This window comes from Thermoleptolyngbya sichuanensis A183 (assembly GCF_013177315.1).
GTDB lineage: Bacteria > Cyanobacteriota > Cyanobacteriia > Elainellales > Elainellaceae > Thermoleptolyngbya > Thermoleptolyngbya sichuanensis.
In genome coordinates this window covers 1,321,078-1,551,763 of the sequence record NZ_CP053661.1, presented here as the reverse complement: position 1 = coordinate 1,551,763, position 230,686 = coordinate 1,321,078, and the positions used below count along the sequence as shown (strand labels likewise).

Sequence of the window (230,686 nt, the reverse complement as noted above, 5' to 3'; positions counted from 1 at the left end):
TCTCGTAGATCTGTAAAACTTCAGCGGGTCGTGACTGTCAAATCGCCAAGCAGTTACCTTAGACAGTGACCGTCAGATCCGGCCCGGACGCGAAATTGACGTTTACGCACGCCAAACAGGCCCCGCTCTGTGACGACCGCAACTCCCAAGAGAGTCCGTGCCCTCCCACAAAACGACGCTAAGCGTGACTTCCTATACAAGTACCTGAGGGCGATCGCCCCTTGCAAAGGAAATCTAGTAAGTTTTACGGAGCCTTTAAGTTAAGAGAATCTACGTAAGGCTTGAAAAAACTTTTCTCAGGATTTTTCCGGATACTTCAAAGAATCGAAAGGAAGAAAGCTGAGTGATTTACAGAATCAAAGCACTTTTAGTTGCCGAAACCTGTCAAATGCGCTTCTGGAGAAACTTTGGGCCCTTGTCAACGGGTTCGCCTCATACCAAGGCAGCAGAGGACTTGCGAAGATATACGCAGGTCAACCCGACAGTAAATGCCGCACAGCGCTGAGTCAACAGTCAGCACAGCACGTCGATATCTGGTATAAAAAAGAACCCCCTGCTGTGCGTTCTCTGCAAGCACGTCCCGACAGTGTTCTGGCAGTGTTCCAGCTTTGCTCCAGCGTTGGTTCCAGCGCTAGTTCAACGGGTCGCGCCAGAAGACAATGTTTTCGTTGAGCGTGACCAATTGAGCGCCGGGGTAGTAGAAACTGAGGATGCGGGCGGCCGACCAGCCCAGTCGTCCCAATCGATAGGACCCCGTTTGGCTCATGCCGACGGCGTGGCCCAGGCCCCCGCCGACAAAGGTGTAGCCCTTGAGTACCGTCATCGTCGGCACGCGGTTCTGCGCTTCTAGCGAATTGCCTGTCGCTTCCTCGGCGGGCTTTGCAGCTTTGATAGGCGCTGTCTCGGCGGCATCGGGTTCGGTAGCAACAGGGGATGGCTTGGACACCGAAGGAGAAAGGTTGGCTTCAACCCCTGTTTCTCCGTCCTCTGGTGCGGATGAGCTAGGCGCGTTTTGGGGAATGGGCACCTGGGCGTAGACGGGTTCCAGGTAGAACAGGGTACTAGTGGGGGCATAGAGTGCCCGGAGAATCTCGTCTTTTTCTAGGGTGATTGGGCCGCGATCGCTCTGGATGAGCAGCTTTTGCACCCGACCGGCGGGCGATCGCTCCACCACCTGCACCGACTCCACCCGCGTCAGGTTGGCAAACGGATGGCGCTGGCTTTGCAAATAGCGGCGTAGCCCTTCGGCAATGTTTTCCAGAGTGCTTTCCTTGCGCCAGCGGAAGCTGTCCCAGCCTACTTCATTAAAGCCCTGCCGCAGGTTTAGAAAAGCTCGCAGATTCAATTCGTCCGACAGGGGGCGATTGGCCAAATCCCACACGCCTTCTACGGAGTCCACCACGGCCCGCAGGTAGGGACGGTTCTGCCCGTTCCACACGTCAGCAAAAGGAGCCGTGATGCCGCCCGTGGTGGAGGAATAGAGCGCGTCGATTAGCTCGTTGCGATAGGTCAGCACTTGACCCCGTGTGGCGGCGATCGCCCGATCCGCCGATTCCACCGCGCCCGTCAGCCCTTTGTAAACCTGGCACTGAGTATCAGCACAGAGTTCGTAGCCGTCGATGGCAAATCGCCGCAGGTTTCGCAGGGCATAGGTGCGTGCCAAAATTGCCTGAGCTTGGACTGCGGTGGGCGGCGCAGACGGCCCAATTTCGTGGGGCACGACACCGCGCAGGTAGGTTTCCGTGGGGACGTAGTTGACGAGGGTATAGTTGCCGTAGGCGTTGGGCTGGAGGCGCAGACTGCCACCGTAGAGCCGACGGTTTGGCACATTGGCATTGCGAGCCGCGTTGGGAGGCAGTTCGCCTTCGGTGACGAACACGCGGCTGTAGGAAGAGAGAATTTCCACCTCATCGCGCATCAGGCGGTTGCCCTCCACCTCCAGCACAGCGCGGGGCACCTGCCGCTGCACCTGGCGATCGATAAAGGCGGTGCGTGCGCCCTGAGCTTGCAAATTCTTCAGCAGCAGCCGACGTACCAGCGGCGTTTCGTAGGTGTCTCGCTTGGCCCATACCTGCCACTGGCGCGGCTGGGCCAGTTCTACCTCGATGCCGCGCGATCGCCACTGGTTGGCCTGGTCTTCTGCGCTCTCAAAGCTGCGGTGGTTGCCCAACACCACTTTTTCCACCACCTTTGGCTCTGGCAGCGGCTCCATCACCACACCCACCCTCACCGGGGCGGCAGTGGTCACGGTCTGGTCTTGCCCGTCGTCGGTTTTGAAGCGGAGCGAGAGGCGATCGCCCTCGGCAGGTTGCAGCGTCAGCACGTCCTGCGGTTCGTCGCCAAAGCGCTGCACGATGCCGATTTTCAGCACGGGGTTTGGCGGGGCCGCAGTCTGAGCCAAAGCGCGATCGCCCATGCCCAGCCAACAGACCGCCGCAATTGCCGCGCCCGTCAGACCCGACAGCACAAAGGCAGGGCGCTGAGTGGATACATCCGGGCTTGCGGGGGCTTTATCCCGGTTCACAAAGCTGCTAAGTCCCATCGTTCCAAGTGATATAAGGGGGCTGCCCATGCTTGCTCTTGATTTGCTCTGCGTTTGACCGACTGACCTGTTTTCTCAGTTTGTTTTCTCAGTTTGTTTTCTCAGCTTGCTTTATCAGGTTGCTTTATCAGGTTGCTTTATCAGGTTGCTTTATCTTCGCCAGCTTGCTTTATCAAAGAACACATCGACCGCGCTAACCGTTCAAGACGGGAGAAATATGGAATCTTGAACCGCACCCAGTACAAATTATGAAGTGCGATATGCCGATCGGCAACGGTTGTGGCTAGCCAGGATATGCCAGGTCAATGTGCCAGGTTCGCTATGACCCTGCGCTATCCTAACGTGAAACTCAAAGTCCGTCCCTCTCAAGAGAGAGTAAGCTGCGACAAATCTTTCAAAACGCCCGTCTCTTCAGAAGAACGCCGATCTAGACTAGAAGAGCGATCGCCCATAAACCGTGGTTCCAATTACGCAATTACACACTAAAATTTGGGCACGCTCTACAGTGCTGGATGTGCCTCACCCCAGGAGCCTTGCATTCAAGTCTTACACTCAAGCCCTGAAATTCAAGTCTTGAGCGAGTGTTCAACCCAAAATGTAGCTCCAAAACGTTGATTTTTCTTGCAGCATGGGAAGAATAGCGGCGTTTTTGGGGAATCCTATAGCGATATAAGCGAGCGATATAGATGTACTTGAGTAGGCGTACTTAAATCATCGATGGACTTGGGGGACTGGGGATACATGGACTTGGCGTATGCATAGCGACTACTTACGTAAGCCAATTACGTAAGCCAACCGCAAGCCAACCGCCATCGGCGAGTCGTTACGTGGGCGAACCGCTAAGCTACCCCTAAGTCAGTCCAGAAGGGTCAATCCAGAAGGTCAATCCGAAGGTCAATCCAGTCCACGACGGCAAGCGTAAGCGTAATAGCTAAGCCCAGTTCAGGCAAATCCACTCGCAAATCCACTCTAGGTAAACCCAGTCCAGGTAAACCTAGTCCAGGCAAACCTTTAACCCATCGACCTGCCAGCTTCGGCAACTCCAGGCCGCTTCCTTCGTTCCCCTCAAGACAACCGTGACGTATCAACCGGCGCAACTTCAGGACTTAATTCGGGCGATCGACGAGGTGCTGGGCAAATCCAGCCCCCGGCTGCCTTGGGTAATGAGCGGCGAGGCAGACCAACAGCGCCGTGTCCTGGAGGAAACCCGACGCTATCTGGCCCAAATGCAGCAGCAGGGAACCCCAGCAGCGGGGAGCGCCCTCGCCCACGACCCCATGAATCAGGGCTATGCGGTGCCCCTGTCGCCGACCTCGCCTGCGGAATCGGCCCAGCAGGTGCTGCAAGCCATGCTGCAAGAGATGACCTACTTGCGGACGACGGTGATGCAGCCGCTGCGAAATGACCTGGAAGTGCTGTATCGCCAGCGCGATCGCCTCCTGCAAGAAATTCACGAGCTAGAATCTCAGCGCCAACAGGCCGTGCTGACGGATGCCACACCGCCGCCTGCGGCCACGCTGCCCGCCGCTGACCAGCAGCGCCTCATCTCCGAGTTTTTGCAAACGCTGATGAGCCGGTTGCAGGCAGATCTATCGGGGCAGGTGGCCCAAATGCTGACGGAGATCGAGGCTCAGGCTGCGGGTGCTGGTGCCAGCGTTGCAGAGCCACATCGCCCCTCTGCCGCATCAGAAGCATCTGACTCGGCTGTGTCCCCATCTGCAACTGAGGTGCCCGCCCTTACGCCCGCCGAGCGCCTCCAGCAAATTCAGCGCATCCAGGCTCAGTCTGACCAACTGCTGCTGAAGCTAGACAACAGCCTACGAGTCATCTTCGAGTCGCTCCAGAGCAACATCGAAACCTATCAGGAATCGCTCAGCCTGGGGCTGGACAAGATGAATACCCTGGGGCAGCAGGGCGAGTCCATCTTTGCGGCAATGGTGAACCGCCTAGCCGAACAGCTTAGCCGAGAAGCCTCCCACTACCTCCAGGCCTCGATTCAAGATGCCGAATGGCAGCCCGCTACTAGCCTGCCCCAGTCGTCGGCCCGCCCGCCTGCCGAGCCGCCTGCCCCACAGCCGACGACAGAGCCAGCCACGGAACAGTGGCCACCTGCCTCGCTGGAAACTGCTGCTTCGTCTGCCCGTCCGCAGTCCGACAGCCTCGACCCAATCGACCAACTCCTCAGCGAACTGGAAGACGAACTGACGGTATTTCAGGTGCCGGAACCTGTTTCGGATGAAGACTTGACCGTGTTCCAAGTGCCAGAACTCGATTTGGATGAGGAACTGACGGTATTCCAGGTGCCGGAACCCAGCCCGGACTCTGGTGCGGCTGACCGTGTGGCCTCCGAAAGCGAGTCAGACCCAATGCCTGCCGATACCCGCCCCATGGGTTCCACTGCCTATCCGGGGCTGCTGGACGAAATTGACGACCTAGAAGCATTGGAACTGCTGACTCAGGAGCTAGAGCGGCTGGAACTGGCATCGGTGCCGGAACTGCCAGAACTGGAGGACGACGCGGAGTTTGCATCGCTAGACGATGGCGACGAAGACCTGACGATGTTTCAGATTGACGAGTCGGCGATGACGGATTTCCGGCCGGATGAGCCACTGGGCGATCCTCGCACGGTCTTGCAGGTCGATGCTGAGGAGGCTGAAGAGACAGAAGAGGCTAAGGAGACAGAAGAGACAGAAGAGACAGAAGAAGCCTCCGTCAGTCCAGGCTTGTCAATTGAAGATTTGGACTCGGCGCTAGATCTACTGGGGCAAATTAGTACCCAACTGGATGCCGAGCTAGAGCAGGCAGGCTCCACCGACGGGCCCGATAGCGCCGACCTGACGACGGGATTTGGACTGGATGCCGACTCTGTTAGCGGTACAGACTCCTATGACGAACTGGATGCGTTTTACGAGAGCCTGTTTGGCATAGACGCGGCTGGGGCCACCGGAGAGACGGCAGAGACGGCAGATGAAGAGCCAGTCGATCAACACCTGTCGGATGCGGAACAGCGATCGCGCGTTCAGCTTGTCCCCGATATGACGGACGTAGCAGAACCCAGTTCGGTGAGTGAAGGTGAATCCGATCTGCCTGATCTGTCTGGTTCGACTGATCTGACTGATCTAACAGATCTGAGCGATACGCCCCCCATTGATGCCGAGTTGGGTAGCCTGGACAGCCTGGATCAGGCTTTGTTTGGCGGACAGGCAGACCCAGCCAGCGATGCAACCGATGCGACCGATGCGGCGATCGCCAGCCCCAGCGTTGATGAACTGGTGGATTTGTTGAGCGAGTTCATGAATGTCCCTGCTGCGGCCGCTGCTGGGGAAGCCCGTGCTGGAGAAATAGCAGATCCAGCCGAGCCGACGGCGCAAACCGAGTCCTCCGCCTTGCAGCCGCCTCATTCCACAGAGCGATCGCCCGAAGCAGTCGAGCATCTGCTGTTTGGGGAATCTCCAGAGCCGCCCCCCGCCGAGGAGCCGGACGGTGGCCTGTCTTCGCCCCAGCCCAACAAGCCGGAGGTGATCCGCTCCCTCAACGACCTGCTGCAACTGATGGCGGCAGAATCCGCAGAAGAGTCGGCGGTGGGGCTGCCAGCGAGTGGACTGGCGACCGATGCCGAAGATCGCTACGAGCCTGCAAATCCGGGCGAAGACCTGTTGGGTGGCGACGATGTGCTGTCCAGTCCCCGTCCCGATGTACAGGTGACCCAGACCACGCTGGAGCAGCTTGTGGCTGATTTATCAGATCTGGAAGGGCTAGCGGCGGATGCCTTTAGCACCGACTTGGCTGCCCTCAGTTCGTCCGCAGCAGCGCCCGCCACAGACGTATCTGAAACGGACTCTGAAACGAGCAGTAGCTTTACAGATTCGCTGGCAGACTGGGGGCAATTCCCGCAGGAATCGCTGCGCGAGTCGCCCGATCCGTTCCCCGCTGCGGGTTCGGTTGCCGACCCGACTGACGAAGGTCAATCCTACTGGCAGGGCAGTTCTTTCGCTCAAAATGCCCCGACGGAAGAGGATCTGTTTATCTCCAGCCTGTTTCCTGTCGAAGATGGGTCGGACGACGAGATGACGCTGCTGCTGGACGGGCCGCCGCCGGGACTCTCCACCCCCCTGCCCGAAAAAGCGATCGCTCCTCTGACCACACCAGAATCGCTGGCGGATTGGGTCAACGCGCTGGATGAAACCGAACTGCCGCCCGACCGAGAAGACCTGAGCCTGAGCGACTTTCAGGCGGTGATGCAAACGGAGCCTGCACCATTTGCCCCATTGGACGGAATGGGGGCGATCGCCGATGTGCAAACACCCCTCCATCCAGCGGATTACTCGCCCTTAGTGGAGGAATCATTAGAGGACTCGTTCGCTGACGATTTTTCGGATGACTCCTCTGGTGATTTTTCTAGTGATTTTTCCGGCGATCTGCTTGCTGAGGATCTATTCTCTGGACTAGAAGGTTCTAGCGCAGATAGTGCTGCCGTATCTCCCGCAGAAGTGCCCTCAGCCGCGCCCCCAGCCACGCCTGCCGAGAACGTCGGGTTAGAGTCTGCCAGTCTTGAAGATTTTTCGGCGGATTTTGCCGTGCCTGCCTCGCCTGCGCCGTCCCAGGGCGTTCCTGCGAACTCCCCCGACCTCGCTCCCCCTCCGGCAATTCCCAACAGCCTCGAAGACCTGTTTGCAGAACTGCCGCCTGCCCCGCAGCCCAGTCCGCGCCAACCCAGCGTCCCCCCACCCAGCGACTCCCTCCCGGATAGCATCCTAGAAAATCTATCGCTATCGGTGCCTGCGCCGCCGCCGGGTGAGGCAGCATTGACGCTGAGCGGCTTGGAGAGCCTGTTTGAAGATTTGCCGTCGGTCGGCGAGGTGACTCCTGTGCCGCCGCCAGGGTCGCCCAGCACCAGCCTAACCGCAGCCGATTTGACCAGTTTGTTGGATGACGCAGAACCCGCTCCTGCGGCCGACTTGGGGAATCCAGTGAATCCGGTGGATGAGGCGCAGCCTGCGGATTCGCCTGATTCCTCCAGCGAGGCAAAAAAAAAATCCTCTAATCCGCCCAACCCCCGCGAACCCAGAGGCTTCGGGCGGCTCCAGCCCAACACCCGCCGTCCCCAATAGTGCTGAGCCGGATTGGGAACTGCTGTCCGCTGCCGGAGGCAATTCGGGCCCAAACCCAGATTTTGCCGCTGCTCCTGCTGCCGAGTTGCCGCTGTCTGCAACTGACCCATTGCAACCCTGGCTCGAAAGCTTTGATCCAGAAGACTATGAGCCAGATCTAGAGCTACAGGATTTGATGCAAACTCTGGGGATTGCTCCGGAGGCGCTGTCGCGGCTGCTGTCTGCCCTGTCGGGTGTGTCTGGATCTGGTTCGCCCCAGGCAGGCAAACCCGCTGAAGCATCGGCAAAGCAGGCTGAGAATGTCCAGTGGTATCTGGGGTTGGACATTGGAACAACGGGCATTTCGGCAGTGCTGCTGCGATATCCAGCGGGAGCGCTGTACCCGGTTTACTGGCTGGAATTGCCGCCTGCGTCGGAGCGCAATCGCCTGCCTGCCCGCAAGACGTTTCGGCTGCCCGTGCAGGTGCAACTCAGCGCGGTAGATGAGAAGGATCAAAATACGGCTCCCATTGCGATCGCCCCCCTCTCTGCCAGCCTCGGCCATCCGCGCACCCAACAGCCCCACCGGCTCACTCTCAGCCACCTCAAGCCCTACCTGCAAGTCGGCGTGCCCTACTATTCTACCGAGACGCTGCAATGGGAACCCGTCGCCCGCTGGAGTGATGCCCAGGCCCTGCCGCTGAGCCTGTTTCAGCAAGCGCTACGGACGCTGTTGGTGAGCCTTACCCTCTCAACGGGCGGCTATGCCTCCGAAGATGTTGCCACGACAATCCCATTGCTCACCTGCGGCGCAGTGGATCTGGAAGAAGCCCAGTTTCAGCTTGCGCTGCGGCAGTTGACGGGCGTGATTGTCAGCTATCCCGCCAACTGGTCAGATACCTATAGCTTCAACCTGCGGGAGGCGATTTTGTCGGCTCGTTTGGTTCGCCGGCCTGAGCAGATTTTTCTGCTGGAAGAGGCGATCGCCACGCTGCTGTCTGGCTTGCCCAGCCCCGATGCGCGTCCGCTCCGGCTCTCGCCTGCCCCGGCCCAGCCCGCCGACCTCTACAGCGGCAACTGGCAGGGCGGAACCCTGGTGCTGAGCGCAGGCGCAACGCTGACAGAGTTAGCACTGGTGAACTTACCCAGCCAGTTGCAGCACCTCAGCCCCTGCGACTTCGTAACTCGCACGCTGCCCTACGCGGGCACAGCCCTCGACCAAGACATTCTGACTCAACTGGTGTATCCTGCCTGGGTACGCCAAACCCACGGCCCGCAGCGCCCTATTGTCGAAACTCCCAAGGTCGAAACTCCCAAGGTCGAAATTTCCAAGAATGAGGGCGATCGCCCAACATCGTCCAACGTCTTGTCCCACAAACCGGGCGGAGCAGACTGGCACGAACCGCCTGTTTCTCCCGAAGCGGCAGCCGACCCCTGGCTCGCCGTAGGATGGGACGACTTGACCCTGCCCGCCGTGGGCGATCCCGACCCGGCCCACCGCCACCGAATGCTGCAACGCCTGCGGAGTTCCGATTTGGGACTCTGGCTGTTGCATGTCGCCGAGCGGGTCAAGATTGCGCTCCAGCAGCAGGAACAAGTGGCGCTCACTCTGGGCAACCAGACCCTCAGCCTGACGCGCCACGACCTCAGCAGTCGGGTGTTGCTGCCCTACGTGGAGCGGCTCAATCGGGAGCTAAACACACTGCTGCGGCAAACCGGCCTGTCGCGGCTGGAAATTCGCCAGGTGGTCTGCTCTGGGGGCAGTGCCTCGCTGGTGGCGATCGCCCGCTGGCTGCACCAAAAGCTGCCCAACGCCACCATTCTTCAAGACACCTACCTGTCGGCAAGCCACGCCTCTACTGCCTGTAGCCGCGTCGCCTACGGTCTGGCTGTGTTGCCGCTGCATCCGCAGGTGCTCAATCGGCCGCGCCACCAAACCAGCGACTATTACCTGCTGATGGAACTGCTGCGAACCTTTCCCCAATACCCCGTCACCCTCGACAGCGTGCTGCACACGCTAGAACGGCGCGGCATCGACACCACGGCCTGTCGTCAGCACATTCTCGCGCTGCTGGAGGGGCATCTGCCACCCGGACTGGTGCCGATGCTGGACACAGGGCTGCTCATCCCCACTGCCGCCAGCCAGTCAACCGCAGCTCATCTGCTGGAAGCACCCCTGTTTTTCAAGCAAGACAACCAGACCTATCGCCCCAACCTCCAGCAGTGGCATCGCCTCCGCGCCCACCTCGACATGCTGCTGGCCACCACCTACCAGAAGCTGACCGAGCCGCTGCGAGGGGCGCTGGTTGAACCCAGAAAGCAGAGCAGCAGGGATCAGAGATCAGGGCTAGACTTCAGTCGCTAGCCCCAAGACTCAGCCCCAAGACTCTATTTCTTGACTCTATTTCTTAGGGCGATCGCCTCCCCGCGACAGATTTCGCGCCGGAGCTTCGGGACGGAGCTGGCCCCGGCCATTGCGAACAACACGCAGCATATCGGAAAACTGCTGCTCTAGATCTTGCAAAATGCGATCGGCGTAGTCATCTGCACCGGCCTGGATTTCCTCACATTCGGCGATCGCCCGCCGCCGCATGTCTTCAATCTCCTGCTGAGTCTGCCGCCGCATCCGCTCGATTTCTACCATCGCCTGCTCATGGGCCACTTCACATTCCTGCTGCACACGCTGGCGAATCTGCTTCATCTCAAGCTCTGCCTGCCGCACTAGCCCCATCTCGTCGAGAATTTGCGCGGCCCGCCGCTCTGCCGTTTCGATGATTTCCTGGGCGTATTGCTCCGCCTCCAGCAAAATCTCTTCCTTGTGCTGGAGCAGTTTCTTCGCCTCTTCAAAAGCCGGATGTAGGTTCATCTGCACCAGCTCTAGCTGATCCAGCACCTGATCCTCGTTGATCAGCGTCCGATTGATAATCGGCAGCCGCGATCCTTCCAGGATCATCTCTTCCAGCTTAGCCAGTTCGCGCTGGATATCTACTCCACCGACTCGGCTCGCCTCTCCATTGAGGCTGGCGTTGGCGCTGGTTCCGTTGCGGTCTGGGGCAATGCGGTTGGGGGAGTCTTGGCGTAGCATTGGCAGATATCTAACGCGACGGCGGAAGGGACGAGATGATCAACAGGGCCGCCAAATTTGGCGATTTCTTTAACTAGGCTGCTACTCAGAAAACTATACTCGCTCGAAGTCGCTAAGAAGAAAGTTTCGATATCCTCAGCTAGGGTCTTATTGGTGTGGGCCATCTGCAACTCCTTCTCAAAATCAGAGAGGACACGCAGCCCCCGCAGCAAGACCTTTGCTCCCTGCATTCTGGCATAGGTCACGGTCAATCCATCAAATGTGTCAACTTCGACATTCGGCAAGTGCTGAGTCGCCTGCTGAATCTGTGCTACCCGCTGATCAACCGGAAACAGCGGCGTTTTGCTGGGATTCCGCATGACAACGACAATCAGCCGACCAAATAGCCGACTGCCACGCTCGATGATATCGAGATGCCCCAGGGTAATAGGATCAAAGCTACCAGGATAAACCGCTATCACAGGATTGTGTAGTCAGATTTTAAGGATTGATGGCAACGGTGACGACGCAGGCAGGACGCAAATCTGATCAAATCAGCGAAACAATCAAGTCAGCACAACAAGGATCGAATGTAACCGAGCAGCTTATTAAGACGAGTTCAGTCGGGTTAGTGTCAGTCGGGTTACTTAGTGGGATGCACTCAGGAATGCACTTAGAGGGTGTTTGAAAAGGTATCGCCTGTAATGTTAAGCACTCAGAGATCCCCCCTAGCCCCCCTTAAAAAGGGGGGAAACCGCCTTAAAGTCCCCCTTTTTAAGGGGGATTTAGGGGAATCTTGCACGCTTTGCTACAAACAGTAGGACTTTTCAAACATCCTCTTAGAACAATTCGGCTAAAAATTCGGTTCATGCAAATGTTCAGTTCATGCAAATGATAGATGCCCAGACATTATACGGCGAAGCTTTCTAGAAGCTAACCGGAAAGTTTTATCTAAAGTTTTGCAAGGGTTTTGCCGAGGTTTTGTTAGAAATCGTCAGAAATCATGCGTCAACCTGGCAAATCTGGCGATTCCGAACGCAGCATCAGCCGCAGCACCGACAAACCCAAAATAATCAGAAACAACACCAGCCCTATCGTACAAGCGTAGCTCAATTCCAAATCCTGAAACGCCCGCTCGTACACGTAGTAAACCATTGTTTTGGAACTGTTGCGCGGGCCGCCCTGCGTCATCACAAACACTTCCTCAAACACCTTCGTTGCCGAAATGGCAGAAATCACCGCCACCAGCAGCAGATAGGGCTGCATCAGCGGCACTGTAATGTCCCAATGTTTTTTCCAGCCCGTGGAGCCATCGATCGCCCCCGCTTCGTATAAATCTGCTGGGATTGCCTGTAGCCCTGCCAGGTAAATCACCATGTAATAGCCCAGCCCTTTCCAAATCGTCACCGCCATGACGCTAAACAGGGCAAGTTGTGGGCTGGTCAGCCAGGGCACACCCGCCTCCGATAGCCCCAGCCAGCGCAGCAGTTGGTTCAGCAGCCCCGTTTCGGCATAGAGCCAGCGCCAGGCGATCCCCGCTACCACCATCGAAATCACCACAGGCGTATAAAACGCTGCCCGAAACCCGCCAATTCCCGGTAATGCCCGATTTACCAAGATGGCCAGGCCCAGCGGCAGCGTCACCAAGATAGGAACAACGCAAATCAAGTAAAGCAGCGTGTTTCGCAACGTTTGCCAGAAGATGGGGTCGCGGACGAGGCGCTGGAAATTTGCAGTGCCGACCCAGGCGGGGGGCTGGGTGATGTCAAATTCAAACTGGGTGAAGCTGAGGTAGAAGGCGTTGAGCGCGGGGTAAAAAATCGTCAGCCCCAAGACCAGCAGTGCCGGAGCCAGAAACAGGTAGGGTGCGAGCCGTGAAAGCCATACCCTGGTGCGGACTGAGCGGGCAGCCGAAGCGTGTTCGGGAGACAAGGGAGAGGCCATGGGTTTGAGGATCGGGGGACGGCCCAGCAAGTGCGTGATACAGAAGGAATCATAACGTTGCTGCGTCGCTGGGCGCACGAGATAGGCGAGATGGCGTGGGAAAAAGCGGCGGAAATCGTTCAGAGAATGGGAATACGAGCCAGACACTGACCTCCAGAAAAAGCGCACAAAAGCCAGGGCGTTAGATCATTTACGTTTTAAGTACAATTGTACTAAACTAAAGGAACGCAGTTTTTTTGGGGGCGAGGTTGCTCCGCAACGCTAGTGCGATCGCCACTTTCGCTTATCCCACTGCTGATTGCCCACTGCTGATTGCCCACCGTTTACTGCCCACCCCTTATTGCATTGCACGATCTTGCACTGCCTGTTTTTAACTGCACTGCTTTAAACCCGCTGTAAACCTGCTTCGTTCCAAGCCCGACCTGAAGTTGGTGTTCTGAATTCCCGAATCGCCTGCGACTCTTCTAATTGCTAATTGTCGGATAAACCGGGCTTCGGGCTTCCCAAGCTTTCCCTTGCGCTAACGTGCCCCATGCAAATCCGTCCTATGCAAATTCAGCTTGCCCCCGCTCCGCCCGAAGCAAACGGTTCATCCCCAGCGGCTTCCCCAGCTACTCCGCGTTCTTCAGCGTCGGCTGACCCGGCTCTTTCTAAAGGGCGATCTGTCAGACGGACTAGACGGAATCGCCCCCAATCGTCGGCTGGCTATCCAGCTTGGGGGCGAAGGCTGGCGAAATGGCTGCAACCGCCGAGCGAGCCGCTGTCGTTCTGTGCCGAAGCGGGGGGTTGGCTGGCGGGTGGTGTGCTGTTTCGGGTGGCGACGCACCAAATTCTACTGGCGCTGCCGCAGCTTTGGGTTCCTGTGGCGATCGCCCTGCTCACCCCTGCAATCGTGGCAACGGCCCTGTCGTTCCGAGTTCCTCGTCTGTCGCTGCTATTGGGCTATCGCCTCTGTCTGATTGCTGCTGGACTCTTCCTGACCGGACTCTGGCTCTAAGTTAACCCCCTACCCCCCTTAATTCCTATGAGTGTACTTCTTGGAGCGGCCTGGCTATTAATTGTGCTGTCTTGCTTCGTGCTAGTTGGCGAAGGAGGAAATGATGAAGCGCCGTAAACCCGAACGCAAAAATCCCGCGTCCTATTTGGTCATGGGTGGGTCGCTGCTGATGCTGGCGATGCTGATGACGGATTTGGGCGATCGCCGTCCCAAGCCTGTTAGCAACAAGTGTTTGGAGGTGGTGCAGTCGCAGTCGGTGCTGCACCGCGACAAGCTTTCACAACTGCTCAGCATTCCTGAGCGCAGCAGCCGGGAGCAGGTGAAAGCAGTGATCAGCGAACCCTACTGTCGGCTGCCGCAGGTCGAGATTCGCGCCGGAGTGCCCGCCGACCGGGAAGCCTACCCCCTGGCGTTTGACCCGCAGACCTGGTTTGTGGTGCTGTACGAGGGCAATGAGTATGCGGGCTATGACTTTGTATTTAAGAAGTAAGCGCCCATTAGGCGCGTATCGGAATCGGCGGCCCATGTGGGGGGCGATTTCCGTAGGGAAAGTGTGCTACACCGCTTGCGCGAACGCTTTGCGAATCGCCCTGCTGATTCCCCTGACAGCTTGCGGCATAGCCCAGGAACCGCCAACCGCTCGCAGTGTGCCCATCCATCAGACCTGGCAAATTCAACCGGGAAGTGCGATCGCGGGTCATCGCGTGTTGGCGGGGCTGGGCGATATTTCCATTGACTTGGCAGGTCAGCGGGTCTATGCCCCATTTGACGGACAGATGCAGCCAACCGCTGGGAATTGCGTTGTGTTTTCCAGTCCTGAAGTGCCTGCCTATCTGCTGCGGCTGTGTGGGCTGCGGCGGCCTAGTCTGGGCAGCGTGCAAGAAGGGCAAGCGCTGGGGCGTGGCGAGGTGCTGCATTTCGCCACGCTGCGAAAACAGACTGATGGCCGCTGGGCCCTGGTGGAACCGTCGTCCGCACTGCTGACCCGATTGCTGCGATCGCCCTGACTCCCCGCTCCTCCCCTATACTCTTCCCCGACAGACCAACCCCCAACATGGCAGAACTGGCAATCCTGGGCTATATCGTCGGCGGCTATCCGCTGGAGGGGGCTGACCACTCGCCCGCCCCATCGCTGACGCTGGTTCTAAAGTCGTCGGCTTCCCGGTGGAGTGGGTTCAGGGGTCTGCTGGCGGGGTCGATGGCGCTAGTGCTGGCGGGGTCAGTTGTAAACCAGACGGCGATCGCCCTTTCTCCCGATCGGGTGTCGCTGGAGTTTCCTGCTGCTGCTAATTTGCCCGCCACCAGTCCGCTGGCCACTGGCTCACAAGACGCTACGACTGTAGCGTTGGCTTCAGCCTTGCAAAGCGACATCGCCCCCTCTAATGAGGAACACCCCGTTGCCGACCCGCCGCCAATCGCGCCGCTGCCTGTGCCTCCTCAGGCCACCGAGCCGCCATTGGGAAAGGGGCGAACTGCGGCTCAGCTAAAATTGCCGCCCCCACCGCCCAGCCCGGCCCAGCCCAATCAAGGAAATGTACAAGTTCAGACACAATCTGCGCCACCCTCTGTGGTGTCATCGTTAGGCCAGGCTCCCCCGTCCCAAGACTCGCCCCCTGGTTCCCACTCTGAAGCCCCTGCTTCTATAGCGCTGGCGGGGTCGCCCTCCGCTGCCAAAGACCCGGCGCTGAGTTTTGATCTAGAGTTGGTTCCGGCGGCGATCGCTCCTGTTGTAGCGTCGGTCTCCTCAGAAAGTCCAGTTCTCGCAGCGCTGCCCGCCATGCTTCAGGCGGCGTTTGCAGGCGGGGTAGACTCGCTGGTGGCGATCGCCGTAGGCAGCGCCGAGGGCACGCGCACCCCACGCGGCGACTACACAGCCGCCTACCAGGGGCATACCGATCCGGGCAATGGCGTATGGAACCTGGGCACATTCTCCTATCAGCACGGCGCAGCCTCGCCCGCCGAAGCCGACCGCAAGCAAATCCAGCGGCTCCAGCGGCAAGCGCAGCAGCTCCAGCAAACCGCCGCCAACCTAGGACTAGAGCTAAGTCTGGCAGAACAGCTAAACGGCATTGATCTGGCGAATCAATCGCCCCGTGCGGCGTTGAGTCGGGGCGGCTATCTCGATCGCCTGCTGGAAGCCCGCCAGCAGGGAATCACGGGCGAAGAGGCGATTCTGTGGGCCCGCACCCGCGCCTTTCTCGACCCCGACACGCAGCGCTGGAATGCACCAGGGCTGGGCAACACGACCGAAAGTATCACCCGCGACCAGGCCCGCCGAATGGTGGCCGTGCAGCGGGCGATTGCTCTCAATCCTCCGAAAGTCGCATTAACCAGCCCAGCGACCAACTCTGCTGCTGCTCTAAACGCAGCACAATCCTCGTCTTCACCATCCGAAATTTCGCCCAATCGACCTGTAGCTAAAAACACCGATGAGTCGGTCAGTCGCTTGTTGTCGTTCGACCCGCCGTAATCTTACGTAATCCAATTGGAAGAGGGTTAGGACTTACGCAGTTGGACGATTTCTCGCGGGCTGCGCCCTCGAGAAATCGTCCAAAACCCAGAAAACTTAATCGCAAGTGCGTAAGTTCTGAGGGTAATTTCAGGTGATCTAGCTTCGGCAGCAGGACACTGGAGGATTTGACCTCAGAAAGTCAGGCTCAATTCTGTGGGGCTGCCCGTCGGGAACTTCCTGGGTGAATCCTAAGTCGTGCCCGACTGTAAGTGACACCATGAAGATTTAGCCTATCCTCATTGGAGGCATACGGAATTTTACGGAGTTGATGCGCGAAGATCCGCAAGCAGATCAGTTAAAGTGATGATTGTTACATAAATCGGTTGATCTTCTGCGGACTATACGGTATGTTTGTGTATACGTTGTGCGACACACTCAGTTGAAATACGGAAAACGCAAAAGTCTGCGAAAAGTTTTTATCAAGAAATAGCTTTTCTTGCCAGACTCTTCCGGTTTCTAAAAGCGACTGGGATGTTGTGTCCGTATAGCGGCTTTTGAAAGTGCAATCCCTGCACTGCCCGGAGCGTCCGTTGGAGCGTCCGTTTACACCTTATCTGTTTGCATATGACTGCAATATGGCTGCATAGGACTTATGGCTAAGGAGCAAGATGGGCCGCCGCCCGAACGTGTTCCCCGCTGCCTTTTTCTCAGTTGGGTTTCCCCTATGATGGGGCGGCTTTAGGGCATGACGACTTGGGCGATCGCCCTCCGGATTGCAGGTTCAGGATCACGCTTGTTTTGTGTCTTCTCGATCTCGTGTCTTCCCCGTTTGTTGATGTCTTGGCTTTGATAAACCCTAAGGTGACATCCTTCAAGATGAGCTTACGGCAATTTCTTTCAGAGCCAGAAGAGAACCAGAGTAGCGACAGCTCTGGCGCTCTGTCAGTTTTTTCTCCCGTTCTGCCGCTCTTCCGACGCATTCCGCCAGAGCGGGTTGGGTTATGCGGCGAATTTGACTACGACGGCCTTTCAAAGCGGGTCGAACACTGTTTTCGTCAGCACTGCCGCGAGACTGATCTGCTGGGGCTGCGCGTCAGCCAGCGGGGGGCGATCGTCTTGCTGACAGGTCGCTTTTCCAGCCCCCGAGTCAAGCACGAACTGGTCGCCTTGGCGCTGGGCGTAGATGGAGCCGTCGGCGTAGAAGTAAATGGAGAGACGATCTTCCCACCGCTGCGAACCTGTCACCTGAGCGTGCCCGCGTCGCTGCACCGAGCTGGCTAAAGGAAGCCCGGATGGGTGGATGGGCTTTGGGGTTTGGCTCAGCACTGGACGAGCCGATGCTCCAGCGACTCAATCCATCAGCGCTCGAAGGACACTCGCAATTGGCGATCGCCTTGCGCTCGACCACTGGCAGATTCAGCCAGCAGCAGGCTAACGAGGAGCCAGTTCCAACCTGCCTGCAAGCAACCTGTTTGCGACAACCCAGCAGCCTGGTTATAACAACAACGACGCGAAAAAGGCCTAGTTAGATCCCAACGGCATCTAACGCAGGCCAGACTAAGAACGAGCAGGCTCAAGAAACCTGTCTGGATGTTTCATCTAAGTGGGCACTCAGTGCAAAGCAGCCCTGAGCGCCCTCCAGCGAACCCTTCTAGGCCTCGGCATCGGCCTCAGTTTCTTCTAGCGCTCCGTCACGGCGCTTCTTGATTGCCGCAATGCCCATACCAATAATGCCAGGCAGCAGCGCTGGCGTGGGCACAACTCGGTAAGCTACGTTGTCGATATTAATCCAGCCGTTAGTTCGAGTAAAGGTGACAGATTCGATGGTGGGGTCACCGACACCAGCCACAAAGCTGAAGTAGTTACCAGGATCCGATAGGCCAAGCAAATAGGAAAGGGTAGTGGAAAAGGTGCCACCGCCGACCAGATTAAAAACGATGTTCATGTCTGCACTAGGACCGCTCCTACCTCTAAATAAAAACCCGAAAGAGTCCCAGGTTTTGTAGTCGCTGGTGAACGTGACGTTGCTGCCGCTTAAATTTCTCAGACGCAGGTAGTTATCGACCGCAGAGCTTGCAGGCAGAATCCGCAGCCTATTACCTGTGGCAATGATATCGCCATAGTCTTCGTTAAACGTATTGTAGAAGCCAGGAGCAGGTGTCTCGAAGTCAATCACGCCCGTTGGGGGTAGACCCTGGCTGAACTTGGGACCAGTGTCCCGGAACATGCTTAGCGCTTCGGCGGGCAGAGCAGACAGGACGGAAACCGCAGCGGCGATCGCCGTTAGAGCAAACGTTGAGGCTAGTTTCATAAGTTGAATGAATGATCTATCTAAGTGGTTTTGTCGGAACAGACTTGGCAGAGCACCACTCGGTAGATCGAGGCAGACGGGCTTTCACGAGAAACGCTTCTGAGGAGAACCCTGTCTAGGTACTGAGCGCCTTTAGCCTCAGTGCTTGTAACACTCGATGTAGCAACCTACACTAGATTTTGCCTTCGATAGCAAGAGATGACAACGCTACAGCCTGAAATTCACGGAGAACTTACAGTTCTTTCACGAAAGAAAATGCGAGATGCGTGTTTCACTCAATCAAATTGCGACGGAACCCAAATTGCGACGGAACCAGATTTTGACGGGTAGATCGCAAAGTTCAGGGCTTTACGAAACGCCGAATCGTTCAACAGATTCACACTGAACAGGTTTATTGAGACAGCCATGCTCAACTCTACGGATACGATTGGCAAGTTGGAGCTTGAAACTTCAACTTGCTCGCTCACTTTATCAAGGCTGTATCAAGCATATCCGGATCTCTGTGCTGAAAATAACTAGATGACCTGGCACAGATTGCCCGAAATGGCGGTGGTTTCTAGGAAAATACCGGGGCGATCGCCCTAGAGTTCGGATCTTACGGAACAATGCCCGTGTGTTTTTTTTGAGGGCGATCGCCACCAAAATCGCCGCACAAATACGCAGGTCATAAATCCCAGCTTTTTGGTAAGAGTTCCCAGGGTCAAGAGGCGATTGCCTCGTCTACCGCCTCGTCTACGATCGGTCGGCTGTGGCGCTGGGCGGCGCTGAGGAATGCGTCTACGTCTGCTTCGGCCGTGTTAAACGCTGTTACTAGGCGCACCATCGAGCGACCGTCCGACTCCCAGGCATAGAACTGAAAGCCGTCTGCCTGGAGTCCTTTCAGGATGGGGTCGGGAAAGCGGACAAATAGCTCGTTGGCTTCGACGGGATAGGCGAGGGTCACGCCGGGAATTTTCCGCAGTCCAGCGGCGAGGCGCTGGGCCAGGCAGTTGGCGTGGGCGGCGTTTCGCAGCCAGAGGTCGTCTGTCAGGTAGGCTTCCAGTTGGGCGGAGAGAAAGCGCATCTTGGAAAACAGGTGGCCGCCCCGCTTGCGGCGATATTCAAATCCGGCTGCTTGCTCCGGATTAAAAAAGAGGACGGCCTCGGCGGCGATCGCCCCATTTTTTGTTGCCCCAAAGGAGAGCATGTCTACGCCTGCTTGCCAGGTCATCTCGGCAGGCGTGCAGCCCAGGCTAACTAGGGCATTGGCAAACCGCGCCCCATCCAGGTGCAGCGGCAGATGGTATTGGTGCGCGACCTGGGCGATCGCCCGAATTTCTTCCAGCGTATACACTGTGCCCGCTTCGGTTGCCTGGGTAATGCTGACGGCGGCAGGCTGGACATGATGCACAAACCCAATTCCGGCATGGGCCAGCGCGTGGGCCAGCGCCTCCGCCGTGATTTTGCCGTTTTCCCCTGGAAGCGTCACCAGCTTTGCACCGCCAGTAAACAACTCCGGTGCGCCGCATTCGTCCACGTTGATGTGGGCTTCGGCGTGGCAGTAGATCGCGCCGTAGGGCGGCGCAACGACCGACAGAGCCAGCGCGTTTGCCGCAGACCCCGTGGCAACTGGGAACATCGACAGGTTGGTTTCAAACAGGTCACAAAACCGCTGCTGGAGCCGCTGCGTAATGTCGTCAGCGCCATAGGGCATCGCGGCTCCGCCATTGGCAGCAATCAGCGCAGACAGAATTTCGGGCGACGCTCCGGTCACGTTATCGCTGCAAAAGTTCATGGGTGGCTGAGGGGGTGCTGGTTGCAGGTTTAAGGTTGGATGTGTCAAATTACGAACCGTTTAAGGATTGCCCGTGACGCGGGATGGCGAAGAAGGGCTGCTCTCGGCCGCAGGACTGCCTGCCGGGAGAGCCGTTGGGCTGGGCAGGGGCGTTGTGCCTGTGGGTGCGTCCGATGGAGACGATTCCAAGGGCGATGCAGCGGTTTGCCCCTGTCCGCCGCTGGCTAGCTGATTGATCTGATCTTTATATTGGGCTGGAGCTAGGGCAGCGGCGCTGTCGAATAGCGGCTTGGATTCTTCGGTGCGTCCGGCGGCTTGCAGAACGAGCGCCTTGCCCAGCACTGGGCGAAAATCGAGGGCGTTTTGCTCGATGGACTGGTCATAGAGGGCGATCGCCTCTTGCGTCCTGCCCTGCTGCGCGTAGACCCGTCCCAGCAGCAGTTGCACCGAAACCACATCGACACTGCCCGGAGCCACTCGATTTCGCTCATCGGCGGTGCGGAGCGTGTCTTGCAGCAGGCTGACGGCCGCTTCGGGGCGCTGCTGCTCTAGCATCAGGTCCACAAACCCTTGCAGCGCGTTGATATTCCCCGGCTGGGTTTCCAAAATGCTGCGGTAGGCCTGGGCGGCTCCTTCGCGATCGCCCACGCGCTGTTTTGCCTGGGCCAGCAGCACAGTGTAGTCGCTCTGGTCGGGGTTGAGCTTGGCCAGCTTTTCCAATGGCTCGATTGCGCCCTGCACGTCGCCCTGGCGAATGCGGGTTTCCAGCAGCCCCCGCAGCGCGGTTTGATTGTCGGGTTCTCGTTGCAGCACCAGCTCATAGCCCCGCGCCTGATCTGCCAGTTCCGCCTGTTGCGACGCAGGAGACGCGCCGGGTGTTGCGCTGGGCGACGCACCCGAACTGGCCACTCCTGACCGCAGCGCCGTCATAAACGGCAGAAACAGCAGGGCCAAGAAAGCGAAGGCGGCGATCGCCATCACCCCGTTAACAATCCAACGATTGCGCTTGTCAAACACGGCCAAACCCCAAACTCAAATAGAAATTCGTCATTTGTCAAATGCCATTCCATTATGATCCAACATCGAAAACATCAGCCGAAATCCCTGACGCGGGGCGATCGCCTCTGTATAAATCAGCAGGGAATAATTATGCCCCGCGCTTTGTCAGGGGCAGACCCTGCTCTATCTGGGTTTACGCCTTGCCTGTCTGTCGGGACGCACCCTACTCACCCTTGGTCGCTTGGCCCAGAAACCGCTCGATCGATAAAATGCCTTAATCAAGACTGGCAGCCAGCATCAACCTGGATGTTAACCTAGTGTTTATTTCCAAGTGGTTCGCTTGTTGTTTCACTGGCATTTACCTGTCAGCGTTTGCGGGTGGATGGGTTCCCGCAATAAGGAGGTTGCATGAGTTCGTCTCGCGCTCAGTCGTCCAAGTCTTCTGGGTCATCGTCGTCCCCCAATGAACCGTCTCAGGCATCATCTGCACCTGAGCTATCCTCACCAGTACCGACCGATATGGATCAGATTTCCGCCCCCGCTTTGTCCAGCGATGCCCCGACCGTGCCATCCGATTTGCCCACGCCCAACGGTGCTGACGCTCATGCCCACCAGCCGTATGCCTCAGAAAGTCTATCGGAGGATGACAAGACGGCTACTGTGAAGCCGCTGACACCGCCCAAGCCGCCCAAGCCGCCTGTTCGCCCGGCCGCCGCCAAGCCCGAAGAAGACCCCAAGCCTCAGAGCATCAAGCCTTCGGTCGCAGAACCCACAGCAACGCCAGACAAACTAGACAGCACAGTAGCTGAGTCCCCAGCGACGACTGAACCCGTGGCGGAGGTGGGAACTCAAGGGAACGCTGAGGCAGCCTCTGGAACTATTGACGCAGGCGTAGCTGAAAAGAACACCCCGCGAAATCACCCCATTCCGCCCGCCAGCGAACCCATGCAGTATCGCGCAATTGGGCTGGTGCGCGGCGTTTATGCCCCCTCTGAGGAGCAGTTTACCCGTGGCACGCTGACCACAGAAGACGGCACCGTGATCGATGCAGTGCTGCTGGGTCGAGTCATGAGCTTGGTGAAAAAGCATCTTGACCTGACCCAGGCTCACCTGTGGGTGGTGTATCCCCGCACCCGCGAAAAGGTGGCCGATCTGCACGCCCAGATTGTGGGAGTCTGGGAACCTGAAAGTTTAACCAAACCCAAAGAGGCAGATGAGCCAAAAACGGGTGAAGCTTCATCTGAATCTGAAACAGTGCCAGAGTCCGCAATGCCTGATGGACTCACCGACGGCTACTTCTCGGTGCGCGGTGAGGTGCTGTCGGCTTCTCCCGAAGAGAATCGCGTTGTCGTGCGCGTGCAGCAGGCTCCCAAAAAAACCGACAAACCTGGTGAAGACAAGGAGCGGATGTTCAAAATCATCCTGCATGGAACCCTGGAAGGTAAAACCGTAGGCTATTTCTGGGATTTGCATGTACAGCGCAAGGGAAACGACCTGATGTTGCAGGGCGGAACGTTGATTGGTCTGGTGCCACCCAAGAAGCGCAAGTCTAAGGGTGGCGGCCCACGCAGCAACTTCGCTCGCAAGAAGCGCTTCCCTGATCGGGGCGGTGCGCCGTCTCGTCCCGTTCGCGCTGGCGAGGGCGGATCGACTCCGGCTCCTGTGCGACGCGAGGGCATATCTAAGCCCGTGAAGCGCCAGAAAGATTCTTAGTGCAGGTTTGGTTCCTGGGGCGATCACTACTCCAGGCTGATTTGCGACCCCAGTCGATCTTGTGCCAGAAATGTGCGATCGCCCGGAATCGGGGCTATAGGTTCCGTCAGGGTAAACTCGCCCGCCTCGATCCACTGCTTCAATTCCTGAGCTATCTGCCGTGCCAGAAAAATGCTGGACAGCGGCGCAGATCGGACACTGCGGCCGTCGATGGTAATGCGGCCTGATTTTAGCTGGGCATAGCTGACCAGCCCGAAGGTGGGGCGCACCCGCCGGGGAATCGAAAAATCTACCACTGGAGCCACCAGATCTGCATCCTGGACGGCGCAGCGTTCTACCACTGCCTCGTTGAGGACGGGCAGCGGCACGCCAATGCCAATCATCAGCGACGGGCCGTAGCCCCTGAAATAGCAGCCCTTGACCCAGCGATCGCTCATTTGCTTGGCATCGCCAATCAGTGCCAGCGTCGCCGCCGGGCCGATGGGTGTATGGTTGGGCAGCCGCTTTTGCAGCGGAAAATGCTGCGTTCCCTCCCAGGCTACATAGCCCACGCCGCCGCCCAGAAAAATCCGCGTGCCAATGCCCACCAGGTTCAAATCTGGGTCATTCAGCAGGGGCGACAGCGCTCCCGGATTGGCATAGACCGCATTGCCTAGGCGTGGCTGGAGCGGGCCTAGGTAGGTATAGAGCGGGCGATCGCCCCCGTTCACGCCCACGATGAAGTTCTGGTATAAATTACGCGGGTTAAACAAGTAGAACTGGTTAATCGTGTCGCGGGTAATCGTTGTCTCCACCGACGCACGGGGGTAGCAGTCCGTCACTTGGCCAATCGCCCGCAGCTTTACAGGCTTTCCGGCGATCAGGTCGGCGATGACGTGGCCACCGCCCCGCTCTCGCGGTACATTGCGCCCTTTGCCCTCGCGCAGTTCCTCCGGATCAGGTGTATCCCACGCGCCGCCCATCTCCGCCATCTGACTCGCGCCTAGATACAAGTCCACCGCCCCAAAGCCCGAATAGGCCATCACGCCATCCAGCCAGCACTGGCGAATTTTAATCGGCGGATCAGTATGCCCCAGGTTCAGCACCGCCCCCGACGATTCCGCAGGCTCAAACGTGCCCGTCGTCACCACGTCCACCGTCTTTGCCACTTGGGCTACACCCAACTCCGCCACCTGCGCCTTTAGCTCCTCCACCGTCCACACTACGGCTGTTTGCTGCTGAATCTTGTCATTGATTTCGGCGATGGTTTTCATAAAGGGTCGGGTTGCAGGAGTCGGGTTGCGGGGGCAGGAGTTAGGCTTCGGGATTAGGGTCTGGACAGTCCCCCTTGATAAGGGGGATTTAGGGGGATCGTTACGCCAAGGGACGGAAGAGTTGGATGGATTTCGAGTCCCTCCTGGATAGGCTAGATAGGAAAAATGTAGGGGAATCTGCATCCTTGGCAACACCTAGCATCTTTCAGCAAAACGCCTGATGATAAGGTTAGGGCAAATTATTCATTCGCATCTCGGTTAATCCCTTTCTACAGTCAATCTTCAGTCAATCTTCAATTTCTAACTCCTTCTCCTACCACTCTGAACCTCTGGCCATGCTGACACTCGAAACGTCTTCCCAACGCGACTGGACCCCGATTTTGCAAGAATTTGACGCGATTTTGGGCGAGTCCGGCGTGATTCGGCGCAAGGAAGAGCTGCTGGTCTACGAGTGCGACGGGCTGACCAGCTACAAGCAGCGGCCGGCGGTGGTGGTGCTGCCGCGCACCACAGAGCAAGTGGCGCAGGTGATTCGAGTGTGCGATCGCCACCAGGTTCCCTTTGTCGCCAGGGGAGCAGGTACAGGACTCTCTGGCGGGGCGCTGCCCGTCGAAGACTGTGTGCTGATCGTCACCGCCCGCATGAACCAGATCTTGGACATTGATCTGGAAAATCAGCGCGTTGTCGTGCAGCCCGGTGTGATCAACAACTGGGTGACGCAAGCCGTCAGCGGCGCAGGTTTTTACTATGCACCCGATCCCTCCAGCCAGATCATCTGCTCCATCGGCGGCAACGTTGCGGAAAACTCTGGCGGGGTTCACTGCCTGAAGTACGGCGTAACGGTGAACCACGTCCTGGGGCTGAAGGTGGTAACGGCGACGGGCGAGATCGTCGATTTGGGCAGTAAGATTCCCGAAATGCCCGGATACGACCTGACTGGAATCTTTGTCGGCTCCGAAGGGACGCTGGGCATCGCCACAGAAATTACGCTGCGGATTCTAAAAGCGCCGGAAACTATCCGCGTGCTGCTGGCGGACTTTTCCAGCGTGGAAGCAGCGGGACAAACTGTGTCAGACATTATCAGCGCGGGCATTATCCCCGGCGGCATGGAAATGATGGACAACTTCAGCATCAACGCGGTGGAAGATGTCGTCGGCACGAACTGCTACCCCCGCGATGCTGAGGCGATTTTGCTGATTGAGCTAGACGGCTCCGAAGTAGAAGTGGACACCAACACGCAGCGCGTCGAAGCCCTCTGTCGCCAAAACGGGGCGCGGAACATCACTGCCGCCAGCGATCCGCAGGAGCGACTGACGCTGTGGAAGGGACGCAAGGCCGCCTTTGCTGCAATGGGCCGGATTAGCCCCGATTACTACGTGCAAGATGGCGTGATTCCCCGGACGAAGTTGCAATACGTGCTGCAAGAAATTGAGGCCCTGAGCCAGAAGCACGGCTATCGCGTGGCGAACGTGTTTCATGCGGGTGACGGCAACCTGCACCCACTGATTCTCTATAACAACGCGATTCCGGGAGAACTGGAGAAAGTTGAAGATCTGGGCGGCGACATCTTGAAGCTCTGCGTGAAAGTAGGCGGGAGCATTTCGGGAGAACACGGGATTGGCGCAGACAAGCGCTGCTACATGCCCGAAATGTTCTCCGCTGCGGATCTGGAGACGATGCAATATGTCCGCCAGGTATTTAACCCCAAAGGGCTGGCGAATCCGGGCAAGATCTTTCCTACGCCCAAGACCTGTGGAGAAGCCGCAAGGGCGATCGCCCCTAGCGCATTTCCCACCCTAGAACGGTTCTAGAGGATAAGATAAGCCTCATGGCTCAACCCACGGTCTGACTTGCGCCCAAGCATCTTCGCCCAGCAAAACCATCACGATCGATACCCACGATGTGCTGATCACAAAAGCAAGCACAGATCCGAATAACAAACGGACTGACAACGAGACTAAGCAGCAGGTAAGTTTGCATGGTTTAACTACACCTGTTAGCATCTTGTGTTCGCATGAAGTCCAAAGCGGGGCTTTGATTGGATTCAAAGCATTGTTTGTCTAAAAAATTTGTCTAGAAAAGGATGAAATGCGCCCTTCAAACTTCACATCTATTCTTCAGATCTAGGACTTACGCAGTTGGACGATTTCTCGCGGGCTGCGCCCACGAGAAATCGTCCAAAACCCAGAAGACTTATCGCAAGTGCGTAAGTCCTGAAATCTTCAAACAAGTAGTTCAGGATTCCGTAGTGTTGATAAAAATCGGATACATCTAAATCGAAAAACCTCAGTAAATTCAAAGGGTCAATTTGAGATTGACGCTTGAAAAACTCGTAGATTATCCCTCTTTCCTTCTTGTAGCACAGGCGACTTGACCTCAGGAATGCTCTCTACTAACCTACGGTCATCAAGTTTTTTAAAGATTTGCTGACTCTGTTCAAGAGTAGAAATAATTGCTGAGGTGTCATTGTTAAGTTGCGTGGAGTAGTGCAGGAGTAGCGCGATCGATAGAGCATTCATTTTCTAATGTTTTATTGCTCCCACTTCTGGGGATTTTGCTTCTAGGATTCTCACTGTTTGAAGGTTTTGGTCTGCTTTGTAGCGCTTGTTCAACTCTAGTTGTAATGCAATACCCTTAACTTCTTTGGGATTTCTTAATAGAGCGAGTCTACGTTCTGTGATTAGATTCTGCTGAGTCAGCTTTATCGAATTCAAAGGGATTTTGTAGTTTTATGACTTCATTTTTCAATCGGGTTCTTGTTGGATTCCTCGCGGGAGTTTTGTTACTGCTGTCTGCTGTAGCTGGCGATGGGGCGATCGCTGCTCCGATGGGCTTCACAACTCCAGTGCTAGCCAAGGTGGCCGAGCCAACGCTGTCCTCCCAGATCAAGAGCTTCCTCGAAACCCTGTCCAGTACCCAGGAAGTTATTGATGACTACGCTTCGGATGTCAGCAAACTCGTGCCGAAGAGTCTCAAAGAAGCTCAGAAGCTGGCAGATGACCTGAAGCTAACTCTGGACAAGTTGGCGACTGCGCCTGCGGGTTCTGCTGAGCAAGCCAAACTCTCCAAGAGTTTTGTTAAAGCTAGCGCCAAGCTGAATGAGTCGGTCGCTGCGCTGGATGCCCTAAAGGTCGAATCTGACACCGTGGCTGATGCGTCTAAGGCTGCTGCAAGCAAGCTCCAGGCTGACCTGAAGGCGTTTGCTGACGATGCTGGAAACGCTCTGAAGGAGCAGATTGAAACTAAGGTCTTCGGTTCCAAGGATCTGGTTTCTCAGGCGGCTCAGGCTATCAAACAGCTTGCAGACGATGCCAGCAGCATCAGCACGGGTTCTGTCGATGTCAAGTCGATTTCTGAGCATCTGGCTGGTTTGAGCAAGGTCGTCGAGTTGGCTTCTTCGCTGACTAGCAAATAGCAGGGTGGTTTATCGGGTCACACTGCTTTTGCAGTTGTGGTGACGGTTGTGATTGCAGTTGTGATTGCAGTTGTGACCTGATAGCCTGTCCTTAGAGCTAATTTGTAAAGGAGCCTGAAAGCCTTGTTAATCAAGGATTTCCGAGAAACCGCTTTTCCTGGGCAAACATGACCTCAAAGCCACACATGCCAAGAGTTTCAGGCTTCTTAAGATTTGCTTCATAAATTAGCTCTTAATCAAGCCTGGGTGCATCTGCTTTACGACAAATGTTGGCTTGAGTTGTTGAATTAGATTGCTTGCTTGACGAACTCGATTTAACGATTTTGTTTGATGACTTGTCCTTATCTAACGCTTGGTTTTCTGATTGGCTGGTCGATTTTGGAGAAGTATCTTATCCGTCCAATTCGTCCGCTTTGTCCAAATTTTGTCTAAATATTGATTCCCGTTTAGCTTTTTGCCCCTCTTTATCTAAATAGGATGGTTTGAACATGAAGAACTTAACGTCTTTAGCAATTCGTTCGGCTGGCGTGGCTGTGCTGCTGACAGGTGCAACGCTGGCGGCTCCTGCTTTTGCTCAAGATCCGGCAGTGGTGCAGACGGCTACCGATTCCTGCATTAGAAATGCTCAGCAAAATGGCTTTGCCCTGAAGGAAGTGGTGGAAGCGGGTGCTTCTGACCGTCCTGGTAAGGATGCGAAGGTGGTGCTGATGGTGACCAAGGACGGCGCAGATGCTCGCCAGACCTGCTACTACAGCGTGGCTGATGGCGGCGTGACGTTCGATGATGCTGTGGGCGCTGCTCGGAACTTCCCTTGGTGGTGGCTGCTGCTGCCGATCGTGGGCTTCCCCCTCTTGCTGGCAGCATTCCGCGGCCGGGATACCGTGACCCGCACGGTCGCCGAAGACCCCCGCTATGTGGGCGCTCGTGAAGTTCGCCCAGAAGGGATTGTCCGCGCTGCAAACCAGTCGGTCAACGTTCACTCTGGCCCAGACGGAAGCTACCGCGTTACCAGCACGCTCTACGACGGGCAGCGTGTTGCGCTGACAGGTCGCCGCGAAAACAACTGGGTGGAACTGGCCGAGGGCGGCTGGGTGCAGTCTCAGTACATCGACGCAGCCTTCACAGGTTATGCCAACCGCTAGGGGCTGTCTCTGGGATTGACTAACTGCGTTTGGACGACTGATTCGATTTCGTTTTCAAGACTGCTGTGCGGCGATGCTGCACAGCAGTTTTTGTTGCGTTTCCGGGAACCCGTCATACGAACAGCCAGACCAGCCAGTTCACCAAGCTAAGAATAATCATCAGCGTATGCCATAGCTGCTTGAGGGCTTTGCTGGCAGGCGCGTTGGAGGTTGGCAATTTTCCACAGTAGCCACGCCAGCAAAATGGCTAGCGCGATTGGAATCAGCAGATTTTTGACCACAAGGGGAAGCTGGAGCGTGCTGGCCCGGGGGATGTAGACTGCGTCGATAAGATAGGCGATCGCCCCCGATTTCGTCAATTTCTTATTTTTCTGCAAAGTTTGCGTAAAACTATCCTGCCTTGAGCGCCGATTTTGGGAATTCTGGACTGTGAATGGGAATGTCCCTTCAGGGATCGCGAGGCATCCGGTGACGCTGGATTCGGATCGATTGTTAGGTTACGGTCACGAGACGCACGCTCCAAAACGCACGGAATTTCCAGGAAGTTTTATGAAAACGCAAATCGGTTCGGCAACAGGTCGGTGGAGGAGGTTGTGCTGGAGACAGGTTTCGGCAATGCTGCCAGTGGCGATCGCCCTCTTGCTCACGGGTTGCCCCACCGCAACAACCCCAGACTCATTATCCGAGAATGGTAAAGCCTTTAGCAATTCAGCATCTCCGCAATCGGTAACAAATTTAACGAGTGCCGAGAAACCCTCAGTGCCAACAGGGGGCAATGGGCGAACCCTTGCGTCGTCAGCAGCAGCCACCAAAAGCAGCACTTGCCAGCTCAAGAGGAAATCTGGAACGATCTCGACTTGCGTCGTCAGCAGCAGCCACCAAAAGCAGCACTGAGGAGAATTGGGCCGTTCAGCAGGCAGTACTCAATGATCTATTGCTCAATACAGTTCTCCATCAAGAATTCGAGCGAGTGCCAGGGCGCGACCCGGCAGATGTAATTCCTTTGCAGGTGGGGGCGATCGCAGTTGTCGAAAACTACGCCCTAGCAGAAGTTTTTGGAGGAGTCGGCGACCTCCCAGTCATTGATGGCTACCACCTGCTCATTAGGCAAAATGGTCAGTGGATTGTGGTGGAAAGTCTTGGGGTTGGCCCAGAGATTTGGGTTGCCCGCCTCACCAGAATGGGGGTGTCCAACGAGACGTTCTCTCGGTTGCTCGACGGGCTGCGGGCAGTTGGCGCAGATTATACGATTTTCGACGTGCCCATTGGAGCGTCAAATATGCCCTGTGTGACCCGACTTGACGACCCCAATCCTCCCACTAATGTGCGGATAACACCAACCACTGCGGGCAATGTTATCGGACAGATTCCTAACGGGACAGCGCTCACAGTCATGCAGCCACTCAACGGCTGGCTCAAAATTCGACAGCCGCTGGTGGGCTGGGTGTCCATGAATCTGACGCGGGTGTCCTGTGGGAATTCCCTGGACGAAGTGCAGCGAAACCTCGATGAATTGCAGTTGAAGGAAGAAGAACTAGCCATAGAAGCCGCCGATACGCTAGTTCGCTATCTCTATCGTGGAGCAGAGGGAACCTCGGCGGAAGCGGCGATCGCCCATTTCAATGAGTTCGCCATCAACGATTTCTACGCCCTGGAAATAGCCCTCAACCAACACACCGAAGAGGTTCGCCGCCAGGTGTTTCAGCGGGTCATCGCTCCAGGAATGCATCCCCAAGCCGTGGCCAACTTTAACGAGGCATTGCTCAACAGATCAGATTCGTCGCCAACCCTCAGAACTTGGGAAGCGCTGAAGCCTTGAGACTCGCTAGATTGAAATCAATTGAAATTGACCCGACGGAACCGCAGAGGACATTTCTAGGAACTTGTATAAAAGTTATGAAAACATGGACTCGCTCAGTTTCAAGGCAGCGATTAAGCAGACCTGCCAGACTATTGCCAATGGTGCTGCCGGGGGCGATCGCCCTGTTGCTCACGGGCTGCCCCCCAAGCACAACCTCTGCTTCGGTAGAGAGAAACGGATTAGATGATTCACCCAGGAATGCCTCCGCTCAGCCAACGGACAGCACTGCCGAAACGTCACTGCCTAAAACCGATCCCTCACAGATGTCTGGAACCCCCAATGCTGCCAAAAGCACCACCAGTGAGCAAGACGCAGTGCGACAAGCGGTGATCAGTGATCCGGCAATTGTTGAGTTTCTCCAGCGTCGGGCAGCGCGATTATCCAGTGATACAGATCCCCTCTCTCTGATTGAAGTTGGCACAATTGCCATTGCTGACAACTACGCGATCGCAAGATACAGCACGAGGGAGGGCGATCTACTGGACTACTACAATGTGCTGCTGGTCAAGCAAAACGGCTTTTGGGTCGTAGCGGATTTCCTCGGCATGAGTACAGAAATCACCAAAGCCCGTCTTGTCTATTGGGGAGTGCCAGAGGGCATCATCACCCAACTGGTAGACATGCTCCGCGCTCAAGATCCTGAAATTTATCTGAATGATGCCTATGATCATGGCGATGCCCCGATGCCCTGCACAACGCAGATAGAAGACTCCAACCCGCCGACCAACGTGCGTCAGTTAGCACCTGCCTCAGGCGTGCTGGGGCGAGTCATTGGTCAATTGCCCAATGGCACCCCGGTGCGCGTGGCCCAGTCTTACAACGGTTGGCTCAAAATTCGGCAGCCGCTAGTGGGCTGGGTGTCGATGGATCTGACGCGGGTGTCTTGTGGCGATTCGCTGGCAGAGGTGCAGCAGAACCTGAATGCATTGCAGGCAAAGGAGGAGCAGTTATACGCAGAAGCCGCCGATACGCTGGTGCGCTATCTCTATCGCGGGGCGGAAGGAGCGTTTGCTGAAGCGGCGATCGCCAGATTCAATGAGTTTGCGATGTATCACTTCTATGCCCTGGAAGCAGCCTTCGACCCCCACAATGAAGAGGTGCGCCGCCAGATATTGCAGCGAGTGATTGCTGCCGGAATGCATCCCGAAGCGCGAGAAAGCTTTGAGCGGGCATGGCGAAACCGTGATCCAGATGCAGCGCCATCACCAACTCTGCAAACTTGGCGATCGCTCAACTAGTATCAGTCTTTCGCTACCGAAAAGGGCTGCATTTCTGAGCTGGTTCCTGTACAGCGTAACGCCTTGAAACCTGCTTGTCACTAATGTGTTGATCCTTGTTAGTTGTTGTTTCCATCGTCTTTGTTCGTCAGCTTCTTCACCCTGATTAACCTAATTTTACCCCAACCCAAATATGGAAAAAGCACCTAAAACTGTTGTCAAACCTTGCGCTAAGGCGATCGCCGTCCCCGCAATGCTGGGCTGCTCAACGCTAGGTCTTCTGTTGCTGTCTGCCTGTAGTTTGCCGATTCGCTTGAGTATGGCATCACCGATTGAATCGGTTGCTGAACGGCAACCGGGAGCAACAACCTTATCAAGCTCCACTGCCGATGTGTCTAGCCCGCAAAGATTGCACGAAGGGGCGATCGCCCAAGCAGACGGGATCATCTTGTCGTTTGAGCAAGCCACCATTGGCGGGATTGCCCTATCGATGAATGAAGCCGCAGTCCGCCAGCGCCTTGGAGAACCCATGAGAGTTTTAAAGGATGAAACAGAGTGCTGCGGCACACTGACAGTTCTGGACTATCCCACCCTCTCCCTGGGGCTGACCGAAGATGGAGTGTTTTCCTACGAAATAACCAGCTCAGAGATGGCAACGGCTGATGGCGTGCGTGTTGGCGACACTCGTCAAAAGCTGGTTGCAACCTATGGTCAGACGGGAACTCCAACCGCAGAGTGGATGTGCTACGTCGTCGAGTTTGAAGGATCAACCCTTTGCTTTAGGCTGGAGGGCGATCGCATTCAGATGATTACCTACGACGCTCTGCTGAACTAAGTCTGACGGTTCTGAGGACGTACACCCCCTGCACACTGAACGCGACTCCCGAAAGAACACCCCAAAGACGACCTTTCCTGCACACTTCTATGAAAACCTGGACTCCTCTAGATTCAAGCAAATTGGTTAGGAAACCACCGCTTTGTCTAAGTCAAATATTATCAATGGCAGCGACATGGGCGATTCGCAAAGCGATCCCTGCGGGAATCGCCCTCTTGCTCGCAGGTTGCCCAACATCTACAACATCTGCTTCTTTGTCGGAAGATGGGGCTAGCAGTGCACCCAGCGCCCCTGCTCAGCAGACAGCCAGTGCATCAGCAGCGTCTACCGAACCATCGCCTGAAGGATCAGCAGCGAAGGCCGACCGCTCGCAGACTCCGGCAGCGCCAGCAGCAACAGCTACAAGAGCAGCTAAAAGTAGCACTAGCGAGCAAGAAGCAGTGCGACAGGCGTTGCTCAATGACCCATCGCTCAGGGAACAGCTTCAGCAAGCTCTAGCAAACTACAATACACCGGGTCGAACGTTGGTGCCGCTATCGGTGGGGGCGATCGCCATTGTCGAAAACTACGCCCTGGCGAAAGCTGAGGGAGACTATGAAGACCTGCCCATTATCGATGAGTATTACCTGCTCAAGCAGCAAAATGGTCAGTGGGTGGTCGTGGATAGCGTTGGTCGCGGGCCCAGAATTGAGGCAGGTCAATTGACGCTCCTAGGCTTGTCGAACGGGGTCATTTCTAGCCTGCTTGATGCGCTGCAAACGGCTGAGGCAGATTTGATTGTCTCTGACACGCCAGTGATTTCGCGAGAGATGGTCGTGTTGGGCGGCATTTCCCTCGACATGACTGTTGCTGAGGTGAAGCAGCGGTTGGGTCAGCCGCTCTCTGAAAGGGTTGAGGAAACGGAATGTTGCGGCAGCTTGGTTTACCTGGAATATCCCAATTTTTCGCTGGGGCTATCCCAGGATGGCGGCGTTTTCCAAATGAATACTACCCATCGGGACGTGGCGACGGGGGCAGGGGTGCGGGTAGGAGATACGCACGAGGCAGTGACCAATGCCTATGGCTCGCCTTCTCTGTCAGATGGCGAAACACTGCTCTACTACATCAGCGGATCGGATCAATCCGAGTCGTTTTCCTTTTCGCTGGAAAACGGTCGCGTCGTGGGAATCAGCTACTCTGCCTTGCTGAATTAGCGCAGTTATGTGTAAGGGAGGGGCGATTGCGCTTTTTTACACACACTTACCAGCTATACCTCCCGTTCCACCACCAGCGCCTCGCCCGGCCGCAATGCCCTGACCTGCTCGGTCAAATCCTGCCAAGGCTGGAGCTGCCCCGCCTGAAACGTGCGGCTCATGACGACGTAGATCGAGGTCTGGTCGCCGCCGATGCCTGCCTTCACCACGGTCTGCCAGTCGTCGGCGCGGAGTTCGTCGGTGATGTGCCAATGCCCCGTGTTGCCATCGCCTACCCAGCGCAGCCGCCGCGAAAAGCGGAACGGCGCGGGCTTTTTGCCGACGATCAGCATTTTTTGCAATAGCTTGCGGATCAGATTTGGGAAAAAGCGTCCCACCGTCAGCATGACCAAGCGCAAAATCATGAGGTTTAGCGGGGTCATCTGCTTTTGCTTGGCCCAGCCGAGGTTGCCTTGAATTGTGAGGTCGTCGGGTTCCAGGTGAATATCATAGCTGCCGACGAGGTGACCTACGGCGTTTTTCAGCTTGCGGCCCTGTTGTACTTGCAGAGAGAACTGTGTGTCGGAGAGCAAGAGGCGATCGCCCCGAAACAGCTTAAACACGCCGCCCTTGTTCAGCCCCAGGTACAGCTCCGTGTCGCCCCGGCGATCGACCAGAATCTTCGCCTCCGGCAGCCACAGGCTTTCCTTGGGGCGATAGTCCACCGTCGGGCGCTGCGGCACAAAGTCTTGCCACGCCAGCAGATAGTTCCAGGTGTGGTGGCCGATGATGTGGTCGTCGGCATAGCAGGGCGCTTTGCCGTTCGCCAGCCCGCGCAAGAAGCGATCGTTAATGCTGAGCGCCTCCGGCATCCACTGCCCCACCAGCTCAAAGCCGTAGGGGAAAAAGTTGTAGGTGTTGCGGCTGGTATATTCGCCGCCAAAGGAGCCGTCGGGATGGATAAAATGCGCTGCCAGCCCCACGGCTTTTTCCAGCGACTTCTTCAGGCGAATATCGGGAATCAGCCGATATAGCCACGCCAGACAGGAAATCGTCAGCGTGTGATAGCCCGGATCGCAGCCTTCATATTCCTGAAACCATCCCTCCGCGCTCTGCCAGGACAACACCTGTTCTAGCCGCTGCGCCTTGGCCGCCTCCCAGTGCGATGTATTCAGCATCCGCGACAATAGCTCCAGACCCAGCACGATCAGCGCCTGGTGATTCGTCAGCCGCCCGCTTTCTTGATGATGGGCCAGCCAGTCGGCCCGCCGCACCAGGAACCGAATGATTTCGTCATTTTGCAGCCCTAGCCGCCGATAGCTCTCGACAAACGCCAGCAGCGAAAATGCCGCCGCCCCGCCCGCCCGCTCAAACGGGAAATAGTCGTCGCACGACCCATCTTTGTGGGCGCTTTTCGCCGCGTAGAGGATGCCCGCCTCCACCCAGTCACGAATTGCCGCCTGTCGGTAATAAGGATTCTCTGGCGCGTCCGTCTCATAGGCCAACGCCAGCGGCAGCACAAATTCCTGCGCCATGCCGCTGGGAAAGTCGATGATTTTGTAATGCCAGAAGTTGCGATCGAAGCAGCCGTAGGTAGGGCTGTGGGGATTGCGATCGCCCAGCGTCAGGATCTTGGGAATTTGGGCCAGCGCTTCGCGGGCAAAGAGGTCACGCATTGCTTCAGGAAAGGTTTGGGGAAATATTTGGAGGGAAAGGTTTGGGGAAATATTGGGGGGAAGTATTTGGAGAAATATTGGGGAACGGTTTGGAGCGACCGAGCATCCGGCAATTTAATCATCCCATTCCATCATTTCTATCCATTCATTCCAGTCCATCATTCATTCCAGCGCCCTTTCCCCTTTCTGTCTCTCCCGCTCCAACTCGATGCGCCGTAGCCGCAGGCGATTTTCCTCCAGCAGTTGCCGATTTGCCGCCATCAAGTCTGCTACTAGTCCAAACATCCAAAGCTGGAAGCCGATCAGCACCAGCACCGCCGCCAAGATTAGGCTCGGCGCACGGGCGCGGGTGGGGTCATCGAACCAGTACAGCAGCAGCCAGCGCAGGCCCAGCAGTGCGCCCAGCCCCATTGGCAGCGTGCCCGCCATCAGGAAAAAGCGCAGCGGCCGATAGAGCATGAAGATTCGCAGAATCGTGGTGGCCGATCGCCACACGTAGGACGGAATACTGCGAACCAGGCGCGACTTGCGGGTTTGCGGATTGGTGCGAATCGGCACGGAGGCGATCGCCATCCCCTTTTGCCCCGCCTGGATAATGGTTTCCAGCGTGTAGGTGTAGTTGTTGAACACGTTAAGCTGCATGGCGGCCTCGCGGCTAAAGGCGCGGAACCCGCTGGGCGCATCGGGCACGTCGGTATTGCTAGCTAGCCGCACGATGGAGCTACCCAGGTTTTGTAGCACCTTTTTGGTGGTGGAAAAGTGTTTTGTCTCCCAGATCGGGCGTTCGCCAACGACGATTTCCGCCTGCTTGTGCAAAATTGGCTGGATCAGCCGGGGAATGTCTTCGGCGCAATATTGATTGTCTGCGTCGGTGTTGACGATAATATCGGCCCCAGCCCTGAGGCAAGCCTCTAAGCCTGCCATGAAACCTTTGGCTAAGCCCTGATTGGTCGAAAAGTTGACGATGTGATCGACCCCGTAGGCTTTGGCCACGTCCACCGTGCGATCGCGGCTGCCGTCGTTAATAATCAGCCATTCCACCACGTCTACTCCCGGAACTTGGCGCGGCAGTTCCGACAGCGTGAGCCCCAGCGTCTTTTCTTCATTGTAGCAGGGAATTTGAATAATCAGCTTGGTCATAGGTTCAGCCCATCGCCCTCACACCCCGATTGCCCCACATCCCGATTGCCCCACGTCTCGATTGCCCCACTTCTTGATTGCTATAGAGGGCGATCGCAGGCGCAAAACAGTTCCCACAGTTGATCCAAATTCCGTTGATCCAGCGTCCAGACCGTTCGCAAAAACGGTTGTAGAAGGATTAAACACCCAATCATAAATGCCAGTAAAACACGAATAGGCAACCGCCGATTTACCTGGGCAGATTCGCTTGGGCAGATCAGTCTGGGCAGATTCGCCTATCGATCGGTCAGGGGCCCTTGCAGTTCCTCCCGGCTCCCTTTGCTAGACTAGGCTAGGTTTAGCCAGGTCAGCTTGCAGTTCAGAATTATCGGAATTATTCGGAATTCAACGACTGCTCAAGCATTCCAGGATTTTGCAACCCTAACCCCCCACCCTTTCCGCCATGTCGCTCTATTGCAGCCAAGGCCACGCCAACACCCCCGGCAGCCGCTTTTGCAACCGGTGTGGAGAGGCACTGTCGGCTGCGGCGGGCGGGCAGGAATTATTGGGCGATCGCTACAAGATTGTGCGCGAGCTGGGGCACGGTGGCTTTGGGCGGACGTACCTGGCAGAAGACCAGAACCGCTTTCGGGAATCCTGCGTGCTGAAGGAGTTTGCGCCCCAGGTGCAGAGCAGCTACGCCCTGCAAAAGGCAGAGGAACTGTTTCAGCGAGAAGCGGGCGTGCTGTATCAGCTTCAGCACCCCCAGATTCCCCGCTTTCGGGAACTCTGCCGCACCCAGTTCAACGGCAAGCCCAGTCTGTTTTTGGTGCAGGACTATGTGGACGGGCCGACCTATCGCCAACTGCTAGATCAGCGCCGCCTCCAGGGAAAAACCTTTTCGGAAGCGGAAGTGACGCAACTGATGCGCGATCTGCTGCCCGTGCTGCACTATATCCACAGCCTGGGCGTGGTGCATCGCGACATTGCGCCGGATAACCTGATTTTGCGAACCGCCGATCAACTGCCCGTGCTGATCGACTTTGGCGGCGTAAAGCAGGTCGCCGCGTCCGTCGCCTCGCAGTATACGCCCAGCGCCCCCACGCCGACCCGCGTCGGCAAGGTCGGCTATGCGCCAGACGAGCAGATGGATCACGGCCAGGTCTATGCCCACAGCGATTTGTATGCGCTGGCGGTGACGGTGCTGGTGCTGCTGACGGGCAAGGAACCGGGGGAGTTGGGCGATTTGTCGGCGGGTACGTGGCGGCAGGGGATCAAGCTGAGTCCAACGCTCAGCCGCACGCTGATGAAAATGCTGGCCGACTCGCCGCGCGATCGCTTCCAGACCGCCGCTGAGGTGCTGCAAGCCCTGCAACCCCTGCCGGGAGCGAATCCCAGCCTGCTGCCCCCACCAGGAACCTTGCCACCCGCCGCCTACGCGCCGCCCTCGACTCAGCCAACCTACGCCGTTTCGCCCCAGCCGCCCGTTTCGCCGCCGCCGAACCCAGCGCCTACGGCGGCGGTTCCTGTGCCTGCGCCTGCGCCCCGCTTGCCTGCAACAAAGGCTCCCCTGGGTGGCATTGGGCTGGGGCCGATTTTGGCAACGGTGGCGATCGCCGCAGGGGTGTCTGCGGCCGTGTGGGGGACGCGCGACGTGTGGCTATCGCTGCTGCCGGGGGGCGAGTCGCCGCCGGACGTGGTGGAAACCGTCAGCCCGTCGCCAGAGCCAGAATTTTCGGCAGAGGAGCGCCAGCGCAAAGCAGCTCTCACCCAACGACGGCAGGATTTGGGCGTAGACTCTGGCTTTCTGGTGCAAATTACCGATAGCACCTTTCACCAGCGCTATCCCGAACTGGGTGGCCGCAGCCTGGGTAAAGGCGAGGCAGATGCAGAATGGCGAGAACGCTGGGATGCGATCGCCACTGAGTGGCTGGATATCTTTGAGCAGGAACTCAGCAGCACGGCTCGGCGCAAACTGGGGAAATATTCGACGAGCGATCGCACGGCCTGGCGAGATGCCGTGAACAAACTCTACGTCAGCAGCCGCGCCCTCAATGACCTGACCGATGCACAGTTTTTCAACCGCTTCCCCGACCTGCGTGGGCAGGATTTTATCAACGCCCCCATCGGCCAAGTCTGGCAGGGCATGGCGGCGGATCAGGTGGCGGCGATGCAGTCGGGTAAAACCCTCAGCCGCATTGAGTTTTCACCCGGATCGCTAGGCGAATCAGTAAGCGGCAACCTCAAACCTGGGGAGGGCAGGGTCTATATTGCCAACCTGCAAGCCGAGCAGCCCGCCCGGTTTGACCTGGAAACCAATTCTGGCGCGGCGCTGTTTTCCATCTACCCACCGACCCCCAGCGCCCAGGTGCCGCCGATCCTGGAAGACTCTGAAACAACCCGCTGGGCAGGAACCCTTCCCCAGAGCGGCTATTACGAATTTGTCGTGGTGTCTAGAGGCCGCGAGGGGCTGCGCTATCGGCTCAACTTGGCAGTCGATCGCGTGATCACAACCCCCGCCAGCCCCGACGATCGCCCCACGCCGCGCCAGTCTGACGAGCCAGTGCGGCCGGGAAACTAAGGAATTAGCAGTTATCCGCTCTGCACTACACCTAAACCGCTTCTACAGGATTTTTGGAAAAGTCAGAAAGCTAAAGCTCTCACCTCGCAAAGGGCGGTAAACACCGGATGCAGCGTGTTATTGAGCGCAAAGCAAAACAAGAACTCATACATTAGGCATTTTCAAATCACATTATGCATTTTCAAATAAAGATTTGCCGAAGTGTTCAGTGATAACTTCTTCTAAAGATCACGTAGTACGAGAAGCGCTTTGTGAAAACCTCAAACCTGCAATGCCATATTAGATTAGTCAGGGTAATTACAGAAGTTCTCCAAAATGCGACTGTTTTCCCTGAGCATCCTATCGCGTAAACTCCTCAGCAACCAATAATCAGCAACCAATAAATTTATGGAAGACGTAGTAGATCTCGAAAATGGCAACAGAGATGACAACAAAGGCAACCCCCCGGTCTTCCCGGTTGACCCTCCTGTTGTAGATCCTGATAGTCCTGGTTCCAGCAATCCTGATGTGGGTTCTGGTGGTGGTCCGGTGTCTGGGCCTGGTGATTCTGGCAGTGGATCGGGCGGTGGTGCTGGCGGTGGTGCTGGCGGCGGCGGTGGTGCTGGCGGCGGCGGTGGTGCTGGCGGCGGCGGTGGTGCTGGCGGCGGCGGTGGTGGCGGCGGCGGTGGTGGCGGTGGCGGTGGTCGCGGCGGTGGCGGCGGTGGCGGCGACGGTGATCTTAACAATTCCAGATGATGGTTTCGTTCGTATCCCCGTGACTGACTGCATCTGCTGTGGCTGCTACACCACAGACACCAGCGTTGGTATTGATGATTTGGTTTCTGGCGATGCCGCAAACAACGTGATCATTGGCACGGAGAGGAATAATACTCTTCAAGGTTTAGATGGCGACGACCGGCTAGAAGGGCTATTTGGCAATGACCGACTGAAAGGCGGCAACGGCAATGATACTTTGATTGGCGGCGAGGGCAATGATCTGCTCTGCGGCGACAATGGCAACGATGTTTTAGTTGGCGGGACGGGTAATGATACGCTGGTCGGCGGTCTAGGCAAAGATACCCTTGAAGGTGGTGAAGGGGCAGATATCTATCGATTTGCAGGCTGCTCGCTCCCAGAAGCGTTAAAGAACTCGACGCTGCGGCAAATGGATACGATTGTGGGTGCTAATTTTCGAGAGGGCGATCGCCTAGAAATTGCGGTTTCCGGCTTCCCTGCCCGTCCCCGCAGGTTGTTCAACGCAGGGCGCATCCAGGCGAAAAACCTGCAAGCCGCGATTCGCCAGGCCTATGCTGATGTTAGCCCGCGCAAACGAGGCAGCCAGCCGCTCGGTACCCAACAGGCCGTGTTCTTTCAATTTGGACAGAGATCCTATCTGGCAGTCAATGATACAGCTCGCGGGTTTAATGCCAAAAACGATATGGTCGTGGCATTTCAGGGCAACTTGAGAACCGTTCTGGGTAGCGACGCTAGCGCAAATGTGCTGCAAGTGCCGTCCTATTTTGCATAGCGGAATTTGCACCATAGATCTGCATCGCTGGAATTAAGTTGTAGGAATTTTTACTGACTGCTGTTTAGTTGAAAAGAAGATTTGGGTAAGCTCTGCGTAGTTTTTCCAGTATGGCGGCTACTCTTTCAGTCGCCATACTGGACACTTTGTAGTAGTTCATACCGCTGATCTCGAGTACGTCGGAAACTAGGGGAAATAAGAAAGTTCTATGGCAAATCTTGCGCCCGTGCTGGACACCTCAGGAGCCATCACTCTGGGGGCGATCGCCGCTGATATTTCCCCAGCCGCCAACCTCGGCATCAGCCTGTCGGAACTCGTCGGCAGCGGGATCACCGATGCCAACGGAGACCCCACGGGCATCGCCATCACAGGCGCAGACAATACCAACGGCACCTGGCAATATTCTCTCAACGGCGGCACTACCTGGATTGATTTCGGCTCCGTTTCCGAGAGTTCTTCCCTCATCCTGGGAGCCTAAACCCTTTACAGCGGACTATTGGGCACCAAACCTACCGACCAGCCCTGGCTAGCCTTTGGCAATTTGGGAGACATGACCGAATCACTGATCGCTGGAGGCGTGAATCTCAATACGCTGGGGAACTCTGCTTTTCCTGGAGGCATCCGAAACTTGACCTATGCTGGATACGGCAACAAAAACACCAGCGGTAATCTGGTCAACTCCCGTTTTCCAGAACTGGATGCAGACCAGGGATTTACAGTTGCCTTCAGCATTAACTTAGTTTCAGAGGCTCGCAGCAACGAAAACCGGGCCGGCTTCAGCATCCTCGTGACAACCCAGACCAACACCAAGGCGATTGAACTGGGCTTTCAGCAGATTAATAGCTCAACGGGCAAGATCTTTGCCCAGGGCGATGGCATCACGCCCAATCCTGGCGGGGAGCCGAACAACCTGTTTGTGGCGGCAGAGTCCGTCAGTTTTAACACCAATCAGGTTGCCGACTACCGACTGACGATTCTGGGCAATCGCTACACGCTGTTTGCCGACGGCAATCAAATTCTGTCTGGACCGCTGCGAAACTACACAGCCTTTGAAGGAGTTACACCACCGGGCGGCACGGAACCAATCGATCCCTACGAAGAACCCAATGTCATCTTTTTGGGCGACAACACGACATCGGCGCGGGCATCGGTGAATTTCTATCAACTGGTGCTGCAAACCCAGACGCGGGTGCGGTTTCAGCCAAATGCTGGATTTAATGGCACGTCGAATTTCACCTTTCGAGGGTGGGATACGACGGATGGTAAATCGAATGGCGATCGCACTAATACCAGCACAAACGGCGGCTCTACTCCCTTCAGCGCAGCCTTTGCAGCCGCGACTATCACAATTCAAGCGGGTGGCACAGGCGGCGGCACAGGTGGTGGAACGGGCGGCGGCACGGGTGGCGGCACAGGTGGTGGAACGGACGGCGGCACGGGTGGCGGCACAGGCGGCGGTACGGGTGGCGGCACAGGCGGCGGCACAGGCGGCGGCACACCCCTGCAAATCGAATTTATCGGCACTGAAAATGACGACACCCTGACAGGCAACGCCGCGAATAACCGAATTTGGGGATTGGCAGGCAACGACCTGCTGGTTGGCGGCGACGGCGACGATACGCTGGTCGGCGGGCTGGGGCAAGACACCTACGACGGCGGGCTGGGGGCAGATGTGCATGTGTTCGCAGGCGCAACGCTCAGAGCAGCCCTGCAAACCTCTCCAGTTCGCAGACCCGATCGCATTTTGAACTTTGGGCCGGCCGATGTCATTCAGTTTGATTTTGACGATAATCTTGCCACTCCTGATCTGCCCAGGAAGCTCTTCAACGCAGGCAGGATTCGCGCCAAAACGCTGCTGGATGCCACCCGGCTCGCCTTTGCCGACAAAAACCAGAAGCAGCGAGGCAAACAAGCGCTGAGGGCGCTGGAGGCGACGTTCTTTACCTATCGAGGCACCCGCTATCTGACTTTTAATGACCCAAAGGCAGGCTTCAGTCCCCGCAATGATTTTCTAGTGGCGATGCCGGGAATGCAGTTTGACGCGAGCGATGCCAACCGGGGTGCGCTGCGGGTCAGCAATTATTTTGTGTAACCATGTTTTGTGTGTAACTGTGTTTTGTTTCGCAGTTTTGTTTCGCAGCAAGACCTATATCGCTAATCTGTATTGCTAAAAATTCAGTGTCGCTACACAAAATCGCTACAGAACACGCTACAAAAGTCGCTACACAAAGTCGCTACAAAACAAGAATGGGGCGCTTGATTAAGCGCCCCACTCAACTATGGCTATCCAAAATAATTAAACCTCTCAACTCGACAATGGCGACGGCCGGCTAAACTCGCCCAAGAGCAGGCACCAGACGGCGCAGACGATGCATTTTCACCCTGGGTTGCTCAGGCTGAGCAGTTTGGGGGTCAGGATTGAGCGCTTTGTGGAGCGCCGTCCAGGTTCGGGGACAGACAGTGCCGCTGGGGGTGAGGCTGTTTTGGGCTTGAAAGGCGATCGCCGCCTCAGCCGTTTTTTCGCCAAACACGCCATCCACGGTCAAAGCATTGCCCAATCGATTCAGCACTTTCTGCAATACGTAGACATCGGCTCCAGAATGGCCAGGGCGCAGAGTGCGACAGCCGGGCTGGAGGGTGGCCTTGAGGGTGGCGAGGGTTGTTGGATCAACGATCCCGTCTACCCGCAGATTTTGCCGGCGCTGGAAGGCGCGAACTGCTTCTTCCGTCAGCCAGCCAAAATCCCCATCCACCTTAACCCGATAGCCATGAGCGCAGAGGAGTTCCTGCACTTCGGCAACGGCGTGTCCCGTATCCCAGGGGTACAAACAGGTTGGGTTGGCAGAAACGATTGCTGTTGCAAGTGGCTTGCTGGCGATCGCCCGCGATTGATCTAGGGTCATTTCGAGTCTCCTTCCCCTGGCGTGGGACTTGATTGTGTGCGTGTCGCCGCGTGGTTTGGTTTTGGGACAAGATGCCCCGCTCCGCACACGGCTTTTGTTTCATGGTTGGGTTGTGAGGATTACCTCGTGAAAGTAGCCTTAGAATGCTTTTCTGACGTGCTGATCTCAGCAGTTGGACACCTTCGAGCCGCGCTAGAACCTGTGCGCCTTGCGTTGCAACACGCGCAGGACTCCCAGCGTTGATCTATGGGCATCCGTCTACTCAGATTGCGTCTTCGATGCTTTCTAAAGTAGAGGACTTGTGAGTTGAAAACTTCACCGGGCAAGGTCAATAAAACTTCACCCATATCGGCGATTATACTGTGAAACTACAATCGCCGTGGGTTCTCGTCCGGGTAGCTTCTTCAAAGCTTTAAGGATACCACGCGGTGGCCAGCGTTATCCTACAAGTCCAGATCCAGGTCGTCCAGATCCAGGTCGCTCAGGTTTAAGTTGCTGAGCGGGTCAGGTTCCGCCGCAAGCACCTGTTCCGCTGTGACCACGTCCGACGCTGGGGGAACTCGGACAGGTTCAGACTGGGCTAGCTTGATCCAGCGGCGATCGCGCGTCACGTAACCCAGTTCCACCAGATAATCTCGATGGGGCTGCGGAATCGGGATGTGGCAATCGGGTACGGCCTCGTTGCACTGGAACTGGCGCACAGGGCGCAGAACACCCCCCGCTTCGCGCTCGGTCACGTCGTAGAGATGCAGCGCCATCACCTCGCCACCGTTTTGCCGCGCCGCTGCTTTCTGCTGTTCCGAGACTTCCCAATACACGTAGGCATCGGTCTCATCGCGGGGCACCAGAATAATGCGGCTGGGGGCGATCGCCCCAATCGGCGGCGCAGTCGGGGCTGGCACGCCGACCGGAGGCACTGCACCCGTCGCAATGCCCGACTCAGTACCCGACCCAGTGCCAGACTCTGCCCAACCGCCCTCGGTTTCACCCGGAACGCAGGCAGGTACATGCACCGCCGCCGAGCGTGCCAACGGCAGCCACTCTCGCTCATTCGACAGGTAGCCGACTTCAGCCACGTAGTCTCCGGCTTCTTCGGCAACCGGGATGTGGAAATCTTGCGTATTTTCGTCGCAGTCAAACTGCTGCATATTGCGCTCGTCGGCGCGGCTCGCGTCTTTTCCCGTCACGTCATACAGCCGCAACTGGAGATTGCGCCCGCCTTGTTCTGCTAGCAATGCGCGATCCGCCTCCGACAATTCCCAATAGGCATAGACATCGCGGCAGGAGCGGGGTGTTAGCACTAGCCGACTCGTACCTGGCAAATCGAGCAGGGCTTCGTCTTCGGGCTTGCGGAATAGCCACCACAGCAGCCCGCCCAGCACCGGCACAGCCAGCAGCAGGAACCAGGGGAAACTGCCGCCTTCCGCAGGCTCATCGGCAGTCTCCGCCGGAGATTCTGGCGCAGGAGAAACCGTTCCCGCAGGCGTTTCCCCAGGCACAGGCTCACCCGGCGCGGGCGTTGCGGCAGGCTCCGCAGGCGAGGCATCGGGCACTGGGGAGGCATCGGGCGCGACGGGCGAGGCATCGGGCGCGGCGGGTGAGGCCGGCGCAACGGCGACCGGGGGCGGGGCAACAGGTGCGCCACTTGCACCGGGGCTGACCGCAGCCTGCACATTGGCATCGGTCGCAAAGCCCAGAAACGCCTGGGCCGCCTCATTGGGCTGGGGCCCTTTGTAGACATAAAACACGGGCAGCGAGAAGGGATAGCGGGGGTCAGACGGCAACACGTCGTCCATCGGCACAGCGCGAACGTCCGAGCGACCCAGCACCTCATCGGCGATCGCATAGCCAATGCCGTCGTTGCCCAACTGCCGCACTAGCTCATCGGTGGTGTCTGGATTCAGCCGCACCACGCTGCCGCCACTGCCAAAGGGACGACTTCGATATTTGTCATAGCTGGCGATCGCCCGCCGCAGGTCACTGCCTTCGGGTCGGTCGATGGGGCGAATCGCTCCTGGCGCACCGCCAAAAGCAGACCAATCCGTTACATCGCCCCAGTAAATTTGGGACACGGCTTCATCGCTGAGGCTGCCATTAAACGGATTGTTGCTGCCGACGATAAAGGCAATTTTGCGCCGTCCCGCAGGCACCGCCACCAGCCCTCGCGCTTTTTCGGCATCCGTCAGCGGACGGGCGATCGCCGCTAGATCTACCCGGCCCGCATCCACCGCCTGCAACGCATCCTCGGCCCCGTCGGCAGAAAGGTTGACCTGAGTACCTGGATAACGGGATTCAAACTGCTGTTTGAACGCCTGGTTAATTGCGCTGAGGCTGGGGGAGCCGTTGATATTGATACGAGTGCCGCTGGGAACGCTGGCAGGCAGCGCAAATCCGGTTGTGCCGCTTTGAGCCAGGGCCGGCGCTAGTCCCATTGTCTTCCAGGCAGCAGTCCCCGCGATGGACGGTGCGATCGCGGCCGATAGCAAAAACACCAGCGTCGCGGCGGAGGTTCCCCGATGTTTAATCCTACTCATAGCGCAACTCTCAGATGAAACGGTCTTGTTTAGCGTTTTGATAAACCAAGCGGACGCTCTATACGAGTTTGTCTATCGCCTGCTCTCTATGCGCTTACATCCTATGTCACTTGCGCCAAAAATGAACCAGATTACGCAAGATTCTTGGTGCTTGTCAGCCGACAGCGCTTCAGGAAATGCCCAATCAGATACAGCGATCCACACAACACGACCAAGGGTGCGCCATCGCCCGATTGTGTAGCACCAGGGGCAGACTCTTCAGAGACACTGAAGGCCGCCTCCAGTGCTGGCCATACGTCCGAATGCTGTTGCGATCGCGCCAGTTGCGGCTGTGCCTCGGTGGCCAGCGCGGCCAGCTTTTCCAGGTCAACGGGAGAATGCTCTGGAACAGGGACAAGATGGAGGCGATCGCCCGGCCGCAGCAGCGCCCGAAATACGTCCGCGTGATCCTTCGTGCCGATCATACCGATGACCCAAGTGATAGGGGACGAGCGGCGGTTGCGCCAGCGTTGCGGAGCAATATCGCCCTGCTCGATTTGCTGATCGACATACTGCCGGAGGGCGATCGCCCCAGCCGGATTGTGCGCCCCGTCGATCAGCAGCCGATGCCCTTGCCAGTCCATCCACTGCATCCGGCCGCGCCACTGCGTCCTGGCCATGCCTGCCACGATGTCTGCATCCGAAATGGCCCACCCCCGCAGCCGCAGCAGCTGCAAGGCAGCTAGGGCAACGGCGGAGTTGGTGAGCTGGTGTGCGCCGGGGAGGGGTAGCGGGTAGGAGATGGTGGCTTTGGGGCGTGGGGCGTTATCTATCTCGTTGCCTATCTCGCTACCTAACCCGCCATCCCACTGCCACTCGGCCCAGCCGTTGCCCAGATCGACCGCAGGCTGCACCCAGATCGCAGGACACTGGAGCGCGTGCAGACGGGCTTGCAGCACGGCGGCGGCTTCTGGTGGCTGGGGGGCGATCGCCGCTGGACAGCGAGCTTTCAGGATTCCGGCTTTTTCGCCGGTGATGTCGGCCAGGGTGGGGCCGAGGCGCTGCCAGTGTTCGCGGCTGAGGGAGGTGATGAGGCTGACGAGGGGGCGATCGCACACATTGGTGGCATCCAGCCGCCCGCCCAGCCCCACTTCCATCACCGCTACATCGACCTGCTGTCGCGCAAAGTATAGCCATGCCGCAGCAGTGACCACTTCAAACTGGGTGGGCGACGGGTAGTTGGGATCAATCGCGGCCACGACTTCTTCCAAAAGCGAGTGCAGCGCGTTCACCGAGATATCCTCGCCGTTGAGCCAGATCCGTTCGCACCAGTGTTCCAAATGGGGGGATGTATAGCGTCCCACTCGATAGCCCGCCTGCATCAGCACGGCAGACAAATAGGCACATACAGATCCTTTGCCATTACTGCCTGCGATGTGCAGCACGGGCACTTGTCGCTGGGGATTTCCCAGCGCCGCCAGCAGCCGCGAAATCCGCTCTAGCCCCAGTTCCACGCCAAAATGGGTAAAGCGACTCAGCAGCGCATCCACCGGATCGAGGACGGGTGAGTCGCCAGGGAGCGTAAGGTTAGGGTCGAGAACCATTCATCGAAGCATTGATACAGATCGAAGATATAGATCGAAGCGAATTGAATCGAATTGATCGGGAAATCAGGCGAAAACGTAATCATCGGGCTGATATTCAGCCGTGGGCGTGAGCCGCCAAGTGGTGTCGCCTGTGAGTTCCAGCACGTAGTCGTGATATTTCAGCAGGCTGGGGCGATGGCCAACGCTGATGTAGGTGGTGTCTTTTTGGCGGAGTTGGTCGTAGAGGCGGCGCTCGTTTGCCAAATCCAGAGCGCTGGTGGCCTCGTCTAGAATGGCGTAGCGCGGCCGGGTCAGCAGCAGGCGGGCAAAGGCGAGGCGCTGCTGTTCGCCCAAAGACAGCACGTTGGCCCAGTCTAGCTCCACGTCAAAGCCGCCGACCCGCTCCGGCAAATCCGACAGATTCACCTGTTCTAGGGCGTAGCGCAACTGCCCCTCGTCAATGAGTGCGTCGGGATGGGGATAGAGCAACTGGTCGCGCAGCGTGCCCAGCACCATGTAGGGCCGCTGGGGCAAAAACAGCATTTCGTCTAGGTCGGGGCGGACAATGCGACCGGTGCCCTGGTTCCACAATCCGGCGATCGCCCGCAAAATGGAACTCTTGCCCGCGCCGCTGTGGCCCACGATCACCAGTCCCTGACCTGGCTCCAGCTTGACGGACAAATCGCGGACTAGGAGGCGCTGATTTTTGGGGGTCACCAGCGTCACATGCTCCAGCGAGATTTGAGAATCTTCCACAGTATCAATGGCAGTTTCGCCTGCTTCCAGGGGCTTGTCTACCTTGTCTTGGAGGGACTCGGTAAAGGTTTCTAAACGGTTTACGCCAGCCGCAAATTCGCTGAGCTGGTTGATTTGCAAAACGACTAGGGCAAAGGCTTCAAAGATTTGGGAAAAGGCGAAGTTGGCCTGGCTGATGTCGCCAAATCGAATCTGGTCTTGAAACAGCATCGGAGCCAGAATCGCAGACGGCAGAATGAAGGTGAGATATCGGTAGGGCGTGCGAAAAAAGCCCATCGTTCGCTGCCAGCCAATCAGGAAATGGTAGTTCCGCAGCACCTCTACAAACCGTCGCTGGAGTTGCCCTGCCTCCTGCGCTTCGCCCTGGTAGAAGGCAATCGATTCGGCATTGTCGCGCACATGCACCAGCCCGTAGCGAAAATCGGCTTCCTTTTTGAGCTGGTTGAAATTGAGCGAAATCAGCCGTCGCCCCAGCAGCGCCACAACGACCGTTCCCACTAGGGCGTAAAAAATCAGAAATACGGTCAGACCGACAGACTTGGACAGCAAGATGCCCGTGAAGGAAATCACGTCGATGATTGACCCCAGAAAGATCAGCAGGAAGTTGAGGCTGTAGCTTGTGAAGGAGTTGATGTCTTGGGAGATGCGCTGGTCGGGATTGTCGATCAGGTCGTCTGAGTTGAGGTTGTAATAGGCGCGATTGCTGAAGTATTGTCCCAAAAAGCTATTGGTCATCCACTCGCGCCAGCGCAGCCCCAGCAGGTCTTGCACATAGCGGTAGAACACCACAAAGGGAGTGGCGATCGCAAACACGCCCGCATACACGATGAAAAATCGCCAGAACGTCGGCGCATCTTTTTCCGCCAGCGCCGTGGTGAAGAAATTGCCCACAAAGCTGATCACTACGTTCATGCCGCTGACACACAGCAGTAGCAGCAGCAGCGCCGCCAAAAACGTCCACTGCTGCCAGCGCGGTAGCACCTTGTCTCGCGCAAAAAAGAACGCAATCCAGGGCACAATCAGCCCCGCCGTCAGCACAAACACCATCGGCGGGCTGAACAGCGTATTTGCCAAAGACACCATGCCGCCTGCGGTTTCTGCCATGAATTCGGGAAAGCCTCGTTCGATCGCAAGCGTGAGCAGGCCCACCACCGTGGCCAATAGCGCAAACAGAAACACAATCAATAGCCCCAGCAGCACAAAAAACTGCCAGCCGCCGCGCCCGGTGGGAAACCAGTAGGGCTGGGCGATCGCCACGAAGCGATTCCACAGCCGCCAGTCAAAACGATTGAGACGATTCAGGGAGGAATTCGGGGTGTCAGCGGTCATGGGTTGTGTTGCGAGTTAAATCAGAGGGCGTTTACAGGCTGCATCGCACTGCGTTTCAGCAGGCTGCATCTCATTGTAGTGTGAGAGACGCTGGCAGGAAGAATTGCCGCCGATTTCAGGAAAACAAGGGCAGGAGCCAGGGCTTTGGCGCGGGTTTAGTCTAGGCTGCCGACTTCTCTCCCTTGCTTATTGCTCCGATTAGCATCCATAAACACTAAGACGGGCCGTGCTGTTCGATAATAAAGATTGCTTGCTAAGACGCACCGACTTTGCCCGTTCTCTGTAGATTGATTCAGAGATTAGATTTAGTCAGAGAGAGTAAGTTGGTCAAAGCAAGCGCCTTTTAACCCCCTCTTCCCGTATTTTCATCGCCCAAGGCATCTCGCCATGAAAGAATTAATTAAGGGTCTGCGTGAGTTCAAAAAGAGCTTCTATTGCACTCATATCGACCTCTACGAAGAATTGGCACAAGGGCAGCATCCGATGGCGCTGATTGTCTGCTGTGCCGATTCGCGGGTTGGACCGGAACTGTTGACCAACGCTGAACCGGGCGAGATTTTTGTAATCCGCAACGCAGGCAATATCATTCCGCCCTATGGCGCAACCAACGGCGGCGAGGGCGCGTCGATCGAGTATGCGGTAGAAGCGCTGGGCATTCGCGATATCGTGATTTGTGGCCACTCTCACTGCGGCGCGATGAAAGGGCTGCTCAAGCTGAACACGCTAGAGGAAAAGATGCCCTTGGTCTACAACTGGCTAAAGCACGCCGAGGCTACTCGTCTGCTGATCAAGGAAAACTACACCCACCTAGAGGGCGAGGAACTGCTAAACGCCACGATTGCAGAAAACGTCCTGACGCAGATCGAAAACCTAAAAACCTATCCGTCGATTCACTCCAAGCTATACGACGGCACGCTCAAGATTTACGCCTGGATCTACGACATGGATCGCGGCGAGGTGTGGGCCTACGATGCCGAAAAGCACGCCTACATTCCACCCCATGCCCAGCTTCCGGAAGACGAGCTAGATCCCGATTTGCTGACGGATGCGCCGATCACCTGTGAGATTCCGGCAGGTTCGGCGGCTAGCGCTGCCAGCAGCAAAAGCAGCAGTACCAACACCAGCAATACCTGGTATGTCAACAGCGCTAGCAGCAGTTCGGGCAACAGCGACGGTAGTAGTGCTGGCGCGTTGAACGGCAATGGCGCATCGAACGGCACTGGCGCGGGTAATGGCGCATCTAAGGGCGTAACGTCTGCCCCACCTGCTGCGTCAGAAACTTCTAGCTCAGGCGCGTCTCGCGGGGCGCACTGGTTTCCTCGCACGCGCCTGTCGCCAGAACAGCAGGATCGCATTTATCGAGGCTCTGGCTCACGCTAGCAGGGTGATGATTGGGAGTAATGATTGGGAGAGAGGGAGGGCGATCGCCCTCCCTCTCTCCTTCCTTTAAGGGATAACGGATAAGCGATGACGGATGACGGATTTCCCAAGCTACGACGTGGCAAAGATCGCTGCATCGTCTGCAAACGCCTTGAACTCTAGCGCATTGCTGCTGGGGTCGAGGAAAAACATCGTTGCCTGTTCGCCCACTTCGCCTTTGAAGCGAGTATACGGCTCAATGATGAACGCCACGCCGTGCGATCGCAGCCTTTCTGCCAGCGCCTCCCACTCATCCATCTCCAAAATCACGCCCCAGTGCTGGGTGGGCACTGCTTTGCTACCGACTAGATTGGTGGCATTGGTGCCCATTACCCCTGGGGCATCGTCCACTAAATGCGCCGTCACCTGATGCCCAAACAGGTTGAAGTCAATCCATCGCGAATCGGTTCTGCCTACCGCACAACCCAAAACAGCCTCATAAAAGACACGGGTTGCAGATAGATCTTGGACAGGAAACGCAACGTGAAACGGACGAGGCATGGTGGGATTTTGGATTTTGGATTTTGGCGAGGATACAGGCTTGGAAATTGGGGCGTTTGGCTTTGGCAGCGGGATTGGGCTGATTCCACAATCCAACATCCACAATCCAAAATCCCCAATCTAAAATCCAAAACCCTGCTCCCTAATTCCTATTGGCAGGTCGCTCGTCCCCATTGACCGTCGTAGCTGACCGACACCTGATCGCCGCGCTTGGCAGGAAAGGGCGACAGGTGAACCAGCGTAGTGTCTGCCATCTGGGCCACATTGCCTTTCCAGATGGTTTCTCCGGCGGCGTTTTTGCCGACGTAGGACAGGCTGGAGGTGAGGACGTTGGTGGACGTGCGGGGGCGAAACTCGACGCGGCTAAACCCGGCTTCACGAGTGTAGAAGGCGGTGAAATCAACGCGATCTTGCACCGTGCCGTTGCAGGTCATGGATAGGTTGTCCTGGTTGGGTTCCTCCGGAGCTACGGTGACGGGCGGCGCGGGAGTTGGCGCGGGGGGCGGCGGGGCGGGCGTGAACTCGGCAATTCTGCCGGACTCTTCGACGAGGAGTTGCCCCGAACTGGTCAGGGATTGCACAAAGCAGGTGCCATCGGGAAAGACGCGGGCGTAGAAAATGGCTTCACCTTTATATCCATAGGTAGTGCTGCCGTCGGGATTGCTGGTGACTGTTACGCCCGGTGCGCGGCTGAGGTTGTTTAGATTAGGCTTTTGCAAAAACGACATCAAGGGCTGGTTGTTTTCCCACAGCACTTCGGCAAAGTAGTTGGTCGTGTTGCAGGTAACGGGCTGCCTGGATATGGGGACATCAGGTGAGGCGGGCGCAACAGGCGTGGCGGGAGGGGGCGTTCCGTCGCTGGTTCGGGGATCTCGGCAAGATGCCAGGGCGATCGCCCCCAGGATCGTCCCCAAAACCGTCAACCTTGCCCAGCCCATCCGTCTATGACTCATCGCTCCTGATTCCCTCATCACAAACTCTTTTGGTAAATGCGATAGGTCTTGTAAATCTTCGCGCCCGTCGCTTCGATAATCTTACGTGATGGCATGTTGTCTTCATATACCCAGGAGAGTTCTGCTTCGCGGTAAGGTTTGCGCTTGGTCACACCGCCCTCTCGCCCCAGATAAATCAATGCCATTGGCACCAGTTTGCGGATATATTCCGGCAGGGAGCAGATCGCCACGACGCGCCCCGTATCGATGCTGCGGCGATACCAGAGAAATTTCAGAATGCCCAGCCAGTCTAGCTTGCCATTCACCTTTTGCAGCACGGGGCTGTAGTTGGGCAGTGCCATAAAGAAGCCCACCATTTCGCCCTCGTATTCTGCAATGATGAACACGTCAGGGTCAGCAATATCCTGAAGCGATTTGGCCTCTTCCAGAAATTCCTCTAGCGTGCGCGGTGTAGAACTCCAGTTGTCGGCAAAAGCTTTGTTGAACAGGTGATAAATTGCGGTGCAGTCTTCGATAAATTCATCGCCCTTGAGTCGCAGGTTGCGGAAGGTGATGCCTGATTTTGAGGCAATGCGGTGTGCCCGCTCAAACTCTGGGGGCAGGGGCTTTGTGAGATCCAGTAGATAGGCGTAGGCATCTTTGGCTTTTTGCCAGCCGTGTTGCTCAAACAGGCGGGGATAGTGGCGCGGGTTGTAGGGCATCATCATATAGGGCATGGAGTCGAACCCGTCTACCAAAAATAGGCAGTTGTTGTGGGTTGATAGGTCGATGGGGCCTCGCGCCTGGCTCATGCCCTGCTGCCGCAGCCAGTCGCAGGCCGAGTCGAGCAGGGCCTTGCCGACTTCGGCTTCGTCGATGCATTCAAAAAAGCCCACCAATCCAATATTTTCGCCCTCTCGCGCAATCAGGCGATCGTTCACCGCAGCCACCACACGCCCCACGGGCTGCGTGCCGTTTGGCCCAAAGCGCGTGGCGATGAACTGCTGCAAGCGCCCGTATTCAAAAAAGGTATTCTCAGGTTTGAAATACTTGGCGATGCTGCTGCGGAGGGGCGGAACCCAGTGGCGATCGCCCGCATATACCACCGACGGCACATCCAGGAATAGCTCCTGGTCGCCCGGCGATAGCACTGGGCGCACCTGCACCTCGCCAACCTGCTTGACGGTCTGAGTCATCGCATTGCAGCCAAAACGTTATTTAGAGAATTTAGACCGTTGGTTGAACTGTGTCTAGGGGGATGAGGGTGATGGGTTGGATTATTTCAAAACGCGGTCACTTTGTCACTTTCAGGACTTACGCACTTGCGATAAGCTCTTTGGGTTTTGGACGATTTCTCGCGGGCTGCGCCCGCGAGAAATCGTCCAACTGCGTTTCTGGCACTTCAATACTCCAACCCTCTGCCACTCGTCTTACCCCTGTACCAAAATCGTCTCACCCTCTACCTTGACAGGATAGGTCGCCAGCGCCCGGTTTGCAGGGCCCTGCACGACTCCGCCCGTCGGCGAAAAGAGGGAATTGTGGCAGGGGCAGGCAAAGAGGACGGTTTGCTCTCGCCATTCGACGGTGCATCCCGCATGGGGACAGATCCGGCTGACGGCCATGAGGTCGCCGCTGTCGGGATTTTTGAGCAGGGTGATGGGGGCAGTGCCCACTTGGGTATTGAGGCGATCGCCACTCTGGGCAAGCTGGCTCAGGGTTCCCACCTGTTGAAAAGTGCCTCCTGCCGCAGGCGGGCCGGGCGGCTCGGCAGATCGACAAGCAGGCAGGGCAGCGCTGGCAGCACTGGCGGCAGTCAGTCCGAGAAAGGTGCGACGTTCCATAGACTATTTCGGGATATTTCGGGAGAGGGTTTCCGGGGAATCAGGATTGGTCTGCTCTAGCTAAGCTCATTCTTGCCCACTAGAATGTTAGGCACAGATTGACCCATACTGCATGGCGGCGCTGTACGTAATACCTCCGACACTTATGCCTCCGACTCGCAAATTGGCAAAAGGTTTCCCTAGGCGATTTACCAAAGGGCTGAAAATTTTGGTGCTGCTGAGCCTGCTGGCGCTGGTGTATGTAGGGCTTCAGGGGTGCGACGGCGTGACGGGGTGACAGCAGAAAAAATGAAGAAGGAAAAACGAAAAAGGAAAAAGCTTCGTTCTTCATTTTTCTTCCCTCTTCGTTCTTCTTTCTTCTTTCCTCTTCCCTCACGCCCTGCCCAAATACCCCCACCGCCCGCCTTGCTTGACCGCAGCGCGATCGCCATGAAAGGAGCCAGCGTCGGCAAACTGCGGCTCAACCACGAAGGTTCCCTGGAGATCGATAAAGCCCCAGAGTCCGCCCAGCTTCACGGCGGCCAGACCTTCAGAAAAGGGAAAGGCATCTTCAAACTTCAGCGGAATGACGACTTTGCCCTCTGGAGCAATATAGCCATAGCGGTCTTCGTGGCGCACGAGGGCGAGTCCATCGGTGAAGCTAAAGGTGTCGTCGAACTGGGCGGGGATGACGAGTTCGCCTGCGGGGTTGATGTAGCCGTAGCGCCCGTCGATGCGGACTCGCGCCAGCCCATTTTGAAACGTGTGGGCCACGTCAAACTCGGCAGGAATCACCAGTGCGCCCGTTTTGTCGATAAAGCCGTATTTGCCCTGGAGCGTGACGCGGGCCAGCCCTTCGGAGAACTCGTCGGCGCTGTCGAACTGGGGCGGGATGATGACTTTTCCGGCGGGGCTGATATAGCCGTAGCGATGGTCGATTTCCACCCCCGCCAATCCTTCGCGGAAGGCGGGCGCGGCACTCTCAAACTGCGGCTTGATCAGCCATTGCCCCCGCGTGTCGATGTAGCCGTAGCGGTGGTTTTGCTCGACCCGCGCCAGCCCGTTGACGAAGTTTTCAGCGCTGTCGAACTGGGGGGCGATCGCCAGTTTTCCCAGATCATTGATGTAGCCCCAGCGCTGCCCAACGGAGATTCGCGCTAGCCCCTCAGAGAACTCGTAGGCCCCTTCGCGGTAGATGCCGATGGGATCGACTTCGATTTTGAGCGGGATGGCAATTTCGCCAGACGTGCTGATGTAGCCGAGGCGATTCTTTAGCACGACGGCCGCCAGCCCCTCAGAAAAGTTTCGTGCTAGGTCAAACTGGGGGGCGATCGCCAGTTCATAGCGCGGCGGTTCTGGCTCGCCCAAAAAGCTAGCGAGTTCTTCTGGGGAGAGGGTTTTTGCAGTCGGCAGTGCAGGCAGCGCCGCCAGCACCTCGGCCACGGACTGGAAGCGCTGCTCGACGGATTGACGCACCATGCCATCCAGCGCATCGGCAAGCTGAGCGCTGACCCGCGCCTCGTCCCGCCATGCGATTTCGCCTGTCGCCGGATCGCGGGGAAGCTGTTTGGGAGAATAGCCCGTGAGCGCCTGAATTGCCAGCATTCCCAGCGCATAAAGGTCGCTGGCAGGAATGGGCTGTCCGGCAGACTGTTCGGGCGGCACGTAGCCCGCCGTACCAACGGTCTGCGTAAAGTAGGGCTTGCCCTCGGCATTCACCATCAAATGGCGGATCACCTTGACATTGCCAAAGTCGATCAGCACTAGCTTTTTGTCGCTCCAGCGGCGCAGCAGGTTTTGTGGCTTCAGGTCTTGATGCACGACGTTCTGGGCATGGGCCACTGCGAGGATCTCTAGCACCTCATGCAAAAAGCCCAGCACTTCTTTCTCATCGCGGCGATCGCCCAAAAAGAGCGACTGCCGCAAATCGTGCCCGTCGATCAGCTCTTGCACCAGATAAAACTCGCCACCCTGCTCCAAATGGTCGTAAAGTTTGGGAATCTGGTCGTGCTTGCCGATCAGATACAGCTTCTCGACCTCGGCTTCAAAGAGCGATCGCGCTGGAGCCAACACCGACGGCAGCTTCGACTGGGGCTGAATCTTTTTGACCACGCACTTGGGGCTATTGCGACGGTAAGTGTCTTCGGCCAGATACGTCTTGCCAAAGCCCCCGCGCCCTAATTCTCGAATCGTTTCATACCGCCCGCCGATTAACATTGCTTTGCCCTACCGCGCACCCCGGCGCTCGCTACTGTACTAGCCGTATTCATTAGCCGTATTCATTAGCCGTATCCAATGGCAAATCCCGAAACCATCGATGCCTGTTTCAGACAGCCCTGTTTCAGACAGCCCTGTTTCAGAATGCCCATTTCTCAGGGGCAATTTCTCAAGCGTGAACCCGTCAAACCGCCTTTGTCTGCCCGTTTCCCATTGTTTTAAGAAAAATTAATGGAAACCGTATTGCGCGGGGTGGGAAGCCCGATCCTGGCGATCGCCCCTCCCTCCGTAGAATGAGTTTATATACCGGGTTGGCCAGACTGTAAGCCGGACTGTAAGCCGGACTGTAAGCCGGACGATTAGCCAGACTGTATGATCCCACGCTTCAGGGATTCCGGTAGCGGATTTTGGATTTTCGATTTTCGGTTTCGGCTCAAACCCGATGGCTCCTAAACGTCCAAAATCCCAAAATCCAAAATCCCAAAATCTAAAATTCTTACCCCTAACCCCCAACTTCTAACGACGCTATGCAACCGACTAGTCCTGACAAATTCACCGAAAAAGCCTGGGAAGCCATTGTCAACACCCAGGAAATTGCCCGCCAGTCCAAACAGCAGCAGATTGAAACCGAACACCTGATGAAGGCGTTGCTAGAGCAAGACGGGCTGGCCGTCAGCATTTTCAACCGGGCGGGCGTAAATGTGCAGCGGGTGCGCGAGTTTACCGATAGCTACATTGCGCGGCAGCCGAAGGTATCCGGCGGCGGTTCGTCGGTGTATCTGGGGCGATCGCTCGACACGCTGCTAGATCGCGCCGAAGCCGCCCGCAAGGAGCTAGGTGACGACTTTATTTCCGTCGAACACCTGCTGCTGGCCTATCCCAAGGATGACCGATTTGGGCGATCGCTGTTCCAGGATATCCGGCTCGACGAAGCCAAGCTCAAGCAAACCGTAGAACAAGTGCGAGGCAGCCAAAAAGTGACCGACCAAAACCCCGAAGGCAAATACGAGGCGCTGGAAAAATACGGACGCGACCTGACCGAATCGGCCAAGCAGGGCAAGCTTGACCCAGTGATCGGGCGGGACGACGAAATTCGCCGCACGATCCAAATCCTGTCGCGCCGCACAAAGAATAACCCCGTGCTGATTGGCGAACCGGGCGTGGGCAAAACGGCGATCGCCGAAGGGCTGGCCCAGCGCATCGTCAAGGGCGACGTACCCGAATCGCTGAAAGACCGCAAGCTGATTGCCCTGGACATGGGCGCACTGATTGCGGGCGCGAAATATCGCGGCGAGTTTGAAGAACGCCTGAAGGCGGTGCTGAAGGAAGTCACCGACTCCAACGGGCAAATTATTCTGTTTATCGACGAGATCCACACCGTCGTCGGCGCGGGCGCAACCCAGGGCGCGATGGATGCGGGCAACCTGCTGAAGCCCATGCTGGCGCGGGGCGAACTGCGCTGCATTGGCGCGACCACGCTGGACGAATACCGCAAGTACATCGAAAAAGATGCAGCCTTGGAGCGCCGATTCCAGCAGGTGTATGTGGATCAGCCGTCGGTGGAAGATACCGTCTCGATCCTGCGGGGTCTGCGCGAACGCTACGAAAACCACCACGGCGTGAAGATCTCCGACAGTGCGCTGGTGGCGGCTGCCATGCTGTCGAACCGCTACATTTCAGACCGCTTCTTGCCCGATAAAGCGATCGACTTGGTGGACGAAGCCGCCGCCAAGCTGAAGATGGAAATTACCTCCAAGCCAGAGGAACTGGACGAGGTAGACCGCAAGATCTTGCAGCTTGAGATGGAAAAGCTGTCGCTGCAAAAGGAAACGGACACCGCCTCGCGCGATCGCCTAGAGCGGCTCGAAAAAGAACTGGCTGACCTCAAGGAAACCCAAACTGCGCTAAATGCTCAGTGGGATGCGGAGAAAGGCATCATTCAGGATATCCAGCGCATTAAGCAAGAGATCGAAAAGGTCAACATCGAAATTCAGCAAGCTGAGCGCGACTATGACCTCAACCGCGCTGCGGAGTTGAAGTATGGCAAGCTGGCTAGTTTACAAAAAGAACTGGCTGATGCTGAAACGCGCCTGACGCAGACCCAAACCAGCGGCAAATCTCTGCTGCGGGAAGAAGTCACCGAGTCCGATATTGCAGAAATTATCTCCAAGTGGACGGGCATTCCCGTCAGCAAGCTGGTGGAGTCGGAAATGCAGAAGCTGCTGCACCTAGAAGACGAACTGCACCGCCGCGTGATTGGGCAGGACGAAGCCGTGACCGCTGTGGCGGACGCGATCCAGCGATCGCGCGCCGGACTCTCCGACCCCAACCGCCCGATCGCCAGCTTCATCTTCCTGGGGCCGACGGGCGTGGGCAAGACGGAACTCGCTAAAGCCCTGGCCAGCTACCTGTTCGACAGCGAAGAAGCAATGGTGCGGATCGACATGTCGGAATATATGGAGAAACACGCCGTTTCCAGGCTCATCGGTGCGCCTCCGGGCTATGTCGGCTACGACGAAGGCGGACAACTCACCGAAGCAATTCGTCGCCGCCCCTATGCCGTGGTGCTGTTCGACGAAATCGAAAAAGCCCATCCCGACGTGTTCAACGTCATGCTGCAAATCCTCGATGATGGGCGCGTTACCGATTCTCAGGGACGCACGGTGGATTTCAAAAACACCATCATCATCATGACCAGCAACATCGGCTCGCAATACATCCTCGACGTGGCCGGCGACAACAGCCGCTACGACGAAATGCGGGGTCGAGTGATCGAGGCGATGCGATCGCACTTCCGTCCCGAATTCCTCAACCGCGTGGATGAATTCATCATCTTCCACAGCCTGCAAAAGTCGGAACTGCGGAACATCGTGCGCCTGCAAGTGGCCCGGCTGGAACAACGTCTGGAAGTCCGCAAGATGGTGCTGCGCCTCTCCGACGCAGCCCTCGACTTCCTTGCCGATGTGGGCTACGACCCGGTCTACGGCGCTCGTCCGCTAAAGCGAGCCATCCAGCGCGAACTGGAAACGGCGATCGCCAAAGCCATCCTGCGCGGCGAATTCACCGACGGCAACACGATCTACGTCGATGTGGAGCACGAGCGGCTGGCCTTCAAGCGGCTGCCCGCCGAGCTAACCACCGTCTAGTGGCGCGATAAGGCAACTCTTGCATCCCCCCTCGGCCTTTTTAGGCTGAAGGGGGGATCGGAATTGCCCACTTCAGGCCCAGTCCTAAATACATCGGGTTTGCACCCAAAACCTCTATAACTGGAAATAGTAAATTCCTGACACCGCCAATGCTCATCTCTGCCGATACTCGTGTTCCGTTTCCCCGCCCGCTGGTCTACTCCACCTACCGCGACAAGCTCATGGAGTTAGTGCCCTATATGCCCAATATCCGAGGCGTGCAGGTGCGATCGCGCGAGGGAAATGGCGACTGGATAAAATTCGTCAACGAGTGGCAGGGAGGCGGCGATATCCCAACCGCAGCCCGCGCCTTTTTGAACGAGTCGATGCTGTCCTGGACAGAACACGCCGTCTGGCATGGCGATCGCTTCACCACTGAATGGCAAATCGAAACCCACGCCTTTACCGAAGCAGTACGCTGCTTGGGCACGAATCACTTTTTTGAAAACGAGGGGATGACCGTCATCGAAAGCCGGGGAGAACTCATCATTGATCCCCGCAAGCTCAAGGACGTTCCGCCGTTCCTGGCAGGCATGGTCAGCGGCATCGTGGAGGACTTTTTGGGCAAAAAGATCGGCCCCAACCTAGTGCAAATGGGCAGCGGCGTGACGACCTATTTAGAACGCCAAGCCGTTCGCCCGTAGAGCGTTCAGAATCCGTCACTCATCTTTCAAGCTGCCTGTCTGCTTCAGGACAGCTTGGAAGATCAGCAATTTCTTTGAAAGACCACCTATCAGGCTAGCGACGTTTTGCGGCGGGTGGTTCGTGCTTTTTTAGTCGTCTTTGCAGCAGTCGTCGGAGTAGCTTTAGCAGGCTGCTCTGTCGCGGGACGGATCGGCCCATCAAAGGAAATCAGAAACGAAGTTTGGGGCAAAACGCGACTCACCAGCTTCAGATAAGATTCCGCATCGTTGCGATAGCGAAACCGCGCTACGGGAGCATTCTGCATAGTGGGCAGCAGCTTGTAGACAACCCAAGGGCTAAGCTGATCTTGATAGGTCATAAGAATGGCTCCTTGCTGAGATTTAGTTGAAATTTAAGCAATGGTATGGTTGCCGCCGGACTTGAAAAGCAGCTTGTTGAGCAAAACCCTGGAGCATATTCCAGGTAGCGCACCCCAGGTAGCGCACTCCAGACAAAGCGCTCTCTAAAGCAGCGTCTAGTTCTGAAAGATTTGCCAGAAAGAACTGCCTGAAAGACCTGGTTGAATCTGCTTCAATGAAGCCGAATCTACCTCAGCGCCCACGCAGGCACGCGACACCCTGATCTTCGACCTGCGGCATGAAACAAGCCGACAAAAAGCAGATCTTCAATGCTAGAAACATTGAAGAATCAGCAGTTCAAACAACTTATGTCAAACAACCTCTAGCAGCGCTTGAACCGCTGCCCACAGTCTTGAAACCTGAGTGGTAACCGAAACCCGTAGCGTAAACTCAGATCAAATCCAAATCAAATCCAAATCAAACCCGGAACATCAAAGCCAGATCGACTTCAGTCGAAATTGCGTCCGATCGAAATCATCTCCACAGCTTCACCAGCATAACCGACTGTTGGCGTTCTAACTTCTTTTTCAACAATCTAGACGCGCTCCCAGAGCAGATTTTCGAGTCATTACACAGTCTTTACAGACAAAAGGACAGCACAATGCAGAAACTCAGCCTAGGAAACAACACCCAAATTCGCTGATCAGAAGTATGCAAAACACGCCTCAAGACGCTACTGCTGACCAAAGCTATTCCCGTAACTACTATATATAGTTGTCTGATCGAAAAAATTCAACTGTATATGGGGTCTATCGGGAAAACTAAATATTTTTTTACACTTTACGCTTTTGGGTCGGCAATCGGAATAAGCGCCATTCTTGCAATCTTGGTCGAGTCAAGGCTCAGGCAGAAGCCGGAGTTTCAACCACAGTTTTAATTGCAGCCTCAGCCACGGCTTTGCCAGCGACTACTTGAGAAGTGTGTGTCCGCAGTTGCTCCACAATATCCTGCACGCCGTCTTGATTGAGCCGATAGCTGAGCGGATGGGCAATCAGTCGGGCCGTACTTTCAAACAGGCGATCGATTTCAATCAGGTTGTTTTCCTGGAGGGTGCGCCCGGTAGCCACCAAGTCCACGATCGCCTCTGACATCCCTGTGATTGGCCCCAGCTCTACAGACCCATAGAGCGGCACGATGTCTACGGGTAAGTCTAGGCTCTGAAAATAGTCGTGGGCGCAGCGCACAAACTTGGACGCAACTCGGCAGTGGGGCGGCAGATCGAGTGCTGAGCGATAGGGGCTGGTCGCTTTGACCGCGACCGACATGCGGCATTGCCCAAATCCCAAGTCCACCAGATGGGCAACCTTGGGCTGTTTTTCACGCAACACGTCGTAACCAATCACGCCTAGGTGTGCTTGTCCATATTCCACATAAACGGGCACGTCGTAATTACGAACTAGCAGCCCGTGCGCCCGCCCACTGCTATCAAGGATTTCAAGCTGGCGATTGGCTGGGTTGAGAAACTCGCTGAAATCAAGCCCGATGGCTTGAAAAAGCTGAATACTGTCTTTTAGCAGCCCGCCTTTGGGCAGCGCAACGGTCAGCATAGAGGATGAAGTCGATAGCTTTACTAATATAAATTTTAGTTGATTTCTATACCCGTTTAGCCGCAGCTAGCGTTAATCAAACTCAGAAATGATGCGTCTGGATGAGGCAGGCGGGTGAGGCGATCGCCCCTTCCTCAAAGTATTCTCTAAGTATGTCTCTTGATGGGAGAGAATTGAGTTACGACTCTTACTCCCGGAGTTTGGCATTTGATTTCTAGAGGGAAGATTCCAGAAGTGTTGAACGCAATGTTAGCAGGGCAAGTTCATAGCTGAATCCAGTACAAAAGATCTATAATTCTGCCTGTAATGACCTACTTATTGCTTCCATTCTCAATAATCCGCCTCTTGAGAGTGCTTTTTGTAAAGTTTTACCATCAAGATTCAACACTTCTGGGAAGATTCAAGTCCGATCTTGCGTTTCAGAATCCAATCCTGAAGCAAGCTGACACAAATAAACGGAAATGACTTTTTGCAAGTCTATTTGCGTAGCCTCGACACTTCAACTGCAAAACTCTAACTGCAAAAGTTTAATAATCTTTGCAGACGCTTAGCTATTTTTGGGGTTGATCTTATGTACAGTTATCCTACAATGCCACTTCCTCAGATGATGCTCGGAGCATCCTTGCAAAGGCAGTGGCGATTCCCTCAGGCGATGCTTGGAGCCTCCTTGCAAAGGCAGGGTCGATCCAGGCTGTATCTCAATCTAATTTTATCTAGCGTAAATAGAATCAACCTATGGTTGCCCAGTTTATTTTCGCTGATTTGGTGCAGCAATCAGTCGGGGCAAACTAACTCTTCAGATAGCCGACCAGAGGATTTGGGTACGGATAATGCAGTCTCTGAACCACTAGCTTATACAACAGAAGACACTCAACTGGACGTTCCGGCAGTCGAGTTGAGTGGCTTTTGGATACAAGAACAATTGACAGAGAATGCGGATATAACCTCAGCCAGCGCTTACGCTTTTGATGTGACTGAATCTCGCTGTTTGAGACACTGTTGGACATCCAATCGAAACGCAGAGCATCGATGTCTTGTAGGATGTTGGCAGGAATGTGAGCCGGGTGGGTGTTCCAATTTGGACTCTGAGCATGGGGGCGATCTCTGATTCGGCTGACCTGATTGTGAGTTTGTCGGTGGTGGGCGATCGCCCTACTGGATTAGCCACCTATGCGCTCAATGTTGCACCCCATCTGGCAGTTCAAAACACTCTGCTTTTAGCCTCCCTAGAAGCACAGCATCAAATTTCTAAAACCCAGACGCGAGACATTTCCTACTACGAAATTCCGTCCGGAATGAGCGCAGAACATGGCAAGGCAGGGCACTTTAGGCGACTGCGCTGGACGCAAACCCAACTCCCCAAAATTTATCAAGTCCTAAAGGCAAATCTCGTGTTTTCTCCGCTTCCCGAAGCCCCAATTTGGAACCCGTGTCGCTCGGTGGTGATGGTGCATGACTTGATTCCGCTGCGGTTTCCAAACTGGCGATCGCCCCTCACAATTTATGCCAAATACTATGTGCCGCTGGTGCTAAATCAGGCGCTACATATTGTCTGCAACTCGCAGGCGACAGCGGACGATATTGTTGCTTTTTACCACATTTCAGCAGATAAGATTACGCCTATTCCGCTGGCCTACAATGCCGATCATTTTCGCTTGCTCGATTTACCCACCAGCAATTATTTTGTCTATCTGGGGCGGCAAGATCCCTACAAAAATCTGCACCGCGTTTTAGATGCGTTTGCAGCGCTGCCCCGCTGTCAGGACTATGAACTGTGGCTGGTGGGTTCGACCGACCCCCGCTTTGCGCCCGACCTGTCCACCCACGCCGAAGCGCTGGGCATTGCGGATCAGGTGAAATTTTTGGACTACGTGCCCTACACCGACCTGCCCGAGGTGCTAAATCGGGCGATCGCGCTTCTGTTTCCCAGCCTGTGGGAAGGGTTTGGCTTTCCGGTGCTGGAGGCGATGGCCTGCGGTACGCCCGTCATCACGTCGAATCGCTCGTCGATGCCAGAGGTGGCGGGGGATGCGGCGCTGCTGGTGAACCCGGAAGATACCGGGGCGATCGCCCATGCTATGCAGCGCTTGGTGACAGAACCCGACGTGCGATCGCACCTCCGCACCGCTGGACTGGCCCGCGCCCGCCAGTTCAGCTGGGAAAAAACCGGAGCCACGACTCGCGCACTACTGAGTCAATTTTTGTAGCCAATTTCTGTAGGCAGTTTTGTAGCCAATTTTTATATCAAGCTCTTGAGCAAGTTCTAAGTAGCTAGACAGGAAAAGTTATAAGATAGGTCAGTTGATTTTGAGTGCATCTATGCCTGCGGTTCATCACAGTAGACCTCCTGCATGAATGGGAGGGAATGTGCCAGTTAGGGATAAAAGCTTGCAAAGATGGGTAGGCGCATGGCAGAACTAAATCCAAGGAGGAAATGCCATGCCTTATCAAGCCTTGCAAAGTCTGTCTGCTGGAGAGTTTAAGCGATTCTGCGGTGTCAACCGCATCATCAGGAAAGTGGAAGACATCTTGATCAAGTGCGGCAAGTTTCGCTTGCCCAGCCAACGGCAGTGGTACCAGCCTGGATGGGAATGGAAAGTGTTTATCGTAGACGCAGGTGAAGTTGAAATTGAACGTCAAAAAAAACAGAAACGTGACTACAGTGGCAAGCAGAAGAGCCATACCCTGAAGGCGCAACTGTTGGTGGATTTTGAGAACGGGCAGGTGATTGCGACTGCAATCGACAAAGGCAAGACGCATGACTTCAAGCTGCTCAAACGAAGTCGCCTGCCCTGGGTATCGTCGCAGTTATGTTTAGCTGACCGCGGGTATCAAGGGTTTGCCAAGCGTCATGCTGGAGCTTGTACGCCCACCCAAAAGCCGCGCAACCAACCGTTAGCCGAGGACGAGAAGCAACACAATCGGGCATTAGCGAGACTGCGGGTGAAAGTAGAGCATGTGATTCGTCGCTTCAAGATCTTTCGCATCTTCTCAGGGCGCTATCGCAGCCGGAGACGACGCTTTGGCTTGCGCTTGAACTTGATTGCAGGGTTGCTCAACTACGAACTGGCACACGCTTCCTGATTCATGCAGGAGGTCTAATGCCTCAAGCACTGCATCCCCCCAACCTTCCAGATATGACCCAAACGCCCTCCGCCAGCCCCGACCCCACTCTTGCCGCGTTGCAGCGACTGATCGACGTGGTGGCAGCGCTGCGATCGCCCGATGGCGGCTGTCCGTGGGATCTGGCCCAAACGCCGGAGACGCTGATTCCCTATGTGATCGAGGAAGCCTATGAAGTGGTAGATGCCATTCGCCAGGGAAAACCGGAGGCGATCGCCGATGAACTGGGCGATTTGCTGCTGCAAGTGGTGCTGCAAGCACAGATCGCGTCGGAGGCGCAGCAATTTTCGCTCAAGGACGTGGCAGAGGGGATCACCCAAAAGCTGATTCGCCGCCATCCCCATGTGTTTGGCGAGGTGACGGTGGCAGACGCGGGCGAGGTCGTGCAGAACTGGGAGCAAATCAAAGCCCAGGAAGAAAAGGCATCGGGGATTGAACGGCTGACCCCCCGGCTAGAACGCTACGGGCGATCGCTCCCGCCCCTCACCGCAGCCCTTAAGATTTCCCAAAAAGCGGCCAAAGCTGGGTTCGAGTGGGACAGCATCGACGGCGTGTGGGACAAGTTTCACGAGGAGCTAGAAGAATTTCGGCAGGCGATCGCCCAGGAACCCAAAGCCAACCAGCAAGCCGAATTGGGCGACCTGTTCTTTACGCTGGTCAACCTCGCCCGCTGGCACGACCTCGACCCCGCCGAAGCCCTCCACAGCACTAACCAGCGGTTTATCCAGCGCTTTGCCTTAGTAGAAGAGGCGATTTTGCAAGAGAGCGATCGCCCTTTGGCCGACTATTCCCTAGAAGAACTCGAAGCCCTCTGGCAAACAGCCAAAGCTCGCCTGAAGCAGGGTTAAACTGACGCAAACGAAACAGTCGGGCGATCGCCCCGCCGCTATGCTGACGGTCAACTGTTTCGCTCAAAACCTCTGATGGTCACTTCTGTTCTCTCCCCCATCCACACGATTCCAGTGATTGACATCGGCGGGCTGCGATCGCCCGATTGGGCAGAACGCAAAGCCGTCGCTGCCCACCTCCGCAAAGCCAGTCACGAAGTCGGCTTTTTCTACATTGCCAACCACGGCATCGATGCTGCGCTAGTTGACCAGATCTTTGCCGAATCTCATCGCTTCTTTGCGCTGCCCGATGCAGACAAGCTAGAGATTTCGATCCAGCACTCTCCCATCTCTCGCGGCTACGAGCCTTTGAAGCACCAGACGCTCGATCTCAACGCCGCGCCGGATCTCAAGGAGAGCATTTATATCGGGCTGCATCGCGGCCCCGACGACCCGTTGGTGCAGGCAAACACGCCCAACCACGGCCCCAACCTGTATTCCCGCAACCTCCCCGGCTGGCGCGAGGTCGTAGAGCAATATTTCGCTGCCATGCTGAATTTGTCTTATCAACTGATGCGAGGGCTGGCGCTCTCGCTCGACCTGGAGGAGCATCACTTTGATCCCCTGGCCGACGACCCCATGCCCATTTTGCGACTGCTGCACTACCCGCCCCATCCCGTACAGGCAGACGATCGCACTTGGGGCTGCGGCGCTCATACCGACTGGGGCTGCCTCACAATCCTGCTGCAAGACGCGGCGGGCAGGCTAGAGGTGAAAACCGCCAGCGGCGACTGGATTGCTGCCGAGCCGATTCCCGATACCTTTGTAATCAACATCGGCGACATGATGGCCCGCTGGACCAACGACTACTATCAGTCCACGCCCCATCGCGTGGTGAACCGTTCAGGGGGCGATCGCTACTCCGTTCCCTTCTTTTTCGACATCAACTACCATGCGCTGGTCGAATGCCTGCCCACCTGCCAGAGCGAAACGAACCCGCCGAAATATCCGCCCATCACCGCAGGGGATCACATTGTTGAAATGTATCAAAAGACCTACCAGCGAGTGATGGGGGCGTGATGAGGAATAGCGCCCTCTAGTCCCTGGGTCTGCGGCGCACCTCCAGCACCGACTTCACCGGCCGCTGAATCGGGCTGCCCTGGGCATCGACGCGACCCAAGACGGTGTTCCCGCTGACGTACAGCGAAGCGGAACTGCCGCCATCCAGGTTCATTGCGTCTACCACACCGAGCGATCGCAGAAAGTTCGACAACTCCGCCAGCGACAGCCCAGAACTGGTCGGCGCGTCGGGGCGCTGAGCGGCCATCGCTAGCACAATGTCTCCATTGGGCAAAATCCCGACGGCAGAGCGGGCATTGGGCTGGGTGCTGCCAATGGCATCGCGGCCCGTGGCGGGGTCGGCAAAGCCCTCGGCTTCGAGCGTCAGGTCTGGCAGCAGGCGCGGGCCGCCGCCGATCGCGTCTTGCAGCGTACAGCCGAGCGGGACGGCTTCGGCATGAAGGGCGATCGCATAGTGGTCGCGTTCCTGCCCCGGTTGCCCACAGCGATAGCGGCGAAACTCCGAGCGGTTGAGGATTTTGGGCAGGTAGGGCGCGAGGTTGGGGTTTTGCATGAGGCGATCGTTTTGGTGCGGGTCGGCGACGAGTTGCCCGTTTTGCACTACATAGGAAGTGGTGAGTCCGTTCACCGGGTCAAAAAAGCCCGCGTTGATAGCGGCCACGGTTCCCGACTGCGCGGCAAACTGGGGCAGCGGCTGCAACGCTTGGGCGATCGCAGGCACAACCTCAAACGTGCGAATCGGCACCATCACCCAATGCACGTCCGCCGTGGGCAGCGCTTCTACGCGATATTGCACGTCATGCTGGTCATGCTGCACGTCTGGGGACGCTTCTGGAGGCAAGTCTGGGGGCAAGTCTGGAGACACATCTGAGGACAAGTCTTGGGCGGGTGGCGCTGATGAAGCCGATAAACCCGTCGGGCTGCCTGCGCCTGCCACAGAGCGATCGCACCCCGCCAGTCCGACTGCCAGTCCAGCAGCCAGTCCGCCTGCCAGCAGCCAGCCCAGCCATAGCCCCTGCCAAACTCTCATGCCTGCTAAATCTCTAAGGTTTAACCCCAATTTGCCTCGGTGTTGTGAAGCGATATGGCTGACCCCAAGTTCCCGAGTCCCGACTTATTACAGCAGATTACAGCAGATTTTTGAACAGCAGCACCACCCGTCCCGCGAGATGGTCAAACAAGGGGCGATTTTGCCAATCGGCATAGGTGAGACACTGGCTATCGGCGATCGCCCCGATAAAGAACTGCTCCAGGTTTTGAGCCAGCGCCGGATAGCGCCCCGAAATGTTGAGTTCGTCATTGTGAAACGCACTGCGCGGGTCGAGGTTGGCGCTGCCCGTGCTGACCTAGGCCTCATCCACCAGAATTAACTTAGCGTGCATCATGCTGGGCTGATACTCGCAGCAGCAGCGTCGCCACTTCGCCTTCGTAGGCTACTTCAAACTCTGCCCAGGGTGCAGCGTCGTGGTCAAATTCAGTGCCGTCCCAGTAGTCTGACATACCTGCCCCGCTAATCAGCAGACTACCCTGGTGGACTTTTGGACTAATCATCCAAACGCGAATCTAAAATCCAGAATCGACATGACTCGTATCATAAGAGGGTTGGCTGAGAAGTCACTGGATATGAAAACGAACGCCGCCCGCGCCCTGGATAAACTGGGCATTGCCTATGAACTGCTGGAATACGAAGTCAACCCCGATGACCTAGCGGCGGAGTCCGTGGCGGCAAAAATTGGGCTGGAGCCGGAGCGCGTGTTCAAAACGCTGGTTGCCAGGGGCGATCGCACAGGCGTAATTCTCGCAGTCATTCCTGGCAACATGCACCTGAACCTGAAGGCGCTGGCCGCCCTCTCCGGCAACCGCAAGGTTGAAACAGTTCCCCTCAAAGAGGTGCAGCCGCTCACGGGCTACATTCGCGGCGGCGTGACGGCCCTCGCCTGCAAAAAAGACTACCCAGTTTACGTAGACGAACTGATCGAGCTATTCGACACGATCACCATCTCTGCCGGAATGCGCGGGCTGCAAATCCTGATCACGCCTACCGACTACATCCAGGCAGTTCAAGGAACTGTCGGGGCGATCGCCCAGGACAAGGAGAGCTAAGGGAGAAAGAGAGAAGAACGAAGAACGAAGAGGTTTCGTTTTTCATTTTTCGTTCTTCGTTCTTCATTTTTCCCGTCTCTCCTACTCCGGGATCGTGATATCAATCGGCTGCGGGCTGCTCCCTAGGGTCGAAAGCGGCGGCTGAATCGCAGCGGCATTGCCCACCACCAGCGTCACCAGCTTATCGGGCTGGAGATAGGTCTGGGCGGCGCGGAGTATGTCTTCGGCGGTGGTGGCTTCGACCTGTCTCTGGTACTGGAAGATAAAGTCCTTGGGATAGCCATAGTATTCGTAGCGCATCAGGCGAGAGAGCGTTTGCCCCGGCGTTTCAAAGTTAAACACAAAGGCGTTGAGGGCTGAGTCCTTAGCCTGCTGTAGCTCGTCATCGGACACGGGCGTTGTGCGGACTCGCTCGATTTCCGTCTTGAGCGCCTGGATAAAGGGAACGGTGGCATCGGAGCGGGTCTGGCCGCCGCCCACAAACACGCCCGGATAGTCAAACTGAGGCGACCAGTAGGCATAGACCACGTAGGCGAGTCCTTGGCGCGATCGCACTTCGTTCACCAGCCGCCCGCCAAAGCCATTTAGCACGTCGTTCAGCACAGTCATAGGGGCATAGTCGGGATCGCTCAATTTGCCGCCCAGATGTCCGATTAGTACGCTGCTCTGAGTCAACTGGGGCCGATCGACTAGGAAAATGCCGCCCGGTTGCGCCTGGGCCACCGCGGGCAGGGGATTGAGGTCGGAATTGTCCAACGCTGGGTTGCGCTCCCAATCGCCAAACTGGGCTTCGATGAGCGATCGCATTTCGGCACTGTCAAAGTCGCCCACGATGCCCAGCAGCATATTGTTGGGATGGAAGTAGGTGCGATGGTAGGCGATCGCATCTTCGCGCTGAATGCGGTCGAGGGTGGCGTATTCTGTCGTGCGGGCGTAGGGACTCTGCGGGCCGTAGATGAGCTTAAAAAATTCGCGGCGGGCAATGTCATCGGGGTCATCATTGCGGCGGGCAATGAAGCCGCGTCGCTGGTTTTTCACCAGCGCAAACTTGTCAGGTGCAAAGGCGGGCTGGCGAATCACCTCGGCAAACAGCCCAAACACCTCTGGCAGGTCTTCGCTGAGAGAATAGAAGCTGGCATTGCCCGACGCATTGCTGATGCCGGTTTCCACGTAGGCGGCGCGGCTTTCCAGCAGGGCGTTCAGGTCGTCGGGCGAGTGTTGGAGCGTGCCACCACTCCGCATCACCTCGCCCGTAATGCCGCTCAGCCCCACCTTGTCGGCTGGCTCCCAGCGGCTCCCGACGCGAAAGATGGCCGTGCCGCTCACCAGGGGCAATTCGTGGTCTTCGACCAGATACACCATCAGCCCGTTGTCTAGCTGAAACTGGGTGTATTCCGGCAGTTGCACAGGTGGCAGCGGCGGAAAGGTGAGCTGGTCGTAGGGCACCGCAGGCGCTGCCCGCACTGGGTCAGGGGTGAGCCATAGCCCCAGCAGCAGCAGCGGGGCGATCGCCCCCCATGCCAATCGCCGTAGCCATTTCGAGCGCAAGCCGAGCCGCCAGTTCGATTGCAAAGCCGTCATCCACACTTTCCTCATGCCTTCTAAATCTCTAAATCTTTCCTGCCCTGGCGCTGCACATTCAACCCCTACCCCCTACTCCTCCGGCAGCAGCTTACCAATCGTCAGCTTTTGCGGCACAAATAGCGACTGGGCGACCCGCTGCACGTCTTCTGCCGTCACCGATTCAAACGCCTTCAGGTCTTCAAATAAATTGCGCCAGTCTCCAGTATTTGCTTCATATTCCGGCAACAGGCTAGCCATGCCCCGATTCGATGCCAGCAGTTGCAGCATTCCTGCCCGCGCCTGGGTCTTCACCCGCTCTAGTTCTGCGGGCGCGACTGGCTCCGTCTTCAGCCGCTCTAGCTCAGCGTTGAGGATGGTGGCGATTTCGTCAATGGTGTGTCCCGGTGCGGTTTGGGCGAAAAATAGCATCATGTTGGAATAGCGATCGCCCGGAAAGCCATTTGCCACATCCGTACTCAGCGAGATGCCCGTTTCCACCAGCGATTTGTAGAGTCGGGAGGTGCGGCCGCCCGTCAGCACAGAGGCTAAAATCTGATAAGTGGCATTGTCGGCATCGTCGCTGGCAGGGCGCTGATAGCCGACCAAATACCAGGGTTCCGTCTTCTGTCGCAGCACCACTTCTCGCGGCCCGGTCTGGTTTGGCGGAGGAGCCGTAATGTTTGGGGCGCGGCTGCGAGTGCGGAAGCGACCAAAGTAAATCTCTGCCAACCGCTTCACCTCGGCGGGATCAACGTCGCCCACCACCGCTATTGTGATGCGGTCTGGCGTGTAATAGGTGTCGAAAAAGTCCTGAATATCTCGGCGGGTCAGGTTGCGAATATCTTCTTCGTAGCCGATGATTGGGCGGCCGTAGGGATGATCTGGAAAGCCCGCTTCTAGAAATGCTTCCACCATCTTGCCGATGGGCGAGTTGTCCGTCCGCATTCGCCGCTCTTCCAGGATTACGTCCTTTTCTTCGTAAAACTCACGAAAGACGGGATCAAGGAATCGGTCGGACTCTAGCGACATCCATAGTTCCAGCTTGTTGGCCGGAAAGCTGTAGAAGTAGCGCGTTGCGTCCGCGGAGGTGGTCGCGTTTAGCCCTACGCCGCCTGCCCGTTCCACCACCTGCCCATATTCGTTTTGGCGGACGTATTGCGCGGCCTGCGATCGCACTCGGTCAAACTCTTCCTGTAGCTCTGCGGCGCGACCCGTCTGCCCTGCGGCCTTGGCCACCTGGATGCGGTCAAATAGCCGATCCAGTCGAGCTAGCAGCGGCCGTTCAGCGGCGTAGTCGCTGGTGCCCAGGCGGGTTGTGCCCTTAAATGCCAGATGCTCCAGGAAATGGGCGGCTCCGGTTTTGCCTGCGGCTTCGTAGGCCGCTCCCACATTTACATAGGTCATGAACGAAATTACCGGAGCCTGATGCCGCTCTAGCACGATGAATTTCATGCCATTGTCGAGGGTAAATTCGGTTACGCGATCGACCACCCGATCGATGTAGGGCTGGATCGACAGCGGTTCAGAACGGGGGGCGGTGCGGGCGATCGCCACGGTCGGAAACAGGCTCCACACGCCCAGCAGCAGAGCCAATGCAACCACAGGAATCAGGGCCAATCGTGCCCGATGAGTCTTCAAAGTCATGCAAGCTGAGCGCAATCTATTCAGCGCAGTAAATTCCACAAGTTTTACAAAAAAATCCACGAGCCTCTTGCATGGTATCCACTGTAGGGGCAAGGCTGCCGTGGTAAATCATCGAAAATATTCGATAAAAAAAGAAATGGCCATAGATTTATATCAATCTTGACGGTCATTTTGTTGATGATTAGAACCAACGGCATCGCCGCTTGCCTTTTGTTTAAAAAAGCTCTCTAGAAGTAAAAAAGCTCTCTAGAAGCGTTCTTTAGAAAAGCTCTTTAGAAAAGCTCTTTAAAAGAGTCCTACAGGCCTTCGCTCCAATCGGGACAAAGTTCACCTTCCCAGCCAAAAGGATGAAACCCGCAGATCAGCATTTGACGGCGATCGCCATAGCCATAGGCAACCCCGTGATAATGTTCGCAGCCCAGGCAAGACTTGGGGCGAGAAGGAGACGTTTCGGTAAACCCAAGCTGCGATCGCAAAATATGCAGGCGACTCTGGTGACGATGCCAGCTTGCATGGTCGGCTTTTCGGAAGCTGTCGTTGGCGCGCCTGAAGGCATTGCTGGGAGCATTCATAGGCCTGCGCGGAGAGTAAAAAACAAGCTGCTCAAGCAGAACATGCGGACAGCGGACATCCAGCCTGCTTCATCTACATTTTATAGTTCCCCACAGTCTCCCAAAGGCCAACAGCAATGAACCGCAAACCAATAAGCCGTAAGCTAATAAGCTGCGAACCAATAAGCTGTGAACCGATACGCTGCGAACCGATACGCTGCGAACCGATACGCTGCGAACCGATACGCTGCAAATAAACTACAAAGCACGGCTTGCTATCTGCATATGACGGATTTTGGGCAAGCCGTGTTAGCAGTCGAAGCCTATGCAATATCAGGCGGCACTTGCGCTTTGCCCTGAGACTGCTGCAAAAACGCCTGAATCAGCGCTTGCAGGTTGGCACGAGTGACCTCAGTGCCCGTATTCAGATTCCCCGGCACTTCAAAAAAGATAATGCTGTCCACGCTAGTCATCGCTACCAGTTGAAACAGGATGTGCGTGACGGGCATTGGAAACGCCATAATCTGGGGATCTTTTGCCAGCGGATTCGCCGTTGCGTCCTTTAGGCTGGCGAAGGCGTAGACGACGTTTTTTTGAGCATTGGTCTGGCTGCGATGGTTTAAAGTCGTCATCACCCATTGCTGCTCAAGGGTTTGTAATATGTAATATTGGAGGTGGCGAAGCTGTTGAGCAATCTCCCTGAGAGCAGGGGCGATCGTTGCCACTGCTGCGGGCGTTGCACCGTCTTGGGGAGCATTTTGAACGAGGTCTTGAAGCTGCTGATCCAGAGTCATACCGTTTGCTAATGGCGTTGTGTGTTGCGTGACGTTGAGTACTGACGACGCTCTGTGTGCTTTGGGCTATCATCCTCATCAGTCTAGTTCAGAAGCTCGTTTACGAGTCTAGCTTGCCCGCCTGATGTTTCCGTACAGATGCTTTTTGTACAGGTTTTGTACGGACGGCGGGCGATCGCCGCTGAATCACTCCTAAAGGTGGCAACTTTAGTTGGTGGCTTTAGGTAGCGGCTTTAGCCGGCGGCTTTAGTAAAGCAGAGCGGTAAAGCAAAGCTTGCTGAAGCAACGGCTGTTTCCCTCGGAGCGCTACAATAGCGCCCTCCAGCAACCCGTAGGCTTGCTGACTTGACTTGAATCAGGCTGTTGATCGAGAACGCCAGTCTGCCACAGACTGGGGCTGCACTACCCCACCCTTGCCACTCCGTAGGGGTGTGTTAACGTTGTAACGATCTACATCCATCAGGGAGAGAGCACCCAAGGCGTGGAGGCTATTTTTAACCTGGTTTTTAACGAGCTGAAGCAATGCACCCGTGCGTCTGAGCAAAACTGCCGCGACGTGGCATCCCGCATTACCGGAGAGGTCGCCCGCATTTGTTCAGAAAGCAAGCGCATTCAGTCGTCTGGAGAGGTCGATGCCTGGTCGGTTGCCCTTGCCCGTCACCGACTTAAGCAGTGTTTGAAATATTACCAGCTTGGGTCGCGCCGGGGTCGGGTTGACTTGCATAGCACCCTCAGCGCCGTGGTCTATCGCTACATCACGCCGCCCCAGGTGCAGTCCAGCTATCAGGCGCGACTAGGGCTGATCGAAGATTTTCTGCAAATCTTTTACATCGAAGCCATCAACGCCTTCCGACGTGAGAATCAGCTTGCCCCTAGCTACAGCCCGCGTACCGCGCTGGATCTGGCGGAATATATGGCCTTTACCGAGCGTTATGGCAAGCGGCGGATTCCGCTGCCGGGTCGCCGCAGTCAGCAGCTGATCATTCTGCGGGCGCAGACCTTTTCTCAGCAGCAGCCACCTGAAACGATGGTGGACATGGAGCAGGCCGCCGAGGGCGCAACGGGCGAAACCGACCAATCCCGCAGCGGCGCACCCATGCAGCAAGTGCGAGAGCAGATGGTCGCCCAAGAGCCAGAGGTGGAAGAAGACTCTCTGCGGCATACTGTGGTGGCAGAACTGCTCAGCTATTTGGAAGAGCGCCAGCAAAAGGACTGTGCCGACTATTTCACGCTACGGCTCCAGGATTTGCCGACGCAGGAAATCGAAAAAATTCTGGGACTTACGCCCCGCCAGCGCGACTATTTGCAGCAGCGGTTCAAGTATCACCTGATTCGCTTTGCCATGTCGCATCACTGGGAACTGGTGCATCAATGGCTAGAGGCAGACCTGGAGCGAAATCTGGGGCTAACGCCGCAGCAGTGGGACGAACTGCTCAGCCGCCTCAGCACAACCCAGCAAGAGATGCTAAAACTCAAACAGCAGGGTAGACCCGACGGGGCGATCGCCCAATCTCTTGGCTGCACGGCAACCCAAGTGCAAAAACAATGGTCTAAATTGCTAGAACTGGCCTGGGAAATTCGTAACAATGTTGTGTCCGGAGCAGGGGTAGCAGGGGATGAATAGTGACTCAGAAGCTGAGGATATTGTTTCCTGGCTCCTACAACAGCTAGATCAATCAACTGCTGCACCATCAGGGGAAACCAGCTCAGACGCTGGACGTGATGCGTTGGATGCAGCACATCCGCAATCGAATCACGATAATCTGCTCGACTCGGAAGAGATCAACACGCTGTTGAACCACTTGACCGGGTCGGACGTTTTTTCTTTTCAAGACACACCATTATCCCATTCAGGAGAGATACCTGCTGTGCAAGACCGTTTTTATGCTTTGTTGAGACATCGGTTGCGGGAGGAAATCGAGCGCCGACCGCCCCTCTATCCCTGGGAAACCGAAGTGCGAGAGTATGAAGATGCCCTCGCGCCAGAGCTGGCGACTGCAACTGTTTGGGCATCCCAAATGCAGGCACTCAACCTGCCCGTGCCGATGCCCGAAGGCGTGCTGAATCGCTTGCTGGAACAGTGCCAATCCCTCCTGCAATCCTCATTGCAAGAAGGCAGAAAGCTGGTGCAAGCCGTAGAAGCTCTGTTTCCTGGTGAATCAGATGCGCTGAACCACTTGGCTGGCTATGTCATGGCGGCTCCAGCCCGCTCCGGAACCTCGGCCCCGGTGCTGGAAGGCGTACTCGACCACTATGATGCAGCGACCCAGCCTCAGCAAATGTTGCTGTCGCTGGTGGCGGCGCGGGAAATTTTGAATACGCTGGTGCTGACGGTTTCCCCATCTCAGCCAACGCTGGAGCGCGAGTGGCACACCACGGCTGGCTTGCTGACTCTGCGGGCAATGCTGCTAGAATCGGGCAGCCTGCGCCTGGTGGCGAACCTGCCTTGCGCTGGACGGCTGAAGTTGCAAAGCAGCGAGGTTGAAAAGACTGCCCATCGTGCCAATGCTGGCCCCGTCAGCCTGGAACTGCTGGAGGTAGAAGCGCTGCAATCTTACTCGGTGCAGGTGGAGCTAGAGCAAGCGGGTACGAGTTCGCTCTCGTTTGCGATCGCCCTTGGCGAGTAAGCCCAAATCTGGCCTTGCAAAAGGCTGGTATCGCACAGAAATAGACAGCTAGCTAACTAATCGACCCAATCCCGTGTGAATGAAGCACGGGATTTTTTTGTGCAAGATTGTATTTTGTACTACTTAGTGTTTAATGAGTAGACTTCTCGCACAAATGCTTTTCTGAGAGCGTGAATCGTTGGGCAGCGCCGCCGCCCAACGATTCACGCAAGAGGTTTAGCGTTTAATCTTACGGGAAGCGCTAAAAACAATTCAGCGTGTCGCGGGTGTTGCGACCTGTAACCGGATTCGTGCCCTGAGCCACCGCACAGAGCTTGTCCTGCATATCCTCCCGCAGCAGCACATCGGTAAAGTCTGCCCCGTCGATGATTGCGCCCTCAAATCGGGCGTTAAAGGCAAACGCACCTTCCAGAATGGCGTTTTTGAGGTTAGCTTCCACCAGGCGAGCCGAATCGAGGGTGGCGTTGGTCAGGTTAGCTGCTTCCAGGTTGGCATCTTCCAGATTTGCCGCAAAGAAGCTAACGCCCTGTAGCTGCGTGTGGCTGAGGTTGGCGTTGCGGAGGTTGGCTTTGGTAAAGCTGGAGTCGGTGAGGTCGCGCCCCGAAAAGTCGGCATCGACCAGGTTTTCGCGGTTATAGTCGAGCGCTAGGGCAGGAACCGGAGACAGTAGGGCGATCGCCCCCACCAGCACCAAGCTCCACACCAGCATCCGCCGGGCTGGCAAAAGCAAGGCTTGCAGACATTGCCAAAGCTCAGCACCATTGACACATCGCACCAGCCGCGCCCAGACTTCATGCATTATTCTTTTGTCTACATACATTATTCTTTTGTCTAGCATCTGACCCAGCATCCTACCTGGCATCCCAAGTTGCACAGTAAGCTATGTTGATTGCAGAAGTTGATTGCAGAAATTAATTGCAGGAAAGCCCTACAGAAGATTATGTCAATTCTCTGGAGTGGCACTATGGATGAAATTGCAGGAAGACCCGCAGACCCCTGACTAGCAATCCAAAATTGCGAATCCAAGATCGCAAATCCAAAATCAAGAATCAACACGACTTCTTCCTTACTGATCCTACCCGAATCCCTGCCAAAGTCTGCGATCGCCCAGCCCATCTCTGCCCTTGATTCACCCCCCTTGATTCACCCCCCTTGATTCATCCCTATTGATTCACCCTGATTCACCTTTTGAAGCCCCATGCCCAAGCGCTCTCCTCAGTCTGTTCCAAATCCCCGCATCTCGGCATCGGGTGAGTTTGGGCGCTTGGCCGAAACGCTGGTAGCGCGGTGGCTTGTTCAGCAGGGGGCAACCATTTTGCAGCAGCGGTGGCGCTGTCGCTGGGGTGAGTTGGATTTGGTTGCCCAGCTACCAGAATCTTCTGGGGCGGCTGCTACGCTAGCTTTTGTCGAAGTGAAGGCACGGCGAAACGCGGGATGGGACGCGGGCGGTCTGCTGGCCGTCACGCCGCAAAAGCAGGCAAAGCTGTGGCAGGCGGCGGAGTTGTTTCTGGCAGAATATCCAGAATGGGCCGGGAGCAACTGCCGATTTGACGTGGCGTTGGTGGCGGGGCGATCGCGCTCTGTTGAGTCTTCTGATTCTCCTGCCCAGAACAGCGGCCCCGATTGCAGCCTCCCAGACGGCACTATCCGGCTGGGTCATCCCGTGGCGATCGCCCACTACACTCTCACTCTGCAACACTACCTGCCCAACGCCTTCGGCCATCTTTAGCCATCGCTCCCCCCAACCCCAAGCTCTCCAATGCGTCTCCACGTCATCAACCCCAACACCAGTCGCGACATGACCTACTCCATCGAGCAGATTGCGACGGCGAACGTTTCTGGAGAAACAGAAGTCCTCACCACCTGCCCCGCCCACGGTCCCGCCTCGATCGAGAGCTACTACGACGAATACCTGGCAATTCCCCATGTGCTGGCAGAGGTGCAGCGGACTGAAGCGATGACGGACGGCTATGTGCTGGCCTGCTGGGGCGATCCGGGGCTGGATGCGGTGCGCGAAGTGACGACCCGGCCTGTGGTTGGCATTGCCGAAGCGTCGATGTATGCGGCCAATGCGATCGCCCCCCGCTGGTCAGTCGTCACCACGCTGCGCCGCAGCCACCACATGGTCGAAGCGATCGTGAAAAAGACGGGACTGATGGAGCGCTGCGCCTCGATCCGCTGCGTGGATATGCCCGTGCTGGCGTGCGAAGCAAACCCCGACGCGGTGATGGAAGAATTGGTTCACATGGGCGAACTGGCGCTCAGCGAAGATGGCGCAGAGGCAATTATCCTGGGCTGCGCGGGCATGGGCGGTATGGCAGACTATCTAAGCGAGGAACTGGGCGCACCGTGCGTCGATCCAGTGGCGGCAGGGGTACGCTTTGCCGAATTGCTGGTGAACCTAAACCTGCAAACCAGCAAGTGGCTCACCTATCAATTTCCAGAGAAAAAAGCGTTCAAATAAATCAAACAACTAGTGTTCAAATAAAAATGTTCAAATAACTACGACTCTGAAGAACATCGCTCAGGCCGGCTCAATATTAGCAATGCGGAACCCCATCTGGCACTCATACTGCTCCGGCAGGTTTTCCGACGGCTTTTCCAGGGCGCGGCCGCAGCGCAGCCGTCCCTGCTGCCAGCGGGGCTGACCGCTGCGATCGGCCATCAGGCAGCTTTGACACACCTGCTGTGGCTGAAGCAGTTGATCTTCCATGAGGATGACGAGCATAAGCACCTCCCGCAATGAGGGTAGGATTGGTCTTGCGACAATACCCTCGCCAGTATCTTCCCAGTACCTTCATTGTATGGCAGGTTTTTTGAACCGCTAGTTAAGTTTATCGGAGGTTTATGGTGGGCTTATGGGGCGTTTAGGAACGCGCCCGCAAAAAACAGCGGGCAATCTTGCGCGATCGCCGACGGGCCCCATCTTTGAACGTTTGGGAGTTTTGTAACCCTTCCACCTTACGACCAATTTCAATCAGATTTCAATCAGACTTCGATCAGACTGAAATGGGTTGGCGTGAGCTTTTCGATTTCTCGGATTATCGCAATGTGCAACTTTGCCGATCCCCCTTACCCTGTTCTGATACGCCGAAAGCTTAAGCCCTCTTCCAGAGAGGGGAGGGACTTTAAGCCACTCTTGCTCCCCTTCTCCCGACTTAGGAGAAGAGTCCGGGGGATCAGGGTGATTCATATCTGCGTTCAGCAACGCTTTGAAGTTTAGATGGGCAATTTTGGATGACTGATCTGCTGGCTCAGTCAAGGACTGGCATAGCGTTTAGCTAATCTCACAGATAGCACTGCGGAGAGAAATTGACATCGGCTTTAGGGCGGATCAACCGGGATGACGAGCGTAAAGGTTGCGCCCTGATCGGGTTGGCTGACCAGTTCGACAGTGCCGCCGTGGGCCTGGGCGATCGCCCGCACGATGGCCAGCCCCAGCCCCGCACCTTCCGAGCGTCGCCTGCTGGTATTAGAACGGGCAAACCGCTCGAAAATGCGAGCCTGTTCCGCTTGGGGAATGCCTTTGCCCGTGTCGCGTACCCAAAAGCGAACTTTATCTCGATCGAGCGCTGTGCCTAAGGTGATGGTGTCGCTGAGCTGGGTGTGCTGGGTAGCGTTTTGGGCCAGATTCATCACTGCCTGAGTCAACCGTTGGCGATCGCCCACAATCCAGCCCCTAGCACGATTTTCTAGTCGCCACTGGCGATCGCCCAGGGCTTTTGCCTTGGCAAATAGCGCCTCCGCTAGAGCGGCCACGTCTACCATTTCCATCCGCAAAAAATTGGGCTGCTCTGCCTTCGCCAGCAGCAGCAAGTCATCCACAAAGCGACTCATGCGGTCTAGCTCATCGGTCACTAGATCAATGGTTTCGCGCTGCTCGGTGGGGTCGTCGCTCAGCAGTTCCAGATGTCCGCGAATAATGGTGATTGGTGTTCGCAGTTCGTGTCCTGCGTCGCTGACGAAATCGCGCTGGGCGGCAAAGGCAAGCTGCAGTCGATCTAGCATTTCATTGAACCGCAGCGTCAGTTCACTGATTTCGTCTACACCATGCACAGGAATACGCTGAGTTAAATCGGACTCGCTCACGGTCTTGGCGGCCTGGGTCAACAGATTAAGCGGCTCCAACGCTCGCTGTGCCACAAACCAGGCCACCACCGCCGTCAGCCCCAGCACCGTCAGCATCACCTGAATCACGATGGCGATCGCCTCGTCTATCCCCCTCAGTTCAGCCGAGAGCAGATGCGCGACGACAAACACGCCCCGGCTACCTTCCCGAAAAATCGGTTCGGCCTGATAAATGATGATTTCCCCATCCGGCAGGGTCACCCAGCGCCGCCGGGGTGTGGCAATTTCTGCAAACTCTTGAGCCAGCGGGCTAGATAAATCCAGAACCTTGGGCACAGCACGGGGACTGGAGCGATCAAACTCGCCATCCAAAAACGTCAGCAAAAACTCGTTATCGGCGGGAATATTGCGGCTGAGGAAAACCCGAAACAGAGCATCAATATCGTTCCCAAACGGCTCGCTGGTTCTAGGATTTAGCCCCGTTTTGAGCTGGCGCAGCTCCAGCACCTCTTGCTCCAGCGATTGCTCGATGCGCTCATACAGGCGAGCCAGCAGCGTTTGGCGGATTCCCACAATCGACACCAGCATCGAAGCCGCCACTAACAAAATATACCAACCCAGAATTCGCGTCCGAAGACTGGAAAATAGCCGATTGAGTCGCATGGGTAAATGAGCAGAACGAGCAGATTGCAATCCTGAGTGGGCTTCTTGACCGCAGCAATGGAAGAAAGTTCCGGTGGAAGTGCTTCTTGCTCAGGATAGGGGGCATCAGGATTCATACCGTATCAGGATTCTCGCGCTTTTCCCCTTCGTCCAGCCCAGTTCCCGCTATAGAATAGGCTTAAGCGCAGGCTTAACAATTTTTTAAGAAACCATTCCAAGGGCAAGGAGAACACCATGTCAGAGTTTGCAACTCGCTTGAGCGAATGGCTAGACCCCATCGCTGATGTCTTTCGCAATCTCAATGTGCCAGAGCCGATTGTGCATTGGGGGCACCCCGCGATGATGGGCATTGTGGTGCTGGTGATGGGCAGTTTTGCAGCGGTGACGGGCTGGCAGGGCCGCTTGCTGACGGCGACCGACGACGCGCTGGCCGCAAAAAAGCGCACAGACCATAAGAAAATTGCCGGACTGATGTTTCTGTTCATCGCAATGGGCTATACGGGCGGCATCCTGTCGCTGGTGATGCAAAACCAGCCCATTTTGCAAAGCCCCCACTTTTGGACGGGTTCGGTGGCGCTAGGAATGCTGGCGGTCAATGGGCTGATTGCTGCGTTTGGCTTTTCTCAAGGCAAAGGCTTCCGCACGGTTCACGCTTACTTGGGTAGCGTAGCGCTGGCGCTGCTGCTGATCCACGGCATCTTTGGGCTAAAGCTGGGTCTGTCGATTTAGTCGATTTAATTGATGCTAGTCGATTTGGGTTGGTGGATTAGGGGCAACCCGCAACAAACCTCCGCCAGTATCCGGTTCCTACGCACTTGCGATAGGTTTTCTGGGTTTTGGACGATGTAAGTCCTATCCGTTTGGACGGCTGATTGGACGGCTGAGCCACAGGCAGTGCAATGATGCAGCCCTGCAACGCTCAGCCGTTCTGCTATTCTGGCAGCTTGTATTGCCCCACGATGCGCTTGGCGTAGTCGGGGACGTGTTGCTCTAGCTTGTCGGGATAGTTGCGCTTCATGTAGAGATAGTTGCGGGTGAAGTGCGAGTCGATGGAAAAGCGGGCATATTCCAGCCCTTTGGGGCCAATTTTTTCGATCACCACGCCCATTAGCTTGGCCGCCCACATCGGCAGCGTCACGCCTTTGTCGTAGGCGGGGATGCTGTTTTGCACGGCTTGATGGCGATCGCCCTGGGACATCACAGGCTGCGTCTCAAGCTGGTCTTTCACCAGATCCAGCATCTCCGCGCCCGTCTCATTTCGTACCACAATCCACTGCCAGCCGAAGGGTGCGCCCATGTAGCCCACCACCAAATCCGCCAGCGAGTTTACATAGTCAAAACAGGTCATGCAGGAGGGCGCAAACACGTCCTTCAGTTCGTTCGTCTTCAGCCCAAAAAACGGCACCGTCTCCGTCGAGCCGTCTTCGTGCTTGAAATGCACGCGGAAGTCCTGCATGAACTCGTAATAGACCACCGTATCGGGCGATCGGCTGGTGGTGTCGAGAAATTTCTGCAAGCCAGCGCGGGTCACGTTGTCCACACAGGGCGTTCCCAGCACATAGAGTTTCTCTAGCCCCAGCTTGTCTTGCACCGCCCGTAGCGCCTGGATTTGGCAACCCACGCCAATCACCAGCAGCCGCTTCATGCCCGACTGCTCTACCAACTCCAGCACCGACAGGTTGGGCGACAGGGTGGGCTTATTGACCCGCGCCGCCAGGATTTCTTCGGGCGTGGTAGCGATCACGGGCTTTGGCTGAAACCGATCCTCCTCCGTGTTTTGCACGCAGACCACCCCTTCCACCAGCCCCCGGTTCAGCATTTCAATGGCAATGCTGCTGACGATGCCCGTCCACTGGGCCCCTTCGATGGGCTGGGTCTTGCGGGCTGCCATCATGTCTTGATGCACCCCAAAGTACACATCGTTTTCTTGGGACAGATCGCGGCTGCGCCCGTGAAATTCCTGCTCTAGGTCGGCAATCTGCTGGTTGATAAAGGCGCAGGCTTCCTTCACGTAATGCACATAGTACGTATCGCAGAGGCCGCACTCGCTACACAGTTCCTTGGCGGGGCGACGGCTGCCGGGTTTGAGGGCGCGGGCTTTTTTGTGGGCGTTGGGCGAAACGGCGGTCATGAGGGATCAAGGGTCAGGTTTCAGGGGTCAGGCGACCTGTTTTCACAATACCGTAGGGTGGGGGACGGGCGATCGCCCTTTCTCGTCACCACCCTTCGCGAACACTCCAACATCCTGACACCCCAATACCCCGCCCCCTGTCCACTCGACCGAATCCACTAAACTGAAGGCAGTTGGACGCTCGTCGTGGGGGCACGCTGCCGATGCCAGAACCCGAACTCCTCGCGCCAGATACGCCAGAGCTTGATCCGTCAGACCCGGTGCAATTGTCGCCTGAGCAATCTGCGCTGGAGGAGCCTGCCGAAGCTCGCTTTTCGGAGGAGGGCGATCGCGAGTTGCCCGTGATGCCTCCCTGTAATCTTGACAGCGACGAGCCGCCTTTGGAATCTGATCTTCATCTCCAGCAAATGATTCTGTTTTTGGAGTGCCTGAACTGGCTGTGGCGCGATCGCACGGACTATTACGCCAGCGGCAATCTTACGATTTACTACAGTACGAGCAAAATCAAGACCCGCGACTTTCGCGGCCCCGATTTCTTCGTGGTGCTGAATACGGAAAAGCGCCCGCGCAAAAGCTGGACTGTTTGGGAAGAGGACGGCAAAACGCCCAACGTGATTATCGAAATTTTGTCGAACAGCACAGCCCAGCAAGATCGCGGCGCGAAAAAGCAGCTTTATCAGGACGTGCTGCGAGTGTTTGATTATTTCTGGTTTGACCCAGTAACGCTGGAATTTGCCGGATTTACGCTTGTGGGTGGACAGTATCAGCCCCTACAACCGGGCGATCGCAACTGGCTGTGGAGCGAACAACTCCAGCTTTTCCTCGGCATCCAGGACCGCAGGCTGCGCTTTTTTACCCCCGACGGTGTGCTCGTTCCCACCCCTGCCGAAGTCGCTCTCCAAGAACAGCAGCGGGCCGAGCAGCTTGCGGCAAAGCTGCGCGAGCTTGGCATTGATCCGGACGCGCTTTAGACAGCGAAATCTTGCATCCACGCCATGATGAAGTTCTGATGGTTTCCGTTCGCGGCTGCTTCGCGGTTTCCGGAGTCGCTGATGGGCACACTGAGGCTATGGATAGAGTGCCAGACGGCGGAGCGGGACTATGCAGATTGTGGAGCAAACCCCAGGGCGGCTAAAACTGCGCGATCGCGGCTGGTCGCTGTGGCTCACGTTTTTTCCGATAGCGCTGCTCGGGCTGGGCATCATGCCTTTGGGCAGGCACACGATTTTTTCGTGCCAGCGCGTTTCAACGCTCAGCGCCCAATGCACGCTAGAGGAGAGCAATTTCCTAGTGTCTACCCGTCGCCCGATTCCTTCCAGCAGCATTCGTGGGGCAGTCGTAAAGCGGCGATCGAGTGGACGCGGCAGTGTTCGCTACAGCGTGATTCTGCGAACCAAGAGCCAATCCATCACGCTCAGTTCTAGGTCGTCAAGCTGGAGTCGTCAGGAGGCGATCGCCAACCGAGTCAACGCTTTTTTCATGGACAACACCCAGCCCTCGCTCTACGTCGAAAATGACGACCGAGTAGCGATGTTATTCATCGGCGGCATCACTGCGGCAATGGGGATTGGCGGGCTGCTGGGCATGTGCGAGATTAACCACGCCACGCTAGACAAAGCCAGCGGCAAACTGCACCATATCCGCCAGGGCGCAATTGGGCAAAAAGAATCGGTGCTGCTGCTGCATCAAGTGGCCTATGCAGACGTGGAGCAGGGCACAGGCAAATCGCGATCGACCGGACGGATTGTGCTGCACCTGAAATCGGGCGATCGCTTTCCAATGACGCGCAACCTCTATCCCGGCCTGAGGCATAAGGAGAAAGTCGCCAGCTTAATTAGCGAGTTTGTGGCCGCTCCCGCTCCTGAGCCTGTGATCAAACCGGAACGGGCAAAATCGTCCCCTGTGCCCAGCACTCCCGAAGCGGCGATCGCCCACTATCAGCAGGCACTTCAGAGCCATCCCGACGATGCCGAAACCCACTATCGACTGGGCATGGTGTTTTACAAGCAGCACAACGCCCAAGCCGCCGCCAACCACTTGCAACGCGCCCGCGACCTGTTTGCTGCGAAGCACGAATCTCATCGCGTGCTGCAAGTGCAGGATATGCTGTGGCGGCTGGAGCAGGGATAGCTCGGCTAGGGCAGATGGCGCTGGGCAGTCCGAAAAGGTGGCATCCGCAAAGGTTATGAAATTTCAACACAGGCGTTGCGGGATCTGAAGCAAATCGAAAGTTTCCAGCGATCCCCAGAGTTCGGATGGTATTACAGGAAGAGAGTTCGGGGATTAGCGGGGGCGATCGCTACAAAACGTTACATCTCCAGCCTCACCCAACCCATCTGCGACTCATACTTTGAGGATTCATGAAACAGATTCCAGCATCCCTTCTCACGCTCACCGCTGGCATTCTGATCACCCTGGTCAGCCTGTGGGTGGGTCAGCACCACGGTCTATTGCCAGAGCAAGCGTCGGAAGCGGCGGTTTTGGTAGATCAGCTTTTTAATGTGATGGTGATGATCGCCACCGCGTTGTTTTTGGTGGTGATTGGGGCAATTCTGCTGTTTTGCTTTCGCTATCGCCGTGCGCCGGGGGACGAGGACGACGGCATTCCCATCGAGGGCAACCTGCCGCTAGAAGCCTTCTGGACGGCGATTCCGGCGATCCTGATCATCGGGCTAGGGGTCTACAGCGTCCAGGTGTTTCAAGAAATGGGCGGCTTTGACCCCGGCAGTATCCACGTCGGGCATAGCATGATCGGCGGCGCAGTGTCGCACGCGATGCCGTCTCACGAAATGCACGCCGTGCCGCAGGGTTCTGTCGCGATGATGGCGCAGGCTCCGGATGATGGGGCGATCGCCACCGATGCCACGGCCGATCTGCTAGCGGATCTGCCCGAAGGCACAGAACCGCCCGCCACGCCAGTTCCCCGCTATGGTTTTGGCGCAAACGCTGCTGAAGAAGGGCATACGCCCGACCTAGTGGTGAACGTTACCGGAATGCAGTATGCCTGGCTGTTTAACTATCCCAATAGCGGCATCATGACGGGCGAACTGCATATTCCCGTTGGCAAAGACATTCAGCTCAACATCTCTGCTCAGGACGTGATCCACTCCTTCTGGGTGCCCCAGTTTCGCCTGAAGCAAGACGCGCTGCCGGGCCAATCCTCTGGCTTGCGATTCGTTGCGACCAAGGTGGGCACGTATCCCGTCGTTTGTGCGGAACTCTGCGGCAGCTACCACGGCGGCATGAGAACCCAGGTGGTTGTTCACACGCCAGAAGAGTTTGACGAATGGCTCCAGCAAAACGCCGTGGCGCAGCAGCAAAACCCATCGCAAACCGTGGCGGTAAATCCGGCGGAACTTTCGGATAGAGACTATCTCTCGCCCTACGCGCAGGAAATGGGCGTGAGCGATCAAGTGCTTTCACAGGTACTTGCACAAGTGCGATCGCGCTCTTAGCGGGCGATCGCGCCGCTTCGCGGTTCAAGAGCATTCATTCGGCTGTTCTAATTCTGAACTCCTTCTTCGCGCCAAGTCTTCATAAAAAAACTGGTATATTCCCTCTGCGTATGACTCAAGCACAAGTTCCACTCGACGACGCAGCGCTCGTTGCAGACCACGACCACGCCCAGGTTCACAAAGCCTGGAAATGGTATCACTACTTTGGTTACAACATCGATCACAAGGTGATTGGCATTCAATACCTAGTGACGGCGTTTGTGTTCTATCTCATCGGCGGTCTGATGGCTGTGGGTATGCGGATGGAGCTAGCCACGCCCGATCCCGATTTCGTCGATCCCAGCCTCTATAACGCGCTGCTGACCAACCACGGCACGATTATGATCTTTCTGTGGATTGTGCCTGCGGCGATCGGGGGCTTCGGAAACTATCTTGTCCCGCTGATGATCGGCGCACGGGACATGGCATTTCCCAACCTGAATGCGATCGCCTTCTGGCTCAACCCGCCCGCTGGCTTGCTCCTGCTGGGCAGCTTCTTTTTTGGTGGGGCACAGGCGGGGTGGACTTCCTATCCGCCGCTCAGCGAAATCACCGCTCCAGTGGCCCAGTCGATGTGGATTATGGCAATCGTGCTGGTGGGTACGTCCTCCATCATGGGCGCAGTGAACTTCATCGTTACCATCATCATGATGCGGGTTCCCAGCCTGACGTGGGACAAGCTGCCCCTGTTTTGCTGGGCGATTTTGGCGACTTCGGCGCTGGCGCTGGTGTCTACACCCGTGCTGGCGGCGGGGCTAATCCTGCTACTGTTTGATATCAACTTCGGTACGTCGTTTTTCAAGCCAGATGCAGGCGGTAACATCATCATTTACCAGCACCTCTTCTGGTTCTACTCGCATCCAGCGGTTTACTTGATGATTTTGCCAATTTTCGGCATCATGTCGGAGATTATCCCGGTCTACGCCCGCAAGCCGATTTTTGGCTACAAGGCGATCGCCTATTCCAGCCTTGCCATCTGCTTGGTTGGCCTGTTTGTCTGGGTACACCACATGTTCACTAGCGGCACGCCGCCCTGGATGCGCCTGTTTTTCACCATTTCTACGCTGATTGTGGCCGTCCCCACAGGGGTCAAGATCTTTAGCTGGGTGGCAACGCTGTGGGGCGGCAAGATCCGCTTCACAACGGCAATGCTGTTTGCGGTCGGGCTGTTGGGCATGTTTGTGCTGGGCGGACTTAGCGGCATCACCCTGGGTGCAGCACCGTTCGATATCCACGTCCACGATACGTATTACATCGTGGCGCATTTCCACTATGTGCTGTTTGGTGGATCGGTGTTTGGACTCTACGCCGCAATCTATCACTGGTTCCCCAAAATGACGGGCCGCATGATGAACGAGCGCTTGGGGCAGGTGCATTTCCTGATGACCTTCATCGGGGCAAACCTGACCTTTTTGCCGATGCACTCGCTGGGAACGCACGGAATGCCGCGCCGCGTCGCTATGTATGACCCGCAGTTCACCGCGCTGAACCAGCTCTGCACGTTTGGCGCGTTTATGCTGGCAGCATCGCTGATACCCTTTATCATCAACGCGGTGTGGAGCTGGACGCGCGGCCCCAAAGCCAGCGACAACCCCTGGAATGCGCTGACCCTGGAGTGGACCACCGCCTCGCCGCCCATCATCGAAAACTGGGAAGTGCTGCCCGTAGTGACGCACGGCCCCTATGAATACGGCATGACTGAGGAAGCCCTAGCGGTAGAGTGATGGGGAAGAGGGAAGAATGAAAAACGAAAAACGAGAAACTAAAAATGAAAAGCGCAAAACAAGACCTCTTCGTTCTTCCCTCTTCCCTCTTCCCTCCCAACTGACCTGAACTCTCGACAAACACCCAACCATGACTGACGCAACTGCACCCACCGGAGCGGCGATCGCCCCCGAAATTACTGCCGAGGCTCAGGCCCATGACCACGCGCATCCCGATTTGCGAGTTTGGGGGCTGCTGACGTTCCTAATTTCCGAATCGCTGATGTTTGGCGGATTTTTTGCCGCTTACTTGATGGTACGCGGGGCCGCAAGCCACTGGCCGCCGGAGGGAACCGAGGTGGAACTGCTGCTGCCAACGATCAACACCATCATTCTGGTGTCGAGCAGCTTTGTGATTCACCTGGGCGATGTCGCTATCAAGAAAAACGACGTGAACGGTCTGCGGAAGTGGTACATTGTCACAGCGCTGATGGGCGCAGTCTTCCTTGCAGGACAGGCCTATGAGTATGCAACGCTGGGCTATGGCCTCAAGACGAATATCTTTGCCAATTGCTTTTACCTGATGACGGGCTTTCACGGGCTGCACGTCTTCATTGGGCTGGTGCTAATTTTAGGCGTGTTGTGGCGATCGCGCCGCGCGGGTCACTATTCCGACCACAAGCACACAGGCGTTGAAATGGCGGAAATTTACTGGCACTTTGTGGATATTATCTGGATCATCCTGTTTGCGCTGCTTTATATCCTGACGCAGTTTTCCTAGATTCCAACTAGCTTCTAGAATTCATTCACCGCTGGTTCACTTCACAATTCCACTTCACCACTTAAACTCATCACCCAACGCACGATTCTTCCCTGTGAAAAATCGTGCGTTTTTGCATTCACGCTTCAATCTCCTAATCTTCAATTTGCAATCCTCAATAGATCGCTTGCATGAATGCTTTTCTAAGAGCGTGAATCGTTGGGTGGCATCGCCGCCAAACGATTCACGCAAGAGGTTCAATTTGCAATCTCAATTTGTTGCAATCTCAATTTGCAACCCGCAACCCATTGATGCGCCCAAACTCTTGCGTGTTGTGATTGCATGTTATGAGCGACTATTGTCTGTCAGACTGTGAGGGCGATCGCCCATGCTTTATAACGGCGCTTTAACGGCGTTTGCCCCGCTTGCTGGGCGGCTTTTTCCGGGATGACGTGAACTTGGATGTAGGGCTGCTAGAGGACTTCGCAGACGGGCTAGCGGCTGGCGGCTCTGCCTGGGGAGTAGTTTCAACAGCAGGGGTTTCAGCGGATTTGCTAGAAGCTGTCTGGTCTGGCTGGGACTGGTCTGGCTGGCGCGATCGCTCTCGTGCTTCCTCAATCCACAAATTGGGGAAAATGCGCTGCCAGGATGCGGGCTGAATGATGTCTAGAATCTGTGCCTCAGAGGCTTCCGCCAATGCTGCAAAGGTGGTAATTCCAGCCGCAAACAGCTTCTGCTCGTAAACCGGGCCGATGCCATTAATTTCATACAGCGGGTCGCGGGGTACCTCTGCCGGGATGGAGGCGGGCGATCGCCCACTAATCATCTGCGCTTCGGCAATCCACGCCTCCGGATCAAACCGCTGCCAGCTTTCCGGCTGAATCAGGGTTTGCAACTGCTCTGGTGTTGCAGTGGCCAAATCCCCAAAGGTGAAAATGCCACCATCGAATAGCTTCTGTTCATACACCGGGCCGATGCCATTGATGTCGCGCAGCGGGTCATGATCGGTGTCTGCGGGAATGTCTACGCCCTGAGCAAACCGCGCCGCTTCCTCGATCCACAGGGCGGGAAAAATCTGCTGCCACGCGGCCGGACGAATGATCTCTTGCACCTGCGCTGGCGTGAGCGCTGCCAAATCCGCAAAGGTGTAGATGCCTGCATTGAACAGCTTTTGTTCATAAATTGGGCCGATGCCGTTGATATCGCGCAACGGGTCGCGCCGAATATCGGCAATCTGTCCGGTTGCCTGAACAACTTCGCGATCTGGCGATTCAGTGGCGATGCTGGATGTGTCTGCGTCTGAGAGGGCGATCGCCCCTGTCACCCTAGCCCCTGTCGTCCTAGCCCCTGTCGCACCAGTCTCCGCCGTCAGCGCCAGCGGCAAAGCCTCTAGCTGCAAGCGCACCTCAGCAAGCTGTGCCGTGAGGGTATCCCGTTCTGCCTGAAGCGCTTCTCGCTGAGCCTGGGTTTCTGCCTGCGCCTGTCGAAGCGTTTCGGACTCGGCCTCAAGCGTCTGGACGCGCGATCGCCATTCTGCTTCGGTATCCTCTAGTTGTGTGCGAAGAGCGACCAGTTCTGTTTCAATTGTCGTGCGATCGCTGTTCGCCGTCGCGAGATGCTCTTGTAAGGTGGCAATCCGTTCTTGCAGCGCAAGACGTTCCTGATCGTGTTCTTGAACAATCTCCTCCTGATGTGTCTGTGCAGAAGCTAGCTCAGCCTCAAACTCATTTCGTTCCTGCGTTACTTGAGCCAGTTGTTCTCGCAGCACTCCCAGTTCTGACTCTAGAGCAACCTTTGCACCTTGTGCCTCATCCCGAACCTCTTTTAGCTGAGTCCGCAGCGTGTTCACTTCTGATTCCAGCGCTTCTCGTCCGCTTTCAAACTCATCGAACTGAACCTGTAGCGCGGTTAAATCTGCTTCAAAGGTATTGCGTTCCTGCTCAAGTTCATCCAGCCGTGCGCGGAGTGTAGCGATCTCTGCCTCAAATGTATCCTTTTCCAGGGTGATGTCGTTTATCTGAGAGTGCAGCGTGGATAGCTCGGCTTCACGGCGATCGCGCTCTTGGGTCATTTCGTCTAGCTGTGCCTGGAGCTGTACAATTTCTGCCTCAAATGCATCCCGTTCAGCGGTTAGATTCTGCATCTGGGGACGTAGTGCAGTCAGTTCAGCTTCAAACGCAGAGCGCTGTTCAGCAATCTTATCGAGATGGGCTTGCAACTCATCAAGCTGAGTTATGAATTCATCGCGTTCTTCCGTGACGTTGCCGAACTGCGTTCGCAGAGCCGCCAGTTCGGATTCTAGCGTTTCCTGTGCAGCCGTTTTGTCTGCTACCTGGGTGTTGAGATCAGCCAAGTTTGCTGCCAATGCGTCGCGCTCCTGCACGGTTTCGTCAAACCGAGTTTGCAGCGTCGCAAGTTGTAAGATAACTGCTTCTCGCTCAGCGGCGATCGCCTCTAATTGAGTTCGCAATTCCGTTAATTCTTGCGCCCCTGTTTCGCCTGCGGCAGTGGCATCCGAAAGCTGAGAGCGGACAGTGGCCAGCTCTAAATCCAGCGCATCACGTTCCTCTATGAGATGGTTTAACCGGGCTTGCAGGTCTTCCAGGTCTGCGGCTGTGGCTTGCTGGGCGGCCGTTTGTTCCTCAACGAACGCATCCAACTGGGCCCTCAGGGTCACAAGCTCTGCTGCATGGGCATCTTGTGCTGCCTCCAGTTCTCTCTGAAGGTCTTCTACACGAGTGCGAAAGGTCGCAAGCTCATCCCCAAGCGCATCCCGCTCGGCTGTCAGCGCGTTGGCTTCCGACAAGAGTTCTGCCCGCGCGGCTTCCTCTTCTGCCCGAACACGGGTTGATTCCGCCACGCTGGCCCGCAGCAGCGTCACTTCTGCGTCCAACTCGCTTCGGGTTGCCTTCTCAGCGTCAAGCTCTAAGCGCAATGCCAACAAGGCGTTTTCCGTTTCAGAAACGGCTGCTTCAGCGTTTTCAGTTTGCGATCGCGCGGTTTCCAGTTCCGTTCGCAGTTCTGTCTCCAAGCCTTCCAGTTCTGTGAGCCGCGATCGCAGCGATATTAGTTCTCCCTCTACGTCATTTCTTTCAGCTTGAATACGTTCAAACTGCGATCGCAGATTATCTAGCTGCACGTCTAGATCCGTCTTCTCTGCTTGCGCTGACTGCAACAAAGCTTGAAGACTCTGTGTTTCTTCTTCAGCAGCCGTTTCTGAATTTCGCTGTGCTTCTAGCTCTCGCTGAAGCAAGACAATCTGATTCGTCAGTTCATTCCGCTCGGCGTTCACCTGGCGCAGCTCTGCGCTTGCGGCTTCCAGATCGGCGGCGATCGCCTCTCGTTCGCGCTGGCTTGTTTCAAGCTGATCGTGCAATGCCGCCAGATCTGCCTGACGATGCTCAATCTGGGGACGAAGCTGGGCGAAATCGACTCGCTCTCCAGGGTTCAGCGATTCGCCCACAAACGCCGCATAAAAGCCGCTCAAAGCCTGCCAGTAGCTATCTTTTTCTTGAATAACGCCTGCCAGCGTTTGGCGCAGTTCATCCAGGTCAGCCGTGCGGTCGGACTGTTCTGCGTGTGCAGTTTCCAACGCTGCTTCTAGCTCAGATCGTCGGGTGTCGGCATCCTGCAAGCGCGATCGCAGCGTCTCGATTTCTAGTTCCAATGTTTGCTTTTCTGACCGGAGCGTTTCTATGAGCGATGGTGTCTGTTTGGGTTCGCCCGTCAATGCTTGTGAAAGGGCCAGTCCAGTCACCAGAGCGGTTTGAACGTCCTCTGCCGTGAATTCTCCTGTGGGTTCATCTACAGGCGTATTAGACTCATTTTCACGTTCCTCCATGCGTTCCGGCTCAGCTACCAGCAAAGGGCGATCGCCCTCTGCGGGCAGCGTATTTTCTGCTGGAAGCTCCACGTTCGTCTCGGTAATGGCTTCAGATTCCGGCTCTGGTTTATCCTCTATCTCATGAGTCACTTCGGCATCAATCGCTTCAGCATCAATTGCTTCGGCATCAACCGTGTCAATGTCTGTCGCTTTCGTATCAGTATTTGATTCCAGGAATAGTTCGCTCTCAGGTTCGAGATTTGATTCTGAACCTAGAAGCTCTACGGTGCCAAATTTAGAATCGATGCTTTCCGATTGATCATCAGTCTGTGGAACGCCCGTATCATCGCTCTGCTCCTCTGTTGATTCAGGCTCTAGTTCAACATCTGACCCCTCAATTACCACTGCGTCCGATACGGAAGTCCAGGCGGTGTCGTTTGGGATACGAACTTGGGCGCTATTGGTTCTGGTTTTGGCAGCCGTCGCCGCTGGGCGAGTTGGGGTAGAGTCTGGCGATCGCCCCAAAGACACGGCCTGCTCCGCCGCAGACAACGCTTGATTTCGCTGACGAGCCTGCCGCGCCAGCACCGCCTGCACCAGCGTCAGCAGCCCGCCCAGCACCAGCAGCGGCAGCAGCACCCACTTCAGCAAAGAGCCAATGCCGCGCCCGCCGGGAACCACCTCGCCAGGCGCGATCGCCACGGTTTTGCGTTTGCCCGCCTCCAGCGCGATCGCCCGTTTTGCCTCGCTCAGCAGCGCTTGCCCATCAGGCGATGTGGTCAGGTTTTGCGCCACGGCTGCTGCGGGAGAACCGGGTCGATAGGCGATCGCCCCCACCTGCTCCAGCGGATACCGCGCATCCATCGGCAAGACCTCTTGGGGAACCGCCAGCTTCACCACGCGGGCTTTGGTCTGCTGGGTCAACTGGCTGGCGATCGCATAGCCAATCCCATCTTTCCCAAGCTTGGCGATGACCTCGGCCGTGTCGTCGGTTTTCAGCAGCACCCGGTTCACGGTCTCTGGCAACGCATCCGGCGGCACGAGTCCATACTGCTGCAAGGCCGCCCGCGTTTCGCTAGTGGGTGGGCGATCGATCAGGCGAATCGGGCGATCGGGCCCGCCCACCTGCGTCCAGTTGGTGATATCACCGCGCAGGATTTGCTCGAACTGCTGCACCGTCAGATGTCCCTTAAAAGGATTATCCTCGCTCACGATGACTGCAATTTGCGCCTGATCCAGCCATAGCGTTTTGAAGCCTTGGGCGAGTTCGTCTGGCGTGAGCGATCGCCCCACTGCCACCAAATCCACCTCACCTCGCTTCAGCGCTGCCAGCCCTGCATCCGTTCCATTGGACTGCACTTCCACCGTGAGGTCGGGCGATTCTGCTTCGAGTTGCTGCTTGAGCGCCCGATTCAGCGACAGCAGATCGCGGGCCCCGTCAATGCGAATGAGCGTTGCAGGTTTTGAAGCCACAGTTTGCAAATCTGCTGCATTAGCAGGCATAATTCCCAGCAGCACGAGCAAAAGACCCGACGCAGCCAGACCAGCCGAAGCAAAACGGTCTATCCAAAAACCAAAATTTTTTGACATGAGGAGGATACTGGCGAAAGGTGAATAAAACCGTGCAGTGCGGGCTATCTGAATGCTCACGGAACGCCAACCCAACTCAACCCGCTACAACGCTGCCGCGAACAAAAACCTAAGCGTTACGTCGGCGCAGCGCCATCCCTTTAGAAATAGTCCAGATGCCTGATTTGCGTCAGTTGTACAGAACACAAGCGATGCCCATGTGCCTTAAGCAATTCCAAAGTTTGCAGCGCGTTTTTGTGTGCAACTGGTGGAATGATCCCTCCACCCGGCATAATGAGGAAGCAATGTCAGTTCTAAAGTTTAGACTGACGATTTTAGATTGGCGATTTTAGAATGTTGGGTTAATTGTTGGTTTAGCTGATTTAACTTGATATGCCGCAAGACTTTCAGCTATTTTTAGCAGCTTCATGGGTCGCGCTGTCTAGGCTATTGTGTACACCCTGACCGCCTGACACATCTTTAGGCAGCCTCCCAAGGGGATACTAGCAGCGCATGGATTGGATTCTAGAGAACCAGATAAGGTCATAATGCTTGGCCTCAGCTTGTTTAGAAGCAAAACAGGGTTCAGGGTCAACGCTAAAGAGGGCAATCGGTGATAGTGGCCGCCCTTGGTTGACCGCCCCCTTGAGCCAGCGGAGACCGATTTTGAGATGACATCGTTCAGGACTCTGGAGATATGCAAATTTCAGCGTCTCATGTCAGCTCACCCTTTCCTACCCACCTTCACGAGATTTCAGAGCTAATTTGTAAAGGAGCCTGAAAGCCTTGTTAATCAAGGATTTCCGAGAAACCGCTTTTCCTGGGCAAACATGACCTCAAAGCCACACATGCCAAGAGTTTCAGGCTTCTTAAGATTTGCTTCATAAATTAGCTCTCAAGCCTTTTGCCCACTTGTGTCAGGCAGTCAGGTATTGACCAGCGAACGCACCTGAGCGAATAACTCTGCTCCCCAGTCTGAGCGGAATCCGTTGGTCACCTTGCGAAAGATTACACTCCAGCGCAACGCCTGTTCACTCGCATTATCTTTAGTTTGGACTAATGGTGAAGAGGAAGGCAGTCAATGAGAAGCACCGACTGCCGTAAGGTCAATGAAGTACAACCAACATTGACCCCATGATTTTCAACGAACTTCAGCAATTTCGCCAAACGTTGTATGCCAGCTTGGGAAACGCCAGAGATGCCCTGTTTGATCTGATGGATGCCGTGTTAGTGAGTGCGTGCATCGTGTCGTTTGTGAGGCTATCGCAGAGTCCTGTCTTTCGTCGCCAGTGGTCGAGCACCTATGAAGCGTTGCGCGATAGCCGCCTACCCCGATCAAAGGTGCTGAAGCTGTTGGTGCAGCAGATACCGACTCAGCAGCAACCGTTGTTGGCAGGTGATGCGAGTCGGTGGAACCGTCCTGCTGCCAGGCGTTTGAAAGACCGCACCTTATCAGGCAGAACAGGACATGCCCCGATAGCCGGACAAAACTACAGTACCTTAGCCTGGATTGCTGAAGACAGGGGCAGTTGGGCATTACCATTGCGGCATGAGCGCATCACCAGCTTTGAAACACCCGCCAGTAAAGCGGCATTCCAACTCAAACAAGTGACTCGTTTGAAACACCCGCCAGTAAAGCGGCATTCCAACTCAAACAAGTGACTCGGCAGTTAGCGGTGCGTCCGTTGGCGATCTACGACCGAGGGTACGGCAATGCCAGTTTTGTCAACCAAACGGCAGGGATTGAGGCAGACTTGCTGCTGCGGGTTACATCCAATCGATGTGTCTATGGCGCGCCCCCAGCGTATCGAGGGCGAGGCGCACCTGCCAAGCATGGACATAAGATGAAACTCAATGACCCTGACACTTGGAGTGTCCCGGTCGAAACCGTTGAAGTCGATGATCCCAACTGGGGACGAGTGCGGGTCAGTCGTTGGAGTGCATACCATTTCCGCAAATCCCCCAAACGGGCAATGGAAGTGTTGCGCGTGGAGGTGCTGGAGACACAGAGCAGCACGCGACGCTTGGCTCCTTTGTGGTTAGTTTGGCTGGGTGAGCAGATGCCTCCGTTAGAAACCCTGTGGTTGCACTACCTCCGTCGCTTTGCCATTGAACACTGGTATCGCTTTGCCAAGCAGAGGCTATATTGGACACATCCCCAGTTCAGTTCTGTATCGGCAACCGAACAGTGGAGCAGCCTGATGCCGTTGCTCAGTTGGCAGTTGTGGTTAGCGCGAAAGGACTGTACTGACCACCCCTTGCCCTGGCAGGCACCGCAAGAAACGTTGACTCCGGGTCGGGTCGCACAAGCGTTTGCAGGCATTTTGGCAGCGATTGGCACCCCTGCTCCTGCGCCTAAACCTCGTGGTAAATCGCCAGGACGAGGCAAGGGGCACAAGCCAACTCCTCGTCCCTGCTATCCGATGGTCAAAAAACGAGCCTCGAAACGCAAGACATCCGAACAATCCCTGAACAGTCCGGTTGCAACAGCAGCTTAACTGCGAGCAGGATTGTATCCAATTCCTTAAGTTCAACTGTTATGAACGGTTGAGCAGATTCTTTATGGCATCCTGTTGAGCATTATTGTGATGCCAGTTAGTCCAAACTAAAGTTAGTCCAAACTAAAGCATTATTAGTCGGCGGGATTGCCTCATCGGTCAGAAACAGTAACAGATGAGCGCGAATCTTCTGATAGCGTTTGAGCAACCTTTGTCCCTCGACTGATTTGGGCTGCAAGTTGAGAAGCTCTCGGAGTGACCCACGCAATCGAGCGCAATACTGTTCGACGGTCGAGGTGGCAAGGATCTGTCGTCGCCGTTGCAAGGCGATGGCTTTGAGCAACAGCCGTTTCATCCGGGGCGCAAACAAATCATCCCCTGCATCAATCGCATACTGACAATCACGCAGTTGATGCGCTAGACATACTTGCCAGTCTTGGGCCGGATGGGCTGCCTGAGCACTGAATAAGTCAGACACCCAAATCTGCGGTTGATGCCCAGCCATCACGGTATCAATGACCGTTTTGCCACGAGTGGGACGAATCCCATGCAGACACACCTGGTCGTTTTGAAACACCCATTCCCACTGGTTTTTCCCATTCACCCGCGCCCCGGTTTCATCCCTACCAACTAGCCGAGCACTGCGTAAACGTTCCACGATCTTGGCAATTGGAGTTTCTAGCTGCCCCTGCACCCGTTGCAAGAGATTGGCAATGGCTCCTTCCGACAGCTTTAGACCGTAAAGGTCGCCCATCAAGTGGCTCAACCGTTGGTAGCTGATCGCATGGCTGTAGCGTAGATAGGTGACTAGACTCGCAACACTCGTACCAAAGGGAGACCCTGGCTCTAATCCGACTGGAACCGGAGCCTCATACGCCTTTTGGCAACACTGACAAGTCCCACCGTAGCGTTCAACTCGGGTGATGTGAGGGGTCAATCGGGGCAATTCAATGCGCTCGTAAATCCCACTCAATCGCTGCATTGATAATATCAATTCTCTAAATACCCGCTACACATAGAGCATCGACAATCCAATCCCACTGAGTCAGCGATCGCAGCGACTCCGCCGAAAGGCGACAAACCCACTGGCTGATGGCGTGCTGGAGTTGGCAAACATCATCAAAGTGAACCCAAGCTAGCTCCCGCTTGAGTTCCCGCCAGACCCGCTCAATGGGATTGACCTCAGGGCAATAAGGCGGCTGAAACACCAAGATGACATTGTCCGGTATCGTCAGGGTCTGAGCCGTATGGGCTGCGGCATTATCCACCTGAATCAGATGTAAATCATCGGGGAACTGAGCCGCAAAGCTGTGCAAAAACGCCTCAAAACAGGAACTGTCGAGATGAGAAAACTCGACTATCCACGATGCACCGCTCAGCGGTTCCACTAGACCGTACAGCCACCGATACACAAAGTCCCATTGAACTGAACCAATCGGCTGCACCCCAAAGCCCGTCAACTTGCGATGTTGAACCGTCAGCAGTCCGACGCGGCTCTCATCGCTGCACCAATAGCGGATTCGCCCCCCGTAGCGTTGTCTCAAGGCTGGCGGAATCGACTGGCTTATCTGGGCTGCAAGGTTTGCTGAACGGACTCGCACGCCCCAGGAGTCTGCTTCTTTGACACCGGACGGGGCACTTTGAGCTTCGCTTTGAGCCGATAGCGCACCGTCTTATGCACCGTCTTGTAGGGGACGGGTTGACCATGTACCGCTGCGAGCCACTGCTGCACTGCTCCATAACTGCTAAAGCCTTCTGGATCTTGCAGTTCCCGCTCCAAAGATGCCAGGACTTCACCGCTAATCGCTCGCGGTCGTCCACTGCGAGATGCCACCTTCACCAACGCTTCGAGTCCACTCTGTCGATACTGGCTCAGCCAACGAGACACGGTCGTGCGATGGCAACCGCTCAGTTGGGCTAACTGCTCAACGCTCTTCGCTTGTCCGGTTTTTAACCACCACAACACCTGTACTTTACGGCGCTGTGATGACCGTTGCTGTTGTTCCAAGACGGCTTTTAGTTCTTCTGCTGTTTCAGCGATATCGATTTTGAGGACTCCACTCATGGCGGCTCGCTCTAACGTCTTCTTATATGTAGCAGATCTTTGGAGATTTGATATCAGTGTGCAACGTCCCAAAAGGTATCCGGGGGGCGATCGCCCAAAGGTGTCGGTGCTGCCAGATGAGGGCGATCGCTCAGTTTGTTTGCAACGTCATTCATCAAGCAGCAAAGCGTCACGCAGCAGGTGGGTTGAGACCGTTATCTGGGATTGTTCGCGGCGACGAAACGCACTCAGAGTACGGTGGGTAGGGGCAGTTAGGTTTGGGATAGCTTGGGAGTAGCAGAGTAAGGGTCAGCCAAACCGGCCAGTGCATGCTCCCACTGACAACGCTGTTGCAGCGGATCGACCGTTCTTGCTCGTAGAGCGACAAAGCCAGTCTGCAACTGCTGACCCTTGCCGTTATATGGCTTCAGTGGGGATGGCGATGCTTCTTACTCCAACTGTTCAAGGGCATCGCGGACATCCACTAGGTGATTGTTGAACACTTCAAGTGCCGCATCGAGAACTTTAAACAAAGCGGGATCACGTACAGAGTAGAACACATAGTTCCCTTGCTTGCGGCTGGTGACTAAATTGCGACTCCGCAGCACAGCTAACTGCTGAGAAACAGCCGAAGCTTCAATTTCAAGCCATTCTGCGATATAGCCGACGCTTTGTTCTCCCAGTCGTAGCGCATCTAAAATTTGAATTCGCACAGGGTTTGACAAGACTTTGAACAGGTCGGCTTTGAAGTAGCTGGGCTTGAATGTCATTGTACGCTTATCTCTATAGCTTCAAGTTTTGCTAGATAGCTTATCATTTACCCTGGCAAGGGGTACCCTGAACTGCGCCAGCTAACGGGTTATGTCGCTCAAACAATTGCGTGATGATTATGTGGGTCAATGACTGCGCTGAAACCATGATCGACATCGAAAATTTTAACGTCAAGCATTGTGTTATCTAGTTTATTTCCTGTATTTCATCGAGCTAAAAAGGAATTACTCTAGAGGTGCATCAAACATGACCTCAAAAAAGGAATTGGGATATATTCGCTGCATAAAACTGCAATGGCGCTCAGCTTCTATGCGTGATGAAAATCGACTGACTATTAGACTTTGCATCGATGGTAATTGACGAATAACACACCAATCCAACCCTTGAGTCGTCGATGCAGAAAGCTGATTTTCAAACTTGCGAACAAAATAATTCATTGAGAAGCTTGCCAAAAATTCGGACATAGAAACCCTGCACCGCTCCCCGAGCAGTGCCTATGGGCAGGTAGCCATTGCACAACTAAGAGCTGACAGAGACTATAACTTGAGTATATGCAGCAACATTAGCATATGCAAGACTTTGAAGATAGATACATGCTAGGATGCAAAACTAATGGAGGTCGATTTCAATTGTGGCGCTAGGTCGCTCTGGACAATTGCTGGGGCAATGTTTCCTGAGCCATGAGGCTGGAAAGCTGCTTGAGGGCATAAAAGATGTAGCTCTGCTCGTTTTGGCGGTATTTCGCTTCAGATCGCTCCCATGAGTGATGCACCTCCAGACAACTAGGGCATTTCAAATTTAAGTAAGGAGTTTTACGTATCTAATGATCGATCAGGCTGTAACTGCGACAGACAGTAATCGTTTCCGCTGGCGAAACCTATTAGTACACTGGCGGGGCGATTTGATGGGAGGCTTGACGGCAGCGGTGGTGGCCCTGCCTTTGGCGCTTGCCTTCGCGATCGCCAGTGGCGTTGATCCCAAAGCCGGACTCTACACGGCGATTGTGGCCGGTGGCGTTGCTGCCCTCTTCGGCGGCTCCCCGGTGCAAATTACTGGTCCCACTGGGGCGATGGCTGTGATTTTGTTGGGTATTGTTGCTAAGTACGGCATCGAAAAGGTTTGGCTGGCTGGAGTCATGGCGGGGCTGATTCAGATTGCCTTAGGCGTGGCTAAATTAGGACGTTTGGTCAAGTTTATTCCCTACCCCGTCACAGCTGGGTTCACCAATGGCATCGCCATCATCATCTTTTGTGGGCAGTTGAATAATTTCCTGGGATTAACATTGCCTCGCAGAGAACACTTTTTGCCTGGTTTATGGGAAACCTTGCATCATCTATCCGAGGGGCACTGGTCGTCGATCGCGATCGCGACTGTGGTGATTGTCACCAAGCTTCTGTGGGCTAAACTGCGAACTCCTATTCCCGGCTCATTGGTGGGGTTAGTGTTGGCAGCGCTATTGGTATCGGGATTACACCTCGATGTCCCCACTATTGGCTCGATTCCCCAGGCATTGCCGATGCCCCACGGTATTCCCCACTGGCAAGACTTTGGCCTAATTCAGGAATTGATCAAACCAGCTTTAGCCCTAGCGGCTCTGGGGAGCATTGAATCGCTGCTATCAGCGGTGGTGGCGGATGGCATGACTGTCAGCGAAAAACACGATAGCGATCGCGAATTGATCGGTCAAGGCATTGCCAACATGGTTGTGCCCTTCTTTGGGGGCATCCCCGCGACAGGCGCGATCGCCCGCACTGCGGTCAACATTCGCTCTGGGGGCAAAACCCGACTCTCTGGCATCATTCACAGTCTGGTGCTACTGCTGATCGTGCTACTGCTAGCGCCCTTAGCGGCTCGAATTCCCCTAGCAGCCCTCGCTGGAATTTTGATGGTTACCAGTTTGCGGATGCTGGAATGGGAGGCGATCGGCTTACTAATGCGGGCAACCTATGCCGACTTCGCCGTTATGGTATTGACCTGGGCAGTGACCATTTGCTTTGACCTAGTTCTAGCCGTGGAAGTCGGGTTGATTGCTGCCGGAGCACTCTTTATCAAGCGGATGAGTGAATTGAGCATGGGCAAAATTCCTGAAACAGAAGCCTTCCCCCCCGGCATTCCCCTAGAGTTGGGCAAACAAATCGCAGTATATCGGGTGGATGGCCCCATGTTTTTTGGTGCCGCCGAACGCTTTGTCACCTTCCTCCGTGATGAACCTGAAGTACGCTACCTGATTCTGCGGATGCGGTTTGTTCCTAATATGGACACTACAGGGTTAGTCGCCCTTGAAGACATATACCACGATCTGAAGCGACGGGGCTGTCAACTATTGCTTAGTGGCTTACAGCCAGAGGTCAAGCAACTCCTCGAACGCACAGGCTTGCTTGAGCGCATTGGTGTGGAGAACTGTTTTGACAGTACTGATGCTGCCGTCAGATCCCTCACCTCTCAGTTATTTTGTGAGTTGCCGTCGCCCTCCCGTCAGAAAAATTCTGAGAAAATCACGGTCTAAATTTACACGGTCTAAATTGAAAAGCTCAGGGGGAGGCGGTCAAGCCTACCCTCATACCTCTGGCATAATGCTCCAACCGAATCTATGGCTAAACCTTTTCAGGCTGAGTTCAATAATTCTTGTTGCTGTTGTCACCAAGCAGCTAGAGTGACTCGCCGACACTTTCTAAAGGGGGTATTGACTACTGGACTAGTCTCTAGTGTAAATCTGATGTTTCCCCAAAGCGCCCGGGCCAGTGAACATCAAGCCGAGGCATTGGTGCTGACCTGTATCGACTTTCGCTTTGTGGACTTGGAACAATCCTTTTTGTCCGGTCAGCATTTAGATCAAGCCTATGATTGGGTCACCTTAGCCGGAGCATCCCTAGCTCTCACTGGGTTTCCCCACCCCGCAGAGGCAGAAGCATTTTGGGATCAGTTGGCGTTGTCTAGACAATTGCATAACATCAGCAAAGTAGTCATTATCGACCACCAAGACTGTGGAGCCTACGCCAGTGTATACAAACAGCCATTCTCTGATCTGATATCTGAGCAAAACCTTCATACTCAATATCTGACTCAAGCCTATGAGCAAATTCGGCAGCGCTACCCTGACTTAGACGTAGAGCTTTATTTTGCTAAGCTCACAGGTGAAGTCAGTTTGATATCTTCTCATCAGAGCTGATTTATAAAGTAGCTAAGCTGCCAAGCGCTTGAGCATCAATTGAATCATGGCACCGTAGATCATGGCTTCACTCATTTCGCAATACAATTCGTAGTCTTTGCTCAAGCGTCGATAGCGATTCAACCAGCCAAAAGTTCGCTCCACAATCCAGCGCTTAGGCAGAATTTCAAACGACTTGGAGGTTCGTTTGATGACTTCTACGCGGACAGGTTCTCCACAGACCTGTTGGACTGCATGGGCAAACTTCTTGCCGCTATACCCCTGGTCTACCCACACCACCTCAAGCCGGGAGAGTTTATCGCTGGCTTCATCGAGCGTGACCACGGCTCCAAGCCGTTCTGAGGCATTCGCTTCGGTGACTAATACCCCAATTAAAAGCCCTTGGGAGTCTACAACGAGGTGGCGCTTACGCCCCTTAACCTTTTTGCCACCGTCGAAACCGTAGATGCCCCCCTTTTTTCGGTGGTCTTGACCGATTGGGAATCAGCAATTGCCACACTGGAGTCTATGGTTCTGCCCATTTTCTGCCGCAGGTCTGCTCGGCGTTGGTCGTGCATCTGCTGCCAAATCCCCTTACGATGCCATTTGCGAAAGTAGAAGTACACCGTTGTATACGGGGGAAGGTCATGCGGTAGCATTTCCCACTGGCATCCAGTACGCTGCACGTAGAAGATTGCGTTGAGGATTTCTCGAAAGTCCACTTCACGGGGACGACCAAAGCCTTTACCGGCAGGTATCAGCGGTTGCAAAACGCTCCATTCTGCATCACTCATATCACTGGGATAGGCTTTGCGCTTGGGATTGGCGATTTCCGGTAGGCGACTCATAGGCGGGCTTCAGAAGCATCTCTTTCAGACTAAGAGCTAATTTATGAAGCAAATCTTAAGAAGCCTGAAACTCTTGGCATGTGTGGCTTTGAGGTCATGTTTGCCCAGGAAAAGCGGTTTCTCGGAAATCCTTGATTAACAAGGCTTTCAGGCTCCTTTACAAATTAGCTCTAAGAACTTGGGGCGATCGCGCTGTTGACTATTGTTCTGCCCAAAGATTTTGTAGCTTAGCTCACAGAAGTCCGTCTAAACCCGGTTGCAACACTACATCCAAGATGAGGGAAACCCCGCCCCAGTGGGTAATTGCCGCCCAAAAAGCAGGGATTACCGACTAGCTGTGCTAAAATTGCAGTGTAAAACATAAGTGCGCTACCCATTTGCGTTGCTGCTTTTTAGTTGCAGTTTTTTTGACTTAGGATTTTTTTAATTTAGGTTGCATTCAAGCTATTGCGCTTTACTCACAATCTTCCTCTAGTAGGGGGTTTTCAGACTCATTCATTTAGCCTCAGCTTCTAAAGATAAGTTTCACTTTTTTAAAGTCCTACTTTTGAACTGAGCCGAGCAAGGTTCATCCGCTGTCCCTTTGTACGCCAGTGAGGATCATCGAGTGATCGCAATCACACCTCGTCCCAATGGGCGAAAGTGGGGTACTGTAAGCTTTGCGTCTACTTTGCATCTGGGTCCAGTCTTGGACTTGCTGCTGGCTGACATTCCGCCGCGCTGGAGAGCAGAGGTGCGTCTGGGACTTCAGGAAGCGCTGGTTAACGCAGCAAAGCACGGCAATAATCTCGACCCAAACAAAACCATTCTGGTTGAGTTCTACATTGTCAATAACGAACACTGGTGGATCATTTCCGACCAAGGCTGCGGGTTTGACCCTGCGGGCCCATGCCGAGAGGATTGTGTCGGTCGATCGCCCCAAGAGCAGCGAGACTGCGGGCGCGGACTCTATATTCTCCACCAGATTTTTGACCAGGTACACTGGAATACGGACGGCACAGAGCTTCGCCTTTGCAAGCAGGTTCGGAGCCGGGGGCGTTTGCCACTCCTCTCTTAGTAGACACTAGTGGGCGCTCTCTGCCCGAAGTTGGGTCTTTGGATTCCGATTCTCCCAGGCGCGTAAGGCGGCTCGATGCACGTCGCTCCAAGAAACTTGGCGATCGCGGGCAATTTTGGCACAATCTTCATACTCTGGCTGGACGTTGAGCAGTTCTCCGCTAACGGGATGTTTCCCCAGCTTCATTGGGACTTCTCCAAATTCCGTCTCGACCGTCTGAAATTCTCGATCGAGGGTGGTTCGCTGCTGCACTGACTCACGAATACCCAGCGTCGTAGTTTCGCGAAACAGGACGGCTTTGCAAATTTCGGCCAGGTCAATTGGGCAAATCACCGTAATCAGCGTGCCCAGGCGCGATTTTTTCATGGTCACAGGCTGCGTAAACACGTCCAGCGCTCCGGCTGCCAGCAGAGATTCTAGCGTGTAGGCGATCGCCTGCGGGTTTGCATCGTCAATCTGCGTCTCCAGAACCGTCACCTGGGAATTGGCTCCTGGCTCAGCAGTGGACGCTACGGCTCTAGCAGACTGGGGTAAGGGAATCCCCGATGGAGCGGTGTGAGTCGTCTGTCGATAGGCCCAGCTACCTGCCCCCAGTTCGGAGGATTCTCCAATCCACAGCCGCAGAATATTGGGAATCGGCAGCTCGCGCCCGCCCGCGCCCAGCCCCACGCGGGTCAGCGTCATCGGGGGCGGCGGCCCAAAGCTGGCTGCCAGGGTCGTGGCGATCGCCGCCCCGGTCGGGGTCACCAGTTCTCGCTCGATGCCGTTGCTGTAGACTGGCACCTGCCGCAGTTCCCACAGTTTCAGCACCGCAGGCGAAGGAACCGGGAGCCGTCCATGGGCGGCCCAAATCGTGCCCCCGCCCGTTGGCATCGCCGAGCAATAAAGCTGCTCAATACCCAGCCAGTCCAACCCCAAACAGGTTCCCACGATATCCACAATGGCATCTGTCGCTCCGACTTCGTGGAAGTGAACCGCCTCGATGGGAATGCCGTGAACCGCGCTTTCGGCGATCGCCAACTGCCGAAACACTGCCAAACTCCACGCTTCGGCCCGAGGCGACAATCCTGCTGCCGAGATCAACTGCTCGATGTCTGCCAGATGCCGCGTGCCTGCGTGATGGTGTGAGGCAAGATCATGAGACGGATGCTCAGAATCACGAATCGCGTCTGTGGCATTGTCTAAAGAATGGGGATAAGCAGCCGGATGCTTGTGTGGATGCGGATGAAAATGACTTGCAGAATCATCGGAAAAATCAGACTTATGCGTGTGACTATGACTCTGGTGAGGATGTGGATGAGAATGTGAATCCGAATACTTTCCTGAATACCGCTCGACCATATTTTGATTAATACTTTGATTAGTTAAATCATCAGATAAATCATTAGAGTGAGGTTGAGCATAGGCACGCTGAAAGGTTGAATGAACATCAACGCCTGGCTCTCGATGAGCCAACGCCTCTGGATCAGGCAAGGCGTTTAGATCCACATGCAGTTTTGTTGCCGATTGCCCGTTTCGCTGCACGGTTTCGACTCGTAGCATATATTCATGGGAAATGCCCAATCGCCGAAGCTGCGTTTCCAAATACTCCAGCGGCAACCCTGCGTGAATCAGCGCCCCTAGGCACATATCTCCGGCAATACCCGTCGGGCAGTCTAGATACGCAATCTTGGTCATAGATGAGCCTTGGAGTTGAGAATTGGAATCGAGAAATTGGAGTTGAAAAAGTTGAGAGAACTAAACCGCTAGGCGGTGTCTTAAAACTTTCTAGGTCGTTGATTGCCTTGAGTCGATCCCCCTAAATCCCCCTTAATAAGGGGGACTTGCAGAGTGGTTCGGCTCGGCTCCCCCCTTTTTTAAGGGGGGCTGAGGGGGGATCGAAGGGTTTCAAAACACGCCCTAAGACAGCCCGTCCTCAACTAATCTACAGTAAATAACGGTCGGGTTCAGACCCTGAGATTTGCGGTATATCCTTCACGCAGTTATTCCTGGCAGTTATTCCTGGCAGTTATTCCTGAATAGGCACTTGCTTGCTCCCCTCTGCCCTAAAATCGGCCGCGGGCATAATCACTACGCCCACAGCCGATGGTCAATCGATTAGAAGATGAATCACATATTCCAAGGGCAGGAATAATGCCGACCCAGAGATTACGGTTGTCCTGGCTGAACCGTGCCATTGGGATTCGCCATCGGATCAGTGTTCATAGAATCTGGGTTCATAGAATCTGGGTTCATAGAATCTGGGTTCATAGAATCCGTCGAGCTTTCGGGTGCGCCCATCATCGGATCAAGAGACGGGTCAGCGCTCTGGGGAGGGGCTGTTTGGGGGGCAGTTTCAGGAATCGTCACGTTGACATCCGGGGGCGGAGCCTGCTGGATGTTTACATCGGGGGGTTGAACGTTCACCTCAGGGGGCTGCACGTTCACTTCGGGGGGAGCAGCGGGTTCGACCTGGGGCTGGGTATCGCTGCGCTGGGCCAGCGCGATAAATAAGGTGGTAAAGCCTGCGATCGCAGCCAGCATCAGGCCGAGAAACAGCCCCCCAGAGGTATTGGCATTGTCTCGCGCAATCTCGGCTTGACGGCGAGCTTCGTAAGCGTGAAGTCCGCGATCGCGCAATTCACGATTCTGCAATTCAGCGTTTTGCATGTCCCGAATGCGGGTCTCGTTCTGCCGACTATAATCAGGGTTACTCATGGTTTATCACCTCAGCTCATCAAATGGGTTTTTCCTGGGATTTCAAACCGTTCCGAACCTTGCTTACCCGCCATGAGTCGGCTTATGACAGAAGCCTGTTCATCGCTGAACGCTTCTATTCCAAAACCAATCTCAAAACCATCTGGTAAAAGTTCCGAAACATTACACATTAAGGTAGCCGCCTGGTTGTATAAAGCGGCTCTACCGCAGGCCGGGAAGCTCTGTCGTTCTCAGGGCAGAAGTGGCGAAGACATCAGGCGTAGGGTCAGGCTTCGGGAGTCGCAGCCCCAGATGAAGCGCTGGAGGCGTTGCTGAAGGGTTGTGGCAGCGACTCTAGCTGAAAATATTGATAAAACTTGTCGGTGATTTGTAGCCAAGACGAGCGGCTATCGGCTTTGCGGCGCTTGCGGACAAACCCTAGCTCCACCAACTCCTGAACGTGCTGGTAAGCCCCTGATCCGCGCAGTTCAACCAGATCCGAAAGCGTCAGCGGGCCGCGCAGGGCGATCGCCGCCAGTGTCCGCAGCGCACCCACACCCAAATCCACAGGTACCAGCTTTTGCAGCAGCGGTTGATAGGCTTCTCGAAGCTGCAAACAATAGCCCTCTGGCGTTTCCACCACTTCTAGCGCTCCGTCGCGCTGGGCGTAGTCGGTCATTAGCTCAATCAGCCCTTCCTCGGCACTGGGGCGATCGCATCCGGCATATTCCGCAATTTTGGCCAGCGTCAGCGGCTGCCCTTTCAGATACAAAATGGCTTCAATTGTGCTGGACAGTCGGGACATAGATCGCGCAGGACACCTACGAAATGTCGGGCAAGCTGGCAAACATCTGCTCTACAAGCTGAGCCGTTTTCGCATCGAGCTTTTGCCAGTCTACATCGCCTGTGTCGTCGAGCAAGCTTGTATCCACTTCGACTACTACGGTGTCGGCTAGGCTCAGCACAGGACTGTAGTTGCGAAAGCAGATCTGATAGCACAACTGCCAGAGGTCGATATTGACCTGATGGGCCTGATGCTGGAGACACAGCACGTAGCCCGGATGGGGCTGGGGCAGACGAGACAGCGCTTCCTGGAGGTCTGGGGCTTCTTCTGGAGTAGCGGATGCCAGCCGATGCTGAAGCGCTAGCACCTGCTGCTGTGTCTCCTTGGATACGCCATCGGGCCAGATGGGGTCGTTGCGGTAGGTGCTTTTCCAGGGCGACTGTTCCAGGGCTTTTCGCAAATTATCCAGCACCCGAATAAACACAGGCTGCATTAGCAGATTTGCCTGCTCCCAGGCGGCGCGACTGGCAAATTTGGGCTGGGTCATGGGAATCTGTCTGCGGGTCTTTGGAAAACCGTTTCAGGAGGTTATTTCTTTAGTTTGGACTAACTGGCATCACAATAATGCTCAACAGGATGCCATAAAGAATCTGCTCAACCGTTCATAACAGTTGAACTTAAGGAATTGGATACAATCCTGCTCGCAGTTAAGCTGCTGTTGCAACCGGACTGTTCAGGGATTGTTCGGATGTCTTGCGTTTCGAGGCTCGTTTTTTGACCATCGGATAGCAGGGACGAGGAGTTGGCTTGTGCCCCTTGCCTCGTCCTGGCGATTTACCACGAGGTTTAGGCGCAGGAGCAGGGGTGCCAATCGCTGCCAAAATGCCTGCAAACGCTTGTGCGACCCGACCCGGAGTCAACGTTTCTTGCGGTGCCTGCCAGGGCAAGGGGTGGTCAGTACAGTCCTTTCGCGCTAACCACAACTGCCAACTGAGCAACGGCATCAGGCTGCTCCACTGTTCGGTTGCCGATACAGAACTGAACTGGGGATGTGTCCAATATAGCCTCTGCTTGGCAAAGCGATACCAGTGTTCAATGGCAAAGCGACGGAGGTAGTGCAACCACAGGGTTTCTAACGGAGGCATCTGCTCACCCAGCCAAACTAACCACAAAGGAGCCAAGCGTCGCGTGCTGCTCTGTGTCTCCAGCACCTCCACGCGCAACACTTCCATTGCCCGTTTGGGGGATTTGCGGAAATGGTATGCACTCCAACGACTGACCCGCACTCGTCCCCAGTTGGGATCATCGACTTCAACGGTTTCGACCGGGACACTCCAAGTGTCAGGGTCATTGAGTTTCATCTTATGTCCATGCTTGGCAGGTGCGCCTCGCCCTCGATACGCTGGGGGCGCGCCATAGACACATCGATTGGATGTAACCCGCAGCAGCAAGTCTGCCTCAATCCCTGCCGTTTGGTTGACAAAACTGGCATTGCCGTACCCTCGGTCGTAGATCGCCAACGGACGCACCGCTAACTGCCGAGTCACTTGTTTGAGTTGGAATGCCGCTTTACTGGCGGGTGTTTCAAAGCTGGTGATGCGCTCATGCCGCAATGGTAATGCCCAACTGCCCCTGTCTTCAGCAATCCAGGCTAAGGTACTGTAGTTTTGTCCGGCTATCGGGGCATGTCCTGTTCTGCCTGATAAGGTGCGGTCTTTCAAACGCCTGGCAGCAGGACGGTTCCACCGACTCGCATCACCTGCCAACAACGGTTGCTGCTGAGTCGGTATCTGCTGCACCAACAGCTTCAGCACCTTTGATCGGGGTAGGCGGCTATCGCGCAACGCTTCATAGGTGCTCGACCACTGGCGACGAAAGACAGGACTCTGCGATAGCCTCACAAACGACACGATGCACGCACTCACTAACACGGCATCCATCAGATCAAACAGGGCATCTCTGGCGTTTCCCAAGCTGGCATACAACGTTTGGCGAAATTGCTGAAGTTCGTTGAAAATCATGGGGTCAATGTTGGTTGTACTTCATTGACCTTACGGCAGTCGGTGCTTCTCATTGACTGCCTTCCTCTTCACCATTAGTCCAAACTAAAGTTATTTTCAGGGAGTTATTTTCAGGGAGTCATTTCGGCACAGGCGAATGAGCCTTGTTTATCTTCACACGAGTCTTATGGGGTTACACCCAAACTCTACAGTTCCTTTATGAAACAGCCTAGGCGATCGCCGTAGGATAAAGCTATCGACGGTGTTGCCTACGCAAATCCACTGAATTTCCTTTCCAGTTGCTCCGATAAAATCACTTAAGTCGAGTCGCTTAAGCTGAATCCTTTTTAGGATATTTCCTTTTTAGGATTTAGGGTACTTAGGATGCGTTGGGTTGTGAACCTGGCTTTTGAGCTTGCTGAAGGGCTTTCAGGGTGCTTGCTTGCACAACGTTCATGGTTAGCTGAGAGGGTGCAGATAGACGTTGATCCTGAGTCGTCATGCTGTCTGCACTCTTTTTCTTGTCTTTTTTGCTGCTTTGAAAAAAACGTCAGACGTTTTACCGGCTCTGGTTCCTAGCGTTCAAAACTTGACCCTGGTGTGGCATTAAAGTGTCGCCTTAAGAGGCGATCGCCCGAATCGTTTCAGCAGGCACAGTCGCAAAGTACTGTCGCCGAAATTGCTCTTCTTCAACCGCCGAGAGAAACGCCTCAATGGTCTGATTCACTTGGGCCGCTGTTGGCGACTGGGTAGACAAATCGGCTGGATGCCACTGAAATCGCAACCCATCGGGTAGGGCTGAGACCGTCATTCCCAGCGCCTGCAATGCCTGAATTCCGGCTCTCAGCGGGCGATCGCCCAGCCCCAGTTTTCGTAAAAGCTGCGATCGTGTTGCGACTTGCCCTGTGCGGCTGAGATACTTTGCCAGTCCCACCAGGGTTTGCCAGGATTCTAGCGGATCGACAGCGGGTGGAGTTTGATAGGCGATCGCCAGCCGTTTGCCGTCGTGCCGGGCCTGTCGCCCCCACACGCGCAAATCGTCCCACTGGGTCGGGCAGTCGGTCATCACCAACACCTTTTCTGCGTCGGCCGCGCCTGCCGGAAGTTCGGTCTGCCCGCGCCAGTCCAGCAGCCAGTCCGGTTCAGCAGGCACCATCGCAGCCCACTCGTCCGCTGCCGGACGAACAGCCACCAGCCGCACCTCGTAGCGCTTGCGAAACGGATTGAAATCCAGCTGCACCACCGCATCGCACGGCCCCGGCGGCATCTCGTCGCGATAGTGGCCCCACCACACGCCGTGAAATTGCCCGGTTTCATCCACAAGGTCAAACTCGGTTTTGATGTAGCGCACCTTGCGCTGCTTGAAATCGCGGATATTTTCATTGCGGACATTTTCAAAGCGACCCTGACGAATCAGCAGGTTGGGCGTGGGGTTGCCCATGCCGCAGGGTTCCAGCAGTTTCAGCGTTTGGAACAAGTCTTTTCCCAACTGGCCCACGGTCACGATCAAATCGACCGGGAGCAACAGCGGAGCAATCGCCCCCGATATCCCCACCTGCTGCCGGAGTTGCCGATTAATGCCATCCGCAAACAGCGGAATGTTTTCCAAAGGCAGACTCAGCCCTGCCGCCAAGGGATGCCCACCAAACCCGCTGAGCAAGTGCTGCTGACTGCCCATCAGTTCGTAGAGATCAATCGAGTTCACAGAACGGGCAGAACCTCGCGCCAGCTTGACGTGATCGGGCAAAGAACTGGCAGCATCCGATGCAGCGGGCTTGGAAGCCGCCAGCAGTGCGGCGCTGCTGAGCAAAATGGTCGGACGGCCATATTCCTGAGCGACTTGCCCAGCCACCAGTCCCAAAATGCCCACCGGCCACTGCGGATCTTCCAGCACAATCACGCCAGTTGTAGACAAATCCATCTGGCTCAGCCGCGCCGAGACTTGTTTGAACAGATCTTGCTGGAGGGCGCGACGGCGAGCGTTTGCTAGTTCTGCTGCTTCGGCAAGCTGGCGACAACAGCTCTCGTCGCGGCTGGTCAGTAGCTCTACGCCATCGCGGGCATCGCCCTGGATGCGACTGATGGCGTTGATGCGCGGCCCCAGCCCGAAGGAAATATCGGTAGGGCGATCGCCCGCCCGTTTGCAAAATTCCAGCAGCATCGCCACCCCAGGGCGCGGGGCCGTCGCCACGTCCTGATTTTTCTGAAGCTGAGCAATGCCCCGCTGCGCCAGATAGCGGCAGTCGCCCCGCAGCTCCACCAGGTCAGCAATTAGCCCGATCGCCACCAGATCCAGCAGAGTATCCAGCGGGCGCGTCGGCACGTCGGGCAGGGTTTCGTACAGCGCCTCCACCAGTTTGTAGGCAACGGCAACGCCCGACAGGGTGGCGAGGGGATGATCCGCAGGCAGGCTGCGGGGATTGACAATGGCGACCACAGGCGGACGCTGCGCCAGCAGCGTATGGTGATCCGTCACAATCACGTCCAGCCCCAAGCGATTCGCATGGTCGATCTCCGCCAGACTAGTGCTGCCCGTGTCGCAGGTGACGATCAGGCGAACGCCCGCCGCCGCCAGACGCTCGATGCCGCTGTGGGTCAGCCCGTGGGATTCCGTGAGGCGATTGGGGATGACGTAGGAGAGGCGATCGCCCTGGGAAAAAAACTGTCCCAGCCCGTCCCACAGCACTGCCGTCGCCGTAATCCCATCGGCATCAAAATCTCCCCAGATGGCGATCGCCTCCTGCCGTTCGTAGGCCAGCTTCAGACGGGCGATCGCCCTCTGCATTTCTTCGCCAAACGCGAAGGGGCTGGTCGGCGAGTAGCAATCGGGGTTGAGCCAGCCCGCTAGCGCCGCTGGGTCGCGAATGCCGCGCTGCCAGAGCAACTGAGCAGCATAGGTCGCCATGCCAGCGGGTGCATACTCGGCCGCTGCCTGCACAAACTCGGCGGACGGCGACTCGTCGGGTGGAAGCTGCCAAATTGCCGACTCAGCCATGCAGGACGATTCTCCCAGGTCAACCTCCTATTTTAGACCCCAGAGCGGCGGCCCCGTCAGGCTCCAAGCAGTTCATCCAAGGCATCCAGCGCTTCGCAACTGCCGCCGTTTGCCAGCCCCAGCGGATCGAGCCGTCGGGGTGGAGTCCAGGTAGGGAGGTGGGTCTGGGCAATCGCCGCGCCTGGAAATGGCTCCCGACCATGCAGATAGTCATCGGCATAGCGCCGGAATACTGCCTCCACCGCCGCACGGGTATTCTTCAGCCCCCACTCGGCGGCGATTTGCTGCGCCTTTTCCAGCACATCCGCACTCAGTCTTACTTTGTTGTCATGCATAGCTGTTGGTCCATCGACATCGAGTACAAACCGCGGACATTGGCGAATTGCGGATCGCCCATGACGGCAAAGAGCTTGCGCCCTTGCAGCCGTTCAGCAATCAGGTGGGTGCTGCCGCCCGTCACCAGAAAGCGCGTCACGCGGGGCATATAGGGGTTGTATTGCGATCGCACGGTTTGGAAAATGCCCTTAAACCAGGGGTCGAGATGCTCTTCCAGCCAGGGGGCCCAAGTTAGCTCCGTGTCGGCATAGGTGTGCCCAGCGCGAAAGCCGTCCATCACGATACTGGGGTCAGCGCTTGTCCCCAGTGCTGTGGTCAGCCGTTTGTCGAAGCTGATGGAGGCCGCCAGTTCATACGCGCCACCACGATCCATCACGTTTTCGTCAATTACTTCGCCCTCAGCGTCCACCAGCCGCGTTAGCCAGGTGCCGCCGCCAATATCGACGACGATGGTAAAGCCCGCATCGGGAATCATGCCCAGTTGCCGTGCATAGTGGTATGCACCCATGCCTTCGCGCTCCACGTCCACGCTTTCCACCATGACGCGGTAGTCTAGCCCGTTGCGCTTGAATTCGTGCATCCCGATGAGTTGCTCCCGAATCGCGTCCCGATTTTTGGCGGGTTCCGGGGTGGAAGCATAAACCTGCAAGGTGAACTCGGTACTGCCATTAAACGGCTCTAGACAGGCGTAGAGATGTAGGCGCGACAGTTCTACCTTGTTTTCCACGACCGTCTGCTGCTGGCGGCGGTATTTGTAGGCCTGTGCGCCAAAGTGGACGCGGGTTCCGTCGGGCAGCTCGATCAGCGGCGAAGCGTCGGAATAGCTGACGGCATCGCGCCCCGACGGTAGGTGATAGCGCACCGAGCGAATCGCCTTGGGATGACCGTTGCCATCAAAAAATTTGAGGTCGTAGTTGCCTGCATCCAGCGCCAGGGTGCGCGTGCCGCTTGGGGAGATTGCAGGGGGTTTACTTGCCCGCCTTGCTCTGGTACCTGTAGTCATAGAGCGTTTGTTTTCACCCGTTGAGTTTGCTGAGGTGGTACGTGGGGCATCAGGGTGCTGGAATTGGCTCTGGGATTGACCCTGGGATTGTCTCTGGGATTGGATCTGAGACTTGAAGATCAGCCATCCAGAGGTTCCGTTTGTCCCCATCTGTACCCATTTGGTGTTTGATACAAGTGTACTATATCATTCCCTTCCAAATTTTGGATCGGGCGATCGCCCCCATCGACCCTGCCCAGCATCGCCAAACACGCCAAAGCCAGCGCCCTAGCAGTACAGACGCACTCTAAAAAAGTTTGAGAAAATTTGAAAAAATGTAAACCAGGCTGGGATCTGGGGTCAGGCTTTGGGGCTTGGCGGCTGGTTGGTTCCGCCAGCGTTCACCGCGCCAGCGTTCGCCATTCCAGCATTTACTCCGCCAGCATTCGCCATCCCAGCATTCGCCACTCCAGCATTTACCTTGCTAACGCAATGATCGACCCACGCTAGGATTTCTCGATTCACCCGGTCAGCGCACTCGTCGTAGGGACAGTGGCCTGCTCCAGGCAGTTCAATCAGCTTTAGTTTGGGATTCATGGCCGGAAGCTGACGACCCCATACCAGAGGAATCACCCGGTCTTTTTCTCCCCACAGCAGCAGGATGGGCAAATCGACGGCTTGCAGAAGGGATTGGGTGCTGGGGCTAAAGTCCGTTTGGGTGCGGGCCTGCACCAGCCGACAGAGAACCTTCGCCGCGCCGCGATCGCCCGCCGGAATCGTAAAGCTCTGCACCAGTTCGTCGGTAATGGTTTCGGGATTGGCATAGACTGCCCGCAGCACCGAGCGAATCACGCCTGGCCGCCGAATCACGCTGAACAGCGGCTTCAGCAGCAGCGGCGACGAGAAGAAAGATTCAATTTCGCCCACGAAGCTTTGTAGCTTACCCGGCAGCAACTCCTGGCGAGACGCGGGCAAGGTGAGCAGGATTAATCCCTGAACCAGAGCGGGATCAGTGGCGGCGATCGCCAGCGCCACCAGCGCCCCCAGCGAATGCCCCACCAGCACCACCGGCCGCCCCACAATCTCGCGGCAAAAGTCCCGCACCTGCGCCATCCACAGGTCTACCTTGTAGTTTGCCGCCCCCTTTTCCGACGCACCAAACCCCAGCAAATCCAGCGCATAGACCGTGTGATGCTGGCTCAGCGGCTCCAGATTCAGCCGCCACTGGGTCAGCGCCGCCCCAAACCCATGCAGGAACACAATCGGCACAGCATCCGGTGCGGGGGTTTGCGCCCTTAGATAGGTATAGCGAATCTGCCAGCCGCGCCATGCCCAGTCTCGCTGAGAGCCAAGCTGCGTGTGCCAAGGAAGCCGCGGAGACAAAGCAGACATAGCGATCGCCAATCTAAACAACCTCCTCTTCATGCTATAGCACGGGGTCAAGGGTTAGGGGTTCAGGGTCAGGAGCCACCCGCGAAGCAGTACAGTATTCTGGTAAGTGCTGGATCGTGGACACCGGAAAACACCGCGTCTGAGGTTGATTGGGGAAAAACCGTTTTGCTTCAGACACCCCCAGACAATCCCTTTAAGCCCCAACCCCTCCCAGGATGCATCACCGCCCGACGCTATGAGCCTCTGCATCAATCCCCAGTGCACTGAACCCAATCACCCCGGCAACGACGGCAGCCGCTTTTGCCAAAGCTGCGGGTCGGATCTGGTGCTGCGGGAGCGCTATCGCGTCATGCGGCTAATTAGCGACAAAAGCGGCTTTGGGCAGGTGTACGAAGCCTACGAACGCAACGTGCCCAAAATCCTCAAGGCGCTGAAGGAAATCCACAGCGGCCACAGCAAGGCCGTCGCCCTGTTTCAGCGAGAGGCCGTGGTGCTGAGCCAGTTGCGCCATCCCGGTGTGCCTGCGATTGAGCCAGATGGCTACTTCCAGTTTTTGCCGCGCGGCAGCGAGTCGCCGCTGCACTGCATCATTATGGAAAAAATCGACGGGCCCAACCTGCGGGAATGGATGCGGCAGCAGGGTAACCACGGCATCAGCGAGGCGCAGGCGCGAAGGTGGATGCGGCAACTGACGGAGGTGCTGCATCTGGTGCATGAGCGTAACTATTTTCACCGGGATATCAAGCCCGAAAATATCATGCTGCGGTCGAATGGGCAGTTGGTGCTGGTGGACTTTGGCGCGGTGCGCGAGATGACCGCAACTTATCTAGCACAGCTAGGCGGCTCCGAAGGCGTGACCCGCATTAGCTCCGCAGGCTACACGCCGCCAGAGCAGGAAAGGGGGCAAGCAGTTCCCCAGTCCGACTTTTACGCGCTGGGGTGGACGTTTATTTACCTGCTGACGGGTAAGCAACCGACCGATCCTGACATCTACAATCCCCACGACAATAGCTTCCGCTGGCGGCAGTTTGCGCCGCAGGTGTCGGAGCCGTTTGCCGATTTTATTGACCGTCTGATCGCGCCCAAAGCGAGCGATCGCCCCAGTAGCACCCGCGAGATTCTGGAAGACCTGGCGGCGATCGCCCCACCCAGCAACCTGCCCCGCATCCAGGCTCTTGCTGCACGGCCCGCCGAAAGTCCCTCATCGCCCAGAACGACCCAGCTTCAGCCCGCGCAGACCCAGACCCAGCACACCCCGTTTCGCTGGAAGTATCCCTGGCTTTGGAGCAGTGCCACAGCGCTGCTGATTGGGCTGGCGGGCTGGGGCGGCTGGCGGGCTTATCAGCAGTTCAGTGGTGGAATCGTTGCGGTACAGCCGCTCGTCTCCAGCGCCACCCTCACAGGACACACCGGATTCATCAACCATGCCGTGTTCACACCAGACGGGCAGCGGTTAATCACCTGTGGCGCAGACCATCAGATTATCCTGTGGGACGTGGCCACCGGGCAGCCCCTCCGCACCCTCAAGGGACACAGCAGCTACGTGAATGCGGTGGTGCTAAGCGGCAATGGACAAACGCTGGCGAGCGGCGGCGCAGATAATCAAATTTTGATCTGGGATCTGCCCAGCGGCACAATCCGACATACGCTGGTCGGGCACACGAACGCGGTCAACGCGCTGGCGATCGCCTCGGATGGAACGCTGATCAGCGGCAGCGCGGATGGCACGGTGCGAACCTGGAACCTGACAACGGGGCAGCCGATCCACACCCTAGAGGAACATGACGGGTTCATCAATGCGATCGCCGTTAGCCCCGATGCCCGCACGATCGTCAGCGGGGGCACAGATATAACTCTGATGGTCTGGGATCTCAGATCTGGAACGCAGCGACGAACGCTCAGCGGATTTACTGGAGTCATCAATGCGATCGCCTTTACGCCGGATGGTGTTGAGGTGTTGGCAGGCGGCACAGATCGAACTATCTATCGCTGGAACCTGGAGACAGGCGAACAGGGCAAACCGCTGACGGGATCGGCTGGGTTTATTAACACGCTGGCGGTGCGCGGCGATGGCAGAACCCTGCTTAGCAGCGATGCCGAAGGGCAACTGACGCTGTGGGATTTGGTGACTGGAAAACCCACCCACATCTTCGCAGGCGAAGGAGCGCCCCTTGACCATGCGGTCGTCAGCCCCGACTGGAGAACCATTGCTACGGGCAAAGGATTTAGCACCGTGCGTTTGTGGCAGCTTCCGGACGACGTGTTTTAGAGGATGTTTGAGAAGTTCTACTGTTTGTAGCAAAGCGTGCAAGATCCCCCTAAATCCCCCTTAAAAAGGGGGACTTTAAGGCGGTTTCCCCCCTTTTTAAGGGGGGCTAGGGGGGATCTCTGAGTGCTTAACACTACAGGCGATACCTTTTCAAACACCCTCTTAGAGATTTTCCAGACAATTTCAGACGGTTTTTAAATTTTGAATCTGAGTTGATCAATCCGACCAAATCTCTGCTACGATACCTCCCTTTAGTAGCTGTTTTTTAATGCTTTTTCAGGAGAATTATGCTCTACACCGACTACGCCACGCTCACCCTGTCCTCGCCCAATCTGGCACGGCTGCGGCAGTTCTACCGGACGCTCCTCGACATCGCTCCATCGTTCGAGTTTCCCAACACCTATGTCGAATTCCAGATCGGTCTGTTTCGGTTTGGCATCTTTCAGCCTAGACAGGAACACGCCGGAGAGTTTGCAGCCTCCTCAGGCGGTGCTATGAGCCTGTGCCTGGAGGTGGATAATCTAGAGCAGGCGATCGCCGCTGTAGAGGCTGCCCACAGCGCGATCGCCGCTGCTCCCCCGCGCCCCGCCAGCCCCATCATCACTGACTTCCACGGCCGCGAAGCCTATGCCTACGATCCCGATGGCAACCGCCTCATCTTGCACGAGTCGGGGCATCCCGCAACGTTCTGAGCCTTGCGTAATCCCGTAAGACGAACCGGAGGGAACAAACCGGATTGCTCCGGTTCGTCTTACAAGTTCGTCCTACAAGTTAGCTTTACAAGTTCGTCTTACAAGGTTGGTCGCTGCATCAGCGGGCGATCGCCTATGCCGAGCGGCGGGCGGGCAGCGCCAAGTTGCCGCTTCCGTTGCCGCCCATTGTGCTGCTCAGCACCTTACCGTTGCGATTCAGGCGGCCGCTGGCAGAAGAATTCGGCTGAGGCGGCTCTTCAGGCAGCAAAAACTCGCGGATAAACCGGGCTGCGGCCCGCTGGGCCAGCCCGCCTGCAATCTGCTGGCCCATACGCTGGGTTTCGGGACGCAGCAGCAGGTTGGGCACGACGGGGAGGAGTTGCATCGGGTCAAATCCGGGCGTATCGCGCAGAATGTTGAGGATGCGGCTCAAGTTTTCCAGGTTTTGCGAATCAGCAGGTGGCGGCGCAGAACCATTGCCCAGACCGATGCGATCGCGCAGGGTAGCGGTCAGCCGCTGCATCGTCATCTGCCCGTAGCCGTCAATCCCTTTGACAATCTCCTCCACCAGATACTCGCGAATAAACTCGCCCCGCTCGGAAAACAGGAAGTTCAACGCCTGATCTACCGCATAGTTCAGGTCATAATCTGGGCTGTCCTTGGCGTTCTTCAGCAGGTTTTCCAGACGGTTCCAGCGGAAGCTGCCGTCTTTGAACAGCAGATCCTTAAGCGAGGAGCGGAGTTCGGGCGACGGATCGGTCAGCAGGCGCTTGGCAATATAAGGGTAGGCCTTGCTCAGCACCTTGAAATTTGGGTCAACGTTGATGGCGATGCCCTCCAGCGTCACCAGCGAACGGATGATCAGCGCGTAATAGGCGGGCACGCGGAACGGATAGTCGTACATCACCTGGGAAAGCTGATCGGTGATGCTTTTGAAGTTCAGTTCGGCAACGCTCGACCCCAGTGCGTTGCTAAAGACCGCAGCCAGCGCCGGAATAATTGGGGTTAGATCGGTGTCCGGGGTCAAAAATTCCAGCTTTACGTAGTCTTTCGCCAGACCTTCAAAGTCGCGGTTGACCATGTGAACCACCGCCTCGATCAGCCCGTAGCGCTGGGGAGCCTGCACCTGGCTCATCATGCCAAAGTCTAGATAGGCCAGCTTGCCGTCAGGCGTGGCCAGCAGGTTGCCGGGGTGTGGGTCGGCATGAAAGAAGCCATGCTCTAGCAACTGCCGCAGCGAACACTGCACACCCACTTCCACCAGATAGGCTGCATCGATGCCCTGGGCGGCCAGTTCTTGCGGCTTGGTGAGCTTGGTGCCGTTAATCCACTCCATCGTCAGCACGCGCTGATGGGTATATTCCCAGTAAATACGCGGCACATAGATGTCAGGGATTGCGCCATAAAGCTGGGCAAACCGCTCGGCGTTTCGCCCCTCCTGGGTATAGTCCATCTCTTCAAAGATGCGGGCCCCAAACTCGTCCATGATGCCGACGAGGTCGCTGCGGATTTGCTTAAACGTACTCGCTGCCCATTGCGCGGCCCGGCGCAGAATATACAGGTCGAGCGTGATGCGCTCCGCCAGTCCGGGACGCTGCACCTTCACTGCCACAACCTCACCCGTCTTGAGCTTGCCTTTGTAAACCTGCCCTAGCGAGGCAGCGGCGATTGGCTCTGGGCTGAGTTCGGCATAGATATTCTCAGGGCGATCGCCCAATTCCTCTTCAATAAATTGAAACGCCACTTCGTTGGGGAAGGGCGGTAGCTGGTCTTGCAGGCGCGTCAGTTCTTCCAGGTACGCGGGCGGCACCAAGTCTGGGCGAGTAGAAAGCGCCTGCCCAATCTTGATATAAGCAGGGCCAAGCTGGGTCAAAATGTCGCGCAGTTGCTCGGCGCGGCGCTGCTGGTTCTTCTCGATCTGTCCCAACTGTTTATCCCACCACAAGCCCAGCGCAAGCAGAAGGAAGGGCAGCACAATGCCAATCATTCGGCCCATCACTTGCAGCGGACGGGCGCTGTAGTATTCGGCGATCGCCATTGGGTCATAGCGCACCGCTGGCATCTCCGACGAATCGTAAGCAGACTTGAGGTGGTCTTCGATCGACAGCGGACGAGCAAGCACCGCATCAGGGCGGACGGTCGCGGAAGTCTCAGCAGTTGGCATGGGTTCCAGAGCAGAATGAAGGGAAGATTCGCCTCTGTTAAGCATTGTAACAGCGAAAATCTGGCAACCCCTCTATCTTGCAGGGGGAATTGCGATGCGAACAGCCGACTGCCCGTAATCCGAATGGTGGAAAAACCGTCACCTGCGGGTCGCGGATACCGCTGGGCAGTCGCTGATCAACTGTGCAGCGGGCCTTGCGTTGGCAAGATAGAATGAGTTATCAGTTCTCAACATTTGGTGAAATCCGCGAGGAGCGTTGCAGCGCATGGGCAAAGTCGTAGGCATAGACCTGGGCACTACAAACTCAGTCGTCGCCGTGATGGAAGGGGGCAAGCCCGTCGTAATTGCCAACGCTGAGGGAATGCGGACGACCCCATCGGTCGTGGGCTTTAGCAAAGAAGGCGAACAGTTGGTGGGGCAGATGGCGCGGCGGCAGGCGGTGCTAAATCCCCAGAACACCTTCTACGGCGTGAAGCGATTTATCGGGCGACGCTATAGCGAGGTCAGCCCCGACTCCCGGCGCGTGCCTTACACTATCCGCAAAGACGAGAACGGCAATATTAAGATCAAATGCCCCCGACTGGAGCGCGACTTTGCGCCGGAGGAAATTTCGGCAATGGTGCTGCGAAAGCTGGCGGACGAGGCCAGTCGCTATCTGGGGCAGCAGGTGACAGGCGCGGTGATCACGGTTCCCGCCTATTTCAACGACTCGCAGCGGCAGGCAACGCGAGATGCAGGCCGGATTGCAGGGCTAGAGGTGCTGCGAATTCTGAATGAGCCGACGGCGGCTTCTCTGGCCTATGGGCTAGAGCGGCGCGATAGTCAGGTGATTCTGGTGTTTGACCTGGGTGGCGGCACGTTTGACGTATCGATTCTAGAAGTGGGCGATGGCGTGTTTGAAGTCCGCGCCACCAGCGGCGATACCCAGCTTGGCGGCAATGATTTCGATAAAAAAATTGTGGACTGGCTGGCGGAGCAATTCTTAGAAAAGGAGGGCATCGACCTGCGGCGCGATCGCCAGTCTCTCCAGCGCCTCACCGAAGCTGCTGAAAAAGCCAAAATTGAACTCTCCGGGGTCAGCGTCACAGAAATCAACCTGCCCTTCATCACCGCCACGCCAGAAGACGGCCCCAAGCACCTGGAAACGCGCCTGACTCGCTCCCAGTTCGAGGGCATGTGTACCGACCTGCTGAGCCGGATGCGCGGCCCGCTGAAGCAGGCAATGCGCGATGCGGGGCTTGCGCCAGACGACATTGATGAAGTTGTGCTGGTGGGCGGCGGCACGCGGATGCCGATGGTGAAAAATCTAGTGCGATCGCTCATCGACCGGGAACCCAGCGAACACGTCAACCCCGACGAAGCCGTGGCCGTCGGCGCAGCGATCCAGGCGGGTATTCTGACGCAGGAAGTGGGGATGCGCGATATCCTGCTGCTAGACGTGACCCCGATTTCCCTCGGTCTAGAAACCATCGGCGGCCTGACCAAAAAGCTAATCCCCCGCAACACCACGATCCCCGTCCGCCGCTCCGACATCTTCTCTACCTCTGAAAATAACCAGACGATGGTGGAAGTCCACGTCGTCCAGGGCGAACGCGAAATGGCCGCGGATAACAAGTCCCTCGGCCGCTTCAAACTGCTGGGCATTCCCCCCGCACCGCGCGGCGTGCCCCAGATTTCGGTATCCTTCGACATCGATGCCAACGGCATTTTGCAAGTCACCGCCGTAGACAAAACCACCGGCCGCGAACAGGGCATTACCATCCAGGGCGCATCCACCCTCAGCGAAGCCGAAATTCAGAAGATGATCCAGGATGCAGAGCGCAACGCCCAGCAAGACCGGGAGCGGCGCGAACGGGTGGAAAAGCGCACCAAGGCAGAGGCGCTAACGTACCAGGCGGAGCGGCAGTTGCGCGAGGTGGCGCTAGACTTTGGAATGCAGTTTGCCAGCCCCTATCGCCGCAAGATCGAGGCGCTGATCAAAGACCTGCGCGATGCCCTAGCCAACAACGATGAGCGCCGCATCGACACGCTCGAAGCCGACCTGCGCGATGGGCTGTATCAGCTCCAGCAGGAGGTTTATCAGTTTGATCGAGGCGACGAAGACGAGGGCTTCTTTAGCTCGCTGAAGCGGACGCTGCTGGGCGACGACGACGAGTTTGACGAAATTCCCTCCTATCGAGGCGGCCGCGACCCGTGGGACGATCGCCCTGCGGCCCGCCGCGACCCGTGGGATGACCGGCCGCCCGTTCGTCGCGATTCCTGGAGCGATCGCCCTGATCCCTACAGCAGCCGCCCTGCGGCCCGCGATCCCTATAGCAGCCGCCCCGCCGCCCGCGACTCCTGGGACGAACCCCGTGATCCGTATGGCAGCCGTCCTGCGGCACGAGAAAACTGGAATGATCGAGGCGGCGATCGCCCCAATCCCTACAGCAGCCGCCCCGCTCGTCCTGCCAGCCGCGACTCCTGGGACGAGCCACCGCGCCGCCCGGCCAGCGATTCTTGGGACGAACCTCAGCGACCCGCCGCCCGCGATCGCTGGGATGAGCCGCCGCGTTCTGCCCGGCCGGCCAGCCGCGATTCCTGGGACGAACCCCAGCGCCCTAGCCGACCCGCCCGCGACTCCTGGGATGAGCCGTCGCGCTCTAGCCGTCCTGCCAGCCGTGATTCCTGGGACGAGCCGCGTTCTGGCCGCCCGCCCGCCCGCGATCGCTGGGAAGAGGCCGCCGACCGCAGCCGCGACCCAGACCCCCTCGAAAGCCGTCCCCGCAGCAATGGCGATCGCTGGGACGACAGGCCCAGCCGCGGCCGCGAACCTGGAACCCGCGAGATGGGACGAGAATCTGGACGCGAAATGGACGCTTCGCAGAATGATTTCTCCGAGAATCGCAGCCCAGAAGCCCGCAGCCCAGAAAATCGCAGCCCAGAAACCCGCAGCTTAGAAAACCGCAGCCCAGAAAATCGCAGCCGCTCGGAGCGACAAGGACTGAACCTGCGGACTTCAGACTCTGGCAGTTTTGACTCAGACAGCCGCGACTCCATCAGTCTCGATCCGTGGGACGACGCGCCCAAGCGCCCCCGTCGCGAACCAGCAGGAGACTGGGAGGACCCGCCCGCTGAAGCACCAACCGACGAAGACGAATCGCTAGACAAGCCAGAATATAACCGTCCCACGGGTCGCCCCAGCGACGACACTCCCCGTCGCCGCCCGCAAACTGGCGAGATTCCCCGCAGCCGGGGCATTTGGGATGAGGAAGAAGACGAATGGCTGTAGGAGACCGGATGCAGAATTTTCGGAATTACTATCAAATTCTCGGAATTCCCAAAACCGCCACGGCTGAGGAGATCAAAAAGGCCTATCGGCGGATGGCGCGGCAATATCACCCCGACTTGAACCCTGGCGACAAGGAAGCAGAGGAAAAGTTCAAGGACGTTGGCGAGGCCTACGAAGTTCTGTCGGATGCCAGCAAGCGGGCGCAGTATGACCAGTTCAGCCGCTTCTGGAAGCAGGGTGGCTTTCAGAGTGGCGCAACGCCCAAGTCCCGCAGTTGGAATAGCCGCACCGCCAGCCGCAGCCCCGACGAAGTAGACTTCAGCCAGTTTCGCGACTTTAACAGCTTTGTAGACCAACTGCTGAACCGCCGCAATGAGGAACCCGCCGCCCCGCGAACCCCACCGCGCGATCGCGATCCCTACCGCCCCGGCACTACCAAAACCACCTACACGGTTCCCCGCGCCACACCGCGCAACGCCGAAGCCCGGCTGACTGTGCCGCTGGAAAAGGCCTTTGCGGGCGGGCGCGAGCGGATTCGCCTGGAAGATGGGCGATCGCTCGAAGTAAATATGCCCGCCGCCATGCTCACTGGGCAAAAGATTCGCCTGAAGGGGCAAGGCGTGTCTGGCGGCGACCTGTTTCTCCGCATCGAAATCGCGCCCCACCCCTTCTATCAGTTGGACGGGGCAGATATCTACTGTCTGCTGCCCCTAACGCCCAGCGAAGCAGTGCTGGGGGGAGCGATCGAAGTACCAACGCTGGATGGGCCGGTGAAAATGGTGATTCCTCCCGGCGTGAAAGCAGGGCAAAAGCTGCGGCTGGCAGGCAAGGGCTATCCCATTGACGGCAAGCGCGGCGATCAGATCGTGGAAATCACCATCCAGGTTCCCAAAGACCTCAGTCCCCAGGAGCGCGAACTCTACGACAAACTGCGGCAAATTGAAACGTTCAATCCCCGCGCTGGATTGGGCGTTTAGTGGAATCGTTCAGTCAATAAAGCTCCTTGGGTTTCTCCGTCTGAGACAGGTCCAGGAGCGACTTCACAAACCCTGCGGTGGGCACGGCCATTAAAATTCCCAGCACGCCCGCCACCCTGGCCCCAATCAGCAGCGCCACGATGACCCAGGCAGGATTTAGACCCGTAAAGCGGCCAAGGAGACGGGGGGCGATCGCATTTTCAATCGCCTGATCCACCACAATCCCTACCGCTAGCATCTTTACACCCACCCAAAAACTGCCCAGCCCGACCAAAAAGCTGATCAGGCAAATGCTCAGCGGTGCGCCCAGCGGAATCAGCGTCATCACGCCCACCGCCAGACCAAACAGCAGCCCAAACGGCACTTGCAGCAGCAGGAAAACCGTAATCATCGACAGCCCCATGACCAGCGCCAGCATCGCCTGACCGCTGAAATAGTTGTGGAAACTCTGGCGGAGCGATCGCCTCAATGGTTCTCCCTGAGAACCCGGCAGCCAGCGGAGAATGCCGGCCCACAGCGTCTCACCGTGCAGCAAGAGATAAAACGTGAGGGCGATCGTGATTACAAAATCCAGCGCACTGCCCGCCAGCCCAATGCCCAACCCCAACACACCGCTGCTGAGCGGCTGAAGCTGGGCCACCAGCGCCTCCTGGAGCCGCGCCACAAAATCGATCAGGTCTACCGGAAGTCGTCTCGCTGTGGCCCAGCGCTGCATATCCTGAAACTGCTGGTTGCCCGATTCGATCCAGGCAGGCAGTTTGGTGACCAGCCCATTAATTTGGTCAAGGAGAATCGGAATCAGCGTGACCGCCAGCACCAGCAGCAGAAACAGGGTCGCCAGCAGCACCAGCAAAATCGCGCGATCGCGCGATAGCCCCCGCCGCTGAAGCCAGCGCACCGCATAGCTCAGCACAAATGCCAGCAGGTTCGCCCCCACAAAAATTGTCAGAAGCTGCCGAAAATAGTCCATCACCACCAGCAGCGCCCAGCCGTTTAGCACGACCAGCGGCAGCGCCAGTCCCCAGGTCACCCACCGAGGCAGATTATCAATCCATTTCATAAGGCTGGGCAGTCCTCAAGCACCATTGCTCAGTATTGATTTCAGTCAGGACTTACGCACTTGCGTAAGTTTTCTGGGTTTTGGACGATTTTTCGCGGGCTGCGCCCGCGAAAAATCGTCCAACTGCGTCAGTCCTAATTGATTGTGGAATTACGACAGACAGGGCTTACACGGTCAAATCATTCCCAGATCTCCACACGAACGCGCCGCTTTGCCAGCAATCAAGGAGCCTTGGAGAGTGGCTCAGTTCCTCCATCGTGAACCAGTGCGTATCCTGACAGATTCATTGCATCAATCATCCAACGTGTCTTAGAGGGTGTTTGAAAAGGTATCGCCTGTAATGTTAAGCACCCAGAGATCCCCCCTAGCCCCCCTTAAAAAGGGGGGAAACCGCCTTAAAATCCCCCTTTTTAGGGGGATTTAGGGGGATCTTGCACGCTTTGCTACAAACAGTAGGACTTTTCAAACATCCTCTTACAGCATTGTTGGGCCGGATGAGCCACACGCTCGTCGCCCAACAGAGGCATTTCACAGTGATTCCTGAACCAGCGTCAGGGCCATTCTCATTTTTGAGGCAGCCTATCCGCTACAGTCCGCCACAATCCGCTACAGTCCGCCACAATCTGAGAATGCCTGGACAGCCCCAGAAACAAGAATCCGCCCCATGAAATATCGACAAAGTTAAGTGAAGTAATCCTTTTGGTGGGGACGCAAGGTGAGATTATCGCTATAATCTTCAACATCAATCCTGAAAGATTGTTGCAAAAGTTAACAAAAAGACTACGTTTCTTCGTGTCACACACCCTAAATGGCAAATAATATGGCGAATACTATGACGAACGAATCCACAACTCAAGCCAGGCTGATTAAGTTTCTGCGGGAAGAACTCTCCATTCCAACCGAGTCAATTGCGATCGCCCTCAAACAGCCAGAGCAAGACTCGAACCTGCTGCCGATGATTTTGTGGCAATACGGGCTAATCACGCTAGAACAGCTCGACCGCATTTTCGACTGGCTGGAAACCGCCTGAGTTTACCGCCTGAGTTTAAAGATTTCCGTTTGACAAGTTCGGGTATTTCGCCATTTTGGGGGGCACATTCCGGTGTGCCCCTTTCCAGTTTCTATCTCTCAGCTTCTTCATAAACCTTTAAAATGAAGAAAGCTAGAGAATTTTTGTACTATCCGCTCCATGTTCTGAGTACTCTTCAATTCAAAGGTTTTTCTCTGGTTGTCCGTTCTGTCCGTCAATAAGGAGCATTATCAAATGCCGATTAAAGACCAGCCCAAAGTCCCGCGATCGCGCGTCATCGGCAACATTTTGCTGCTGGTGTCTAGTTTATTTTTACTAGCAAATATTCTCCTCCCTGGGCTGCTAGGGCCTCAAATTCCTCAGGTTCCCTACAGCCTGTTTATTCATCAGGTCAGCGAAGGCGAAGTCGCCCGCGCCTACATCGGCCAAGAGCAGATCCGCTACCAGCTTAAGCCCGTTCCTCCCGCAGAAGAGGGACAGATCCTGGCAACTACGCCCATTTTTGACCTAAAGCTGCCTTCGCTGCTAGAAGAAAACGGTGTCGAGTTTGCCGCTATCCCACCGCCGCGCAACGGCTGGCTGTCTAACATTTTGGGGTGGGTGATTCCGCCGCTGATTTTCGTAGCCATCTGGCAGTTTTTCTTGTCGCGAGGGGCGGGCGGCGGCAGCCAGGGCGTGCTGTCCATCGGCAAGAGCCGCGCCAAGGTCTACGTAGAAGGGGACGAAAACAAGGTCACTTTTGCCGACGTAGCGGGTGTAGAAGAAGCCAAAACCGAGCTACAGGAAATTGTTGAATTTCTGAAAAATCCCCGCAAGTTCACTCAAATCGGCGCACGGATTCCCAAGGGTGTGCTGCTGGTTGGCCCACCGGGAACTGGAAAAACGCTGCTGGCCAAAGCGGTGGCAGGCGAAGCAAGTGTGCCTTTCTTCAGCATTTCCGGGTCGGAGTTTGTCGAACTCTTTGTCGGCGTGGGTTCCTCCCGTGTGCGTGACCTATTCGAGCAGGCAAAGAAGCAGGCTCCCTGCATCATCTTCATTGACGAGCTAGACGCGATTGGCAAATCTCGCGCCACGGGCGGCTTCTACGGCGGCAACGACGAGCGTGAACAAACGCTAAACCAATTGCTGACGGAAATGGATGGCTTTAACGCGGGGGATCAGACAGTGATTGTGCTGGCTGCGACGAACCGCCCCGAAACCCTCGACCCGGCACTGCTGCGACCCGGCCGGTTTGACCGTCAGGTGCTGGTCGATCGCCCAGATTTGCAAGGGCGGCTGGCCATCCTGGAGGTTCACGCCAAGGACGTGAAGCTGGGCCCAGATGTGGATTTGAAGGCGATCGCCACGCGCACACCCGGATTTGCCGGAGCCGACCTGGCCAACCTGATCAACGAGGCGGCACTGCTGGCCGCCCGCAACGGCCGCGAAGCCGTTGCCCAGGAAGACATCGCCGAAGCCATTGAGCGCGTGGTGGCGGGTCTGGAGAAAAAGAGCCGCGTCCTCAATGACCAGGAAAAGAAGATTGTGGCGTACCACGAAGTCGGCCATGCGCTGGTGGGCGCAGTGATGCCCGGCAGCAACAAAGTGGAAAAAATCTCCATCGTGCCCCGCGGCATGGCGGCGCTGGGCTACACGCTGCAACTGCCGACGGAAGACCGCTTCTTGCTGAGCGAAGCCGAGCTATTGGGACAAATCGCCACGCTGCTGGGCGGACGCTCTGCCGAAGAAATCGTCTTTGGCAGCATTACCACTGGCGCATCGAATGACCTCCAGCGGGCCACCGACCTGGCCGAGCGCATGGTGACGACCTACGGCATGAGCAAAGTGCTGGGGCCGCTAGCCTATCAGCAGGGGCAGCAAAACAGCTTCCTGGGGGGCGAGATGAACCCCCGCCGCATGGTCAGCGAACAAACCGCCGAAGCCATTGACAAAGAAGTCAAGGATATCGTCGAAACCGCACACCAAAAAGCGCTTGACATCCTCCAGCACAATCGGGATCTGTTGGAAACCATCGCCACGAAGTTGCTGGAAACGGAGGTGATCGAGGGCGAAACCCTGAAAGACCTGTTGAGTCAGGTGAAAGCGCCAGAAGGAGCGATTGCCTAATCTTTAAACCGCAACCAACCACCTAAATTCACTTAGGCAATTCATTGGCAATTCATTGGGGCGCATCTGGGAAACCAGGTGCGTTTTTTTGCGACTAATTTTTTGTTTGTGGAAGAACAGCCCATCAAAAATTTCTGCGACTACAAACTATAAAGATTGCCCATCAGGAAGCGAACCCCAACCTGGCTTATTCTCAGAAACTGAGGGACACCCGTTGCAGCGGTGCGCTGGAGAAGAAGTCGAGCCATCGGCACATCGGCAGCACTGAGGGGCGATCGCCCTTCCTGAGCGCTAGTATTTCAAAATGTAAAGATTGCGGATTTTCCCTAATAAATGTTGCAGCCGCTTGATCCCGCTGCTAACGTGTGCATATCGACTGATGGATAGCGCTATTCCAAATGTTGATACTTTTCCGTTCTCAATAAATTTGCATCGCTCGATCAGTCACATCTGTCTAGAGTTGGTTCGAGATTCGTCCCATCATTCCTGCCGAAGGATCAGGAAAGTGCTGGAACTGGCATGAATCCATCTTCGTCCAGTTCTCAGAATCGACCAGGCTGTGTGTATTTTTCTTGACAAACTCTGTGCGTATGCTTTGGAACGTCATGACTCTAGCTGGTTCGTCAGCTTTGCAGGGCAATGCTCTCATCAATGCTTTGCAGCCGCGTCATCGCGTTCTCTGCTGGATTGATGAGATGGACAGTTCCCTTCAACGCTGGACTCAAGTGATGGATTCGGTAGCATCCGATTCTCATCCGGTTTATGGTCTGTCTCGCGTATCCAGATCGATTCCAAAATCAATTGATGAGGTTCAGGTCGCTTAGCCATCTCTCTTGGTTTCTCTGGCAAATTCTTGAACTATTCTTTGTGAACTTGTATTTGCGAACCTGTGTTTGCGAACTTCTATTTGCGAACTTTGTGAAATCTGCAAACGCTGGGCGCTGCCGCGCCATTCACCTGAACTTCATTCCAGGACATTCAGGATTCCCTGCTTCACTCGATTGCTTAACTGAGTAAGATAACTTCTCAGTTTCGGACTCCTTCAAGCTCCTGACTAAGCCCAAACTTCTGGCTAAACCGATTTGGATCACTCACTCGCCGCAAGCAGACCCGGCGCGATGGGTGGCGTTTGCTCGGCGGCGAGTCTTCAAGACTGGAGGCTTTGTAATGACGACGATTTACGGAAAGACTGCTCTAATTACCGGAGCCTCTCGCGGCATTGGACGGGCGATCGCCCTGGAATTTGCCCATCAGGGTGCAAAGCGGCTGCTGCTGGTGGCCCGCGATCGCCAGCGATTGGCCGAATTAGCCGACGAATTGCAAGAACTGGGCGTAGAGGCGATCGCCCTGCCGCTGGACTTGAGCCAGCCTGCGGAAGTCAGCATCGCCGTGGCCAAAGCGTGGCGCGACCACGGCCCGATTCACTGCCTGGTAAACTGTGCGGGCGTGGCGCATCAGGCCCCATTCCTGCAATCCCGCCTGCCCCAGGTGCAAGAAGAAATCGCCATCAACTTGGTCGGTATGTACACGATTACGCGCCTGATGGCTCGTCGCATGGTGGCCCAGCATGAAGGTACGATTGTCAACGTCTCTAGCCTCATGGGTAAGCTGGCCGCGCCCACGATGGCAACTTACTCGGCAACTAAGTTCGCCATTCTCGGCTTTACGCAGGCGCTGCGGGGTGAGCTGGCGGGGCACAATGTCCGGGTTGTGTCTCTGCTGCCATCCCTGACCGATACCGACATGGTGCGAAACCTCCGCTGGTTTCGCTGGATTTTGCCCATGACCCCAGAGCAGGTCGCTCAAGCACTCACTCGCGGACTATCGCGGGGCCGCAGCGAGATTCTCGTCGGCTGGCAGAGCCATCTCGCCCTTTGGGGACAGCGATTTGCGCCGTGGCTGATGGAAAAAGTGCTGCAATGGGCCGCGCCGCTGCCCCAGACCCGCTGGGAGCTTGGCAAACTGCGGATGATGCGCGGATAGCGGCTTCCGCTGGCATCAGCCATCTGTCAGCGCATCTGCTAGCGCGTCCGAAACTGCCTGACGGATAAACGCCTCGTCTGCCGGATTTTGATACGGATTCCCCGCCCGATGTCCCCAAATTGAAGGAATCGGGCGGAATTCTGCACTTGGAATCAGCCGTACCTCGGCTTCGCAGTTTTCTGGCGTGAAATACAGGTCGGTGGTGGCAGGCATTACCCAGGTTTTTGCTCGAATCGAACCCAGCGCCCTCTCATAATCGCCCTGATAGACCGGATTGTTGCCCACGTCGCAGCGCAGCCAAGTGTCAATCATGCTCAGCAAATTGTGCGGGTCGCGCTTGCGATAGCCCGCCTCCCAGCCGCGCAGCAAGTAATCCTCCAGCGAGGTGTAACCCAGTGGGTAATACAACCCTTCGCGGTAGAAAGCTTGCGACGCGGCCCAACTGGCGTAGATGCGGGCAAAGGCGCGAAAGCCGCGATCGGGAACCCCCTCAAAGCGATCGCCCGTCCAGGTGGGATCAGCCGTCAGCGCTGTTCGCAGGCTGTGCAAGAAAATCTGGTTGTGTTCCGTTGTGCGGGCTGTGCCGCAGAGCGCCACAATTCGCTGCACCCGTTCAGGATAGAGCGCGCCCCAGTGATAGGCCTGCTGCGCTCCCATCGACCAGCCGTAGACCAGTGCCAGGGTTTCCACGCCAAACACCTCGCGGAGCAACTGTTCCTGCGCCCGAACGTTGTCCCAGTGCGTAAACCAGAAGCCCGACTCGCTGAGTTTGCAATGGGGATCATTGCTGGGGGAACTGGATAGCCCATTGCCGAACATATTGGGAATGACAATGAACCAGCGCTCTGGATCGAGGATGCGATCGCGCCCGATCAGCCACTCAATGTCGGGGTGCTGTGCGCCGTAGGACGTGGGATAGAGGATGACATTACGGCGATCGCCCGCCAGCGTTCCATAGGTTTGATATACGACCTTCGCTTCCGGCAGCGTTGCGCCACACTGAAGCGTGTAATCTTTTATCACAAAGATTTGTGCATCGCCGTTCGCAGCAGCATTCATGGCAGAATTCTCGATCGGGTCACTGATTTAGCTATTCAGCAGCAGTTTTTAGAGCCGCGATAATGTTTTGGTTGACTCGAATGTAGCCCTTCTCAACGTATCTCCAGCGTTCTGACAAACGTTCATAGGCAGCCGGCAGCGCATGAAACGGAATCGAGGGATAGAGATGATGCTCTGCATGAAAGGGCATATTCCACATCAAGAGCTTAATGGGGAACGTGGTCAGCGTTGTTCGCGTGTTAGTAAACGGGTTGTCGTCGTTCGTGCAGCCGGTGTGTTCTGCCAGCAAAATGGCGCGGAGAATCGGCTGACCCACCGCCAGAGGCAGCACCCAGTAAAGGAAAACGGCGGCGGGATGTCCGAGGAGAATGGAGAGGGCGATCGCCCCTGCGTATACACCCAACTGCACCCGTGTCGAGCGAATTACGTCGGTATAGGCGCTCTCTGGCAAAAAGGGATAGTCCTGCACCTTTCCGGCGGCAATTTTCAGGTGCGTTTTCACCTTGCCAATCCACCAGGGAATCGCGCTCACTTCTAGCCAATAGTCGCGCCGGGTCTGCGGCTTTGGGTCGCTGAGTTCGGGGTCTTTGCCAGGAATTTGCGTGTAGCGGTGGTGCCATTTGTGATAGCGGCGATAGAACGTGCCGTTGTAAAACGACAGTAGCCCAGCCAACCAGCCGACGATATCGTTGAGCCGATTGTTGGCAAAGGCCGTCCGATGAACCGATTCGTGCATCGCTGCAAACATTGAGGCCAGGCTGAAACCGTAGACCACTAGCGCTGGCAGCGCCACCCACAAATTTAAATTTTGCAAATTTTGCAAATTTTGCAGATTTTGCATCTGCGTGGCCCAGAGTGTGCCGCTGACTGCCATCACGGCCAGATGCTTGCCCAATTGCCACAGCCCTTGCCACGTCGAGCGCTGGTTCAGCGCCGCGAGTTCTTCGATAGACAAGACCTGTCGGGCATTTGACGCAACCTCGCGGCAAGGGGCGATCGCACCCTCGACCTTGCCCAATTCCAGCGTTTCTTGTGAAAACCCCATGATCCCTGCCCTTTTAATGAATGGCTCAGATGAACAATTCAATGAACAACTCAGTGAAATTCTTGTAGGACTTACGCAGTTGGACGATTGCTCGCAGGCGCAGTCTTCAAGAAATCGTCCAAAACTCAGAGAGTTTAATCGCAAGTGCGGAAGTCCTATCTTGATAATTCTTGATTAGAAGATAGCGTCTAGACACGAACCTGACTTGTCATAAGACTTGTCACAAGACTAGTCACAAGACTTGTCACAACAAGTCATTACGCCCTTACTATAGCAGGTTGTCGCCACTTGTTGTAACAAGTTGGAAAATCCAATCGAGCCAGTGGACTGGGCAGAATCATCCCGATTTTCTAACCCCTAACCTCTCTAGGCTTGCTATATCATGGGGATTCAAAGGTTGTCCGAAGGGCAAGACGCATGAATTGGTGGCAAAAGCTCAAGAGAAACTCGCTGGCCCGCTATGGGGCGCTGGTGCTGCTGTTGCTGTATCTGGTGGCGATTGGGGCAGAGTTTTTTGCACCCTATGATCCCTACGTGTCGCAGACGGATGGCTCGCTGCTGCCGCCGACGCAGGTGTTTTGGCGATCGCCCCAAGGACAGTTTCTTGGGCCGCACGTCTATCCCACCACCCAGGGCGCGGTAGATCTAGAGACGGGCGATCGCCAGCTTTCGCGGGACTTTAGCCAGCCATCGCCGATTCGTCTATTTGTCAAAGGCGACCCCTACCGATTCCTCAACCTAAAGCTGCCGCTGCCGACGCGGTTTTCGCTGACCGATCCGCAGTTCCAGGAGAAGGAAATTTTGCCGGGAATTCCGGGCGATCGCCACCTATTTGGCACGGTTGGTCCCGGTCGGCTGAACCTGCTGGGCACTGACGAAGCAGCCCGCGACCAACTCAGTCGGCTCATTCACGGCAGCCGCATTAGCCTGTCGATCGGGCTGGTGGGGATTCTCATTTCCTTCCCATTGGGGCTGCTGATTGGCGGCATCTCTGGCTACTTTGGCGGCTGGACAGATTCCATCCTGATGCGCTTTGCCGAAGTGCTGATGACTATCCCCGGCATTTACCTGCTGATTACGCTGGCAGGGGTGCTGCCACCAGGATTGACCAATGCCCAGCGGTTTCTGCTGATTACCCTGATCACCTCGTTTGTCAGTTGGGCGGGGCTGGCGCGGGTAATTCGCGGGCAGGTCTTGTCAATTAAAGAACGCTCTTTTGTGCAGGCGGCGCGGGCGATGGGCGGGCGATCGCTCTACATCATCCTGCGCCACGTCCTGCCGCAGACCGCAACCTATGTGATTATCACGGCCACCCTAGCGATTCCCAGCTTCATCCTGGCAGAAGCCGTGCTGAGCTATCTGGGACTTGGCATTCAGCAGCCCGACCCCTCCTGGGGAAATATGCTGTCCCTGGCCAGCAATGCGTCGATTTTGGTGCTGCAACCCTGGCTGGTTTGGGCTCCGGCATTTCTCATCGTGCTGACGGTGCTGGCGTTTAACCTGCTGGGCGACGGGCTGCGCGATGCCCTCGACCCGCGCAACAGCAGCGATAGCAATGGCTGAACCCAAGAGTTAGAGAAACACCGAGAGAAACACCCAAAGAAACACCAGAAACACCCACAGAAACGCCTGCTGCTGGTAATCCTTAATACTTTTGAAAATATCGGCACTATGTTTTGTAGCACACTTTACAATGAAGTGCTAAGGAATCGCAGCGCACAGGCTTCGTTCGAGGCACCTTGACCCAAACCTGAGCGATCGCCCTAGTGGGTTTTGCCCATTGTTCCGCGCCTTGGTTAAAAGGCTAGGGAAAGGGATTTGGGCGATCGCCGCTGCTTCTCACTTATTCATCACTGAATAAAAGTGCCACCAAAAGTGCCGTCAAGGGTGCTGCCACAGAGGAAGGTTTACGATGACAATTCGAGGGTTTCGCCGCAAGCGCCGTACATCTCTGCCCACCGCAGAGCAACTGCTCAATTTAGGGCAAAATTTATCCCAAGGTCTGTCGATGGATGCGGTCGAACCGCGCACCGTTCCGCCCAAAACCAGCGACGAAGAATGGACGACCAAGCGGCTGATTCAGTTTAGCCAGAGCCTCAAAAATATTTGGGTGTAGAATACTTGGATATATGTAGATTGAGGTAGCACTGAGATCCAGTAAAGATCAAGTAGAGATCCAGCAGAGATCCAGCGCCTATCCCCACATCTGTAAATATCTAGCAGTCAATATTCAGCACTATCCAACCCCAGGCCGCCGCCCTCCAGCGTGTGGCTTTTTCTGCTTTCTGAGTAACCCCCTGACCGAATCTATGAAACAGACAGCCCACTGGCCAACAGGGCAGAATGGGGATGGCTAGGGCAGATTGAACATGAAGCTGGAATTTTTGCTGGAATTCTTGCTGAGATTCTTATTGCGGGAAAAATGCCCGCTTTTTGGGCACTCTGAGGGCATATCCATCAAGCATCTCGACCTTTTTACTAAATTCGTTTGTTTTGCACACGCTCATTTCAAAATGCGACATCCGTTTACCCTTAGTGCCTCTCTACTCGCGCTGACTGCACTGTTAATGACGGGTTGCGCCCGCCCCACAGGCCGAGCCGCTGCGGTCGAAGATGCAGAGATGATCAAATCACGCCCGTCCCAGGCGGTGATGGTGCATTTGTTTGAGTGGCGCTGGGACGATATTGCCCAGGAATGCGAAACGGTTTTGGGCCCAAACGGCTACGCCGCCGTGCAAATTTCGCCCCCCCAGGAACACGTCGTCTTACCTGAGCGGGGCTTTCCCTGGTGGCAGCGCTATCAGCCCGTCAGCTATCGGCTGGAAAGTCGCAGTGGCGATCGCGCTCAGCTTGCATCCATGATTCGCCGCTGCCATGCGGCCGGGGTCAAGGTCTACGCCGATGCGGTGATCAACCACATGGCCGGGGTCGAGCAGGGCATCGGCAGCGCCGGGTCAGTCTTTACCAAATACGACTATCCCGGCATCTACCAGCCACAAGACTTCAACGACTGTCGCCGCAACATCGAGAGCTACCAGAACCACGACGAGGTGACGGGCTGCGAATTGGTGGGGTTGGCTGATTTGAAAACCAGCACGCCCTACGTGCAGCGGCGGCTCGCAGAATACCTCGCCGATTTGGTCAGTTTGGGCATCGACGGCTTTCGGATCGACGCTGCTAAACACATCAATGCCCGCGACCTGGATGGCATTCTGACCCAGCTTGAGCAGGTCTTGGCAGAACAGAAAGCGGGCAAGACCCTGGCTGATCTCTTCATTTATCAGGAAGTGATCGACCCCGGCACCGAAGCCGTGAAAAAGGGCGAATACTATGCCTCTGGCGACGTGTTCGAGTTTGAGTATGGACGAGTCGTGAGCGAAAAGTTTGCCGGACTCGACGGGCAAACCCTGGCGCAGCTAGAAACATTGGGCGAGGGCTGGGGATTTGTCCCTAGCGAAAAGGCTGTGGTCTTCATCGACAACCACGACAAGCAGCGGGGTCACGGGGGCGGCGGCAACTACCTCACTTACAAGGACGGCCCGCTCTACGACCTGGCCAATGTGTTCATGTTGGCCCATCCCTACGGCAAGCCGCTGGTGATGTCGAGCTACGACTTTTCAGATGGCGACCAAGGGCCCCCCGCCGATGCCAAAGGCAACACGCGATCGCCCCTCAGCCCCAACGCTGCAACCTGCGCCGACGGCTGGATCTGCGAACATCGGCGATCGCCCCTGGTGCAAATGGTGCAGTTTCGCAACGCGGCCGGCGATGCGCCCCTGGTGGACTGGTGGAGCAACGGGCAAAACCAGATTGCCTTTGGGCGGGGCGATCGCGCCTTTGTGGTGATCAACCGAGAATCCCAGCCCCTCACCCACACCTTTCAAACCAGCCTGCCCCCCGGCCGCTACTGCGACCTGCTCCAGCCCAGTGCGTCCAACCCCGCCACCTGCGCCATGCCCATCACCGTTCAGCCCGACGGCCAGGCGACCTTCACCCTATCCGGCATGAGCGCCGCCGCAATTCGAGTCATGGAGTAGTAGAACCACCCTAAGCCAACGCCCGCAACTCCTCCAGCACGCCCCCCGGCGCATAGCCCAGGCTAAAGGCGTAGCTGCTATCCATCGACACATCCGGCGGGCGCGGGGCGGGCATGGGCACATCCGCCTGCTTGCAAGGGCTGATCAAGTCAGGGGAAAGACCAAACGCCGCCGCCATCCGTAGCCCAAATTCATAGCGAGACAGCCGCTCTGGCCCGCCCAGGTGAACCAGACCTTGAACCTTGTCGAGCGCCATCAGCAGTCCCTTTGCTGCATCGCGGCCGCTGATGGGCGTGCGAAACTCGTCGGTAAACAGGCGCAGCGCCTCACCATCGCGCAGCTTCTGCAAAAACGGCTGCAAGAAGCTAGGGGCCGTGGGCGCAGCGCCAAACATCAGCGGCATCCGGCAAACGGCAGCCTTTGGATAGCGGCTCAGGATTCCGGCTTCGGCTTCTGCCTTTTGCTCCCCATAAAGGCTGATGGGACAGACCGGATCGGCCTCGCGGTAGGGCGCGTGGTGTCCGTCGAACACCAGATCGGTGGAGGTGAAGGCAAAGGGAATGCCCGCATCGGCGCAGAGGCTAGCCAGGTTTAGGCTGGCGAGGACGTTAATCTGGCGGGACAATTCGGGCTGGGTTTGGCAGGCGTTGGGCTGAGACAGGGCGGCTGTGTGGATCACTGCATCCGGGCGAATCTCCTGGAATGCCTGCTGGAGGGCAGCACAGTCCGTGAGATCCAGCGCCAGCGTGTTCGCATCGGCAAAGGACACGGGCCGGGTTTGGTACGTGCCGTAGACCGTCCAACTGGCGCGGGTCGCCTGGTAGATATGCCATCCCAAAAAACCGCTGATGCCCGTAATGAGGAGGGTTTTGGGAGGCGTTGACATGGCAATAGATCCCACAGTCATAAGTTGGACAAGATACGATTAAGAGGATTCCGTGTCTGAAGCTGAGACAGAAGAAATTGAGACAGAAAGGACAGCGTATGGTGAAGCCAATGGTAAATCAGTTGGTAGATCAAGCTGCTATGAACCCGCTTGCTGGCGATCGCCCGTTTCCAAAACATTTCCGTTTTGCTGCGGCGGCAACCTGGGCGGGTGTATCAATCGCTTCTAGCCTAGCTGCATGGGCTAGTTTTGTCCCGCTTGCCCAGGCCCAAGAGCAGGCCCAAAATCGCCAGCCGTCTGCTTCGATTCCCGTCCAGATTGAGCTTAGCCCAGCGTCTCCAGCAATTTCTGACCCGCAGGGCTTTCCAGCATTGCAACCGCTGACCCCCGTGCCCGCTCCGTCCAGCGATGCTCATTCGGATGCCATTGGACAAGACTCCATTGGACAGATCGACACTCAGCGTCCTGTGCTGCCCTTTTCCGATGTGCCACCCGACCACTGGGCCTACGAAGCGCTACTATATCTTTCCACAGGAGGGCGATCGCCCCGTTCTGTCCCTCAACCATAACTCCGCTGAGAAGTTACTTTGAGGCGTTCCTGATGACGTTCCGCTTGGATTCCGTCTGGAAGGTTTCGATTGCGTAGCAAAACTTGATTTTTGGCATCCTTTTTGTTTGAAAACTTAACGCCTTTCCCATACTCAATTCCCGCTCCAGAGACCTACCCTGGATGTTGATACACCGCTTGCACAAATGCTGCGAGCGGTGTTCAGTTTCTAAAATCTTTGGCTGAAATCTTTGCCTGAAATCCCTAACAGATTGGCTGGCAGATTGCAACCTCATTCGAGGCAGGTTCGCAGCGTTTACCCTGCCTTAAAAGTTCGGTTTTATCAAACTCTAAACCTAAATGACTATTTCTGACACTGGCTCTGTCTCTCCTGCCACCCGCTGGCATCTGCTGCCTGCTGAAAAGGTTTTGGAGCAGTTGCAGAGCGATCGCCAGTTGGGCCTCACGTCGGAGCAAGTCGCCGAACGCCAGCGCCAATTTGGCCCAAACGAATTGGAAGACACAGGCGGCCGGAGCAACTGGGCAATCTTGCTGGATCAGTTCAAAAACATCATGCTGATCATGCTGATTGCGGTGGCGATCATTTCCGGCGTGATGGATCTAATGGACATGCAGGCAGGACGGGTCAAGTCCAACGACATTCCGTTCAAAGACACCGTGGCGATTTTGGCGATCGTGTTTCTGAATGGCTTGCTGGGCTATGTGCAAGAAAGTCGTGCTGAAAAAGCGCTAGCCGCCCTGAAAAATATGGCCTCGCCGCGGGTGCGCGTAGTGCGCGATGGGCGCGTGCAGGAGGTGAGCGCTGGGGAACTGGTGCCAGGGGACATCATGCTGCTGGAGGCAGGCGTGCAGGTGGCGGCGGACGGTCGCTTGTTGGAGGAAGCCAGCCTGCAAGTGCGGGAGGCAGCGCTGACGGGCGAGGCGCAGGCCGTCAGCAAGCGGGTCGCCGCAGACCTGTCAGAAGATACTCCCTTGGGCGATCGCCTCAATTGCGTGTATCAGGGAACCGACGTTGTGCAGGGGCGCGGCGTGGCCATCGTCACCCAAACCGGCATGGGCACCGAACTCGGCAAAATTGCCACCCTGCTGCAATCTGTCGAGGCAGAGCCAACGCCCTTGCAGCAGCGGATGGATCAGCTCAGTCAGGCGTTGGTCACGGGGTCCCTGTCGCTGGTGGCGGTGGTCGTTGTCTTAGGGCTGCTGGTGGCCGGATGGGGCAAGCTGCGGGAACTGGTGGAGGTGTCGCTGAGCATGGCAGTGGCCGTTGTGCCAGAGGGCTTGCCCGCCGTGATTACGGTAACGCTGGCGCTAGGAACCCAGCGGATGGTGCGCCGCCATGCCCTGATCCGCAAGCTGCCTGCGGTAGAAACCCTCGGCTCTGTCACCACGATCTGCTCCGACAAAACGGGGACCCTGACCCAAAACAAGATGGTGGTTCAGGGAATTCACCAACACTCCTGCTCCCTCAGCGTCACCGGCCACGCCTATACGCCGGAGGGCGAGTTTTTGCTAAACGGGCAGCCGATTGACACTCGGCACCACCCAGAGGCGATCGCCCTGCTGACGGCCGGCCTTCTCTGCAACGACGCTGCGCTGCAAAAGGAAAACGGCGACTGGTGCATCCTAGGCGACCCCACCGAGGGCGCACTGCTAGTGGCTGCCACCAAAGCTGGCCTCGATCGCCATCAGTTGAGCTATGCCTGGACGCGCCTGGGTGAGTTTCCCTTCACCTCCGAGCGCAAGCGCATGAGCGTCATGGTCAAACAGGAAGGGGGTGGAAGGATCACGGATGCAATGGGTGCGATCGCCCCGCTGCTCCTACCATCCTCCTCCCTACTCCTGTTTTGCAAAGGCTCTCCAGAACTGGTGCTGGAGCGCTGCCAGTTTGTGTATGTCAAAGGCACCGTGGAGCCACTCAGCGGCGATCGCCGTCAGCAAATCTTGCAGCAAAACAATCACCTGGCAAGCAAAGGACTACGGGTGCTGGGGTTTGCCGCCCGTCCCCTAGAAGCACTGCCCGCCGAAGACAGCGCCGAGGAAACCGAGCAAGGGCTGATCTGGCTGGGACTGGTGGACATGCTAGACGCGCCCCGCCCCGAAGCACGCGAGGCCGTGGCCCGCTGTCGCTCCGCCGGAATTCGCCCTGTCATGATTACAGGCGACCACCAGCTCACTGCACGGGCGATCGCCGAAGACCTGGGCATTGCCCAACCCGGCGATGAAGTGCTGACCGGGCCCGATCTGGAACACTGCACCCCAGAAGAACTGGAAGCCCACGTCGAGCGGGTCAGCGTCTATGCCCGCGTGGCCCCAGAGCATAAGCTGAAAATCGTGCAGGCGCTTCAGCGGCGGCACCACATCGTCGCCATGACGGGCGATGGCGTGAACGATGCCCCCGCGCTGAAGCGGGCCGATATCGGCATTGCAATGGGCATCACGGGCACCGATGTCAGCAAAGAAGCCAGCGACATGGTGCTGTTGGACGATAACTTCGCCACCATCGTCTCTGCGGTGGAAGAAGGGCGCGTGGTGTACACTAACATTCGCCGCTTTATCAAATACATCCTGGGTTCCAATATCGGCGAAGTGATTACCATTGCCGCATCGCCGCTGTTTGCCTTTGGCGGCGTGCCCCTCACGCCCCTGCAAATCCTTTGGATGAACTTGGTCACCGATGGACTGCCCGCCCTGGCGCTGGCAGTAGAACCTGCGGAACCCAACGTCATGAGTCGCCCGCCCCACGATCCCAAAGAGAGCATTTTTGCACGAGGATTGGGCACCTACATGATCCGCATCGGCGTGGTGCTGTCTATCATTGCGATCGCCCAAATGGTCGTCGGCTATCACCTTGCCCAAACCATCCCCGGCGACCCCGATCGCTGGAAGACAATGGTCTTCACTACGCTGTGCCTGGCCCAGATGGGTCATGCCCTAGCTATTCGATCCAACACCCGCCTAACCCTAGAACTCAACCCCTTCTCCAATCCCTACGTCCTCACCTCCGTCGTCTTTACCAGCCTGCTGCAACTAGCGCTGATCTACGTCGAGCCGCTGCGAAACTTCTTTGGCACCCAAATCCTCAGCCCCCTGGAACTGCTGATTTGTCTTGGATTCAGCCTGCTGCTCTTTGTTTGGATTGAGCTAGAAAAAATACTGTCGCGCTGGCAGGGCAAAGGGGCAGGCGTGGGGGACTAACAGTACAGGGTTTCAGAGGTACAGTTCCAGAGGAACACGTCCAGAGGAACACGATAAAAACTCCCCCCTTTCGCCCCTAAGGAGGACTAAAGGGGGCAGATGCTCAGCCTTAAAATCAGCCCTTGCAAACCGGCCCTTGAATATCAATTCTCCTGAGTGGTGCTACGAATGAAACTGCTAGAAAACCCCGACAGGCTCGGCTAGCAATCCAAAATCGCAAATCCAAAATCCAAATTCGAAATTAGGACAGCGCCCCTACGGAGAAATCTGGAAGTTGGTCGGGCCCTGATAGCCAGAAGCCTTGGCCAGTTGCTCCAGCGTTTGGGTGCCAGAGTAAAACTGTCCGTTGATTTCCCAGGTAGGATAGCCCGTCACCTGCGGCGTGGCGCGACACAAGGCAGTCTGGGAGTTCGCTCCGTCTGGCGCACATTCGATGTAAGGAATCTCAGCCGCGGCAGGCTGACCGAAGAGCTGCTTCTGATCGTGGCAATGCGGGCACCAGTAAGCACCAAACATCTTCGCGCCAATACGCTTCAGGTGGCGAGCCAACTCAACCTCTGCCTGCCCCGAAACGGTAGTTACAGGCGGCACGGATGGCCCGTTCACAGCCTCACTGGGCGGCGTTTTAATGATGTTGTGCCAACCTAGAGAACCTACTAGCACCACCGCGCCGACCAAGATCCCGGAAAAAATAAGCTGTCCGACATCTTCCCAGGCTCGCCCAAACATCGTTAGCAAGAACATAGCCAGGGCAAACAGCGCCGATGCAATGCAATAGACGCAGATGCCCGCTGCGCCGAAGGGCACCACGAACTCGGAAAACATGATGTACATCAGGTAGCCGCTGAACACCAGCATGGCGGTGGAGCCTGCAAACAGCAGCAACCAAGTCGTGTTGTCTAAACTGGTTCGCAGGGTTTTGTTTTGGTCAGGATTGACCAGTAGCGGCGCAAAGGCAAACGCCGCCATGCCTAGATAGGCCAGCAGCCCAAACAGCGCCAACGGTTGCCCAAACAGCGTGGCGTAGGGGCTAGAAAGCACCTGTTGACAGCCGCTGGTGGGGCAGGCTGCCTCTCCACCAAACAGCCGAGTCGCGGTGAGATAGGCAGTGTTTAGCGCACCCAGTAGGGCGATCGCTCCAATAACCTTGCGAGACTGGCGATGCAGCCAGGGGGTTTGACGACGGCGGCTCATGGCACCTACTTCTGTCAACTCAGCAATAGATTTCATCAGGATACAGCCCGTCGGCTCATCCCAACTTCCCTATTGTGGCTCAAAGCCGAAAAAAGTGGGTTGGCGGGGGTCATCGCTCCACAACATTGACAGAGGACGATACTAAGACGGAACTAAGACGGATCGGAGGATGCGAGTTTTCAGAGTGAGCAGGCTAAATTGGCAAATTAGGTGAATCATTAGCCAATGAGCAAATAAATTGGCGGAAAATAGCAGGCGAGATGGATCAATGCCTTAGCCAGTCCCGAAAATTCAGACCCGAAAATTCAGGATAAATGCGAGCAAAAAGTTTGAGCAAAAAGTGTAAGCAAAAAGTGTAAGCAAAATAATGTGAGCGAAAAATGTGAGCAACGTAGACGCAGCCCAGGATTCACCGTCAGTGGGCATTGTGATTTTGGGGCTGGGGCGGTGGGGAATGCATCTGCTGCGAAATTTTTTGGCGCTGCCGGGGGTGCGCGTGGTGGCGATCGCCGATCCCAGCACCACCCGCCTGCAAACTGCGGTGAACCAGCTTGGGCTAGCACATCGCACGCCCGCTGTTCTTGCCCTTACAGATTGGGCAGCCGCGCTCGATCTGGATGGGGTAGATGCCGTGGCGATCGCCACACCCGCCAGCACCCATGCAGCACTCCTGCGAACCGCGCTGAATTGGGGGCTACACGGATTTGTAGAAAAGCCCCTGGCGCTCTGCGCTGCCGAGGGGCGAGAACTGTGCCAACTGGCGGCAGCGCAAGGACGGCGGTTGGTGGTAGATCACACCTACTTGTTTCACCCAGCCGTGCAAGCGGGGCGATCGCTCGTTCAGCGAGGGCTACTTGGGCAGGTGCGCTATGGCAGCAGCAGCCGGACGCACCTCGGCCCAGTGCGCTCCGATGTCGATGCGCTATGGGATCTGGCAATTCACGACATTGCCATTTTTAACCACTGGCTGGAAGAGCGACCCGTGCAGGGGCAAGCCTGGGGAACGGTTTGGTTGCAGCCTGCGCTAACCCCACAGCTTGGGGCAATCGCCCAGGAAACAAACCAGGCAAAAACGGCAGTGCAATCGGGAGGATCGGGAGGATCGGGAGTATCTGATCTAGTCTGGGCGCGATTGTTTTATCCCAGCGGATTTCAGGCGACGCTGCAGGTATGCTGGCTCAATCCCGACCGACAGCGGCGGCTGAGCATGGTGGGCGATCGCGCCTCGCTAATTTTTGACGAAATGGCGACCGATTCGCTGGTGCTGCAAACTGGAGCGCTGATGCAGCAAGACAGACAATTCTTGCCCACGACCCAAGAGCGACGGGCGATCGCCGTTTCCCGCGAAGAGCCACTGCGCCGCGCCTGCGAACATTTTGTGGACTGTGTGCGGGGCGATCGCCCCTCCAGCCTGTCGTCGGGCGAAGTTGGCACGGAGCTAATCACCATCCTCGAAGCGTTGTCTCGGTCAATGGCACAGCAGGGGGCGATCGTCCCGGTTGCAGACTGAATTTTAGATTTTGGATTGATGATTTTGGATTGATGATTTTGGAGTGTCTCAAAGCGTTTGGCTCCTTGAACATTCGTGACTCTGCGTGTTTGCTCCTGCAAACGGTGCTATGATTTCAGTCGCTCATCGGCTCTCAAAGGGGAACAGCCTTTGGAGATTGGCGATCGCGCCGATTGGGGAAAGTGCAGTGCAAGTCTGCCGCTGTCCCGCAACTGTGAAGTTGGGCAAGACACCCCGCCCGACCAGTCAGGATGCCCGCCGATGCGCCATTTTGCCAATTTAGACTCTGCGAGGTACAGACATGAAGGCAAGCATCACCAGAACCCGGAAATTCCCGAAATCGCCCAGAGCGCGCGATCGGCGAACCGTCCTGGCCAGCAAACCTGGCGCGGGCTGGCGCAGCGGCGCACTGCTCTTGCTAGCAGGAATGGCGCTCTGTGCTGAACCAGCCCTAGCGCACCACGCCTTGGGAGGCGAAACGCCCAAAACCTTTTTGGAAGGGTTTTTGTCTGGCTTGGCCCATCCCGTCATTGGGCTAGATCACTTTGCGTTTGTGGTGGCGATTGGGCTACTGGCGGCAAAGCAAGGCTGGGGACTGCTGTTTCCTATCAGCTTCTTGCTAGCAGCGCTGGGCGGCACGACCCTACACCTGAATTCAGTGGATTTGCCCGCCGTTGAAATTGCCATTGCGCTGTCGGTGTTCCTGATCGGGCTGGGGCTGGGGCTGCAAAAGACACTACCTCTGGGTGGGGCGATCGCCTTTGGAGTTTTGGCAGGTGTATTCCACGGCTATGCCTACGGCGAGTCAATCATTGGTGCAACGCCGTCGCCCCTATCCGCCTATCTGCTGGGTTTCACGCTGATCCAGGCGGCGATCGCCTTGGGAGCAGGATGGCTGGGCGATCGCTTGCTGCGCCGCACATCCGAACGGGCTAGAGCGCTGACCCTGCCTGGACTGGCGATCGCAGGCGTGGGGCTGGTGTTTTTGTTGCAGGCTATTTAAGCCAAGCGGGGGATAGAGAGCAAGCAGGGGATCGAGAGATAAAGTTACTGATCCCTTTCCTATCCCCCCACCCGCTGCCACATCGTCTACCATGAGAGAGAGCTTCACCCTTCTTTACCTATGGAATGGCGAGAACTGGGCGGAAATTGGCTGGTGGTGCCAGAAAGCCCGACAGCGATGATTCATTTTTTGGGCGGGGCGTTTGTGGCGGCGGCTCCGCAGGTCACCTATCGCTCGCTACTAGAGCATCTAGCAGAGCAGGGCTATGCCGTTGTTGCCACGCCCTTTGTCAACACGTTTGACCATGAGGCGATCGCCCGCCAGGTGTTGCGATCGTTCCTCCGGGCTGAGGAATATTTGCTGGAGCGTGTGTTTCGTCGCAGCTACGTGCCGCTCTATGGTTTGGGCCACAGCATGGGCTGCAAGCTGCATCTGCTGATCGGCAGCCGCTCGTCGCAAGAGCGAGCAGGCAACGTTTTTCTGTCGTTTAACAATTATCCAGCGCGGCGATCGATTCCGTTTCTGGATCAAATGTCGCAGTTTTCGACCCAGTTTTCTTCCCAGATTCCGCCCCAGTTTGCGCCGCTGCTGAATGTAGAATTTACGCCATCGCCGACAGAAACCTACACGCTGATCGAGCGGCAGTATCAGGTGCGGCGCAATCTGCTGATTCGCTTTGCAATGGATGATATCGACCAGACGCGATCGCTCTCGGACGTTCTCACTCGCCGTTTTCCAGGCATGACCACGCTGCATACGCTGGGCGGCAACCACCTAACACCAATGGGTCAAGATTTGAAATGGCAGCCCGGTGCAACCTTTACGCCGCTGGATGCCCTCGGACAGTTTATGCAGCAGGGGCTAAACCGAGATTTCATTCAGCTCAAGCGCACCATCACGCGATGGCTTAATCCGGTTGCCGCCTTCAATTTGCCTAAATAGCCCGTACCGCCAGATCAAGCAAAGTCAGGGCAAAATCAGGACAGCTTGCTAAAACAGGTGTAGCAATCTTTGTCCGGTGATTGCGTCTTCCGGCACAACCGGAAGCCGACGCTCTGGTACAAACGCTATGCTGAGGTCGTCACGGAGTCGGCGTGGGATTCAGAAGGAGAAAGCAATGGGTCGGTTGATAAGTCGGTTGATGAAACAATCCACAAGACAACTGCTGCTGGGGAGCTTGCTGCTGGGCGGATTGGCGGGGCTGGTCGGATGCAACGATGCCCAGCCGCCTTCGTCCTATCCTAGCGCGTCGCCAACGGCTGGCCCAGGCTCGCCTGCGCCTTCTGCTCCCGCGCCCAGCCCCACGGCTTCTGCCCCAGCGCCAACCGATCCGTCGCTGTTTGTGATTTCAGCCGAGGGTATCGGCCCGGCGAAGCTGGGCATAACGCTGGGAGAACTCAAGCAAGCGCTGCCCAATGCCACGTTTGAAGTTCAGTCGCCTTTTATCGTCGATTTCGATGCGATCGCCGTGTCCCAGAATGGCAAGCCACTGTTTTATGTGCTGTACCTGGCGGGCGAGAGCTTTGGCGATGATGACGTGGTGCAGGGCGTGCTGACCGATAACCCCAGCTACCGCACCGATCGCGGCGTGGGCCCCGGTACGGCGATCGCTCAAGCAGAGCAGATCTATGGCGATGCCACCCTGTCGTATAATACGCAGAACGAATCGCGGGAATACGTCCGGTTTGCCCAGCATCCCGCCACCAACCTGTCCTTTGGCACGGGCAATGGCAACAGCGAAACAGCGGGCATTTATCCCTCGCCCATAGCGGAATACAACGAAACGCAGCAGTTTCGAGAAGATGCGACCATCCAGTCGGTACTGGTCATCTGCTTGAATGAGGCCTGCACGCCTGCTTCACCCTGAGCCAGCTTTGGGGTTTTAGATTTTGGATTTTGGGTTTTGGATTTCAGCCTTCGGTCTTTTGCCTGCTTGCCGCCATGCTAAACGTCCTGGTTTCCTCGATTGTTGCGCTGTGGGTGAGTGCGATCGCCCTGCTTTCGGTGCAAAACGCGACCCCTGTCGAACTCCGCTTTTTGACAGGCAGGACGGTGCCGATTCCCATCGGGCTGCTGCTGGGGTTTAGCGCGTCGGCAGGGATGCTGGGCGCGGCGCTGGTGCTACCGGGCGATCGCGCTTCCAGTGCCCGCAGCTTGGACGAGGGCGATCCGTTTGAGGACGAATAGCCTCGCCTGGTAGCAGAACACCGGGCGATCGCCCAAGTATCCGCCTAGCCAGACCGCCTAGCCAGACTGCTTAGCCAGACATCCCCTCAGCTAGACCTCTGCCTAGAGTGAATATACCCGCCCATCGATCAGCAGACGCGTGATGCCCTTCGCCTGCAAATAGGGACTCGCCTTCAAAAACACCTGACCGTCGGGAATCTTGACCACGCGCTGCATCCTCCGCACATAGCGCTTGGCCACCCGATGATTATCAAACACAGGCAGCGTCCGCTCTTCTTCTTGGTCGTCGGGAATTAGCCCCAGCCCCGCAAAGTCCTTGAGCGGCCGAGTCACTAAATCCGACGTGCGATCGACCACTAGATAGCAGGACTTGGGCAGTTTGGCTTCCGAGAGCGGCGCAATATGCAGCGGTATATTGCTGTGCAGTCCGCCCGTCAGGTCGTCCAGCTCAACGGCTGCGTCGAGCAAGGAGCCGTCATCTTCATCGTCCAGACCGTCATCCAGGTCGTCGTCGAGGTCGTCTGTCAGGTCTTCATCATCCAGGTCGTCGTCATCTTCTTCGTCAATATCCGTGAAAACGCCTTCATGCTTCAGAATGTCGCGCTCAACTGCCTCTAGCTCAGCGACGACAGGTTCCGCCGAATCCTCCTCCACAAGCTCAGCATCCGCAGCGAAGGCCGATTCAACAGAGGCGATCGCCCCATCTTCATCAATCCGCTTCTTTTTAGCCAGTTTGGGCGGCGCAACTGTGGATGGCTTGCTGGGTTCGGGGGGAACGCTCCCAGAACGGCGGCGCTGGCGGCGACCATCCCGGCGTGCGGAGTCTGGTTCGGCTGCGTCCATCTCGTCCGCATCCGGCTCCACGGCTTCGGGCACGGCTTGGGGCACAGCGCTAAACACGTCTGGCTGGGGAGGCTGCGGATCTTCTTCTGATTCCAGGGCCACCGCCGTAGAAGCGGCAGTGGATACGTCGGTGGCGTTCTCAGCTTCAGACTTGCTGCTGCCTGCGGCTCGCTTTTTCTGAATCAGCGCGTCATATTCGGCTTCCGACAGGCTTTGCTTCAGAATGCGGCTAATTGTAGAGGTACTGACGCTGAATTGCTGAGCCAGGGAGGTGGTGGTTTCGTCTGACTGGCGATACAGTGCCAGAATTTTTTGCTTGTCAGAATCGGTCAGTTTCGTAGGAGGCATGCCGCGTTAACCATTCGCCCCACCGGGGAGCACTGAAGAAAAACCTGATTGATCGTAACTCAGAATTGTCTGACCCTTGCACGTAACAGTACAAGGGTAACTAAAATTCAATGTCTGCGGTAAAACCCTCACAAAAGCGGCCACACCCTAGGGCATGTTTTAAGACCCTTCGATCCCCCCTAGCCCCCCTTAGAAAGGGGGGAACCGAGCCGAACCACTCCAGAAGTCCCCCTTAATAAGGGGGATTTACTTAATAAGGGGGATCTAGGGGGATCGACTCAAGGTAATCAACGACCTAGAAAGTTTTAAGACACTGCCTAGCAACTAGGACTCAACTACGCGCCTCAACTACGCCTTATGCAAGCTGCACACAAGGGGAGTTTATCTGCCTCTAAGTTTATCTGCCTCTAGATTTACTTAGCTCTAAGCGGGTTCCAAAACACTCAGGCGCGGCGACGGCTGCCCCGACGAGAGCGGCTCGACAGGTCATACTCCAGCGCAGCACCAATGGCAAACAGGCAGGCGCTAAAAATCCAGAACACTTCGAGCAAGCCGCCCGTTTGATAGCCCTCGACGTAGCGGGTAGCGTAGAGGAACCACATATCTGCAACGTAAAAGCAGATTGCAGCGGCGGCAATGAAGCGCCAGGACAGCGAGAATCGCCCGCCCCAAAACGCCAGCAGCAGTGCCATCGCAGCCATCAGCAGAATGATATCTCCAGCCACATAGGCGATCGCAAAGGTACCTGAGAACGGGGACAGGGTGTCTTCTAGCGCCACCGCCCAACCAGGGACTCTGGAGGTTGTAGCTGCGGCGGCTGGGGCAGGCTCGGCGGGCACCGGGGCAGTCGCCGGAGCCGCTGGGGCCGCGTCGGGCGCAGTTTGGGCGATCGCCGGAGGATCAATCCAGACCGCCGCCGAGGCAGCCCCACTTGCCCCGTTGTAGATAAACCAGGCAATCACAACCCCCAAAACCCCTACGCCTATCACCGCTAGCCACTGCCAGATTGCCAGGTTCAGCTTGCGCGAAGACACCGCCAAAAACATACCCGCGCCCACCAGCAAATACATCAGCAGGAAAAACAGGTCGGCAGGAGACGCATCCGGTTCCTTGCCCCAGCCAATTTCCCACTGTCCAAGAATCAAATTGCCAATAAAGAAAGACAGCATTCCCAGCCCAATCAGCAGCCAAACCGTGCGCCCGCTCACGATCAGCGGACTGCGCCAGTTGCGAAAGCAGAGGATGGACGCTCCCAAAAAGGCAATATTTTCCAAAAAATAGGTCGTAATGCCATACCACTCTGGACGACCCTGCCCCGGCAGCGGCACGCTAAACAGCAGGAAGAACAGCAGGGAAAACACCGCCCACAGGATAGCGATGATGACAATGGTCTGCACTGGGATGGACGAGGAAGAGCCAGAGGTTTTCTTAGCCACAGAATCACTCCTTAACTGGAGGGCACAGGAAGATGCGGGTTGAGAATAGCCAAATTAAAACAGAATTTTTCATAGTTTGGACGCTCAATGGCAACTTTATTAAGAAGCCGCAGGGTAAAAAGCTGCACTAGACCACAATGCAAGGCGACAAGTCTGACTGATTGAGCGATCGCCCTCAATGAATAATCGCGAGGAAGGATCGCGAAGAATGCTTGCGAATACCTGCCAGCTATTGCCAGTCTTTTCCAGAGGGGGACTGCTTGAGCCAGTTTAGGAACTGCGTGCGATCGCCCTCAGACATATCCTGAAGCGCATCCAGCACCCGCCCCGTGAAGCTAGTATTCCCAAAATGCTCTTTGCCTAAGCGCAGCAACTCCAGCAGCAGCGTGTTCAGATGATGCTCTTGCCAGGGGGGCACCTGGAGCGATGCCAGCGGATCAACCGTCAGAAGCTGGTTAATCGCATCCGGCGACTCGGTTTGAGGAAACCGCCACTGCTGAAATACGCTGGAAATTTCTTTCTGAAACATGCCAGCCTGCCGTCCCCCCAGCAGATCTTCAATATCGATGTAGACCGCCTGGAGCAGCAGCAGCGCCGCCTGAATCAGGGCTGGAGACGTGCTATCCGTTGCCACCTGGTCGCCACTGTCCGCAGCAAGCTGATCCAGCCGCACCTTGCCCCACACGCTATAGCGCTCTGGCTCCTCCAGCAACACGCAGGCTTTGCCCCGATTATCCGTCAAATCGCGCCAAAAGGCTTTTGCGTCTTCCTCCTGAGCCGCGTTAAACACGCTGATCAGCCGAAAGGACTGTCCCTGGTAATGCAGAACAGGAATCTGTTGATCTTTTTTGGGGTGTTGAACGCTCGTAATTTCAACATCCTGCCGCTTTAAGATAAACATGATTTGGTCGGTTGACTCCTGTCAGGGCGGGGGTGTTGGAAAACCGCCGTTCGATGGGCGATACACACTGGATTGGTCTAAGTGTACACCTGATACCGGATTCGTTTAGCGCTGGGCACTGGGACGAACTTGGTTCTGGACAGAGCGCTTAGACGGTGGACAGACCGTTTGCAAGGTCAAGACCCCGCAAGCGTTAGATCGTATAGTAAGCGTATAGTAATTTTGATGGGATGAAACGCGGACGCTGGAGGAGCGATTGCAAAACATGAAATCTGCCTTAGAGCTAATTTATGAAGCAAATCTTAAGAAGCCTGAAACTCTTGGCATGTGTGGCTTTGAGGTCATGTTTGCCCAGGAAAAGCGGTTTCTCGGAAATCCTTGATTAACAAGGCTTTCAGGCTCCTTTACAAATTAGCTCTTAGGGCACGCTTGGGAGCAATGGTCTCTGCTGAACAGCTTGTCGGAGCGCAGGACTCAGATATTGGGCGAGTCCAAGCCCTTTGGGGGTTTATTCTAAACTTGCTGATCGGTTCATATAGACTCGTTCGTGTGTTAAGTTGGGCTGGTTTAGTTTTCCCATCTTGTCTGGGTTCCCTAACGCCGCTTGGTCGTCTGATTAAAAATATGAGTTGGCATGAGTTGGCATAGGGTGTGCTTAAACCTGGAAATCCTGGAAATCCTGGAAATCCGCACTTCAGAATCCTGTCCGCAACGGCTGACGCTTTAAGCAATCACACTTCAAGCAAGCGGGTGTAACTGATAGAATCAAGTTCATCTCAAGCCTATGGGTTGTGTTGTAGGTCAGCTACACAGCTACACGTATCGCGTAAGGTTTGCTGGCTCCAGTAGCTCAGCCGGATAGAGCAACTGCCTTCTAAGCAGTCGGTCGCAGGTTCGAGTCCTGCCTGGGGCGTTTTTGGAAAAGCTGAGGTCTGAGGGGCTGAAGTTTGAGAATCTATATTGAAAATCTAAGAAACTTGAGAATCTAAAGGAATCCGAAGATCTCTATTCGACCAGCGCGACAAAGCCGCTGCGACGGCGATCGCCCGCACCCGTCAGCCTGCCATCCGGGTTCGCCAGCACCGTATGAACCCCACCAAAAAACATATTCAGATGTTCCCACGGCACGATCTCACTGTTCCAGGGAAATTGAGTGTGGACTTTGGGAATCTCAAACCCTGGCTCTAGGTTCATCACGTCTGCTTCCCAGTGGATGCGAGGTGAGTTTACAGCCTGCTCAATCGGCATCTGAAAGTCGATGACGTTGGAAATCACCTGCAAAATCGCTGTGCGAATCCGGTTCGAGCCTCCAGACCCCAGCACCAGTTCTGGCATTCCCGCCGCCAGCACCATCGTCGGAGCCATCATGGAGGAAATTCGCGCATCAAGCGGCCACTGATGAAACCCGCCAGGATGCAGATCTGCCTCGCCCAGCATATTGTTCAGCATGATGCCCGTTCCCGGAATCGTATAGCCTGACCCTTCGCCGTTGGAGGCAGTAATGCTAGCCGCATTGCCCTCGCCATCGATGACGCTAAAGTGGGTTGTGCTGCCCCATTTGTTCACCCCTGCCGTCTGCAAAAGCTGCTGGGCATAGCGATGCAGGTGTGCCTCTGCCAGAAAGCGCTCTGCCACATCGGGCTGGTTGATCCGGGAGTCGTAGCCATCGGCACGGGCCAAGTTGGTGAGCCGCATCGCGTCTGCCAAAAGCGTCAGGTGCGCCTCTGAGCCAAATTCGTACCCTGCAACCTCGACTTGAGACAGCAGCGCCAGCGCAAAGGCAATCAGGCAGCCGCCGGAACTGGGGGGCGGGTTGGTAACGAGCGTGGTGCCCCGATAGCGGGTCATCAGGGGCGATCGCTCGATGACGCGATACTGGCGCAAATCCTCCAGCGACAAATAGCCGCCCCGCGTTTGGGAATCTTTCACCAGCGCATGGGCAATCTCGCCTTCATAAAACGCCTGCGGCCCCTCCTGCACCAGCAGCCGGATCGTCTCTGCCAGGTCGGGATTGTAGAAGCGATCGCCCGGTTGCAGCAGTTCCCCCTCTCGCGTGCAGAGTTGCCCCATCTCTGGACAGGTCAGCAAAATCGGCCGCAAGATTTGAAAGCAGTAAGCCTGGAAGTCGCCGATTTCTACGCCCGCTGTGGCGTAGTGCAGCGCGGGTTCTGCCACAGCCGACATGGGCAGCCGCCCCAGCCGACGGTGCATCTGAAATAGACCCGCCACGGTGCCCGGAACGGCGATCGCCCCCAGCCCAATATGAAACTCCTGCACCGCCGTTCCAAAGTCCACCAGCACTGGATAAAACTCGACCGCCTCGACGGGTCGCCGCTGGCGCGGGGTCTGGGTAAAAAAATCGAACAGAATATTTTGCCGCTCCGCCGTGTGCGCCAGCAAAAACCCCCCGCCTCCCAGCGACGTGAGGGTTGGCTCTGTAACGCAGGATGCCAGCATCGCCGCCGCCGCAGCATCAAATGCATTGCCCCCCAGCCGCAGCATCTCGGCTCCAGCTTCGGCGGTTTTGGGGTGTCCGGCGGCGATCGCACCACGGGTCTTGGCGGGCATGAGGAAGGTCTGAAATAAAGGGTGACGGGTTCGCCTGCTGGCAACGAGTCATACAGGCTTCAGCCTATTATGCAGGCTTTTTATGCAAGCTTTCGCCACCCCATTGGTTCAACCCTGTCTCCTGCCTGCCAAACTCCTCCTATCGAAAGAGATCTGGATTCAGCCGATAGCTGCCAGAGCTTGAGCGGGCGGGAACCGCAGAACGCAGGCGATCGCCCGTGCCCCCATCTGCCGGGTCGAGGAACGGCCGCAGGTTGATGCCGCTGGCGGGTGCAGAGGAGGAACGGCGGCTGCGGGGCAGGCGGAGATTCAGCGCATCGCCAATTTGCTCGATCAGCCGACCGTCGCGCCCCTGGAAGGTCGTCACGCCCTCGGTGCGTTGGCCGCTGTCGGCTACGGTCAGGTTTTCAAACACGCGATCGCGCACGATGATCGGGTCTTGTCCGGGCGGCACCGTCAACACCAGACGACAGTCGGGAACCTGCTGGGTCGTGGCGCAGACGACGTTATAGCCGTTCAGCGTCCCGGTTTTCAGTTCCGTCAGCCCATCCGGTCGATAAGATTCCAGCCTCCGCGCAATCTCGGCACAGCGGCGATCGGCCGTCCAGCCGCCGCCCAGCGTCGTGGGACGCGCCCAGGGATAAAGCTGCCCTGGCTGGCTTGCGGGCGAATACATCACCTGATACTCGCCATTTTCGAGCTGGCAGCTAAAGCGGGTGCCGCTGGGCACGGTCTGCGCGTCGGCAGGTTTGGGCATCGTCATGGCTCCCATGCCGACCACCACCGCGACACCTGCTGTGCTTGCCAATCGTTGCCAGAGGTTAAATTGTTGACGCATGTGAGGCTCTCCCTTTCCTGATGTGCCTGCGAATGAATTGGTCAGGACTTACGCACTTGCGATAAGTTTTCTGGTTTTTGGAGGATTTCTTGCGGGCTGCGCCCACAAGAAATCCTCCAACTGCGTAAGTCCTATTGGTAATAGAAGAAGTGGGACTGGAAGAGGGGCGATCGCCCATTACCCAGCAACCCAGTGCCAGACTGATTTCATCGATTCAGTCACCTGTTAGGCCCAGTTCTATACAAACCCTGGACGGGCCGCCTCAGAAAAAGTGCCTGAATCAGCCCCGGTTTGGGACAAGGCTCCAAACTTCTTTAGTTTGGACTAACTGGCATCACAATAATGCTCAACAGGATGCCATAAAGAATCTGCTCAACCGTTCATAACAGTTGAACTTAAGGAATTGGATACAATCCTGCTCGCAGTTAAGCTGCTGTTGCAACCGGACTGTTCAGGGATTGTTCGGATGTCTTGCGTTTCGAGGCTCGTTTTTTGACCATCGGATAGCAGGGACGAGGAGTTGGCTTGTGCCCCTTGCCTCGTCCTGGCGATTTACCACGAGGTTTAGGCGCAGGAGCAGGGGTGCCAATCGCTGCCAAAATGCCTGCAAACGCTTGTGCGACCCGACCCGGAGTCAACGTTTCTTGCGGTGCCTGCCAGGGCAAGGGGTGGTCAGTACAGTCCTTTCGCGCTAACCACAACTGCCAACTGAGCAACGGCATCAGGCTGCTCCACTGTTCGGTTGCCGATACAGAACTGAACTGGGGATGTGTCCAATATAGCCTCTGCTTGGCAAAGCGATACCAGTGTTCAATGGCAAAGCGACGGAGGTAGTGCAACCACAGGGTTTCTAACGGAGGCATCTGCTCACCCAGCCAAACTAACCACAAAGGAGCCAAGCGTCGCGTGCTGCTCTGTGTCTCCAGCACCTCCACGCGCAACACTTCCATTGCCCGTTTGGGGGATTTGCGGAAATGGTATGCACTCCAACGACTGACCCGCACTCGTCCCCAGTTGGGATCATCGACTTCAACGGTTTCGACCGGGACACTCCAAGTGTCAGGGTCATTGAGTTTCATCTTATGTCCATGCTTGGCAGGTGCGCCTCGCCCTCGATACGCTGGGGGCGCGCCATAGACACATCGATTGGATGTAACCCGCAGCAGCAAGTCTGCCTCAATCCCTGCCGTTTGGTTGACAAAACTGGCATTGCCGTACCCTCGGTCGTAGATCGCCAACGGACGCACCGCTAACTGCCGAGTCACTTGTTTGAGTTGGAATGCCGCTTTACTGGCGGGTGTTTCAAAGCTGGTGATGCGCTCATGCCGCAATGGTAATGCCCAACTGCCCCTGTCTTCAGCAATCCAGGCTAAGGTACTGTAGTTTTGTCCGGCTATCGGGGCATGTCCTGTTCTGCCTGATAAGGTGCGGTCTTTCAAACGCCTGGCAGCAGGACGGTTCCACCGACTCGCATCACCTGCCAACAACGGTTGCTGCTGAGTCGGTATCTGCTGCACCAACAGCTTCAGCACCTTTGATCGGGGTAGGCGGCTATCGCGCAACGCTTCATAGGTGCTCGACCACTGGTGACGAAAGACAGGACTCTGCGATAGCCTCACAAACGACACGATGCACGCACTCACTAACACGGCATCCATCAGATCAAACAGGGCATCTCTGGCGTTTCCCAAGCTGGCATACAACGTTTGGCGAAATTGCTGAAGTTCGTTGAAAATCATGGGGTCAATGTTGGTTGTACTTCATTGACCTTACGGCAGTCGGTGCTTCTCATTGACTGCCTTCCTCTTCACCATTAGTCCAAACTAAAGCATCTGGTGGCGGTGGGGCTGAGCGTGGTGCGGGAAAAGCAGCCAATCGAGTCTCGCCCGACTCTGGCGCAGTTGCTCGATTGGTTAAACCTGGTGCAAACGCAGGGACTAATCCAGGCGCTTGCAGAAGACAATCCTCAACTGCTGGACGAGATCGAGCGCCATGTTCTCAGGCTTTTAAATCCTGCGCCGCCCCGCGACACCAGACGTTGCTATCGCCCGACGGTTGACATTAAACCCATTCGGCAAGAAATGAGAGAAATTTTGCGGAATGGGCTGGTGTATTTGCAGGAGGGGCATGAGGATGACCCATTTACGGAAGAAATTTCAAACCTACTGCAACAGGCGCAAGACTTTGTGGAGGCAGGCAACGGCAACAATGCGATCGCCATCTTAGAGACAATTACGGCTGCCTGGGCGAACGAGTGGGAGGAGCTATCGGACTATGGGGCCGATGTGTTTGAGATTGATCAATTGCTGAGCAAGGTCTAGGTCGGGGCGATTGCCACTTCTGATCTCTCACCGCCAGAGAAGGTCGATTTTGCCGTCATGCTCTCAGAGTGGGAAGAGGTGCTAGACGCTGATTTCTCCGAAAGTCTGGCGCTGTTGAGCGAGTAGCACGCTGCAAATTAGGCGGGGCTGTCGCTCCAGTACCTCTCAGCCGCTTTATGTCCTAGAGCATGTTGTCTTAAAACAAAATGTCCTAAAGCAAGATGTCTTATAGCAAAACGTCTTAGAGCTAATTTGTAAAGGAGCCTGAAAGCCTTGTTAATCAAGGATTTCCGAGAAACCGCTTTTCCTGGGCAAACATGACCTCAAAGCCACACATGCCAAGAGTTTCAGGCTTCTTAAGATTTGCTTCATAAATTAGCTCTTAGAGCAAAATGTCTTAGAGCAAGGCCCCGAAGCCTGTGTCTCGCGCTAGGTCGAACTGCCCACGCCAGCATCGGACAGGTCTGCACTGAGGGCGCGTTCGCGGTCGAGCCGTCGCTTGCGGGCGTAAAGCTGGATTGCGGCGGCAAAGGCAATCAGCAGCCCCACCACGCCATAGGCAGCGATATCCGTCGGCAAGTTGTTCTTAAACACCGCCAGCATTACTACCAAAATAAACAGAATCGTGGGAAATTCGTTGAACCAGCGGAACTGCTGGCTGGTCATTTTGCACTCGTCGGCTGCCAGTTTTTTCATCAGCCGCTTGCAGTAGTGGTGATAGCCGATGAGCAAAACCACAAGGGCGAGTTTGGCGTGCAGCCAGGGTTCCCTGAGGACTTCGGGTTCTGTGGTGATAAGGGCGATCGCCATCGCGACGGTCAACAACATCGCCGGGGTCATGATGATGCTGTAGAGCCGCTTCTCCATGATCTGATACTGGTTTTTCAGAATGCTCTGGGCGGGTTCGGGCTGTTCATACGCCTCAGCATGATACACAAATAGGCGCGGCAGGTAAAACAATCCTGCAAACCACGCCACAATGCCCACAATATGAAAGGCCTTAAACCAAAAATAGTTCATCTAAAGTCTCTTTCCACAGCGTCAAAGTCGTGCAAGCCCGATCATATCAAGCCACCTTGGGGCCAGGGCGGACTGGCTTTAGATTTCTTGAAATTTGCCGCATAAAACTCTGATTACTATTTAACGCAGCGCTGACGCAGTGTTGACCTGTGACATTCGCTTTTAGCTGTCTGAGAGGTAAGCAGCCGTTCAGCGCAATTGCCTAGCGCAATTGTCTGTGGAACGGGTGCATCTGCTGATTCTAAAAACTCCCCGCTCAAGGTTTGCAGTTTGGGCGGGGAGCTTTTGAAGTAAACGGCTAGATTCTGTCGGATGTTGCGCGATCGCATCCAGCCGTTTGGGGGGCTGCCTGTATCGCTCTGCATCGCTAAGACGGCATCCCCCAAACCCGTTAAACAACTTTAGGACTGACGCAGTTGTAGGATTTCTCGCAGGCGCAGTCTACGAAAAATCGTCCAAAATCCAGAAAACCCATCGCCAGTGTGCAAGTCCTAAACCTGTTAAACGGCTTAAACGGCATGTTTGAACAGCGTGTCGAGGTAGACCCGTGCTGCCTGCCGATAGCAGTGGGCAGTGGTTGGGCTGTTGCTGCTGACGTGTTGCAGCAAGAACAGCGACAGCGCGGCGCAGAACACCCGGTCTTGATCCCAATCGGGATGGGTTTCCAGGTAGCCCTTGAGGGATAGGTGCAAATCTTCAGGAATTTCGGCCAGGATGCTGACAGTTGCGTTCATGTGGGAAACCTCAGTGATGAAGTTTTGGATGGTGAAACAGAAGCTCGGACGCAGGAACCAAACTCGATAAACCCTCTCGTTTGACTGGGCCAGCCAGAATGAGGTCAGGTTTTGAAAAGGCACGCACCTGATGGTGGAGGTGAGGGGAGGCAGCAAGTTGCCGCTTTGTCCCGACGCTCAGGCACACAAAAGCAGCGCAAACTCTCGCCAGAGGACGGATAGCGACACGCCAGACCGAAAAATCGAACTCTGGTGATAGTCGGTCCCCTCTGCCAAGGAGCGCTTTAATTGAGCAGGTCGCATCATTTTGCGCCAGGAGGGGGTGGGGTTGTCAACCTTAAGAACTGTTGCAGAGGGCTTTAGATTTAAAAAAGTTTTACGGTGCAATGCGGATTTGAGGTCGTTTTTTGTTACGAAACTTCATTAAAGCCCGATGATTCTGAGGGGGCGATCGCCCTTTGGCGAATTCCCCAGAAAATTCCTCTAGCCCCAATGCCACCGTAGAAGCCTGTGGAAAACTACCCGATCCCCTGTGGAAAACTTCGATATCGCTGTGGAAAGCTTGTGGAGACTGTGGGGAAAATCGCCCCGAAAGATAAGAATTGCAAACTGCTGGAAAGCGCCCTGACTTTTGGCCATAGCTTGACATTGCAGCGCCTACAGAGACTAGGATTCAAGGGCTTTCGGTCACTTTGGTCTAATTTTTGTCTAATTTTGGTCTATGGAGCTAATTCTTGAAGGACTGAGGGCACTGATCGTGTTCCTCATCGGCGCATCGGTCGGCAGCTTTCTCAACGTGGTGGTGTATCGGATTCCGGCAGGGCTGTCGCTGCTGCATCCGCCGTCTCGCTGTCCCTCTTGCCTCACCCCCATCCGGCCCTACGACAACGTGCCCGTGCTGGGCTGGCTGTGGTTGGGTGGACAGTGTCGAACGTGCAAAGCGTCGATTTCCCCCCGATATCCGCTGGTGGAACTGATTACAGGGTTGCTGTTTGTCGCCGTGGCTCAGTCTTTTGCGCTACCGCTGCCTGCGGTGGGCTACTGGGCGCTGGTGAGCTGGCTGATGGCGCTGGCGCTGATCGACCTGGATACGCTCACCCTGCCCAACGTGCTGACCCAATCGGGACTGGTGGCGGGGTTGGTCTTTCAGGCGGCGATGGGCTGGTCGCAGGGAGTCGCCACTGGGCAGGGCGGACTGATGGGCAGCGCCGCAGCGGTGATGGGCGGCGTAGTGGGCGCAGTGCTGGGCATCTGGGGGCTGGATCTGATAACGTTTGTTGGCTCTGTAGCTTTGGGGCAAACCGCAATGGGCGGCGGTGATGCAAAGCTGGCGGCGATGATGGGGGCGTGGCTAGGCTGGAAATTGCTGCTGCTGGCGGGGTTTCTGGCGTGCGTGTTGGGGGCATTTGTGGGCGGGGGGGCGATCGCCCTTGGCCTGCTCAGCCGTCGCCAGCCCATCCCTTTCGGCCCGTTTCTGGCACTTGGCGCGATTCTCGCCGTCTTCTTTGGAGAGAGCCTGATTCGCGGCTACCTGGGGCTCTTTTGGGGCATTGTTCAATAAATTCCCTAATTCCCTAAATTCCCCAAACAGCGCCCCAGAGGAAATGGCTGGAAGCCTTGCAGCCCCTCAAACTGGGAATCTAAAACTGGCAATCTAAAATCGCTAATCTAAAAGCCAGAATCAAGATCTCAGAGCAAAGCAACAGGACGCAGAACCGCTCCGGCCCCCAACCCCCAACCCCTGATCTCCCCCCGCCTCTGATAGAATCAACATCGTAGTTTGAATCACATACGCTACGGATGTGGCTTGGACAACGTTGAGAACCACCAATACTTATTTGGAAGCAGAACTCATGCAGCAAATGCTGGCGGCCCATGAGATTCCGGCGCGGGTGGTGGCACAGGGCGTTCAGGCGCATTTCGGCGGGGGCACGCCTGCGGCGGTGCAGGTTGACCCGCGAGACTGGTGGACGGCGCTGCTGCTGCTGAGTCCTATCGATGACGCAGAGGACGTAAAACCGGAGTAGCGCAGAGGGGCGATCGCCCTCTCCTAGCACACTAGAAACGCCTCCCCACTTATCCCTTTAGTAAAGTCTTCTACGTAAAGTCTCCCGTTTTCACAGAATCTTCCCCAATCCACTCTTTCCATTCTCTTTTGCCATAGAGCCTTTGCCATAGAGCGCCGCCTCAGCGAAATTTAACACCACCCTTTATCCCCTGTTTTTTTCATGTCTCTGTTTGACTGGTTTGCAAATCGACGCAAAGCTGGTGCCATCAGCCAGAATCAGCAGGAGCGAGAAATCGCCGACGGACTCTGGAGCAAGTGCCCCAACTGCGGCGTGTTGACCTATACCAAAGACCTGCGGGCAAACCTCATGGTCTGTCCAGAGTGCAAGCATCACAACCGCATCTTTAGCGACGAGCGCATTCAGCAACTGATCGATCCAGGCACCTGGACCCCGCTGGACGAACACCTATCGCCCACCGATCCGCTGGGTTTTCGCGATCGCAAATCCTACAGCGATCGCATCCGCGACACTCAGGAAAAAACACGCCTCAGGGATGCTGTTGCCACAGGCGTTGGACGGCTGAACGATTTGCCCGTGGCGCTGGGCGTGATGGACTTTCGCTTTATGGGCGGCAGCATGGGGTCTGTCGTGGGCGAAAAGCTGACCCGCATGATTGAACGAGGCACGCGCGATCGCCTCCCAGTGATTATCGTCTGTGCTTCTGGCGGCGCACGAATGCAGGAGGGAATGCTCAGCCTCATGCAAATGGCGAAAATCTCCGGGGCCCTAGAGCGACACCGAGAAGCCTGTCTGCTCTACATCCCCGTGCTAACCCATCCCACAACGGGCGGCGTAACGGCTAGCTTTGCTATGCTGGGCGACCTGATCCTGGCGGAACCCCAGGCCACTATCGGCTTTGCAGGGCGGCGTGTCGTCGAGCAGACCCTCCGCGAAAAGCTCCCCGACGACTTTCAAACCTCGGAATATTTGCTCAACCACGGCTTTGTAGATACCATCGTGCCGCGCACTGAGTTGAAAAAAACCCTGGCCCAACTCATCCTGCTGCATCAGCCTCCACAGCCCGCAACCCACGCGGTTCACGTCCCCGACACCGTACCCGAAACCTTGCCACTCAAAATTCCCCACGAGTTGTAATCTCGTTGTGGCTTCGATAGCAATTTCAGCGTAATTTCAGTAGTTTCAATAATTTCACACCGCATATAAGCCGTCATTGCAAGCGGTCACCATCCGGACAGGAAAAAGCTTGTATGGTGGATCTGTTGTCTTTACTGAGATCCTGCTGCTACGCCCCTATGCAACTCATCGCCGCAATGCAGGAGGTGTTTCGCCAGCCTCCGATTCCCTACGAGCCGCAAAAGCACTCCCTCAAAGCCTGGGCCAAGTATTGCCTGCAAGATCGGGGCTACAAAGTCCTCTACGCCGATCGCGCCGATTTTGCCATCGAGTCTCGAACCGACGGCAAAGTCTTCTTTCGCGTCACCGAAAACCCTGCCGATGTAACCCCAGACCTGGGCTGGATCGTGTGCGATCGCACATCCCAAGTCACCACCGTCATCGCCCCACACACTCCCGAATAAGGATACAGACCAGCACCACCACCCCTCCCCCCACCTCTTCGTTCTTCCTTCTTCCCTCTTCGTTCTTCTCTCTTCCTTTTTCCCTCTTCTTTCTTCCCTCTTTTTTCTCTCTCCTCCCATGCGGGATCTCTACCCCCCCATCGAACCCTACGCCTCTGGCACCCTCCAGGTTTCCGACCTACACACCATTTACTACGAAGAAGCGGGCAACCCCCAAGGCAAACCCGTCGTCTTTTTGCACGGCGGCCCCGGCGGCGGCATTACGCCCAGCTATCGCCAGTTTTTTGACCCGGAAAAGTGGCGCGTGGTTCTATTTGACCAGCGGGGCTGTGGTCGCAGCACGCCCCACGCCGAACTACGCGAAAACACCACCTGGGACTTGGTGAATGACATTGAGACAATTCGGACGCACCTGGGCATCGATCGCTGGGTGGTCTTTGGCGGCAGTTGGGGCAGCACGCTCTCTCTCGCCTACAGCCAGACCCATCCCGACCGCTGCAAGGGGCTAATTTTGCGGGGCATTTTCATGCTGCGGCGCAAGGAATTGCTGTGGTTCTACCAGGAGGGATGCAGCTACATCTATCCCGATGCCTGGGAAGACTACCTGAAGCCGATTCCTGCGGAGGAGCGGCACGATTTAATCAGCGCCTACTACAGACGGCTGACCAGCGATGACCCGGCAATTCGGCTGGAGGCGGCCCGCGCTTGGTCGGTCTGGGAAGCCAGTACCAGCAAGCTCCTGCCCGATGCCAACCTAAAGGAGCGCTTTGCAGAGGCGGAGTTTGCCGATGCCTTTGCCCGGATTGAATGCCATTATTTTGTGAACAAGGGCTTTTTTGAACCAGACGACCAGCTCTTGCGAAACGTCGATCGCATTCGCCACATTCCCGGCGTAATTGTGCAGGGGCGCTACGACGTAGTGTGTCCAGCGGTGTCTGCCTGGGAGCTTCACCGCGCCTGGCCCGAGGCGGAGCTAATTCTCGTGCCAGATGCAGGCCACTCGATGAACGAACCAGGAATTCGGACGGCGCTGCTGGACGCGAGCGATCGCTTTTCCGCCCTCTAGCCCCAACCCCCTGCCCCGCTTCCTGATATGCTGAATATGCTGGAAGCCTGAACCCGCCTGGATTTTCGCCATGCCTGCCGCCACGTTGACCGATCAACCCCTCAGTTTTCCCCTTACCGCCGTTGTCGGACAGGAGGCGATTAAGCTGGCCCTGCTGCTCTGCGCCGTTGACCCGGGGCTAGGTGGCGTGGTGATTGCGGGTCGTCGCGGCACGGCCAAATCCGTCATGGCCCGCGCTATTCATGCGCTGTTGCCCCCCATCGAAGTCATCGAAGGCTCCTGCTGCAATGCCGATCCGCTCCTGCCCGAAGCCTGGGATGATGACACGCTGAAAAAATACGCAGAGGTCAAAGCAGCAGCGGATTTCAAAGCAGATCCCGAAGCGGATTCTGCTTTGCCCACGCACGTCATCCCGGCTCCCTTTATCCAAATTCCGCTGGGCGTAACGGAAGATCGGCTGCTCGGCTCGGTGGATGTGGCTCAGTCCATCAAGGCGGGGGAAACCGTATTCCAGCCGGGGCTGCTGGCAGAGGCGCACCGAGGCGTGCTGTATGTGGACGAAATCAATCTGCTGGATGACCAGATTGCGAATCTGCTGCTGACGACGCTGACGGAGGGACGCAACCAGATTGAGCGCGAAGGCATTAGCTTTCAGCATCCCTGCAAGCCGCTGCTGATTGCCACTTATAACCCCGAAGAGGGCGACCTGCGAAATCATTTGCTCGACCGAATTGCGATCGCCCTTTCGGCGGACGAAATCCTGGGGCTAGACCAGCGTGTGGCAGCCGTAGAGCGGGCTACAGACTATGCCCAGTCGCCGGAAGATTTTCTCAAGCTCTATCGCGAAGAACTGGACAATCTCAAAACCCAGATCATCCTCGCCCGCGAGTGGCTCCAGGATGTCACCATTTCCCGCACCCAGATTGAGTATCTGGTTCAGGAAGCGCTGCGCGGCGGCGTGCAGGGGCATCGGGCGGAACTGTTTGCTGTGCGGGTGGCCAAGGCAAACGCAGCGCTGGAAGGGCGTACCGAGGTCAGCGCCGACGATCTGCGCGTGGCTGTGAAGCTGGTGATTGTGCCCCGGGCGCTGGATCTCCAGCCGCCGCCCGAAGATGAATCGCCCCCGCCACCCCCGCCGCCCCAGGATCAGCAGCCGTCTGACCAGGATCAGGACGAAGACGAGCAAGACGACGAAGACGAGAACGAAGAAGACCAGTCCCAAGATCCGCCGGAACTCCCGGAGGAGTTTATCTTTGACCCAGAGGGCGTGCTGCTCGACCCGTCGGTGCTGTACTTTGCTCAGATGGCCAATCGACGCGGCAAGTCGGGGTCGCGCAGTCTGATCTTTTCGGAAGATCGGGGACGCTACATCAAGCCGATGCTGCCCAGGGGCAAGGTGCGGCGGATTGCCGTAGACGCGACGTTGCGCTCGGCAGCGCCCTATCAAAAGGCCCGGCGATCGCGCTACGAGCAGGGAGCAGCGGCAACTCAGCCGCCTCGCAAGCGGGTGTTTGTGGAAGAGTCGGACCTTCGCGCCAAGCGGCTGGCCCGCAAGGCGGGGGCGCTGATTGTGTTTGTGGTCGATGCCTCTGGATCAATGGCGCTGAACCGGATGAACTCTGCCAAGGGCGCAGTTCTGCGGCTACTGACAGAGGCCTACCAGAACCGTGACCAAGTGGCGCTGATTCCCTTTCGGGGTGACCAGGCAGAAGTGCTGCTACCCCCGACTCGCTCCATCACCTCGGCACGGCGACGACTGGAGCGGATGCCCTGTGGGGGCGGCTCTCCCCTGGCGCATGGACTCACGCAGGCGGTGCGCGTGGGGGTGAATGCCCGCTCTTCCGGTGACATTGGACAGGTGGTGATTGTGGCTATTACCGATGGACGAGGCAACGTGCCGCTGGCCAAATCCCTGGGGGAACCCATCCTCAGCGAAGAGAAGCCGGACATTAAGGCGGAACTGCTGGACATTGCCACCAAGATTCGGGCGCAAAATATTCAGCTTTTAGTGATTGACACGGAGAATAAGTTTGTGTCTACGGGCTTTGCTAAAGAACTAGCGAAACAGGCAGGTGGCAAGTATTATCACCTGCCCAAGGCCACCGACCAGGCGATCGCCGCTGCCACAATGGGTGCATTCTTTAGTTTGGACTAATGGTGAAGAGGAAGGCAGTCAATGAGAAGCACCGACTGCCGTAAGGTCAATGAAGTACAACCAACATTGACCCCATGATTTTCAACGAACTTCAGCAATTTCGCCAAACGTTGTATGCCAGCTTGGGAAACGCCAGAGATGCCCTGTTTGATCTGATGGATGCCGTGTTAGTGAGTGCGTGCATCGTGTCGTTTGTGAGGCTATCGCAGAGTCCTGTCTTTCGTCGCCAGTGGTCGAGCACCTATGAAGCGTTGCGCGATAGCCGCCTACCCCGATCAAAGGTGCTGAAGCTGTTGGTGCAGCAGATACCGACTCAGCAGCAACCGTTGTTGGCAGGTGATGCGAGTCGGTGGAACCGTCCTGCTGCCAGGCGTTTGAAAGACCGCACCTTATCAGGCAGAACAGGACATGCCCCGATAGCCGGACAAAACTACAGTACCTTAGCCTGGATTGCTGAAGACAGGGGCAGTTGGGCATTACCATTGCGGCATGAGCGCATCACCAGCTTTGAAACACCCGCCAGTAAAGCGGCATTCCAACTCAAACAAGTGACTCGGCAGTTAGCGGTGCGTCCGTTGGCGATCTACGACCGAGGGTACGGCAATGCCAGTTTTGTCAACCAAACGGCAGGGATTGAGGCAGACTTGCTGCTGCGGGTTACATCCAATCGATGTGTCTATGGCGCGCCCCCAGCGTATCGAGGGCGAGGCGCACCTGCCAAGCATGGACATAAGATGAAACTCAATGACCCTGACACTTGGAGTGTCCCGGTCGAAACCGTTGAAGTCGATGATCCCAACTGGGGACGAGTGCGGGTCAGTCGTTGGAGTGCATACCATTTCCGCAAATCCCCCAAACGGGCAATGGAAGTGTTGCGCGTGGAGGTGCTGGAGACACAGAGCAGCACGCGACGCTTGGCTCCTTTGTGGTTAGTTTGGCTGGGTGAGCAGATGCCTCCGTTAGAAACCCTGTGGTTGCACTACCTCCGTCGCTTTGCCATTGAACACTGGTATCGCTTTGCCAAGCAGAGGCTATATTGGACACATCCCCAGTTCAGTTCTGTATCGGCAACCGAACAGTGGAGCAGCCTGATGCCGTTGCTCAGTTGGCAGTTGTGGTTAGCGCGAAAGGACTGTACTGACCACCCCTTGCCCTGGCAGGCACCGCAAGAAACGTTGACTCCGGGTCGGGTCGCACAAGCGTTTGCAGGCATTTTGGCAGCGATTGGCACCCCTGCTCCTGCGCCTAAACCTCGTGGTAAATCGCCAGGACGAGGCAAGGGGCACAAGCCAACTCCTCGTCCCTGCTATCCGATGGTCAAAAAACGAGCCTCGAAACGCAAGACATCCGAACAATCCCTGAACAGTCCGGTTGCAACAGCAGCTTAACTGCGAGCAGGATTGTATCCAATTCCTTAAGTTCAACTGTTATGAACGGTTGAGCAGATTCTTTATGGCATCCTGTTGAGCATTATTGTGATGCCAGTTAGTCCAAACTAAAGGTGCATTGCGAGATGCCAAGAATGGCTAGAGAGCATAAGAAAAATGCATAAATATAAATAAAAGGGGAAGCGGAGAATCGCCACTCCCCCTCAGAGTCCGAACCCCAAAGCTCGTTTGTGCTAGCTGGCCAGGTATTCGCGAATGTCGGCCCGGCGCTTCCGCAGTTTGGTCAAGGCTTCCCGCTCGATCTGGCGCACCCGCTCGCGGCTGATGTTCAGGCGATCGCCAATTTTGGCCAGCGTGAGCGATCGCCCATCCTCTAGCCCAAAGCGCAGCGACAAGACTTCGCGCTGTTGCGGCGTTAGCTCTGCCATCAATTGCTCAAGCTCGTTTCGCAGCGAAGAATTGGCAGCATAGTCCTCCGGAGACGGCCCCGTGTCTTCCAACAGCTCACCCAGTTCCGTGTCCTGGTTATCGCCCACTCGCAAATCCAGCGATAGGGGCTGGCGTGCCCGCTCCAAATATTCGCGCACCTGTTTCACCGACATATCTAGCTCCGTCGCCAGTTCCGAAACGGTTGCTGCTCGACCAAGCTGCTGAGCAAGCTGCCGCTGCGCTTTCTTAATTTTGTTTAGCTTTTCGGTGATGTGAATTGGGAGGCGAATGGTGCGCCCTTTCTCGGCGATCGCCCGCGTAATTGCCTGCCGAATCCACCAATAGGCGTAGGTACTAAAGCGATAGCCTTTGGTTGGGTCAAACTTCTCTACGCCTCGCTGCATCCCAATTGTGCCCTCCTGGATCAGATCCAGCAAATCCACATTGCGCTTGATATATTTTTTGGCTACAGACACCACTAGGCGCAAATTGGCCTCTACCATGCGGCGCTTGGCGTTTTCGCCCTCGGCCACCACCTGCTCTAGCTCATCGACCGACAGGCCGGCCTGGTCTGCCCATTCTTTCAGGCTGGGCGATCGCCCAAGCTGCTCCGACAGCGCCGCCTTCACGTCCTGCAACAGGCTCAGACGCTGAACCTGCTTTCCATACAGAATTTCCTGCTCGTGCGTCAGCAGAGGAACCCGTCCAATTTCTCGAAGGTAAGTGCGAACCAGATCGGTGGAGGCTTGACTCGTTTTCATGACAAGACACGTGAGGAGTTGGAAAAACACAAAACGGGGCAGCTACCGGGCAACTACCCAACCGAGAAAAATAAAAACCTTAAAGACCAGAGCGCTGAGGGCTGGATACGACTCTATTCAATTGCTATTCAGTTGCTATTTGATTGCGAACCCTCAGCTACCACTCAATGGACAAGCTTTGGCTGCTACCCTTTGGCAACAGATGCCGCCTCCCGACCAGAGCGATCGCCTCTCAGAAAAGCACCTCAGACCCAGCATCGAACCCGAAACCTAATCACAGACTCATCAGGTGAATAACTTTTGGAAGACACGCCTGGGAGACAGCCAACACGAAGCACCTCATACACTCCGATACTCACCACCCAGAAACCCTTTGCTCAATCTGAATATTAAAAAATGTAACACTTATGAGAGATGCTGTCACGCCCCTAAATCAGCAAATTGGGAGCATATCCAGAAACGTTAGACCCAACATTACCGAGATTTTCCCGATATGAATGCATCCTGTACAACAAAACCAGTGTGATCAGAGTCAGCATCGGTCACCTCCGCAAGCAGCTCGTTCGTAATGTTTTTTTAATAATTCAGCCCAAGTCCTAATCGCTGACAGAATATGAACTGTAGAAATGCGAACCGTAGAAAGCTGGCTTAGACAACTGGATATGCGGCACACACAGCAATCTATCGACTCTAGGTATCATGCTATGCACCCGCATCAGCCTCTCCCGCCTGCATAAGCCAGTCATTTAGACAACGCTTCCGACTGAGATACCTTAATTTACAAGACTTGCGTTGATCACCGCCTGTGCCTAAGGGGCCGGTTTACACGCTTTCTGCTCTACAGAAAGCAAGAAGTTGGCTGAGGATGTGATCGAAAAATGCGTCAGGGTCCCGATTTATTCGCCACCCTCACAATGACCAATCAAGAACAACCATGCTGTAAGGGTTTCAGCAGTTGCCAGATTGAGGTGGCGAAAAACCAAGGACACTAACAAAAATGCAAAAACCCCGACACTGCTTAATTCTGAGAAGCAGCATCGGGGACTGACAAAGCCATGAACTCGAAAGGCAAGCTGAGCAATTCAGCGAGCAACGCTGAACCCTAAGCAGAGCGTCCAATCTCTCGCGATGGACTAGCTGGCTCTGCGCCCAGCATCGACTCTTTCAGGAGTTTCAGTCCTTTCTTAACGCGGCGGGATACAGTAACCGCGCTAATGCCCAAGCGCTCGGCTGTCTCCTTTTGCGTCAAGTCATAGAGAAAAACGGCTTCCAGAACCTCGCGGGTTCGCTTTTCAAGCTGATACAGGGCTTGTTGAAGCCGGATCTGGTCTTCCTGAGCAAGCTGGAAACTGCGGTATTGCGAATCGGGCAGCATTTCACCTAGCGTTGCGCCTTCCTCTTCTTCTCGCATGGGCGCATCGAGGCTGAGGGGCAGCCGATTGCGGTAGGCGAGTTTGATTTCTTGCCACTCGTCGAGCGAGACTCCCAAAGCAGAGGCAAGTTCAGCATCGGTTGGAGAACGATGAAGCTCTGCCTGGAGGGTGCGCGTAACGGTTGCAGCTTGATGCTGAAGCGCCTGCCAGCGACGAGGAATCCGAACAGAAGACCCCTTATCGCGCAGATAGTGCTGAATTTCGCCACGAATGTAGGGAATGGCGAAGGAGCTAAAGGCATGACCCTTGCTCATGTCAAACCGCTCGATAGCACGGATCAGTCCTAGGCTTCCCACTTGGAGCAGGTCATCATAGCTTTCGGTGCATTGATTGACCCAGTGATGCGCTTCTTTGCGAACCAAACCAAAATTGAGTTGCACCAATTGATTGCGGATTTCGGCAGTTGGAGAGGTTTGATAATCTCGCAGGAGTTGTAAACTTTCGGTCTTAAGTTCTGTAGAAATGGGTGTAGACATGACGAGATTCAGGTAGATGGGGTTAGCCAAGAGACCGTAACCTAGATGCATCCCTATGAAAGGCACAAGGGTATCAAACTGAGAAGTTGAAACTCAAGTTACCTGGCTTACTTGACTCAATGGCTTACTTAAATTTGGCAGGTTAGCAGAGGCTTAAACAGTCGCTTGCAGGTTGTGAAACCAGGCTAGTGAGCGCAGAAACGCTCTTGCTTGTTAACTGGAGCCTATTTGCTGCTTAGAGCCTGGTTACTACTTGCAAGCATTTGGAGCAGCGAATTTGGAGCAGTGAGCTAACGTATGAAGTCAGAGGTTTCAGCTATCCTAAATTTCTGACAACGAACTCCAATCACTAAAGCTCCAGTAACGTTGCTTGATAGTAATAAATCTGCCGCTTGACGAGGCCCCAGAAAATTTCTGAACTCAAGGTATTTGGTTTAGGGCAACGCCTACAACTGCATTTTTACGGAACCTGAAAGAAGTGTCGAAAAACCTGAATCGCCTCATTAGATGAAGATCGGGATAGATCCTCTAAAAGTTTGAGACGGCTTGATGAATGAATCAGGAGGAAAGAATCAGACGCGAGTCTGTGGAATTCACTGATGAGCAGTTTACATTTTAAGATGAAAGCTTCCAATATTATGGAGCAATATCATGAGAAAGCGTTAAGCGCGATCGCCCCTCGGCGGAGCAGTGAACTGGACATCGCCTTTAAGACAAGGAGGGCGATCGCCCTTTAGAAACAGCGTTTAACTGGCCCTAGACAGAGCTGACAGGTAGTTTCCAGTAGACCTTTTAGCTCCTAACTTTGAGGATTACATGGTGTGAAAACTGTGATTCTCTCTGGCTCCAGACTTTATAAAAGCGTGATTCCAAACCGCACTTTTTAAAGTTTTAGTAAAGTTCAGCTTTATGGAAACCTCATAATTTAGCCCAAAAATTTAGCCCAAAAACTGAGCCCAAACATGAAAAGACCCGCCAGCGCCTTGCCAGCAGGTCTTTTCGTTTCAAAATCTAGAAGGGCTAAAAGATCAAAATCTGTAGCCAGTCACTCTCATAGAGTCTTGAGGGACTACGCAGCGGGTTCAATCCGAGCGTAGAATAGCCCCTGAATACGAACATCCAGAGGTTCCTTGCCACCCATGTCAGTATCTGAAGGCTGCTCACTCAGGAAAGTTCCAGCGATCTCGCCCGTTGCGGCATTGATCTTGGCAATCTGGAAGGAGATATTGCCACGACCCGTCTTAAACGCCTTTTTATTTTCGCGCTGAAGTTCATCGCTGTCGGCCTGGGCAGGCAGCGCAACTGCATTATCGTAGCCCGCCGTCAGACCGCGACCTTTGGGATCAAGGAAGTTAGACGTGCGGTAGGAGGGCACCTTAAACTCACCCTCGAAGTCCGTGGAGGCAGAGATGCTGTCCAATCCAGGCTGAGTTGTAGCAACCAAGTCCTTGATGGTGAACAGGAAAGGGACTTCCTCTCCACCGGGCAGCAGCACAGTGATGGCCTGGAAATCAAAGCCTTCTTCTTCGATGAAGGTGAGGCTACGATCGGGGTTGACCTTTAGCGTGCCTCGCACCTGGTCGAGGCTGGAGGTATAGCGTGTCAACGGTCTGCCAGCCACAAATTCTGCCTCTTGGCGTTTGTTTGCTGGCTCTGTCTTCACAGCGTAGTTGGTCGGTTCCAGGCACAGATCGACGATTTTGTAAGTCTCACTGGGGTCAATCGGAATGGAACCCCGCTTGATGGTGTCAAGAGTAGGGCATTTGTTAGCTAGACCAGTGCCTCGGATTTGCTCATAGGTGAGCGGGCCGCTGGCGGCGGTAGGGGTGCCGCTGCTACAGGCAGTGAGAAACCCCATACAGAGCGCAATCAGCGCGACAATTAGAGCGCGATACCTCATGGTCAACCTCGATATCTCAATCTTGATATGGCTTGGTGGTGGATGAATTCTAGTGGATGAATTCGTAGGTCTGTTGGGTCGAATGTTTGATCGAACAAGATTAGTCGAACAAATCTAACAGATTGTGTCTGATACTCTAATGTTGAATTTTACAAGACCTTGTGCGCTTGTTTCTGGAACAGACCGACTTCGTAAGACTTCAGGGCGAGACTTTAGAGTAAATCCTGGCTTTGGCGTAGATGATAAGGGACGTGAATTGTGTAGAAATGTATAGAAAATTGCATGGAACAAGTGTTTCATAGGTGTTGCAGAGTTCTTTCGTGATTCTTTCGCAAATTCTTTTGCAGTTGTTTCTCAGCAGTTGTTTCTCAGTTGTGTGGAGCGTGGAGCGGCATGAACGAGCAGGATAATGGAGGCGATCGCCCATCTCATCCAGATCTGGCAAGTTTGGAGCAAGCGCTCCAGCCTCAGGAGACACTTCAGCGCCATCTAGAGGCGATCGCCCAACAGGTACAGGAAACCGCCAAAGCGTCTGAAGGCGATGGCGTTGCGCTGTTGCGGCTATTGCGCCTGCTAGAAAAGCTGCATCAAGAAATCCGCGACACGATGTTTCAAGAAACGCTGCCCAAAAATCGCCATTCGCTCTACGCCCTGCTGCGCGATATGGAGGCCGAAGGTGGCTGGCCCTACATTAGTCGCATGAAGCTGCGATCGCTCTTGCGCCACCTGCTAGATGAGCCTCCTGCTGAATCGCCCAACCCCCTGAACCCCATCGCTGACCCAGAAGACTTTCCGCGCCGATAGACGAGAGAGCATTAGGGGTGTGCTTCCTGGGTCGGAGCCACCCGCTTTAAACCCTCAGCGACGACTTTCAAAACACGGCTTAACAAAACACGGCTTAAAATAAGTAGAAAGGTTCTACTTGGGAAAGGCTCCATGATTCCTACCGTTATTGAACAATCGGGTCGCGGCGAACGCGCCTTTGACATCTATTCGCGTCTGCTGCGGGAGCGCATCATTTTTCTAGGACAGCCTGTCGATTCTGACGTTGCGAATCTGATCGTGGCGCAAATGCTGTTTCTAGAAGCCGAAGATCCCGAAAAGGACATCTATCTCTATATCAACTCTCCAGGCGGCTCTGTGACTGCTGGCATGGGCATTTTTGACACCATGAACCATGTGCGCCCGGATGTTTGCACGATTTGTGTCGGGCTAGCCGCCAGCATGGGCGCATTTCTTCTGAGCGCTGGCGCTAAGGGCAAGCGGATGAGCCTGCCCCACTCGCGGATTATGATTCACCAACCCCTCGGCGGTGCCCAGGGTCAGGCAACAGACATCGAGATTCAGGCAAAAGAAATTCTCTACCACAAACAAAATCTCAACCGCTGGCTGGCAAAGCACACAGGGCAGCCCCTAGAGCGCATTGAGCGCGATACTGAGCGCGACTTTTTCATGTCTGCTAAGGAAGCGATGGACTACGGCTTGATTGATCAGGTGATCGATAAGCATTCGGTCGGCAGTCGCCCGACGGTGGTCAGCGCCAATTAGGGCTTAGTGGGGGCTTAGTGGGGGCTTTGTGGAAGCTGTGTGGAGGCTTTCGGCAACCCCTCTGAAAGATCTCGGCAATTTTGGATTGTAGAGTTGGGATTTTGGGCGGTGCCAAAAGCTCTCATCCAAAATTGTCAATCTAAAATCCAAAGTCCAAAACCGGCGCAAAACTCAGGTTCAGCCCCAATCCTGATGCTCTGGCGAAGTAGAGAGCGCAATTCGCTGGTGTAGGGCTGCCGCGTTACGCTCTAGGTCGGCTGCGAGGATGTCGAGCTGGTCGAGTTGGGATTGATAGTCGGTGAGTTCGCGTTTGGCGGCGACTTTTCGCTCCAACGCAGCGCGGGCGGCGGGTTCTTTGCCTTGCTTGAGGGCCAGTTCTGCGATCCGATGCCAGGTGTCCATGTCTTTCTGGGCTACCTGTATTTGTCGCTGGAGTTGGTCGCAGGCGATCGCCATATTCCGTCGCGCCTGGTCGAACTGTTGCAGCGCCATTGCAGGGTCGTTCGCCAGCACTGCGTCTTCCATCATGCGGCGAGAACTGCGGGGGTTGAGCATGGCGGCATCGAGTCCAAAGGTTGCAAGCTGTTCGCTGACGCTGCGGCCCGTTTTGCACCAGGTCGCAAAGTGTTCGCAATTGTTTTCGAGCAAGCTATAGCGCTGTTCACCCAGCCGACTCTCGGCCCGTTCGATCACGATATCGGGCAAATAGCAAACGGTGTATTGCTTGACGAACACCCGGTTGCCCCAGGAAAACGCCGAAAACTCTGTCTGGCGAATCGTCGGCGGCTCGGTGGCTTTGCTGTAGTGAATGACGCTGCCATCGCCGCAGTCGATGCCGTGGTGTTCATACACACCGTCCATGCCAGCGAGCGGTCGCATAACGTAGATTTGGTCGCCTCGAGCCATGTTCAAGGGGTAAAGCGTTGGGATTGGGGTTGAGAATCAGGTTTGACGGCGAGTTTCACCTGCACAGGCCAAAGTGCCTATTGGTTTCAGCACCCTGCATGAGCTGCTGCAAAATTTTATCTTAGGCAAGCGATTGGCAAAACTCTGTTTGCTGCCTCACCTCCGAATCCAAATCCCTTCAGGACTTACGCACTTGCGATAAGCTCTTTGGATTTTGGACAATATCTCCTGGGCTGCGCCCGCGAGACATTGTCCAATTGCGTAAGTCCTATCCCTTAATTTCGATAGGCGATCTGGAGGCTCTTGACCAGCAACAGCAGCGAGGCGATCGCCATTAGCCCGCCCCAAAACCAGTAGGGCAACAGCAGGTTTTGAGCGATTTGCCCAGAGTCCGACAGGAGGACTTGCCCGCCGATATTGGCTTGGCGGGTGAACAGATAATCCATCTGGTGATAGGTGCTGACGCACGCCTGCACACCCAGAAATTGGATCGCGAAGACCTGGAGCCAGGGATAGCCGGAGAGGGCGATCGCCAGCACCGCAGCCCCCAGAAACGGCACGGCCACCAGCCCAAAGAGCGATCGCACCCAGATGAGCGCCGACCCAATCAGCATTGCCCCCAAAAACAGCAGCGCATAGCGGGCCATCTGGCGGCTGCGCGATGCCAGAATAAACAGCGCCCCAGCGATCGGCGGCCCCATCGGCCCCGCCGCCGCCACCAGCGCCCAACCCACGGGCCCCAAAAACAAACTGCCGCTGTGAACCGCAAAGCCAGAGCCGTTGGGAAACATCTGCAACTGCTGGAAGTTGCCGCCCAGCAGCATGGCCATGAGTCCATGCCCCATTTCATGAAACCAGGTCGCCAAAATGCTGAAGGGATACAGGATGTAGTTGCCAATGGGCAATTGCCAGAGCAGACTGGTGGCGATCGCCGCTGCGACCAGCCAGGTCAACCCCACCCGGTCAGACTTGGAGTCGGAGCCATCCCACCGTTGCGGGTCATCAAACGGATTGTCTTTGTTCCAGCGATTCGTCATGGCAGGGCTTGAAGGAGGAGTCTTGCAGAACCATGACTCAACTCTAGCGCTTGCCTCCGTGGATCGCCCCCTGTGCCACTCCAGGCATGATTCCAGGCGTAACTCTGGGGCACTGGGCATAGCCTACTCGAAACCTTGCCAGGTCAAAACTTGCCAGGTCAAAACTTGCCAGGTCACGGTTTAGTCAGCAGTTCACAACACCTGAAATCCCTAGAGAGACAGAGAGAGAGGGACGCCCTAGAAGGCCACTAGCGGCAGCGCCTCCTACTCAAGTTGGTGGATCAGGCAACTGCAAATGGGGCGGCACTGGAATTGCCCCGCCGGGAGTCGGTGGGCGATGGATTTTGGTCGCTGCGTCGGGAGAGTCTGGATCGCCCTCCTGCCGACCGCGGGTGATTTCGGTTGGGGCTTGGGGCAAATCGGAGGCAGGCTGCCCAACCGTGCGATCGCTCACCAATCCGGTCGTGGGTGGGTCATCACCGTTTTCGCTGCCCAGGCGAATCTTAATATTCGGCCCAGAGCGGGCCAGCCGAATCACTGCGCCATCCGTCAGTGGGACTTGCGTAATTCGCTTGCCGTCCAGGTAGGTACCGTTTGTGCCCAAGTTAACAATTTCCCAATTTGCGCCAACCCGACGCAGCTCTACATGATGGCGAGACACGACAGCGCTGTAGAGAATCACATTATTATCGGTCGCTCGCCCAATGCGAATCACCGACTCATTTTCAAACTTCCAAACCTGGGCTGGAACCTGCTTGACCGGATGCAGAAGGGATAAAGTAATCACACTCGTGACGCAAAACCTACGGCGAAAGAACAGAGTGGCAAATTTTCAGGAAGAGATGCCTGATGGCAGGGCGACTGAATTTTATGGCTGAAATTTGAAACTGAATCTTGGGGCTGATCAAGTATTGTGACTGATCCGACAGGCTGCTGGCCGTAGGGTGAAACAACGGCTGGCATTCATCATCCACTCATCCTAAATCCTACGCTGCAATCCTATGTCGCTTTCTTAAAAGCAAATGCAAACTTTATGGCCAGGTCTGGTCAACTTGACTTTCGCGTAGGGGGCAAATCTGGACAAGACTGCCTCAATCTAGAATAGGCTGGGAACTCTAGGAAGTGCCAATGTGTGCCAATGTTTTGAGGGTCTGTGTGAGGCTGCTGGGGTATTTGAGGCGATTTCCGGTCTGTCCTGTATTCTTCTGCATTCTTGATAGATCTGCATTCTTGATAGATCGGTCATTTCGGTCATTGTTGATGCTGGAGGAAAACGTCTGTCATGCCCAACTTACCGGTAAAGCGCATGGTGCTATACAAGCACGGGGTCGGTTTCTTTGAGCGCTTGGGGGCTTTGGGGCCAGAGTCCTCCGTCACCTTGACGTTCAAAAAAGAGGAAATGAACGATATCCTCAAAAGCTTGGCGGCCTTTCCCCAGGGCGATGGGCAGGTGGTGAACGTGTCCTATGAAACGCCGGAAGAGAAGCAAGACGCGCTGAGCAAAGCGCCGCTGGTGTTGAGCGATCGCCAGGCCTGGCTAGATTTGGTGCGATCGCTGCGGGGTTGTCAGGTGCGGCTCCATATCGCTGGCGGCGAAACCGACGGGGCGCAGGAGCGGATCATCAGCGCGTCTGGCTCCGAGTTTGTGGTCAGCGGCTGCATGGTGGGGCTAAACCAGATTGCCGAAAAGCCAGAGCAAACTCTAGTCGCCATCATGACCACAGGCAGCGAAGCCGACAGCACGCCTAGCCTGCGGACGTTTCTGCTGTCTCAGGTGCGGGGTCTGGATATTTTGGATGCTCGCAGCGGCGATGATCTGCGCTATGTGCTGGACTTGAGCCAATCCCGCGAGGAACAGCGCAGCGTCACCATTTTTCTCGATCGCCCCAATCAAGATCTGCTAGTTAGCTATGTTGCTCCCAGCCCCACTTGGCGCGTCAGCTATCGCCTCGGCTACACGCCCGATGCACCTGCCGAGGGCAGTGGTGTTGCCGACAACAGCGACAGCGGTCAGCTATTCATCCAGGGCTGGGGCATTGTGGACAACCAGCTCGATGAAGATCTCGAAGATGTCTCCCTAACGCTGATCGCGGGACAGCCCATCAGCTTTATCTACGACCTCTACACGCCCCGCTTTGTCGATCGCCCCACTGTCGAGGACGAAGCGCGAACGGTGGCGGGCCCCGTCAGCTTTGAAGAAGGTCGCCTATATTCACATATCGATGTGGCATCTGTGTCGCACAGCTTACTCGATAGGGATTCCAACTTCTACGAGTCTGATTTAGATGCAGAGCTAGCGGCTCCAGGCATGGGCAGCAGTCGGTTCAAATCTGCCCGCCGCGACCTGGCCCAGGCAACTCAGGTTCAGGCAACGGGCGTGGCGCGGGGCGAGTTGTTTCAGTACGACGTGGGCATTCCGGTCACGATCAAGCGGGGACAGAGCGCGATGGTGCCGATTTTGGGCGCAACGCTGGCCAGCCGCAAACAGCACTGGTTCAACGCTGAAAAAATGCCAGACCATCCAGTGGTGACCATCGTCGCGACCAACACGACTGGGCTGACCCTAGAGCGCGGCCCGGCGACGGTGCTGGAGGCAGAGAACTACGTGGGGGAAGCAGTGCTGAGCTTTACGCCTGCTGAGGGCGAGTTTTTTGTGCCCTACGCTGTGGATTTGGGCGTGCAGATTTTGCGGGAAGACGAGTCACGCCTGGAAACGGCGGCGATCGCCCTTGGGAAAGGTGACTACCTCGTTCATGACCAGTGGGAAACCCGCCAGACCGTCTACCGCATCGACAACCGCAACACCTATCCCATTGCTTTGGTGATTGAGCAGCGCATTCTCAGCGGCTACGAGTTGTTTGAGACGGTGGAGCCGATGGAGCAGACGGCTGAGTTTCAGCGCTGGAAGCTGGCGATCGCCCCCCGGCAGCAGAGCGAGTTTCGCGTGCAGCAGCGCCGAAAAATTTCTCGAGACGAACAAATCCTCAACCTGGATTACCAGACTCTCCAGGCGTACCTGCACAACAAATTTATCAACGCCAGCCTGTTTCAGGAGTTGCGCGGCATTCTAGACCTGCATCAGCAGATTGCCCAAACGCAGCGGGAAATCCAGAAGCTTGCCAAAAAGCGCGATCGCCTCTCTGACGAGCAGGAAGGCATTGCCAAAAAATTGCAGCCCTTGAATAACAGCGGCAGCGAAAATGACCTGCGCGAGAAGCTGGCAGCCAAAATGAGCCACCTAGAAGACGAGCGCGATCGCCTCCAAGCCAGCATCATCGCCCAAGAGCAAACGCAGGACAGCCTGAAGCAGCAGCTTCAGCAATTGCTTCAGGAGTTGCACTAGACTGGCGCTCGATCCAGCGTCAGGTCTAGCGCTGAACCCTGAGCAGATTCATGGGCAGCAAATGCATGGGCAGCAAATGCATGAGCAAAGTCATTGCCCGCTCAGGAAAGCTGGAACAGGAACGTCATGCGATCGCCCTTGCCCAGCGAGATGCGATCGCCCGGCCGCAGGCGGTGGCGGTTGCCCATCGGCAGCGGCATGTTGTTCACGTAGGTTCCATTGGAACTGCCCACATCTTCCAGGTAATAGGCATCGCCCTCCACCCGGATATCAGCGTGAACCCGCGACACAATTTCTGAACTGGGAAAACCAGACACGTCAATATCCGGCGGAATTCGGTCGTTGGGCTTGCCAATGTGAACGACAGGTAGCGCTTGGGGTAGCTCTACAACCTGATTGGTCTGCACGTGCAGCAAGCTGGCTCGCTGCGTCTGGAGTTGGGTCGGCCCCAAGGAAGCGGTCGGACTAGCTACTGGCGGCACTGCGACGGGCGGCATGACAGGCGATGGCGGCGCAACGGGCGGCGTGACAGGTGGTGGCGGCGGTGGCGGAAGTTCAGAAACGGGTGAAACGCCCGAAGTTGCAAACGAGTCCGGTGTTGCTGCAATCGGCGGCGTGATTGGCAATGGATCGGGTGGAACCAAGGGTTCTACTGCTGGCAAATCGGGAATTGCAAAATCAGGCGCGACCGTTGGTGTGGACACCTCTGTCCCCTCTGCCGCCGCCGCCCGCAGGTTAAACCCACACTGTCCACAAAAGCTGGCATCGGACTGAACCGAAGCCCCACAGTTGGGACAGCTCATCATGGTGGGCAGCGGCGTGTAGCAGGCTTCACACTGCACTGCGCCATCGGGATTTTGATGGTTGCAATTCGGACAAACAATCATAAATAGACCGCTCCCCTTACCGTGGGTCTTAGCTCCAGTGAATGAACAGGGCATCTGCGCGAGGCAGGCTGGGCACGTCTGAGCCAGGAAGAGGCTTAACCTAGCACGGTTCGGCCTGCAATTTCAGCGTGCAATTTCAGCGTGTCATTTCAGCCTGCAATCAGCCTACAAATAGCTTGCCCCATTAATGACTCTACAAGCGCACTGGTGCATTTCCCGCCTATTTCTGGAAATGTTCTGCCTCGGTAGCAGCCCAAACTCGTCGCCCAACCGTTTCACCCCTGGCTAACGATGCTGATTAACCAAAGAATCGCTTATATTAAAAAAGCTCAATTGAAGCCAATTGCCTACTTCAAAAATCCGCCAGACCTGAGCCAAGCTACGCTCAGGGCAGCCCAAGAGCGGCGGGTTCTCTAGATACCTGCTTGAGGAGGTCAGTCGTTTGTCGTTTTCCAGTGATGACTTTGCCAAAGCCCTAGAACAGCACGACTATGCGTTTCAGAAGGGACAAATCGTGCGGGGCAAGGCCTACAGCTATGAATCGGACGGAGCCTATGTCGATATTGGCGGCAAGTCCGCTGCGTTTTTGCCGCTAGAGGAAGCGTCTTTGCGGCGCATCAGCAACGTGTCAGAAGTGCTGCCGCTGCAAGAGGAGCGCGAGTTTCTCATTGTGCGGGAGCAGGATGCTGATGGCCAGGTGACGCTATCGCTGCGTCAACTTGAACTGCGCCAGATCTGGAGCCAGTTCGCCGAAATGCAGGAGGAAAACAAAACGATCCAGGTGCGGGTGAACGGGTTTAACAAAGGCGGCGTGACGGTGGATGCAATGGGGCTGCGGGGCTTTATTCCGCGATCGCACCTGAGCGAGCGAGAGAACCTGGAGTCTCTGATTGGCAAGTCTATGACGGTGGCCTTTATCGAGGTGAATCCCACCACCAAGAAACTGGTGCTGTCGCAGCGGCTAGCCGCGCAAGCTGCCAGCTTTAGCCAAATCGTGGAAGGTCAACTGATCAGCGGTAAGGTGTCGGGTATCAAGCCCTTTGGCGTGTTTGTGGATTTTGACGGCGCGACGGGGCTGCTCCACATCAATCAGATCAGCAAGAACTACATCTCGTCCCTTGGCGACCTGTTTCAGCTAGGGCAGCCCGTCCGGGCGCTCGTGAATGAGGTGGATGAAGTCAAGCGGCGGATTTCGCTGTCTACCAAGCCGCTGGAAAACTATCCCGGTGAGATGCTGGAAAACATGGCGGCGGTGATGGCCGAGGCCGAGGCTCGTGCCCAAAAGCTTCAGCAGTCGGCAGCCAGCGCGATCGCCCCTAAAGATGTGGAGAGAAATGCAGAGACAGATGCAGAAAGCAGCGTCGAGCTGGCTGAAGAAGCGGTAGGAGATGTAGAGGCCCCAGAAGCCCCAGAAGCCCTGGACGAACCTGCTGCATCGGACGACTCAGCCACAGACGAAGCCGCTGAATAACTTGGGGCGGGGTTTTGCGGGCGATCGCCCCTATGACTTCTGAAACGCGGGCTAAACTCGAAGCGGAACGGGGCCAGCAGGCGATTCTTATTCTCGCGCTTGCCAGCCCCGTTGCCGTTCTGTTGTTGTGACCAGTCAGTGAACCTAGATTCAGTGTGGCTCAAGCCTGGGTATAAGTCATCACATCGTCCAGGCTTTTTACGGAAACTATGTTTTTGCCCCCGGGCGATCGCACATTCCGCTAGACTACGGCAGAGCGCGTTTGTCCTTTTTCCATAAATCAACGGATTTGCTTTTTTGAGAGCGCGTTCAGCCCAGTTCGCGTGAATCGGGATGTGCGTGGAATTCTGGGGTGTGTTGCCGGAGGGGGGCGATCGCCGCCAAGCACAGAGTGCGTGTTTACAACCAGATGAATATTTTTTGGTATAAAAAGAGACTCAAAAATGTTGATTTTTGAGAACCCCGCGGGTCAATTTTCCTGGCTGAGGCATCGTCTGTGGCGGATCTGCTACCTAAAGGTGAATATTCCTTAAAGCACTTGCCCGATCCCGCTGACCCGACTCTTGTCTACAGACTACCCTTCTGGGAAATTTCCCAGAGAAATTTTCCAGAGAAATTTTCCGGAGAAATTTCCCGACAGACAATTCCGCAACGCAGCTTAAACAGGCGCTAGGCTAGTATTGACTACACGACTGCTCTATCCCGTTGCCGCAAAGCTTGCCCATGACTGCCCCGACGGAAACCGACCTCGCCACCCAGAACGGAGCCACCCAGAATGGACTGAACACCGCCGCTAACCCTGGGCGATCGCCCGCTGTGGATGTGCAGACGGATGACGTTGCTGATCTGGATGTAGAAATGTCCCTGTTCGACCATTTGGAAGAACTGCGGATGCGGATTTTCTATGCCCTCATCGCAACCGTGGTGGGTGTCATCATCTGCTTCTTCTTTGTCAATCCCATCGTGCAGCTTTTGGAAGTGCCCGCGCAGGGGGTGAAGTTTCTTCAGCTTTCGCCAGGGGAATACTTCTTCGTGTCGCTGAAAGTCGCAGGCTACAGCGGCTTGCTGGTTGCCAGCCCGTTTGTGCTGTACCAGATTATTCAATTCGTGCTGCCGGGGCTGACTCGCAAAGAGCGACGTATCATTGGCCCCATCGTTCTTGGCTCCAGTTTCCTATTCGTCGGCGGGCTGGTGTTTGCCTATGTGGCGCTGATTCCCGCAGCCCTAAACTTTTTTATTAGCTATGGCGCGGACGTTGTGGAACAGCTTTGGTCCATCGACCGCTACTTTGAGTTCGTGCTGCTGCTCTTGTTTAGCACTGGGCTGGCATTCCAGATTCCAGTCATTCAAGTCCTCCTGGGGCTTTTGGGACTCGTCACCTCTGGGCAAATGCTGTCGGGCTGGCGGTATGTGGTGCTGGGCGGCGCGGTGCTGGGCGCAGTCCTCACGCCTTCTACCGATCCGGTGACGCAGAGCTTACTGGCGGGCGCAGTGCTAGGGCTTTACTTTGGCGGCACGGGCATGGTGAAGCTGCTGGGCCGATAGCGGCCGGGTTCATGCTCCAAAGATAGTTTTTGACCGTCAGACCATCCACTCCGAAGCGCGATCGCCCAGGTCGATGGGATAGCTGACTGCCTTTCCCAGGCGCGGCTTCTCTGTGGTCTGCTCAATGAACTGCTGGACTCGCTCAGCGCTGCCCAGCGCGGTGAGATAACTGGCGACATCGTTGAGATGCTCCAGGTATTCGTCTTCCGTCATGGGAAACGACACCTGCTCCAAATATTTCCACATCACTTGAAACAACACCTTTCCCTGCACCTTCCGTAGCTGCACGTCGAAGGAGCGGCTCCATTTGGTCAGTAATAGCTGATGCAGTTCCTCGCCAGTCATAGGGGCTAAGGGATTAGGGTTTAAGAAGTCAGGGGTCAGCTCAGGTTGGGCTATCAGGTTGGGCTATCAGGCTGGGCTATCAGGTTGGGCTATCAGGTTGGGCTGTCGGGTTGGGCTATCAGGTTGGGCTGCTCGATTTATTTTAGGAGATCTGAAGTTTTACGTTTCGTTACGATACCGCTGTTCAGAGGGGCTATCTGCGGTTTCTGGTGCGGTCAGCGCTATAGAATACTTCATAGAAAACTGTAAACCATTGCCGAACAAGGACTGCTGCCAAGGATGGAGGCCTTGCACCGGACAGGGTTTTACCCAACGTTACTTCTCTAAACTCACCGTTCATAATCATGACTCAAGCTTCTGGAACGCCTGATGTGCCCGATTTGGGCCGGCGGCAGTTTATGAATCTTCTTACTTTTGGGGCAGCCACGGGCACGGTGCTGGGCATGTTGTATCCCGTCGTGCGGTACTTTATTCCCCCCTCCAGTGGCGGTGCAGGCGGCGGCGTGACGGCCAAAGATGCCCTGGGCAACGATGTGGTGTTGAAAGACTTTTTGGCTACCCATGCTGTGGGCGAGCGCGTGCTGGCGCAAGGGCTAAAGGGCGACCCGACCTATTTGGTGGTAGAAGACGCTGGGGCGATCGCCAGCTACGGCATCAACGCGGTTTGTACCCACCTGGGCTGCGTTGTTCCCTGGAATGCCAGCGAAAATAAATTTATTTGCCCCTGCCACGGCTCTCAATATGACGCGACGGGTAAGGTGGTGCGCGGGCCGGCTCCGCTGTCGCTAGCGCTGGTGCATACCGAGATCACCGAAGACGGCAAGATTGCCATGACCCCCTGGACGGAAACCGACTTCCGCACGGGCGATGCGCCTTGGTGGACTTAGGGAGTTGCCCTGCCTAGTTCTGACCTGCCCCATTTTTGGGTTTAACGTTGGGCGATCGCCCATTTCTGCCGAACCTTTTTCTAAACCGAACACGCACTCTAAAAATGAACTTCAAGGTTTGCTCATTTCCCTCTCGTCGCCGGAGTATAACCGCTCTGGTTCGGGGGCTGATGGTGGCGGTGCTGACGCTAGCGGCGCTGGTGTCGAGCGATGCCCTGCTGCCTCAGTCCGCTGCTGCCTACCCCTTCTGGGCACAGCAAAACTACGCCAATCCTCGCGAAGCCACGGGTCGCATCGTCTGTGCCAACTGCCACCTGGCCGCCAAACCCGCCGAAATCGAGGTGCCCCAGGCTGTGCTGCCGGATTCTGTGTTTAAGGCCGTGGTGAAAATTCCCTACGACCATTCGGTGCAGCAGGTACAGGCGGACGGTTCTAAGGGGCCGCTGAATGTGGGGGCAGTGCTAATACTGCCGGAGGGCTTCACCATTGCGCCGGAAGACCGTATTCCTGAAGAAATGAAGGAAGAGGTCGGCCCTAGCTACCTGTTCCAGCCCTACGCCGATGACAAACAAAATATCGTGCTGGTGGGGCCGCTACCGGGCGACCAGTATGAGGAAATCGTTTTCCCGGTGCTGTCGCCTGACCCCGCCACGAACAAGAGCGTTGCCTTTGGCAAATACTCGGTTCACCTGGGCGCAAACCGGGGGCGGGGACAAGTCTATCCCACGGGTGAAAAGAGCAACAACGCCGTTTATAATGCCTCAGCGGCGGGCGTGATTACGGCGATCGCCAAAGCGGACGACGGCAGCGCCGAAGTCAAGATTCGCACCCAAGACGGTACGACCGTGGTGGACAAGATTCCTGCTGGCCCAGAGCTAATCGTTTCTGAAGGCGAAGAAGTCGCCAGTGGTGCTGCACTGACCAACAACCCCAACGTCGGCGGTTTTGGTCAGAAGGACACCGAAATCGTGTTGCAAAGCCCGAACCGCATTAAAGGTCTGATTGCATTCCTAGCGGCCATTACGCTGACTCAAATCCTGCTGGTGCTGAAGAAGAAGCAGGTCGAGCGCGTCCAGGCTGCTGAAATGACCTTCTAAAGGCTGTGTTCATCACAGGTTGATAGCTACAAGGGTGTTCCATTGGAGCGCCCTTTTTTGGGCACTAAATGCAATGTGCAACTTGCAATCTGCCCTTTGCCTTTTGGGGTGCGCCGAAGGCTTCAAGCTCTTTCCAGTGCAGGGCAGAACCTCCAAGCCAATTCCTCCGCTTCTTATGTTCTTATATTAGACCTCTTGCGTGAATCGTTGGGCAGCGGTGCCGCCCAACGATTCACGCTCTCAGAAAAGCATTTATGCAAGAGGTCTATTAGAGAAGGCGTAAGCGTTGTAAGCCTATCCGCTATTCGACTTTATCTACACCAAAAGAGCCAGATCAAAAGAGCCAGAGAGACTTGATTCTCTCTGGCTTTTTGAATTTCAGCCCATCTGCGAACACCCAAGATGGAGGAATTCAGCATGGGGTATGCCTTAACGGAGTATTACCCAAGGCGATTAGGAAGCAGGCGTGTCGCTCCCAAACCACTTCACAATCAGCTTTTCCAACTCGCCGTTGGATTTCATCTCGGAAATGACGGGGTCAAACTGGCCAAGCAGTTCAGACCCTTTGGGGAAGGCGATCGCCGAACCCGCTTCTCCCTCGTTGGGGAGGACATTCATTTCCAGGTCGGGGTTGGCGGCCATGTAGCCTTTGGCAACCGTGTCTTCCATCAAAATGGCATCAATCCGTCCAGCCTTTAGCTCCTGAATCATCTCATTGATTCGGTTCAACGCCTTGACGTTTGCGCCCTGAAACTCCTTGGCGGCTTGCTCTTGAATCGAACCCAACTGCACGCCCAGGGTCTTGCCGCTCAGACTTGCAGCACTCGTCAGACCTGAGCCAGATTTCGACACAATCGCATTCTTGGCTTCATAATAAATCTGGGAAAAATCGACGTTTTGCTTCCGCTCTTCCGTCGGGGTCATGCCCGCCATCACAAAATCAGCCCGCTTAGATTGCAGAGTTGGAATCAGCGCATTGAAGTCAATGTTGTCAATCTTGAGTCCATAACCCAGCTTGCTGGTGATGTATTTGGCGATATCGACATCAAAGCCAACGATTTCCTGGCTGCCGCTCGACGTGTCGATAAACTCATAGGGGGGATAGTCGGCAGAGGTAGCCATGGTCAATGTTCTGCCAGCGTCGCCGCCCGCTGTGGGGGCGCTGGAGTTACAAGCAGTCACCAGTGTAATCGTCAACAGGGCCGTCAAAAAGGCCGTGAACAAGAACTTGAGTCGCTTCATAATCAAAGTCTCTAGAAGAACTAAAACCAACCCGTGCAAACGTTGCAGTCTAAAAGTTGCAGTCTAAAACTCGTAATCTTTTCACTGCTCGCGTAATGCCTGCTACACAACCGTTTTTGAGCTTGAGAGATAAACTGTTTTTACGACGATTCAGGTATAGTGGCATTTTCCGAGTTGGGTCGGTATCTCGAAATACCAAACCGAATTGCCTTGCCTGCAATTAGGCTGGCCAGTTAGCTATTGTGCCACTTAAATTCAAGGTTGTGGAGCTTGCGCCCCCTAAAAGCTGCTTTCTGGGTGTTTTAGCGGTTGAGTTTTGGCGGCAATTCTGGCGCTGTTTCTGCAATTCGCTCTGCCACCCGCAGTTTGGCTGAGCGGGCGCGGGGATTGGCGGATAGCTCTGCATCGGTCGGCTGGACTGGCTTTTTGGTGATGACGCGCAGGGCGGGTACGGCTCTAAAAGTGTGTTTGACTAGCCGATCTTCCAGACTGTGGAAACTGATGACGACTAATCTTCCAGTCGGCATTAGCCAGGCGGGCGACCTATTGAGAAATGCTTCTAAAACGTTGAGTTCGTCGTTGACGGCGATGCGGAGGGACTGGAAGACGCGAGTGGCAGGATGAATGCGCCCGTGTCGATAGGCGGGGGGAACGCTGCGGGCGATCGCCTCTGCCAGTTCTGTCGTCGTCTCAAACGGTCGCTGTTCCACAATACGGCAGGCAATCCGGCGCGACAGCCGCTCCTCGCCGTAGCGGTAAAACAGGTTGGCTAGCTCAACTTCATCCCAGGTGTTAATGATGTCGGCGGCAGTGAGGGGCTGATGGCGGTTCATCCGCATGTCCAACGGGGCCGCATGGCGAAAGCTAAAGCCGCGATCGCCCTGGTCAAACTGTACCGAACTCACGCCCAGATCCGCCAGAATGCCGTCGAATCTGATCGCGCCCGGATTGTAAGCCGCAAAGTTGGTGTGACAAACCGAGACGCGATCGCCAAATTCTGCCAGGTTAGCCCGAATCGCGGCGATCGCCTGCTCGTCTTGATCCAGGGCCACAAGCTGCGTGTCCGGCGCTGCTTCAAGGATCAGCCGACTGTGGCCGCCGCCGCCGGCCGTTGCGTCCAGATAGCGTCCGCCAGGTTTGACTGCCAACCCCGCCAGCACCTCCGCGCCCAGCACGGGAATGTGGTGAAAGGCGGGTTCAGACGTGATGTGTGTAGGGGCGATCGCCCCGCTAGTCGGGTCTGGGGCTAAACGGTCTGCCGCTAGGGAATCGCTGTGCAAACCCTCCCCGTCCGCCTCATCTGGCGGTGGGCCAGTAGCCATCTATTCACCCTCCATCCAATGACTCACTGCACCACACGCCCCGGCGTGTCTACTGCGTCGATGCAGGTGGCCAGGGCCCGGTCGGTAGTCAGGGTGCTGCCGTTTTTGATGCCCACCACGCAGTTAGCAAACTCGTTAGGCAGCAGGCTGCGGCGACAGTGGCTCAACACGCTCGACAGGTTGGCTGTCTCATCATCTCCCACGATTTGGTTGAAACATTGTGCCAGGTCTTCGGGACGACGCACGCTGCGGCAAGCACTTAGCACATCGCTGACCACCAACGTCTCGCCACCGCCAATGCCCGCCACGCAGCGCGACACTTCTCGCGGGTGAAACGCGCTGGCGCAGGCCGTCGCTGCAACTGCCTCCGCTGCTCCCCGACCGATCAAATCCGCAGTACATTCGTCATAGTCGGACGTTCTGACGCGACGATAGCGATAGCTGGCCAGCGCGGATGATGTGGGCAACCCCAGGACAAGTAATCCCGCCGTCGTCAGCACCAGGGCAGACACACGAGCAAGGGGCGATCGCAGTGCAGAATGTGGCATAACAAAACCCGTGAAAGAGACCGTGGAGAATGCGTCAAACGCCCCAATTCTACGACAACTTCCGTCCGCCCGCTGCGCCAACTGTTTTATTTCATGAACATCTAAAAAGAAGTTGCCAAGAACCTGTGCCAACTGCCCCAAAACGCGCTAGAACTTTCCAGATCTGCCTACTTCCAGGTTGGGGGCTGCATCGAAGCCTCTCTGAATCTTTGTGAATCTCTCTGAATCTGAACCTCGCTGAAAATGCCGTGCCCCGGTTCCTTGCCCCTTCGTGCTGATTTGCTACCCTCGCCCATTGAATCCATCTCCCATGCAACCTTTGGAACAACTTCTGGAACAGGTCAACCAGCAGCGTGTGAAACACATCATCAAGCTCTACGCGCTCGATAGCGAAGAGGCTCAAGACGTTTATACTAGCCTGGACGCTTTGTTTCGCCGCTATCCGCCGCCGCTGATCGAACTGGCGCTAGTGGAAACGCTGGTGGATTGCTGGGCCGCTGTGCCCCTACCCAAAGGACTGCCATTTATCAGCCAAGTGCGCGATCGCCTCCGCCAGTGGGAAGCCCAACGCGAGACAGAGCCACTACTCAGCACCCTCACGCCCCAGCAGTTTCACCACATTACCGGACTGGACCCCGCGCCGATCTTTGGGCCGGGGCTGGTTGATGCTGGGGGCGATCGCCCTGCCGATCATTAAGAGCGCATAAAAATGCTTAAAGCCGAATAAATCAGCAAAAGCGTGGATAAAGCAGTAAAACCTCTCGGAAAAGATTTCGCAACTCTTGTACCGTGGCAAACCGGAAAATCCTAGCCCTGGATGCTACTCTAAGTAAAACTACTAGGGCTTACGCAGTTGTACGATTTCTCGCGGGCTGCACCCGTGAGAAACCGTACAAAACTCAGAAAAATTAATCGCAAGTGCGTAGGTCCTAACTACATAAGGCATTAGTATTTCCAAGACAAACTGGAGAGCAGGAGGCCCACTATGCGCTGGGAGTTTGGTCGGCGAAGCACCAATATAGAAGATCGGCGTGGAATGAGACCCTCTCGCGGCGTGGTTGGCGGCGGGCTGGGGGCTTTGCTGTTGGCGCTGCTGGTGGCGCTGCTGGGGGGCGACCCGTCAATGGTGCTGAACCAGTCTCCCGTATACGACAGCCCCGCCCAAGTCGCTCCGGCCCCTCCCCAAGACGACCAGGCGGCTGCCTTCGTTTCGACGGTTTTGGGCTATACCGAAGATACCTGGTCGCAGATCTTCCGCGAAAAAGGCTCAAAGTACGTTGAGCCAAAGCTGGTGCTGTTTTCGGGTGTTGTAAATTCGGGCTGCGGCACGGCACAAGCCTCAATGGGCCCCTTCTACTGCCCGCTGGATCAAAAAGTCTACTTGGACATGAGCTTTTATAACGACATGCAGCGTCGGCTGGGGGCAGGGGGCGACTTTGCCTACGCCTATGTGATTGCCCATGAGGTCGGGCACCATGTACAAAACCTGCTGGGGATTTCCGACCAGGTGCAGTCGATGCAGCGTCGCGTCAGCAAAACCCAGGCCAATCAGCTTTCGGTTCGGCTGGAGCTTCAGGCGGATTGTTTCGCAGGCGTATGGGCAAATCGCACCCACCAGGCTCAGCAGATCTTGGAGAAGGGCGATGTGGAAGAAGCGCTCAATGCTGCTGCTGCCATTGGTGACGATCGCCTCCAGAAGCAAGCCCAGGGCTATGCTGTTCCCGATTCCTTCACCCATGGCACCTCAGCACAGCGCGTCCGCTGGTTTACCCAGGGAATCAAGACGGGCGACGTGAATCAGTGCAATACGTTTGAGGCGACGACGCTTTAAGGTTTGGGGATGAGATAAAGCGTGTCAGCCCGACTTTGGATTGCTTCGGCTGGGTCTTCAGGAGCTATACCCAAACGGTGACGGCGGCCACGGCAATTAGCATTTCGTCGTTTTTGTCGTCTAGTTCCGGGATGGCTCGTCCCTGAACCACCATGCCGCCAGATTCCACGATCAGGCGTTTTTGCCCGAAGGGAAGCACTGCCAGCACTTCTGCCTGCCGCACTAGCTCTGGATAGGGCACGCCGACTTGCACTTCGACGAGCATTTCATCGGGGTGGTTGAGGCCGGCGACTTCCCAGATGCCGGGAAGGGCATTGTGGGCGATCGCATTTCGCACAGCCCGCGCTGCGGCAACCGTAGGGTCTTGTCCATGCTGGTCAATGCCCATGCCCATTTCGATGATGAAGCGTTTGTGGGTCATATCCGCAACTCGCTAAACAGCATCAGCAGCCCACCCAGCACCCCGATCACCGCAATCGTTCCCAGCGCGTTGAGTTTTTGGGGTAGCGGCTGGGCGGCGGGTTGCAACCAAAAGGACAGCGTGCGTGTGACCCACGGCATCACCAGCCAGGTCAGGATGGAGCAGGAAATGAAATTGTCGAGCAGCATGGCGCTGGGGTGGGGCAGGTTTTTCATAAAGCCCAATGCGCCCAGCAGCACCGACTGAATCATTAGCGTCGGATATAGCCCCAGCACGACTGCTAGGTTTTGCTTCCAGGCGGGCGGCCCCAATCCCAGTTGCTCACCGCCGATTTTGGGCGAAAACCAGCCCTCTAGCCCGGTGGTGAAGGACTTGAACTGGTAGGACTCAACGGGATGATCTTCGGCATTGATCACGGCTTCCCGGTCTTTCGACTTCAGCCAGGCGTTGAGATTCTCTGGCGAGTCAAAGTGAACGATGGAATACCACTTGAGCTGGCTTTTGCCTTTGACAGGCGGCAGCAGGTCGGTGCGGATATAGCCCTTGAAACGCCAGGCCGTGCGGGTGAGTTTGGCGTGCCATCGGCGAAAAGCAATGCCTTTGCCGCGTGGCACAGTATGTTCAACAACCAAGCTGGCATGGACGGGCTGCTCGGTTTGCAGATTAAACATGAGTTTGGGATTGAGGGATAGAGCGCAGGGAATTGGGGGTAGAAAATCAGTCGTTTTGAGGAGCTGAATCTTAACGATTGATTCAGTCGATTGATTCAGTTGATTGATCAATCCACTGAAATGATCAGTTCCAGTTTCGACTGCTTCTAGTTTCCAGGTCTAGTTTCCAGCAAAGGAAAGCATACTGCGTTGTGAGATCGCGGATACTCTATCTGCCGATAGAGGAAAACCCAACTCCTAGAGGGAGAGAGCCGAATCCTTTGCCATAAACGCCATAAACACAAAACTTACGCACTTGCGATAAGCTTTCTGGATTTTGGACAATTTCTCGTGGGCTGCGCCTGTGAGAAATTGTCCAACTGCATAAGTCCTAAAACAATGTCGTGAACAGTGTCGTGGCGGGGAAAGGACGGTGAAACAAGCAGTAGAACCGGGGATGTATCGGGTTGCACAATCTCGCTGCTGGATTTGCGTTAGTTCTAGGCTAGATGATTTTACGTTAGTCGGCACAAAGCCCTGACTAGGGTGTTAAGTAGCTTTTTAAGCCGCTCTTTTTAAGCAGATCTTTGAAGAGGCGCATTCTGCAAAATTTTGGAAGCTTTGGGCGATCGCCCAGGTTCCCGTCATAGAATCACCCTAATCTTTTGTCCCTAAGCGAGATCCGGATTCATCTACTTATTCAATAAACCGTTAGATATCCATCTAGAGATATCCATCTAGAGATATCCATCCAGATATCCATCAAACGCCATCCCTCAGACGCTACTCCTGACGCTCCTGTGACACAGCAACTCGAAACCCAACTAGCGATTACTATCAATGGCGATCGCGTTCGTATCAAAGACGTTCCCCTCACCACCACGCTGCTGGATTTCCTCCGGCTCATTGGGCGTGTAGGCACGAAGGAAGGCTGCGGCGATGGGGACTGCGGAGCTTGCACCGTGGCCGTGGTCGGCGTGGGCGTAGATGGCAAGCCCCATTACCAGGCGGTAAATAGCTGCCTGATTCCGCTGGGGTCGATGGTGGGGCGCGAAGTGATCACGGTGGAAGGCGTGGCCAACGGCAAGCTGCACCCTGTTCAAGACGCAATGGTGAAGCTGGGTGGCTCCCAGTGTGGCTATTGCACGCCGGGTTTCATCATGAGCATGTTCGCCGCCTACTACGACGGCAAGCTGGACGATGTGGCGGTGGAGGGCAATCTCTGTCGCTGCACGGGCTATTTGCCGATTCGCCGGGCGGCCCAGGCTGCGGCTGCCGAAACGCCCTGCGACCATTTCAGCGAGTATCTGGCCGAGGCAGATGCCGAGCTGATGCCCTACTGCTTCACGGAACACGGACAGTTCTATCGCCCGACGAGGCTTCGGGAGGTGCTGGAACTGCTGCGCGACCATCCCGATGCAACGCTGGTGGCAGGCGCGACCGACCTGGGGCTAGAGCTTCAGCGGCGAGAGTTTCCGGTGCTGATTTCCCTAGAAGCGGTGGCGGAACTGAAGACGTTGGTGCAAACCGACGAGTTTGTAGAAATTGGCGCGGCGATTCCCCTAAGCCACATCGAGACACAGCTTCACGGCGTGTTTCCCTGCATGGATGAGATGATTCACTGGTTTGCGGCACGGCAGGTGCGGAACCGCGCCACGCTGGGGGGAAATATTGGTACGGCCTCACCCATTGGCGATTTGCCACCCGTGCTGCTGGCGCTGGATGCGGAGCTGAAGCTGGCGAGTCTGGAGGGGGAGCGGGTCATGTCCCTGTCGCGATTTTTCCAGGGCTATCGCCAAACCGACTTGCAACCTGGTGAAGTGATTCAATCGGTGTGGATTCCTAAGGGCATTACACCGGGCGCAGCGCAGCGCCTCAGCCAATCTTACAAAATCGGTAAGCGCGGTACAGACGACATCAGCATTGTGGCGGCGGCCTACGTGGTGGATTTGGACAGTGAGAAGCGAGTGGTTCATGCGAGGCTGGGCTATGGCGGCGTGGCGGCGACCCCGATTCGGGCGACGGCGGTGGAAGAGTTTCTGGTAGGCAAACCCTGGAGCATGGACACGGTGCAACAAGCCAAACCTATGCTCTACAGCGCTTTTACCCCGTTGACGGATCTGCGGGGCAGCGCCGACTATCGCAAGATGCTGGTGGCCAATTTGTTTGAAAAGTTCTTTGTGGAGTTTGCAGCAGCGGCGGGGGTAGAAGTATGAGCATGGTCGGTCAACGCAAGAGCCATGAGAGCGCCGAAGGTCACGTTAGCGGCAAGGCGGTGTATACCGATGACCAGCGGATGCCGAGTGGGATGTTGTCGATTTATCCGGTTCTATCGCCCCACGCCCATGCCAGGATTCTCAGCATCGACACGGCTCCGGCGCTGGAGGTGGAGGGCGTGGTGACAGTGCTAACGGCAGCGGATGTGCCCGGAACCAACGATACGGGCGTGATTCGTCAAGATGAGCCACTGTTTCCCACCGATGAAGTGAGCTACTGGGGGCAGGCGATCGCCTGGGTGGTAGGCGAAACGGAAGACGCAGCGCGGCGGGGAGCGGCCCAGGTCACGGCGGAATACGAACCTCTGGAGGCGGTGCTGACGATTAAAGGGGCGGTCGCCGCCCATAGCTACCACAACGATCCGCAGTTCATCCGCCGGGGCGAAGTGGATCAGGCCATGGCCACAGCCGCCCACACCCTCGAAGGCGAACTGGAGATGAACGGGCAGGATCACTTCTACCTGGAGACCCACACAAGCTGGGTCATTCCTGATCCTGAAGGTAACTACCAAGTTTACTCGTCCACCCAGCACCCCAGCGAAACCCAAACCATTGTGGCGCGGGTGTTGGGGATTCCTGTGAATCGCGTCGTCTGTACCTGTCTACGAATGGGCGGCGGCTTTGGCGGCAAGGAGTCCCAGGCAAACCCGATGGCGGCCGCAGCGGCCGTCGCAGCGCACAAGACGGGTCGCCCGGTGCGCGTGAAGTTGGAGCGCCACCATGACATGATCCTGACGGGCAAGCGCCACGGTTTTTTGGGGCAATACAGGGTCGGTTTTGATCCCGACGGCAAGATCCTGGCGCTGGATGTGGCGCTCTATGCCGAGGGCGGCTGGAGCCTGGATCTGTCGCCCCCGGTGCTGATGCGGGCCATGCTGCACGTCGATAACGCTTACTACATCCCCAATATGCTCGTGCGCGGGCTGATCGTGAAGACTCATCGCGTGTCTAATACTGCCTATCGCGGCTTTGGCGGGCCCCAGGGAATGCTGGTGATCGAAGACGTGGTAGATCGAGTGGCGCGGCATTTGAACCTGCCGCCGGATGTGGTGCGCGAGCGAAATTTCTACCACGGCGAAGGCGACAGCACCACCACCCACTATGGCCAGGTGATCGTCGATAACCGCATCGCCCGGGTCTGGCATGAAGCGAAGGAGCGGGCCCACTTTGCCGAACGGGCCGCCGCTGTTACAGAGTTTAATCAGCAAAACCGCTACAAAAAGCGGGGGCTGGCGATTACCTCGGTAAAGTTTGGCATTTCCTTCAATAAGGTGCAATATAACCAGGCGGGAGCGCTGGTGCATATCTACACTGACGGCAGCATCCAACTGAACCACGGCGGCACGGAGATGGGGCAGGGCCTACACACCAAGATGCAGCAGGTGGCGACGCGGGCGCTAGGGGTGACGCTCGACCGCATCCGCATGATGCCCACCAGCACCGACAAAGTGCCCAACACCTCGGCCACGGCCGCCTCTAGCGGAGCCGACCTGAACGGGCAAGCGGTGAAAAACGCCTGCGAAATCCTGAAGTCGCGGCTGGCCCCGGTGGCGGCCAGGCTGCTGGATTTTGACGCGGCCGAGGAGATGGTGTTTGAAAATAACGAGGTCTATTGCCGCACCTACCCGACAGCGCGGGTGTCCTTTGATGCGGTAGTGCAGCAGGCCTATGGCGATCGCATCAGTCTCTCTGCCACGGGATACTACCGCACGCCGATGATCCACTGGGACCCGGTGACCGCGACGGGTCGCCCCTTCTATTACTTTGCCTATGGCGCAGCGGTGAGCGAGGTGGAAGTAGACGGCTTCACGGGCACGTTCAAATTACGCCAGGTGGATATTGTGCATGACGTGGGCGAGTCGCTGAATCCGCTGGTGGATCAAGGGCAGATTGAGGGCGGCTTTGTGCAGGGCATGGGCTGGCTGACGATGGAAGAACTGGTCTGGGATGAGCAGGGCCGCCTCCGCACCTTTGCCCCCAGCACTTATAAAATTCCCACCATCAGCGAAATCCCAGAACATTTCCAGGTGCATCTGATCGAGCGAGGCAGCCAGGACGGCACGATCTACGGCAGCAAAGCGGTGGGTGAGCCGCCGTTTATGCTGGCGATGTCCGTCCGCGAGGCAATTCGAGCAGCCGTGGCCGCCTTTGGCAATGCCGCCGTGGTGGAACTGGCCGCACCCGCTACGCCAGAAGCCACGTTGAGGGCGATCGAAGCGGTTCGGAGCGCCACCCCTGCGGTAGAAGCTGCACTGTCGTCTACGTCGGTCTAGGGTTTTATCCTGGTTTAATTTCGACCGAAATTCTGAGAAAAACCAAGTTTTGTGAATGGAGGGGCGATCGCCCCCTTTTTTTTGCTCTTTTCATATCTTTGTCCAGTTCCCCAGCGCTAGCGTTGCGGAGCAATCACTCCTAATCCCTAGTTTTCTAGTTTTTCTACCCTCCGTTTTAGCTCGTCACGCTTTCAGATAATATGAAGGAATGCCTAATTTCTCACTAGGTCAAGCGCATCGTCGGTTCCCGGCACATCGCAAGCCTTGCGGACAGAGACAGGCAGTGTCCAGTTCTGTCGAGTTTCAAGTTTGGATTCGGCTAGACTTGCACAACAGATTGAATTTCTTTGAATTTCTCAACTTGCATCCGCGTTGGGTAGGAACATAAAAGCTATGAGCGACGAGATTCTCACAAAGGTCAAAAAGATCGTATCCGAGCAACTGAGCGTCGAAGAGAGTGAAGTCAACCCTGAGTCTAACTTTGCCAACGACTTGGGCGCAGACTCTCTAGACACGGTTGAACTGGTGATGGCGCTAGAGGAAGAATTCGACATCGAAATTCCTGACGAAGCCGCCGAAGGCATCGCAACGGTTCAAGCTGCTGTGGACTACATCAAGCAAAAGGTCGCTGCGTAGGACTGGACGCAAGCTTCCACGCCTTCTCCAACCTCCTGCTGTTCTCTGCCCTGGCTATCTATAGGTCTCGGCTATCCTGTGGTTTGGGCAAAAGCCCACGAATTTGCTGTCATGACAACTTTGGATTCTGGATTAAAGCGCGTCGTGGTTACGGGTCTGGGTGCCATTACGCCCATTGGCAACACCCTGGCGGAATACTGGGACGGTTTAATGAGCGGTCGTAACGGCATTGGCCCGATTACGCTGTTCGATGCGTCTCGCCACGACTGCCGCATTGCGGGCGAGGTCAAAAACTTTGACCCACAGCTTTACATGGATCGTAAAGAAGCGAAGCGCATGGATCGCTTTGCCCAATTTGCGGTGTCTGCCAGCAAGCAAGCCCTCGCCGATGCCAATTTTGTCATTAACGATCTGAATGCTGAACAGGTCGGCACGCTCATCGGCACAGGCATTGGCGGACTTAAGGTCATGGAAGACCAGCAGGAAGTGTTTCTAACGCGCGGCCCCGATCGCTGTAGCCCGTTCACTGTGCCGATGATGATTGCCAACATGGCGGCCGGGCTGACGGCGATTCAAGTGGGGGCAAAGGGGCCCAACAACTGCACAGTGACAGCCTGTGCGGCTGGGTCAAATGCCATTGGCGATGCGTTTCGCATTTTGCAGCGGGGATTTGCTCAGGCAATGATTTGCGGCGGCACAGAGGCGGCCGTCACGCCTTTGTCTGTAGCGGGCTTTGCTTCGGCCAAAGCCCTATCCACCCGCAATGATGATCCGCTACATGCCTGCCGCCCGTTCGACAAGGATCGCGATGGATTTGTGATGGGCGAGGGCGCTGGCATTCTCATTCTGGAAGAACTGGAACATGCCCTCAGCCGGGGGGCGCGGATCTATGCCGAGATTGTCGGCTATGGCATGACCTGCGATGCCTATCACATTACCTCGCCTGTTCCCGGTGGCGCAGGGGCTGCCCGTGCAATGCAGCTTGCAATGAAAGACGCAGGCTTGCGTCCTGAAGAGATTCACTACATCAATGCCCACGGCACTAGCACGCCTGCTAATGACTCTACTGAGACGGCGGCCATTAAAACTGCCTTGGGCGATCAAGCGTACAAGCTCACTGTCAGTTCCACTAAGTCCATGACAGGCCACCTGTTGGGCGGATCGGGCGGCATTGAGGCTGTGGCGACTGTGATGGCCGTGGCTAACAACCGTGTACCTCCCACGATTAATCTAGAAAACCCAGACCCCGCCTGCGACCTGGACTACGTGGCAAACGAGAGCCGTAGCCAGACGGTCGATGCAGCGCTGTCTAACTCTTTTGGCTTTGGCGGCCACAACGTGACGCTGGCTTTCCGCAAATATCAGGGTTAAAGTCTGGATTTCTTGCGATTTTTCCTGCATCCGATGGGAAGTCGGTCAGTCAAAACTCTGAGAGTCAAGACTCTGAAGCAGTGCCCCAAAGTAGCGAAGCTAACCAAAGTAGCGAAACTAACCTCTAAGCTGCCCAGTTGCCTATCAAGTTGCCTGTAGCCTATACAGTATTCGGCTTTACAGAAAGCTGTGATTAACCCTTGTCCAGTTTTCCATAAACCGTTAAGCTAATTTTATTGAGTATATTTGCCTAGTGCGATCGCCCAAGAAATCTTTCACCTGTGATCCCCTGTAGTGGGATGATGGGGAAGATGCCTTTGGTGATTCAGGATTCTTCTGTTTGCCTATCCGCCCTGCTTGCCTGTTTTGGCGTGTTTGTGAGCGCCTGTCACCCGTCGTTGAGTAGAAAGAAGACAATGGCTGTTGCGACCCTAACCCTCGAACAACTCTGTATTAATTCCATCCGGTTTTTGGCGATCGATGCTGTTGAAAAGGCAAAGTCTGGACACCCTGGCTTGCCTATGGGTGCTGCGCCGATGGCGTTTGTGCTGTGGGATCAGTTCATGCGGTTTAATCCCAAAAACCCCAAGTGGTTTAACCGCGATCGCTTTGTGCTGTCGGCTGGGCACGGCTGTATGTTGCAGTACGCCCTGATGTATCTGGCAGGCTACGATAGCGTCACGCTGGACGAAATCAAGAACTTCCGTCAGTGGGGTTCAAAAACGCCTGGCCACCCCGAAAACTTTGAGACTCCTGGCATTGAGGTCACGACCGGGCCGCTCGGCCAGGGCATTGCCAATGCGGTTGGTCTGGCGATCGCCGAAGCGCACCTCGCTGCCAAGTTCAACAAGCCCGACCTGACCCTGGTAGATCACTACACCTACGTCATCCTGGGCGACGGCTGCAACATGGAAGGGATTTCCGGCGAAGCCTGCTCGCTGGCGGGTCACCTGGGGCTGGGCAAGCTGATCGCGCTCTACGACGACAACCACATTTCGATTGACGGCTCCACGGACATTGCTTTCACGGAAGACGTGTCTAAGCGCTTTGAAGCCTACGGCTGGCATGTGCTGCATGTGCAGGACGGCAACACGGATTTGGAGGGAATTGCCAGGGCGATCGCCGAAGCCAAGTCCGTTACCGACAAGCCAACGCTTATTAAAGTCACCACCACCATCGGCTATGGCTCTCCCAACAAAGCCAACACCGCTGGCGTTCACGGCGCAGCACTGGGCGAAGCCGAAATCAAGCTGACTCGCGAAAACCTGGGCTGGACCTACGATCCTTTTGTCGTTCCTGACGAAGCCCTGGCCCACACTCGCAAAGCCATCGAGCGCGGTGCTAGCTACGAAGCCGAGTGGCAGGAAACCTGGGCACAATACAAGACCAAGTATCCTCAGGAAGCGGCGGAGTTTGATCGCCTGCTGAGCGGCAAGCTGCCTGAGGGTTGGGACAAAGTGCTGCCCACCTACAAGCCTGAAGATAAGGCGCTAGCCAGCCGCAAGCACTCGGAAATCTGCCTTAACGCGCTGGCTCCGGTATTGCCAGAACTCATTGGCGGCTCGGCCGACCTGACCCACTCCAACCTGACGGAGCTAGAAATCAGCGGCAATTTCCAGAAAGGCGCTTACGAAAACCGCAATATCCACTTTGGCGTGCGCGAACACGGCATGGGCGCAATTTGCAACGGCATTGCGCTGCATGGTTCCGGGCTAATTCCCTACGGCGCAACCTTCCTGGTGTTTACCGACTACATGCGTGGCGCAATTCGCCTGTCGGCGCTGGCGGAGTGCGGCGTGATCTGGGTGATGACGCACGATTCCGTGGCCCTGGGCGAAGACGGCCCGACCCACCAGCCTGTGGAAACCATCGCCTCGCTGCGGGCTATCCCTGACCTGACGGTGATTCGCCCTGCGGACGGTACGGAAACCTCTGGTGCTTATAAAGTGGCGATCGAAAACGCTCGGAAGAACCGCCCGACGCTGTTGGCCCTGTCGCGCCAAGGTCTGCCCAATCTGGCAGGTAGCTCGATCGAAGGCGTGGGCAAAGGCGGCTACACGGTGATCGGGTGCGACGGCACGCCGGATCTAATCTTGATTGGCACGGGTTCGGAAGTGAATCTCTGTGTCAAGGCCGCAGAACAACTGGCCGCAGAAGGTAAGAAAGTTCGCGTGGTTTCTATGCCGTCTACCGAATTGTTTGAAGCGCAGGACGCTGCTTACAAAGAGTCGATGTTGCCCAAAGCGGTGACCAAGCGCTTGGTCGTGGAAGCAGGGACGACCTTCGGCTGGCATAAGTATGCAGGTAGCGAAGGAGATATTCTCGGTATTGACACCTTTGGCGCGTCGGCTCCTGGCGGCGTTTGCATGGAGAAGTTTGGCTTCACGGTAGACAATGTGCTGAGCCGTGCTAAGGCGCTACTTGGCTAAGCCGTTGCTTTGCTAAACCATTTCCAAAGCCCAGCCTCGATTCGCTCTTGGCTGGGCTTTGCATAGGACTTTTATTGTGGATATTTGGATATTATGGACTTTCTTTTAATGAACCTTTATGTTTTAGAATATGTTTTGGAACAGTCTTCTTAGGCTTACCCATCTAGCCGCTGTTGTTCGCTGCGATAGCGAATGAGCTCCGCCGCAAAGGCCAGGGTGCCGGATGCCAGAATTAGCACGACGCTCAGTGAGTTAATGTCGGGCTTTACGCCTGTGCGGACGCGGCTAAAAATCTCCATTGGCAACGTCGTGGTGCCGCCGCCTGCGGTGAAGCTGGAAATCAGCAGATCATCCATGCTTAGCACAAACGCCAACAGACAGCCGGAGAGAATTGCAGGCATAAGCTGGGGCAGCAGCACCTTAATAAATGCTTGGAACGGAGTTGCGCCCAGATCCAGCGCCGCTTCTTCTAGGTGAGGATTCATGCCCGTGAGCCGCGTCGAGACGACGACCGCAATATAGGCGAGGCAAAAGACAATGTGTGCCGCCACGACTGTCCACAGGCTCAGGGGAATTGCCAGCGAAGCCAGAAATACGAGTGTTGCAACGGCGATCGCAATATCAGGAATAATCAGCGGCAGGTAGGAAATGCCCTGATACAACTGCTTGCCGGGAAAGGTGTAGCGGGCTAGCCCCACCGCCATCAGCGTGCCCAGCACGGCCGCAATGCCCACGGCCAGCAGCGCCACCGACAAGCTATCCGCCAGTGCTGATAGAATCCGCGTGTCGTTGAACATGCGCTGATACCACTGCAACGAAAAGCCGCTCCAGCCTGCACTAAAGGGCGATGCGTTGAAGCTAAAAAACGCCAGCACCAGCACCGGGATGTACATGAACGCAAACATCACCAGCGTAAAGAGAAACTGCCAGGAGAGGCGGCGTTTGGCGGCAACGGTTTTGGGCAGATCGAGGGTTGCGGTCATAGTGGGAAACCGGGGAAAACGGGGGAATATTAATAATTCTCTAGCTTGCGATCGCCATACTTCAGCAGCAGCACAATGCCCAGCCCCATCGCGCCAATCAGCACCATGCTGAGGGCAGAGCCAAAGCCCCAGTTGCGAGTCGCGCCAAGGAACTGGTTGTAAATGAGGCGGGCCATAGTCATACTGGATGCTCCGCCCAGCAGTTCAGGCACCACAAAATCCCCCAGGCTGGTAATAAATACCAGCAGGCAGGCGGCAGCGATGCCAGGGAGCGTCTGGGGCACGGTGACTTTCCAAAAGCCCTGCTGGGGAGTTGCCCCCAGATCAGCCGCCGCCTCTAGCAGCCGCTTATCAAGCCGCTCCAGCGAAGCGTAGAGGATCAGCACCATATAGGGCAAAAAGTTATAGGCCAACCCGATCATCACGGCAGTCTGGGTGTTCAGAATATCCAGCGTTGGCAAGCGGAGGGTACTCAGCAGCAAGTTCAGCACGCCCGTCGGCCGCAGAATGGTGATCCAGGCGTAGGAGCGCAGCAGAGAGGATGTCCACAGGGGCAGCACAAAGCTGACCAACAGCAGGTTGCGCCAGCGGGCAGGAGCCATCACCGCAATCCAGTAGGCGACGGGAAACCCCAGCAAGAGGCAAAGGAGCGTACTGGCGATCGCAAAAAACACTGATCGCCCAATCACCCACAGATAAATCGCCTGACCGTCAATTAGCTCAAAGATTTTGGCATAGTTGCCCAGACCGTAGGGTGCGGGCTGGCTGCCAGGACGGAATCCTGGAATCAGGCTCAGCTCCAGGATCATCAGCGTCGGCACGACCAGCAGCAACAGCAGCCAAAGCCCTGGCGGCCCCAGCAAGACAAAGGGCTGAATCAAACCCATCAGCCGCTGCTTGAGTCCCTTGCTGGCAGGGCGCTGGGGTTCGACTTCTGGAGTCGGGGAGAGCGGAGCGGAGGTTGCCATAGTGGAAAAAATATTGAGAGCGATCGCTCAAAAACAGGGTTAGGCGCTAGTCAACTGCGTCCAGTACCGATCATAAATATCGACCGCTTCGCCTACATTGGCAAGAACCTCACACTTTGCCAGAATTTCTTCGGGGGGGAAGAGATCTGGGTTTTCGACCAGCTCCTTCGGCAATAGCGTCAGCGTTTTCTGGTTGGGCGTGGGCAGTTTGAGCCGTCCTAGATTCTTTGCTGCCGTCTGCGGTTCTACCGAATACTCAATCCATTTATAGGCGGCATCCACGTTGGGAGCCGTTTTAGGAATGGCGATGGTGTCCGTCCAAACCGTTGCGCCACTGGACGGCACTACGTATTCTAGCTGGGGATTTTCCAGCACCATATCGATGCCATCCACCGAGTAGGCATGGGCCACGGCCAGGTCGCCCACCGCCATCTGATCTCGCCAACCGTCAGTTGTAAAGGCATTGATCGCGGGCTTGAGTTCTTGCAGCTTTTTGTAGGCAGCTTCAATTTCTTTGGGATCTTGGGTGCTGTTGGAAAAGCCCAGCATCTTTAGGGCCATGCCCATAACCTCACGCACGTCGTTGAGCAAGGTCATTCTTCGAGATAGCTCAGACTTTCGTTCCCACAGGTCAGACCAGTCGGTAATGGGCTTCTTCACCAATTCTTTGTTGTAGACCAGCCCTGTTGTGCCCCAGGTATAGGGCACGCTGTGTCGATTGCCAGGGTCGTAGGGAGGATCTTGCCACTGCTCCAGAAGATCGGCATAGCCAGGAACGCGGTCTTGGTCGATTTCGAGCAGCATCTCTTCCTCGATCATGAGTTCTACCATGTAGTCGGAAGGATAGACGATGCTGTACTGGCTGCCGCCACCGGCCTGCATTCGAGCCAGCATGGTTTCGTTGGAGTCATAGACATCGGCAATGACCTTAATCCCGGTGTCTTGCTCAAAGCCCTTCAGCAGGTCTTCATCGATGTAGGCTGACCAAGTGTAGACGTGGAGGGTATTATCTCCGCTGCTGGGCGGTGAGGCGGCGGAAGTGTCTGTGGCGGCAGAACTGCCCGTTGTACCAATGTTTCGGGCGCAATTGCTCAACAGCACGCCAGAGAAAGCTGCACTCGACAACTGCAAAAAGCGGCGACGGCTGGCGCGGGAGGCGGAGGAATAGGGCGATCGCCCACCGCCAGGATTCCGCCTCAGCGAGGATTCAGAATTGGAACGACCAGAAAATCGATAGGGAGGCATAGCAAATCTCCTAAAACTGCGGTGTCCATGCGAAGAATAACCGCCCCCTTTGAGGGCAGTAATTCCAAGGAGTGCATCCAATCTTGACTCCCAACGCCTTCGTCCTTGGCCCTGGGTTCCAGGCTCTAGGCTCCAGGCTCTAGCTTCCAGGCTCTAGGCTCCAGGCTGAATTGCAAGGGGAAGTGCATCTGCCGCCGACCAGGATACGTACACAGGCATATCAACCTGGAGCATCGACTCTGGGCGATTTGGGCGCATCACCGTCACCATATCCCCCGTCGGCAAATCGACCACATAGTGGACATGGGTGCCCAGGTACATAGTGTGCCGGAGTCGTCCTTCAAAACAGTTCGTTTCGCTACCAGGAGGCTCTAGCGACAGCCGCACCTTTTCGGGGCGAATGCTGACCACAACAGGCTCCGCTGCCGCGCCGGGGCAAGCCTCCGTCGGCTTCACCACCATCTGGAGTCCGCGCTCGGTTTCCACTTTTATCAACATCGGGTCTGCGGCAGCCATATACCCTTGGAATAGATTCGTCTCGCCAATGAAGTCGGCCACAAAGGGCGTAGCTGGAAACTCGTAAATCTCGCTGGGCGTGCCAATTTGCTCTACCCGCCCCTCATTCATCACGGCAATCCGATCGGACAGGCTGAGGGCTTCTTCCTGATCATGGGTCACCATGATGAATGTGACACCCAGTTCTCGATGCAGCGTTGAAAGCTCCACCTGCATTTCTTTCCGCAGCTTCAGATCTAGCGCTCCCAATGGCTCGTCAAGCAGCACGACGGTTGGCTGGTTTGCCAGCGCCCGCGCCAGCGCGACCCGCTGCTGCTGTCCGCCAGAGAGCTGAGCCGGATAGCGTCGGGAAAAAGACTCCATCTTGACCAGTTGCAGCGCTTCTCCAACTGCTTTTTGAACCTCTGCCTTGCTCTTATTTTTTAGCCGCAGCCCAAACGCCACATTGTCCCACACGGTCATGTGTCCGAACAGCGCGTAGCTCTGAAACACTGTATTCACCGGACGGCGATAGGGCGGCACGCCCACCATTGACCTGCCTTGGAGTAACACCTCACCTGCCGTTGGCTCGTCGAACCCCGCCACCAGGCGCAGCGTTGTGGTTTTGCCGCAGCCGGAAGGGCCAAGAATGCTGAAGAACTCCCCTTGCCGCACGTTCAAGTCGATACCGCGAACCGCTGTATAGCCATCGAAGACCTTGAATACTCTGCGGAGTTCGACATCATATTGGGTTTCGGTTTCTACCGTGGACTGATTTGGGGTGATGGTCTGTGCCATGTGGCAAATTCCCTGTAGAGATTCTGCTAGAACGGGGCAGTGGTCAAGGCTTAGGTCTGAGATTTTAGCAGTTAAGTCTTTGTGCTGAGTATGTGAGTCCCTATGGGCGACGAGGGGGCAGACAAACGCCTGATCCTATGTGATTTTATGACTCGTACTTTGATGACTTGTAAATATCCTAAGGGATGAAGCCTGTAGACTCGTGAAATTGCTGGATTTGAAACTGTTTGGATTTGAAATTGCTGGATTTGAAATTCGCAAGATGGAAATGCTCGAATGCCGGGACATTTCGCAATTCCGGGACAGCGACTCAGCTTGTAAGTCAGTTTGCCCGCGACGGGGTCACGACTATCGCTATGCGCTTTTCAAGCTGGATCTACGCAGACGGCCGCCGACACGCCATAACAAACATTGCAGGACAGATGTTGCATAACAAACATTCCATCCGGCTAACTTTCCCTTCATCTTCAAAGAAGCCAGGGTAATCAACGGTTGTTTGGTATACCGTTTGGCAATCTGGGCTGAGTGATTTCGGCACTAGCTATGGCGAGTTTGGGATGTAGGGGCGATCGCCATATACCAAGATACAGTCCAAGATACAGTCCAAAATACAGGTAGCTGAATCCGACACTACCGGGGATCAACACTGGGATCAATGGCGGTAAACTATGTGAATTGATTTACCTTAATGATTTACTAAACATTTAACGTTTCTCCAACCCGCACTGGGTTTCAGAGGTTCTGTCAGAGGGCGCGTTTTTATTTATGACGCTGACGCAAAATCCGCCAACCGTGCGGCAACAAACGGGCCGCACCGTGGGCAAGTCCTACCAATCGCTGGTGGTGATGCTCACCGTCACCGTCGCTCTGCTAGGAGGCATCGGCACTCGCCTGGCCTACCTGCAACTGGTCGAAGGGCAATACAATCGGCAATTGGCAGACGACAACCGGGTGCGGCTGATTCCTCGACCGCCAGAGCGGGGGCGAATCCTCGACCGCAAAGGGCGGACGCTGGCAGGGAGCCGCCTTTCCTATGCGGTGTTTCTCTGGCCGATTGCCAATCGCCAGGCCAACTGGCGGCCCATTGTCAAGCGGCTATCCACGATCCTCAATATTCCTGAAGAGACTATCCAGAAGCGGCTAGATCAGGCTGGCTATAGCTCTCCAGAACTACTCCGCATCGCTCGTGGCATCAGCCCCGCCCAGGTAACAGCGCTGGCCGAGTTTAGCCAGCAGATGCCGGGGGTGCAGGTGCAGGCAGAGGCGGTGCGCTACTATCCCCACGGGGATCTGGCGGCCCATGTGCTGGGCTATACGGGCGAAATGTCAGACGAAGACTTGGAACGGCGGCGGTCTGAAGGCTATCGCTTGGGGGATGTGGTCGGGCAGATGGGCGTGGAGGCGGCGTTTGAACGGCAACTCCGGGGGCAGTGGGGCGGGCAGCAGGTCGAGGTGGACGGCATGGGCCATGTGCTGCGAGTGCTGGGCGAAAAGTCGGCACGGGCGGGCAATACCGTGACGCTGACGCTGGATCTAGATTTGCAAAAGGCGGCGGAAACGGTGTTGGGCGATCGCAAAGGGGCGATCGTTGCCCTCGATCCGCGCAACGGAGCCGTACTGGCGCTCGTCAGCCGTCCAGCCTTTGACCCCAATCTTTTTTCTACCCACATTACGGATGCCCAGTGGCAGGAGTTGCAAAGCAAGTCCTATCCGTTTGTCAACCGGGCCCTCCAGGGCTATCCGCCGGCCAGCACCTTTAAGATTGTCACCACGACAGCGGCGATTGAGTCGGGGCGCTATTCCCCCAGCACCGTTCTTCGGACTCGACCCTACATCGAAGTCGGCGGTATCAAGTTTTGGGACTGGAACAATGCAGGCTTTGGGCCGCTGGATTTTCGCGGAGCCATGGCCTGGAGCAGCGATACGTTTTTCTACCAAACCGCGATGGGCATGGGCCATGAACCGCTGATTGAGTGGACGCGGCGCTACGGCTTTGGACGGAAAACGGGCATTGAACTGGCGGCTGAAGAATCGGCGGGGCTGGTGCCCGATCCGGTCTGGAAGCGCGAAAACCTGGATGAGGAATGGTTTATCGGCGACACCATCAATATGTCCATCGGTCAGGGCTATATGCAGGCCTCGCCGCTCCAGGTGGCGGTGATGTTTGCAGTGCCCGCGAATGGCGGTGATTTGGTGCGTCCCCATTTGCTAAAAGACCAGGAGGCAGCCCGCTCGTGGCGCACTCCTATTGGTCTGAGTCCTACGACACTGAGAATTTTGCAAGATGGGCTACGTCGGGTGGTCAGCAGCGGCACGGGCACAGTGATGAATACGCCCAGCCTGCCGCCCAACGCGGGCAAAACGGGTACTGCCGAAGATCCACCGCGCAAATCCCACGCCTGGTATGGCGGCTATGCTCCGCTGGATAATCCAGAAATTGTCGTGGTAGCGTTTATCGAGAATTCCCCTGAGGGAGGCGGCGGCAAGGTGGCTGCGCCGATGGTGAAGCAAGTGCTGGAAACGTATTTCAATAAAACCCAGCCCGATAGCCAGGCTGCGCCCCAGGGTGGGGTCGTGTCTGATTAGGCTGGGACTTTTAGGCTGGTCTTTTTGGGATGGTGGGCGCTTCTGTGCAGGGGCGCTGTGGATGGGCGATCGCCCATCAGGTTTACACCCGTTCGCTAAAAAAAGCGCTAGCGTGGCGATTGGGGATACAGGATGGCAAAGCGTAGCGCCCGTGAGAAGCCGCTACTGTCACCTTAGATGTCATCACCTTGAGATGTCACCTTGAGATGTCACGTTAGATAACGGCTGGCTTTTGAGCCGGGGATCTATTCCCAGTCTTTCTTAGTTTTTCGTTTTGTATGTCTAGAAGTCGATTAATTACGCTTTTTCGCCGAGCTTATCGAATTTCGCAATGGTCTGAGCAAACACAAATGTCCCTGCCCGAAGCGTCGGGGTGGCTGGATGCAAACCTGTCGCGGCGGCGCGTGTTGCAGGCAGGCGCAGTGCTGGGTGGCACGCTGGGGATGGGCAGTTTGGGAATGAAAGACTCGGTGGGGGACGATCGCTCTTATCCATCGGGGCAGCCCACTCGCTCTGGCGAAAACTCATCGCCCGTGCTGATTGTGGGAGCGGGTGTGGCAGGATTAACGGCTGCCTATCGGCTCCAGCAGGCAGGTATGCCGTTTGAGCTAGTCGAAGCCAGTGCCCGCATCGGCGGTCGGCTGCGGACTGTGCGAAACCCGGATGGACTGCCGGGGACAGTGGAACTGGGTGGCGAATTTATCGACACGCGCCATACCCACGTCCGCGCTCTGGCCGCAGAATTGGGACTGGAATTGTCTGACCTGCGGGCGGCTGATGCGGGGCTAGAGCCGGAGGTGCTGTATTTCCAGGGACAAAAGGTGAGCCATGAGGCAGTGGTGGAGCGGTTTGCCCCCCTCGCCAAGCGAATCACGCAGGACTTGCTGGCGATGGGGCGAGGCATCACCTATCGCCAGCATAATGACCACGCCGCCCAGCTCGATCGGCTGTCGCTGGCAGAATATCTGGATGCGGCAGAGATTGACCCGGTGATTCACCAACTGGTGCGGGTAGCCTACATCACCGAATTTGGACGAGACGCAGAAGATATGTCCTGCTTGAACATGCTCTATCTGATTGGGACAGAGGTGGGGCAGTGGAGCACCTACGGCGACAGCGACGAGCGTTGGCATGTGGTCGGCGGCAACCAGTCGATTCCTGAAGCGCTGGCACAACGGGTTGCGGGGGCGATCGCCCTCAACACCGCTCTGGAATCGATTCGCCTCGCCCCCGATGGGCGCTATCGCGTCAGCCTGCGACAAGACGGCAAGAGCATCGAGCGCAGCTACGAAAAGGTGCTGCTGACCATTCCGTTTTCGGTGCTGCGACAGGTGGAACTCGCGATAGACCTGCCGCCCGTCAAGCAAAAGGCGATCGCCGAGTTGGGCTATGGCACCAGCAGCAAGCTGGCCGTCCCCTTCCAGGAGCGTATCTGGCGCACCCGCTACGGCTCCACCATCAGCGTCTACACTGACCTGGATTTTCAAAATACCTGGGAAAGCGCCCGCTACTCGCCGGGGCCGAGCGCCTGGGTGACAGACCTACGGGCGGGACGACAGGGCGTATTGCTGGCGGCCGATAGCCCCGCCACCCACGCCAAGGCGCTCGCCGCTGATCTAGACCAGATCTTTCCAGGCATTGCTGAAGTGCAAAAAGGGCGATCGCTCCGCGCAATTTGGGCGGCCGAACCCCACGCGCTGGGGTCTTATTCCTGCTATCGGCCCGGGCAGTGGACGGCGATCGCCGGAGCCGAAATCGAGCGGGTGGGCAATCTCTGGTTCGCAGGGGAACACTGCTCTCTAGAATCCCAGGGCTATATGAATGGCGCAGTAGAGACGGCTGAAATCGCTACCCGCAGCATTCTTCAGGCATAAAAGTTGAAAAGACCTGGTAGCTTCATCAGAAACCCTGGCAAGATTCCCATCTTCTGCCAGGGTCTTTTATCGTCTACATCACAGGGCGATTTCGCAGTGTAATCTCACAGCGCGATTTCACAGCGCGATTTGACTGGGCAATCTTACAGGGCGATTTCATAGTGCGATCGCCCAATCCTAATCGCCGCCGCCCCCCGATCCAACGCAGCGGGTTCCGTCCAGAGGACAGGTACTAGTTCCTCTTCGAGCAAGCGCCACTGGAGCAACGGCTGTAAACAGCACCAGCGCAAACAGCGCCACGAGAACAATTCGTTTCATCGCAAACCTCCTTGATGTTAGTCAATCCGTAGAAGGTTCCGGCCTGCTATTGGCAAGGCTTGGGAGTCCTTTCCGAGATAACTCACATCTTGGCGGCTCTGGCTGAGGGGAACCTGAAACAGCACTGAGTGCCCCAGAACCCTTTTGTGAGGAAACTGAAGCAACCGTGAGAATATGCCGAACCTTAGGCGAGCTTTTGTCCGATGGGCGATCGCCCCTTGCTAAAACTCAGGCCGCACTGTCTAGAACTCATCATCGGCATAGCCACCAGAGGCTGCCGCCGCCTCATTGTCACGCTTAGATCCCAGCAATTCCATTCGGTCAACCCGAATCACAGGCGCAGAGCGATCGGCTCCAGTGGCTCGATCTTTCCAGTATTCAAACTTGAGAGAGCCGCTGACTCCAATCAGGCTGCCTTTTCGGACATAGTTTGCAGCTACTTCAGCCGTCTTGCCCCACATCTCCAGGTTGAACCAGTCTGGCTCGTCGCTGTTGCGCGTGCGGCGGTTCACTGCCAGCGTAAACTTGCAGACCACGCTACCCGACTCGAAATACTTTACATCCGGATCACGACCCGCCCGACCCACCAAGGTAACGACGTTCAAGCTCATAGGATATTCCCCAAACCTAAAATCAAAACTTTGGAAACAGCAACTAAAGCCAAAGACGAAGAAAATCTGAGTCGATCAATCCTTTCAAAATTAATTCCTAAAAAAATCAGAGGAATGATTAGAATTGCATATCGCCTTGTGTAGTATGCCTGTCCTATTTTAACAGGATCTAGCCGGATTTTGAAGCGGTTGCTCCCTTGATTGCCGGATGATTGCCAGACTGTTTTGTCCAAATTTTTTCGCTTTAGCAAGCGCCGGAAACATCGTCAAATTGGCATCGGTTGGCGATCGCCAACTGCGCGATCGCCCCCATCCATCCACCTTCCATAATCTTCCTGGTATCTTGCGCCACAGGGATCAGTTTTGCGGTATCGTGAGCGGGGTGCAATCCGTCAGGATCTAATGACCAGATCGAGCCGGGAACTAGCAACAAGATGTTGGCGGCTGGCCTTCAAGTGTGGGCAATCGTCCTCATTCACTCAGTCAGCCCAAACCCGATCAGCATCTTAGAGCTAATTTGTAAAGGAGCCTGAAAGCCTTGTTAATCAAGGATTTCCGAGAAACCGCTTTTCCTGGGCAAACATGACCTCAAAGCCACACATGCCAAGAGTTTCAGGCTTCTTAAGATTTGCTTCATAAATTAGCTCTTAGGCATATTCCGACTAGACGGTTGACAAAAATCGTAATACAATCCCATCGACGGAGTTAGACTGTTGTACTTGAATCTCTTCCATACTCATGCGTTAAATTCTTGGAGCTGGGTTGGAACCCTGAGGTATTGTTTGGAGACACTAATTCTGGAAACACTAAATCTGGAAACACTAAATTTTGAAGGCATTGGCTTAGCAGCGTTGTGCAGGTAGAGTTGAGTTCAAGGCATGACGAATCTGTGCAGCATCAGCAGCAAAGCTGCTTTTCAAAAGCAAGGCGGCTCTCTGAAAAGGGAAGTCCGGTTCATCGGGCAGCATCTGCAAGTTTACCCCTGAGCATCGTCATCACCTCAGAATCGTTAACCAGGTGCCAGCCAAGGATTTTACCTGAGTTATCGGGGCATTTAGAGCGATCGCAGTAGTGTTTTTGTAACTAGGAGCTTGTTAGGCTAGTGGGACTTTTTAACCGCTTCTCGTTGTCACGCGACATGGGTATCGACCTGGGCACAGCAAACACCCTGGTCTACGTTTCGGGTCGGGGCATTGTGCTTCAAGAACCATCAGTGGTAGCCATCGACCAAAACGAGAAAGTACCCCTAGCCGTTGGCGAAGATGCCAAGAAGATGCTGGGACGGACTCCCGGAAACGTGATGGCACTGCGCCCCCTGCGTGATGGGGTGATTGCAGATTTTGACACGGCTGAGCTAATGCTCAAGCACTTCATCCGCCGCGTCCATGAAGGTCGGACGCTCGTTTCCCCTCGTATCGTGATTGGCATTCCCAGTGGCGTGACGGGCGTTGAGCGTCGGGCTGTGATGGAAGCTGCATCCCAGGCGGGAGCCCGAGATGTTTATTTGATTGATGAACCTGTGGCCGCAGCCATTGGGGCTGGCTTGCCTGTGGCAGAGCCGACTGGAAACATGATTATCGACATCGGCGGTGGCACCACCGAGGTCGCAGTGCTAAGCTTGCAGGGCACTGTGCTGAGCGAATCGGTGCGGGTTGCTGGCGACGAGCTAAGCGAGGCCATTTCCCAATATATGAAAAAGGTTCACAACCTGGTGATTGGGGAACGTACAGCAGAGGAAATCAAAATCACGGTCGGCTCCGCCTATCCAACGGACAACCATGACGACATCATTATGGATGTTCGAGGGCTGCACCTACTGTCGGGGCTGCCCCGCACCGTTTCGGTGAAAGCGCCAGAGATCCGTGAAGCGATGGCAGAACCTCTGTCGGTCATCATCGAAGCTGTTAAGCGCACGCTGGAGCGCACCCCTCCTGAACTGGCGGCAGACATCATCGATCGGGGGATCATGCTGGCAGGGGGCGGAGCCTTGCTGCGTGGGCTAGATACCCTGATCAGCCATGAGACAGGAATTGTGGTTCACGTTGCAGCCGACCCACTGAGTTGCGTAGTGCTGGGCACTGGGCGTGTGCTAGAAAACTTCAAGCAGCTTGAGCGGGTCTTTAGCGGACACTCTCGCAATATGTAGCGTAAGGCTGTATAGCTTACCAGTATTCTGAATTGGTGTTCTGAGCAAGTATTTCCAGTTTTCGTGGGGATTCCTCTCAGGATTCGTATCAAGCATTTCAGGACTTGTGTGAAGCGCTGGCGATGAGGATTGAGCGCGGCTAATGTACGTACTGCGTCGATGGTGGGGGAAGAATGGGTTGCGGCTGGGGCTAGCAGTGCTGGCTCTTAGCACTGCGTGGATGCTCAGGCAAACCCAGGGTGCATTTGTGCTAGAGCTATATCGAGCGATCAGCGCCCCGTTTCAGGCTAAAGGCCCGACTCGCGCCGAAATCCTGAATAACGCCCAGGTTCAAGAGTTGCAGCAGCGCTTAATTGAGCTAGAAAGCCAAAACCGCCGACTCCAAGAATTGTTGAACTACAATACGACGCAGCCACAACCGGGGATTGCGGCTCCGATTATTGGGCGCAGCGCTGACCACTGGTGGCAGCAGGTGACCTTGGGACGGGGAAGGAGAGACGGGGTAGAAGTTGGTTCTATTGTCTCGGGAACGGGCGGACTGGTGGGGCGAGTGGTACAAGTGACGGCGAATACAAGCCGTGTGCTGTTGGTGAGTGATCCCACCAGTCGTATCGGCGTGACGGTTAGCCGCTCTCGCTTTATGGGCTACATGCGGGGGCAGTCGGGCAATCGGGCAGTGATGGAGTTTTTTGAAAAGGTGCCGGATGTGAAACCGGGGGATGTCGTGTCTACGTCGTCGTTTAGCCAGCTGTTTCCGCCAGGGCTGCCTGTGGGGCGCATTGAGTCAGTAGACTTTAGCAAAAGCCCTGCCCCAGAGGCCATTGTCGAGCTATCGGCCCCGATTAGCACATTGGACTGGGTGCTGGTTGCGCCCAATCCAAAACCTGCTGCTACTGAACCGCCCCCGCCGCCCCCGCCGCCACCAGACTCGACCTTGCCCTGATGATCCTGCCTAAGTGCTATGAATGATTTGCTGCTTCTGAGTCCTTATTTGAGGCAGGCGCTAAATGCACTGGTAACGGCTGGCTCAGTCTTGGCCTGTTTGCTGGTTTTGCCAACCCGGTTTGTAGGGATGGAACTGTTGGGGGTGGGGCCAAACTGGCTGCTGATCTGGGTTGTGGCCTGGAGTGTCAAGCGATCGCCCTGGCAGGGTGCGATCGCCGGAGTTGTGCTGGGGCTGCTGCAAGACGGCATGACGGCGGCCAACCCAACTCATACACTGAGTCTCGCGCTGGTGGGGTTGCTTACAGCATTGATTCAAAAGCAGCGCTATATCCAAGAAGACTTTATTTCGGTGGCGCTGATTGTGTTTGGCATGGCGGTGATTGCGGAAACCGTGACGGCGTTTCAATTCATGCTTCAAGATCTACGAGTACCCGATCGCCTTTCCTCCCGCACGCTTTCAGAGATTTGGAACTATCACCAGCAAATTGCCCTCTGCTCTGCCATTCTCAGTAGCCTCTGGGCACCAGCGCTTTATTACCCACTGAATCGCTGGTGGCAGCGAGTGAGTCTGGCAGATCAACTCCAGGCCTAGAGAGGAACTGGGGCGTTACCACTGATCCACGGTGTCTAAAATTTTTTGATCAACTTGGTCAACAACGCATCTCTGAATGTCCATTGACAGGGATAATAGGGGTAGCTGAAATCTTGCTCAGTCTGGCTTCCAGAGAAGGCTCTAAGTATTTTTACCCAAAGCTGATATGCTAAGCGACCGGAGCAGCACGTTCAGCCAAAAGATTAGATGACGAGCGAGAAAATTTAGGGATTCTCCTGCGTTTTCTTGACGAAAAAAGCTTTTGCGACCACATAGACGCATTGAACACACAGACGCATTTCTTGGAGCGATCGCAACAATGGGTTTAATTAAGAAACTAATTGGGGGACTGTTCTCGTTTTTGGGTGGGCTGGGCAAGCTGCTGGGCTTGGGCAAGTCTTCAGAATATTTTCTAGAGGCTGAGCCTTCTAGTAGTGCTGCGCCTGCGGCTCCGGTTGCTGAGGCTGCCCCTGCGACGACTGAAGCGCCCGTGGCTGCCCCTGCCCCTGCGGCGGCTGTGGCTACGGTTGCGCCTCCTGCAACGGATGTTACGTCGAATGGCAAGGCTCCTGCGGCTGCGGCTCCGTCCCCGGCTCCGGCTGCCAAGCCTACACCTGAGGCTTCGCCTGCGGCTGATCAAACCTTTGCGCCGAATTTTGTGGTGTTGAGCAGCAGCCGGAGCGGTCGTCGTCGCCCTGGCCCCAGCCTCAATCCGTTTCTAGACATGGCGCGTCAGGTCAGATCCCAGGGCTAAGTCAGTGCTTTAAAGCTTTCCAGGTCGTTGATTGCCCTGAGTCGATCCTCCTAAATCTCCCTTAAAAAGGGGAGCTGCCGGAGCGGTTTGGCCTAGTTCCCCTTTTGCCTTTGGTCTTGGCTGATTTTTTGGCTAGATTTAGGTTCTTGGCTAGATTGAAATTTGGCTAGCTTGAGAGCTGCTGTTGAAGGGTTCAACGGCAGCTTTTTGGATTTGGATTTGAAATTTGGTCTTGTAGCAAGTTTTTGGGGTTCTAGCGGGCACACCTCCTGAGCAATCACGCAGATGCGTAAGTTCTACTTGTATCAACTTGCCAATAAAATTAGCTGGAAGGCATGTCTTGCTCCAAGGCGGCTGCAAGGATTGACAGCGCGGCCGCAGGTGCGGTGATGGCTCGCAGCACGCGCCGCCCCAGCGAGACAACTCGATAGCCTGCGGCGATCGCCCCGTCGATTTCGGCATCGGTCCAGCCGCCTTCGGGGCCAATGGCGATTGCCACTGGTTTGGTCGATGGGGAGGCTCCACGAGTTGGCAAGAGTTTTTGGAGCAGATGAGGGCGATCGCCCCGCGCCTCGCACAGATAAGCATCGCAAGTCTCCGCATTCCAGACCGTGAGCGCGTCGCTCCAGGACTGGGGCTCACCGATCGTGGGCACGAACTGCCGTTCGGATTGTTCCGCAGCCTCTTGGGCAATGCGCCGCCAGCGATCGAGCTTTTGGGGACTGGGGTTGAGTAGCGTGCGATCGCTCAAAATCGGCATAATCTGCGCTGCGCCCAGTTCCGTTGCCTGGCGAACAATGTCGTCCATGCCCTGCCCCTTGGGCATGGCAATCAGCAGCACAACAGGGCGCGGCAGTTCTGTGGGTGCAATTGGGATCTGTTCCTCTAGAATTTGCATCTGGTCGGGCGGCTCGACGGCAACCAGCCAGCACTGCCCCAGACCATCCATTGCCAATAGGCGATCGCCCGCCTGAAGCCGCAACACTCGCCACAAGTAGTGCTGCTGCTCTGGTGTCAGTCGGATATACGACCCACTGATCTGGTCAGGCGCAATGGTAAGCCGCTGAAACTGGGACACAGAGGATGCAGCAGGAGTTGGGGTTAGCAGGATTAGCGCTCGTGCTCGAATATTAACCGTGCTTGAATATTAATCACCTAATTAATCACCTAGTGCGCTTGAAGCTGAAAATACTCATCGTCTAGCGAAGTTCGCACCAAGAACATGCAGCCGCCCACCGTTTCAGATGGCTCATGCACCGTTCCCTGGCGAGAGCGAATGTAGTCCCCTGCGCCATACACCTCACCGTCAATTCTCAGATCACCATCGAGCATGTAAATCTCTTCGGGAGCCGCATGACGATGAATCGGATAGACTGCACCCGGCTCCGCCTTGAGCAGCGCGGTTACTTCTCGCTTTGCCAGATCTACGTAGAGCGGAGCGACGGAAACACCAGGAACCCGATAGGGCTGCCAGTCAAGGTCGCGACCGCGCACGGTCAGTCGGTTGCCGCTAGAAAACTGGCGCATCAATACCCGTGCGGCAGCAACAGCCTCGCGTACCTGGCGGAATGAAAAGGAGGCGAGCGGTTCTGCGACCGGCGGAGAGGCGGATTCGGACGGGACTGAGCCAGCGGGCTGAACCGTGTCTTGATAAATCCGCTGAAACAGTCGATCCTTCAGATCGGCAGCAGGCGACACCAACTCCAAACTATAGGGCAGCATAGCCACGGTTTCTTCCAGTTCGGCCATTTCAGTGGCCAATTCTGGACATTCCTCTAGATAGTCGTTAATCTGCTGAAGCCCTGCATCGTCTAGCAGCCCAAGGGCGTACAGTGCAGCCAAGTCACACAAGCAGGGGGCGTGATCCATAGTTACTGCTGTCATTATTTCTTCATCCTAGCTTGTGGATTTGGTAAGCGTTCTGACGGTGCTAAACGATTGACCAAGCGTTTTTCTATACTGACCCATGTTTATCTCAATACATCTCAATATCTTTGGATCTCTGCGCTTTGCATCTATGCTCTGCGTCTATGCTTCGTGCTGATGCCTATAGCTGCGCTGCTGGCTATGATGCATCTGTCGCCGCTTGTTGCAGGTGCAAGCCATGTCGGGCCGGAATACCACCTCACAACGTAGGACGGCTATGCTGCTATGCTGCGACCCTGTTGACTAGTGCAAGCCGTGTTGGGCTAATAGCACCGTTCAGCAGCATTGCCGTTGCGCTATGGCTGTGAAATAGCTGCACGATAGTTGCATCATCATATTTTTGGGTTCTGCTTTTTGGATTCTGTGTTTCTATCTACTTGTGTTGCATCCGCACTCTATAGTGTATGCAAGTGTAAGTGTATGCAGCATCTATCTAATGTATGCAGCGTCCAATCTTTTCAGCGTTCTTCCGAGTTTCGGGGGGACCAAAAGGCTCCTTAGAGCTAATTTGTAAAGGAGCCTGAAAGCCTTGTTAATCAAGGATTTCCGAGAAACCGCTTTTCCTGGGCAAGCATGACCTCAAAGCCACACATGCCAAGAGTTTCAGGCTTCTTAAGATTTGCTTCATAAATTAGCTCTAATGTATGCAGCGTCCAATCTTTTCAGCGTTCTTCCGAGTTTCGGGGGGCCCAAAAGACTCCTTACTCTAACAAGTCCTCAATCTAACAAGTCGAGTGCATCAAGCACCTGTCGGAGTTTGTTCAAACCCAGACGGATGCGCGTTTTCACCGTTCCCAGAGATTTTCCGGTCTTGGTTGCGATTTCTACATGGGTCAATCCTTCGTAGTAAGCTAGCTCAAGCACCTCGCGCTGTTCTACGGGCAGTCGCTGCATTGCTGCCAACAGGCGATCGCGCCGTTCATTTATTAATACGTCTTCTGTCGGATCTGAGATCTGTGCTTGGGGGACTGTTTTTGCGGCTTCGGTAGAAGACTCGACAGCTTTGCTGACGCGCTGGAGCGATCGCAGTCGGTCGAGCGAGCGGCTGCGGGTGAGCATGAATAGCCATGCGTCTACCCGTCCACGCTGGGGATCATAGCGCCCTGCCAGCTTCCACACCTGGCTAAACACGTCCAGCACAATTTCTTCTGCCTCTTCGACCGACCCCAAAATCCGAAATGCCAGGGAATACAGCACTCGCGCATAGCGGTCGTACAGGAGGGATAGGGCAGATTGATCCTGCTGGGCGATGCGGGCCAGCAGGTGCGCTTCCTCGGAGGTTGAGGGTTGAGGGGGCATGAGTCAGGATTGGGGGGAGATTAGACTAGCCCATAGCCGAGGCTAAAGCATGAGGCCAAAGCATACCGTCCAGAGCATACAGTCCAGCCTAGCCGCTCAACAGCGCTTCCACAAACTCATAGCTAGAGAAGGGGCGCAAATCTTCAATTCCTTCCCCTGCGCCGATGAAGCGGATGGGCAACCCCAACTGCTGCACGACGGCCAGCGCGATGCCGCCTTTGGCTGTGCCATCTAGCTTGGTTAGCACAACTCCGCTTAGCTGGGCGGCTTCGGAGAACACCTCAGCTTGGCGCAAGCCATTTTGCCCCAGAGTGGAGTCTAACACCAGCAGCGACTCGATACGGGCATCTGGTGCTTTTTTGTCGATGATGCGGCGAACTTTGGCGAGTTCATCCATTAGGTTTTTCTTGTTTTGCAGCCGGCCTGCCGTGTCGATGAGCAGCAGTTCGGTTCCCCGCGCCTGGGCCGCTGTGATTGCGTCGAATACGACGGCGGCGGGGTCGGTGTTTTTGCCAGGGTTGGCGATGACTTCTACGTTGCTGCGATCGCCCCACACTTTCACCTGCTGCACGGCAGCGGCTCGGAAGGTGTCGGCTGCGCCAATCAGGGTTTTGTAGCCCGATTTTTGGGCGATGTGGGCAATTTTACCGATGGTCGTGGTTTTGCCCGCGCCATTAACCCCCGTCATCAGCCAGATGTTGAGGGTGTCCTTTTCGGGAGCAAAGGTGGGACTAACAGGCTTGCCGCCGGGGTTGTCGAGCATGTCTCGCAGGATTTCTTTAAGATAGGCGATCGCCGCTTCGGGGGGCAGAGATTCCTGGCGCAGTTTGTCCTGCAAGCGCTCGATGATCCGATCCGTCGCCTCCACGCCCACGTCTGCCTGGAGCAGCAGCGACTCGATCTCCATCACCGCATCTTGGTTGAGCGGCCCCTGACCGACGATCGCCCGCAGTTGGTTCACCAGGCTGCGTCGCGTCTTGTCGAGTCCCTGGCGCAGGCGCTTGAGCCAGGTAATTTCCTCCAGATCTACTTGGTCGGCCCGGCGGCCCTGGGAGGCTAGCACCTGCGCCGACCAAAGGAAGCTCTCATCCAGGGGAAGATCCGGTTCTGGGGCGGAGTCCGTTGGGCTGGCTGATTCAGTAGCCAGTTTTTCAGCTTCCGCTGCTGCTTCTTGGGCCGCTTCTGCTTTGAGTTGCTCCAGGCGGGCCTGCCGCTCGGCCTCGGCCTGGGCCCAAAAGGGGAGCGGAGCCGCAGCCGTCTCTGGCGCAGTTTCTGGTGCAGTTTCTGGCGCGGTTTCTGGCGCGGCAGCCGTTGATAGTTCGCTGGGCGCTACTGCTTCAGAGGGGTTCGATGCGGTTTTTTCAGCCGCAGATGAATCGGCGATCGCCCCTGACGCGGCTTCGTCCGTCGTAGCGAGTTCTGTAACGGTTTCGGGCGTGGTGGACTCAGCGGTTTCCTGCTGGCGCTTTTGAATATTTTTGTAGGCAGACTTTGCCCAGGCGAGATAGTCTTGGGCGATCGCCGCTTCACCCGCAGCAGCATCGGCAGGCGCTTTCGACTTTGGCGCTGGGGCAGCGCCTTTCTGTGGATCTGGCTCTGCCTCAGCGGGCTGGTTTTCGTATTGACGGTTGAACCAATTAAACGACGACATAGGGAGGGTCAGGGGTTAGGGACATTGCTCTGGATCAGGAGCAAACGCCCAAGAGCGCCTGGAGCCGCTGCATCCAGATTTCCGCTTCATCTATAAGCTAGCTTATAGTGCTTGCGTTTTTCCTAGTGAAGAGATTTCCGCCAACCCGGAACAGGGCAAGGCTGGAAGTGCGGCCCATCGGAACGGCGGCCGGGGAAAGTCTGATAAAGCCTTGGTTTAGAATTAGAACGCTTGGGCTGCGGGTCATCTAAGGGGTCTTCAGGCTTTTTCGAGCTTATCTTCGGGCCTGTCTTCGGGCCTGTCTTCGGGCTTCTCGACCACCCGCCGCAGCACGCCGTTGATAAAGCGATGCCCATCGTCGTCGCTATAGCGTTTGGCTAGCTCAACGGCTTCGTTAATCGCCACTTTGTCAGGAATGCCCATGTATTGAAACTCCGCCACAGCCAGCCGCAGAATATCGCGGTCGATCTGGGGAAGCCGATGAAGCTGCCAGTCTACCATTGCGGCGGAAATAATCTGATCGATTTCGGCGCGGCGGATGCTGACGGTTTGCAGCAGCGCCAGAGTGTAGTCGCGCACTTCCTGATGATTGGCGAGTTGCAGTATTTCCGGCAGTTCGACGGCGGTGCCAATCCGGTTGATGGCTGCTTGAGCCAGTTCCAGCGCTTCTTTCACCATAACGCGGGCGCTGTCGAGATCCTGGGCTTTGGTTTCACTGGCCAATAGGCGATCGCTCCCCCGCTCCACCTCGGCGGCGGCGGTTTCCAGCATGTCGTGAGCTTCGCCCGTCAGCGTCCGCACGGCGGCTAGGGCGACGGACTGAAGCTGTTGAGCCTCCAGTTTTTCGGGCTTGGATGGAAGCTGGCTCACGCTCAGCAACGCCAGTTCTCGCGCAATGCGTCGAGCTTGCATGTCGGGTTCTCAATCCTTAAAAAATTCAAGTGGAAACAGAGGGCAGGCTGGCGGAAACGCTCAAACTGGGTCAGATGGCAGCGGCACGGACTGACGCTTGGCTTCGGGGGAGGCGTTTTCAAACGGCGACTCCATCAGTGGTTCATCCAAAACCAGATCGAGGGGACGGGTGTCCTTGGCCGTCGCAGGGCGATCGCCATAGCTGCTCGTTCCTACGTTAGCAGGGTTCAGCCCGCCCGTCGCAAGGGTTCCCGCAGGCGGGTTTCCGGGCGGCAGTCCGCCTGCGGGCAGCGCACTGGCCAGGTTGGGGCCGACAATGCCGCCAGAGACAACCACCTTAAACGCATCTTCTACCGACATTGCCAGGTTGATGACTTCGGTTTCGGGTACGACGGCATACCAGCCCGTCGTGGGGTTGGGGGTAGTGGGAATAAACAGGCTCAGCATCTTGCCCGACAAGGGGCCGGCGATATCGGCGGTGAATGCACTGGTGACGAAGGCGATCGCCCACACGCCGCGTCGGGGATATTCCACCAGCACGACTCGCCGAAAACGGTCGTTTGTGTCGCGCAGCAGCGTTTCCAGCAGTTGCTTCAGGGTTTTGTAGACCGATCCTGCCAGCGGAATGGCTTGCAGCAGACGCTCTCCCACATCCAGCAGCCAGCGTCCGGCGATGTTGCGAGCCATCAGCCCAATGAGCAGGATTAGCGCCAGCGGCACGGTGAAGCCAACTACCAGGTTGAGAAAATCACCCAAAATCGGCGGAAAATCGTTAAACGGGTTGATCTGCTTGGGGATGCGCGTCAAAAAGGCGATCGCCCAGCTTGCGATCGTAAACGACAGCCAGATCGTCGTAGCCAGCGGAATCACCACCAGCAGACCTGCGATCAGGTCGTTTTTCAAATCCTGCTTGAAGCGTTGAAGAACGGACAACCCAGTATCTCCCTAATAAACAAGCCGAGGATAAACAAACCGAGATAGATAAGCCGAAGGTGAACAAAGCGAGTGAAAAAGCGGCTGTGAAAAGCAGTTGTAGGAAGCGGCCGTAAAAAGCGTTTGTAAAAAAGTATCTGAATCTACAATCTAGCAGGTTAAGGCAGGGTTATCAGTGCTGCTTTAGAGAAGCCTGTTATGCGAGGACTGCCGTTCTCAGCTAGCACGTTACTTTATTTGTACGGTTTGTAAAGAATTATTTCAAGTTTCGGGGATACATTCTCCGCTTCTCAGGAGATGCTTTTGAGAATGTTTTCAGCTTATGCGGTTGGCGAAGGGCGATCGCCCGACTCAGCGGCCTCTGCCTGTTGCACGGTCGTATCCAGGCCAGATTTGGCGAATCCCGACTCTACTGGTGGAGAGGCAACCTGCGGGTGGGTCGTCGCCTGCTGCAACTCCCAGACCTTGAGCAAAATCAGGTATTCGTAAAAGGCTTGCAGAACGCACCAGGTAAACCCCGGCCCGCCATCCCGCCATCCCCCTAGCCCAAAGTACATGTAGAGAAACCGCAGCAGCGGCCGACCGGGCAGGCGGTGGGATAGGTCTTTTAGGGCGCGGCGACGCTCCACCTCCGAAGCTCCCCAAAAGAGCGATCGCCAGTTCACGGTTCCCTGCTGTAACTGCCGCAGGGTTTCCGCCGCTTCATCGGAGGAATAGCGATTGTGCTTGTCGATCCAGCGGCTAAAACCCTTGCTACAAGTGTAATGCGGATAGGTTTCCTGCAAAAAGCCGGTGGGCCCGTTGCAGACCTCACGCTCGGCGTGACCGTAGTCCTCAAACCAGACCTTGCCGTGGCGCAGCAGCCGGAGCTGATAGCGGGGATACTGCGTGCTGCGACGAATCCAGCGGTTCATAAACATCACCCGCTCGGCGACATAGTAGCCCACCCGCTCCTCAGACTGGATCACACGGCAGCACTCTTGAAACAGCGCCGGAGTCATCCGCTCGTCCGCCTCTAGGATATAAATCCAGGGGTGCTTGGGCGGAATGGACTCCAGCATCCAGGTGCGCTGCTTGCCGTGGCTCTCGAAGGCGTGCTGGACAATCCGAACCGGATGGCGCTCGGCAAACTGGGCGGCGATTTCCAGCGTGCGATCGCCACTACAGGAATCCACCACCACCACGTCGTCCGACAGCAGCGCCGACTCCAGGCAGTCCGCGATGTCGATCTCTTCGTTGTAGGTGAGGATATAAATCGAAAACATCGAGACGCTTTGCTGCCAAACCGCTAATCCAGCGATTTTAGCCCTGTCCAGCCAATAATGATGTAGCCTACTGCCAGCACCAAACTACCCAGCCCAATTCGCAGACCCGACTTGATGGATTCGGTGCGAGCCGTCGCCTGGGCATCTTCCTTGCGAGTGCGGATTTCAGTCTGTCCCCGCGAGCGGAGTTCCTGCACCCGCTCCTGCAAAAACGGCTCCAGCCGCTCTGGATTTTGCTTAAACTCCCGAATTTGATTTGCCTGCTCCTGGTTGATCTGGTTTGCCTGCACCGCCTGATTGATTTGCTCGTCGCTAGCATTGAGCAGTTGAGCAATCTGGGCCCGCTGCTGCTGTAATGCCGTCGCCAGACTTTGATCGAGTCGTCCTTCGGCCTGCTCGGCTTCCTGGTTGATCTGCTCTTGGGCGGCTGCATTGTTGAGCCGCAGATTGTTGAGATGCAGCGGGAACAGCAGCACATAGATCAGCCCCAGCAGGCTGGCCAACAGCAGCGCCCAAAATCGCAGATCCCGATTCCGCCCTGATCGTCGCTCCTCGATCGCCCCGGTGGCATGGTCAATCCAGTACCCTGCAAACAGCAGCGCCAGCCCCACCAACGGCACGATGCCCCGATCGACAAACTGGGTCGTAAAGGCAAGCTGCCATTGGCGATCGAGCAGTCGATAGGGAATCGGCAGAATAAAGAAGTCAATCAGCGCAGAGAGCGTGATGATGATTCCGACTGTTTTCAGAATGCGGGAAGCCAGTGGAGCAGTAATGCGGCCAGCAGGTTTAATCGATGTCATAACGGTAATTTCGATTTGTTGGGATTCACAAGATTAGGGGTGAACAAAAACCAACCTGCCCGCATCAGCCTATCGTGAGGGTTCACAGGTCGGTTTCATTGGTCGGTTTTACAGGTGAGTCTCACAGGTGAATTTTACGGGTCGGTTCATACAGGTCGGTTCATACAAGACACAGGTAAATCAGCCGTTGCAATTTCGCGTTTGCCATTCTCAGACTGGTCATTCTCGGAATCTTTAGGGATAGCGATATTCAGCGACTTTCAGAGACAAGGTTGATTGCGTTGCTCAGAGACAGCGACCCGTTGGAAACGGCAGTTATTTGCAGTTATTTACAGAGACGGCGTTGGACGAGCGCGATCGCGCTTGAGGAGCGAGCTTTGTCAAAGCTTGGGAAAGCGAAGCCTTGGGAAAAATGAGATGCTTTTGCACAGGTGCCCATCGGTCAATTAAACACCAAACAGGATGCAAGTCTAAAAAAAATAGCGGTTCTATCGTGCTTTTCAGCTTGTACCGATACGCTTGTCGGAGTGGTGACATTGTGGTGTAAGCGAGGGAACGCATGACTCGACAGGTTGAAGTATTGCCGGATGTGGCAGGCATTGTGAATCGGGCGCTGGCGCTAATTTTGGAGCGGGCCGAAGCGGCGATCGCCCAGCGGGGAACCTTCTCGATTGCGCTGTCGGGAGGCAGCACGCCCAAGCCGCTATACGAGGCGATCGCCCAGCAGCCCCTTCCCTGGGACAAAATCCAGGTCTTTTGGGGTGACGAGCGCTACGTCCCGCCCGATCATCCCGACAGCAACGAAGGCATGGCCCGCCGCGCGTGGCTCGACCATGTGCCTATTCCCGCTGCCAATATCCATCCAATGGACACGACCCCTGCCGACCCGACAGTTGCGGCTGATTTGTATGAGCAGCATTTGCAGCAGGTCTTTCAGCTTGCACCTGGGGACTTTCCATCGCTGGACGTGGTGCTGCTGGGCATTGGCGACGATGGGCACACCGCCTCCCTATTTCCCCACACGAAGGCGCTGACCGTGGGCGATCGCCTGATCACCGTCGGCAACAAAGACGACCAGCCCCGCATCACCTTCACCGCGCCGCTGATCAACCACGCTCGCTGCGTCATCTTCCTCGTCGCCGGAGCCAACAAGCGCCCCGCCCTGACCCAAATCTTCGCCCCCGAAGGCGATGCAGACACCTACCCCGCCCGCCTGATTCAGCCCGCAGGCGAACTCTGGTGGCTCCTCGACCAAGCTGCCAGCATTCCCGTTCCCTAACTAGACGGGATGTGTAACTTTACAATCTGCCCCCATCCCCCAACCCCTTCTCCCGAACTGGTAGAAGGGGAGGAGGAGAGGCTTGAAGTCCCTCTACCAGACTGGGAGAGAGCTCAACGCTCTCGGCATACCAAAAAAGGTGAAGGGGGATCGGCAAAGTTGTACATAGCGTTAACTAGCAGCGCCAAGAGGATCTTTCCGCACCGTCGCTCAACGCAATCGCCAACTGAAGCCCATGCCATGCGAAGCGGCCTTCGGACTCACCAAAACGTCCTTAGGAGGGGGTGTGGGGGACGCTTCGTCCCCTGCAAAAGGGGGTTTGGGAGATATCCCCCAAGGCTGTTGGCTCGGAACTCAGAACCCCCGCAAAACCAGCCTAATCCCCCAAGGCTGTTAGCTCGGAACTCAGAACCCCGCAAAACCAGCCTAATCCCCCAAGGCTGTTGGCTCGGAACTCAGAACCCCCGCAAAACCAGCGCTATTCCTGAGAGAAATTCCAAAGTTTGATAACAAGCCCGCCCCTCAATCCCAGTTTCCCCTTACCCGTTGTCCCTCTGGTCTGATACCTTGATGGGGTAAATGATTTTGCGCCATTTGTGATTTCTGGACGATCAGCTTCATCCGCGCCGGAGATCACGAAGCGGGCGGTGCAGCGAGGGCTATGGCGTTAATTGTTCAGAAATACGGCGGGACATCGGTCGGCACGGTTGAGCGGATTCAGGCAGTCGCCCAGCGCGTCATGCAGACTGTCCAAGCGGGGAACTCGGTCGCAGTAGTGGTGTCTGCAATGGGCAAAACCACCGACGGACTGGTCAAGCTGGCATCGGAAATCTCCAGCAACCCCAACCGCCGCGAAATGGACATGCTGCTATCCACAGGTGAACAAGTATCCATCGCCCTCCTGAGCATGGCGCTTCAGGAACTCGGCCAACCTGCCATCTCCCTCACAGGCGCACAGGTCGGCATCGTTACCGAGTCGATTCACTCCCGCGCCCGCATTTTGCGAATCGAAACCGATCGCCTAGAGCGGCATTTGCAAAAGGGCGAGGTCGTCGTCGTAGCGGGTTTTCAGGGCATCACTGATTCGGTAGATTTGGAAATCACCACGCTGGGGCGCGGCGGCTCCGACACTTCGGCCGTGGCCCTAGCGGCAGCGCTGCGGGCCGATGCCTGTGAAATTTATACCGACGTGCCAGGGATTTTGACTGCTGACCCACGGCTTGTACCCGATGCCCAGTTAATGGACGAAATCACCAGCGACGAAATGCTGGAACTGGCCAGCCTGGGCGCAAAGGTGCTGCATCCCCGCTCGGTGGAGATTGCTCGCAACTACGGCGTGATGCTGGTGGTGCGCTCTAGCTGGACGGATGATCCGGGTACTCGCGTGATGTCGCCTCTGCCCCAGCCGCGATCGCTCGATGGGTTAGAAATCGCCCATCCCGTTGATGCGGTCGAGTTTGACACGGATCAGGCCAAGGTCGCCCTCTTGCGCGTGCCCGATCGCCCCGGCATTGCTGCTCGTTTGTTTGGCGAAATCGCCTCCCAAGCGCTGGATGTAGACTTGATTATCCAGTCCATCCACGAGGGCAACAGCAACGACATTGCCTTCACCGTCACCCGCAACTCGCTAAATCGGGCAGAGGCCGTTGCAGCGGCGATCGCCCCGGCCCTGCGCTACGACCCATCGCCCACCTCCGGCGAAGCAGAAGTGATGGTGGAACGGGACATGGCCAAGGTCAGCATCTCTGGCGCAGGCATGATCGGTCGCCCCGGCGTGGCAGCACAGATGTTTGAAACGCTGGCGACGGCGGGTGTGAATATTGAAATGATTTCCACCTCCGAGGTGCAGGTGAGCTGCGCCATTCGTGCCGAAGACTGCGATCGCGCTCTGGCCGCCCTGTGCAGCGCCTTCGAGGTCACCTCTTCGCCCGTCAACCAGGCCCAAAAATCCCTCGCCTATGCCGATGCGCCGCCCGTGCGCGGGGCCGCCCTCGACCGCAACCAGGCCCAGCTTGCCATCCGCCATGTGCCCGATCGCCCCGGCATGGCCGCTCGTCTGTTTCGCCTGCTGGCCGATCACAACATCAGCGTAGATATGATCATTCAGTCCCAGCGCTGCCGCCTGGTCAACGGCATGGTGACGCGGGATATCGCCTTTACTGTGGCGAAGGGCGACGTAGATGCAGCCAAAGCGGCCCTAGAAGCAGCCGCCCCCGACTTGGGCTGTGGGGAGATAGTGGTGAATCAGGCGATCGCCAAAGTTAGCATCGTTGGTATGGGCATGGTCGGCCGCCCCGGCATCGCGGCTCGCATGTTTGAGGCACTGGCTCAGGAGCAGATCAACATCCAGATGATCGCCACATCGGAGATCAAGATTAGCTGCGTAGTGCCAGAAGAAGATGGCATCCGCGCTCTGCAAGCCGTTCACGCGGCCTTCGGACTGGCGGGTACAGAGCGCGTGGAAGTGCCTGCTTAGTTGTTCAGAGTTCTCTAGTGCTTGGCCCGCAGAGCCTCCACGTCGAACAGGCTGATCAGCACGCCCGCCACCGGAATCGCCAGAAATAGCCCCAACAGCCCCGCCACTCGCACCCCCACCAGCAGTGCCAGAAACATCACCACCGGGTTCATATTGATCGACCCCTGCATGATTTTGGGCATCAGCACATTTTCCTCCACCTGTTGCAGCAGCACGCAGCAGACTAGGATCAGCAGGCTGAGCCAGATGCCTTGGGGCAAAAGGATGAGGCAGATGAGGCTAATGCCCAGGGTTGCGCCGATGCCGGGGATCAGGTCAAAAAAGCCGGCGATCGCCGCCAGCAGCAGCGCATAGGGCGCATTCACTAGCAGAAAAATCACCAGACACGACAGCGCAAAAAACAGCGACAGCAAAAACCGTCCCCAAAAAAAGCCCAGCAGGTTTTGCTGCACGGCATCCGTCAGGCGGGGCTGGAGCGAGGCCGGAAACCGACACACAATCCAGCGCCAGAGGCGATCGCCATCCAGCAGCATAAAAAAGCTGACAATGCCAATCAGCAACAAATCCAGCAATCGTTGCAGCAGCACTTGCAGCCCAATGAGGGACGTTTTCGCTGCCTCGATTGTTTGGGATTGCAGCAAATTCTCCAGGGCTGAAAAATCTGCCTGGAGATTGAACCGCTGCAAAAACTCTTCCACCTGCTCCAACGAGTTCAGCAGCACTGCCGCAATGCCGGGAGCCTGAGCCAGAAGCGCCTGCCCCTGCGACAGCATGGCCGAGCCAATCGTAAACACAAACCCCGCCAGCAGCAAGAGACTCAGCAAAAACACGGCCACCGCTGCCGCTGGACGAGGCAGCCAGCGCTGGAGCCACCGCATGGGATAGCTAAGCAAAAATGCCAGGATTGCCGCAAAGGTGAAGATGACAATTACCGAGGAAAAATAGGCAAGCACCTGGGCGATCGCCCAACCCAGCAACAGCAGCAGCAAATAGCGCAGCAGCTTAGCATTGTTCAACTGCGACCACAGCGTCTGCATTGGCTGATCGTCCCGATTCACGGCAGTCCCACCCTCCCTATCCATGGCGCAGTCGAATTGTGGAGAAATCGGCAATAATATAGTTTGCAATGCGCCCTAAAACACCGCGCAACAGCTTCCACAATTGGAATATGTGAGACGGGAAATTGTCTCTCGCTGAGACCCTGCTCAATCTAGCAGCATACGGCAGGCTCTAGGGTTAGAGCGATATTCCTTTCGAGCGACATTTTTCGAGCGACATTTCTCCATTTCTGACCCATCCTCGTTCCCCCTCTCCCCATCACGCTATGCAAACTGTTGACACGCCGCAAGCGATCGCCCACATGGACGACACCAAGCAGGGTCTTCCAGTCACTATCATCACGGGCTTTTTGGGTAGCGGCAAAACCACCCTCCTGAACCACATTCTGACCAATCAGCAGGGGCTAAAAACCGCCGTGCTGGTCAACGAATTTGGCGAAATTGGCATCGACAACGAGCTGATTGTTGCCACCGACGGTGACGACAGCATGGTGGAACTGAGCAACGGCTGCATCTGCTGCACGATTAACAACGACCTGCTAGAAGCCGTTTATAAAATCCTGGAACGCCCCGAAAAAGTAGACTATCTAGTCGTGGAAACCACTGGACTGGCTGACCCGCTGCCCGTCGCCCTCACCTTTTTGGGAACAGAACTGCGCGACCTGACCCGCCTCGACTCGATTGTGACCGTGGTAGACGCGGCCAACTACAGCCTGGATCTGTTCAACAGCGATGCCGCCCATAACCAAATTGCCTACGGCGATATCATCTTGCTCAACAAATGTGATCTAGTGGACGAAGCCGATTTGGACGCACTAGAGATTAAAATTCGTGATGTCAAGGAAGGCGCACGGATTCTCCGGACGACCAATTCGCAGGTGCCGCTGCCGCTGATCCTTAGCGTGGGCCTGTTCGAGTCGTCCCAATATTTCAAGCCGGAGAATGACGAGCATTCCCACGCCTCCAGTCATGATCACGCGCATGACCACACGCATCATCACGATCATCATGATCACGCGCATTCCGATCACGGGCATGATCACGACCATTCCGCTTGCGACCATGATCACGGCCACTGTGTCCACGATCATGATCATGACCATCATCACCACCATTCCAATCATCTGGAGGTTGATGGATTTACCTCGGTGTCTTTCCAGAGCGATCGCCCTTTCGCCATCAAGCGGTTCCAACATTTCCTCGACAACCAAATGCCCGCCAACGTCTTCCGCGCCAAGGGCATCCTCTGGTTTGACGAAAGCCCCAAGCGCCATATCTTCCACCTCAGCGGCAAGCGCTTTACCCTCGACGACAGCGAGTGGAAAGGCACACCCAAAAACCAGATCGTGCTGATTGGGCAAGGTCTGGATCGCGAAACGCTGCTAGAGCAGATCAAAGCCTGTGTCTGCCTGCCGACGGTTGCTCGCGGCCGCGGCTTTGGCAAGTAAGCCAAACTTTCTAGCAAACTCATTTCCCAATCAAAAAATCGACGAATCCAGCGCGAAACCAGCAGCGGCCAGACGGCCATTCAACTGCTGGTTTTGTGTTTTTTAGGCAGCCTCCGTTAGATTTCCAGGCTTCCGAAAAACCTCGTATCTTGACTGGAAAACCGTAGATTAAAACTTGGATTCTGTTGTATGATGACTTTTCATAAGGATAAGTCAGTATCCCGAGCGATGAACCGTGGATTAATTGCCAAGGCGCTATTCATCCCTTCACAAGACCGTCATTACTTCTAAGGAGAACCTAATGGTTGCAAACTTTAAACTGCGATC

At 56.2% G+C, this 230,686-nt stretch carries 179 protein-coding genes, 1 tRNA gene, 5 pseudogenes and 1 riboswitch (1 of these 186 cut by a window edge); of the genes and pseudogenes, 96 read left to right on the top strand and 89 right to left on the bottom strand.

All coding sequences use genetic code 11. The features are described 5' to 3' along the window. Positions 1 to 631: 631 nt before the first annotated feature. Positions 632 to 2,542, bottom strand: coding sequence for a SpoIID/LytB domain-containing protein (locus tag HPC62_RS06560; protein WP_172354295.1), 1,911 nt, complete (start codon positions 2,540 to 2,542; stop codon positions 632 to 634). A 1,076-nt stretch (positions 2,543 to 3,618) separates the two neighbouring features. Between HPC62_RS06560 and HPC62_RS06555 the strand changes: the two genes are divergently transcribed. Further along, positions 3,619 to 7,653, top strand: a complete 4,035-nt coding sequence (locus tag HPC62_RS06555; RefSeq protein WP_172354294.1) for a hypothetical protein — start codon at positions 3,619 to 3,621, stop codon at positions 7,651 to 7,653. A gap of 2,380 nt (positions 7,654 to 10,033) precedes the next feature. On the opposite strand, the gene HPC62_RS06550 is transcribed toward HPC62_RS06555, so the two are convergent. The 3 genes from HPC62_RS06550 to HPC62_RS06540 form a co-directional block, all read right to left on the bottom strand. Next, positions 10,034 to 10,717, bottom strand: a complete 684-nt coding sequence (locus HPC62_RS06550) for an ATP synthase F0 subunit B (protein ID WP_172354293.1) — start codon at positions 10,715 to 10,717, stop codon at positions 10,034 to 10,036. After that, positions 10,618 to 11,178 (bottom strand): pantetheine-phosphate adenylyltransferase, encoded by a 561-nt coding sequence (gene coaD, locus HPC62_RS06545; protein WP_172354292.1) that lies wholly within the window; start codon positions 11,176 to 11,178, stop codon positions 10,618 to 10,620. Before coaD ends, HPC62_RS06550 begins: the two co-directional genes overlap by 100 nt. A gap of 526 nt (positions 11,179 to 11,704) precedes the next feature. Continuing rightward, positions 11,705 to 12,640, bottom strand: coding sequence for a carbohydrate ABC transporter permease (locus HPC62_RS06540; protein ID WP_172354291.1), 936 nt, complete (start codon positions 12,638 to 12,640; stop codon positions 11,705 to 11,707). 532 nt (positions 12,641 to 13,172) lie between these two features. Between HPC62_RS06540 and HPC62_RS06535 the strand changes: the two genes are divergently transcribed. The 6 genes from HPC62_RS06535 to HPC62_RS23875 all read left to right on the top strand — a co-directional run bounded on the left by HPC62_RS06535 (position 13,173) and on the right by HPC62_RS23875 (position 17,524). Continuing rightward, positions 13,173 to 13,637 carry a hypothetical protein gene (locus tag HPC62_RS06535; RefSeq protein WP_172354290.1) on the top strand — a complete coding sequence of 155 codons (465 nt, stop codon included), beginning with the start codon at positions 13,173 to 13,175 and terminating at the stop codon, positions 13,635 to 13,637. A 100-nt stretch (positions 13,638 to 13,737) separates the two neighbouring features. Continuing rightward, positions 13,738 to 14,127, top strand: a complete 390-nt coding sequence (locus HPC62_RS06530; protein WP_225910613.1) for a hypothetical protein — start codon at positions 13,738 to 13,740, stop codon at positions 14,125 to 14,127. A gap of 34 nt (positions 14,128 to 14,161) precedes the next feature. Further along, entirely contained in the window at positions 14,162 to 14,644 is a 483-nt protein-coding gene (locus HPC62_RS06525) for a hypothetical protein (protein ID WP_225910612.1), read from the top strand. 47 nt (positions 14,645 to 14,691) lie between these two features. Then, positions 14,692 to 16,107 carry a hypothetical protein gene (locus HPC62_RS06520; RefSeq protein WP_172354288.1) on the top strand — a complete coding sequence of 472 codons (1,416 nt, stop codon included), beginning with the start codon at positions 14,692 to 14,694 and terminating at the stop codon, positions 16,105 to 16,107. A gap of 858 nt (positions 16,108 to 16,965) precedes the next feature. After that, positions 16,966 to 17,370: a hypothetical protein gene (locus HPC62_RS06515; RefSeq protein WP_172354287.1), complete on the top strand. Its 405-nt coding sequence runs from the start codon at positions 16,966 to 16,968 to the stop codon at positions 17,368 to 17,370. Between the two features lie 19 nt (positions 17,371 to 17,389). Then, positions 17,390 to 17,524 (top strand): hypothetical protein, encoded by a 135-nt coding sequence (locus HPC62_RS23875; protein ID WP_267313431.1) that lies wholly within the window; start codon positions 17,390 to 17,392, stop codon positions 17,522 to 17,524. A gap of 216 nt (positions 17,525 to 17,740) precedes the next feature. Here the strand turns inward: HPC62_RS23875 and HPC62_RS06510 are convergent, their stop codons facing one another. The 3 genes from HPC62_RS06510 to HPC62_RS06500 form a co-directional block, all read right to left on the bottom strand. Beyond that, a complete protein-coding gene (locus HPC62_RS06510) occupies positions 17,741 to 18,400 on the bottom strand; it encodes a PTPA-CTERM sorting domain-containing protein (RefSeq protein ID WP_172354286.1) in 660 nt (219 codons plus the stop codon). A gap of 700 nt (positions 18,401 to 19,100) precedes the next feature. Then, entirely contained in the window at positions 19,101 to 20,174 is a 1,074-nt protein-coding gene (locus HPC62_RS06505) for a threonine aldolase family protein (protein ID WP_172354285.1), read from the bottom strand. 60 nt (positions 20,175 to 20,234) lie between these two features. Then, positions 20,235 to 21,191, bottom strand: a complete 957-nt coding sequence (locus HPC62_RS06500; RefSeq protein ID WP_172354284.1) for a tetratricopeptide repeat protein — start codon at positions 21,189 to 21,191, stop codon at positions 20,235 to 20,237. A 390-nt stretch (positions 21,192 to 21,581) separates the two neighbouring features. Between HPC62_RS06500 and HPC62_RS06495 the strand changes: the two genes are divergently transcribed. Further along, the gene (locus HPC62_RS06495) at positions 21,582 to 22,886 is read left to right on the top strand and encodes a hypothetical protein (RefSeq protein WP_172354283.1); all 1,305 of its coding nucleotides are present in this window, start codon (positions 21,582 to 21,584) and stop codon (positions 22,884 to 22,886) included. Positions 22,887 to 22,912: 26 nt separating this feature from the next. On the opposite strand, the gene HPC62_RS06490 is transcribed toward HPC62_RS06495, so the two are convergent. After that, positions 22,913 to 24,139 (bottom strand): homocysteine biosynthesis protein, encoded by a 1,227-nt coding sequence (locus HPC62_RS06490; protein WP_172354282.1) that lies wholly within the window; start codon positions 24,137 to 24,139, stop codon positions 22,913 to 22,915. 335 nt (positions 24,140 to 24,474) lie between these two features. Between HPC62_RS06490 and glcD the strand changes: the two genes are divergently transcribed. The 3 genes from glcD (at position 24,475) to HPC62_RS06475 (ending at position 28,696) form a co-directional block, all read left to right on the top strand. Then, positions 24,475 to 25,950, top strand: coding sequence for a glycolate oxidase subunit GlcD (glcD, locus tag HPC62_RS06485; protein WP_172354281.1), 1,476 nt, complete (start codon positions 24,475 to 24,477; stop codon positions 25,948 to 25,950). A 968-nt stretch (positions 25,951 to 26,918) separates the two neighbouring features. Beyond that, the gene (locus tag HPC62_RS06480) at positions 26,919 to 27,554 is read left to right on the top strand and encodes a hypothetical protein (protein WP_172354280.1); all 636 of its coding nucleotides are present in this window, start codon (positions 26,919 to 26,921) and stop codon (positions 27,552 to 27,554) included. Positions 27,555 to 28,042: 488 nt separating this feature from the next. Then, entirely contained in the window at positions 28,043 to 28,696 is a 654-nt protein-coding gene (locus tag HPC62_RS06475; RefSeq protein ID WP_172354279.1) for an SH3 domain-containing protein, read from the top strand. A gap of 146 nt (positions 28,697 to 28,842) precedes the next feature. On the opposite strand, the gene HPC62_RS23040 is transcribed toward HPC62_RS06475, so the two are convergent. Next, a complete protein-coding gene (locus tag HPC62_RS23040) occupies positions 28,843 to 29,055 on the bottom strand; it encodes a hypothetical protein (protein ID WP_205369826.1) in 213 nt (70 codons plus the stop codon). Between the two features lie 575 nt (positions 29,056 to 29,630). Here HPC62_RS23040 and HPC62_RS06470 point away from each other — a divergent pair. The 4 genes from HPC62_RS06470 (at position 29,631) to HPC62_RS06455 (ending at position 33,802) form a co-directional block, all read left to right on the top strand. After that, positions 29,631 to 30,515: an SH3 domain-containing protein gene (locus tag HPC62_RS06470; protein ID WP_172354278.1), complete on the top strand. Its 885-nt coding sequence runs from the start codon at positions 29,631 to 29,633 to the stop codon at positions 30,513 to 30,515. Between the two features lie 140 nt (positions 30,516 to 30,655). After that, complete coding sequence (locus HPC62_RS06465; protein WP_172354277.1) at positions 30,656 to 31,795, top strand: SH3 domain-containing protein; 1,140 nt, start codon at positions 30,656 to 30,658, stop codon at positions 31,793 to 31,795. Between the two features lie 298 nt (positions 31,796 to 32,093). Next, positions 32,094 to 32,609 carry a hypothetical protein gene (locus HPC62_RS06460; protein WP_216655336.1) on the top strand — a complete coding sequence of 172 codons (516 nt, stop codon included), beginning with the start codon at positions 32,094 to 32,096 and terminating at the stop codon, positions 32,607 to 32,609. Positions 32,610 to 33,049: 440 nt separating this feature from the next. After that, positions 33,050 to 33,802: a hypothetical protein gene (locus tag HPC62_RS06455; RefSeq protein WP_172354275.1), complete on the top strand. Its 753-nt coding sequence runs from the start codon at positions 33,050 to 33,052 to the stop codon at positions 33,800 to 33,802. A gap of 53 nt (positions 33,803 to 33,855) precedes the next feature. On the opposite strand, the gene HPC62_RS06450 is transcribed toward HPC62_RS06455, so the two are convergent. Together HPC62_RS06450 and HPC62_RS06445 are read right to left on the bottom strand one after the other, a co-directional pair. Next, on the bottom strand, positions 33,856 to 35,457 hold the full coding sequence (locus tag HPC62_RS06450) for a hypothetical protein (RefSeq protein WP_172354274.1): 1,602 nt from the start codon (positions 35,455 to 35,457) through the stop codon (positions 33,856 to 33,858). A 162-nt stretch (positions 35,458 to 35,619) separates the two neighbouring features. Then, positions 35,620 to 36,597, bottom strand: coding sequence for a glycosyltransferase family 2 protein (locus HPC62_RS06445; protein WP_172354273.1), 978 nt, complete (start codon positions 36,595 to 36,597; stop codon positions 35,620 to 35,622). Between the two features lie 442 nt (positions 36,598 to 37,039). Between HPC62_RS06445 and HPC62_RS06440 the strand changes: the two genes are divergently transcribed. From HPC62_RS06440 to HPC62_RS23870, 4 genes are all read left to right on the top strand, one after another. After that, the gene (locus tag HPC62_RS06440) at positions 37,040 to 39,157 is read left to right on the top strand and encodes a serine/threonine-protein kinase (protein ID WP_172354272.1); all 2,118 of its coding nucleotides are present in this window, start codon (positions 37,040 to 37,042) and stop codon (positions 39,155 to 39,157) included. Positions 39,158 to 39,674: 517 nt separating this feature from the next. Beyond that, complete coding sequence (locus HPC62_RS06430) at positions 39,675 to 40,664, top strand: calcium-binding protein (RefSeq protein ID WP_216655335.1); 990 nt, start codon at positions 39,675 to 39,677, stop codon at positions 40,662 to 40,664. Positions 40,665 to 40,872: 208 nt separating this feature from the next. Next, positions 40,873 to 41,142 (top strand): hypothetical protein, encoded by a 270-nt coding sequence (locus HPC62_RS06425; protein ID WP_172354271.1) that lies wholly within the window; start codon positions 40,873 to 40,875, stop codon positions 41,140 to 41,142. A gap of 18 nt (positions 41,143 to 41,160) precedes the next feature. Continuing rightward, entirely contained in the window at positions 41,161 to 42,756 is a 1,596-nt protein-coding gene (locus HPC62_RS23870; protein WP_267313430.1) for a choice-of-anchor Y domain-containing protein, read from the top strand. A gap of 238 nt (positions 42,757 to 42,994) precedes the next feature. Here HPC62_RS23870 and HPC62_RS06415 read toward each other — a convergent pair whose 3' ends face one another. The 4 genes from HPC62_RS06415 to HPC62_RS06400 all read right to left on the bottom strand — a co-directional run bounded on the left by HPC62_RS06415 (position 42,995) and on the right by HPC62_RS06400 (position 49,751). Then, the gene (locus HPC62_RS06415; protein WP_172354270.1) at positions 42,995 to 43,567 is read right to left on the bottom strand and encodes a peptidoglycan-binding domain-containing protein; all 573 of its coding nucleotides are present in this window, start codon (positions 43,565 to 43,567) and stop codon (positions 42,995 to 42,997) included. Positions 43,568 to 44,010: 443 nt separating this feature from the next. Beyond that, complete coding sequence (locus HPC62_RS06410) at positions 44,011 to 46,101, bottom strand: DUF4912 domain-containing protein (protein WP_172354269.1); 2,091 nt, start codon at positions 46,099 to 46,101, stop codon at positions 44,011 to 44,013. Positions 46,102 to 46,232: 131 nt separating this feature from the next. Continuing rightward, on the bottom strand, positions 46,233 to 47,684 hold the full coding sequence (locus HPC62_RS06405) for a bifunctional folylpolyglutamate synthase/dihydrofolate synthase (protein WP_172354268.1): 1,452 nt from the start codon (positions 47,682 to 47,684) through the stop codon (positions 46,233 to 46,235). A 66-nt stretch (positions 47,685 to 47,750) separates the two neighbouring features. After that, complete coding sequence (locus HPC62_RS06400) at positions 47,751 to 49,751, bottom strand: ABC transporter ATP-binding protein/permease (RefSeq protein WP_172354267.1); 2,001 nt, start codon at positions 49,749 to 49,751, stop codon at positions 47,751 to 47,753. 387 nt (positions 49,752 to 50,138) lie between these two features. Between HPC62_RS06400 and HPC62_RS06395 the strand changes: the two are divergent. Then, positions 50,139 to 50,789, top strand: a pseudogene (locus tag HPC62_RS06395) (carbonic anhydrase); the annotation flags it as partial. 453 nt (positions 50,790 to 51,242) lie between these two features. On the opposite strand, the gene HPC62_RS06390 reads toward HPC62_RS06395, so the two are convergent. After that, positions 51,243 to 51,686 carry a VOC family protein gene (locus HPC62_RS06390; protein ID WP_390820338.1) on the bottom strand — a complete coding sequence of 148 codons (444 nt, stop codon included), beginning with the start codon at positions 51,684 to 51,686 and terminating at the stop codon, positions 51,243 to 51,245. Between HPC62_RS06390 and HPC62_RS23865 the strand changes: the two genes are divergently transcribed. Next, positions 51,670 to 51,795, top strand: coding sequence for a hypothetical protein (locus HPC62_RS23865; protein ID WP_255548788.1), 126 nt, complete (start codon positions 51,670 to 51,672; stop codon positions 51,793 to 51,795). The genes HPC62_RS06390 and HPC62_RS23865 overlap by 17 nt on opposite strands. A 25-nt stretch (positions 51,796 to 51,820) precedes the next feature. Here the strand turns inward: HPC62_RS23865 and HPC62_RS06385 are convergent, their stop codons facing one another. The 3 genes from HPC62_RS06385 to HPC62_RS06375 form a co-directional block, all read right to left on the bottom strand. Beyond that, on the bottom strand, positions 51,821 to 52,624 hold the full coding sequence (locus HPC62_RS06385) for a hypothetical protein (RefSeq protein WP_172354264.1): 804 nt from the start codon (positions 52,622 to 52,624) through the stop codon (positions 51,821 to 51,823). Between the two features lie 17 nt (positions 52,625 to 52,641). Next, on the bottom strand, positions 52,642 to 53,799 hold the full coding sequence (locus HPC62_RS06380; RefSeq protein ID WP_172354263.1) for a hypothetical protein: 1,158 nt from the start codon (positions 53,797 to 53,799) through the stop codon (positions 52,642 to 52,644). 234 nt (positions 53,800 to 54,033) lie between these two features. Next, entirely contained in the window at positions 54,034 to 54,444 is a 411-nt protein-coding gene (locus HPC62_RS06375; protein WP_172354262.1) for a QcrA and Rieske domain-containing protein, read from the bottom strand. 145 nt (positions 54,445 to 54,589) lie between these two features. Here HPC62_RS06375 and HPC62_RS23860 point away from each other — a divergent pair, with 145 nt between their 5' ends. Further along, the gene (locus HPC62_RS23860) at positions 54,590 to 54,721 is read left to right on the top strand and encodes a hypothetical protein (RefSeq protein WP_255548789.1); all 132 of its coding nucleotides are present in this window, start codon (positions 54,590 to 54,592) and stop codon (positions 54,719 to 54,721) included. A gap of 95 nt (positions 54,722 to 54,816) precedes the next feature. On the opposite strand, the gene HPC62_RS06370 is transcribed toward HPC62_RS23860, so the two are convergent. After that, a complete protein-coding gene (locus HPC62_RS06370) occupies positions 54,817 to 56,640 on the bottom strand; it encodes a WG repeat-containing protein (protein WP_172354261.1) in 1,824 nt (607 codons plus the stop codon). A 527-nt stretch (positions 56,641 to 57,167) separates the two neighbouring features. On the opposite strand from HPC62_RS06370, the gene clpB reads away from it, so the two are divergent. Then, positions 57,168 to 59,786 carry an ATP-dependent chaperone ClpB gene (gene clpB, locus HPC62_RS06365; protein WP_172354260.1) on the top strand — a complete coding sequence of 873 codons (2,619 nt, stop codon included), beginning with the start codon at positions 57,168 to 57,170 and terminating at the stop codon, positions 59,784 to 59,786. Between the two features lie 149 nt (positions 59,787 to 59,935). After that, a complete protein-coding gene (locus HPC62_RS06360) occupies positions 59,936 to 60,469 on the top strand; it encodes a hypothetical protein (protein WP_172354259.1) in 534 nt (177 codons plus the stop codon). Positions 60,470 to 60,558: 89 nt separating this feature from the next. Here the strand turns inward: HPC62_RS06360 and HPC62_RS06355 are convergent, their stop codons facing one another. After that, entirely contained in the window at positions 60,559 to 60,828 is a 270-nt protein-coding gene (locus tag HPC62_RS06355) for a hypothetical protein (protein WP_172353190.1), read from the bottom strand. A gap of 278 nt (positions 60,829 to 61,106) precedes the next feature. On the opposite strand from HPC62_RS06355, the gene HPC62_RS23855 reads away from it, so the two are divergent. After that, complete coding sequence (locus HPC62_RS23855) at positions 61,107 to 61,238, top strand: hypothetical protein (protein WP_255548791.1); 132 nt, start codon at positions 61,107 to 61,109, stop codon at positions 61,236 to 61,238. Between the two features lie 472 nt (positions 61,239 to 61,710). On the opposite strand, the gene hisG is transcribed toward HPC62_RS23855, so the two are convergent. Then, a complete protein-coding gene (gene hisG / locus HPC62_RS06350; protein WP_172354258.1) occupies positions 61,711 to 62,415 on the bottom strand; it encodes an ATP phosphoribosyltransferase in 705 nt (234 codons plus the stop codon). Positions 62,416 to 63,506: 1,091 nt separating this feature from the next. On the opposite strand from hisG, the gene HPC62_RS06345 reads away from it, so the two are divergent. The 4 genes from HPC62_RS06345 (at position 63,507) to HPC62_RS06330 (ending at position 67,445) form a co-directional block, all read left to right on the top strand. Continuing rightward, positions 63,507 to 64,622 carry a glycosyltransferase family 4 protein gene (locus HPC62_RS06345; protein WP_172354257.1) on the top strand — a complete coding sequence of 372 codons (1,116 nt, stop codon included), beginning with the start codon at positions 63,507 to 63,509 and terminating at the stop codon, positions 64,620 to 64,622. Positions 64,623 to 64,854: 232 nt separating this feature from the next. Continuing rightward, on the top strand, positions 64,855 to 65,499 hold the full coding sequence (locus tag HPC62_RS06340; RefSeq protein WP_172354256.1) for a transposase: 645 nt from the start codon (positions 64,855 to 64,857) through the stop codon (positions 65,497 to 65,499). A gap of 53 nt (positions 65,500 to 65,552) precedes the next feature. Continuing rightward, positions 65,553 to 66,386, top strand: a complete 834-nt coding sequence (mazG, locus tag HPC62_RS06335; protein WP_172358807.1) for a nucleoside triphosphate pyrophosphohydrolase — start codon at positions 65,553 to 65,555, stop codon at positions 66,384 to 66,386. A gap of 75 nt (positions 66,387 to 66,461) precedes the next feature. Continuing rightward, a complete protein-coding gene (locus tag HPC62_RS06330; RefSeq protein WP_172354255.1) occupies positions 66,462 to 67,445 on the top strand; it encodes an isopenicillin N synthase family dioxygenase in 984 nt (327 codons plus the stop codon). A 16-nt stretch (positions 67,446 to 67,461) separates the two neighbouring features. On the opposite strand, the gene HPC62_RS06325 is transcribed toward HPC62_RS06330, so the two are convergent. Then, positions 67,462 to 68,475, bottom strand: coding sequence for a phosphodiester glycosidase family protein (locus HPC62_RS06325; protein WP_225906660.1), 1,014 nt, complete (start codon positions 68,473 to 68,475; stop codon positions 67,462 to 67,464). 139 nt (positions 68,476 to 68,614) lie between these two features. Here HPC62_RS06325 and HPC62_RS06320 point away from each other — a divergent pair, with 139 nt between their 5' ends. Continuing rightward, positions 68,615 to 68,815: a hypothetical protein gene (locus HPC62_RS06320; RefSeq protein WP_172354254.1), complete on the top strand. Its 201-nt coding sequence runs from the start codon at positions 68,615 to 68,617 to the stop codon at positions 68,813 to 68,815. A 1-nt stretch (position 68,816) separates the two neighbouring features. Here the strand turns inward: HPC62_RS06320 and HPC62_RS23850 are convergent, their stop codons facing one another. After that, positions 68,817 to 68,945, bottom strand: coding sequence for a hypothetical protein (locus HPC62_RS23850; RefSeq protein WP_255548792.1), 129 nt, complete (start codon positions 68,943 to 68,945; stop codon positions 68,817 to 68,819). Between the two features lie 123 nt (positions 68,946 to 69,068). Between HPC62_RS23850 and ybaK the strand changes: the two genes are divergently transcribed. Beyond that, positions 69,069 to 69,548: a Cys-tRNA(Pro) deacylase gene (ybaK, locus tag HPC62_RS06315; RefSeq protein WP_172354253.1), complete on the top strand. Its 480-nt coding sequence runs from the start codon at positions 69,069 to 69,071 to the stop codon at positions 69,546 to 69,548. Positions 69,549 to 69,629: 81 nt separating this feature from the next. On the opposite strand, the gene HPC62_RS06310 is transcribed toward ybaK, so the two are convergent. The 4 genes from HPC62_RS06310 to HPC62_RS06295 form a co-directional block, all read right to left on the bottom strand. Continuing rightward, on the bottom strand, positions 69,630 to 71,129 hold the full coding sequence (locus HPC62_RS06310) for a M16 family metallopeptidase (RefSeq protein ID WP_205369847.1): 1,500 nt from the start codon (positions 71,127 to 71,129) through the stop codon (positions 69,630 to 69,632). Positions 71,130 to 71,201: 72 nt separating this feature from the next. Beyond that, positions 71,202 to 72,755 carry a M16 family metallopeptidase gene (locus HPC62_RS06305; protein WP_172354251.1) on the bottom strand — a complete coding sequence of 518 codons (1,554 nt, stop codon included), beginning with the start codon at positions 72,753 to 72,755 and terminating at the stop codon, positions 71,202 to 71,204. Positions 72,756 to 73,051: 296 nt separating this feature from the next. Then, positions 73,052 to 73,327: a hypothetical protein gene (locus HPC62_RS06300; protein WP_172354250.1), complete on the bottom strand. Its 276-nt coding sequence runs from the start codon at positions 73,325 to 73,327 to the stop codon at positions 73,052 to 73,054. 302 nt (positions 73,328 to 73,629) lie between these two features. Further along, the gene (locus HPC62_RS06295; RefSeq protein ID WP_172354249.1) at positions 73,630 to 74,100 is read right to left on the bottom strand and encodes a hypothetical protein; all 471 of its coding nucleotides are present in this window, start codon (positions 74,098 to 74,100) and stop codon (positions 73,630 to 73,632) included. 481 nt (positions 74,101 to 74,581) lie between these two features. Here HPC62_RS06295 and hetZ point away from each other — a divergent pair, with 481 nt between their 5' ends. Together hetZ and HPC62_RS06285 are read left to right on the top strand one after the other, a co-directional pair. Continuing rightward, positions 74,582 to 75,724 carry a heterocyst differentiation protein HetZ gene (hetZ, locus tag HPC62_RS06290; protein ID WP_172354248.1) on the top strand — a complete coding sequence of 381 codons (1,143 nt, stop codon included), beginning with the start codon at positions 74,582 to 74,584 and terminating at the stop codon, positions 75,722 to 75,724. Positions 75,725 to 75,968: 244 nt separating this feature from the next. Then, on the top strand, positions 75,969 to 76,727 hold the full coding sequence (locus tag HPC62_RS06285) for a PatU (RefSeq protein ID WP_172354247.1): 759 nt from the start codon (positions 75,969 to 75,971) through the stop codon (positions 76,725 to 76,727). 241 nt (positions 76,728 to 76,968) lie between these two features. On the opposite strand, the gene HPC62_RS06280 is transcribed toward HPC62_RS06285, so the two are convergent. Next, a complete protein-coding gene (locus HPC62_RS06280; RefSeq protein ID WP_205371428.1) occupies positions 76,969 to 77,436 on the bottom strand; it encodes a pentapeptide repeat-containing protein in 468 nt (155 codons plus the stop codon). Positions 77,437 to 77,925: 489 nt separating this feature from the next. Here HPC62_RS06280 and HPC62_RS06275 point away from each other — a divergent pair, with 489 nt between their 5' ends. Together HPC62_RS06275 and HPC62_RS06270 are read left to right on the top strand one after the other, a co-directional pair. Then, entirely contained in the window at positions 77,926 to 78,456 is a 531-nt protein-coding gene (locus HPC62_RS06275) for a YraN family protein (protein ID WP_172354245.1), read from the top strand. A gap of 30 nt (positions 78,457 to 78,486) precedes the next feature. Further along, positions 78,487 to 79,191, top strand: coding sequence for an aspartate/glutamate racemase family protein (locus HPC62_RS06270; RefSeq protein ID WP_172354244.1), 705 nt, complete (start codon positions 78,487 to 78,489; stop codon positions 79,189 to 79,191). A gap of 60 nt (positions 79,192 to 79,251) precedes the next feature. Here HPC62_RS06270 and HPC62_RS06265 read toward each other — a convergent pair whose 3' ends face one another. After that, a complete protein-coding gene (locus tag HPC62_RS06265; protein WP_172354243.1) occupies positions 79,252 to 79,455 on the bottom strand; it encodes a hypothetical protein in 204 nt (67 codons plus the stop codon). A gap of 596 nt (positions 79,456 to 80,051) precedes the next feature. Beyond that, positions 80,052 to 81,458 carry a sensor histidine kinase gene (locus tag HPC62_RS06260; RefSeq protein ID WP_172354242.1) on the bottom strand — a complete coding sequence of 469 codons (1,407 nt, stop codon included), beginning with the start codon at positions 81,456 to 81,458 and terminating at the stop codon, positions 80,052 to 80,054. A gap of 234 nt (positions 81,459 to 81,692) precedes the next feature. On the opposite strand from HPC62_RS06260, the gene HPC62_RS06255 reads away from it, so the two are divergent. Then, entirely contained in the window at positions 81,693 to 82,187 is a 495-nt protein-coding gene (locus HPC62_RS06255) for a DUF4079 domain-containing protein (RefSeq protein ID WP_172354241.1), read from the top strand. 202 nt (positions 82,188 to 82,389) lie between these two features. Here the strand turns inward: HPC62_RS06255 and HPC62_RS06250 are convergent, their stop codons facing one another. Then, the gene (locus HPC62_RS06250; RefSeq protein WP_172354240.1) at positions 82,390 to 83,589 is read right to left on the bottom strand and encodes a Coenzyme F420 hydrogenase/dehydrogenase, beta subunit C-terminal domain; all 1,200 of its coding nucleotides are present in this window, start codon (positions 83,587 to 83,589) and stop codon (positions 82,390 to 82,392) included. 344 nt (positions 83,590 to 83,933) lie between these two features. Between HPC62_RS06250 and HPC62_RS06245 the strand changes: the two genes are divergently transcribed. The 5 genes from HPC62_RS06245 to HPC62_RS06225 all read left to right on the top strand — a co-directional run bounded on the left by HPC62_RS06245 (position 83,934) and on the right by HPC62_RS06225 (position 89,567). Next, entirely contained in the window at positions 83,934 to 84,560 is a 627-nt protein-coding gene (locus tag HPC62_RS06245) for a Uma2 family endonuclease (RefSeq protein WP_205371430.1), read from the top strand. A gap of 130 nt (positions 84,561 to 84,690) precedes the next feature. Beyond that, complete coding sequence (locus HPC62_RS06240) at positions 84,691 to 85,719, top strand: tetratricopeptide repeat protein (RefSeq protein WP_172354239.1); 1,029 nt, start codon at positions 84,691 to 84,693, stop codon at positions 85,717 to 85,719. Positions 85,720 to 85,949: 230 nt separating this feature from the next. Beyond that, positions 85,950 to 87,044 (top strand): cytochrome c oxidase subunit II, encoded by a 1,095-nt coding sequence (locus HPC62_RS06235; RefSeq protein ID WP_172354238.1) that lies wholly within the window; start codon positions 85,950 to 85,952, stop codon positions 87,042 to 87,044. A 110-nt stretch (positions 87,045 to 87,154) separates the two neighbouring features. Continuing rightward, a complete protein-coding gene (gene ctaD, locus HPC62_RS06230; protein WP_172354237.1) occupies positions 87,155 to 88,807 on the top strand; it encodes a cytochrome c oxidase subunit I in 1,653 nt (550 codons plus the stop codon). A gap of 130 nt (positions 88,808 to 88,937) precedes the next feature. Beyond that, on the top strand, positions 88,938 to 89,567 hold the full coding sequence (locus tag HPC62_RS06225) for a cytochrome c oxidase subunit 3 (RefSeq protein ID WP_172354236.1): 630 nt from the start codon (positions 88,938 to 88,940) through the stop codon (positions 89,565 to 89,567). Between the two features lie 385 nt (positions 89,568 to 89,952). Here the strand turns inward: HPC62_RS06225 and HPC62_RS06220 are convergent, their stop codons facing one another. Continuing rightward, complete coding sequence (locus tag HPC62_RS06220) at positions 89,953 to 94,887, bottom strand: substrate-binding domain-containing protein (RefSeq protein ID WP_172354235.1); 4,935 nt, start codon at positions 94,885 to 94,887, stop codon at positions 89,953 to 89,955. 1,185 nt (positions 94,888 to 96,072) lie between these two features. Between HPC62_RS06220 and HPC62_RS24130 the strand changes: the two are divergent. Next, a pseudogene (locus tag HPC62_RS24130) lies at positions 96,073 to 97,436 on the top strand (transposase). Positions 97,437 to 97,533: 97 nt separating this feature from the next. On the opposite strand, the gene tnpC reads toward HPC62_RS24130, so the two are convergent. The 4 genes from tnpC to HPC62_RS06195 form a co-directional block, all read right to left on the bottom strand. Further along, positions 97,534 to 98,418 (bottom strand): IS66 family transposase, encoded by an 885-nt coding sequence (gene tnpC / locus HPC62_RS06210; RefSeq protein ID WP_172354234.1) that lies wholly within the window; start codon positions 98,416 to 98,418, stop codon positions 97,534 to 97,536. Positions 98,419 to 98,434: 16 nt separating this feature from the next. Next, entirely contained in the window at positions 98,435 to 98,980 is a 546-nt protein-coding gene (locus HPC62_RS06205) for an IS630 family transposase (protein WP_172354233.1), read from the bottom strand. Between the two features lie 20 nt (positions 98,981 to 99,000). After that, the gene (locus HPC62_RS06200; RefSeq protein WP_172354232.1) at positions 99,001 to 99,501 is read right to left on the bottom strand and encodes a helix-turn-helix domain-containing protein; all 501 of its coding nucleotides are present in this window, start codon (positions 99,499 to 99,501) and stop codon (positions 99,001 to 99,003) included. Positions 99,502 to 99,929: 428 nt separating this feature from the next. After that, entirely contained in the window at positions 99,930 to 100,250 is a 321-nt protein-coding gene (locus HPC62_RS06195; protein ID WP_009555830.1) for an ArsR/SmtB family transcription factor, read from the bottom strand. A 905-nt stretch (positions 100,251 to 101,155) separates the two neighbouring features. Here HPC62_RS06195 and HPC62_RS06190 point away from each other — a divergent pair. Further along, complete coding sequence (locus HPC62_RS06190; RefSeq protein ID WP_225910611.1) at positions 101,156 to 102,757, top strand: SulP family inorganic anion transporter; 1,602 nt, start codon at positions 101,156 to 101,158, stop codon at positions 102,755 to 102,757. Between the two features lie 210 nt (positions 102,758 to 102,967). Beyond that, entirely contained in the window at positions 102,968 to 103,420 is a 453-nt protein-coding gene (locus tag HPC62_RS06185) for a carbonic anhydrase (protein ID WP_228721714.1), read from the top strand. Between the two features lie 12 nt (positions 103,421 to 103,432). Here HPC62_RS06185 and HPC62_RS06180 read toward each other — a convergent pair. Beyond that, positions 103,433 to 104,247 (bottom strand): IS5 family transposase gene (locus tag HPC62_RS06180; RefSeq protein ID WP_172354229.1). Its coding sequence is split into 2 segments (ribosomal slippage): positions 103,433 to 103,869 and positions 103,869 to 104,247, totalling 816 coding nucleotides; the frame shifts between segments, so codons are not numbered across the junction. Between the two features lie 607 nt (positions 104,248 to 104,854). Here HPC62_RS06180 and HPC62_RS06175 point away from each other — a divergent pair. After that, positions 104,855 to 105,304 carry an ATP-binding protein gene (locus HPC62_RS06175; protein WP_172354228.1) on the top strand — a complete coding sequence of 150 codons (450 nt, stop codon included), beginning with the start codon at positions 104,855 to 104,857 and terminating at the stop codon, positions 105,302 to 105,304. 6 nt (positions 105,305 to 105,310) lie between these two features. Here the strand turns inward: HPC62_RS06175 and larC are convergent, their stop codons facing one another. The 9 genes from larC to HPC62_RS06130 form a co-directional block, all read right to left on the bottom strand. Continuing rightward, positions 105,311 to 106,981: a nickel pincer cofactor biosynthesis protein LarC gene (gene larC, locus HPC62_RS06170; protein ID WP_172354227.1), complete on the bottom strand. Its 1,671-nt coding sequence runs from the start codon at positions 106,979 to 106,981 to the stop codon at positions 105,311 to 105,313. 471 nt (positions 106,982 to 107,452) lie between these two features. Continuing rightward, the gene (locus HPC62_RS06165; protein ID WP_172354226.1) at positions 107,453 to 108,001 is read right to left on the bottom strand and encodes a hypothetical protein; all 549 of its coding nucleotides are present in this window, start codon (positions 107,999 to 108,001) and stop codon (positions 107,453 to 107,455) included. A gap of 265 nt (positions 108,002 to 108,266) precedes the next feature. Continuing rightward, positions 108,267 to 108,785 carry an SMC-Scp complex subunit ScpB gene (scpB, locus tag HPC62_RS06160; RefSeq protein ID WP_172354225.1) on the bottom strand — a complete coding sequence of 173 codons (519 nt, stop codon included), beginning with the start codon at positions 108,783 to 108,785 and terminating at the stop codon, positions 108,267 to 108,269. A gap of 16 nt (positions 108,786 to 108,801) precedes the next feature. Next, positions 108,802 to 109,311, bottom strand: coding sequence for a sugar phosphate isomerase family (locus HPC62_RS06155; protein ID WP_172354224.1), 510 nt, complete (start codon positions 109,309 to 109,311; stop codon positions 108,802 to 108,804). A 160-nt stretch (positions 109,312 to 109,471) separates the two neighbouring features. Then, positions 109,472 to 110,785 (bottom strand): NF041680 family putative transposase, encoded by a 1,314-nt coding sequence (locus HPC62_RS06150; protein WP_172353244.1) that lies wholly within the window; start codon positions 110,783 to 110,785, stop codon positions 109,472 to 109,474. A 598-nt stretch (positions 110,786 to 111,383) separates the two neighbouring features. Continuing rightward, positions 111,384 to 113,759: a single-stranded-DNA-specific exonuclease RecJ gene (recJ, locus tag HPC62_RS06145; protein ID WP_172354223.1), complete on the bottom strand. Its 2,376-nt coding sequence runs from the start codon at positions 113,757 to 113,759 to the stop codon at positions 111,384 to 111,386. Positions 113,760 to 113,815: 56 nt separating this feature from the next. Then, on the bottom strand, positions 113,816 to 114,094 hold the full coding sequence (locus tag HPC62_RS06140) for a hypothetical protein (RefSeq protein WP_172353189.1): 279 nt from the start codon (positions 114,092 to 114,094) through the stop codon (positions 113,816 to 113,818). Beyond that, positions 114,076 to 115,098 carry a ParM/StbA family protein gene (locus tag HPC62_RS06135; protein ID WP_172354222.1) on the bottom strand — a complete coding sequence of 341 codons (1,023 nt, stop codon included), beginning with the start codon at positions 115,096 to 115,098 and terminating at the stop codon, positions 114,076 to 114,078. Before HPC62_RS06135 ends, HPC62_RS06140 begins: the two co-directional genes overlap by 19 nt. Positions 115,099 to 115,437: 339 nt before the next feature. After that, on the bottom strand, positions 115,438 to 116,469 hold the full coding sequence (locus tag HPC62_RS06130; RefSeq protein ID WP_172354221.1) for an alpha/beta fold hydrolase: 1,032 nt from the start codon (positions 116,467 to 116,469) through the stop codon (positions 115,438 to 115,440). A 235-nt stretch (positions 116,470 to 116,704) separates the two neighbouring features. Here HPC62_RS06130 and HPC62_RS06125 point away from each other — a divergent pair, with 235 nt between their 5' ends. Beyond that, complete coding sequence (locus HPC62_RS06125; RefSeq protein WP_172354220.1) at positions 116,705 to 118,738, top strand: WD40 repeat domain-containing serine/threonine-protein kinase; 2,034 nt, start codon at positions 116,705 to 116,707, stop codon at positions 118,736 to 118,738. Between the two features lie 287 nt (positions 118,739 to 119,025). Then, entirely contained in the window at positions 119,026 to 119,430 is a 405-nt protein-coding gene (locus tag HPC62_RS06120; RefSeq protein ID WP_172354219.1) for a VOC family protein, read from the top strand. 133 nt (positions 119,431 to 119,563) lie between these two features. Here the strand turns inward: HPC62_RS06120 and HPC62_RS06115 are convergent, their stop codons facing one another. Continuing rightward, a complete protein-coding gene (locus HPC62_RS06115; RefSeq protein WP_216655333.1) occupies positions 119,564 to 121,594 on the bottom strand; it encodes an ABC1 kinase family protein in 2,031 nt (676 codons plus the stop codon). A 265-nt stretch (positions 121,595 to 121,859) separates the two neighbouring features. Here HPC62_RS06115 and dnaK point away from each other — a divergent pair. Together dnaK and HPC62_RS06105 are read left to right on the top strand one after the other, a co-directional pair. Continuing rightward, positions 121,860 to 124,100: pseudogene (dnaK, locus tag HPC62_RS06110) on the top strand (molecular chaperone DnaK); the annotation flags it as partial. Between the two features lie 773 nt (positions 124,101 to 124,873). Continuing rightward, on the top strand, positions 124,874 to 125,842 hold the full coding sequence (locus HPC62_RS06105) for a DnaJ C-terminal domain-containing protein (RefSeq protein ID WP_172358804.1): 969 nt from the start codon (positions 124,874 to 124,876) through the stop codon (positions 125,840 to 125,842). A gap of 13 nt (positions 125,843 to 125,855) precedes the next feature. On the opposite strand, the gene HPC62_RS06100 is transcribed toward HPC62_RS06105, so the two are convergent. After that, complete coding sequence (locus tag HPC62_RS06100) at positions 125,856 to 126,902, bottom strand: AI-2E family transporter (protein WP_172354217.1); 1,047 nt, start codon at positions 126,900 to 126,902, stop codon at positions 125,856 to 125,858. 832 nt (positions 126,903 to 127,734) lie between these two features. On the opposite strand from HPC62_RS06100, the gene HPC62_RS06095 reads away from it, so the two are divergent. The 3 genes from HPC62_RS06095 to HPC62_RS06085 all read left to right on the top strand — a co-directional run bounded on the left by HPC62_RS06095 (position 127,735) and on the right by HPC62_RS06085 (position 132,021). Next, the gene (locus HPC62_RS06095) at positions 127,735 to 127,932 is read left to right on the top strand and encodes a DUF2949 domain-containing protein (protein ID WP_172354216.1); all 198 of its coding nucleotides are present in this window, start codon (positions 127,735 to 127,737) and stop codon (positions 127,930 to 127,932) included. Between the two features lie 234 nt (positions 127,933 to 128,166). Next, entirely contained in the window at positions 128,167 to 130,038 is a 1,872-nt protein-coding gene (ftsH4, locus tag HPC62_RS06090) for an ATP-dependent zinc metalloprotease FtsH (RefSeq protein ID WP_172354215.1), read from the top strand. A 1,167-nt stretch (positions 130,039 to 131,205) separates the two neighbouring features. Continuing rightward, positions 131,206 to 132,021 carry an SDR family NAD(P)-dependent oxidoreductase gene (locus tag HPC62_RS06085; RefSeq protein WP_172354214.1) on the top strand — a complete coding sequence of 272 codons (816 nt, stop codon included), beginning with the start codon at positions 131,206 to 131,208 and terminating at the stop codon, positions 132,019 to 132,021. A gap of 15 nt (positions 132,022 to 132,036) precedes the next feature. On the opposite strand, the gene HPC62_RS06080 is transcribed toward HPC62_RS06085, so the two are convergent. Further along, positions 132,037 to 133,080, bottom strand: coding sequence for an alpha/beta fold hydrolase (locus HPC62_RS06080; RefSeq protein ID WP_172354213.1), 1,044 nt, complete (start codon positions 133,078 to 133,080; stop codon positions 132,037 to 132,039). A 31-nt stretch (positions 133,081 to 133,111) separates the two neighbouring features. Beyond that, complete coding sequence (locus HPC62_RS06075; RefSeq protein WP_172354212.1) at positions 133,112 to 134,125, bottom strand: fatty acid desaturase family protein; 1,014 nt, start codon at positions 134,123 to 134,125, stop codon at positions 133,112 to 133,114. Positions 134,126 to 134,542: 417 nt separating this feature from the next. Here HPC62_RS06075 and HPC62_RS06070 point away from each other — a divergent pair, with 417 nt between their 5' ends. The 3 genes from HPC62_RS06070 to HPC62_RS06060 all read left to right on the top strand — a co-directional run bounded on the left by HPC62_RS06070 (position 134,543) and on the right by HPC62_RS06060 (position 138,162). Continuing rightward, complete coding sequence (locus tag HPC62_RS06070) at positions 134,543 to 135,688, top strand: ABC transporter permease (RefSeq protein WP_172354211.1); 1,146 nt, start codon at positions 134,543 to 134,545, stop codon at positions 135,686 to 135,688. Positions 135,689 to 136,037: 349 nt separating this feature from the next. After that, positions 136,038 to 136,241, top strand: coding sequence for a hypothetical protein (locus HPC62_RS06065; protein ID WP_172354210.1), 204 nt, complete (start codon positions 136,038 to 136,040; stop codon positions 136,239 to 136,241). A 451-nt stretch (positions 136,242 to 136,692) separates the two neighbouring features. Next, the gene (locus HPC62_RS06060) at positions 136,693 to 138,162 is read left to right on the top strand and encodes an alpha-amylase (protein ID WP_225906752.1); all 1,470 of its coding nucleotides are present in this window, start codon (positions 136,693 to 136,695) and stop codon (positions 138,160 to 138,162) included. A gap of 10 nt (positions 138,163 to 138,172) precedes the next feature. Here HPC62_RS06060 and HPC62_RS06055 read toward each other — a convergent pair whose 3' ends face one another. Continuing rightward, a complete protein-coding gene (locus HPC62_RS06055; RefSeq protein WP_172354208.1) occupies positions 138,173 to 139,048 on the bottom strand; it encodes an SDR family oxidoreductase in 876 nt (291 codons plus the stop codon). 140 nt (positions 139,049 to 139,188) lie between these two features. On the opposite strand from HPC62_RS06055, the gene HPC62_RS06050 reads away from it, so the two are divergent. Continuing rightward, on the top strand, positions 139,189 to 139,617 hold the full coding sequence (locus tag HPC62_RS06050) for a hypothetical protein (RefSeq protein WP_172354207.1): 429 nt from the start codon (positions 139,189 to 139,191) through the stop codon (positions 139,615 to 139,617). A 338-nt stretch (positions 139,618 to 139,955) separates the two neighbouring features. Next, positions 139,956 to 142,811, top strand: coding sequence for a cation-translocating P-type ATPase (locus HPC62_RS06045; protein ID WP_172354206.1), 2,856 nt, complete (start codon positions 139,956 to 139,958; stop codon positions 142,809 to 142,811). A 255-nt stretch (positions 142,812 to 143,066) separates the two neighbouring features. On the opposite strand, the gene HPC62_RS06040 is transcribed toward HPC62_RS06045, so the two are convergent. Beyond that, the gene (locus HPC62_RS06040) at positions 143,067 to 144,005 is read right to left on the bottom strand and encodes a vitamin K epoxide reductase family protein (protein WP_172354205.1); all 939 of its coding nucleotides are present in this window, start codon (positions 144,003 to 144,005) and stop codon (positions 143,067 to 143,069) included. A 382-nt stretch (positions 144,006 to 144,387) separates the two neighbouring features. Between HPC62_RS06040 and HPC62_RS06035 the strand changes: the two genes are divergently transcribed. The 5 genes from HPC62_RS06035 to HPC62_RS06015 all read left to right on the top strand — a co-directional run bounded on the left by HPC62_RS06035 (position 144,388) and on the right by HPC62_RS06015 (position 148,705). After that, positions 144,388 to 145,515, top strand: a complete 1,128-nt coding sequence (locus tag HPC62_RS06035; RefSeq protein WP_225910610.1) for a Gfo/Idh/MocA family protein — start codon at positions 144,388 to 144,390, stop codon at positions 145,513 to 145,515. Positions 145,516 to 145,625: 110 nt separating this feature from the next. Next, a riboswitch (cobalamin riboswitch) is annotated at positions 145,626 to 145,792 on the top strand. A 24-nt stretch (positions 145,793 to 145,816) separates the two neighbouring features. Continuing rightward, on the top strand, positions 145,817 to 146,518 hold the full coding sequence (locus HPC62_RS06030) for a HupE/UreJ family protein (RefSeq protein ID WP_172354204.1): 702 nt from the start codon (positions 145,817 to 145,819) through the stop codon (positions 146,516 to 146,518). Between the two features lie 120 nt (positions 146,519 to 146,638). Further along, positions 146,639 to 147,460 (top strand): DUF1350 family protein, encoded by an 822-nt coding sequence (locus HPC62_RS06025; RefSeq protein ID WP_172354203.1) that lies wholly within the window; start codon positions 146,639 to 146,641, stop codon positions 147,458 to 147,460. 175 nt (positions 147,461 to 147,635) lie between these two features. After that, positions 147,636 to 148,385 (top strand): hypothetical protein, encoded by a 750-nt coding sequence (locus tag HPC62_RS23030; RefSeq protein WP_216655331.1) that lies wholly within the window; start codon positions 147,636 to 147,638, stop codon positions 148,383 to 148,385. Between the two features lie 74 nt (positions 148,386 to 148,459). Beyond that, positions 148,460 to 148,705 (top strand): LapA family protein, encoded by a 246-nt coding sequence (locus HPC62_RS06015; RefSeq protein WP_172354202.1) that lies wholly within the window; start codon positions 148,460 to 148,462, stop codon positions 148,703 to 148,705. 102 nt (positions 148,706 to 148,807) lie between these two features. Here the strand turns inward: HPC62_RS06015 and HPC62_RS06010 are convergent, their stop codons facing one another. The 3 genes from HPC62_RS06010 to HPC62_RS06000 form a co-directional block, all read right to left on the bottom strand. After that, positions 148,808 to 149,896, bottom strand: a complete 1,089-nt coding sequence (locus tag HPC62_RS06010; RefSeq protein ID WP_172354201.1) for a hypothetical protein — start codon at positions 149,894 to 149,896, stop codon at positions 148,808 to 148,810. A 443-nt stretch (positions 149,897 to 150,339) separates the two neighbouring features. Continuing rightward, positions 150,340 to 151,332 carry a hypothetical protein gene (locus HPC62_RS06005; RefSeq protein ID WP_172354200.1) on the bottom strand — a complete coding sequence of 331 codons (993 nt, stop codon included), beginning with the start codon at positions 151,330 to 151,332 and terminating at the stop codon, positions 150,340 to 150,342. A 229-nt stretch (positions 151,333 to 151,561) separates the two neighbouring features. Beyond that, on the bottom strand, positions 151,562 to 152,233 hold the full coding sequence (locus tag HPC62_RS06000; RefSeq protein WP_172354199.1) for an Npun_F0813 family protein: 672 nt from the start codon (positions 152,231 to 152,233) through the stop codon (positions 151,562 to 151,564). Between the two features lie 839 nt (positions 152,234 to 153,072). Between HPC62_RS06000 and HPC62_RS05995 the strand changes: the two genes are divergently transcribed. Beyond that, positions 153,073 to 153,146 (top strand) — tRNA-Arg (locus HPC62_RS05995). Between the two features lie 92 nt (positions 153,147 to 153,238). On the opposite strand, the gene ggt is transcribed toward HPC62_RS05995, so the two are convergent. The 3 genes from ggt to HPC62_RS05980 all read right to left on the bottom strand — a co-directional run bounded on the left by ggt (position 153,239) and on the right by HPC62_RS05980 (position 157,378). Next, a complete protein-coding gene (gene ggt, locus HPC62_RS05990) occupies positions 153,239 to 154,801 on the bottom strand; it encodes a gamma-glutamyltransferase (protein ID WP_172354198.1) in 1,563 nt (520 codons plus the stop codon). Between the two features lie 139 nt (positions 154,802 to 154,940). After that, positions 154,941 to 155,639 carry a COP23 domain-containing protein gene (locus HPC62_RS05985; protein WP_172354197.1) on the bottom strand — a complete coding sequence of 233 codons (699 nt, stop codon included), beginning with the start codon at positions 155,637 to 155,639 and terminating at the stop codon, positions 154,941 to 154,943. 425 nt (positions 155,640 to 156,064) lie between these two features. Then, a complete protein-coding gene (locus HPC62_RS05980) occupies positions 156,065 to 157,378 on the bottom strand; it encodes an NF041680 family putative transposase (protein ID WP_172354196.1) in 1,314 nt (437 codons plus the stop codon). Positions 157,379 to 157,474: 96 nt separating this feature from the next. On the opposite strand from HPC62_RS05980, the gene HPC62_RS05975 reads away from it, so the two are divergent. Next, entirely contained in the window at positions 157,475 to 157,960 is a 486-nt protein-coding gene (locus HPC62_RS05975) for a hypothetical protein (RefSeq protein ID WP_172354195.1), read from the top strand. 429 nt (positions 157,961 to 158,389) lie between these two features. Here HPC62_RS05975 and hemJ read toward each other — a convergent pair whose 3' ends face one another. Both hemJ and HPC62_RS05965 read right to left on the bottom strand, forming a co-directional pair. After that, positions 158,390 to 158,980 carry a protoporphyrinogen oxidase HemJ gene (gene hemJ, locus HPC62_RS05970; RefSeq protein WP_172354194.1) on the bottom strand — a complete coding sequence of 197 codons (591 nt, stop codon included), beginning with the start codon at positions 158,978 to 158,980 and terminating at the stop codon, positions 158,390 to 158,392. A gap of 509 nt (positions 158,981 to 159,489) precedes the next feature. Next, positions 159,490 to 159,714, bottom strand: a complete 225-nt coding sequence (locus HPC62_RS05965) for a DUF2811 domain-containing protein (protein WP_172354193.1) — start codon at positions 159,712 to 159,714, stop codon at positions 159,490 to 159,492. Between the two features lie 721 nt (positions 159,715 to 160,435). On the opposite strand from HPC62_RS05965, the gene HPC62_RS05960 reads away from it, so the two are divergent. The 7 genes from HPC62_RS05960 to HPC62_RS05930 all read left to right on the top strand — a co-directional run bounded on the left by HPC62_RS05960 (position 160,436) and on the right by HPC62_RS05930 (position 167,930). Then, positions 160,436 to 161,275 (top strand): prepilin peptidase, encoded by an 840-nt coding sequence (locus HPC62_RS05960; protein WP_172354192.1) that lies wholly within the window; start codon positions 160,436 to 160,438, stop codon positions 161,273 to 161,275. 241 nt (positions 161,276 to 161,516) lie between these two features. Continuing rightward, the gene (locus HPC62_RS05955) at positions 161,517 to 161,741 is read left to right on the top strand and encodes a hypothetical protein (RefSeq protein WP_156435370.1); all 225 of its coding nucleotides are present in this window, start codon (positions 161,517 to 161,519) and stop codon (positions 161,739 to 161,741) included. 201 nt (positions 161,742 to 161,942) lie between these two features. Then, the gene (gene accD / locus HPC62_RS05950) at positions 161,943 to 162,878 is read left to right on the top strand and encodes an acetyl-CoA carboxylase, carboxyltransferase subunit beta (RefSeq protein WP_172354191.1); all 936 of its coding nucleotides are present in this window, start codon (positions 161,943 to 161,945) and stop codon (positions 162,876 to 162,878) included. Positions 162,879 to 163,036: 158 nt separating this feature from the next. Further along, positions 163,037 to 163,321 (top strand): hypothetical protein, encoded by a 285-nt coding sequence (locus HPC62_RS05945; RefSeq protein ID WP_172354190.1) that lies wholly within the window; start codon positions 163,037 to 163,039, stop codon positions 163,319 to 163,321. A gap of 118 nt (positions 163,322 to 163,439) precedes the next feature. After that, positions 163,440 to 164,387, top strand: a complete 948-nt coding sequence (pip, locus tag HPC62_RS05940; protein ID WP_172354189.1) for a prolyl aminopeptidase — start codon at positions 163,440 to 163,442, stop codon at positions 164,385 to 164,387. 70 nt (positions 164,388 to 164,457) lie between these two features. Next, positions 164,458 to 166,542 (top strand): magnesium chelatase ATPase subunit D, encoded by a 2,085-nt coding sequence (bchD, locus tag HPC62_RS05935; protein ID WP_172354188.1) that lies wholly within the window; start codon positions 164,458 to 164,460, stop codon positions 166,540 to 166,542. Positions 166,543 to 166,616: 74 nt separating this feature from the next. After that, entirely contained in the window at positions 166,617 to 167,930 is a 1,314-nt protein-coding gene (locus HPC62_RS05930) for an NF041680 family putative transposase (protein WP_172353244.1), read from the top strand. 233 nt (positions 167,931 to 168,163) lie between these two features. On the opposite strand, the gene HPC62_RS05925 is transcribed toward HPC62_RS05930, so the two are convergent. After that, positions 168,164 to 169,120, bottom strand: coding sequence for an RNA polymerase sigma factor, RpoD/SigA family (locus HPC62_RS05925; RefSeq protein WP_172354187.1), 957 nt, complete (start codon positions 169,118 to 169,120; stop codon positions 168,164 to 168,166). A 1,102-nt stretch (positions 169,121 to 170,222) separates the two neighbouring features. Then, positions 170,223 to 171,029, bottom strand: coding sequence for an RNA polymerase sigma factor SigF (locus HPC62_RS05920; RefSeq protein ID WP_172354186.1), 807 nt, complete (start codon positions 171,027 to 171,029; stop codon positions 170,223 to 170,225). Between the two features lie 599 nt (positions 171,030 to 171,628). On the opposite strand from HPC62_RS05920, the gene HPC62_RS05915 reads away from it, so the two are divergent. Further along, positions 171,629 to 171,766, top strand: coding sequence for a hypothetical protein (locus HPC62_RS05915; RefSeq protein WP_172354185.1), 138 nt, complete (start codon positions 171,629 to 171,631; stop codon positions 171,764 to 171,766). 332 nt (positions 171,767 to 172,098) lie between these two features. Here HPC62_RS05915 and psbO read toward each other — a convergent pair whose 3' ends face one another. Continuing rightward, positions 172,099 to 172,929, bottom strand: coding sequence for a photosystem II manganese-stabilizing polypeptide (psbO, locus tag HPC62_RS05910; protein WP_172354184.1), 831 nt, complete (start codon positions 172,927 to 172,929; stop codon positions 172,099 to 172,101). A gap of 393 nt (positions 172,930 to 173,322) precedes the next feature. Between psbO and HPC62_RS05905 the strand changes: the two genes are divergently transcribed. Both HPC62_RS05905 and clpP read left to right on the top strand, forming a co-directional pair. Then, complete coding sequence (locus tag HPC62_RS05905) at positions 173,323 to 173,733, top strand: hypothetical protein (RefSeq protein ID WP_225910609.1); 411 nt, start codon at positions 173,323 to 173,325, stop codon at positions 173,731 to 173,733. Between the two features lie 132 nt (positions 173,734 to 173,865). Further along, positions 173,866 to 174,477 carry an ATP-dependent Clp endopeptidase proteolytic subunit ClpP gene (clpP, locus tag HPC62_RS05900; RefSeq protein ID WP_172354183.1) on the top strand — a complete coding sequence of 204 codons (612 nt, stop codon included), beginning with the start codon at positions 173,866 to 173,868 and terminating at the stop codon, positions 174,475 to 174,477. Between the two features lie 177 nt (positions 174,478 to 174,654). Here clpP and HPC62_RS05895 read toward each other — a convergent pair whose 3' ends face one another. The 3 genes from HPC62_RS05895 to HPC62_RS05885 form a co-directional block, all read right to left on the bottom strand. Beyond that, positions 174,655 to 175,356: a lecithin retinol acyltransferase family protein gene (locus HPC62_RS05895; RefSeq protein ID WP_390820064.1), complete on the bottom strand. Its 702-nt coding sequence runs from the start codon at positions 175,354 to 175,356 to the stop codon at positions 174,655 to 174,657. A 302-nt stretch (positions 175,357 to 175,658) separates the two neighbouring features. Beyond that, a complete protein-coding gene (locus tag HPC62_RS05890; protein ID WP_172354181.1) occupies positions 175,659 to 176,420 on the bottom strand; it encodes a M50 family metallopeptidase in 762 nt (253 codons plus the stop codon). A gap of 268 nt (positions 176,421 to 176,688) precedes the next feature. After that, a complete protein-coding gene (locus tag HPC62_RS05885) occupies positions 176,689 to 177,207 on the bottom strand; it encodes an FHA domain-containing protein (protein WP_172354180.1) in 519 nt (172 codons plus the stop codon). Positions 177,208 to 177,702: 495 nt separating this feature from the next. Here HPC62_RS05885 and HPC62_RS05880 point away from each other — a divergent pair, with 495 nt between their 5' ends. Beyond that, the gene (locus tag HPC62_RS05880) at positions 177,703 to 179,763 is read left to right on the top strand and encodes a hypothetical protein (RefSeq protein ID WP_172354179.1); all 2,061 of its coding nucleotides are present in this window, start codon (positions 177,703 to 177,705) and stop codon (positions 179,761 to 179,763) included. Between the two features lie 101 nt (positions 179,764 to 179,864). On the opposite strand, the gene HPC62_RS05875 is transcribed toward HPC62_RS05880, so the two are convergent. After that, a complete protein-coding gene (locus HPC62_RS05875; protein ID WP_172354178.1) occupies positions 179,865 to 180,650 on the bottom strand; it encodes an FHA domain-containing protein in 786 nt (261 codons plus the stop codon). A 421-nt stretch (positions 180,651 to 181,071) separates the two neighbouring features. On the opposite strand from HPC62_RS05875, the pseudogene HPC62_RS05870 reads away from it, so the two are divergent. Together HPC62_RS05870 and tatC are read left to right on the top strand one after the other, a co-directional pair. Then, positions 181,072 to 181,944 (top strand): annotated as a pseudogene (locus HPC62_RS05870) (S1 RNA-binding domain-containing protein); the annotation flags it as partial. 900 nt (positions 181,945 to 182,844) lie between these two features. Continuing rightward, positions 182,845 to 183,666 (top strand): twin-arginine translocase subunit TatC, encoded by an 822-nt coding sequence (gene tatC / locus HPC62_RS05865; protein WP_172354177.1) that lies wholly within the window; start codon positions 182,845 to 182,847, stop codon positions 183,664 to 183,666. A gap of 36 nt (positions 183,667 to 183,702) precedes the next feature. Here tatC and HPC62_RS05860 read toward each other — a convergent pair whose 3' ends face one another. Then, positions 183,703 to 184,011, bottom strand: coding sequence for a DUF3067 family protein (locus HPC62_RS05860; protein WP_172354176.1), 309 nt, complete (start codon positions 184,009 to 184,011; stop codon positions 183,703 to 183,705). Positions 184,012 to 184,355: 344 nt separating this feature from the next. Between HPC62_RS05860 and petC the strand changes: the two genes are divergently transcribed. Together petC and petA are read left to right on the top strand one after the other, a co-directional pair. Beyond that, entirely contained in the window at positions 184,356 to 184,898 is a 543-nt protein-coding gene (petC, locus tag HPC62_RS05855) for a cytochrome b6-f complex iron-sulfur subunit (protein WP_172354175.1), read from the top strand. A 104-nt stretch (positions 184,899 to 185,002) separates the two neighbouring features. Then, positions 185,003 to 185,995, top strand: a complete 993-nt coding sequence (gene petA / locus HPC62_RS05850) for a cytochrome f (RefSeq protein WP_172354174.1) — start codon at positions 185,003 to 185,005, stop codon at positions 185,993 to 185,995. Between the two features lie 453 nt (positions 185,996 to 186,448). Here the strand turns inward: petA and HPC62_RS05845 are convergent, their stop codons facing one another. The 3 genes from HPC62_RS05845 to HPC62_RS05835 form a co-directional block, all read right to left on the bottom strand. Further along, positions 186,449 to 187,237, bottom strand: a complete 789-nt coding sequence (locus tag HPC62_RS05845) for a transporter substrate-binding domain-containing protein (protein ID WP_172354173.1) — start codon at positions 187,235 to 187,237, stop codon at positions 186,449 to 186,451. 302 nt (positions 187,238 to 187,539) lie between these two features. After that, positions 187,540 to 188,559 (bottom strand): 16S rRNA (cytosine(1402)-N(4))-methyltransferase RsmH, encoded by a 1,020-nt coding sequence (gene rsmH, locus HPC62_RS05840; RefSeq protein WP_172354172.1) that lies wholly within the window; start codon positions 188,557 to 188,559, stop codon positions 187,540 to 187,542. A gap of 23 nt (positions 188,560 to 188,582) precedes the next feature. Then, positions 188,583 to 189,107: a hypothetical protein gene (locus tag HPC62_RS05835; RefSeq protein ID WP_172354171.1), complete on the bottom strand. Its 525-nt coding sequence runs from the start codon at positions 189,105 to 189,107 to the stop codon at positions 188,583 to 188,585. Positions 189,108 to 189,417: 310 nt separating this feature from the next. On the opposite strand from HPC62_RS05835, the gene HPC62_RS05830 reads away from it, so the two are divergent. Together HPC62_RS05830 and ypfJ are read left to right on the top strand one after the other, a co-directional pair. Beyond that, positions 189,418 to 189,804 carry a hypothetical protein gene (locus tag HPC62_RS05830; protein ID WP_172354170.1) on the top strand — a complete coding sequence of 129 codons (387 nt, stop codon included), beginning with the start codon at positions 189,418 to 189,420 and terminating at the stop codon, positions 189,802 to 189,804. A gap of 288 nt (positions 189,805 to 190,092) precedes the next feature. After that, entirely contained in the window at positions 190,093 to 190,938 is an 846-nt protein-coding gene (gene ypfJ, locus HPC62_RS05825; RefSeq protein WP_172354169.1) for a KPN_02809 family neutral zinc metallopeptidase, read from the top strand. 64 nt (positions 190,939 to 191,002) lie between these two features. Here the strand turns inward: ypfJ and HPC62_RS05820 are convergent, their stop codons facing one another. Both HPC62_RS05820 and HPC62_RS05815 read right to left on the bottom strand, forming a co-directional pair. Next, a complete protein-coding gene (locus HPC62_RS05820; RefSeq protein WP_172354168.1) occupies positions 191,003 to 191,359 on the bottom strand; it encodes a Lin0512 family protein in 357 nt (118 codons plus the stop codon). Further along, a complete protein-coding gene (locus tag HPC62_RS05815) occupies positions 191,356 to 192,030 on the bottom strand; it encodes a hypothetical protein (RefSeq protein ID WP_172354167.1) in 675 nt (224 codons plus the stop codon). The genes HPC62_RS05820 and HPC62_RS05815 overlap by 4 nt, the downstream gene beginning before the upstream one ends. A 779-nt stretch (positions 192,031 to 192,809) precedes the next feature. On the opposite strand from HPC62_RS05815, the gene xdhA reads away from it, so the two are divergent. From xdhA to tkt, 5 genes are all read left to right on the top strand, one after another. Then, positions 192,810 to 194,225, top strand: a complete 1,416-nt coding sequence (gene xdhA / locus HPC62_RS05810) for a xanthine dehydrogenase small subunit (RefSeq protein ID WP_172354166.1) — start codon at positions 192,810 to 192,812, stop codon at positions 194,223 to 194,225. Beyond that, positions 194,222 to 196,558, top strand: a complete 2,337-nt coding sequence (xdhB, locus tag HPC62_RS05805) for a xanthine dehydrogenase molybdopterin binding subunit (protein WP_172354165.1) — start codon at positions 194,222 to 194,224, stop codon at positions 196,556 to 196,558. Before xdhA ends, xdhB begins: the two co-directional genes overlap by 4 nt. A 393-nt stretch (positions 196,559 to 196,951) precedes the next feature. Then, entirely contained in the window at positions 196,952 to 197,194 is a 243-nt protein-coding gene (acpP, locus tag HPC62_RS05800; RefSeq protein WP_068512699.1) for an acyl carrier protein, read from the top strand. Positions 197,195 to 197,305: 111 nt separating this feature from the next. After that, the gene (gene fabF, locus HPC62_RS05795) at positions 197,306 to 198,565 is read left to right on the top strand and encodes a beta-ketoacyl-ACP synthase II (protein WP_172354164.1); all 1,260 of its coding nucleotides are present in this window, start codon (positions 197,306 to 197,308) and stop codon (positions 198,563 to 198,565) included. 416 nt (positions 198,566 to 198,981) lie between these two features. Next, positions 198,982 to 200,994 carry a transketolase gene (gene tkt, locus HPC62_RS05790; RefSeq protein ID WP_172354163.1) on the top strand — a complete coding sequence of 671 codons (2,013 nt, stop codon included), beginning with the start codon at positions 198,982 to 198,984 and terminating at the stop codon, positions 200,992 to 200,994. A gap of 155 nt (positions 200,995 to 201,149) precedes the next feature. On the opposite strand, the gene HPC62_RS05785 is transcribed toward tkt, so the two are convergent. From HPC62_RS05785 to HPC62_RS05770, 4 genes are all read right to left on the bottom strand, one after another. After that, positions 201,150 to 201,977, bottom strand: coding sequence for an ABC transporter permease (locus tag HPC62_RS05785; protein WP_172354162.1), 828 nt, complete (start codon positions 201,975 to 201,977; stop codon positions 201,150 to 201,152). A 29-nt stretch (positions 201,978 to 202,006) separates the two neighbouring features. Further along, the gene (locus HPC62_RS05780) at positions 202,007 to 202,864 is read right to left on the bottom strand and encodes an ABC transporter permease (RefSeq protein WP_225906925.1); all 858 of its coding nucleotides are present in this window, start codon (positions 202,862 to 202,864) and stop codon (positions 202,007 to 202,009) included. A 120-nt stretch (positions 202,865 to 202,984) separates the two neighbouring features. Next, positions 202,985 to 204,190 (bottom strand): ABC transporter substrate-binding protein, encoded by a 1,206-nt coding sequence (locus HPC62_RS05775; protein ID WP_172354160.1) that lies wholly within the window; start codon positions 204,188 to 204,190, stop codon positions 202,985 to 202,987. Positions 204,191 to 204,343: 153 nt separating this feature from the next. Beyond that, entirely contained in the window at positions 204,344 to 205,483 is a 1,140-nt protein-coding gene (locus tag HPC62_RS05770) for an ABC transporter ATP-binding protein (protein WP_172354159.1), read from the bottom strand. A 765-nt stretch (positions 205,484 to 206,248) separates the two neighbouring features. Here HPC62_RS05770 and mrdA point away from each other — a divergent pair. Both mrdA and HPC62_RS05760 read left to right on the top strand, forming a co-directional pair. After that, complete coding sequence (mrdA, locus tag HPC62_RS05765; protein WP_172354158.1) at positions 206,249 to 208,069, top strand: penicillin-binding protein 2; 1,821 nt, start codon at positions 206,249 to 206,251, stop codon at positions 208,067 to 208,069. Between the two features lie 350 nt (positions 208,070 to 208,419). After that, positions 208,420 to 209,943, top strand: a complete 1,524-nt coding sequence (locus HPC62_RS05760; RefSeq protein ID WP_172354157.1) for a flavin monoamine oxidase family protein — start codon at positions 208,420 to 208,422, stop codon at positions 209,941 to 209,943. A 177-nt stretch (positions 209,944 to 210,120) separates the two neighbouring features. On the opposite strand, the gene HPC62_RS05755 is transcribed toward HPC62_RS05760, so the two are convergent. Together HPC62_RS05755 and HPC62_RS05750 are read right to left on the bottom strand one after the other, a co-directional pair. Then, the gene (locus HPC62_RS05755; protein WP_172354156.1) at positions 210,121 to 210,261 is read right to left on the bottom strand and encodes a hypothetical protein; all 141 of its coding nucleotides are present in this window, start codon (positions 210,259 to 210,261) and stop codon (positions 210,121 to 210,123) included. Positions 210,262 to 210,503: 242 nt separating this feature from the next. Continuing rightward, entirely contained in the window at positions 210,504 to 210,872 is a 369-nt protein-coding gene (locus HPC62_RS05750; RefSeq protein ID WP_172354155.1) for a single-stranded DNA-binding protein, read from the bottom strand. 1,138 nt (positions 210,873 to 212,010) lie between these two features. Here HPC62_RS05750 and HPC62_RS05745 point away from each other — a divergent pair. The 4 genes from HPC62_RS05745 to HPC62_RS05730 all read left to right on the top strand — a co-directional run bounded on the left by HPC62_RS05745 (position 212,011) and on the right by HPC62_RS05730 (position 215,309). After that, on the top strand, positions 212,011 to 213,018 hold the full coding sequence (locus HPC62_RS05745) for a rod shape-determining protein (protein ID WP_172358799.1): 1,008 nt from the start codon (positions 212,011 to 212,013) through the stop codon (positions 213,016 to 213,018). A gap of 142 nt (positions 213,019 to 213,160) precedes the next feature. Next, on the top strand, positions 213,161 to 213,961 hold the full coding sequence (gene mreC, locus HPC62_RS05740) for a rod shape-determining protein MreC (RefSeq protein ID WP_172354154.1): 801 nt from the start codon (positions 213,161 to 213,163) through the stop codon (positions 213,959 to 213,961). 18 nt (positions 213,962 to 213,979) lie between these two features. Continuing rightward, on the top strand, positions 213,980 to 214,555 hold the full coding sequence (mreD, locus tag HPC62_RS05735) for a rod shape-determining protein MreD (RefSeq protein WP_172354153.1): 576 nt from the start codon (positions 213,980 to 213,982) through the stop codon (positions 214,553 to 214,555). A gap of 319 nt (positions 214,556 to 214,874) precedes the next feature. Continuing rightward, positions 214,875 to 215,309, top strand: a complete 435-nt coding sequence (locus tag HPC62_RS05730; protein WP_172354152.1) for a hypothetical protein — start codon at positions 214,875 to 214,877, stop codon at positions 215,307 to 215,309. Between the two features lie 322 nt (positions 215,310 to 215,631). On the opposite strand, the gene HPC62_RS05725 is transcribed toward HPC62_RS05730, so the two are convergent. From HPC62_RS05725 to hpsJ-B, 8 genes and pseudogenes are all read right to left on the bottom strand, one after another. Further along, the gene (locus HPC62_RS05725; protein WP_172354151.1) at positions 215,632 to 216,387 is read right to left on the bottom strand and encodes a 16S rRNA (uracil(1498)-N(3))-methyltransferase; all 756 of its coding nucleotides are present in this window, start codon (positions 216,385 to 216,387) and stop codon (positions 215,632 to 215,634) included. Between the two features lie 89 nt (positions 216,388 to 216,476). Beyond that, a complete protein-coding gene (locus HPC62_RS05720; RefSeq protein ID WP_205370582.1) occupies positions 216,477 to 217,193 on the bottom strand; it encodes a cupin domain-containing protein in 717 nt (238 codons plus the stop codon). A gap of 759 nt (positions 217,194 to 217,952) precedes the next feature. Next, complete coding sequence (locus tag HPC62_RS05715; protein ID WP_172354150.1) at positions 217,953 to 218,534, bottom strand: sigma-70 family RNA polymerase sigma factor; 582 nt, start codon at positions 218,532 to 218,534, stop codon at positions 217,953 to 217,955. An 88-nt stretch (positions 218,535 to 218,622) separates the two neighbouring features. Further along, entirely contained in the window at positions 218,623 to 220,185 is a 1,563-nt protein-coding gene (gene ftsY / locus HPC62_RS05710; RefSeq protein WP_172354149.1) for a signal recognition particle-docking protein FtsY, read from the bottom strand. A 258-nt stretch (positions 220,186 to 220,443) separates the two neighbouring features. Further along, positions 220,444 to 221,097 carry a transcription antitermination factor NusB gene (nusB, locus tag HPC62_RS05705; RefSeq protein WP_172354148.1) on the bottom strand — a complete coding sequence of 218 codons (654 nt, stop codon included), beginning with the start codon at positions 221,095 to 221,097 and terminating at the stop codon, positions 220,444 to 220,446. A gap of 285 nt (positions 221,098 to 221,382) precedes the next feature. Then, positions 221,383 to 222,030: pseudogene (locus tag HPC62_RS05700) on the bottom strand (DUF502 domain-containing protein); the annotation flags it as partial. A gap of 320 nt (positions 222,031 to 222,350) precedes the next feature. Beyond that, on the bottom strand, positions 222,351 to 223,295 hold the full coding sequence (locus HPC62_RS05695) for a glycosyltransferase family 2 protein (RefSeq protein WP_172354146.1): 945 nt from the start codon (positions 223,293 to 223,295) through the stop codon (positions 222,351 to 222,353). Between the two features lie 23 nt (positions 223,296 to 223,318). Further along, positions 223,319 to 224,098, bottom strand: coding sequence for a hormogonium polysaccharide biosynthesis protein HpsJ (gene hpsJ-B, locus HPC62_RS05690; protein WP_172354145.1), 780 nt, complete (start codon positions 224,096 to 224,098; stop codon positions 223,319 to 223,321). Positions 224,099 to 224,657: 559 nt separating this feature from the next. On the opposite strand from hpsJ-B, the gene pgl reads away from it, so the two are divergent. After that, a complete protein-coding gene (gene pgl / locus HPC62_RS05685; RefSeq protein WP_172354144.1) occupies positions 224,658 to 225,377 on the top strand; it encodes a 6-phosphogluconolactonase in 720 nt (239 codons plus the stop codon). A gap of 661 nt (positions 225,378 to 226,038) precedes the next feature. Continuing rightward, positions 226,039 to 227,853, top strand: a complete 1,815-nt coding sequence (locus HPC62_RS05680) for an aspartate kinase (RefSeq protein WP_172354143.1) — start codon at positions 226,039 to 226,041, stop codon at positions 227,851 to 227,853. A 14-nt stretch (positions 227,854 to 227,867) separates the two neighbouring features. Here the strand turns inward: HPC62_RS05680 and HPC62_RS05675 are convergent, their stop codons facing one another. Continuing rightward, positions 227,868 to 228,890: an AI-2E family transporter gene (locus tag HPC62_RS05675; protein ID WP_172358797.1), complete on the bottom strand. Its 1,023-nt coding sequence runs from the start codon at positions 228,888 to 228,890 to the stop codon at positions 227,868 to 227,870. A gap of 287 nt (positions 228,891 to 229,177) precedes the next feature. Here HPC62_RS05675 and HPC62_RS05670 point away from each other — a divergent pair, with 287 nt between their 5' ends. Beyond that, the gene (locus tag HPC62_RS05670; RefSeq protein WP_228721711.1) at positions 229,178 to 230,359 is read left to right on the top strand and encodes a CobW family GTP-binding protein; all 1,182 of its coding nucleotides are present in this window, start codon (positions 229,178 to 229,180) and stop codon (positions 230,357 to 230,359) included. A 301-nt stretch (positions 230,360 to 230,660) separates the two neighbouring features. After that, positions 230,661 to 230,686: the start of a sulfate ABC transporter substrate-binding protein gene (locus HPC62_RS05665; RefSeq protein ID WP_172354142.1), read on the top strand. 1,066 nt of this gene lie beyond the right edge of the window; 26 of the gene's 1,092 nt are visible here — the first part of the coding sequence; the start codon lies at positions 230,661 to 230,663; its stop codon lies beyond the right edge, outside the window.

Bases quoted from the DNA above. Each gene is read 5' to 3' on its own strand.
- clpB (WP_172354260.1), top strand. From the start codon at position 57,168: ATGCAACCGACTAGTCCTGACAAATTCACCGAAAAAGCCTGGGAAGCC.
- HPC62_RS05945 (WP_172354190.1), top strand. From the start codon at position 163,037: ATGCAACTCATCGCCGCAATGCAGGAGGTGTTTCGCCAGCCTCCGATT.
- HPC62_RS06080 (WP_172354213.1), bottom strand. From the start codon at position 133,080: ATGAATGCTGCTGCGAACGGCGATGCACAAATCTTTGTGATAAAAGAT.
- HPC62_RS05845 (WP_172354173.1), bottom strand. From the start codon at position 187,237: ATGAAGCGACTCAAGTTCTTGTTCACGGCCTTTTTGACGGCCCTGTTG.
- HPC62_RS05815 (WP_172354167.1), bottom strand. From the start codon at position 192,030: ATGTTTAATCTGCAAACCGAGCAGCCCGTCCATGCCAGCTTGGTTGTT.
- HPC62_RS05925 (WP_172354187.1), bottom strand. From the start codon at position 169,120: ATGAAAACGAGTCAAGCCTCCACCGATCTGGTTCGCACTTACCTTCGA.
- clpP (WP_172354183.1), top strand. From the start codon at position 173,866: ATGATTCCTACCGTTATTGAACAATCGGGTCGCGGCGAACGCGCCTTT.
- ftsH4 (WP_172354215.1), top strand. From the start codon at position 128,167: ATGCCGATTAAAGACCAGCCCAAAGTCCCGCGATCGCGCGTCATCGGC.
- HPC62_RS05775 (WP_172354160.1), bottom strand. From the start codon at position 204,190: ATGCCTCCCTATCGATTTTCTGGTCGTTCCAATTCTGAATCCTCGCTG.
- HPC62_RS23855 (WP_255548791.1), top strand. From the start codon at position 61,107: ATGAAACAAGCCGACAAAAAGCAGATCTTCAATGCTAGAAACATTGAA.
- HPC62_RS06060 (WP_225906752.1), top strand. From the start codon at position 136,693: ATGACGGGTTGCGCCCGCCCCACAGGCCGAGCCGCTGCGGTCGAAGAT.
- HPC62_RS23865 (WP_255548788.1), top strand. From the start codon at position 51,670: ATGGTGGGATTTTGGATTTTGGATTTTGGCGAGGATACAGGCTTGGAA.
- petA (WP_172354174.1), top strand. From the start codon at position 185,003: ATGAACTTCAAGGTTTGCTCATTTCCCTCTCGTCGCCGGAGTATAACC.
- larC (WP_172354227.1), bottom strand. From the start codon at position 106,981: ATGACCAAGATTGCGTATCTAGACTGCCCGACGGGTATTGCCGGAGAT.
- HPC62_RS05880 (WP_172354179.1), top strand. From the start codon at position 177,703: ATGCCCAACTTACCGGTAAAGCGCATGGTGCTATACAAGCACGGGGTC.
- HPC62_RS06105 (WP_172358804.1), top strand. From the start codon at position 124,874: ATGCAGAATTTTCGGAATTACTATCAAATTCTCGGAATTCCCAAAACC.
- HPC62_RS06260 (WP_172354242.1), bottom strand. From the start codon at position 81,458: ATGCGACTCAATCGGCTATTTTCCAGTCTTCGGACGCGAATTCTGGGT.
- HPC62_RS05730 (WP_172354152.1), top strand. From the start codon at position 214,875: ATGGGTTTAATTAAGAAACTAATTGGGGGACTGTTCTCGTTTTTGGGT.
- HPC62_RS06280 (WP_205371428.1), bottom strand. From the start codon at position 77,436: ATGCTGGTGTGGAGCTTGGTGCTGGTGGGGGCGATCGCCCTACTGTCT.
- HPC62_RS06275 (WP_172354245.1), top strand. From the start codon at position 77,926: ATGCCCAAGCGCTCTCCTCAGTCTGTTCCAAATCCCCGCATCTCGGCA.
- HPC62_RS06405 (WP_172354268.1), bottom strand. From the start codon at position 47,684: ATGGTTCTCGACCCTAACCTTACGCTCCCTGGCGACTCACCCGTCCTC.
- HPC62_RS05835 (WP_172354171.1), bottom strand. From the start codon at position 189,107: ATGCCACATTCTGCACTGCGATCGCCCCTTGCTCGTGTGTCTGCCCTG.
- HPC62_RS06425 (WP_172354271.1), top strand. From the start codon at position 40,873: ATGGCAAATCTTGCGCCCGTGCTGGACACCTCAGGAGCCATCACTCTG.
- HPC62_RS05715 (WP_172354150.1), bottom strand. From the start codon at position 218,534: ATGCCCCCTCAACCCTCAACCTCCGAGGAAGCGCACCTGCTGGCCCGC.
- HPC62_RS05680 (WP_172354143.1), top strand. From the start codon at position 226,039: ATGGCGTTAATTGTTCAGAAATACGGCGGGACATCGGTCGGCACGGTT.
- HPC62_RS06125 (WP_172354220.1), top strand. From the start codon at position 116,705: ATGAGCCTCTGCATCAATCCCCAGTGCACTGAACCCAATCACCCCGGC.
- HPC62_RS06265 (WP_172354243.1), bottom strand. From the start codon at position 79,455: ATGCTCGTCATCCTCATGGAAGATCAACTGCTTCAGCCACAGCAGGTG.
- hemJ (WP_172354194.1), bottom strand. From the start codon at position 158,980: ATGAACTATTTTTGGTTTAAGGCCTTTCATATTGTGGGCATTGTGGCG.
- HPC62_RS06380 (WP_172354263.1), bottom strand. From the start codon at position 53,799: ATGACTCAGACCGTCAAGCAGGTTGGCGAGGTGCAGGTGCGCCCAGTG.
- HPC62_RS23030 (WP_216655331.1), top strand. From the start codon at position 147,636: ATGGGTCGGTTGATAAGTCGGTTGATGAAACAATCCACAAGACAACTG.
- HPC62_RS05985 (WP_172354197.1), bottom strand. From the start codon at position 155,639: ATGCGTCAACAATTTAACCTCTGGCAACGATTGGCAAGCACAGCAGGT.
- glcD (WP_172354281.1), top strand. From the start codon at position 24,475: ATGCTGACACTCGAAACGTCTTCCCAACGCGACTGGACCCCGATTTTG.
- HPC62_RS06340 (WP_172354256.1), top strand. From the start codon at position 64,855: ATGCCTTATCAAGCCTTGCAAAGTCTGTCTGCTGGAGAGTTTAAGCGA.
- HPC62_RS06130 (WP_172354221.1), bottom strand. From the start codon at position 116,469: ATGTCTGCTTTGTCTCCGCGGCTTCCTTGGCACACGCAGCTTGGCTCT.
- tnpC (WP_172354234.1), bottom strand. From the start codon at position 98,418: ATGCAGCGATTGAGTGGGATTTACGAGCGCATTGAATTGCCCCGATTG.
- HPC62_RS05745 (WP_172358799.1), top strand. From the start codon at position 212,011: ATGGGTATCGACCTGGGCACAGCAAACACCCTGGTCTACGTTTCGGGT.
- HPC62_RS05770 (WP_172354159.1), bottom strand. From the start codon at position 205,483: ATGGCACAGACCATCACCCCAAATCAGTCCACGGTAGAAACCGAAACC.
- HPC62_RS06385 (WP_172354264.1), bottom strand. From the start codon at position 52,624: ATGAGTCATAGACGGATGGGCTGGGCAAGGTTGACGGTTTTGGGGACG.
- HPC62_RS06415 (WP_172354270.1), bottom strand. From the start codon at position 43,567: ATGACCCTAGATCAATCGCGGGCGATCGCCAGCAAGCCACTTGCAACA.
- mreD (WP_172354153.1), top strand. From the start codon at position 213,980: ATGAATGATTTGCTGCTTCTGAGTCCTTATTTGAGGCAGGCGCTAAAT.
- ggt (WP_172354198.1), bottom strand. From the start codon at position 154,801: ATGCCCGCCAAGACCCGTGGTGCGATCGCCGCCGGACACCCCAAAACC.
- scpB (WP_172354225.1), bottom strand. From the start codon at position 108,785: ATGTCCCGACTGTCCAGCACAATTGAAGCCATTTTGTATCTGAAAGGG.
- HPC62_RS06100 (WP_172354217.1), bottom strand. From the start codon at position 126,902: ATGAAATGGATTGATAATCTGCCTCGGTGGGTGACCTGGGGACTGGCG.
- HPC62_RS06360 (WP_172354259.1), top strand. From the start codon at position 59,936: ATGCTCATCTCTGCCGATACTCGTGTTCCGTTTCCCCGCCCGCTGGTC.
- HPC62_RS06445 (WP_172354273.1), bottom strand. From the start codon at position 36,597: ATGACCAAGCTGATTATTCAAATTCCCTGCTACAATGAAGAAAAGACG.
- tkt (WP_172354163.1), top strand. From the start codon at position 198,982: ATGGCTGTTGCGACCCTAACCCTCGAACAACTCTGTATTAATTCCATC.
- HPC62_RS05930 (WP_172353244.1), top strand. From the start codon at position 166,617: ATGATTTTCAACGAACTTCAGCAATTTCGCCAAACGTTGTATGCCAGC.
- HPC62_RS06150 (WP_172353244.1), bottom strand. From the start codon at position 110,785: ATGATTTTCAACGAACTTCAGCAATTTCGCCAAACGTTGTATGCCAGC.
- nusB (WP_172354148.1), bottom strand. From the start codon at position 221,097: ATGCAAGCTCGACGCATTGCGCGAGAACTGGCGTTGCTGAGCGTGAGC.
- HPC62_RS06155 (WP_172354224.1), bottom strand. From the start codon at position 109,311: ATGACCCAGCCCAAATTTGCCAGTCGCGCCGCCTGGGAGCAGGCAAAT.
- hisG (WP_172354258.1), bottom strand. From the start codon at position 62,415: ATGCTGACCGTTGCGCTGCCCAAAGGCGGGCTGCTAAAAGACAGTATT.
- mazG (WP_172358807.1), top strand. From the start codon at position 65,553: ATGACCCAAACGCCCTCCGCCAGCCCCGACCCCACTCTTGCCGCGTTG.
- HPC62_RS06165 (WP_172354226.1), bottom strand. From the start codon at position 108,001: ATGAGTAACCCTGATTATAGTCGGCAGAACGAGACCCGCATTCGGGAC.
- HPC62_RS06530 (WP_225910613.1), top strand. From the start codon at position 13,738: ATGATGAAGCGCCGTAAACCCGAACGCAAAAATCCCGCGTCCTATTTG.
- fabF (WP_172354164.1), top strand. From the start codon at position 197,306: ATGACAACTTTGGATTCTGGATTAAAGCGCGTCGTGGTTACGGGTCTG.
- HPC62_RS05750 (WP_172354155.1), bottom strand. From the start codon at position 210,872: ATGAGCTTGAACGTCGTTACCTTGGTGGGTCGGGCGGGTCGTGATCCG.
- HPC62_RS06240 (WP_172354239.1), top strand. From the start codon at position 84,691: ATGCAGATTGTGGAGCAAACCCCAGGGCGGCTAAAACTGCGCGATCGC.
- HPC62_RS06200 (WP_172354232.1), bottom strand. From the start codon at position 99,501: ATGAGTGGAGTCCTCAAAATCGATATCGCTGAAACAGCAGAAGAACTA.
- HPC62_RS06250 (WP_172354240.1), bottom strand. From the start codon at position 83,589: ATGACCGCCGTTTCGCCCAACGCCCACAAAAAAGCCCGCGCCCTCAAA.
- HPC62_RS06085 (WP_172354214.1), top strand. From the start codon at position 131,206: ATGACGACGATTTACGGAAAGACTGCTCTAATTACCGGAGCCTCTCGC.
- psbO (WP_172354184.1), bottom strand. From the start codon at position 172,929: ATGAGGTATCGCGCTCTAATTGTCGCGCTGATTGCGCTCTGTATGGGG.
- HPC62_RS06310 (WP_205369847.1), bottom strand. From the start codon at position 71,129: ATGACGGCTTTGCAATCGAACTGGCGGCTCGGCTTGCGCTCGAAATGG.
- HPC62_RS06515 (WP_172354287.1), top strand. From the start codon at position 16,966: ATGAGCTTACGGCAATTTCTTTCAGAGCCAGAAGAGAACCAGAGTAGC.
- HPC62_RS06400 (WP_172354267.1), bottom strand. From the start codon at position 49,751: ATGACCGCTGACACCCCGAATTCCTCCCTGAATCGTCTCAATCGTTTT.
- tatC (WP_172354177.1), top strand. From the start codon at position 182,845: ATGACTGCCCCGACGGAAACCGACCTCGCCACCCAGAACGGAGCCACC.
- HPC62_RS06245 (WP_205371430.1), top strand. From the start codon at position 83,934: ATGCCTCCCTGTAATCTTGACAGCGACGAGCCGCCTTTGGAATCTGAT.
- HPC62_RS06135 (WP_172354222.1), bottom strand. From the start codon at position 115,098: ATGACTACAGGTACCAGAGCAAGGCGGGCAAGTAAACCCCCTGCAATC.
- HPC62_RS06235 (WP_172354238.1), top strand. From the start codon at position 85,950: ATGAAACAGATTCCAGCATCCCTTCTCACGCTCACCGCTGGCATTCTG.
- HPC62_RS06495 (WP_172354283.1), top strand. From the start codon at position 21,582: ATGAGTTCGTCTCGCGCTCAGTCGTCCAAGTCTTCTGGGTCATCGTCG.
- HPC62_RS06075 (WP_172354212.1), bottom strand. From the start codon at position 134,125: ATGGGGTTTTCACAAGAAACGCTGGAATTGGGCAAGGTCGAGGGTGCG.
- HPC62_RS06490 (WP_172354282.1), bottom strand. From the start codon at position 24,139: ATGAAAACCATCGCCGAAATCAATGACAAGATTCAGCAGCAAACAGCC.
- HPC62_RS06535 (WP_172354290.1), top strand. From the start codon at position 13,173: ATGCAAATCCGTCCTATGCAAATTCAGCTTGCCCCCGCTCCGCCCGAA.
- HPC62_RS05695 (WP_172354146.1), bottom strand. From the start codon at position 223,295: ATGTTTTCGATTTATATCCTCACCTACAACGAAGAGATCGACATCGCG.
- HPC62_RS05860 (WP_172354176.1), bottom strand. From the start codon at position 184,011: ATGACTGGCGAGGAACTGCATCAGCTATTACTGACCAAATGGAGCCGC.
- accD (WP_172354191.1), top strand. From the start codon at position 161,943: ATGTCTCTGTTTGACTGGTTTGCAAATCGACGCAAAGCTGGTGCCATC.
- HPC62_RS06095 (WP_172354216.1), top strand. From the start codon at position 127,735: ATGACGAACGAATCCACAACTCAAGCCAGGCTGATTAAGTTTCTGCGG.
- HPC62_RS06070 (WP_172354211.1), top strand. From the start codon at position 134,543: ATGAATTGGTGGCAAAAGCTCAAGAGAAACTCGCTGGCCCGCTATGGG.
- HPC62_RS06510 (WP_172354286.1), bottom strand. From the start codon at position 18,400: ATGAAACTAGCCTCAACGTTTGCTCTAACGGCGATCGCCGCTGCGGTT.
- HPC62_RS06520 (WP_172354288.1), top strand. From the start codon at position 14,692: ATGGCAGAACTGGCAATCCTGGGCTATATCGTCGGCGGCTATCCGCTG.
- HPC62_RS06065 (WP_172354210.1), top strand. From the start codon at position 136,038: ATGACAATTCGAGGGTTTCGCCGCAAGCGCCGTACATCTCTGCCCACC.
- HPC62_RS06050 (WP_172354207.1), top strand. From the start codon at position 139,189: ATGAACCCGCTTGCTGGCGATCGCCCGTTTCCAAAACATTTCCGTTTT.
- ypfJ (WP_172354169.1), top strand. From the start codon at position 190,093: ATGCGCTGGGAGTTTGGTCGGCGAAGCACCAATATAGAAGATCGGCGT.
- HPC62_RS05905 (WP_225910609.1), top strand. From the start codon at position 173,323: ATGAACGAGCAGGATAATGGAGGCGATCGCCCATCTCATCCAGATCTG.
- HPC62_RS06300 (WP_172354250.1), bottom strand. From the start codon at position 73,327: ATGAATGCTCCCAGCAATGCCTTCAGGCGCGCCAACGACAGCTTCCGA.
- HPC62_RS05760 (WP_172354157.1), top strand. From the start codon at position 208,420: ATGTCCCTGCCCGAAGCGTCGGGGTGGCTGGATGCAAACCTGTCGCGG.
- bchD (WP_172354188.1), top strand. From the start codon at position 164,458: ATGCCTGCCGCCACGTTGACCGATCAACCCCTCAGTTTTCCCCTTACC.
- HPC62_RS05720 (WP_205370582.1), bottom strand. From the start codon at position 217,193: ATGACAGCAGTAACTATGGATCACGCCCCCTGCTTGTGTGACTTGGCT.
- HPC62_RS06355 (WP_172353190.1), bottom strand. From the start codon at position 60,828: ATGACCTATCAAGATCAGCTTAGCCCTTGGGTTGTCTACAAGCTGCTG.
- mrdA (WP_172354158.1), top strand. From the start codon at position 206,249: ATGACGCTGACGCAAAATCCGCCAACCGTGCGGCAACAAACGGGCCGC.
- HPC62_RS06505 (WP_172354285.1), bottom strand. From the start codon at position 20,174: ATGAACTTTTGCAGCGATAACGTGACCGGAGCGTCGCCCGAAATTCTG.
- rsmH (WP_172354172.1), bottom strand. From the start codon at position 188,559: ATGGCTACTGGCCCACCGCCAGATGAGGCGGACGGGGAGGGTTTGCAC.
- HPC62_RS05780 (WP_225906925.1), bottom strand. From the start codon at position 202,864: ATGGGTTTGATTCAGCCCTTTGTCTTGCTGGGGCCGCCAGGGCTTTGG.
- HPC62_RS05830 (WP_172354170.1), top strand. From the start codon at position 189,418: ATGCAACCTTTGGAACAACTTCTGGAACAGGTCAACCAGCAGCGTGTG.
- HPC62_RS05980 (WP_172354196.1), bottom strand. From the start codon at position 157,378: ATGATTTTCAACGAACTTCAGCAATTTCGCCAAACGTTGTATGCCAGC.
- hpsJ-B (WP_172354145.1), bottom strand. From the start codon at position 224,098: ATGACATCGATTAAACCTGCTGGCCGCATTACTGCTCCACTGGCTTCC.
- HPC62_RS06295 (WP_172354249.1), bottom strand. From the start codon at position 74,100: ATGACTCTGGATCAGCAGCTTCAAGACCTCGTTCAAAATGCTCCCCAA.
- HPC62_RS05755 (WP_172354156.1), bottom strand. From the start codon at position 210,261: ATGAAACGAATTGTTCTCGTGGCGCTGTTTGCGCTGGTGCTGTTTACA.
- HPC62_RS06375 (WP_172354262.1), bottom strand. From the start codon at position 54,444: ATGGAACGTCGCACCTTTCTCGGACTGACTGCCGCCAGTGCTGCCAGC.
- HPC62_RS05785 (WP_172354162.1), bottom strand. From the start codon at position 201,977: ATGACCGCAACCCTCGATCTGCCCAAAACCGTTGCCGCCAAACGCCGC.
- HPC62_RS06370 (WP_172354261.1), bottom strand. From the start codon at position 56,640: ATGTTAATCGGCGGGCGGTATGAAACGATTCGAGAATTAGGGCGCGGG.
- pip (WP_172354189.1), top strand. From the start codon at position 163,440: ATGCGGGATCTCTACCCCCCCATCGAACCCTACGCCTCTGGCACCCTC.
- HPC62_RS06325 (WP_225906660.1), bottom strand. From the start codon at position 68,475: ATGAGAGTTTGGCAGGGGCTATGGCTGGGCTGGCTGCTGGCAGGCGGA.
- HPC62_RS06270 (WP_172354244.1), top strand. From the start codon at position 78,487: ATGCGTCTCCACGTCATCAACCCCAACACCAGTCGCGACATGACCTAC.
- HPC62_RS06015 (WP_172354202.1), top strand. From the start codon at position 148,460: ATGCTAAACGTCCTGGTTTCCTCGATTGTTGCGCTGTGGGTGAGTGCG.
- HPC62_RS06440 (WP_172354272.1), top strand. From the start codon at position 37,040: ATGTCGCTCTATTGCAGCCAAGGCCACGCCAACACCCCCGGCAGCCGC.
- HPC62_RS06560 (WP_172354295.1), bottom strand. From the start codon at position 2,542: ATGGGACTTAGCAGCTTTGTGAACCGGGATAAAGCCCCCGCAAGCCCG.
- HPC62_RS06115 (WP_216655333.1), bottom strand. From the start codon at position 121,594: ATGCCAACTGCTGAGACTTCCGCGACCGTCCGCCCTGATGCGGTGCTT.
- HPC62_RS05820 (WP_172354168.1), bottom strand. From the start codon at position 191,359: ATGACCCACAAACGCTTCATCATCGAAATGGGCATGGGCATTGACCAG.
- HPC62_RS06045 (WP_172354206.1), top strand. From the start codon at position 139,956: ATGACTATTTCTGACACTGGCTCTGTCTCTCCTGCCACCCGCTGGCAT.
- HPC62_RS06195 (WP_009555830.1), bottom strand. From the start codon at position 100,250: ATGACATTCAAGCCCAGCTACTTCAAAGCCGACCTGTTCAAAGTCTTG.
- HPC62_RS06540 (WP_172354291.1), bottom strand. From the start codon at position 12,640: ATGGCCTCTCCCTTGTCTCCCGAACACGCTTCGGCTGCCCGCTCAGTC.
- HPC62_RS06450 (WP_172354274.1), bottom strand. From the start codon at position 35,457: ATGCGTGACCTCTTTGCCCGCGAAGCGCTGGCCCAAATTCCCAAGATC.
- petC (WP_172354175.1), top strand. From the start codon at position 184,356: ATGACTCAAGCTTCTGGAACGCCTGATGTGCCCGATTTGGGCCGGCGG.
- HPC62_RS05875 (WP_172354178.1), bottom strand. From the start codon at position 180,650: ATGATTGTTTGTCCGAATTGCAACCATCAAAATCCCGATGGCGCAGTG.
- HPC62_RS06225 (WP_172354236.1), top strand. From the start codon at position 88,938: ATGACTGACGCAACTGCACCCACCGGAGCGGCGATCGCCCCCGAAATT.
- HPC62_RS06465 (WP_172354277.1), top strand. From the start codon at position 30,656: ATGGTGCTGCCGGGGGCGATCGCCCTGTTGCTCACGGGCTGCCCCCCA.
- pgl (WP_172354144.1), top strand. From the start codon at position 224,658: ATGACTCGACAGGTTGAAGTATTGCCGGATGTGGCAGGCATTGTGAAT.
- HPC62_RS05670 (WP_228721711.1), top strand. From the start codon at position 229,178: ATGCAAACTGTTGACACGCCGCAAGCGATCGCCCACATGGACGACACC.
- HPC62_RS06185 (WP_228721714.1), top strand. From the start codon at position 102,968: ATGTTTCCCCAAAGCGCCCGGGCCAGTGAACATCAAGCCGAGGCATTG.
- HPC62_RS06460 (WP_216655336.1), top strand. From the start codon at position 32,094: ATGGCATCACCGATTGAATCGGTTGCTGAACGGCAACCGGGAGCAACA.
- HPC62_RS06040 (WP_172354205.1), bottom strand. From the start codon at position 144,005: ATGAGCCGCCGTCGTCAAACCCCCTGGCTGCATCGCCAGTCTCGCAAG.
- HPC62_RS06140 (WP_172353189.1), bottom strand. From the start codon at position 114,094: ATGCATGACAACAAAGTAAGACTGAGTGCGGATGTGCTGGAAAAGGCG.
- ybaK (WP_172354253.1), top strand. From the start codon at position 69,069: ATGAAAACGAACGCCGCCCGCGCCCTGGATAAACTGGGCATTGCCTAT.
- HPC62_RS05920 (WP_172354186.1), bottom strand. From the start codon at position 171,029: ATGTCTACACCCATTTCTACAGAACTTAAGACCGAAAGTTTACAACTC.
- acpP (WP_068512699.1), top strand. From the start codon at position 196,952: ATGAGCGACGAGATTCTCACAAAGGTCAAAAAGATCGTATCCGAGCAA.
- HPC62_RS23875 (WP_267313431.1), top strand. From the start codon at position 17,390: ATGGGCTTTGGGGTTTGGCTCAGCACTGGACGAGCCGATGCTCCAGCG.
- HPC62_RS06330 (WP_172354255.1), top strand. From the start codon at position 66,462: ATGGTCACTTCTGTTCTCTCCCCCATCCACACGATTCCAGTGATTGAC.
- HPC62_RS05960 (WP_172354192.1), top strand. From the start codon at position 160,436: ATGGAGCTAATTCTTGAAGGACTGAGGGCACTGATCGTGTTCCTCATC.
- HPC62_RS06550 (WP_172354293.1), bottom strand. From the start codon at position 10,717: ATGCTACGCCAAGACTCCCCCAACCGCATTGCCCCAGACCGCAACGGA.
- HPC62_RS06345 (WP_172354257.1), top strand. From the start codon at position 63,507: ATGGGGGCGATCTCTGATTCGGCTGACCTGATTGTGAGTTTGTCGGTG.
- HPC62_RS06030 (WP_172354204.1), top strand. From the start codon at position 145,817: ATGAAGGCAAGCATCACCAGAACCCGGAAATTCCCGAAATCGCCCAGA.
- HPC62_RS06255 (WP_172354241.1), top strand. From the start codon at position 81,693: ATGTCAGAGTTTGCAACTCGCTTGAGCGAATGGCTAGACCCCATCGCT.
- HPC62_RS06000 (WP_172354199.1), bottom strand. From the start codon at position 152,233: ATGTTTATCTTAAAGCGGCAGGATGTTGAAATTACGAGCGTTCAACAC.
- HPC62_RS05965 (WP_172354193.1), bottom strand. From the start codon at position 159,714: ATGAACGCAACTGTCAGCATCCTGGCCGAAATTCCTGAAGATTTGCAC.
- ftsY (WP_172354149.1), bottom strand. From the start codon at position 220,185: ATGTCGTCGTTTAATTGGTTCAACCGTCAATACGAAAACCAGCCCGCT.
- HPC62_RS05915 (WP_172354185.1), top strand. From the start codon at position 171,629: ATGAGCAGTTTACATTTTAAGATGAAAGCTTCCAATATTATGGAGCAA.
- HPC62_RS06305 (WP_172354251.1), bottom strand. From the start codon at position 72,755: ATGACTTTGAAGACTCATCGGGCACGATTGGCCCTGATTCCTGTGGTT.
- HPC62_RS23850 (WP_255548792.1), bottom strand. From the start codon at position 68,945: ATGTCAGACTACTGGGACGGCACTGAATTTGACCACGACGCTGCACCC.
- HPC62_RS06120 (WP_172354219.1), top strand. From the start codon at position 119,026: ATGCTCTACACCGACTACGCCACGCTCACCCTGTCCTCGCCCAATCTG.
- HPC62_RS06320 (WP_172354254.1), top strand. From the start codon at position 68,615: ATGGTCAAACAAGGGGCGATTTTGCCAATCGGCATAGGTGAGACACTG.
- HPC62_RS06025 (WP_172354203.1), top strand. From the start codon at position 146,639: ATGGAATGGCGAGAACTGGGCGGAAATTGGCTGGTGGTGCCAGAAAGC.
- HPC62_RS23860 (WP_255548789.1), top strand. From the start codon at position 54,590: ATGCCTCCGACTCGCAAATTGGCAAAAGGTTTCCCTAGGCGATTTACC.
- HPC62_RS06010 (WP_172354201.1), bottom strand. From the start codon at position 149,896: ATGCCTCCTACGAAACTGACCGATTCTGACAAGCAAAAAATTCTGGCA.
- HPC62_RS06190 (WP_225910611.1), top strand. From the start codon at position 101,156: ATGGGAGGCTTGACGGCAGCGGTGGTGGCCCTGCCTTTGGCGCTTGCC.
- HPC62_RS06525 (WP_225910612.1), top strand. From the start codon at position 14,162: ATGTGGGGGGCGATTTCCGTAGGGAAAGTGTGCTACACCGCTTGCGCG.
- HPC62_RS05675 (WP_172358797.1), bottom strand. From the start codon at position 228,890: ATGCAGACGCTGTGGTCGCAGTTGAACAATGCTAAGCTGCTGCGCTAT.
- ctaD (WP_172354237.1), top strand. From the start codon at position 87,155: ATGACTCAAGCACAAGTTCCACTCGACGACGCAGCGCTCGTTGCAGAC.
- HPC62_RS05895 (WP_390820064.1), bottom strand. From the start codon at position 175,356: ATGCGACCGCTCGCTGGCATGGACGGTGTGTATGAACACCACGGCATC.
- HPC62_RS05890 (WP_172354181.1), bottom strand. From the start codon at position 176,420: ATGACGAATCGCTGGAACAAAGACAATCCGTTTGATGACCCGCAACGG.
- mreC (WP_172354154.1), top strand. From the start codon at position 213,161: ATGTACGTACTGCGTCGATGGTGGGGGAAGAATGGGTTGCGGCTGGGG.
- xdhB (WP_172354165.1), top strand. From the start codon at position 194,222: ATGAGCATGGTCGGTCAACGCAAGAGCCATGAGAGCGCCGAAGGTCAC.
- HPC62_RS06410 (WP_172354269.1), bottom strand. From the start codon at position 46,101: ATGAGTAGGATTAAACATCGGGGAACCTCCGCCGCGACGCTGGTGTTT.
- HPC62_RS06475 (WP_172354279.1), top strand. From the start codon at position 28,043: ATGAAGAACTTAACGTCTTTAGCAATTCGTTCGGCTGGCGTGGCTGTG.
- recJ (WP_172354223.1), bottom strand. From the start codon at position 113,759: ATGGCTGAGTCGGCAATTTGGCAGCTTCCACCCGACGAGTCGCCGTCC.
- HPC62_RS06055 (WP_172354208.1), bottom strand. From the start codon at position 139,048: ATGTCAACGCCTCCCAAAACCCTCCTCATTACGGGCATCAGCGGTTTT.